At 42.2% G+C, this 179,919-nt stretch carries 140 protein-coding genes, 1 tRNA gene, 2 pseudogenes and 1 riboswitch; of the genes and pseudogenes, 67 read left to right on the top strand and 76 right to left on the bottom strand.

Annotated features, from left to right (window positions below):
• Positions 1-894: 894 nt before the first annotated feature.
• Positions 895-3,399, top strand: a complete 2,505-nt coding sequence (gene hetF, locus V7L31_RS01240) for a cell division protein HetF (protein WP_334694570.1) — start codon at positions 895-897, stop codon at positions 3,397-3,399.
• A gap of 60 nt (positions 3,400-3,459) precedes the next feature.
• Here the strand turns inward: hetF and V7L31_RS01235 are convergent, their stop codons facing one another.
• Positions 3,460-4,170, bottom strand: a complete 711-nt coding sequence (locus tag V7L31_RS01235; protein WP_334694569.1) for a TIGR04283 family arsenosugar biosynthesis glycosyltransferase — start codon at positions 4,168-4,170, stop codon at positions 3,460-3,462.
• A gap of 90 nt (positions 4,171-4,260) precedes the next feature.
• Between V7L31_RS01235 and V7L31_RS01230 the strand changes: the two genes are divergently transcribed.
• On the top strand, positions 4,261-4,725 hold the full coding sequence (locus V7L31_RS01230; protein ID WP_334694568.1) for a cupin domain-containing protein: 465 nt from the start codon (positions 4,261-4,263) through the stop codon (positions 4,723-4,725).
• 78 nt (positions 4,726-4,803) lie between these two features.
• On the opposite strand, the gene V7L31_RS01225 is transcribed toward V7L31_RS01230, so the two are convergent.
• The 3 genes from V7L31_RS01225 to V7L31_RS01215 all read right to left on the bottom strand — a co-directional run bounded on the left by V7L31_RS01225 (position 4,804) and on the right by V7L31_RS01215 (position 10,791).
• A complete protein-coding gene (locus V7L31_RS01225; RefSeq protein ID WP_334694567.1) occupies positions 4,804-6,300 on the bottom strand; it encodes an aldehyde dehydrogenase family protein in 1,497 nt (498 codons plus the stop codon).
• Between the two features lie 113 nt (positions 6,301-6,413).
• Positions 6,414-7,136, bottom strand: coding sequence for a cyclase family protein (locus V7L31_RS01220; RefSeq protein WP_334694566.1), 723 nt, complete (start codon positions 7,134-7,136; stop codon positions 6,414-6,416).
• A gap of 331 nt (positions 7,137-7,467) precedes the next feature.
• The gene (locus V7L31_RS01215) at positions 7,468-10,791 is read right to left on the bottom strand and encodes a PAS domain S-box protein (protein ID WP_334694565.1); all 3,324 of its coding nucleotides are present in this window, start codon (positions 10,789-10,791) and stop codon (positions 7,468-7,470) included.
• A gap of 880 nt (positions 10,792-11,671) precedes the next feature.
• Between V7L31_RS01215 and V7L31_RS01210 the strand changes: the two genes are divergently transcribed.
• From V7L31_RS01210 to V7L31_RS01190, 5 genes are all read left to right on the top strand, one after another.
• Entirely contained in the window at positions 11,672-14,218 is a 2,547-nt protein-coding gene (locus V7L31_RS01210) for a proteasome protein (protein WP_334694564.1), read from the top strand.
• 31 nt (positions 14,219-14,249) lie between these two features.
• Positions 14,250-15,122 carry an Rpn family recombination-promoting nuclease/putative transposase gene (locus tag V7L31_RS01205; RefSeq protein ID WP_334694563.1) on the top strand — a complete coding sequence of 291 codons (873 nt, stop codon included), beginning with the start codon at positions 14,250-14,252 and terminating at the stop codon, positions 15,120-15,122.
• A gap of 56 nt (positions 15,123-15,178) precedes the next feature.
• Positions 15,179-15,445 carry an aspartate aminotransferase gene (locus tag V7L31_RS01200; protein ID WP_334694562.1) on the top strand — a complete coding sequence of 89 codons (267 nt, stop codon included), beginning with the start codon at positions 15,179-15,181 and terminating at the stop codon, positions 15,443-15,445.
• Positions 15,446-15,677: 232 nt separating this feature from the next.
• A complete protein-coding gene (locus V7L31_RS01195; RefSeq protein WP_334694561.1) occupies positions 15,678-18,653 on the top strand; it encodes a molecular chaperone in 2,976 nt (991 codons plus the stop codon).
• A gap of 156 nt (positions 18,654-18,809) precedes the next feature.
• Positions 18,810-19,901, top strand: a complete 1,092-nt coding sequence (locus V7L31_RS01190; RefSeq protein ID WP_334694560.1) for a hypothetical protein — start codon at positions 18,810-18,812, stop codon at positions 19,899-19,901.
• 101 nt (positions 19,902-20,002) lie between these two features.
• Here V7L31_RS01190 and V7L31_RS01185 read toward each other — a convergent pair whose 3' ends face one another.
• On the bottom strand, positions 20,003-20,182 hold the full coding sequence (locus V7L31_RS01185) for a high light inducible protein (RefSeq protein WP_069071239.1): 180 nt from the start codon (positions 20,180-20,182) through the stop codon (positions 20,003-20,005).
• A 128-nt stretch (positions 20,183-20,310) separates the two neighbouring features.
• Here V7L31_RS01185 and V7L31_RS01180 point away from each other — a divergent pair, with 128 nt between their 5' ends.
• From V7L31_RS01180 to trpD, 3 genes are all read left to right on the top strand, one after another.
• Entirely contained in the window at positions 20,311-20,514 is a 204-nt protein-coding gene (locus V7L31_RS01180; protein ID WP_334694559.1) for a type II toxin-antitoxin system VapC family toxin, read from the top strand.
• 13 nt (positions 20,515-20,527) lie between these two features.
• On the top strand, positions 20,528-21,409 hold the full coding sequence (locus tag V7L31_RS01175) for a DNA adenine methylase (RefSeq protein WP_334694558.1): 882 nt from the start codon (positions 20,528-20,530) through the stop codon (positions 21,407-21,409).
• A gap of 81 nt (positions 21,410-21,490) precedes the next feature.
• On the top strand, positions 21,491-22,582 hold the full coding sequence (trpD, locus tag V7L31_RS01170) for an anthranilate phosphoribosyltransferase (protein ID WP_334694557.1): 1,092 nt from the start codon (positions 21,491-21,493) through the stop codon (positions 22,580-22,582).
• Here the strand turns inward: trpD and V7L31_RS01165 are convergent.
• On the bottom strand, positions 22,512-23,558 hold the full coding sequence (locus V7L31_RS01165; protein ID WP_334694556.1) for a retropepsin-like aspartic protease family protein: 1,047 nt from the start codon (positions 23,556-23,558) through the stop codon (positions 22,512-22,514). The two genes, trpD and V7L31_RS01165, sit on opposite strands and share 71 nt — an antisense overlap.
• Before the next feature lie 312 nt (positions 23,559-23,870).
• On the opposite strand from V7L31_RS01165, the gene carA reads away from it, so the two are divergent.
• From carA to V7L31_RS01140, 5 genes are all read left to right on the top strand, one after another.
• A complete protein-coding gene (carA, locus tag V7L31_RS01160) occupies positions 23,871-25,037 on the top strand; it encodes a glutamine-hydrolyzing carbamoyl-phosphate synthase small subunit (protein ID WP_334694575.1) in 1,167 nt (388 codons plus the stop codon).
• Between the two features lie 186 nt (positions 25,038-25,223).
• Entirely contained in the window at positions 25,224-25,589 is a 366-nt protein-coding gene (locus tag V7L31_RS01155; RefSeq protein ID WP_179069247.1) for an STAS domain-containing protein, read from the top strand.
• Between the two features lie 783 nt (positions 25,590-26,372).
• Positions 26,373-26,852: a Mini-ribonuclease 3 gene (locus V7L31_RS01150; RefSeq protein ID WP_334694555.1), complete on the top strand. Its 480-nt coding sequence runs from the start codon at positions 26,373-26,375 to the stop codon at positions 26,850-26,852.
• A 92-nt stretch (positions 26,853-26,944) separates the two neighbouring features.
• Positions 26,945-28,075: a 23S rRNA (guanosine(2251)-2'-O)-methyltransferase RlmB gene (gene rlmB, locus V7L31_RS01145; protein ID WP_334694554.1), complete on the top strand. Its 1,131-nt coding sequence runs from the start codon at positions 26,945-26,947 to the stop codon at positions 28,073-28,075.
• A gap of 86 nt (positions 28,076-28,161) precedes the next feature.
• Positions 28,162-28,464, top strand: coding sequence for a DUF1816 domain-containing protein (locus tag V7L31_RS01140; RefSeq protein WP_334694553.1), 303 nt, complete (start codon positions 28,162-28,164; stop codon positions 28,462-28,464).
• 174 nt (positions 28,465-28,638) lie between these two features.
• Here V7L31_RS01140 and V7L31_RS01135 read toward each other — a convergent pair whose 3' ends face one another.
• The gene (locus V7L31_RS01135; RefSeq protein ID WP_334694552.1) at positions 28,639-29,487 is read right to left on the bottom strand and encodes an alpha/beta fold hydrolase; all 849 of its coding nucleotides are present in this window, start codon (positions 29,485-29,487) and stop codon (positions 28,639-28,641) included.
• Positions 29,488-29,765: 278 nt separating this feature from the next.
• Here V7L31_RS01135 and V7L31_RS01130 point away from each other — a divergent pair, with 278 nt between their 5' ends.
• Positions 29,766-30,266 (top strand): pentapeptide repeat-containing protein, encoded by a 501-nt coding sequence (locus tag V7L31_RS01130; protein WP_334694551.1) that lies wholly within the window; start codon positions 29,766-29,768, stop codon positions 30,264-30,266.
• 200 nt (positions 30,267-30,466) lie between these two features.
• Here V7L31_RS01130 and V7L31_RS01125 read toward each other — a convergent pair whose 3' ends face one another.
• The gene (locus V7L31_RS01125) at positions 30,467-31,702 is read right to left on the bottom strand and encodes a methionine gamma-lyase family protein (RefSeq protein WP_334694550.1); all 1,236 of its coding nucleotides are present in this window, start codon (positions 31,700-31,702) and stop codon (positions 30,467-30,469) included.
• Between the two features lie 90 nt (positions 31,703-31,792).
• Between V7L31_RS01125 and V7L31_RS01120 the strand changes: the two genes are divergently transcribed.
• The 6 genes from V7L31_RS01120 (at position 31,793) to V7L31_RS01095 (ending at position 38,511) form a co-directional block, all read left to right on the top strand.
• Positions 31,793-32,614, top strand: coding sequence for an acyl-CoA desaturase (locus tag V7L31_RS01120; protein WP_334694549.1), 822 nt, complete (start codon positions 31,793-31,795; stop codon positions 32,612-32,614).
• Positions 32,615-32,968: 354 nt separating this feature from the next.
• Positions 32,969-34,021, top strand: a complete 1,053-nt coding sequence (locus V7L31_RS01115; RefSeq protein WP_334694548.1) for a fatty acid desaturase — start codon at positions 32,969-32,971, stop codon at positions 34,019-34,021.
• 219 nt (positions 34,022-34,240) lie between these two features.
• On the top strand, positions 34,241-35,320 hold the full coding sequence (locus V7L31_RS01110; protein WP_334694547.1) for a fatty acid desaturase: 1,080 nt from the start codon (positions 34,241-34,243) through the stop codon (positions 35,318-35,320).
• Between the two features lie 542 nt (positions 35,321-35,862).
• A complete protein-coding gene (locus V7L31_RS01105) occupies positions 35,863-36,561 on the top strand; it encodes a LabA-like NYN domain-containing protein (protein WP_334694546.1) in 699 nt (232 codons plus the stop codon).
• Between the two features lie 145 nt (positions 36,562-36,706).
• Positions 36,707-37,417, top strand: coding sequence for a response regulator transcription factor (locus V7L31_RS01100; RefSeq protein ID WP_292854001.1), 711 nt, complete (start codon positions 36,707-36,709; stop codon positions 37,415-37,417).
• A gap of 5 nt (positions 37,418-37,422) precedes the next feature.
• A complete protein-coding gene (locus tag V7L31_RS01095; protein ID WP_334694545.1) occupies positions 37,423-38,511 on the top strand; it encodes a sensor histidine kinase in 1,089 nt (362 codons plus the stop codon).
• A 295-nt stretch (positions 38,512-38,806) separates the two neighbouring features.
• Here V7L31_RS01095 and V7L31_RS01090 read toward each other — a convergent pair whose 3' ends face one another.
• Both V7L31_RS01090 and V7L31_RS01085 read right to left on the bottom strand, forming a co-directional pair.
• A complete protein-coding gene (locus tag V7L31_RS01090) occupies positions 38,807-39,688 on the bottom strand; it encodes a succinate--CoA ligase subunit alpha (RefSeq protein ID WP_334694544.1) in 882 nt (293 codons plus the stop codon).
• Positions 39,689-39,866: 178 nt separating this feature from the next.
• A complete protein-coding gene (locus tag V7L31_RS01085; RefSeq protein WP_334694543.1) occupies positions 39,867-41,093 on the bottom strand; it encodes a succinate--CoA ligase subunit beta in 1,227 nt (408 codons plus the stop codon).
• A 638-nt stretch (positions 41,094-41,731) separates the two neighbouring features.
• Between V7L31_RS01085 and V7L31_RS01080 the strand changes: the two genes are divergently transcribed.
• A complete protein-coding gene (locus V7L31_RS01080) occupies positions 41,732-43,534 on the top strand; it encodes a hypothetical protein (protein ID WP_334694542.1) in 1,803 nt (600 codons plus the stop codon).
• A gap of 129 nt (positions 43,535-43,663) precedes the next feature.
• Here V7L31_RS01080 and V7L31_RS01075 read toward each other — a convergent pair whose 3' ends face one another.
• A complete protein-coding gene (locus V7L31_RS01075; RefSeq protein ID WP_334694541.1) occupies positions 43,664-43,924 on the bottom strand; it encodes a hypothetical protein in 261 nt (86 codons plus the stop codon).
• A 100-nt stretch (positions 43,925-44,024) separates the two neighbouring features.
• Between V7L31_RS01075 and V7L31_RS01070 the strand changes: the two genes are divergently transcribed.
• Entirely contained in the window at positions 44,025-44,300 is a 276-nt protein-coding gene (locus tag V7L31_RS01070; RefSeq protein WP_334694540.1) for a ribbon-helix-helix domain-containing protein, read from the top strand.
• Positions 44,301-44,330: 30 nt separating this feature from the next.
• Here V7L31_RS01070 and V7L31_RS01065 read toward each other — a convergent pair whose 3' ends face one another.
• On the bottom strand, positions 44,331-45,107 hold the full coding sequence (locus tag V7L31_RS01065; protein WP_334694539.1) for an ABC transporter permease: 777 nt from the start codon (positions 45,105-45,107) through the stop codon (positions 44,331-44,333).
• A 518-nt stretch (positions 45,108-45,625) separates the two neighbouring features.
• On the opposite strand from V7L31_RS01065, the gene V7L31_RS01060 reads away from it, so the two are divergent.
• Positions 45,626-46,774 (top strand): DegT/DnrJ/EryC1/StrS family aminotransferase, encoded by a 1,149-nt coding sequence (locus V7L31_RS01060; protein ID WP_334694538.1) that lies wholly within the window; start codon positions 45,626-45,628, stop codon positions 46,772-46,774.
• Positions 46,775-46,888: 114 nt separating this feature from the next.
• Here V7L31_RS01060 and V7L31_RS01055 read toward each other — a convergent pair whose 3' ends face one another.
• Positions 46,889-47,632, bottom strand: a complete 744-nt coding sequence (locus tag V7L31_RS01055) for a DUF561 domain-containing protein (RefSeq protein ID WP_334694537.1) — start codon at positions 47,630-47,632, stop codon at positions 46,889-46,891.
• Positions 47,633-47,913: 281 nt separating this feature from the next.
• Positions 47,914-48,456 (bottom strand): Uma2 family endonuclease, encoded by a 543-nt coding sequence (locus tag V7L31_RS01050; RefSeq protein ID WP_334694536.1) that lies wholly within the window; start codon positions 48,454-48,456, stop codon positions 47,914-47,916.
• Between the two features lie 514 nt (positions 48,457-48,970).
• Here V7L31_RS01050 and V7L31_RS01045 point away from each other — a divergent pair.
• Complete coding sequence (locus V7L31_RS01045) at positions 48,971-54,466, top strand: Calx-beta domain-containing protein (protein WP_334694535.1); 5,496 nt, start codon at positions 48,971-48,973, stop codon at positions 54,464-54,466.
• 510 nt (positions 54,467-54,976) lie between these two features.
• Here V7L31_RS01045 and V7L31_RS01040 read toward each other — a convergent pair.
• The 9 genes from V7L31_RS01040 to V7L31_RS01000 form a co-directional block, all read right to left on the bottom strand.
• Complete coding sequence (locus V7L31_RS01040; RefSeq protein ID WP_334694534.1) at positions 54,977-55,381, bottom strand: VOC family protein; 405 nt, start codon at positions 55,379-55,381, stop codon at positions 54,977-54,979.
• Between the two features lie 18 nt (positions 55,382-55,399).
• Positions 55,400-55,996 (bottom strand): tRNA-(ms[2]io[6]A)-hydroxylase, encoded by a 597-nt coding sequence (locus V7L31_RS01035; RefSeq protein ID WP_334694533.1) that lies wholly within the window; start codon positions 55,994-55,996, stop codon positions 55,400-55,402.
• 54 nt (positions 55,997-56,050) lie between these two features.
• Positions 56,051-58,150: a PAS domain-containing hybrid sensor histidine kinase/response regulator gene (locus V7L31_RS01030; RefSeq protein WP_334694532.1), complete on the bottom strand. Its 2,100-nt coding sequence runs from the start codon at positions 58,148-58,150 to the stop codon at positions 56,051-56,053.
• 338 nt (positions 58,151-58,488) lie between these two features.
• Positions 58,489-60,384 (bottom strand): CheR family methyltransferase, encoded by a 1,896-nt coding sequence (locus V7L31_RS01025; RefSeq protein WP_334694531.1) that lies wholly within the window; start codon positions 60,382-60,384, stop codon positions 58,489-58,491.
• A gap of 86 nt (positions 60,385-60,470) precedes the next feature.
• Entirely contained in the window at positions 60,471-61,103 is a 633-nt protein-coding gene (locus V7L31_RS01020; RefSeq protein ID WP_334694530.1) for a chemotaxis protein CheB, read from the bottom strand.
• Between the two features lie 424 nt (positions 61,104-61,527).
• Positions 61,528-62,397 (bottom strand): polyphosphate kinase 2 family protein, encoded by an 870-nt coding sequence (locus V7L31_RS01015; RefSeq protein ID WP_334694529.1) that lies wholly within the window; start codon positions 62,395-62,397, stop codon positions 61,528-61,530.
• 80 nt (positions 62,398-62,477) lie between these two features.
• The gene (locus V7L31_RS01010) at positions 62,478-62,954 is read right to left on the bottom strand and encodes a hypothetical protein (protein WP_334694528.1); all 477 of its coding nucleotides are present in this window, start codon (positions 62,952-62,954) and stop codon (positions 62,478-62,480) included.
• A gap of 303 nt (positions 62,955-63,257) precedes the next feature.
• Positions 63,258-64,541: a proton extrusion protein PcxA gene (locus V7L31_RS01005; protein WP_334694527.1), complete on the bottom strand. Its 1,284-nt coding sequence runs from the start codon at positions 64,539-64,541 to the stop codon at positions 63,258-63,260.
• Between the two features lie 310 nt (positions 64,542-64,851).
• Positions 64,852-65,784, bottom strand: coding sequence for a serine hydrolase (locus V7L31_RS01000; RefSeq protein WP_334694526.1), 933 nt, complete (start codon positions 65,782-65,784; stop codon positions 64,852-64,854).
• Positions 65,785-65,793: 9 nt separating this feature from the next.
• Between V7L31_RS01000 and V7L31_RS00995 the strand changes: the two genes are divergently transcribed.
• The 3 genes from V7L31_RS00995 (at position 65,794) to V7L31_RS00985 (ending at position 68,913) form a co-directional block, all read left to right on the top strand.
• Positions 65,794-66,498: a C40 family peptidase gene (locus V7L31_RS00995; RefSeq protein ID WP_334694525.1), complete on the top strand. Its 705-nt coding sequence runs from the start codon at positions 65,794-65,796 to the stop codon at positions 66,496-66,498.
• 14 nt (positions 66,499-66,512) lie between these two features.
• A complete protein-coding gene (locus tag V7L31_RS00990; protein WP_334694524.1) occupies positions 66,513-67,526 on the top strand; it encodes a glycosyltransferase family 2 protein in 1,014 nt (337 codons plus the stop codon).
• 133 nt (positions 67,527-67,659) lie between these two features.
• The gene (locus V7L31_RS00985; protein WP_334694523.1) at positions 67,660-68,913 is read left to right on the top strand and encodes an MFS transporter; all 1,254 of its coding nucleotides are present in this window, start codon (positions 67,660-67,662) and stop codon (positions 68,911-68,913) included.
• Positions 68,914-68,951: 38 nt separating this feature from the next.
• On the opposite strand, the gene V7L31_RS00980 is transcribed toward V7L31_RS00985, so the two are convergent.
• Positions 68,952-69,025: transfer RNA gene (locus V7L31_RS00980), tRNA-Arg, on the bottom strand.
• A 34-nt stretch (positions 69,026-69,059) separates the two neighbouring features.
• Between V7L31_RS00980 and moaC the strand changes: the two genes are divergently transcribed.
• On the top strand, positions 69,060-69,569 hold the full coding sequence (gene moaC / locus V7L31_RS00975) for a cyclic pyranopterin monophosphate synthase MoaC (protein WP_334694522.1): 510 nt from the start codon (positions 69,060-69,062) through the stop codon (positions 69,567-69,569).
• Positions 69,570-69,828: 259 nt separating this feature from the next.
• Here moaC and V7L31_RS00970 read toward each other — a convergent pair whose 3' ends face one another.
• Together V7L31_RS00970 and V7L31_RS00965 are read right to left on the bottom strand one after the other, a co-directional pair.
• The gene (locus tag V7L31_RS00970; RefSeq protein WP_334694521.1) at positions 69,829-71,142 is read right to left on the bottom strand and encodes a TldD/PmbA family protein; all 1,314 of its coding nucleotides are present in this window, start codon (positions 71,140-71,142) and stop codon (positions 69,829-69,831) included.
• A 327-nt stretch (positions 71,143-71,469) separates the two neighbouring features.
• A complete protein-coding gene (locus V7L31_RS00965; RefSeq protein WP_334694520.1) occupies positions 71,470-72,330 on the bottom strand; it encodes a Tab2/Atab2 family RNA-binding protein in 861 nt (286 codons plus the stop codon).
• Between the two features lie 213 nt (positions 72,331-72,543).
• Here V7L31_RS00965 and V7L31_RS00960 point away from each other — a divergent pair, with 213 nt between their 5' ends.
• Positions 72,544-73,500: an aldo/keto reductase gene (locus V7L31_RS00960; protein ID WP_334694519.1), complete on the top strand. Its 957-nt coding sequence runs from the start codon at positions 72,544-72,546 to the stop codon at positions 73,498-73,500.
• Positions 73,501-73,573: 73 nt separating this feature from the next.
• Here the strand turns inward: V7L31_RS00960 and V7L31_RS00955 are convergent, their stop codons facing one another.
• A complete protein-coding gene (locus V7L31_RS00955) occupies positions 73,574-74,233 on the bottom strand; it encodes a class I SAM-dependent methyltransferase (protein WP_334694518.1) in 660 nt (219 codons plus the stop codon).
• Positions 74,234-74,727: 494 nt separating this feature from the next.
• The gene (locus tag V7L31_RS00950; protein ID WP_334694517.1) at positions 74,728-74,988 is read right to left on the bottom strand and encodes a hypothetical protein; all 261 of its coding nucleotides are present in this window, start codon (positions 74,986-74,988) and stop codon (positions 74,728-74,730) included.
• A gap of 311 nt (positions 74,989-75,299) precedes the next feature.
• Here V7L31_RS00950 and V7L31_RS00945 point away from each other — a divergent pair, with 311 nt between their 5' ends.
• A complete protein-coding gene (locus V7L31_RS00945; RefSeq protein WP_334694516.1) occupies positions 75,300-77,369 on the top strand; it encodes a tetratricopeptide repeat protein in 2,070 nt (689 codons plus the stop codon).
• Between the two features lie 21 nt (positions 77,370-77,390).
• Here the strand turns inward: V7L31_RS00945 and V7L31_RS00940 are convergent, their stop codons facing one another.
• The 11 genes from V7L31_RS00940 to V7L31_RS00890 form a co-directional block, all read right to left on the bottom strand.
• Positions 77,391-78,194 (bottom strand): hypothetical protein, encoded by an 804-nt coding sequence (locus tag V7L31_RS00940; protein WP_334694515.1) that lies wholly within the window; start codon positions 78,192-78,194, stop codon positions 77,391-77,393.
• 229 nt (positions 78,195-78,423) lie between these two features.
• Positions 78,424-79,938, bottom strand: a complete 1,515-nt coding sequence (locus tag V7L31_RS00935) for a DUF1565 domain-containing protein (RefSeq protein ID WP_334694574.1) — start codon at positions 79,936-79,938, stop codon at positions 78,424-78,426.
• Between the two features lie 132 nt (positions 79,939-80,070).
• Entirely contained in the window at positions 80,071-80,601 is a 531-nt protein-coding gene (locus tag V7L31_RS00930; protein ID WP_334694514.1) for a pentapeptide repeat-containing protein, read from the bottom strand.
• Positions 80,602-80,826: 225 nt separating this feature from the next.
• Positions 80,827-82,068: a bifunctional phosphopantothenoylcysteine decarboxylase/phosphopantothenate--cysteine ligase CoaBC gene (gene coaBC, locus V7L31_RS00925; RefSeq protein WP_334694513.1), complete on the bottom strand. Its 1,242-nt coding sequence runs from the start codon at positions 82,066-82,068 to the stop codon at positions 80,827-80,829.
• A 92-nt stretch (positions 82,069-82,160) separates the two neighbouring features.
• Positions 82,161-82,373: a protein IsiD gene (isiD, locus tag V7L31_RS00920; RefSeq protein WP_094351471.1), complete on the bottom strand. Its 213-nt coding sequence runs from the start codon at positions 82,371-82,373 to the stop codon at positions 82,161-82,163.
• 154 nt (positions 82,374-82,527) lie between these two features.
• Complete coding sequence (locus V7L31_RS00915) at positions 82,528-83,133, bottom strand: alpha/beta hydrolase (RefSeq protein ID WP_442944335.1); 606 nt, start codon at positions 83,131-83,133, stop codon at positions 82,528-82,530.
• 616 nt (positions 83,134-83,749) lie between these two features.
• Positions 83,750-84,907, bottom strand: a complete 1,158-nt coding sequence (locus V7L31_RS00910) for an AAA family ATPase (RefSeq protein ID WP_334694512.1) — start codon at positions 84,905-84,907, stop codon at positions 83,750-83,752.
• Positions 84,908-84,984: 77 nt separating this feature from the next.
• Entirely contained in the window at positions 84,985-85,770 is a 786-nt protein-coding gene (locus tag V7L31_RS00905; protein ID WP_334694511.1) for an RNA ligase family protein, read from the bottom strand.
• Positions 85,771-85,942: 172 nt separating this feature from the next.
• Positions 85,943-86,152, bottom strand: coding sequence for a hypothetical protein (locus V7L31_RS00900; RefSeq protein ID WP_334694510.1), 210 nt, complete (start codon positions 86,150-86,152; stop codon positions 85,943-85,945).
• An 86-nt stretch (positions 86,153-86,238) separates the two neighbouring features.
• Positions 86,239-87,858 carry a hybrid sensor histidine kinase/response regulator gene (locus V7L31_RS00895; RefSeq protein WP_334694509.1) on the bottom strand — a complete coding sequence of 540 codons (1,620 nt, stop codon included), beginning with the start codon at positions 87,856-87,858 and terminating at the stop codon, positions 86,239-86,241.
• Between the two features lie 2 nt (positions 87,859-87,860).
• Positions 87,861-91,724 (bottom strand): PAS domain S-box protein, encoded by a 3,864-nt coding sequence (locus tag V7L31_RS00890; RefSeq protein WP_334694508.1) that lies wholly within the window; start codon positions 91,722-91,724, stop codon positions 87,861-87,863.
• A 200-nt stretch (positions 91,725-91,924) separates the two neighbouring features.
• On the opposite strand from V7L31_RS00890, the gene ldpA reads away from it, so the two are divergent.
• From ldpA to V7L31_RS00875, 3 genes and pseudogenes are all read left to right on the top strand, one after another.
• Positions 91,925-93,118, top strand: a complete 1,194-nt coding sequence (gene ldpA / locus V7L31_RS00885; RefSeq protein WP_334694507.1) for a circadian clock protein LdpA — start codon at positions 91,925-91,927, stop codon at positions 93,116-93,118.
• A gap of 83 nt (positions 93,119-93,201) precedes the next feature.
• The gene (locus V7L31_RS00880; RefSeq protein ID WP_334694572.1) at positions 93,202-94,935 is read left to right on the top strand and encodes a R3H domain-containing nucleic acid-binding protein; all 1,734 of its coding nucleotides are present in this window, start codon (positions 93,202-93,204) and stop codon (positions 94,933-94,935) included.
• 156 nt (positions 94,936-95,091) lie between these two features.
• Positions 95,092-95,700, top strand: a pseudogene (locus V7L31_RS00875) (hypothetical protein).
• A gap of 2 nt (positions 95,701-95,702) precedes the next feature.
• Here the strand turns inward: V7L31_RS00875 and V7L31_RS00870 are convergent.
• The gene (locus tag V7L31_RS00870) at positions 95,703-95,897 is read right to left on the bottom strand and encodes a DUF433 domain-containing protein (RefSeq protein ID WP_334694506.1); all 195 of its coding nucleotides are present in this window, start codon (positions 95,895-95,897) and stop codon (positions 95,703-95,705) included.
• Positions 95,898-96,148: 251 nt separating this feature from the next.
• Here V7L31_RS00870 and V7L31_RS00865 point away from each other — a divergent pair, with 251 nt between their 5' ends.
• Positions 96,149-98,089: an ABC transporter ATP-binding protein gene (locus V7L31_RS00865; protein ID WP_334694505.1), complete on the top strand. Its 1,941-nt coding sequence runs from the start codon at positions 96,149-96,151 to the stop codon at positions 98,087-98,089.
• Positions 98,090-98,260: 171 nt separating this feature from the next.
• Here the strand turns inward: V7L31_RS00865 and V7L31_RS00860 are convergent, their stop codons facing one another.
• The 3 genes from V7L31_RS00860 to V7L31_RS00850 form a co-directional block, all read right to left on the bottom strand.
• On the bottom strand, positions 98,261-99,454 hold the full coding sequence (locus V7L31_RS00860) for a Coenzyme F420 hydrogenase/dehydrogenase, beta subunit C-terminal domain (protein ID WP_334694504.1): 1,194 nt from the start codon (positions 99,452-99,454) through the stop codon (positions 98,261-98,263).
• Between the two features lie 505 nt (positions 99,455-99,959).
• Entirely contained in the window at positions 99,960-100,934 is a 975-nt protein-coding gene (locus V7L31_RS00855) for a DNA polymerase III subunit delta' (RefSeq protein ID WP_334694503.1), read from the bottom strand.
• Between the two features lie 256 nt (positions 100,935-101,190).
• The gene (locus tag V7L31_RS00850; protein ID WP_334694502.1) at positions 101,191-101,604 is read right to left on the bottom strand and encodes a hypothetical protein; all 414 of its coding nucleotides are present in this window, start codon (positions 101,602-101,604) and stop codon (positions 101,191-101,193) included.
• Between the two features lie 265 nt (positions 101,605-101,869).
• On the opposite strand from V7L31_RS00850, the gene V7L31_RS00845 reads away from it, so the two are divergent.
• Positions 101,870-102,433 (top strand): PadR family transcriptional regulator, encoded by a 564-nt coding sequence (locus tag V7L31_RS00845; RefSeq protein ID WP_334694501.1) that lies wholly within the window; start codon positions 101,870-101,872, stop codon positions 102,431-102,433.
• A 59-nt stretch (positions 102,434-102,492) separates the two neighbouring features.
• On the opposite strand, the gene V7L31_RS00840 is transcribed toward V7L31_RS00845, so the two are convergent.
• Positions 102,493-104,400, bottom strand: a complete 1,908-nt coding sequence (locus tag V7L31_RS00840) for a heavy metal translocating P-type ATPase (protein WP_334694500.1) — start codon at positions 104,398-104,400, stop codon at positions 102,493-102,495.
• 146 nt (positions 104,401-104,546) lie between these two features.
• Between V7L31_RS00840 and V7L31_RS00835 the strand changes: the two genes are divergently transcribed.
• A complete protein-coding gene (locus tag V7L31_RS00835; RefSeq protein WP_334694571.1) occupies positions 104,547-105,653 on the top strand; it encodes a precorrin-8X methylmutase in 1,107 nt (368 codons plus the stop codon).
• Between the two features lie 525 nt (positions 105,654-106,178).
• Positions 106,179-109,814, top strand: a complete 3,636-nt coding sequence (locus V7L31_RS00830; RefSeq protein WP_334694499.1) for a DUF4912 domain-containing protein — start codon at positions 106,179-106,181, stop codon at positions 109,812-109,814.
• A 358-nt stretch (positions 109,815-110,172) separates the two neighbouring features.
• On the opposite strand, the gene V7L31_RS00825 is transcribed toward V7L31_RS00830, so the two are convergent.
• The 4 genes from V7L31_RS00825 to V7L31_RS00810 all read right to left on the bottom strand — a co-directional run bounded on the left by V7L31_RS00825 (position 110,173) and on the right by V7L31_RS00810 (position 114,899).
• On the bottom strand, positions 110,173-111,366 hold the full coding sequence (locus V7L31_RS00825) for a 4-hydroxy-3-methylbut-2-enyl diphosphate reductase (protein WP_334694498.1): 1,194 nt from the start codon (positions 111,364-111,366) through the stop codon (positions 110,173-110,175).
• 230 nt (positions 111,367-111,596) lie between these two features.
• A complete protein-coding gene (locus tag V7L31_RS00820) occupies positions 111,597-112,460 on the bottom strand; it encodes an SGNH/GDSL hydrolase family protein (RefSeq protein ID WP_334694497.1) in 864 nt (287 codons plus the stop codon).
• Positions 112,461-112,657: 197 nt separating this feature from the next.
• On the bottom strand, positions 112,658-114,046 hold the full coding sequence (locus V7L31_RS00815; RefSeq protein ID WP_442944334.1) for an ammonium transporter: 1,389 nt from the start codon (positions 114,044-114,046) through the stop codon (positions 112,658-112,660).
• Between the two features lie 529 nt (positions 114,047-114,575).
• Entirely contained in the window at positions 114,576-114,899 is a 324-nt protein-coding gene (locus tag V7L31_RS00810) for a YnfA family protein (RefSeq protein ID WP_334694495.1), read from the bottom strand.
• 247 nt (positions 114,900-115,146) lie between these two features.
• Between V7L31_RS00810 and V7L31_RS00805 the strand changes: the two genes are divergently transcribed.
• Positions 115,147-119,784, top strand: a complete 4,638-nt coding sequence (locus V7L31_RS00805; RefSeq protein WP_334694494.1) for a GAF domain-containing protein — start codon at positions 115,147-115,149, stop codon at positions 119,782-119,784.
• Positions 119,785-119,958: 174 nt separating this feature from the next.
• On the opposite strand, the gene V7L31_RS00800 is transcribed toward V7L31_RS00805, so the two are convergent.
• Complete coding sequence (locus tag V7L31_RS00800) at positions 119,959-121,461, bottom strand: acyl--CoA ligase (RefSeq protein ID WP_334694493.1); 1,503 nt, start codon at positions 121,459-121,461, stop codon at positions 119,959-119,961.
• Positions 121,462-121,705: 244 nt separating this feature from the next.
• Here V7L31_RS00800 and V7L31_RS00795 point away from each other — a divergent pair, with 244 nt between their 5' ends.
• A complete protein-coding gene (locus tag V7L31_RS00795) occupies positions 121,706-122,854 on the top strand; it encodes a BMP family ABC transporter substrate-binding protein (RefSeq protein ID WP_334694492.1) in 1,149 nt (382 codons plus the stop codon).
• A gap of 54 nt (positions 122,855-122,908) precedes the next feature.
• Here the strand turns inward: V7L31_RS00795 and V7L31_RS00790 are convergent, their stop codons facing one another.
• The 4 genes from V7L31_RS00790 to V7L31_RS00775 form a co-directional block, all read right to left on the bottom strand.
• The gene (locus V7L31_RS00790; protein ID WP_334694491.1) at positions 122,909-124,303 is read right to left on the bottom strand and encodes an ATP-binding protein; all 1,395 of its coding nucleotides are present in this window, start codon (positions 124,301-124,303) and stop codon (positions 122,909-122,911) included.
• A gap of 121 nt (positions 124,304-124,424) precedes the next feature.
• A complete protein-coding gene (locus V7L31_RS00785) occupies positions 124,425-126,089 on the bottom strand; it encodes an FAD-dependent oxidoreductase (protein ID WP_334694490.1) in 1,665 nt (554 codons plus the stop codon).
• Between the two features lie 67 nt (positions 126,090-126,156).
• Positions 126,157-126,363, bottom strand: a complete 207-nt coding sequence (locus V7L31_RS00780; RefSeq protein ID WP_334694489.1) for a hypothetical protein — start codon at positions 126,361-126,363, stop codon at positions 126,157-126,159.
• 199 nt (positions 126,364-126,562) lie between these two features.
• On the bottom strand, positions 126,563-126,754 hold the full coding sequence (locus V7L31_RS00775) for a hypothetical protein (protein ID WP_334694488.1): 192 nt from the start codon (positions 126,752-126,754) through the stop codon (positions 126,563-126,565).
• A 60-nt stretch (positions 126,755-126,814) separates the two neighbouring features.
• On the opposite strand from V7L31_RS00775, the gene V7L31_RS00770 reads away from it, so the two are divergent.
• The 3 genes from V7L31_RS00770 to V7L31_RS00760 all read left to right on the top strand — a co-directional run bounded on the left by V7L31_RS00770 (position 126,815) and on the right by V7L31_RS00760 (position 130,676).
• On the top strand, positions 126,815-126,952 hold the full coding sequence (locus tag V7L31_RS00770; protein WP_334694487.1) for a hypothetical protein: 138 nt from the start codon (positions 126,815-126,817) through the stop codon (positions 126,950-126,952).
• 27 nt (positions 126,953-126,979) lie between these two features.
• Positions 126,980-128,257 (top strand): APC family permease, encoded by a 1,278-nt coding sequence (locus V7L31_RS00765; protein WP_334694486.1) that lies wholly within the window; start codon positions 126,980-126,982, stop codon positions 128,255-128,257.
• Positions 128,258-128,831: 574 nt separating this feature from the next.
• On the top strand, positions 128,832-130,676 hold the full coding sequence (locus V7L31_RS00760) for a tetratricopeptide repeat protein (RefSeq protein WP_334694485.1): 1,845 nt from the start codon (positions 128,832-128,834) through the stop codon (positions 130,674-130,676).
• Between the two features lie 471 nt (positions 130,677-131,147).
• Here V7L31_RS00760 and V7L31_RS00755 read toward each other — a convergent pair whose 3' ends face one another.
• Together V7L31_RS00755 and tftA are read right to left on the bottom strand one after the other, a co-directional pair.
• Entirely contained in the window at positions 131,148-131,363 is a 216-nt protein-coding gene (locus tag V7L31_RS00755) for a hypothetical protein (RefSeq protein ID WP_334694484.1), read from the bottom strand.
• Between the two features lie 71 nt (positions 131,364-131,434).
• Positions 131,435-132,787 (bottom strand): hormogonium tapered terminus morphoprotein TftA, encoded by a 1,353-nt coding sequence (gene tftA, locus V7L31_RS00750; RefSeq protein WP_334694483.1) that lies wholly within the window; start codon positions 132,785-132,787, stop codon positions 131,435-131,437.
• 316 nt (positions 132,788-133,103) lie between these two features.
• Here tftA and dnaG point away from each other — a divergent pair, with 316 nt between their 5' ends.
• Together dnaG and V7L31_RS00740 are read left to right on the top strand one after the other, a co-directional pair.
• Complete coding sequence (gene dnaG, locus V7L31_RS00745) at positions 133,104-135,047, top strand: DNA primase (RefSeq protein WP_334694482.1); 1,944 nt, start codon at positions 133,104-133,106, stop codon at positions 135,045-135,047.
• A gap of 288 nt (positions 135,048-135,335) precedes the next feature.
• Positions 135,336-135,791 (top strand): DUF2141 domain-containing protein, encoded by a 456-nt coding sequence (locus tag V7L31_RS00740; RefSeq protein ID WP_334694481.1) that lies wholly within the window; start codon positions 135,336-135,338, stop codon positions 135,789-135,791.
• Between the two features lie 320 nt (positions 135,792-136,111).
• Here V7L31_RS00740 and V7L31_RS00735 read toward each other — a convergent pair whose 3' ends face one another.
• The 3 genes from V7L31_RS00735 to V7L31_RS00725 form a co-directional block, all read right to left on the bottom strand.
• Entirely contained in the window at positions 136,112-137,230 is a 1,119-nt protein-coding gene (locus V7L31_RS00735) for a peptidoglycan-binding protein (RefSeq protein WP_334694480.1), read from the bottom strand.
• 293 nt (positions 137,231-137,523) lie between these two features.
• Positions 137,524-138,591 (bottom strand): DMT family transporter, encoded by a 1,068-nt coding sequence (locus tag V7L31_RS00730; RefSeq protein WP_334694479.1) that lies wholly within the window; start codon positions 138,589-138,591, stop codon positions 137,524-137,526.
• Between the two features lie 1,443 nt (positions 138,592-140,034).
• A complete protein-coding gene (locus tag V7L31_RS00725) occupies positions 140,035-141,687 on the bottom strand; it encodes a Ppx/GppA phosphatase family protein (RefSeq protein ID WP_334694478.1) in 1,653 nt (550 codons plus the stop codon).
• Positions 141,688-142,075: 388 nt separating this feature from the next.
• On the opposite strand from V7L31_RS00725, the gene V7L31_RS00720 reads away from it, so the two are divergent.
• Complete coding sequence (locus V7L31_RS00720; protein WP_334694477.1) at positions 142,076-142,960, top strand: 4-hydroxybenzoate solanesyltransferase; 885 nt, start codon at positions 142,076-142,078, stop codon at positions 142,958-142,960.
• On the opposite strand, the gene V7L31_RS00715 is transcribed toward V7L31_RS00720, so the two are convergent.
• Complete coding sequence (locus V7L31_RS00715) at positions 142,954-143,187, bottom strand: hypothetical protein (RefSeq protein ID WP_334694476.1); 234 nt, start codon at positions 143,185-143,187, stop codon at positions 142,954-142,956. The genes V7L31_RS00720 and V7L31_RS00715 overlap by 7 nt on opposite strands.
• Positions 143,188-143,365: 178 nt before the next feature.
• Here V7L31_RS00715 and V7L31_RS00710 point away from each other — a divergent pair, with 178 nt between their 5' ends.
• The gene (locus V7L31_RS00710) at positions 143,366-144,190 is read left to right on the top strand and encodes an alpha/beta fold hydrolase (RefSeq protein WP_334694475.1); all 825 of its coding nucleotides are present in this window, start codon (positions 143,366-143,368) and stop codon (positions 144,188-144,190) included.
• Positions 144,191-144,498: 308 nt separating this feature from the next.
• On the opposite strand, the gene dprA is transcribed toward V7L31_RS00710, so the two are convergent.
• A complete protein-coding gene (gene dprA, locus V7L31_RS00705; protein ID WP_334694474.1) occupies positions 144,499-145,617 on the bottom strand; it encodes a DNA-processing protein DprA in 1,119 nt (372 codons plus the stop codon).
• A gap of 412 nt (positions 145,618-146,029) precedes the next feature.
• Here dprA and V7L31_RS00700 point away from each other — a divergent pair, with 412 nt between their 5' ends.
• Positions 146,030-147,088, top strand: a complete 1,059-nt coding sequence (locus tag V7L31_RS00700; protein ID WP_334694473.1) for an alpha/beta hydrolase — start codon at positions 146,030-146,032, stop codon at positions 147,086-147,088.
• Between the two features lie 218 nt (positions 147,089-147,306).
• Here V7L31_RS00700 and V7L31_RS00695 read toward each other — a convergent pair whose 3' ends face one another.
• On the bottom strand, positions 147,307-147,996 hold the full coding sequence (locus V7L31_RS00695) for an ElyC/SanA/YdcF family protein (protein ID WP_334694472.1): 690 nt from the start codon (positions 147,994-147,996) through the stop codon (positions 147,307-147,309).
• Entirely contained in the window at positions 147,996-148,652 is a 657-nt protein-coding gene (locus V7L31_RS00690) for a DUF2301 domain-containing membrane protein (protein ID WP_334694471.1), read from the bottom strand. The genes V7L31_RS00695 and V7L31_RS00690 overlap by 1 nt, the downstream gene beginning before the upstream one ends.
• 137 nt (positions 148,653-148,789) lie before the next feature.
• Here V7L31_RS00690 and V7L31_RS00685 point away from each other — a divergent pair, with 137 nt between their 5' ends.
• Positions 148,790-149,455: a GUN4 domain-containing protein gene (locus V7L31_RS00685; protein WP_334694470.1), complete on the top strand. Its 666-nt coding sequence runs from the start codon at positions 148,790-148,792 to the stop codon at positions 149,453-149,455.
• Here V7L31_RS00685 and V7L31_RS00680 read toward each other — a convergent pair.
• Entirely contained in the window at positions 149,452-150,276 is an 825-nt protein-coding gene (locus V7L31_RS00680; RefSeq protein WP_334694469.1) for an SAM hydrolase/SAM-dependent halogenase family protein, read from the bottom strand. The two genes, V7L31_RS00685 and V7L31_RS00680, sit on opposite strands and share 4 nt — an antisense overlap.
• A gap of 112 nt (positions 150,277-150,388) precedes the next feature.
• Here V7L31_RS00680 and pirA point away from each other — a divergent pair, with 112 nt between their 5' ends.
• On the top strand, positions 150,389-150,544 hold the full coding sequence (gene pirA / locus V7L31_RS00675) for an arginine synthesis PII-interacting regulator PirA (protein ID WP_334694468.1): 156 nt from the start codon (positions 150,389-150,391) through the stop codon (positions 150,542-150,544).
• A 338-nt stretch (positions 150,545-150,882) separates the two neighbouring features.
• Here the strand turns inward: pirA and aspS are convergent, their stop codons facing one another.
• The 3 genes from aspS to V7L31_RS00660 form a co-directional block, all read right to left on the bottom strand.
• Complete coding sequence (gene aspS / locus V7L31_RS00670; protein WP_334694467.1) at positions 150,883-152,670, bottom strand: aspartate--tRNA ligase; 1,788 nt, start codon at positions 152,668-152,670, stop codon at positions 150,883-150,885.
• A 170-nt stretch (positions 152,671-152,840) separates the two neighbouring features.
• On the bottom strand, positions 152,841-153,047 hold the full coding sequence (locus V7L31_RS00665; RefSeq protein ID WP_334694466.1) for a type II toxin-antitoxin system HicA family toxin: 207 nt from the start codon (positions 153,045-153,047) through the stop codon (positions 152,841-152,843).
• A 20-nt stretch (positions 153,048-153,067) separates the two neighbouring features.
• Positions 153,068-153,229, bottom strand: a complete 162-nt coding sequence (locus tag V7L31_RS00660) for a type II toxin-antitoxin system HicB family antitoxin (RefSeq protein WP_334694465.1) — start codon at positions 153,227-153,229, stop codon at positions 153,068-153,070.
• Between the two features lie 604 nt (positions 153,230-153,833).
• On the opposite strand from V7L31_RS00660, the gene V7L31_RS00655 reads away from it, so the two are divergent.
• Positions 153,834-155,978: a pentapeptide repeat-containing protein gene (locus V7L31_RS00655; RefSeq protein WP_334694464.1), complete on the top strand. Its 2,145-nt coding sequence runs from the start codon at positions 153,834-153,836 to the stop codon at positions 155,976-155,978.
• A gap of 240 nt (positions 155,979-156,218) precedes the next feature.
• On the opposite strand, the gene V7L31_RS00650 is transcribed toward V7L31_RS00655, so the two are convergent.
• The gene (locus tag V7L31_RS00650) at positions 156,219-157,541 is read right to left on the bottom strand and encodes a voltage-gated chloride channel family protein (protein WP_334694463.1); all 1,323 of its coding nucleotides are present in this window, start codon (positions 157,539-157,541) and stop codon (positions 156,219-156,221) included.
• A gap of 95 nt (positions 157,542-157,636) precedes the next feature.
• A riboswitch (Fluoride riboswitch) is annotated at positions 157,637-157,721 on the bottom strand.
• 87 nt (positions 157,722-157,808) lie between these two features.
• On the opposite strand from V7L31_RS00650, the gene V7L31_RS00645 reads away from it, so the two are divergent.
• From V7L31_RS00645 to V7L31_RS00635, 3 genes and pseudogenes are all read left to right on the top strand, one after another.
• A complete protein-coding gene (locus V7L31_RS00645) occupies positions 157,809-159,878 on the top strand; it encodes a potassium channel family protein (protein ID WP_334694462.1) in 2,070 nt (689 codons plus the stop codon).
• A 211-nt stretch (positions 159,879-160,089) separates the two neighbouring features.
• Positions 160,090-160,209: pseudogene (locus V7L31_RS32505) on the top strand (GMC oxidoreductase); the annotation flags it as partial.
• Between the two features lie 329 nt (positions 160,210-160,538).
• Entirely contained in the window at positions 160,539-161,525 is a 987-nt protein-coding gene (locus V7L31_RS00635; protein WP_334694460.1) for an extracellular catalytic domain type 1 short-chain-length polyhydroxyalkanoate depolymerase, read from the top strand.
• Between the two features lie 140 nt (positions 161,526-161,665).
• Here the strand turns inward: V7L31_RS00635 and V7L31_RS00630 are convergent, their stop codons facing one another.
• Both V7L31_RS00630 and V7L31_RS00625 read right to left on the bottom strand, forming a co-directional pair.
• Positions 161,666-162,334, bottom strand: a complete 669-nt coding sequence (locus V7L31_RS00630) for a DUF1345 domain-containing protein (protein ID WP_334694459.1) — start codon at positions 162,332-162,334, stop codon at positions 161,666-161,668.
• 82 nt (positions 162,335-162,416) lie between these two features.
• Positions 162,417-162,806, bottom strand: a complete 390-nt coding sequence (locus V7L31_RS00625) for a DUF1499 domain-containing protein (protein ID WP_334694458.1) — start codon at positions 162,804-162,806, stop codon at positions 162,417-162,419.
• Between the two features lie 494 nt (positions 162,807-163,300).
• On the opposite strand from V7L31_RS00625, the gene V7L31_RS00620 reads away from it, so the two are divergent.
• Together V7L31_RS00620 and sfsA are read left to right on the top strand one after the other, a co-directional pair.
• Positions 163,301-164,449 (top strand): alanine--glyoxylate aminotransferase family protein, encoded by a 1,149-nt coding sequence (locus V7L31_RS00620; RefSeq protein WP_334694457.1) that lies wholly within the window; start codon positions 163,301-163,303, stop codon positions 164,447-164,449.
• A gap of 142 nt (positions 164,450-164,591) precedes the next feature.
• Positions 164,592-165,317 carry a DNA/RNA nuclease SfsA gene (gene sfsA / locus V7L31_RS00615; RefSeq protein WP_334694456.1) on the top strand — a complete coding sequence of 242 codons (726 nt, stop codon included), beginning with the start codon at positions 164,592-164,594 and terminating at the stop codon, positions 165,315-165,317.
• A 198-nt stretch (positions 165,318-165,515) separates the two neighbouring features.
• Here the strand turns inward: sfsA and V7L31_RS00610 are convergent, their stop codons facing one another.
• Positions 165,516-165,917: a fasciclin domain-containing protein gene (locus V7L31_RS00610; RefSeq protein ID WP_334694455.1), complete on the bottom strand. Its 402-nt coding sequence runs from the start codon at positions 165,915-165,917 to the stop codon at positions 165,516-165,518.
• A gap of 1,046 nt (positions 165,918-166,963) precedes the next feature.
• On the opposite strand from V7L31_RS00610, the gene modA reads away from it, so the two are divergent.
• From modA to V7L31_RS00585, 5 genes are all read left to right on the top strand, one after another.
• Positions 166,964-167,821, top strand: coding sequence for a molybdate ABC transporter substrate-binding protein (modA, locus tag V7L31_RS00605; RefSeq protein WP_334694454.1), 858 nt, complete (start codon positions 166,964-166,966; stop codon positions 167,819-167,821).
• A gap of 65 nt (positions 167,822-167,886) precedes the next feature.
• The gene (locus V7L31_RS00600; protein WP_334694453.1) at positions 167,887-168,513 is read left to right on the top strand and encodes a DUF642 domain-containing protein; all 627 of its coding nucleotides are present in this window, start codon (positions 167,887-167,889) and stop codon (positions 168,511-168,513) included.
• A 325-nt stretch (positions 168,514-168,838) separates the two neighbouring features.
• Positions 168,839-169,513, top strand: coding sequence for a PEP-CTERM sorting domain-containing protein (locus tag V7L31_RS00595; protein ID WP_334694452.1), 675 nt, complete (start codon positions 168,839-168,841; stop codon positions 169,511-169,513).
• 370 nt (positions 169,514-169,883) lie between these two features.
• On the top strand, positions 169,884-170,858 hold the full coding sequence (locus V7L31_RS00590; protein ID WP_334694451.1) for a type I restriction endonuclease: 975 nt from the start codon (positions 169,884-169,886) through the stop codon (positions 170,856-170,858).
• 572 nt (positions 170,859-171,430) lie between these two features.
• Positions 171,431-171,859: a hypothetical protein gene (locus V7L31_RS00585; protein WP_334694450.1), complete on the top strand. Its 429-nt coding sequence runs from the start codon at positions 171,431-171,433 to the stop codon at positions 171,857-171,859.
• A 137-nt stretch (positions 171,860-171,996) separates the two neighbouring features.
• Here the strand turns inward: V7L31_RS00585 and V7L31_RS00580 are convergent, their stop codons facing one another.
• Positions 171,997-172,509: an anthrone oxygenase family protein gene (locus V7L31_RS00580; protein ID WP_334694449.1), complete on the bottom strand. Its 513-nt coding sequence runs from the start codon at positions 172,507-172,509 to the stop codon at positions 171,997-171,999.
• An 86-nt stretch (positions 172,510-172,595) separates the two neighbouring features.
• Positions 172,596-172,736, bottom strand: coding sequence for a hypothetical protein (locus V7L31_RS00575; protein ID WP_334694448.1), 141 nt, complete (start codon positions 172,734-172,736; stop codon positions 172,596-172,598).
• A gap of 221 nt (positions 172,737-172,957) precedes the next feature.
• Between V7L31_RS00575 and V7L31_RS00570 the strand changes: the two genes are divergently transcribed.
• Positions 172,958-173,611, top strand: coding sequence for an RNA ligase family protein (locus V7L31_RS00570; protein ID WP_334694447.1), 654 nt, complete (start codon positions 172,958-172,960; stop codon positions 173,609-173,611).
• A 242-nt stretch (positions 173,612-173,853) separates the two neighbouring features.
• Positions 173,854-174,849 (top strand): CAF17-like 4Fe-4S cluster assembly/insertion protein YgfZ, encoded by a 996-nt coding sequence (ygfZ, locus tag V7L31_RS00565; RefSeq protein WP_334694446.1) that lies wholly within the window; start codon positions 173,854-173,856, stop codon positions 174,847-174,849.
• Positions 174,850-174,943: 94 nt separating this feature from the next.
• Here ygfZ and V7L31_RS00560 read toward each other — a convergent pair whose 3' ends face one another.
• From V7L31_RS00560 to V7L31_RS00550, 3 genes are all read right to left on the bottom strand, one after another.
• Positions 174,944-175,912 (bottom strand): DUF5331 domain-containing protein, encoded by a 969-nt coding sequence (locus tag V7L31_RS00560; protein WP_334694445.1) that lies wholly within the window; start codon positions 175,910-175,912, stop codon positions 174,944-174,946.
• A gap of 43 nt (positions 175,913-175,955) precedes the next feature.
• Positions 175,956-176,276: a (2Fe-2S) ferredoxin domain-containing protein gene (locus V7L31_RS00555; protein WP_334694444.1), complete on the bottom strand. Its 321-nt coding sequence runs from the start codon at positions 176,274-176,276 to the stop codon at positions 175,956-175,958.
• Positions 176,277-176,361: 85 nt separating this feature from the next.
• Positions 176,362-177,336, bottom strand: coding sequence for a cysteine synthase A (locus tag V7L31_RS00550; RefSeq protein WP_334694443.1), 975 nt, complete (start codon positions 177,334-177,336; stop codon positions 176,362-176,364).
• Positions 177,337-177,586: 250 nt separating this feature from the next.
• Here V7L31_RS00550 and V7L31_RS00545 point away from each other — a divergent pair, with 250 nt between their 5' ends.
• The 3 genes from V7L31_RS00545 (at position 177,587) to V7L31_RS00535 (ending at position 178,719) form a co-directional block, all read left to right on the top strand.
• On the top strand, positions 177,587-177,835 hold the full coding sequence (locus V7L31_RS00545; protein ID WP_334694442.1) for a DUF433 domain-containing protein: 249 nt from the start codon (positions 177,587-177,589) through the stop codon (positions 177,833-177,835).
• A gap of 228 nt (positions 177,836-178,063) precedes the next feature.
• Positions 178,064-178,294 (top strand): type II toxin-antitoxin system VapB family antitoxin, encoded by a 231-nt coding sequence (locus V7L31_RS00540; RefSeq protein WP_015131253.1) that lies wholly within the window; start codon positions 178,064-178,066, stop codon positions 178,292-178,294.
• Positions 178,291-178,719, top strand: a complete 429-nt coding sequence (locus V7L31_RS00535; protein ID WP_334694441.1) for a type II toxin-antitoxin system VapC family toxin — start codon at positions 178,291-178,293, stop codon at positions 178,717-178,719. Before V7L31_RS00540 ends, V7L31_RS00535 begins: the two co-directional genes overlap by 4 nt.
• A 46-nt stretch (positions 178,720-178,765) precedes the next feature.
• Here V7L31_RS00535 and V7L31_RS00530 read toward each other — a convergent pair.
• The coding region (locus tag V7L31_RS00530; RefSeq protein WP_334694440.1) for a tetratricopeptide repeat protein at positions 178,766-179,919 on the bottom strand (1,154 nt) is incomplete at its 5' end.

Raw genomic sequence — 179,919 nt, 5'->3', positions numbered from 1 at the left:
TTCCGGAGAAAATGAACTAAATTAGGATTGATGGTGATGTCTAGGATCGGCTACACTTACGAAACCAGAAAGAACCTCAAGTGGGTGTTAGCCAACCGGGTGAGTTAGTTATCAAGGTCAGTTATTTTTTTAAATAAAAAAACCCCAGTTGGTGTTAACCTACGGGGGAGTTAGTTATCAGGGTGCATCTACCAATAATCTTTTCTAGAGTAAATGGGTCGCTACCGGATAAATTAGCAGAGGTTGAAGTTTTTGCTATTTGGCGGTCAGAGAAAACCTCAGAGGGGTTAGTTATCAGGGCAGAACCTACCAATTAAATATCAGTGCGCTACTTGACAAAATGGGTGTGCTAGGGTTAAAAAATAGCACTCTATCTTCATAAAAAAACCCCCAGTGGGCGTTAGCCAACCAGGGGAGCTAGTTATCAGGGTGCATCTACCACTTAAATGTTCTAGGTTTAACTGCCATACTCAGGATAAATTTATTAGAAAATTGATTGTTGTCGTGTGTCAAAAAAAACAACAGTGAATATTAACTGAGTTAGGGGAGTTAAAGATCAAGGGACATCCATCTACTAATCAAGTATTCTAGGATTAAGCACTATTTTCTGATAGAGAATATCTGCGTCAGAAGTTGCTGTTGTTTGCCAAAATAAAAAAACCCCCAGTGGGTGTTAGCCAACTAGGGGAGTTGAAGATCAAGGTGCATCTACCAATTAAGTGTTCTAGACCCAAGTAATCCGATCCGGATAAAGTTGTCAGGGCAGAAAAACCAAAATGGCACTGAATTAGAAACATTCAGGGGTAGGATGCATCTAAGTTATTAGAGGGAGCGAAAAATCGACTTGAAACTTTCGCGTTTCAAACCAGATTTAGGAGGCAAGCAGGAGAAGTTGTGACCCAGGAATTCCATATTTCCGTAACCCCGGTAGGGCAAAATGACTACTTGGTGCGGACGGAACAAGTCGCGCCTGGGGTACCATTGGCAGAAGAATTGGTGACTTGGCCCATAGCTGATTGGTTGATGGCTGCTGGGCATTTGATGAATGACCCTTTGAAGTCGGTGTTACAAGGAGATCCATTCACTTCTGGCGGTCATGAAAGCGATATCGCCAGGAACTCTGTTAATTTGGTGGCATTGGGTCAACAATTCTATAATGCCTTATTTCAAGGTACTCTCAGAGATAGTTGGATTACTGCCCAAGGTATTGCCCAGAACCACCAACAAGTACTACGCTTACGTTTGGGGCTAAAAGACACTAGGTTAGCTCGTTTGCCTTGGGAAGTGATGCACGCAGGCGATCGCCCTCTGGCTACTGGTCCTTATGTGGCTTTTTCTCGGTTCCAAAGTGGAATTTCTGGGGCTTCTCCTTTGCGATCCCAAAATATGCCCACACCACTAGAACAAGGTGGTGTCAAAGTATTGATGGTAATTGCTTCTCCCTCAGATCAAGTCCGTCTTGATTTACAGAAACAGGAAGCGATTAAATTACAGGCGGAACTTCAGCGCCAAACATCACGACTTGCTGAAGGTAGCAAGCGTTTGCCAGAAATTGAACTGACTGTATTAGACCAACCAGGACGGGAAGAACTGACGCAAGCCCTAGAACAAGGCAGATACCACGTTCTACACTACTCTGGTCATAGTAACTTAGGCTCCAATGGCGGAGAAATTTATCTTGTTAGTCGCAGAACTGGCTTAACGGAAATCTTGACTGGGGACGATTTAGCAGGTTTGCTCGTCAACAATAACATTCAAATGGCAGTGTTTAATTCCTGCTTGGGGGCATACACCCCTGCGTCCAATCCCTCTGGAGATACTGGCGAACGTAACCTAGCAGAAAGTCTGGTGAAGCGGGGAATTAGAAGCGTTTTGGCGATGTCAGAACGAATTCCTGATGAAGTGGCGTTGACACTTACGCAATTGTTTTACCGCAACTTGAGTCAGGGATATCCAGTCGATTTGTGCGTCAGTCGAGTACGCCAAGGATTAATTTCTGCTTATGGTTCTCACCAGATGTACTGGGCATTACCGATTTTATATCTCCAGCCAGAATTTGACGGTTTTCTGAGTCAGGAAACTGAGTTATCCGCAAGTAGCGAGTCGCTGAATCAATATAGTTCGCCTTTAGGGGCAACTTCGACGATGTACTCTGCTATGGCTGATGATAGCGAGATACCTTTAGGAATGGAAGATATGATTCCTTCTGGTTTGACGCGTGACTCTTCTGGGTTGGACTGGCTGGGTGAAGATACTTGGGGCGATTTGGTTGATGAAATTGAGTATGATGACCCAAGTTATGAAGAAGATTCTGCGATCGTTTCGGATTTGTTTCGTCAGTTAGATAACCAAAAAGCTGTAATTGAACCAGATCAACAATTTCGCGAAAATAGTCTTCACCAAAACCAGATTTCTGAGGAAATGACTTCTTTGCAAGAGGAAGCAGATTTGTGGGGAGAAGTCCCACCGCCGCCACCTGCAACTGCTGGAAACCTGGAAGGAAATTGGCAAAATTCTAATTTTTCGCCGCAACCACTTTCATCAAGAAATCGTACCCGTCACCGCAAGCTGTGGCCGATTGTGGGTGTTGTGGGAATCAGTGCGATCGCATCTGCGATCGGTTTCAATTGGTGGTGGCAAAATCGAAACCAAGCAACTCTGCCTAATATACCAGTAATTCCCACCCAGTCTTTACCTGATTCTCGACCGATTCAAAAGCAGCCGAACATTGATTTAGGAATAGAAGCAACTGGGATTGTCACGGCTACTGCTACGGAAAAATTGAGCCAGGGTGACTTGCAAGGTGGGTTATTGGCTGTAGAAGAACTACTCAATCGGGGCGCACTGGCTGCGGCTGAAACTGCCCTGAAATTAATTCCCAGTAAACAAGCTGACGATCCATCTGTGAATTTTTACAAGGGACGATTGGCGTGGCAGTCTATCCAAACCGGAGATAATAATTATAGTATTGATGATGCCCGTCGTTACTGGGAAACTGCTGCCAAAGCTAAACCCGAATCGCTTTTGTATAATAACGCTTTGGGATTTGCCTACTACACAGAAGGCAATCTAAATCGAGCCAATGATTCTTGGTTTAAGGCTTTGAATTTAGCTCTCAAAGAACAGAATACAGACTCAACATCCACAAAGACAGAAGTGCCTCAAGACGCTTTAACTTCTTATGCTGGGTTAGCTCTTGGATTGTATAAATCTGCACTTAGTCAATCTAGTGGTAAGCAGATACAGTATCTCAATGAAGCGATGAAGTTGCGGCAAATGGTTCTCAAGTCCGATCGAGAAAATTTCCAGGTAGATAAATTAGCTAAAAATTGGTTGTGGACGGAGAAGGCGATTGAAGATTGGCGATCGCTCCTTCAAGAAAAAGGTGAAGTAAATTGACATAATCCTCCGAATGTGCATTGCTAAAATCGGGGATTCTGGGCTAGTTCTAACATCCTCTTAAACCCTCTTAAATTTTTCTCGGCGATACCAGCGACGAATTCGCTCAGGTGAAACGCCGAGCAAATAAGCAGTAATTACTATTTGATTAAGTAGCGTCGTTTTGAATACTCCCTTTTGTAACCATCTACGGGCTGAGGTGACAACTGGTGTAGGGATAATTACAATGCGTCCGATGCGTTTTAAACGACGCATGAGTTCAAAGTCTTCCATGATAACTAATTCGGGAAAGCCGCCTATTTGCTGAAATACTTCCTTGGTTAAAAAAATTGCCTGGTCGCCATAGGGCATTTGGTAAAAATGCGATCGCACATTTACTCCCCACTCTACCCATCGTAAACTTAAAAGTGAGGCATCAATCCGCAATTTAAATGCACCAGCCACAGTCCCAGGCTGTTGTAGTGTTGTGCGAACCATGTCATCAAACCCAGTTGGCAAACGGGTATCTGCATGAAGAAATAACAGAATCTCACCGCTAGCCGCTACAGCACCCGCGTTCATTTGCACAGCACGACTGGGAGATGATGAGATAACTTTGACATTTAAAGACTGAGCTATTTCTACTGTGTTATCCTTTGAGCCACCATCTACTACTATGACTTCTATATTTGTACTAGGTTGGGTGGTTGTAATTGCTTCTTTAATATTGGCCGCTTCATTAATAGCCGGAATAAGAATCGAAATTCTGCGACTTACAATATTCTGATTCATAATTTCTCAAAGGACTAAGGTGCATCAATAATTAAGATACCTGCTCTAAATTTTGTGGCATAATCCACAATAAATCTAATTGGTAATTCTATGATTATCGATCCTCAACAAGTCCCTACAGAAAGAAACACGAATTATCCTGAAGAGTTCAAAGCATTAGTTGCAGGAAGAATACGACAACGGTTAGGAAACTTTGCCGGATTGAAAAACTTTGGAGTAAATTTAGTGAAGTTAGAGCCTGGAAGTTATTCGGCTTTAAGACACTGGCATTCTCATCAAGATGAGTTAATCTATGTTTTGGAAGGTGAACTGACATTAATTACAGATGCAGGTGCAGAAATTCTCACGCCAGGAATAGCAGCAGGATTTCCCGCAGGTGAGGCAAATGGACATCATTTAGTAAATCGCTCATCCTCTGTTGCAATTTATCTAGAGATAGGAGATCGTACTCCCAATGACCAAGCTACTTTCCCGGATGTAGAAAATTTGGTAACAGCAGCCAGCCCTGATGGCAAGTCTAGAAAATTTATTCATCGTGATGGCACACCCTATTGATTCAGAATCAATTAGGGGATTCAAATTTCAGGAGGGTTAGGGATAATCAAGCCTTAACCCAAGCGTATTTGCAGATAATTAACTGCGGTTATCTATCTGAGCGCGTTGCAAACTTCCAGAGAAGTCAACGTAGACACTCTTCCACTCTGTGAAAACATCCAAAGCAGTCGTTCCAGCTTCGCGGTGTCCGTTACCTGTTTGTTTCACACCACCAAAGGGCAAGTGTACCTCTGCGCCAATAGTCGGGCCGTTAATATAGGTGATACCTGCTTCGATGTCGCGCATGGCAGTAAAAGCCCGATTGATATCGCGGGTGTAAACTGAAGAAGAAAGACCATAATTGCTATCGTTGAGAATTGCGATCGCATCCTCAAAGGAGCTAACCTCAATCAATACCACCACTGGGCCAAATATCTCTTCACGAGCAACTCGCATATCAGGAGTTACATCATCCAAAATAGTTGGTTGAAAGAAGTAACCGTTTTTCAATGAGCCTTCACTAGCAATTTCTCCACCAATTAAAACCTTTGCCCCTTCCTCACGAGCAATATCTAAATACTTCCTCACCTGTTGGAGTTGCTTTTCATTGACAATCGGCCCAATATCTGTATTTGGATCAGTCCCAGCACCCAAGCGTAATTTACTGGTACGCTCATAAAGCATCGCGGTAAATTTTTCCTTGATATCACGATGCAAAATCAGCCGACTGGTAGCCGTACAGCGTTGCCCAGTTGTCCCAAATGCTCCCCACACTGCACCATCAAGAGCAAGTTCTAAATCCGCATCTTCCATCACCACTTGAGCGTTTTTACCACCCATTTCCAAACAGACACGCTTGTGAGTGCGTCCGCAAGTAGCGCCGACAAAAGCACCCGTTTCTGAAGAACCGGTAAACGATACTAAATCTACATGGGGATGCTCAACTAAAGCTTTCCCCGCCTCCTCTCCCACACCATGCACCAAGTTAATTACTCCTGGTGGTAAACCTGCTTGTTGAAAAATTTCAATTAATTTAGTTGCACAGGCGGAGGTATCTTCAGCAGGTTTGAGAATAACTGTATTGCCACACACTAAGGCTGGCATAGCTTTCCAGCAAGGAATTGCCACCGGGAAATTCCAGGGAGTAATTAAGGCACAGACTCCGATGGGCATCCGCACAGTCATGGCAAATTTATTGGACATTTCCGAGGGTGTGGTTTGCCCAAATAATCGCCGCCCTTCGCCAGCGCTGTAAAAGGCGCAGTCAATACCTTCTTGGACATCTCCCCTAGCTTCCGTCAAGGGTTTACCCATTTCCCGACTGATTAATTGGGCAAGTTCTTCTTTATGCTGGAGCAATATTTCCCCAACGCGAAAGATGTATTCTGCCCTCGCTGGGGCAGGGACTTTGCGCCAACTGCGGTAGGCTTTACGGGCGGCGGCTACTGCTGTATCTACATCCTGAACTTGAGAACGGGGAAATGTTGCCACCACTTCGGTTTTGTCGGCAGGGTTGCGACTTTCTAGGGTTGCTTCCTCTACAGCACTCAACCATTGGCCATCTATATAATTGCGGCAAGATAGCGGAGTTGTCATTTTGAAAATCTCCGGCTGATGATCTACTGAAACTTGTGTATTAAGTTTGCTTGCTTTCTAGGTTATCCTCAAGTTTAGGAAATTGGCGCGATAAGCAAATATCGATATAAAAGTTAAGGCACTAACGCCAATACGCCCACAGGAGAACCAGAACCACCACGTAATCTTAGAGGTGCGATCGCTAGAGTAGTACCTTTAGGTGGCAGTTGATCCAAATTTGTTAGATTCTCCAACACAATGCGCGGTTTTTCCAATACCAAGCGGTTAATCGCAAAACTGTTATCCTGTCCTGGATCTACACCATGAGTATCAATTCCTACTCCACTTATTTGCCGTTCATCAAGTAAAAATTGAGTGGCATCGCTGCCAAATCCGGGAAAGTGGGGAATCCCTTGAGCATCATGATTAAGAAATGCACTTTTATCCAACCACTTTTTTTGCCAACCAGTATTCAGTAAAACTACGCAACCAGGAGAAATTTCACCCTGTTCTTCTTCCCAAGCCAAAACATCAGCAATAGTCAGGGCATAATCAGAATTATCCGCTGTGGCTTGGCAAATATTTATGACTACCGCAGGTACAACCAAAGACTGGGCTGGGTATTGGTCAATTCCCAAAGCAGAACTATGAAAACTGTTAGGAGCATTGATATGGGTAGCGCTATGTTCCCCTAAGGAGAAACGCCGCAGGTAATAGCCATCATTATTTAGTTCAGCCACAGTTTCAAATTCTACTGTGGGATCTCCAGACCATTGGGGAATATCTACGTCAATGACATGACTTAGGTGGATAACACGTGTGTAGGTGATACTATTTTGACTTTGGGGTTGTATCATCCCAGCCTTCTATTTTATTTGTACTCAGGGATTTTTTTCAGGTGCGATGCCTGATTTGGGCTACACCTACGCAAAGATATTACTACAATAAGAAGTCTTTCAATCGATTTGACTGCAATCTTAATTCCCTATACTAAAAGAAATAATTCCCCAAACCTGTGAATTTTAGGTTAGCAAAAAGTGAGTTAATCAAAGGTTAACTACTGGTTGTTAATTTTTAATTAAACTTAGACATCTACAGAAATTAAATATGCTTTATCCAGAACCCTTGTAGAGACGTAGCAGTGCTACGTCTCTACATTTTTTCACTCATATTTCTATTGTGTGATGTCTACGTTGAGGGTTCTTGCTTTAGTGGAATCATCACAACAAACTCAGCACCTTCTCCTGGTGCTGAACTACAATCGATCTTTCCTGCATGTTTTTGAACGATAATTTGGTAGCTAATTGATAATCCCATACCTGTGCCTTTACCCACAGCTTTTGTCGTGAAGAAGGGGTCAAATAGGCGTTTGCGTACTTCCTCAGTCATGCCTGGGCCATTGTCGGCAATGCTAATGATTACATAGTCTTCTTGAATGAGGGTGCGAATGCGAATTTGTGGAAAAGTCATTTGTCCTTGGTCATTTGTCATTTGTTCAGTGTTATTTACTAATGACAGATGACTAATGAGATAGGCGCTTTGCCTTCCCGCAGGGTATGACTCTTCTAAAACATCGATCGCATTTGTCAACAGATTCATAAACACCTGATTCATCTGTCCAGCGTGACAAACTACTGGTGGGAGGTTGCCGTAGTCTCGGATTACTTGGATTTCGGGATGTCCTGGTTTGGCTTTTAGGCGATTTTGCAACAACAGCAAGGTGCTATCCATACCTTGATGAATATCTACTGCTTTTGTACCGTCTTCATCAAGACGAGAAAAATTGCGTAAAGATAGGACAATCTGCCGAATGCGTTCGGCTCCCATTTTCATAGAATCTAGGATTTTGGGTAAATCTTGCTTGAGAAAGTCTAAATCAATAGTGTCGATTTGTTGGTTAATCTCTAGTGTTGGTGGGCAGTAACTCTGTTGATAAAGTTCTACTAAGTGCAGCAAATCCTTAGTATATTCTCTGGCGTGGCTAATATTGCCGTAGATGAAATTAACAGGATTATTGATTTCGTGGGCAATACCTGCAACCAATTGTCCTAAACTGGACATTTTTTCGGTTTGAATCAGTTGCGCTTGAGTTTGTTGAAGTTCTAGCAGTGCTGCTTCTAGTTGCTGGGCTTTATCTTGGGCAGTTTGGGCAGTGATGCGGCTTTGGGTGTAAAGTTTAGCTTGGTCAATGGCGATCGCTAGTTGAACTGTAACTGCTTGTAGTAACTCTACTTCGTTGTTCAGCCAAGGGCGAAAGCCACTACAATAACCACAGCTAAATGCACCAATTTCACCAGATTGGGTATGTACAGGCAGCGACATAAAGGCAGTGAAACCAAAATCTTGCAAAAACTGCTGTGCTATAGAATCGCTCACAGTCTCAGCATCATTAATGCGGATGATTTCTCCATTCAAGGTTTTAGCTGCGATTAGCTTGATTTCGGCATGAATTGCTTCTTGTTGGTTAAGCAGACAGGGTAAAAAGGAACTTTTCGCCTCATATACTTTTTCCCAGTATGGTACATCAGCATCTTGGCGATACCAAAAGAAGACGCAGCGATCGATCTCGAATAAGTTGTGAATCTCCTGCACTGCGGTTTCCACAATGTAATTGAGATCCAAAGAAGCTCGAATCTGATTAGAAAGACGATTAAGTAGCGCTTCTCGCTGGGCGCTTTCTCTGAGTGCAATTTCTGCTTGTTTGCGCTTGATGCCAATAGCAATTTCCTGGGCGGCAAATTCCAATGCGATGAAAGTTGATTCTGTCACTGTTTGGCGGGCAAACATGGCGATCACGCCGACAATTTCATCTTCAACAATTAAGGGATAGCCAGCAAAGGCAACCATACACTCTTGCTTTGCCCATTCTTTATTACCGACGCGGGGATCTGTCTGCACAGAGTTAGTTAAGTGAGGTTTGCCTTCTTCAGCAATCAAACCAATTTTGAATTGACCGACTGGCACATATTTATGAGGCCCATTGATGTGGGTGTACATCCCCGAACTAACTTGCAACTCCAAGACATTATCTTGTTTGTTCAGCGTCCAGATGCGAGCAAAAGCTGCATCAAGATGTTCAATTAAAGCGTCAGTGCAGCGACGCATCATGTTCTGTAGGCTGTCACTCTGAGTCAATGCCGCATCTACATCAGCACGAAAATTTGCTAACCGCGCTCGTTCTGCTAGAGCTACTTCTGCTTCTTTGCGATCGGTGGTGTCATAGCAAATACCAACAAAGTACAAAACATTGCCATTAGCGTCTTTAATCGCAGATGAGTTGCTTGTATGCCATTGCCAACTACCATTTTTGTGTTTGACTCGATATTCAATTGCTTTTTGTTTTTCGCCTGTTGTCAAAATTCTTTGAAAATAATCGGTACAGATATGCACATCGTCAGGATGTATAAAGGGAACAAAGGATTGGCCTTCAACCTCTGCAATCTCATGCCCAAAAATTTCAGTCCAGTTAGGAGAAACGTAGGAAAATATTCCTTCAAGTGTCAGTGCAAAAATAACGTTGTTGGCGTTTTCCACAATGCTGCGGAACTTGGCATCACTTTCGATCAATGCTGCTTGGATATTCTCGCTGGTGTCACGGACAAGAACTATAATTTGTCGGTCTGCTAATGGTAATAACCTAGCTTCAAATTTATTTTTCCCTTCTGATAGGGGTAAGGTATATTCAAAACTGACTTGAGATTGAGTTTCCAGGACTTGAGTTATTGCTTGGTAGAAGCGATCGCCTACAGCAGTCGGTAAGCATTCTCGCAAACTCTTGCCCTGACAATCTCCTGGTGGAATATATAGACTCTGCATCAATCCTTGCTTGTAATCCAGAATACTTCCATCAGCATCAAGCCGAAAGTACAAATCAGGAAGCACTTGCAAAATCGCTGCAAATTCTGATGTTTTTTGGCGCAACTGTGCTTCAACTGCTTGGCGTTTTGTAGTTTCAGTTTGTAGTTGCTCTAATGCTTTTGATAACTCTCTTACTCGTTTTCTATCTGTAATTTTACGTAATTGACGAGAATATTTTGTCGATGACGAGTAGCTTTCTGAAGGTTGGCTGCTCGCTAGCGGCACTCCTGTTAGATCGATACAATAACCGATGTAACCAACAAAGCTACCATCTGCTGAAAATCGTGGCCCGGCTGTATCTAAAATCCAGCGATATTCGCCATCAGCACCACGCAGACGATATTGCCTCTGGAAGGAATCATACGTCGCAAATGCTCTCAGGTATATATCTTCACATCGCTGTCTATCTTCTGGATGAACACTGCAAGTCCAAATATTGCCTATTTCCTCTTCTCGCACAGATGTTATGAGATGTGTTCCAGTAAATTTCAGCCAATTGGAATTGAAGTAGCAGTAAAGTGCATTGCATCCAGACATCCAAATCATCAGAGGAGTAGTATCCGCTTCCTGACAAAATACTTTTTCATTCTGTTGTCTTTCTTCCTCTTCAACGATAATTTGGTTAACGTAGCTCTGCACCTTTTTAGAAAACACTTTTGCCTGCCTGCTCTACCTAAATTATTAATTTAATAATCTGAAAATATGATTTGTTAATACATGGATATAATCTTTTTCATGCCAACATGCTAACGATCTTAATACTTTATTCATTTTTATATATGCGAGAATTCCTCTTTTATTGTAAATAAATTGCCAAAAGGCTGAAGTTATGATTAAGATTAACTTCAGCCTTTTTTATGAAATTTAAACTATCTATATATCAGAGAATTTGTTTGACTTTATTTCTGATTTAAATCACTGAAAAGTTCATCTTAGCTATGTAATTCCATTACTTAAAAACCTGATTTAACTTTACAGAGGCTATATAATTTTCTGTGGAGTATTTACATCTTTATCATAAATTTACAATAATCAAGAATTTTATCCAAAATAAATATTGATTTTTCATCAAGAAGAATTCAGTATGAATTAGAATCTGGCTGATGGATCTAGCTTCCTTCAAATCAGGGGTATAAAAGAGTTTGAGAACCACATATCTACTAAGCAATCCCTAGTAAATTGGTGGTATAAAACCCAACTTTATTTATTCGTAATCCTCGATCATGGCGAATGTATTCTTTTTTATTGTTCTCAACAAAACCCAATTTTTCAAAATTGTCTTGACTATTCAAAATTCCTTGTATAGCAATCCTATCTCAGTTATCAGAAATCTGTGTGATGACGAACTACCAAGGAAAAGAGAACAAAAATAGAATTTACAAATCTCATGAATGATTTAGGATTGCTATAGCAAAATCGCAAATTAAATGAGAGAAATGCTAAATGTGATATCAACACGTTGTAACAATGGCTGATAATCACATTTTTTATGTTATAAAGCTCACAGAAATTAATGTTAGGCGGAAACTACTTTATGGAACCAGATAAACTTGGCCGTTTTAAGGAGTACGGCGAATTCATCCTCCGAAAGATAGATTCTGTGCCTCAGTACCCTTCTAAACAAGAAGATTGGGTTCCAGCTAGTCTTGATGACTGTCTTCTTCGTTTGCGATCGGCTGCCCAGAAAACTGTAGACCTGGCAACTTCGCCTGTAAAAATTGGTGTGATGGGGGAGTTTAGTAGTGGAAAAACTTTACTTTTAGGCAGTCTAATTGGATATGCAGATGCTTTGCCTGTCAGTGAAAACCCGACTACAGGTAATGTTACCGCCATACATATTATTCCGCAAGACGATTTCGCAACGACGCAACTAAGTAACTTTACGGTAGAGTATCTTTCCCATGAGGGAGTACATGAGTGTCTACGCTTCATGCTAGGGGAAGCCAATAAACGAACCACAGCAGCAGGGCTTCCTCCCATACCAGTATCGAAACTCAACTCTGGGACAGATATTATTGGCTGGTGTGAAGAAGCATGGAATAGCAGTAACAATTTAGAACTGCGTTATTTACTCCGGGAGTTGGTATTATTCCTGCGGGCTTATCAAGCTTATGGGGAAGTTATGTGTGGTGGGCACTACCAGATTGATGCCATCACCGCCCGCGAGGGGCTACAGCTGGTCGAGCAGCCAATGGCAATTCAAACTCTGAAATTTGAGGATCTACCGCCAGCGCATATTAGATTACCGAGTCCACCCCAGAGACTACCAACAAAGTTATTACAAAACAGCTTCCCACTAATCCGCCGCGTCGATATCGATGTGAAAATCTCACGGGAAATTTGGGATTTTGCAGATGCAGCTAAATTTATTCTCATCGACTTTCCGGGATTGGGGGCTGCTAATTCGGGGGCTAGGGATACCTTTTTGTCATTGCGAGAATTGGCAGAAGTACAGACAATCTTGGTATTGCTAAATGGTAAATCTCCCGGAAGCGATCGCGCCAATAAAATCTTCACCATGATGCAGCAGCAGCGACCGGGACAAGACCTAAAAGATTTAATTCTCGTCGGTGTGGGTCGCTTCGATCAACTACCTCTAGACAGTGAGGGTGGTGAAAGAGAACTTGACCATCTGATTGAAGATAGCCATTTAGAAGAGGAAACGGTTCTCCAAAAACTCAAAGTTCTGCAAACGACCATTGACGGTGCAGCAGCATTTACAACCCAAAAAGACCGCATCGTTTTACTGTCGCCACTGTTGGGATTGGCTGAATTAGCAAAACGTTCTAGTAAAGTCAAAGCAGGCTCACCAGAGTTTTTAGCGAACCTAGATTATCCTGATTATTTAGATCGGTCTAAACGGCTACAACAGAAATGGGAGCTATTAAGTAAAAATCTGATAGAATCTAACACCCGTAGCTATTTAGGCAGACAGCTAGGTTACTTTAGTCAAGATGGCGGACTTAGTAAGCTGCGCGAATTGATTCAAACCCACGTAGCTACTCATGGTCTGAAGCAACTGCATGAAGATACCAAAAGAGCTGCTGATGTGGTGAGTCAGCAACAAGATCACTTGAAAGACATCATAGATGAAATTCACGAGCAAGGCATCCCCACAGGCGATAGTCCGGCTTTTATAGAGTTGCGCTTTGTGGTCGAAAGCTTAGATAAAATCTACAGAAATTTCCAAAAAGATATCGGCAAAGAACCACTCAAAGACCGGCGTGGTGTTGTCGTCAGCGATGTAGTTAAAGACGAACTCACCTTTAGAATCCTCAATTGGAACCAGTGGACTTTACTCTTCAACAAAGCCAATAATGGAGCGATCGCTCTGGCAGAATCTAAAGGTGCAGCCGGGAAATTATTCGATCGGGGAAACCGCGTAAATACTTCCCTTCCGACTAAGAGTGATGATTTTTATCCAGTATTTGAGAAAACCGTTAAAGAAGTAGAAGATTTTGCCCGCGATCGCATCCAGCAAGCAGTGGTAGATTTGTTGAACCAATTGTCAAATCATATCGCCCCAGAACGCGAACAATTGCAGGCATTTTTCCATCCAGAAATGGAACAAGAAATCGAAGAAAAATTTGGTTTTGAAGATGCCGATCTCTTTTACAAATTATTACTAGGATGCGACCCTAACGAATGGAAAGAAGCAATCATCTCGGAAATTACTAGCAAAGACAAAACCGTTGCACCCGAAATTATTTTTCCTTTAGCACGTCAAGACGATAAACACAACGTTGGTCAAATCTTTGATTGGGCACCAGAGAAAAGCCAAGGCTTACCCAGATCGAGCAATCACCAACTTTTAGTACTGCGACTGCGAGATGAAATGACTGCTAGCGCCAGCCTCCATCTTGTGCAGTATGTCAGCGAAGTTAATCAGCAAATTAATTCCGAACTAGAAGGGATTTTGGATCAAATTATTCCTAGTCTGCAAAACCTTTCCAAAAAAGAAACTTTGCTAAGATATTTGGCAGCTGGGGAATTGCCATCTGAGATCCAAATTCCTACTTGGTTGCAGATTATTTCTGAAATGGCGGCTGTTTCTCCCTCAGACGATTTGGATTTGAGATGACGCGATCGCGTAGAGAGATGAGGATGTATTTGTGAGACGTGATGCAATTTTTTATACAATTTTTAAGCGTGTCCCAGGATTGTTTTTCGAGTTAGTAGAACAGCCACCGCCTGAAGCTGCTAGCTATCGCTTTGAATCAGTAGAAGTTAAAGAACCAACATTTCGGATTGATGGGGTATTTTTACCTCCACCGGATGCAACATCTCAGACGATCTTTTTTGCTGAGGTACAATTCCAAAAGGATGAGTTACTGTACCATCGCTTTTTCTCAGAATCCATGCTGTATATGTATCGTAACCCGTCGCTTTACGATGACTGGTACGGGGTAATTATTTTACAGTCTCGCAGCTTGGAACCAGAAAACACTACTATTCACAGATCGCTACTGAACAGTTCTCAAGTACAACGAATTTATTTAGATGAGTTAGGTAGTCCTGATGAGTACAAAGTAGGTATCAGTTTGATGCAGTTGACTATTGCCTCAGAGACTCAAATGGTGGTACAAGCCAAACGTTTAATTGATCGGGTGCAACAAGAGCAGATAACTATCTTGGCTAAGAAGGAGATAATAGATGTAATCACAACAATTGCAGTTTATAAATTCGCAAACTTAAGTCGTGAAGAGGTAGAGGCAATGTTAGGAGTTAAGTTAGAAGAAACTAGGGTTTATCAAGAAGCTAAACAAGAAGGACTACAACAAGGAGTAGAAATAGGACGAGAACAAGGAGTAGAAATAGGGCGAGAACAAGGAGTGAAAATAGGGCGAGAACAAGGAGTGAAAATAGGGCGAGAACAAGCAAAACTTGAACTTGTACCTCAGTTATTAGCTCTTGGTATGTCGATGCAAGAGGTTGCCCAATTACTTAATTTAACCATCGAACAAGTAAGACTTGCAGCTGAGTAATCACAACAATTACTGGTTATAAATTTGTAAACTTAAGCCGTGAAGAGATAGAGGCAATGTTTGAAATTACGTTACAAGAAACTAGGGTTTATCGAGAAGCTAAAGAAGAAGGACGACAAGAAGGACTAAAACAAGCACTAGAAGAAATACGAGAACAAGGACTACAACAAGGACGAGAAGAAGTAAAACGTGAACTTATACCTCGGTGTTTAGCTTATGGTATTTCTATAGAAGAGGTTGCCCAGTTACTTAATTTAACTATCGAACAAGTTGAACAAGTAAAAGTTGCAACTGAGCAAGAAACTTTAACATCAACTTTGTAACCACCGTAATTTTCATAACGATGCCTAGTTTGGGCTACGCCTACATCCTTTCATATAAAAGCGTAGGCGTAGATATCGTGCCAAATAAAAAAGCCAGTGCTAAACAGAATCAGTGGTACAGGAGCAAAAATTAAAAGTTTTTACCATAAGGATTCTCTGAATTTGTAATTTTATAATGCAATATTACAGTTTTTAGCCAGCTATAAAATAGACAACAGAAAGTGATACTATAATGAACCCTTTCCAATTGAATAACTATAGCGATCGCGAACCAAGCGAGAAACAACAAAAAAGATTTCCGGGATGGTTTGCTTTAGATTTTGGTACATCGAATTCGACAGTCACACTTTTCGATCCAATTGAAGTGCCGATCGCAGAAATCTTACCCAAAGAACAAGAAATTCGGTTGCGCGATCGCTTATCGCAATGGCTCAGTTCTCCCGCCTCTATAGCTTTACCAGATGTCAGCGCTGATGATTGGGCAAAGTTCATCACAGAAATTAGCAAAAATTTGGAGATAGAACCCAGCCGATTGAGTGAAGTATTTGAAAGTGATAATAAAGAGCGATTTTTAGAAGCAATTCGCCAAATTGAACTTTCTTTAGGAAACAGCGAGAGGTTCCGCCGGGCTGTCAGCAAAAAACTTTACCAAATTTATCATGAGGTTTTCCGCGTTCCTACCCTAGAGTCGCAAAATCTGATCCCAGTTGTGCTGGATATCGATCGCCGCGATACGGAAATTCCCAGCGAGTCGGAAATTTCGCACTTAGGGGACTTAAAACTGCGGATGGGAAGAGAAGCTAGAGATAACCGAAAAAAAGCGATCGCTCAAGGTACAAGCGGTTCTTTAAAGGAAATTATCAGCAGGTTTCACCATTCACCCAAACGCTATTTTGGTCAGGAGCGATCGTTTTCAGTTATTTTGAATGGTGAAGAAGAAAAAATTACCGCCAATCAGTTAATCCAATCTGCTTGGGCGCATTTAATCGAGTTAACTGAAGACTACCGCCAACACGCACGACGCAGATTTTCAGAAGGGGATTTTTTAACAGCAGTTGTCACCTACCCTACTGTCGCCCCACCAGTTGTTCGTAAGGAAGTTAGGGAATTAGTTGAGCAGTTGGGAATCGATGATGTGCAAACTGCTTATGATGAAGCCGTTTCTGTGGCGATATTCTTTTTATGGCGAGAATTTGGCGGTAATCTCAACATTGGGATTGAGTCATTCAAAACTCGTTGTCGCCAAATAGGAAATAAATGGTCACAAAATGTCCTCGTTTTGGATATCGGCGGCGGGACTACAGACTTAGCTTTAATCGAACTAACTTTAGAAGATAAAACCCCAGCTTTTACTGATTATGAAGACCGGGGTTTAGGAGGACGTTATTATAAACTTACTCCCAAACTATTAGGTTCATCTGGTCATTTACAGCTAGGTGGTGAGTTAATTACACTGCGAATTTTTAGATTATTAAAAGTTGCGATCGCAGACTTTTTGTTGACAGCAGTTACAACAGGTGGTATTGAAAACGAAAAGCTAGAAGATTTAATTAACTCCGAGTTAAACGAGCGCTTTTTAGAACAAGGCAAATTCAAAACTGGCAGTCTTTTAAAATGTCTGGATAGAGAGAATCCTGAAGGCGATATTGCTTACAAAGATGCTCTAGATACTGCCGAAAAAGTATTGCCTACCCGTTGGCAACAAGCACCCCAACGCCTGCAATCCTTTTATATTCTCTGGGATTATGCAGAAGCAGCTAAACTTAAACTTGGGCAAAAGCCACCAGCAGAGAATTCTCTATTAACCTTCACACTTTCTGAGCAGCAAATTTCTGAATTGCTTACCCAAAGCGCCGTAAAATTACAAGTTCAAGATCCAAATAACATCTGCATCACCTTAAATAACCAGCAATTTGAACGAGCCGCTGCATCTGGAATTAAAGAAGCGATCGGAATTGCCAAAGGATTAATGGAAAGTCGTTTGCGTCCCGACGATCTCACCAAAGATTCTTGGAATTCTCAAAAAGTTGATTGGTTAATTTTGTCTGGTAAAACTTGTAATTTAGACATAGTGCAGCGCCAAATTTACCAAGAATTTAGTAAATCTCCATATTTTGTTTGGAATCCAGAACGGATTACCTTTGTGTTGGAATTTACTAAATTAGCCACCTCTGCCGGTGCTTGCTATGCCGAAAAGCTACGAAGATTGAGATTCGATCCAGAAGAGTCTAAAAGCTTGCTGCGTAAGGGAGCCAACCAGCTAGAAATTGATGTCAAAAATCTATTTTATTATTTACCCTGCAACTTCAAACGCAAAACCCAAAGCAACGATTTACTAACTATATTCAAAGCTGGACAAGAACTCTATCAACTCGCATCTTGGGAAACTGTCGCCAAAGTTCGTACTCATTGGCAAGGCATACAATTAACTAACATTATCTACCGTCAAGATTACGAAGAAGGAGATTTACGACTATGGGGAAGCTTTGACGGTAAGAACCTCATGAATCAACTAGAGATGCAAGAAGCAGAGTTTCTGAAAAAAATCAAAGTCCAGTTTGAAATTGATCAAACCCTCGAATTTAATGTATTGCTTTGTCAGGGAAATCCCCATTATTTGATTGATATTTCTGGCATTGATTTAGAATCGGTAGTTTCAGAAACTTCATCGCTATTTGCTGATGGTAAATTAAACTGGAATATCGCTGTAGAACGCTTTAATAAAGACTTGAATGATGGTGATATTGCCGTCAATGTTATTGAGTCTGCAACTGTCGATCAACCAGATGCCTATCATCTTGTATTTGAAGTCGGAAATGATGGTAGTAAAACGTTTCACAAATTTCATTATCTTCGCGATGGGGTGACGCAACCAGGAATTGGGTTAATTAGTAATCCCTTACCTCCATTCCCACAAACTGGCCAGCACACCTTCTATGTTTATCAAACAGATGCAGAAACAAACAGTAAAAAATGGATAAGAATTGGCGCACTCAGTAAACCAGATGTAACCACAGATTACCCTTGCCAATATCGTGTAACTCTCGACGATCAAGGTATTCTAAGGATGCACGCTGGTGAAGTCCCTTACTGGACATCACAAAATCAAGAATGCTTGAAAGAAGAAGGATGTATTTATCGTGCTGAATTAGAATTGCAACCTAATGAAGTTGATAAAGAACGCGATCCTTTTTGCGGCATACATTAAACCTTTGCATTCCTCTGCGCTAACCTTTGCGTTCCTCTGCGTTGAAAAAATTAAGATTTTTAAACGCATAGGCGCTTCGCCTTCCCGCAGGGTAGGGGCGCGGAGTAAACGCAAAGGGGCGCAGAGGTTTGCCAAGTATATTTGGAGGTGATATTTATGCAGCACTTGCGTCAATTATTAGAGATAGAAAACTCAGAGTTAGCCCAATTACTGCGGTTTAGTTTGTATGGACTAGAGGCTACTTTGAATCAGGCTCGCGCAGAATTACCCCTAGATCCTGGATCTAAAATATGTGATGATGTGCTGCAAGAACTTCGTAACCTCTTACAACCTGAACCGCCACAGCAAAATACTGGTTGGGAAGATCCGCCAGATGAGTTAAAACTAAATCACCTCCGAGAAGCTTTTAATTCTGACTCAGAACTCAGTTATTATCTCGGTAATTCCCAACTGCAAAGCCAAACAGACTCAGATTTGTGGAATGAGATTCAACGCAAACTGCTGCGATTACCAGAGGATTTAGCTGCATCTTGGCAACAGCGTACCTTGGATTTAGCTCAAGAAGTTGGTGCGATCGCAGATAATTCTAACCTTTATCAACTTCCCTTTATCCGCAACGAAATTCTCTACCCTGGACTTAGTGGTACTGTTCAAACACAGGGGTTAAGCTTGTATCAACAAGCACTTTCCAGTTCTCAAATTATCCAAGGTAATGCATCCGATTTAGCAGCGGCATTCCTATTTTTATATATGAATTTTATTGAAATAGACCCAGATTTACATCATGCTTTAAAGAGCGTTTTTAGCTTCGATGTTATTTCCTTACACTCCAAACCAGAACAGCGCGATCAATATATCGAGGCTTTAAGCGATCGCTTTCAACGCACCCAAAAAGCAGAGAAAAACACCGATCCTCTATCAATTCTCCGTGCCTGGATTGACATGGATGAAGCAATACATTCCCTAGTATTCGTACCGCCGGCTGAACGCTATTCTTGGTGGGGAAAGCTACAACATGAATCACGGCGTATCTTAAAGAAAGTTGCTGATGAAGCTATTAATGCAGGCAATGAAGTGCGAATTCGCCAATTATCGGGACTTTATGCAGATATCTGTGCTTTATCCAAGGATGACTTACAACTAGACTGTGGTGGTATTCCTAGCGAAGTCTTAACTTGTCTTCGTGTATATGCGCGAATTAATCAAGAAGAATCCCCAGGGCGTGTAATATTTCGCTCATCACGCTAGCTGCTAGAACTTTTCTAATTCTTGAGATTATGAGGCAAGGCAGACAATTTTACTAATCCCCGCCTTGCCTCATAATCTAATGAAGCTAAAAACGTTTAAATCTAAAGGATGCCCCAGAAGTGTAAAATCCCTTGACCTGAAAACACTTCAAGTGCAACAGCAGATAAAAAGCCAATCATTGCAAAACGACCGTTCCAGTTTTCGCTCTGAGGAGTGAAGCCCCAGCGCAAAGCATTAGGATCTTCTGAAACCGAAGGCGTAGTCTTCTTAACGTCTGCCATAAATAATACTCCGAGCTTTTATGTTGTAACAGTTATAACTGCCTGTAAAGTAATGTAACAGATTTTTACGAAATTGCAACATTTAATTACCTCAAAAATGAAATTTATTTAGTTAGCTTATATTAAGTATGCGTATCGAGACGGTATGGATCAATGAGTTGTTGCATCGAGAAGCTATTAAACTTCTAATGGCGCGGCAAGACAAGACCTATTCTTTATGTGACGCTGTTAGCTTTGTGTTGATGCGTCAGCGTGGTGTAACTGAGGCACTAACCACCGATCGCCATTTTGAGCAGGAGGGCTTTCGACGTTTGTTATTACCCCAAGTGTGACGAATTTCTAATTATGATCAAAAGCCCTCTCCGATATCCTGGCGGTAAATCGAAAGCAATAAATCAAATAGTTGAATATTTACCAGAAAGCTTTTCTGAATTTCGAGAACCTTTTGTGGGTGGTGGTTCTGTATTCATTTATTTAAGACAAAAATTTCCCAATCTCAAAATTTGGATTAACGATTTAAATCGCGAACTATTCTTATTTTGGAAGTTTGCTCAGTCTGATCTAGCTCAGTTAGTTAAAGAAATTCGCCATATTAAAGTAAAGTCTAGAGATGGCAAATTACTCTTTACAGAATTGACAAGTGTAGATGTCAATAAGTTATCTGATATAGAAAGAGCTATTCGCTTTTTTGTCCTTAACAGAATTACTTTTTCTGGAACTGTAGAATCAGGTGGTTTTTCCCAAGAAGCTTTCCATAAAAGATTTACTGATTCTTCAATCGAACGACTTGAAAAGTTAGAAAATATCTTATCAAAAAACGTCCAAATTACTAACTTGGATTACAGCCACCTATTAAAATCAGAAGGAGAAGAAGTATTTTTATTTTTAGATCCACCATATTTCAGTGCTACAAAATCAAAACTATATGGTAAAGATGGTGAATTACACACTTCTTTTGAACATCAGAGATTTGCTGAACTTTTGCAAAAATGTCATCATCGCTGGCTAATTACCTACGACAACTCACAGCAAATTCGAGAAAATTTTCAATGGGCTAATATTTCCGAGTGGGAATTACAGTATGGGATGAATAATTATAAGCAGAGTGGTGCGGCTAAAGGAAAAGAGTTATTCATTACTAATTACGAAGTTAAACTTTATTTGGAAAATAAAGCACCAAATCAAAACCTTGCTAATCCAGCTTTGCAATTAAGCCTTGAGATTTAAATCTAACTTTGATAGCTTCCAATTTTCCGGTAGGATAACCCCATAGCTCTTAATATTAGCTACAACATATAAACCTTAGCTATGACAACTTCCCCAATCCCTGCTCAAGAATCCTCTGCTAGCTGGTATCTCCTGCTACAACAATTAATAGATGGACAATCATTGTCTCGTACTCAATCTGCTGAATTGATGCAAGGTTGGCTCAGTGAAGCGGTTCCCCCAGAGTTATCAGGAGCTATTTTAACAGCGCTGAACTTTAGAGGTATTTCTGCCGACGAGTTGACCGGCATGGCTGAAGTATTACAATCTCAATCAAAACTGGGGACTGGGGACTGGGGACTGGGGACTGGGAAAGAATCTAACCAATCCCCTCCCCTAATTGATACCTGTGGAACTGGTGGAGATGGGTCATCAACCTTTAATATTTCTACAGCCGTTGCATTTGTCGCCGCTGCATCTGGCGTACCTGTGGCTAAACACGGCAATCGTTCAGCTTCAAGTCTCACAGGAAGTGCAGATGTATTAGAAGCCTTGGGTGTAAACTTGAGTGCTTCTAGTGAAAAAGTGCAAGCAGCACTACAAGAAGTGGGGATCACTTTCTTGTTTGCCGCTGGTTGGCATCCAGCACTGAAGTCGGTTGCCCAATTGCGGCGGACTTTGAAAGTGCGAACAATTTTTAATTTGCTCGGGCCGTTAGTAAATCCCTTGCGTCCAACTGGACAGGTAGTAGGCTTATTCACTCCCAAACTTTTGGCAACTGTTGCCGAAGCTTTACAAAATTTGGGCAAGGAAAAGGCGATTGTGCTGCACGGGCGAGAAAAACTTGATGAGGCTGGGTTAGGAGATGAAACTGATTTGGCGGTGTTATCAGACGGAGAAGTGCAGTTAACTACTATTAATCCCCTAGATTTAGATTTAACGCCTGCTACCATAGGTATGCTTCGGGGTGGAGATGTCCAAGAGAATGCGGAGATTCTCAAGGCGGTACTCCAAGGTAAGGGAACTCAGGCGCAACAGGATGCAGTTGCCTTAAATGCTTCGTTGGCGCTGCAAGTCGCAGGTACGATCGCACTCCTAGATCACGCCCAAGGCATTAAAATCGCTAAGGATATCCTACAAAGTGGGGCTGCTTGGACGAAATTGGAGGAGTTAGTTGAGTTTCTGAGGAATTGATTTGCGATCGCAATTGTGGGCGAAACTCTATGACATTACGTTTAATGGTGACATCATAATTACCAAAAAAGTCATGTCCTAAAAGTCCAGTTTCTAGTTCCGCTCCGGCGATCGCTACTGGTACTTTATTCACTATTACCCCGCCAACTGCCATCGAATTAACATAGCCCACTGGAAATTCTACCGCTCTAGAACTCGCGGTATTTGCCTTAGCTTTCCCTACTGTGACGATTCTCAAAGCATTGGCCATCTGTTGGGTAATGACAGTACCACTCGCTCCCGTATCCACAATCATCTCAAATTGTTGCTGGCCATTGAAGGTAACTTCCACAATTGGCGTGCCACCAATTCGCCTTTTTATCGGCGCTGTAAATACTGCTTCATTTGGAATCACCACTGCTGATGAGGGCAAATTTGGCTCTGGTGATAAGGGTTTTGTTTCTATAGGAGGTAAAGTAAACTTTGGTGTGGTTTCTCTCTGGGGAACAACAACGACTATTTTCTGAGGTTCTCTAACTGCAACAGGGTGAGGATTAGCTTGCTGTTGGGCGAATTTAACTTGGCGGCGATATTCTCTGATTTTGGTTTGAGCGATCGCAAATTCTGGGCTTTGTCGCCGTACTTTTTGCATCAGCGCGATCGCCTCCTGGTACTGACTCGCCACCAACTTCCAATCATCTGGAGATTGAGCCGATTGGCTAATACTCCAAGCGCCAACAGCTTTGTCTCGCCCCATTTCAAAAAGACTTGGTTCACTTTCAGATTCAGACGGTTCTAGCGGCTGCGCTTCTGGGGTAGCTGCGGGTGTTACTGGTTCGACAGTCGGCTTTACTGATGCCAGATCCCCAACGGGTGTGGGTTGGTCATTGCCACCAGTCGCGGTGTTTTGTTTGTCTTCACTACAGGCAACACATAAAATCGCTAGAACGCTTGATACAAAAATTAGGGTTGCACGGGATAAAAAAGACTGAAGCATAATTAATTTTAACTGCCCAAGCTTTGCCAAATCCACTCCCGCTAATTTAATTCCCTTTTAATTTTAATTAACTATCTTAAAAACTCCCAATTACTCAACTTATGGGATAATTAACAATCGCAGTATTGGGAAATGGTGACTGGGGACTGGGTATTGGGTACTAGGAATTAGAGACTGGGGAAGAAGCAAGGGAGTATGGAGCAAGGGAGTAGAGTTTTCCCCGCCCTGTACCTCTCTATCCAATCCCCAATCCTCAGTACCCAATCCCCAATTCCCAATCCCCAGTACCCAATCCCCAATCCCCAATCTACTATGCCCCTGACTGACGCAGCAATCCCAGCTTTACTTGTCCTAGCAGATGGAACCACTTATCGCGGTTGGTCTTTCGGTGCGACGGGAACCGCGATCGGAGAAGTGGTATTCAACACCGGCATGACCGGTTATCAAGAAGTCCTGACTGACCCTAGTTATCGCGGTCAGATAGTTATTTTCACCTATCCTGAATTGGGGAATACTGGCGTCAATCCTGAAGATGAAGAATCAGATGGGCCTCAAGTGCGGGGTGCGATCGCTCGGAATATTTGTCAGCGTCCAAGTAACTGGCGATCGACACAATCTTTACCTGACTACCTCAAGCATAACCAAATACCGGGGATCTACGGCATCGATACCCGCGCCCTCACCCGCAAAATTCGGATGTTTGGAGCGATGAACGGTGGCATTTCTACAACCATTCTTGATGAGGCAGAATTGCTAGAGCGGGTACTAACGGCTCCCAACATGGCAGGATTGAATCTGGTTCGTGAAGTCACTACCCCAACGGCTTATGAATGGGCAGATCCGACAATTCCAGCTTGGGAATTCAACTCTGAAGCTGCCGAAAATCCTGGGGAAGCCTTTACAGTTGTTGCCCTTGACTTTGGCATAAAACGCAATATCTTGCGTCGCCTAGTAAGTTACGGTTGTAAGGTGATTGTTGTACCTGCTGATACACCACCAGAGGAAATCCTCAACTACAATCCAGATGGTGTGTTTCTTTCTAACGGCCCTGGCGATCCGGCTGCCGTCACCGAAGGGATTGCAACTGCCAAAGCACTCCTGCTAAGTCAAAAACCAATTTTTGGTATTTGTATGGGACACCAAATTTTAGGTCATGCACTAGGGGCAGAAACCTATAAACTCAAATTTGGTCATCGTGGTTTGAATCAGCCTGCCGGTTTACAACAACGGGTAGAAATTACTAGCCAAAACCATAGTTTTGCTATCGATCCAGATTCTTTACCTACGGCAGTTGTGGAAATCAGCCACCTAAACTTAAACGATCGCACCATTGCCGGAGTCCGTCACAAATCTCTACCTGTATTTTCCGTACAGTATCACCCAGAAGCCAGTCCTGGCCCACACGATGCTGATTACTTGTTTGAGCAATTTGTTCAATCCATGCGAACAGCACGTCAAACTGTGGCAGAGGTGAGGTAAAAATAGGGGAATAGGGACTAGGGAATAGGGACTAGGGACTAGGGACTGGAGACTGGGGAATAAAATTAAGAATACTATTTTCCAGTACCCAATCCCCAGTACCCAATCCCCTATTCCAACAGATTGTAGACAACTTGCTCAAAAACCATCTATACTTGAGCGTTCACTTTAACTCATGAGGAGGGAATTATTGCTGAGCCACTAAATCTAACCGTTAGCCTGAGGGGCACTCGTGAAGTCCGGGATAACTGTCAGCTATTCCGCCTCACAGGTTTGTTAGATGCTTTTTCTGAGCCGACATTTCGCAAGACACTTGGCAGCAAGATTGACGAAGGCCCTAAGCATATTATTTTGGATCTCTCACAAATTGACTTTGTAGATAGCTCTGGCTTGGGCGCTCTGGTGCAGCTAGCCAAGCAGGCTCAAACTGCTGAAGGCACTTTGCAAATTGTTACAAATGCCCGCGTAACTCAAACGGTCAAGCTTGTTCGCCTAGAGAAGTTTCTCTCCCTGCAAAAATCAGTTGAAGACGCTCTAGAAAACGTCAAGTAGTCTTGATTACTAGACTTGAGAGTTCAATTTAGCTATCTAGATTCAATATCAGATAGCTTAATTTTTAAAACTTCTGGCAAAAAACCTCTCTCCTTGTGGGCTAGGGTGTACACACAAGTTAAATTACCCCCCTAATCTCCCCGATATATTGGGGGGAAACAAGAAATCTAGTTCCCTCACGCCACATGCCTCAAGTCGGGCGTTGCCCGCCCAACGCAGTGGCTCCCCTTTATAAGGGGAGGGTTAGGGTGGGGTAAAACCTTGGGTTTTTCAGCTATTTCAGACTTGTGTACACCGTAGCTCCTTGTGGGAGAGGTACAAAGCCAGTTGAGCTACTATATTTAAAGTTAAGCAATATAAAGATATAAACACCCAGTTCTTGGGTATGTAATCGCTGGCTATAATATCTGATAAATAATCAAAGCTGAGAAATTTGTAAGAAATATCAAGCCGGCATGTTTGTCGATAAGTAGACTTGATCCTGTATAGTTAAAAATTGTCACTTACTAAGTAAGCACGACAACGCGATCGAGCCAAAGCGTAAGTTTGATGTTCAGGTTTTACCCTATCTTCGGCACAGACCACAATAAGTAGGCAAAATTTGGTTTACAGATGTTGACATCAGGGTGATTTAAAATGCCAACTCTCAATCAAAAAGATGAAATTAGGAAGTAATTTTGATAGTATTGATTATGCTAGGTATACTATCATGGCATACTTCAGAAAAATTAATCTTTGCGAAGAATGCCTGCCAAATAGAGCCAGTCAAGGAATGATTTATTTGTGAAGTCACAGGAGGAAGAGCTATTAGATGGACAAGATAAAACTCCCAAACAGGGTTTATCTTGGGATCAAGCACTCTTGGCAACCACAGCGCCATTCCAACAGATTTCCCTTTCACAAGTGCAACAAATTTCTCCTACTGCTTTAGCGTATCTAGGGGATTCAATTTATGAATTATATGTTAGAATTTTCTATCTGCTGCCATTGCAGCGGTCAGGGATTTACCATAGTCTGGTAGTGGAGCAGGTAAGAGCGGAAACACAAGCGCTACATTTGCGATCGCTGATTCCTCATCTCAGGGATACCGAGTTAGAAATTGTCCGACGGGGTAGAAACGCCGCAACAGGACGCCCTAAGCGACTTAATCCCGAAATTTATCAACAGGCTACTAGTCTAGAAACCTTAATTGGCTACTTATATCTCACCGATTATCAGCGTCTAACCGAACTATTGCAAATACTTCATATAGAAAAAGAGTGAAAACTCAATTTCACAATTGCCGTAACACTAGATTAGGTTTAAGAAATTGAGGCAATCGGAGTGATCGACCATACGCTATATCCATAACTAAAATGCAGAATCAACCAAAAAAAATCAGGACTTCTAACGAAACCGATCGTGGACAACCCGTAAAAATTAAAGGTAAACGTGTTATCACGAATCCAACTCGCAATCCCAGGAAAATCGATAGCAATCCTATCTCTGCTGCTAATCCGACTCGCAATCCCAGAAAAATCGATAGCAACCCCATCTCTGTGGCGAATCCAACTCGCAATCCCAGAAAAGTAGATGGCAACACTATCTCTGTTGTTAATCCGAATCGCAATCCCAGAAAAGTAGATAACAACCCCAGTTATGGGAACTCTCGACAACGAAATAATAACTTCTCCCAGCCATCTGCATCTACACAACCTATAGAAGAAGATAACGATCTCATCTACGGTCGTCACCCCGTATTGAGTGCATTGCAAAATCAGCGCAATCTCAATCGTCTTTGGATTACTACCCGTCTGCGCTACGATCCCAGCTTTCACCATTTTCTCTTGCAAGCGAAAGAAAATGGCACAGTTATTGATGAGGTTGAACCCAAGCGCTTAGACTATCTCACCAACGGCGCTAATCACCAAGGTGTGGCAGCACAAATCGCTCCCTACGCTTACACTGAATTGCCCGATCTAATTGAACAGTGCAAGTCTGTAACCGATGCCGTAATTGTCGTAGCTGACGGAATTACCGATCCCCACAACTTGGGAGCAATTATTCGCACTGCCGAAGCAATCGGCGCTCAAGGGTTAGTGATTCCCCAAAGAAGGGCATCTGGGATCACTTCTACTGTCATGAAAGTGGCAGCAGGCGCTTTAGAAAATTTTGCTGTAGCTAGAGTTGTTAATCTCAGCCGATCTTTAGAAGAATTAAAAGAAGCTGGCTTTTGGATTTACGGCACTGCTGCAAGTGGCAGCGAACCTGTGCATACAGTCAATTTCACTGGCCCAATCGTTTTGGTAATCGGCTCAGAAGGTGAAGGTCTGGGTATGTTAACTCAACGCTCTTGTGATTTTTTAGTATCGATTCCTCTACAGGGTAAGACACCCAGCCTGAATGCTTCTGTAGCAGCAGGTATGGCGCTTTATGAGATTTATCGCCAGCGATCGCTAAATACGCTGCACTTAGATAAATTACACAAAATCTCTTTTAAAAAATAACGTAACAGAGTATAAAGAAATGTAAAAGATAATAAAGTAGCATATCGTTTCACACCCTGTAGCACGTTTATAAATCGGCGAAAACCATGAAAACCATTTGGCATAACCTCAAGGAAGTGTTGATTAACACGTTTGAGAACCTCGGCTTGGCTTGGTGGGTAGAGATTGTGACGCAGAATCCCCGCTGCACGTACTACTTCGGCCCATTTCTGAGTTCTTCCGATGCAACATTTGCAAGCAAAGGATACATAGAAGATTTGGAGCTTGAAGGAGCTACGGGAATTGTTGTGAGTGTCAAGCGTTGCAAACCTAAGACCTTAACGATTGCTGACGACTTGGGGGAAAGATTTGACCGCAAAGTACAGCCTGCCTTTGGCGGTCAAATTTAAGTTAGGCCAGAGAATGAAAAGGATGCTCTGATGCAAAGACGTAAAGACACAGAAAATCCTTTTACCGGGGATTATTGCGCCTTTTTCATTCATTGCGTCACCACATCTTTCCTTTTCTTCTTCGTCAATAGTCAAAATTTTTTTAAATATTTTTTTTAATATTAAATATTTAGACTATTGACTACCAATTACCTGCGGATGAACTTCGAGCCAATGGTCAATATCATTTAGCACCTGCTGGGGAACCTCCCACGGAAAAAGATGGGCGGTGTTGGGATAGCACTGCCACTGAGAATTGTTGAGATGTTGAGCAGTTTGTAAGCTGGAATCAGATGTGATGTGGCGGTCTTGTTCACCAGCAAGTACTAAACTGGGACATTGTATTTGTTGCAAATCTAGCACCCGATCGTATCCTGATTGAATTGCACTATAGAGAGCGCGAGTCGCAGCAGGAGAAGTTTGCAAATAAGCTGGTACTGCTTCCTTGGCGATGTAATTGTAACTGGTAGATGTATGTTGTTGGATTAAGTAGCGGAAAAGCGATCGCTTACCAAAAGTTTCAATATTCCATTGCCAACTCGGTTTTATATAGTTCAATAGCGCCGCAATGCCAGTATATAAATTATCCTGCCAAGTTATAGGAGGATGACTGCCACGGGGTTTTGCAGCTGTCGCCACCAAAATCAGCCCAGTAACGCGCTCTGGCAAACGTAATGCCAACTCCATTGCCAGAATACCCCCAAGTGACCATCCCAATACTAGGCATTTTTCAATCTCTAATCGGTCTAGCAGCGCTTCTAGATCGGTCAAATGGTCATTCATCTCAAAATTGCCATTGTAGCGACTTTTGCCATATCCACGTAAATCAGGGGCAAAAGTTTTGTAGCGTTTTGATAAATGGTTAGTAAAGACAGAAAGACTACGACCAGTACCAGGATGACCATGTAAGCCTAAAATCGGGAATCCTTGACCTTGAGTGTAAACATTGAGACGTGCAGCAGTTGTGGTGTAGCGATCGCTCATTACTTGCTGTTCTCCTTTAGGATTGCTTCAGTCCGGTTGAGCCTTTGTGTCATAGTCGTTCCATCTTAATTTTTCTAATTGTGTCATAAGGCTAACAGCAAAGCGTTTCAGTGTTCAGTTAGACTTCAAGTCGCTACAGGTAATGCACTGAGGTTACTACCTGGCACTTTGCTACTATAAGATTTACAAATACTAGAGCTTATACCTACGCAATCCAGATAGTGATAATCTTATTTCTGGTAACTAACCAATTTTGCAAGGTAAGGAAATAAGCAATCATGAAAAATTTAATTGCGATCAAAAAGATCGTAGCTGTGACTGCTCTTGTTTTAGCTTTGGTGTTCTCCTTTACTAGTGTTCCAGCTTATGCCTTCGTACAAGCTGACTTGGACGCACTGACAAGTACAGGAAATGCTCCAAACGCCGATCTATCCGATGCCGACTTACATGAAGCCAAACTGTCAGGAGCTAAATTGTATGGAGCTAACCTGTCAGGAGCAAAACTATACAAAGCCGACTTATCGGGAGCTAGCCTGTCAGGAGCAAACTTGTCGGGAGCTAGTTTGTCAGGAGCTAATCTGTCGGGAGCCTACTTACAGAAAGCTGACCTATCAGGAGCCTTTCTCCAAAAAGCCAACTTGGAGGGAGCTACTCTTTATGGAGCCGATTTAGGAGACGCTACTCTGTATGGAGCTAACCTGAAAGCAGCTAAACTGAAGGGTTCTAATCTAGAGGGTGCTAAGTTGAAGGGCGCCAATATAGAAGAAGCTATCAAGTAATTACATCTTACTTGTAGATAGTTTAAACTAAGTACGGTTTTGCATAAGTTTGTAGATAATTTACATAGAATTATGTAATTACTCTGAATTCATGCAAAACTGTGCGCTAGAAAATTTGGTTAGATATAGCTGTTTCGCTGACAAAGTTACTTTCACATTTGCCCACAAAATATTGAAAGTTGAGCCAACTAGATGCTGTATCAAAAACTACTACTTCCGACTGCATCGATCGCAGCTTCGAGTGCGATCGCCACGTGAGTCCAATGAGTTCCTCCCTGGCAATAAACTACATAGGGTTCACGCAAAGGCCCATCTGCTGATAATTCCAAAGTACTCCCTTCAATAAACGTCCCCCCAGCCATCACCACCTGGCTCTCATACCCCGGCATATCATCTGGAACAGGGTCTAAGTAGGAACCAATGGGAGAATGTTGCTGTATCGCTTTACAGAAAGCAATTAGCTTTTCGGCAGAACCCAGTTTAATTGCCTGAATTACATCCCCACGGGGAGCAAGAGGTGCGGGATTTACTGGATAACCGAGTTTATCAAATACATAACCAGTAAGATAAGTCCCTTTCATCGCCTCTCCTACCATTTGCGGCGCGAGAAATAAGCCTTGGAACAGCAGGCGATTTTGGTCAAAAGTAGCACCGCCATAACTACCGATACCGGGAGCAGTGAGGCGACAAGCGGATGCTTCCACTAAGTCAGCGCGACCAGCAACATAACCCCCAGCGCTGACAATAGTGCCACCAGGATTTTTAATCAATGACCCCGCCATTAAATCAGCACCTACGACCGTCGGTTCCTTAGTTTCAATAAATTCGCCATAGCAGTTATCTACAAAGCAAACGGTGTTCGGGTTTTGCTCTTTGACTAAGTGGACGATTTTTTCAATATCGGCAATTGATAAACTAGGACGCCAAGAATAGCCACAAGAACGCTGAATTAAGACTAAACGAGTGTTTTCAGCCACGCTAGTTCTTATTGCTTGCCAATCTATAGTTCCTGCGGGGGTTAGCTCCAATTGGCGGTAATTTATGCCAAACTCGATAAGGGAACCTTGACCTTGACCCCGTAAACCAATGACTTCTTCAAGCGTATCGTAAGGAGAACCGACCACTGCCAACATTTCATCCCCAGGACGGAGGACACCAAACAAAGCACAAGCGATCGCATGAGTTCCCGAAACAAACTGCACTCGCACCGCCGCAGCTTCAGCACCCATAACTTCGGCAAAAACTTTATCCAAAGTTTCTCGTCCTAAATCATCATGACCATAGCCACTTACACCAGCAAAGTGGTGTGCGCCGACACGGTGATTACGAAAAGCATCTAGCACTCGTTTTAGATTATGCTTGACCTGAGTGTCAATTCCAGAAAAAATTTCTAATAGTGCCTGTTCTGCTTGCCGCAGCTGTTCTAAGCTGTTCATCAGTTCCTCGTTCAAAAAAATTAAGATTATAAATATGCGGATTTTAAGATCCCGCAGACTAGGCTGGAAAATTCAAATTCAGGTTACTGCATGACAATTGCTACTTCAACCAAACCTCAAGTTAACTGGGTTAATACCCTGTTTTTCATTGGACTGCACATTGGCGCTTTATTTGCCTTTGTTCCGGGTAACTTTAACTGGACGGCAGTTGGTGTAGGTTTCTTGCTGTACTGGGTAACAGGTGGCTTAGGAGTTACTCTAGGATTTCACCGCCTTGTCACCCACCGCAGTTTTCAAACTCCCAAGTGGCTAGAATATCTCTTGGTTTTCTTCGGCACACTTTCATGTCAAGGAGGCCCAATTGAGTGGGTCGGGACACATCGTATCCATCATTTACACTCTGATACTGATGCCGATCCCCATGATTCTAATAAAGGCTTCTGGTGGAGCCACATGGATTGGCTGATTCACTATTGTCCCGCTCACGCTGATGTTCCTCGATTCACCAAAGACATTGCCGAAGACCCAGTTTATCAGTTTTTAGAAAAATATTTCATTTTGATCCAGGTTGCTCTGGGTGTAGTGCTTTTGCTTCTGGGTGGCTGGCCCTTTGTGATTTGGGGAATTTTTGTTCGCATTGTTTGGGTTTACCACTGCACTTGGTTGGTAAACAGCGCTACTCATAAATTTGGCTATCAGAGCTATGATTCTGGCGATCGCTCGACTAATTGCTGGTGGGTAGCTGTACTAGTTTTCGGTGAAGGCTGGCATAATAACCATCATGCCTTTCAATACTCAGCTCGTCATGGGCTGGAATGGTGGGAAATCGATTTGACCTGGATGACAGTTCAATTGCTACAAGCAGTTGGTCTGGCTACTAATGTGAAGTTGGCCCCAACAAAAGTTAGTTAGGAGTTAGGAGTTAGGAGTTAGGAGTTAAGAGTTAAGAGTTACGTTCAATGGGAATCAGGCGTTGGAATTTTTATTTTGCCGTCGATTTTTCTTAAACCATGATTTTTGGCAGACCCAGAAATCCCTGTGGGACAAGGAGCGTTTCTAATTCACATCAGGCGTGAGTTAAGAATCTAAACTCCTAACTCCTCACTCATAACTCATAACTTTTTACTCCTAACTTTTCAAAAAGCTATTTACGGGTGCGCTTGTGTCTGTTAGGTTGCTATAATCCGAAGCGCTAATGTGAAGAGTTTTTGCGGCAAGTTACTTTTTGGTGACTTGGTGGAGGAGTTTGTTGTTTTTCAGGTGTCCATGACTACATCAATAATTAACAGCCAGAAACTAAGTGACGAGCCTGGTAATTCCGACTTTAGGCTCAAAGATATTGTCAAAACCCTGCCACGGGAATGTTTTCAGCAGAACCGTCGTAAAGCTTGGACACAAGTACTGGTGAGTGTCTTAGCAGTCGCCTTGGGCTATTACAGCCTAGTCATCACTCCTTGGTTTCTCTTGCCCCTTGCTTGGATTTTTACGGGCACTGCTTTAACAGGTTTTTTTGTAATTGGCCATGATTGTGGTCACAGGTCTTTTGCCAAACGTCGTTGGGTAAATGATTTGGTAGGGCATTTCTTTATGATGCCGTTAATTTACCCCTTTCATAGTTGGCGCATTAAGCATAATTATCACCATACTCATACCAACAAGCTGGATGAGGATAACGCTTGGCATCCAATTAGACCAGAAGTATTTGAAAATTGGGATAAAACCCGACAGTCTGCTTTTGAACTGTTCATGCGTAAACGCTTCTGGTGGGTAGGTTCCATTGGACATTGGGCTGTGGTGCATTTTGATTGGCGGAACTTCAAAACTAAAGACCAATCAAGTATCAAGCTTTCTGTGGCTGTAGTAGTGGTGTTTGCTGCGATCGCTTTCCCGCTTCTTATCGCCACAACTGGTATCTGGGGATTTGTCAAATTTTGGCTAGTACCCTGGATGATTTACCATTTTTGGATGAGTACTTTTACTATTGTTCACCACACTGCCGCAGATGTTCCTTTTGCGACAGCGAACAAGTGGAACGAAGCTCTAGCACAGCTATCTGGAACTATTCATTGTGATTATCCACGTTGGGTAGAAGTCTTGTGCCACGATATCAATGTTCATGTCCCTCATCATATTTCCACTGCGATTCCTTCTTATAATTTGCGGCTAGCTTACAGCAGCATCAAAGAAAATTGGGAGCCTTATCTACATGATGAGTGTCAGTTTTCTTGGCCTTTAATGAAGCAGATTACAGACCAATGTCAACTATACACAACTGATGTTGGCTATAAAACTTTCGACGAACATTATACAGAGCAATAAATAGCACTGTGACTACACTCACGCTCTTGAACCAACGAGAGCGTTTATCATGCTGTGTTTAAATAGAATTTGGCGACTTTTTACTAACTAAAAATTGTTAGCTAAATTGCCAAAAATTATCTTCTTTGGTGTTAGCGATCGCTAGTTTCGTGGGCATCCTAGAGGTGAGATGATTTTGTCTCAAATAAAGTTCCGATTTATATCCAACAAAAGAATCCAGTGCAATCAAATATCATTACGTTCAACAATCCTCCTGGTGGTAGAACATCTGAGGATGCGACAAAATTGCCTTTTACTCTTCAAGATTTAAAAGCTGCAATCCCTGCTGAATGTTTTCAGCCAAATGTGACAAAATCACTTTTTTACTTCTTTCGTGACATCTTGATTATTGCTCTGCTTTATGCAGTTGCTTATTACCTGGATTCTTGGCTTTTCTTTCCGATTTTCTGGCTAATGCAAGGAACGATGTTTTGGGCTTTGTTTGTAGTCGGACATGACTGCGGACACCAATCTTTTTCTAAGCACAAATGGCTCAATGATTTTATTGGACATCTTTCTCACACACCAATACTTGTTCCTTATCATGGTTGGCGGATCAGCCATAGAACTCATCACAAAAATACTGGCAATATCGATAACGATGAAAGCTGGTATCCTGTGACAGAATCACAATACAAGGAAATGCCTTTAGCTCAAAAAATAGGCAGATATTACGTTTTTCTATTGGCTTATCCTGTGTATTTGTTTAAGCGTTCTCCTAATAAGGAAGGCTCCCACTTTTTGCCCAGCAGTTCGCTTTTCAAGTCATCAGAAAAATGGGATGTCATCACTAGCACTGTACTTTTGATTGGCATGGTAGGTTTGCTAGGTTTCCTCACCTACCAATGGGGTTGGATGTGGTTGCTGAAATATTATGCTGTACCCTACCTTGTGTTCATAGTTTGGCTAGACTTGGTGACATTCTTGCACCACACTGAGCCAGATATTCCCTGGTATCGTGGAGAAGATTGGACTTTTTTAAAAGGCGCAATTTCTAGTATTGACCGTGATTATGGTTTGGTTAATCATATCCATCACGATATTGGTACTCATGTTGCTCACCACATATTCCTTAACATCCCTCACTACAATTTGTTGAAGGCAACTGAAGCAATAAAACCAGTAATGGGTGAGTATTTCCACAAATCAGAAGAACCAATTTGGAAGTCATTATGGCATTCATGTATCAGTTGTCATTTTGTACCTGATACTGGTAGTAAAGTTTACTACACATCTAATAACAAGTTAGCTAAAGGCTAAGGCTCAGATTGCCGACTTATTGAAAAAAGTCGGCAATCTAGTATTTTCGTCAGTGCTGATTAAATTAAAGATTACTTAAATACCTTAGTACAACCTACGTTTTTAGGTGTGATAGCACATCACATTAAATTATTAGTACTTCTAACTCTGTCAGTATTTGATCTTCCTTCGCTTGCGGTAAATCTCAACTTCCTGACTGTCAGGTTATTAAAATACAGAAGTAAAATAAAATAGATAGATAGATGACGTTTGCGGATTCTTGCCCCTATCCTGACAATAGGATTTATTTTTTCCAGACTCTTGCTGTCTTGGTGGGTAAAGATTAACATATCTGTGGATAGAGGCGCAATATCTCGTTAAACCAACCCTGGGAAAAATTACAACCTTTTGGGCTGTCTACTTTGAACGAAGCTTGAGCGCCAGTTAACTTTATCTGTAGGTAGTGACTCAAGACCATTACCTGCTAGGTTCAGAAATCAGCACAGACTATACTATAGACAATTTACTCAAAACTTTTTCCTAGTTTAAAATCAGAGGTATCAATGATTATAACTAATTTTAGCAAACAAAAAAGTGAATTTAAAGAACCTAAAATACTTAAAGCGAAACCCCATTGGCAAGGGCAAAATTTGAGTGATACTGCTGTCAAAGGTAAAGATATCAAAAAGATACAAGATACTGCACCTGATGGTTCTATTTTCAATAGCTTGAATCGTGGTCGAGTTGCTATTTTTATTGATGGCTTAAACCTATTTCATACAGCTTTACAACTGGGTATAGAAATTGACTATGTTAAATTACTTTGTCATTTAACCAACGGTTCAAGACTGTTGCGTGCTTTCTTCTATACTGGGGTTGATCTCAGTAATGAAAAGCAACAGGGTTTTTTATTGTGGATGCGTCGTAATGGCTATCGTGTAGTGGCAAAAGAGCTTGTTTTAGCAGCAGAGAATTTCAAAAAATCAAATTTGAACGTAGAAATTGCTGTAGATATGATCACTTTAGCCCCTTATTATGACACAGCTGTTTTAGTTAGTGGGGATGGAGATTTAGCTTATGCAGTGAACGCTGTAAGCAGAATGGGGGTTCGGGTAGAAGTGGTCAGTCTCCAAACAACGACCAGTGAAAGCTTGATTGATGTTGCTGACTGCTTCATTGACCTCGATAGCATTAAAACACACATTCAAAAAGATTCTAATCTTGGCTATAGTTATCGCACGCCGTCAAATTCAAACCTTTAAAACCCGATTTCAAATCTATCGAAATCTCTACTCAGCTATTGCAAACTTGTAGAAGTTTATCAGATTGGGTGGGGTTTAAATCCCCATCCAGAATCTCTTATTCCCTAGTCCCCAATCCCCAGTTCAATTTTGCTTGACTCTATAAATGGATATTTTAATAGTTGAAGATGAACCAGAAATTGCTCATTTAATCGAAATCTCTTTAGAAAAAGAAGGTTTTTTTTGTCGCACTAGCCGCGATGGCATGAATGCTCTGCGGATGTTTCAGGAGCAACCACCAGATTTAATCATTCTAGATTTAATGATTCCTGGTTTGGATGGGTTAGAAGTTTGTGCCCGAATTCGCCAGAAACCAGGTGCAAAAGATCCTTACATTTTGATGCTCACCGCTAAGGGTGAGGAAATCGATCGCGTCATTGGTCTATCTACTGGTGCTGATGATTATATGGTCAAACCCTTTAGCCCCAGAGAGTTGGTAGCTAGGGTGCGGGCACTATTACGGCGTAGCCTCCGCCAAGGGGGACAACATCAAGTTAATCGTACCCAACACTTTATCGTCGATGTAGATCAGCGCACTGCCAATCGCCAAATGAATTCCAAAGAAGTTGAAATTTTGGACTTAACTACCCTAGAATTTAACTTGCTTACCACCTTTGTCAGCAATCCTGGTCGAGTTTGGAACCGCACTCAACTAATTGATAAACTTTGGGGAGATAACTTTTTTGGCGATGAACGAGTGGTGGATACTCATGTAGCTCGGTTGCGAAAAAAGATTGAACCCGATCCGGCAAATCCTACTTTTATTAAAACTGTTGTTGGGGTGGGCTATAAATTTGAAGATCCTCTGGTAGCGTAAATGTTATGAAGATGGGTCTGAGAACGCGCCTATTTTTCTCCCACTTAGTAGTGATGATCGTGGGGGTAGCTAGTCTGGTGAGTATCAGCAAAATCTCTTCCCCACGTTTGTTTGTACTGCATTTGGAAGGATTAGAAAATCAGGGGTTTGACTTAATCGATGTCCGTGCTGAATTGGTTACAGGATTTGAACTTGCTTGGCAACGAAGCACTATTTGGTCAGTCTTAGTCGGCACTACCGCCGCCGGAGGATTGAGTTACTGGGTGTCCAGACGGATTACGCAGCGGTTAACCGAGATGGAACAAATCACCCAAAAGTTTGCTGCTGGTCAGATGGATGCACGACTACCTGTGTCTGATATTCCAGAACTCAGTGGGCTAAGTGCTAGTTTCAACCGAATGGCAGCCAGTTTAGAAGGGGTAGAAGCGCGGCGGCGAGAAGTAATTGGAGATATGACCCATGAACTACGAACACCGTTAACAGTGGTGCGCGGTTACTTGGAAGAACTGGCTGATGGAGAAATTGAAGCATCTCCTGAAATCTATCGGCGTTTAGCTAAAGAAACTAAGCGTTTAGAGCGATTGGTGAACGATTTACAAGAACTATCTAAGGCAGAAGCCGGTTATCTACCAATTAATATCCAACGGGTAAATCTGCGTCCGTTGTTAGAGTCATTAATGGAGAAATTTACCGACCAACTATTAGAAGATGGGCCAGTTCTGATTTTAAAGTGTCCATCTGTAATACCTCCTGTATTGGCAGATATTGATCGGACAGAACAGGTGTTAGTAAATTTGCTAGGTAATGCAGTATATTACACTAACGAAGGTTCAATTACCATTGATGTTGGGACTGAAGCATCTCAACTCTGGATTGCGGTGATAGATACAGGCATTGGTATCGCTCCAGAAAATCTGCCCCATGTGTTTGAGCGCTTCTGGCGAGCCGACCAATCGCGCGATCGCCATTCGGGAGGTACTGGTATCGGTTTAACTATTTCCCACCGCTTAATTGAACTACAAGGCGGTAAGATTCAGGTAGAAAGCGAATTAGGAGTTGGGAGTACGTTTCGGTTTTTTCTGCCTTTGGCTTGAGTTGAGCTAAAAAATTTTGAGTCTGAGGGATTGACACAAGGTAGTCATGGCTGTGTCATACCCAATTGTTAATTTGAAAGTATCCCACATTTTTGTTTGTTGATGGACACCAAAATTTGGGAATTGCATAGAGCATAACATTATGTCTACTTTTGTTCTGGCCGCTTTTTTGGTTAGTTTACTCAGTTTTTCGGGTTACGCTGCGATCGCCTACCTGTTCCCTCAAAATCGTTCCCAAGACTAAATAATTCGTAATTCGTAATTGAATTCTTAACTACAAAATACGAATTAGTAATTAGTTAATTTCCTTTCGCAATAATTCTGGAATTTGAGAAGGGCGTTCGGCTACTGTAACTTCTGCTTCTTTTAAAGCAGCTAATTTACTTTGGGCTGTGCCAAAATTGGGATCGCGTCCGATAACTGTTGCTAAAGTCCCGGTTTGACGCCAACTTTTTCCTGGTGGTGCAAGTCTACCTGCAATGTAGGCAATTACTGGTTTATCAATTGCCTCAGCAATGTATCGGGCTGCTGCTTCTTCACTACCGCCACCAGGTTGACCGACTAAAACGATCGCCTCTGTGGTTTCATCCTCATCAAGAATTTGCAACCATTGCAGAAACGAGGAACCAACGATCGCATCACTACCAATACTGACACTAATCGACTGCCCTAAACCTGCTTTTGTTAATTCGTAGGCAATTTCGTAGGTGAGGGTACTGCTACGACTAACGATCCCCACTGTTCCAGGAGTATAAAATTCGCTGGGTTGAGTCCCTAAGAGAATTTTTCCTGGTACAATGATTCCTGGACTATTTGGCCCGATTACCAAAGTTTCACAGGCTTCGGCTTTGCGGAGTAATTGCACCATATCCAAAGGCGGTACACCAGCAGTAATAATAATGATCTGGCGAATCTTAGATGCGATCGCTTCTAATGCCGCATCTAGTACGTCATAAGGATCTACACAAATGATTGTCGTGTCAATTGCCCCAAATTTTTCTATCACCTCCTCTACCAAATCAAATACTGGCAGTCCATGCAGTTCTTGTCCGCCGCATCCAGCATTAACACCAGCTACCAAATTCGTGCCATAAGCTTTCATTTGATCGACATAAGTGCTTGATATAAATTCACAAAAGCCTTGAATTAAGACTTTACTTTCTGGCGTTAAGTTCATAAAAAATTACCTTAAATTTACCAAGCCAGTGAGTTGAACCACTGGGCTTGAAGAAAGGGACATGAAAGTGCTGAGTAATGAGTAATGAGTAACGAGTAATGGAGATGAAGGATAAATAACTCCTGCTCCCTGCCTTATTCCAACGACAAATATTGACACCCACCTAACTTATTGCTCACTACTTTTTATTAACCGTTGGTTTAGCAAGACGAACTGCTGCATCCACTGCCTCATCTAAATTTTCTACCACGAGAAGCGCGTTGCTGTGAGTTTTTAGTGTTGTCAAATATTTTCTTGCAGTACTAAATTCAGAACCAGCCAGGCGGACAACTAAAGATGGAAAATTAAGCTCTCGCCGCACTTTATTACCATTAGAACGTATAGTTTCTGATTGAATTTCGCTATTGTCTGGCTGCACAACTCTGGCGATCGCTTCAGTTACTTCCTCAGTTTGAGGAATGTTACCTAGAAAGTTAATTAATATTACTTGAATACTTTTATCAGCCTCCAGCATTTTCAGACCCATTTCTAGGCGATCGCGGAAGGTTGTTGGTGTAGTATCTGTAAGGAAAGCATGACGTAGATTCAAACAAAGACCTGGATTACCACCAGCATTAGCGACTAAATCCAAAGTTGCCATCACCGAACCAGTACCATTACCTAAAATACCGATTTTTCCATGCATTGCTACACCATCCCAGTCGCCTAAAATACCGTTGATTTCAGTACTGGTATGACGGCTGATAATTTTTGCCGCCATTTCGGCAAGATCGGGATGACGCTTGATCGCCCGTTCGTTGACTCTGACTTTACCATTGAGAGCCATAACTTGATTAGTAGCACTGACTGCCAAAGGATTGATTTCAACTAAATCCAGGTCTTTTTGCACAAATAAGTGGTACATCTTCTCCACAACGTTGCTTACCGACTGCATCAGCGTCCCTTGCAAACCCATTTTCAAAGCTAGTCGTCGGGCATAAAATGGCGAGAATTCTTGTTCTACGACAACATGGTGCATTCTTTCGCCAGCAGATTCCCAATCAATGTCCGCTTCTTTGCAACCTAAAAGTACTGGTCGGCAGACAGCAGTATCTAAAACCACCGCTAGATAAAATTCCTGGTTAGCGTCGTATTGGGATTCTGCCAGCACAACTTCCGGCAATTCGCCCCAGATTGGTAAACTAAAGATATTTTGAGCAGCTGCGATCGCATCGATAGTCGTTTGAGCAAATCTGACTCCACCAGCTTTTGCTCGTTCTGCTCCGTGTACTTGAGATTTCAGTACAATTGGAAAGCGAATTTTTAAACGTTTTAAATCTGTAGGATGGTCAATTCGCTGGGAAGGCAATACCGGAATGCCTATCTTCCCAAACCATTCTTTAACTTGGTACTCTAATAAATCCATTGATACACCTTGTACTGACACTTTCCAAGCTTTTGCTGATTGCTGTCTTAATATTTTGCAGCACCTTTATTGCAGAATGAAGCTTTTGGCAGCTATAAAAATTTATTTTTCACGGCTCAATTTTATCGAATTCACCAAATGAGGCACATTAATTTCGATAGCCAACCCGTTTACAACACATAATTAATATTCTCAGCAAGCTTCCCAGCATAGAAGATAATTAGCATTTCTGTCAAAACCCTCTGACATAACATCGTTTTCTTAACCTTTGGATAATTTGGTAACAACTACTCTGCAACTAGAATCTTCCAGGACACTAGCTCCTATGAATTTAATTGTGGCGAAATAATGCAGTGAAAATACCCAAACACTCTATTGTTCCCATTTTTTATTTGTAATTTATATCTGAAGACAGATTATTTAATTTTTCACCTATGAATCTGAAAATGTAGCGCGGCGAACAATAACTGCTTTTTTAATTTTTGGTGAAAAGTCAGAATTTGTGTTAGAAAGTTGGTCGTTCAGATTTTCAGGCTGTGGTTGGTTAAACTGTGCATTCGCATTCAATAAACCGAGAAAGTTCGTTTCATCCTCTTAAAAATAATCAAAACAATATAGAAGTTCAGCGGGAAAGCTCTATGAAAGTAGCAGTCCAGCAGGAAGATTTACAGCTTTTAGCCAAAACTTTACAGGAACAATTACTTGTAGAAGTTTCAACAGCTGAAGTCTTCGAGGTTAAGTGCGCCGTCAATAAAGACGAGTTAATGATTTTAACGCAACACGCATCAGATGTAATAGTTGACGCTCAACTAATTTTTACAGTTATTGAGGAAGTACTTCAGTCTCTAGCACCCCACAAAGAACAACGGGTGCAATGTTTCCTCAGAATTTTTGGTGAACAAATCCCTTATGCCAAATGTTTTTTGGAGTTGAAGCAGACGGGGGGCAGGGGGCAGGGGGCAGGGGGTAGGGGGCAGGGGGTAGGGGGAGCAGGGGGAGATGGGGGAGATGGGGGAGATGAGGAAGCAATATCTGATTCATCTTCATACTCCTCATCATCTCTGACATATTCTCCATCAATTGATGAGGCTGAGGAAGAGGAACTGTTTGACCCCTTTGCAGATGTGCCGAATTTGTCGGCTACAAAGCCAAGATTTCAAGTCAAACCGATCCTACTGGGTGCAGCATTGTTGGGAATTGTAGTCTTAGGCGGTAGTGCTTACTTTTTGACTCCTCCTTGTGTGATGTCTGAGTGTAAAGAAATGCAAAACGCCGAGCAATTAAAAACAAAATCCTCGCAATTGATGCGCCGCGCCAAGTCTGAAAAAGAATTAACTACTATACAACAGGAACTTGAGACAGCCAATGCAACTTTGAATGCAATTCCTAGTTGGTCGCCCCGTTACCAGGTGTCAAAAGAACTAAAAGCAAGTTTGTCTGGGCGGGCAGAAAAAATCAACCAGGTTGTCAAGGCTTTGCAGACGGCATCTTTGGCGACACAAAAAGTTCAAACTCCTGCATCTAGCCTAGAGGAATTACAAGCTAGGCAACACTTATGGCGCCAAGCTATAGCACCATTAGAAACTATAAGTTCCAGTAGCGAACTCTATGGATTGGTGCAGGGTAAATTACTTAATTATCGTGTCCATTTACACGCTGTAAATCAACAGATATTTACTGAGGAAAAATGGCTGAAAAAACTAACAGCAGCAAAAGCTGTAGCCGTTGCAGCCGAGAAGCAGGAAGCTAATGCTAAATCATTGAATGACTGGCAAAAGGTGCAGTCTACTTGGCTAGTAGTAGTTAATGCCTTGAATACTATTCCCTGGAATAGCGTTGGATACCAAGAAGCTCGAAAGCTATTGATAGATTATAAACCGAAGTTAGTAGTAGTCCGCGATCGCGCTACTAAAGAACGATTAGCTGGCCAAACCTACCAACAAGCCCTGATCGCCGCCAAGCAAGCCAAAGCTTATGAGCAACAAAACCAATGGCAAGCAGCAGCAACATACTGGGATCAGGCTTTGCAAACTACTAAAAAAGTTCCCCAAGATAGCTTGTACTATACTCAAGCTCAGTCTCTTATCGAACCCTACTCAACATCCCTCAAACAAGCACAAGAAAAATTACAAGTTGTTAGTAGTTTCCAACAAACCCGCACTGACTTAGATAAAACCTGTATTAATAATGGAATGCGGATTTGCACTTTTAGCATAGACAATGCAGGAATTATTGTCCGCTTAACGCCTGAGTATGACCAAATAAGGCAAAATAATTTGGCTAATCCTTATTCTGAAAACTCGGATACTGCTGTTGATATTACCAACCACTTGCAAAGCTTACGGGAAGCGCTAGGTGTAATTGGTGACAATGCTAACCTGTCCCTTTTCCTCTATGATTCCAAAGGTCAGGTAATTTATACACGGACTTTAGGCGGTTAGAAAAGTTAGGAGTTAATCTAGAAAGTTTCTGTATAAGTTTCAAAGCCTCTATCCGCTTCGGAGAGAGGTTTTTAGTATGCTTGACAACTTTGCAAATATCCTCTACTTTTATCTGAAAAATACACTATGTTATTGTTTTTGTCTTTTTAATTCACATTGTTGAAAAATATAATTAACGGCCGCAAATAATTTTAATACTGGATAGATGAGATTTTCACAAATAGCATCTTCAGAATTATCAATAACTCCATCGGTAAATAGCAAATCTAATTCATCTTTGAAAGACTGTTCAACAGGAAATGATACTTCCAGGATAAAATTAGACTGTACATATTTAATTTGAAAATTTTTAATGACAGTGCTAATACTTTTGTAATTACTAAATGCCATTTTTTTATTTACCTTTTATTGAAAACTTTATCACTTATGAATAAAATGATGTTATTAAAATCATCAAATCAAACATCATTTGCTAAAACGCTAAAACTGTATGGAGCAACAGACGGTTCGCACAACACTGACTCTGCCAAAAGATTTGCTAGAGGCAACGGATAAAGCCGTTCAGTCAGGAAAAGCCAGAAGCCGCAACGAGTTTGTCACACGGACATTACGGCGTGAACTCGCTGCTCAAAAACGGACAGAAATTGATGCAGCCTTAGCAGAAATGGCAAATGACGTAGAGTATCAAGCCGAAGTTTTGCAGATGGAGGCAGAATTTGCTCCGGCTCAGTGGGAAGCTTTGAAGTTGAAGGAAACTTCCGAATGAGGCGGGGTGATTGGATATAGATTAATCTCTTCACCTCACCAATTGCGCGGCAGAATTAAAAAATTGACGACACAATCCCTTTGTGACTAAAACTGTTGTCAACAAGTTAGCGAAAGCAACCATGAACGCAATCAAAATTTCGTAAGATACAGCATCCAAGGGTTTCACACCAGCTAATAGCTGTCCGGTGGTAATTCCTGGTATTGCCACCATCCCGATGAGGATCATTTGATTGAGAGTGGGAATCAATCCGGCTCTGATGGCGTCTTTGCGGTACTGGCTAACTGCTTGCTCTGGAGTTGCACCTAAGCTCAAATGGGTTTCTATTTCGAGATGGCTGGAATTAATGGTGTTGACAAGGCGATCGCCTGCGATCGCAGCTGCATTGGTAGCATTACCTAAGACGATCCCTACTAAGGGAATTATATACTGTGGTTCATACCATCTTTCTGGTTGAATAATCAGGAAGTTGGTGTAAAACACTGTCAGGGCGGTACTAATTAAAATTGCACCCCACACTAAAGGCAACAGATGAGGAATTTTTTGGCTGATGCGATTTCGTGCGACAATCGCCGTAATTGTCAGCATTATTGCTAATAGCGTCAAAACTGCCCAAGCATTGTCTAAAGCCAAGATGAAATCTAAAATGTATCCCAATACAAGAAGTTGTAAGATGGTTCTCCCAGTAGCAAGGGCTAGGTTCAACTCTAATCCTAATTTTTCCCAGGCAGATAAACCAATGGCGATCGCCATCAATCCCACAGCCATAGCTAAATCCACGAAATCCAGTTTGATTAGATCCTGCATAAGTTCTCTATCTTCTGGTATTTTCTTCTCAAACCAGTCCACACAAGAGGAACTTTGATCCGATGTGTTGGATCTTGAGTAAAAAGGACTGGATACTGGGGATTAGGGACTGGGGATTTGGTTTTCAAGCTAAAAATTATGGAATTTGCTTTAACTCCTCCCAAATTTTTGAATGTTTTCCCAGTACCTAGTCCCCAGTCCCCACTCCCGGAGCGGCGTTCCTCCCCCAGCAACGAGTACCTATCGTGTGAGACTTCTCGCCGAAACCCGTTGATATGTATCACTTTCATCAATTCAAAATTCCAAATGGTACGACCTTAACATGGCAAACACCTAGTATGCCTATATCTGTAAATTAAATGTGCAGTAGCTTACTGCACCACAACTTAAGTAAAATCCCTAATAGATGCGTATCTTGGGCGATAGTCTTTTAGTAGCTTTTCTTTGATTAACAATTCAATCAGCAAAAATTGACTGTCGAAGTGCATCCTTTGTATCTCCCGATTAAATAAGAACTCATGATCCAAAGTGTAAATCCCATCCCTGCCTTTGATATCAAGCAGCAATACACCATCATTGAAGCAGAAGTAAGTGCAGCTGTCTTAGAGGTTTTGGCTTCTGGTCGCTATATTGGCGGCCCCTTAGTTGAAGGTTTTGAACAACAGTTTGCCGCTTACAATACTGTTAGTGAATGTGTGGCTTGTAATTCTGGTACTGATGCGCTTTTCTTAGCGTTACGAGTCTTGGAAATTGGTGCAGGCGATGAAGTGATTACAACGCCTTTCACCTTTATTGCGACATCTGAAGTGATTAGCGCCGTGGGGGCAAAGCCTGTTTTCGTCGATATTGACGCAACTACGTTTAATTTGGATGTAGAGCAAGTAGCGGCAGCAATTACACCCAAAACTAAAGCGATTATCCCGGTTCACCTATTTGGGCAGCCAGTGGATATGACATCATTGATGGCGATCGCTCAGTCTCACAATTTGGCAATCATTGAAGATTGCGCTCAGTCTACAGGCGCAATTTGGGCCGATCAAAAAGTCGGAAGCATTGGACATATTGGTTGTTTTAGCTTCTACCCTACCAAAAATCTTGGTGGTTGCGGCGATGGCGGCGCAATCACGACTAACGATCCAGCGATCGCCACTAAACTGCGAATCCTACGAGATCATGGCAGTAAAATTAAATATTTACATGAAGAAATTGGTGTAAATAGCCGCTTAGATGCTCTTCAAGCATCTATTTTGCAGATTAAGCTACGTTATTTAGATATTTGGAATGAGCGCCGACGAGATATCGCCAACTATTATTACCAATATCTGTGTCAAATTCCGGGGATCGTCCCGCCCCAAGAATTACCTGGAGGTATTGGAGTATGGAATCAATACACTATTCGCATATCAGGCGAAGGGCGAAATGGTTCTAGCGCCAAATATCGAGATTGGGTGCGTAGCCAATTGCAAGAACAGGGTGTAAGTTCAATGATTTACTACCCCCATCCTTTACATTTGCAGCCAGTTTATCAGGATTTGGGCTATCAAATTGGAGACTTACCAATAGCAGAGCAAGCTTGCCATGAAGTCATATCTTTGCCGATGTTTCCAGAATTGACACAAGAGCAGCAAGACCAGGTGATTTATGCCTTGAAAGAAGTTATGAGTTAGGAGTTAGAAGTTAGAAGTTAGAAGTTAGAAGTTAGGAGTTAGGAGTTTTGAATGCATAAGTTTCTTCAACTCATTACTCATTACTCCTAACTCATTACTCCTAACTCATCACTCTTAACTCCTTACTACATTTGCAGTTGCTAAGGCTTCTACTAAGCTACGCACGGCAGCAATCATCGCCACTTCGCTATTGAGTTGGTTGATAGCGGAACCAACACCAACACCAGCAGCACCAGCCGCGATCGCTAACGGTGCGGTAACGCTAGAAATGCCTGATGCACACAATACTGGCACTGACACTACACGGGAAATCTCAAAAGCTGCTGCCAACGTGGGAGCAGCTTTTTCAATTAATCCCAGAGTTCCGGGGTGAACTGGGTTACTGCTAGTACCGCCTTCGGTTTGGATAATATCTGCTCCAGCTTTCACCAGTTCTTCTGCTAACTGTACCTGCTGATCTAGTTCCAGGATATGGGGAACGGTGACAGATAGGGTAATTTCAGGCAGGAGAGCGCGAGTTTGCTTAGTCAACGCTAGTACTTCTGGAGCCTCAAAGCGGCGTCCTTGAGCATAGAAAGAATCAAAATTCCCAATTTCAATTAAATCAGCACCAGCTGCTACAGCCTGCACAAATTTATCTGGCTCTACTGCCGAAATACAAACTGGTAAATTTGTCAACTTTTTAGCTAGCTGGATTAAAGCTGCATCGGCAGCAATATCGACAAAAGTAGCACCGCCAAATTCAGCAGCTTTAACAGTAGCAGCAACGCTAGCGGCGTCGAAATTATTCAAGCCGCTAATCACTTTTAAAACGCGGCGGTTAGTAAATGCACGTTGGAGTCTGGAATGCATCGTCATAGTTTAGTTTTTGAAGCTAAGAAAATTAGGTATATTCTACCGTCCCTCAGTTGATTAGAGGCTAGATCGCTACGGCAGTTGTCAAATATTGATAGTTTTATCGTAAATTAAGGGGTTTAAGATCCTTACCTTTATACGTAGTTCCGAAGCGGAGTCGAAACCACTCCGTTCATTTACCCTGCGGGAAGCAAGGTACAGTCGGATTTAAATCTGCGTCTGTTCGCGTAACGTGCTGTAGGCAAAATGTTTTGAATTTTGAATTTTGAATTGTTAACACTATTCTAGTCAAACTCTGGAGGCCACAAATCTGCAATTGGTACTTCCCATCCTGGGAGGAGTTCGGGAACTGTTAAAATATCGCCATCACGAAGTATTATTGCCTCTTGTCCAAAATTGTAAACTTCAACAATTCGCTCATCTGGATTGAGCAAAATTCCTACCTGAGTTCCTAAACTCAGAAATTCTTGAATTTTGGCTCTCAGATCCTCTAAATTGTCGCTAGGGGACTTCACCTCTACAGTCAAATCGGGAGCCAATTGAGCAAAAGACTTCGGACTGCGACGCAAACGTTCAGCTAAAACAAATGAGGCATCTGGTGCGCGCAAATCGGAATTAGGCAACCTGAAACCAGCGCTAGAAGCTGCTGTTCGTCCCAGTTTACGCGGTCTAACCCAGTTATGTAACTGGGCAATCATGGCCGCTGCGACTTCATCTGATTCGTATCCTGATGGACTCATAACAATAATATTACCCTTCACTAGTTCCATCCGAAAGTCAGGATGCTGTTGCTGCATTTGTTCCAAGTCTTCAAGGGTTAGGGACATAAAACCTCTAGTTACACGCCTTGTATCTATTTTAATTATGGAGACAACAGACCTCTCCAGGTGCGATCGCCCCATAAATTCCCCAGTCATCGCTAAACCTGTCACTGCTATCTTGCGGAAACTAGAAATATGCGATCGCACCAAGCCGCAGTTTTAGCTATCCAAAAAGCATTAGTAGCACCATAACTATTAATAAACTAATCTACTCAAATTTCAGTCAATCCATCACGATTTAGGTGGAAATGCAGTTGCCTTGTCATTAGACTTAGTATAAATTGCTATAAAGAAAAGCTATGACTAAAAAATAGCTAACTTTATTGAAGGTGGGCTTGGTTATATAAAAATTAAAAATATTACGGCTTTAACCCATTAGCTAAAAGGTTAAATCTCCGACTTAATTTGACAATGAAAGCGAATGCAAAGCCATTCACTTTCCGTTTTGTTCTGGACGAAAAACATTACCAAGTTAAAGCTAACAAATATCTTATTCAATCTAAATTTCTATTTAAGGATTATGACAAAACAGCCAGAGAGTTATCACTATCCAATCAGAAATCATTCTACTAAAAAATTACTAGAAGCAAGCACAAATATTGTTTTCATAGATCCAAAAGTTATAGATTACCAAAGCTTAGTAGCTGGTATCATCCTCGGTAGTGAAGTCGTTATTCTTGATCCCAATAGAGATGGTTTAGCACAAATCACCGAGTTTCTGGAAAAACGTAAATCAAATTCAGTCCAATCAATTCATATTGTTTCTCACGGAAGTGCGGGGAGTTTGCAATTAGGGTCAGGCAACCTCAACCTCAGTAACCTGGATAGCTATGCAAATCAGTTACAAAAATGGGCAAGTGTTTTAACTGAGAATGCTGATATTTTGCTGTATGGCTGTGATGTAGCCAGTGGTGAAGGCACAAAATTTGTACAGCAGATTAGCCGAATAACTGGTGCTGATGTTGCCGCTTCCACAGACAAAACCGGAAGTGCAGCTTTAGGTGGCAACTGGGATTTAGAAGTGAAGACAGGAAAAATTGAGGCTTCCCTGGCTTTTAAATCTGAAGTCATAGAGGCTTACAAGTCTATTTTGCCATCTGTACCAGGGTCAGTTAGTTTTACTGGCACATACTCTCAAAACTTCAACAAATTAGCTGCCTCTGGAACATCTATTGCTTGGACTAATGATTCAACCATTCCAGGCTGGTATTCCACAAGAACTACTTATAACGCTGGTTCTGGCACTAATAATACAGGTGCAATGTACAGTTTTGGTACGACCACAGATCGGGCACTTGGTTCTGTAGCTTCCGGTACTACAGGAACTATTTATTATGGGTTGCGCCTCCAAAACAACACCGGTTCACCAATTACTAGCTTGCAAGTAAATTATACAGGTGAGCAATGGCGTAATGGTGGCAATACATCGCCGCAACAGCTGAAATTTAGTTATCAAACTGGGTCAACTGTTGCAAGTTTAACAACAGGAACATGGACACCTGTCACATCGCTAGATTTCACCGGGCCAATTGCAACTGCGACCGCAGGCCCCTTAATTGGCAATCAAATTGCCAATCGAACTGTCATAGCGCCTGTAGTAGTTAATCTAGCTACCCCAATAGCTAACGGTGAAGAGATTATATTACGTTGGGAAGATATAGATGATGGAGGCAACGATCATGGTTTAGCCATTGACGATGTATCTGTCAAAGTAGATGGCACCACTTATATAGTAACTAACACTAATGATAGCGGTGCTGGCTCCTTAAGGCAAGCTATTATCAATGCCAATAATGATCCAGGGATTGAGACAATCATCTTTGATACGACTGGAATATTCGGTGATGCCACCCCCGACACCATTACCCTCACTTCTGGGGAATTGAATATTACTGAAGGAGTGATCATTCAAGGAACTGGGGCTAATAAACTTACCATCAGTGGTAACAATACTTCCCGTGTTTTTAATGCTAGTGCCTCCCTCTCAATTGATGGGTTGAACATAACTGGGGGAAATTCAGTAAATAATGGTGGCGGCATTTACAGCACCAGTAGTGTCACAGTCAGCGATAGCAGTATTTCTGGCAACACTGCCAGCACTAGTGGCGGCGGCATTTACAGCAGTAGTAGTGTCACAGTCAGCGATAGCAGTATTTCTGGCAACACTGCCAGCACTAGCGGCGGCGGTATCTACAGCAGTAGTGCCACAGTCACCGATAGCAGTATTTTTGGCAACATAGCGAACCTTGGGGGAGGTATATACAGCACCAATGCCACAGTTAGCAATAGTACTCTTTCTAGTAACACTGCGAACAGCAATGGCGGCGGCATTTTCAGTAACGGTAGTAACGGTAGTGTCACGATCAGCAATAGCACTATTTCTAGCAACACAGCAAAAACTCATGGTGGGGGCATCTACAGCACTAACAATACAACAGTCGGCAATAGCACTATATTTGGCAACATTGCTGATAGTGATAACAATGCCCAAGGTGATGGTGGCGGTATTTATAAATCTGGGGGCACGGCCAGCATCAGTAATAGCATCATTGCTGGCAATATTGACCCAGGTAATCAAGGAGCCGATGTCTTTGGTAACAACTTCAATGGTAATGCTTACAACCTGATTGGCAAAATTGCCGGTAAATCGTCTGGGACTCTGGGCACGGGTACAGATATTATTAACCCCAATCCTGGACTCAAACCGCTAGGAGATTACGGTGGCTCTACACAAACTCACGCTCTAAGCTTTTCTAGTCCTGCCAGGAATGCAGGCGATCCGGCTTACAGTGGTGGTTTAACTACTGACCAACGCGGTATAGATTTTAACCGTATTGAAAGTGGGAGAATTGACATTGGAGCATTTGAATATGTGCTTCCAAAAGTCAACTTTGGTGCTGCTACGTACAATACAACAGAAGATAGTACCGCCACTACAGTAACTATTTCTGTTACTTTAAATGCCTCTCCTGAAACAGCTGTCACAGTTCCTATTGTCGTCAAAAATAGTAGTACGGCTACTAGTGGCAACGATTACACTTTTTCCCCTACTACTATCTCTTTTGCTGCTGGAGCAACAGGCGCAAATTTAACACAGCTAATTACTTTTACTATTAACCCAGACGATTTACCTGAGAATACAGAGACAGTTGTACTCAACTTCGGTACGCTAACAGGAGCGGATTTGGGGACAATAACTGAAACTACTTTAAATATTGCTGCTAATGATGCGATTCAATATGCAATTTCCACTCCTACCTCAACTTTAACAGAAGGTAATAGCGGTACTCAAGCTGTTAGCTTTACGGTTACTCGCAGTGGTGGTATTGGCGTTGCTAGCACCGTAGATTATGCTTTTAACGGTACGGCAACTTTTGGCAGTGACTATAACAATATTCAAGTTACGGGTGGAGGGAATGCTGCATCTGGAACTTTAAGCTTTGCCGTTGGGGAAACTACAAAGACAATTACAGCCGATGTTTTGGGTGACAACACTTTTGAACTTAATGAAGACATTACTGTTACCCTGAGTAACCCCAACCTCACAACTGCGCCGGAAAGTTCCACAATTACTAACAATTCAGCCACAGCAACCATCATCAACGATGACAACCAACCAACTATCAGCATCTCGGATGTCTCGGTTACTGAAGGAAACACAGGTGCAACAAATAACGCTAACTTCACTATCACTCTTTCTAATCCCAGTTCTCAACAGATTACTGTAAATTACAACACAAGTGACGGCACTGCTAATGCTGCTGACTCAGATTACAATTCTACTCCGGCGACGATTACTTTCAATCCTGGCGAAACCAGTAAAACCCTTAGCATTGGTGTTGTAGGCGATAACAAATTTGAAACCAATGAGACATTTTCTGTCAATCTTTTAGGTGCGACAAATGCCACAATTACTGATAGTTTAGGAGTTGCTACCATCATCAATGATGACAATCAACCAACTATCAGTATCTCAGATGTCTCTGTTAGTGAAGGCAATACAGGTACAACGACTAATGCTAACTTTACTATCAGTCTTTCTAATCCCAGCTATCAGCAAGTTACTGTAAATTACAACACGAGTGATGGTACTGCTCAAGTTGCTGACTCTGATTACAACTCTGCTTCCGGGACGATTACTTTCAATCCTGGCGAAACTACTAAAACTCTTAGCATTGGTGTCATCGGTGATAACAAAGCTGAAACCAACGAGGCATTTTCTGTCAATCTTTTGGGTGCGACTAATGCCACGATCGCAGATAATTTAGGAGTTGCTACCATCATTGATGATGACAATCAACCAACTATCAGCATCTCGGATGTCTCTGTTAATGAAGGCAATACAAGCACAACAACTAACGCTAATTTTACTATTAGTCTTTCTAATCCCAGTTATCAGCAAATTACTGTAAATTACAACACAAGTGATGGTACTGCTCAAGTTGCTGACTCTGATTACAACTCTGCTTCCGGGACGATTACTTTCAATCCTGGCGAAACCAGCAAAGTTATTAGCATTGGTGTCATCGGCGATAACCAAACTGAAGCCGACGAGACATTTGCTGTAAATCTTTTTGGCGCGGCAAATGCCACGATCGCAGATAATTTAGGAGTTGGTACTATCATCAACGATGACAACCAACCAGCTATCAGCATTTCGGATGTCTCAGTTGCAGAAGGCAATACAGGAACAACTAACGCTAACTTTACGATTACTCTCTCTAATCCCAGCTATCAGCAAGTTACTGTAAATTATAACACGAGTGATGGTACTGCTAATATTGCTGACTCTGATTACAATTCGGCTCTAGGGACGATTATTTTTGCTCCTGGGGAAACTAGCAAAACTCTTAGTATTGGTGTCATCGGTGATAACAAATTTGAAACTGACGAGACATTTGCTGTAAATCTTTTGAGTGCGACTAATGCCACAATTAGTGATAGCTTAGGAGTTGGTACTATCATCAACGATGACAACCAACCAACTATCAGTATCTCGGATGTCTCAGTTGCAGAAGGCAACACAGGTACAACAACTAACGCTAACTTTACTATTAGTCTCTCTAATCCCAGCTATCAGCAAGTTACTGTAAATTACAACACGAGTGATGGTACTGCTCAAGTTGCTAACTCTGATTACAATTCGGCTCTAGGGACGATTACTTTCGCTCCTGGTGAAACTAGCAAAACTCTTAGTATTGGTGTCATCGGCGATAATCAAGCTGAAACCAACGAGACGTTTGCTGTCAATCTTTCGGGTGCGACAAATGCTGCGATCGCAGATAATTTAGGAGTTGGTACTATCATTAATGATGACAACCCAACAACTGTCAGTATCTCGGATGTTTCAGTTGCAGAAGGTAACACAGGCACAACCACTAATGCTAACTTTATCGTCACTCTCTCCGCAGCGAGTTTGCAGCAAGTTACTGTAAATTACAATACGAGTGATGGTACTGCTAAAGTTTCTGACTCTGATTACAATTCTGCTTCTGGGATGATTATTTTTGCTCCTGGGGAAACTAGCAAAACTCTTGGTATTGGTGTCATCGGTGACAATAAAGCTGAAACCAACGAGACATTTTCTGTCAATCTCTTCGGTGCTACAAATGCCACAATTACTGATAGTTTGGGAGTGGCTACTATCATAAATGATGACCAACCTCCAAGCATCAGCATTGCAGATGCATCACTCAAAGAAGGCACAACAGGGATGACAACTAATGCTAATTTTGTTGTCACTCTCTCTAGTGAATTCTATCAACCGATAGCCGTAAGTTATAGCACGAGTGATGGTACTGCCCAAGAATCTGACTCAGATTACAATTTTGGTTTGGGGACAATTGTTTTCAACCCTGGTGATACGAGTAAAACTATTAGTATTGGCGTTAGAGGTGATAATAAAGTTGAAGCCGATGAAACATTTTTTGTCAATATCTATGGCGCGGCAAATGCTACCTTTGCTAATAACCAAGCAGTCGGTACTATCATCAATGATGACCACCAAGTTTTTTAATTTTAATACTATGTAAAACAGGAGTCAGAATTCAGAATGTCAAAGCTGTACGAGCGCGACACCGATGCAACGCCGCCAGGTCACTTGACATTTGGACTTCTGCCTTAACTTGACACCGATGGCAAGATGCCCACCCCACAAGAGTTAATTGGATATTTTTTTATTTGTCAGTCCCTAAGCATTAAGAACATGATATAAAAGCGTAGCGTTTTTAATGCAAGTCGATGCCTTAATATTATCAGGTATTGCCAAATTTAATTTGCTACGAATTAATGAAATGCCGTACTAAGATATTTTTGAAGGATAGCTTTTGAGTATAAAAATGTGACACATACCAAAACTGTAGGTTTGATTTTGGCGGTCAGTTGACAAAAGCTGCTATTGCTGAACCTGGTACAATTTCGGTCTGTTGTTCCTTGGTTAAATGAATAAAGTCAGAAAGAAAAAGCCACCATCTATACAATAGACAGTGAACCTGAATTATCGAAGTGAGCCTGATTAAAACTGTAATTAACTGATAATTCCAAGATTGTTGTAGATTTCGATGAGATTGCCATCAGGATCGCGAAAATGGGCTGTGCGAATTCCCCAGTCTGAGCGGTCTTGTGGTTCAGTTACAACGATCGCATTCTGAGCTTTTACTTGCTCATAGACTTCATCCACGTTATCGACTGCGAAAATTAACACAGTTTTATCTCGACTGGCAACATAAGAAGGCTGTTCGATTCTGGGGACTACTTCAGCCATTAATTCTTTTTTAAACAAACCCAGCTTGAGATATCCGGTATTAAACTCAGCATATCCGCTATCTTCATCGCCCCAATCGACATCAAATTTTAGCAGATCCCGGTAGAACAGAAAAGAATCTTTATAGTTTGAGACAAGTAGTCTCAGGTGTGTTAACTGAAGCTTCATATCTGTTCCCTTGGTCTACTAACTGTGAATTCTCGGTTCTGGGTGCAAAGTCGCCAGCAACTCGCTTTCGACAGTTGCCAATTCATCAAGCCGTTGCATGACTATTTCTCTGTCGAAGTAAGTAGCAGCTAAAACCCAATATATACCGTAGTGACGCGCTTCGGATGCCATTAGCCCACGATAAAATTTTGCTAACTCTGGCTCTGGACAGTGAGCAGCTAAAAGTCCCAGACGTTCGTGAGAACGAGCTTCGATTAAACCAGTGACTAGTAAGGAATCTAGAAATCGCTCAGGTTCTTTGGGGCGTACAGCAGCTTTTAAACCCGCGCCGTAGGGAGGCGGTGGTAGGGGAGCTAGGGGAATATTCCGGCGTTCTAACCATTGGTTAACTAGTTCAAAGTGTTCTAGTTCTTCGCGGGCGATCGCAGTTAGTTCTCGCACCATTTTAGTATTAGAAGGGTAGCGAAACATCATGTTTAAGGCTACGCCTGCGGCTTTGCGTTCACAGTGGGAGTGATCGAGTAAAATAATATCTAAGTTAGCGATCGCTTGTTCAACCCAAGCAGAACTAGTGGGCTGTTTCAGGACGTTGATAGTTGGTAACTGAGTAAGCACAGAGTCAGAAAACTCCAGAATTTTAATTTAGCTGAGTATCCTCGCAAATTGATTTTAACGGAAGATTGTTTGAACAAGGCTCAATAATTCATTGGCGGTGAAAGGTTTTACTAAAAAGCCTTGGATACTAGTACCCATAGTTTGTACTAATGCCTCAGACCTAGCTAATCCACTTATGGCAATAATTTGCACTTGCGGGTTGATGATTTGCAAGGTGCTGATGGTTGTCTCTCCACCCATTAACGGCATCATCATATCCATTACCACCAGCCTAATTTCATCTTTATGCTCGGTGTACAGGGCAATGGCCTCAATCCCATTTTGGGCAGTCAATACTTTGTAGTTAGAGAATTCCAATGTGGTTTTGGTGATCTGAGTAATAGCTACTTCATCATCGACAACTAAAATCAATTCTCCGTGGCCTCTTGACAGTTCTATCTCATCTATTACTTGAGAAATGCTGCCCTCCTTGCTTGGCAGGTATACTTGGAATTTTGTCCCAATTCCGACTTCGCTGGCTACTTCCACAAAACCACCGTGGCTTTTGACGATGCCCATCAATATAGATAAACCCAGTCCTGTACCCTTACCCACTTCTTTAGTAGTGAAAAAGGGATCAAAAATCCGATCGATAATTTTTGAGGGAATCCCAACTCCAGTATCCGTAACTGTAATCCTCACATAGGAATTAACTGTTGCCCCAATGTGCATCCTGGCATGGTTTTCATCAATGAACACCTTGGCGGCAGAAATACAGAGGTTACCGCCATAAGGCATAGCATCACGAGCATTGACTACTAGGTTCATTAATATCTGATGCAGTGCGGTGCTGTCTCCGACAACCATCCCGACATTTGGCGCTATATCTGTTTTGATATCGATCAATTTGGGAAATGCTTGTTGGGCTATCTGCTTGATGTCTTCGATGAGTTGCGATACAAGTACGATTGTGTGTTCTCTTTCATAACCACCGGTAAATGACAAAATTTGCCCCACCAAATCACCGCCCCGTTTGGCATTGGTTTCTAGCATCTTCAGCATTTGCAGCGAAACGTCATCAAAATGGGGATATTTTAGGGGTAGGAGATGAACAATTCCCATGATTGGAGTCAGAAGATTGTTGAGATCGTGAGCGATACCGCTAGCGAGAGTGCCTAAGCTTTCTAAACGTTGACTACGCAATAGCTGAGTTTCGAGTTGTTTTTTCTCGGTAATATCGGTGTCAATAATCAGGATTGATTTAGGCAAGCCGACGGCATCAAGCATCAACGTCCAGCGGCTAGTAATAATTCTTTCCACACCATCTTTTCTAAATTTATGCAACTCTCCCTGCCATGTTCCATGCTCAATAACAGTTTTCTGAGCCGTTAATAGTAGAGGTGAGGTTTTTTTGAATAAAAGTTCCCAGGCGTTGTTTCCTTGAGCTTCCTGAACTTGCCAGCCGTACATCTTTTCTGCGCCTTGGTTCCAGAATAAGATTTGGTTGTGTAAATCTTCTACAATAATTGCATCTGTTGTAATGTCTAATAGGGCAGCTTGTTCGCGAATTTTCTGGTCTTGCTGATGACGTTCGCGTAGCGCAGCTTGCTGTTCGCTAACATCTCTGAATAACCAGCGCAAGTTTCCAGTTTTACCCTGACTATCTTGCACAGCGATCGCTGTTAGTTCTGCGGGAAAGTCTGTACTTCCTTCTTCATGAAAAATCTGTAACTCTTCTCTGCGGATTTGCCCCTGCTGTTGCAATTGCAGCATAATTTGACGAAATTTCTGCCGTTGTGTCTGATGCACAAATACAGCCAGTGGTTTACCAATCAGGTAAGATTGGCGCACCTTCAATAACTGAGCCGCAGCATAGTTAGCTTCCTGGATAATTCCAGTCGCATCTGTAAGCAAGTAACCATCTGGGGCAAAGTTAAATAAATCGTAATAACGTTGGCTTTCTGCTTCTAGCAAATGACGTGTATTGATCAATTCCTCATTTTGTTGCTGTAACTCTTCCAGAGAAATAGAGATTTCGGTCATCGCTTGTTGCAAAAGCTCTCTATGAGAATCCTGTCCTATATATTTCTCTGCCGCCAGACTTGCAAGCTGTGAGAGATTTTCCAGTCGTTGATGCGCTTTGACAATCGCTTGTTTAAAATTTTCCTTAGTCATTTGTAGTCTTCTCTAATGATTGCTTTGCTCAAGAAACGCAGAAGGAAAACTGACCTCTGCTTCAGTAAAGCGACCAGAGTGAGCAAGAGTTTAGGACTTCCAAATAAAAAATATCTAATTAATTCCTGTGGGGCGGGCAACATGAGCGCCCAATGGACTGGGCGCTCATGTTGCCCGCCCCACAATATTGGATAATTATTTCTTGGAATTCCCTTGATATAATGCCCTTCAGCATTTTTATCGCTAAATTAAAGGGTTTGATACCTCTACATCATATAGCAGCATCAGTTATCCTAGGAGCTTGCTACAGTCGAAGTTTAAATCCCAATCTTTAATTGTTATTCCTGTTGCTGCCGTTCCTCCATTTCTTGAGTAGAAATCATACTATTGACTCTCTCTATATCTACCATCATCAAAACTGCTCCTCGCATTTCAATGCCAAGTAGCGGAGTTATTGCTAAGTAACATTTTATTTGCCTACCCCGGCGATTGGTAGCATCGAGGATCATTTCTTGAAACTGTTTTTTCCCAGATAGAGAGTCGCGAATAGGCGATCGCAACTGCTCAACAGGTAGCCCAATATCTAGGCTGAAGATAGACTTTCCAATCACTTCATCAGTTCGCAAACCCCATAAATCTTCTACCATGTAATTCCAAATAGAGATAATAAAGCTGCTATCAATTACCACGATTCCCGTTTGGAAACTTCTGAGAATAGAGACGAGAAAAATGTTTGTGCGATTTAGTTCTGTGGTGCGCTCGCTCAGTTCATTATTAATTGTCTGTAATTCTTCATTAGTCGATTGAAGTTCTTCATTCATCGTCTCCAATTCTTCATTAGTCGATTGGAGTTCTTCATTAGTAGTTTCTAATTCTTCATTGGTAGATTGGAGTTCTTCATTAGTAGTTTCTAATTCTTCATTGGTAGATTGGAGTTCTTCATTAGTAGTTTCTAATTCCTGTTGGGAACGTTGCAAGGCATCTTGGAGTTGAATATAACGGGTGACATCATGAAATGAGATACTGACCCCTAAAAAGCTGGTGTCTGTTTCTTGTAAAGGCGTAATTTGCACATCCAGATATTGAGTTTCTGTATTAGACAAATAGCGCTCTATATTTGTGAGGCTCACAGGGCGGCGTTCAGTATAAGCCCGTTCAATTAGCGATCGCAATTCAACCGGTCGATAAGAAAGTTCTAGATCCTGGAAGGGACGAGTTAAATCTTTGGGGGAAAGGGCGAACAAAGTCCGCGCTTGCTCGTTTACCATTACCAGAGTGCCATTGATATCAATGATTATCTGGGCGATTGGGGCTGTGTCAAAACCCATGTCTCGCAACCGGAGATGTCTAGCCAAACGGCTGCTAGATTCATCATCTACTGAATTTGCCATAACTAAGAGGCGATCGCGTAGATTCACCGTTGATACTTTAGTAAATATCCGGTTTTTCAAGTCCAGTGGTAGAAACAGACTAGAATGCATCAATAGCATCTCTGCTTTTCCCAAAAACAGAAAGCCATTATCATTGAGTGCAAAGTGAAACCGGGCCAGAATTCGCCCTTGAGTCTCAGAATTAAAATACATTAATGTATTGCGGCTGACTAGCAAATCTAACCGTGAAATAGGCGCATCCTGAAGTAAATCGTGGCGACCAAAAATCACTGAGCGACGCAAATCTTGCCGGAAAACATAGCGATTGCCGACAATTTCAAAGTATTTCTGGCGCAGTTCATCTGGCACTGTTTGGACATCTTTGGCTGAATATACAGCTTGCCTAGCTTGGTTGAGAGTATCTTCATCTACATCTGTAGCGTAGATTTTCACTCGTTGGCGAAATTCCTCTGCTCCCAATATTTCAGCCATCAACATTGCTAGGGTATAAGCTTCTTCTCCAGAAGCACAGCCAGCGCTCCAGATGCGAATTTGGTCAGAAGTTTTTTTATTTCTAATCAGATTAGGTAGAATTTCTTCTGCGATATATTCCCAAGCTGATGAATCTCGAAAAAAAGCAGTAACGTTAATTAGGATAGTGTTAAAAAGATAATTGAATTCTTCTGGATAAACTTCTAGATAGTCTTGATATTCTTCAAAATTTTCTATAGTTAATGACTGCATCCGCTTGAGTACCCGACGGATCAAAGTCGAGCGTTTATAGCCTGTAAAATCAAATCCCCGGCTTTGTCTGAGATAAATCAGTAGATTTTCAAATTTGGGATCTCTTTCGGCAGAAGTCATACCATTTTGGATTTTAGATTTGGGATTTTAGATTAAAAGTATTTTTTATCTATTAACCTCAAAATTAATTCTGACGATGCAATATCTCAGTTGATTTCAACATTCCCCATGACCAAAGTCACCAGGGTGCTGGAAATTTCATCGAGGCGGAGAATAAAATCTATGTTGCCTGTTTGAATGGCAGCAGAGGGCATCCCGGAAAATTCGGCGGTTTTTATGTCTTGAACAATAATAGTACCACCCATTTTTTTAATCGCTTCTACTCCCATCGCGCCATCGCTACCTGTTCCAGTCAGTACAATAGCGATCGCCCTATCTTGATAAATAGCTGCAACCGATTCAAATAATAAATCAGCCGAAGGACGTAAAAAATGTACTAATTCCGACTGTGATAAGGAAAGAGTGCCGTTACTATTAACCAACAGGTGACGATTGGGTGGGGCAACGTAAGCCGTTCCTGGGGTCAGACGATCTCCTTCTTGTGCTTGTTTGACGATAATAGCCGTCCGCCGACTGAGAATTTCTGCCATGAACGACGGATGTGCTGGAGCAAGGTGTTGCACAATAGCGATCGCAGCTGGAAATTTAGCAGGTAGAGTTGATAACACTTTAACTAGAGCAGTCAGACCGCCTGCTGAGGCTGCGATCGCTACTATATCAAAGGCAGTATTAGTAAACTGAGGTGGATGATTGTTGGCATTTTCTGCCATCTGAATCATGATTTTCCATCTATGACTATCTGCCTAACTTTTTTAGTTACAGATAGCATTAATAAAGTTACAATTTTTATCATTGCTTCAGTAAATTATACAATATATCTGAACTACTTTTAGCTTTTTTGCTTTTAAGTAAGTAGACGCAATTAAATATAAAATGTCATTGCGAGGCGAACAAAGTGGAGCGTAGCAATCTCAGTCTTTGCGATTGCAACTCTTAGAGAATGTTTGAAAAGTTTTGGGCGAATTAATAGAGGGTCTAACCATCATTCTTGATTACTCTGCTTTGGGCCCGTTTCAACGGACTTGAGCTATTAGCCCAAAATTTATTTCAGGGCGGGAAAGCAACGCCAAACCAATGTTTTAGGAGTAAGGAATCAAACCAACCGTGAATTACATCCACCTACTTACCTATCACCTTGATATGTTAATCTTCCTCCTCTAGAATGCGTTTCGCCTCTAAAAGTTGCTGCTTATGTTCTTCACTAACTGTCGGGTATTGCAGATTTAATTCTTCTAATTTTGTGCAGATGATATTGGCAACAGTCAGGCGTGTAAACCATTTGCGATCGGCAGGAATAATATACCACGGAGCCCATTTAGTACTAGTGTTGTTAAAAACTTCTTCATAAGCATTCATATAATCATCCCAAAAAGCTCGTTCTCTGACATCATTATCTGAAAATTTCCAGTTTTTTTCAGGTAATTCTATCCGTTCTAAAAAGCGTTTTTTCTGCTCTGATTTCGAGACATTTAGAAAAAATTTCAGGATAATCACACCATTATTTACCAAATATTTTTCAAAATTATTAATTTCTTGAAAACGCTGTTTCCATATCTTTTTCTCCTCAGGAAAGTGGGGAAGTTGCTGTTTTTTCAGCATTTCTGGGTGGACACGAACTACTAACACTTCTTCATAGTAAGAACGATTGAATATACCAATTCGACCTCTTTCTGGCAGAGCTTTCATTGAGCGCCACAGATAATCATGGTCTAATTCTTCCGCACTTGGCCCCTTAAAACTAAACACTTGAAATCCTTGTGGGTTCACACCAGAAGTCACGTGTTTAATAGTGCTATCTTTGCCAGCAGCATCCATTGCTTGAAAAATAAGTAACAAAGAATAAGTGTTTTGAGCGTAGAGAATATTTTGGTAATTAGCTAGTCGTTCAATGTCTTTCTGTAATTTGCTTGCGGCATCACTTTTTTCATGAAAATCAGTCTTATAAGCTGGGTCATAGTTTTTTTTCAGAGAAATTTTTGAACCTGGTGGAACAATAAAAGCATCATGATTCATATATAAAATCTCCTAATGGCTAATTATAGCCAAGCATACTTGGAAGTATTAATTACTGAAAATTATAATTTATTAATCAATTATTTTCGTCGCTTTGGCATAGGGCGCATTGCTTCACGACCCAAGACAAACATCCCTGTGACACCTAAGCTGACAAACCAAACATATTGATACCAATATTGTCGAATTTTCTCAACTGTACTCAGTTCTGGATGCAGTGTGTTTAAGTATAGCAGTAGCACTAATATCATGAGTGCCCCAAAGCCAACAAGGCTCAAGCCAACAAGAATTCGTGCCGGACGTAATTCAAAATCACTAATAGTATTTAGGTCAATTTCTGCCAGTTCCTTAAATGATTCATCTGCAAAAGATGAGGTTTTTTGAAATCTATTGCTCAGTTTTGGTGGCAAAATCGGCGATAGTGTTGCTACAGTTGGACGACGTAGCAAAGCCTCAGTATCTCGCAATAACTGTAGTGGCTTACGAGTAGTCGTTGGTTGAGCAAACTCTATATTGTCTGTAGGACTTGGGTTATTGGCTTTGCTTTCAAAATCCATAGCACGCTTTAGAAGAACCAGGATATACATAAGCCTAGCGAATTAGGAGGCAAATGTAGCAAAATAATTCGTAATACTCGCCTCTGGCAAGAAGCAAGCTACGTAATTCGTAATTAATTCATTAACTCATCACAAAGCCACAAAAACATCGCTTTGTTCATTTTCATAAAAAGTGATGGTAAAATCTAAGCCATTAATACTAATGACCAATGACCGAAAATGAAAAGGATACAAGCCCATAAATCAATTTCTGGGGATCATTAATTTTTAATTTTTAATTTTTAATTCGGAGCAAAGCGACGATTACTCGTCCATTTCTTTTAATGTAGCTAATGCTGAAGGAGATAAACGACTGAGATAGCGGAATATCCAGTATTTAAAGATCGTGTTTAAAATCACTGGGAATGTAGCAATAAAGAAAAAGATGACATTTCTACTAGCTGGTAGACCTAAATGTTCTGCTAATCCTGCCAGAAGGACTTCCCAGCCATCTGGTGAGTGAAATCCTACAAATATATCTGTAAGCAAAATAATCAAAAAAGCCTTAGCACTATCACTAAGACCATAGACGATAGTATCCATAAAAGACTTGAGAATTACAATTTCTCTTTTGCTCAGGGCGATAATTATTCCAAAAGAAAATAGTGAGATTAAATCAGCAAAAACATTACCAAGATTACTATTACTTTTTGTACGAAATTCTTCAGATATTTCAACAGCTTTGTCTTTGATTTTTTCTTGTATTACCTCTGAACTAAGTGGCGGTGCTTGATTAAGCAAATATTCAAATCTCAGTGATTGTTGAAAATTATATAACTCATGGAGAGCTTCTTTTTCCATGTCAGAATTGATGAAAATTTGAGTTATATTATCTCCTCTAACTCTTTGTAATATTGGAGTTACTAAAAATTCTTTAGATAAAAATTGAGTTAAAAGCGGTACAATAATTAGAATTACCAAAAATCTCAATGCAATTATTGTTCTACTTTTAGAAATGCGATAATTCCTGATAAATTCTTCTTCTGTCTGGGGTGCAAAATCTTCTTGGATTTTATGAATTGTTCTGCCAATAGAACCCGGAATCACCCCATTTGTTTGAGTTGGAGGTTTAACATCAATAATATTGATGTTAGATGACTTTGGCTGTCTTTTTATGACGTTCCGATTATTTGTGATAAGTTGAGAAGTTGATTCTAATGGGCTATTGTTAATTATTTCATCTTTGATAGCATATCTTTCTACGACTTCATCAATAACCTTTAGTTTCTCTAACAAAACAGAATTAGAAATATTGACAATTCCCCGACTAAGTTGAAATTCTGCCAGCCTGATTTTAATAATAGTTAAGTTCTTATTGAGATATACTTGCCAATAAGACATAACATTCTCAGTATATTTTGCTGACTGTGAGGATATTTTTTTGCGGTCGAAATGTTCGTCCTCAATGCTTTTAATTCTCTGAGCGGCTTGGTAAGCTTCTAAGAGTGCCCTTTCTGGTGTATTTAACAACCAACGGTTAAGCGATCGCAAATATCCTTTGAAACTTTGGCGGAGTGATTCTGCTGTTTTTGCAAATGAATCTTTCATTACATATATGACTATTTAGATAATATGTATTATAGTTATATAACCATAAAAAATGGGTAATAACTAGTTGAAAATATTGAGTATACTACTACAGCAATTTGGTTACAATCCCCAGTATCTTAATGCCTACAATAATCTGGTTTTGCCCACGATAACTTAGAAGATTTCTAGGGGGCAATTGATGACTAGAACCGAGTCATACAGATTAACCCCAAAGATGCCGCTTACAATACAAATAGTAACGCGGTTCGTCTTGCAGAGAAGGACGCACAGGAAGAAATAAGTATTCTGGCGATGAAACAGGAGTAGATTATAGACTAGCGATCGCTTCAGCAACTAGTTTAGAAACAAAGGGCAAAATAGCCTGACTCTTAGCCTGCGCTTTCCCTTCAGTAAAAACTACTAAGAGATAGGGACGTTGTTCTGGTAACTCAATATAGGCGGCATCATGGCGAACTTGACTTGTCCAACCTGCTTTTGACCAAATTTGAGCATTTTCTGGAAGTCCACCGCCTAAAAAACCTGTCACCTGATTTTCCTCAGCATCAGGGGACAAATCATCAAGAGGACGTTTCAGTAAAGCCATCATAGCTTGCGATCGCCCACTTGAAACCGCTACCCCACCAACAATACTATGCAGTAAGCGCGCGATCGCATTTGTGGTCAACATATTGCGATTTTCCAGTAACTCTCCCACAAATGCCCGTTCCCGTCCATAAGGGCCATCACCCCAAGTTTTTTGACAGACGTTAATCGTCTCCAGTTCTTCCCAACCCAATGATTGGTAATAGCGGTTCACAATGTTACGCTGATATTGCCAGGTTTCAAAGGGCCCAGTTGGTAATTCCGGTCCTGAGGTAGTGCCACTAAGAATATCCACAACCAAGCCAGTAGCATCATTACTAGAATCGACAATCATATCGCGTAAGGCTCGTTCCAACTCCTTGGAAGTTTGAGTCATGCCTTTTTCTAGCCATTCGTTTACCGCCACCAGGTAAAATAGCTTGACTACACTGGCAGGATAAATCCGTTCAACACCGCGATAAGTAAAACCACGAACTGGGTGATCCCAAAAAGCGTTAGGAGTCAGCGCACCACCTGTATTTACTCGCACTGGAGGATCATAAACAACCCAAGTCAGGGCAATTTGGTTACGCGCTAAGGTTGGAAATTCTGCCCAAGCTGCATCTAAAATGCCATTACCCAGATTTTCTAGTTGATCGTCTTTATTAAAAAAAATCATTCTCTAATAATGTCCTTTAATCTAAAATCACAAATCCAAAATCCAAAATCAGGCGAGTATCAGTGTTTAGCTGACTTGAATTTATATGATTCTCCTGAATGTACGCGTTTAGCAACTCAAGCCGCATCTGGGCGACATTTATGGGTAACATCAAATTATCAAAATTTAGCAGTCGAAGTTTATTTACGTGAAGATGACTATCCGGGATGGGTATCTCTCTCAGATGTGGATTCATTACAACCTGCTACTGTACCTTATCAGGCGGCAACATTTTCTGAATCTGAAATTAAAAAATTTCTCACAGAGATTATCGCCTTTACCCAAAAAGCGATGCAACAATCAAATTATTATCTTTGGGGTGGTACGGTTGGGCCAAATTATGACTGTTCTGGGTTGATGCAGGCGGCGTTTGCTTCGGTAGGGATTTGGCTACCTAGAGATGCCTATCAACAGGAAGGATTCACTCAACCAATTACGATTGCCGAATTAGTAGCCGGGGATCTGGTATTTTTTGGAACTAGCCAAAAAGCCACCCATGTCGGACTTTATTTGGCCGATGGTTATTATATTCATAGTTCTGGGAAAGATCAGGGACGAGATGGGATTGGGATTGATGTTCTTTCGGAACAGGGAGATCGGGTTAGTCAGTCATATTATCAGCAGCTACGGGGTGCTGGTAGAGTTTTTAAGAGTTACGAACCACAGAGACGCTGAGGGTGCTGAGGCTTATGAGGAGTGGGTTAGTCGATCAAGGGGTGATGGGGGAAAATGGGGGGATTTCAGCAATTGTCCCAGATGTTTCAGTGGTGGTGCCGATACATGACGAGGTGGAAAGTTTGCCGCTTTTACTAGAAGCGATCGCATCTACTTTAGCCTCTAGTCAGATAAGTTATGAAATCATTTGTGTGGATGATGGTTCTACGGATGGTTCTGGGGATTTTCTCAAACAGGAGGCGCAAATCCGTTCTGATTTGAAGGCGGTGATTTTGCGTCGCAATTACGGACAAACGGCGGCGATGGCTGCGGGATTTTATTATGCAGTCGGTAAAGCGATCGTCACTTTAGATGCCGATCTCCAGAATGATCCGGCTGATATCCCCATGTTATTAGCAAAGCTGGATGAAGGTTACGATTTAGTGAGTGGTTGGCGGCAAAAACGTCAAGATGGTGCTGTAAATCGGTTACTTCCTTCCAAAATTGCCAATTGGCTAATTCGGCGTACTACTAGCGTGAATATTCATGACTATGGCTGTTCGCTGAAGGCTTATCGTCCCGAACTGTTAGCAGATATGAACCTCTACGGCGAATTACACCGATTTTTACCTGCTTTGGCGTACATCGAAGGAGCTAGAATTACCGAAGTACCTGTACGTCATCATGCCCGTCGCTTTGGCCGCAGTAAATATGGAATTTGGCGGACATTCCGGGTATTGATGGATTTGTTAACCATTCTGTTTATGAAAAAATTCCTCACCCGCCCGATGCACGTTTTTGGGCTGTTGGGCTTGATTTCAATGTTTTCCGGCACTGCGATCGGCATTTACTTGACTTTCGTCAAATTGGCTTTCGGTGAGATGATTGGCAATCGCCCCTTGCTGATTTTAGCAGTTCTCCTACTTGTTACGGGAGTACAGTTGTTTTGCTTCGGTCTTTTAGCCGAATTACTCATGCGTACATACCACGAATCCCAAGGACGGCCTATCTATCGCGTGCGAGAAGTGGTAGCAAAAAATGTTAAGTAAGGTAACAATAGTAGTCATTAGTCATTGGTCATTGGTCATTAGTAAATAATGAAGAGTAAATATTTGGTTGACTCTAGACAAAGGACAAATGACTAATGACAAATGACTAATGACCAATTAAATCGCATCTACCTTGAAATCATTTAATACCTTTGACACCGAACTACGGCCTAGCCTGCTTGTTTTATTTACAGCAGGTTTATTATTCTGGTCGAGTATATCTTCGCTCTTACCAACCCTACCGCTTTACATCGATGAAGTGGGCGCAAGCAAGCAAGAAATTGGGCTGGTTATGGGCAGTTTCGCCATTGGGTTATTGCTATCTCGCCCGACGCTGGGACGGCTAGCCGATGAACGTAGCCGTAAAATTGTCTTGCTGATTGGGACAATAGTTGCGACGATCGCACCCTTTGGTTACTTAGCAACCCAATCTATTGGATTGTTAATTCTGGTGCGGATTTTTCACGGCATTAGTGTTGCTGCTTTTACCACTGGCTACAGCGCCTTAGTCGCAGATTTAGCTCCCGCCCAAACTCGTGGTGAAATCATTGGTTATATGAGCCTGACAACTCCCATTGGTTTAGCAATTGGCCCTGCCTTGGGAGGGTATTTAGAAGCTGCAAGTGGTTACGGCCCGTTATTTTTGTTATCTGCTGAATTGGGTTTTGTCGCCTTCTTGGGGATTGTACAAGTCACTAATCCGCCGGCGCAAACATACGAGCAAACTGAAGGAGGGAATCGCAACTTTTGGCAAATTTTGATCAGTCCACGGGTGAGAGTTCCAACTATAGTGATGTTGCTGGTTGGTTTATCCCTTGGTGCTATACATACCTTTGTATCGCTGTACCTCAAATCCACTAATCTGGACTTCAATGGCGGACTGTTTTTTACAGCTGCGGCAATTTCTAGTTTTAGTATCAGAATATTTTCTGGTAAGGCAAGCGATCGCTTCGGTCGTGGTTTATTTATTACCTTTGCTATTTCTTGCTACGTTATAGCGTTACTACTGCTGTGGCAGGCTCACAGCGCGATCGTTTTCTTACTGGCTGCGATCGCTGAAGGTGCTGGGGGTGGTACACTCATCTCGATGATGATCACAATGATGGCAGACCGTTCCCTGCCTCAAGAACGGGGAAAAGTTTTTGCTATATGCATCGCTGGACTTGATATGGGGATTGCGATCGCTGCTCCTCTTTTGGGTATCATCGCCGAACTTGTCGGCTACCGGAATATGTTTGGTTACGGTGCTGCAATCACTTTTCTCGCACTTGTGATCTTTCTCACGCGATCGAGCAAAAACTTATCCAACTCCCTACGCTTCGCACTAGGTTTAGCTCCAGATGCTTACGCCTTAAACGACTTAAAACTTAGGAGTGATGAAATTTAACTCATCACTCCTAACTTTCAACTCTTAAATTTTAAAAACGGGCGAGGAGGGATTCGAACCCCCGACACCGTGGTCCGTAGCCACGTGCTCTAGTCCACTGAGCTACACGCCCTCACCGACAATCTATATTAACACGTTTTAACCAAATGGCGCAAGATAATTTTCCAGCTAATTTTGCCAACTTAACCCATCTAGATCGCCAAGGACAGGCGCAAATGGTAGATGTGTCTGATAAAGCACCCACCATTCGCCAAGCCGTAGCCGCGGCCAATGTGCGGATGTTACCAGCCACCTTCGCTGCCATTCAAGCCGGAAATGTCCCAAAAGGGGATGTGTTGGCAACTGCAAGAGTGGCTGGAATTATGGCAGCCAAACAAACAGCAACTTTAATTCCTCTGTGTCATCCCTTGCCTTTGCAAAAAATCGCAGTCGAAATTACACCCGATCCCCAACTACCTGGTTATCAAATTCAAGCCACAGTCAAAACCAAAGCTGAAACCGGTGTAGAGATGGAAGCCTTAACCGCCGTTTCTGTCGCTGCGCTGACTTTATACGATATGGCAAAGGCTTTAGAAAAGTCGATTCAAATTGAATCCATTCGTTTAATAAGTAAAAGTGGCGGGAAATCAGAAGATTATTTCTCGCCGGTAAGCTAAATTATTTTGGGGCATTGAAAAGAGGCGGAGGGGAAAACTCTTCTCCCTTGCTTCTTCCCCACTCCCTACACTGACTCTTAACTCAACTTTTTCAGTGTCTCAAGTAAACTGACTACAACTGAAATTGTTGCTTACAGTTTTTCTGTGCGATCGCAAGTCAGACTAACAAAAAAGTCAGCGTCCTCCTACCAAGAAGCAAGAGTGTCTTGATTCTGAATTCTGTTAGCGCAGCGGGGCGTAGCCCATTCTGAATTCTTCTTCAATTGCTTCTCCCTGTGGTAGATAGCCCTTCTACTATCAAAGATGGAGTATAACAAGAACCATTCCAATCACCATCGTTGCCCAGTGTCACCAATTGCTTCAGGGCTGTGTAGACATTACCTGCAACCATAGTATCTTTCACGCGCCCAATTACGTGACCATTTCGGACGCGGTAGCCTAAATCAACGTTGATTGAAAAATCTCCAGAAATACTGCCGCCACCACCCAGCATTTGATCCACAATTAAGCCATCATCTAATTGTCTAATCAAATCTGGTAGTGATGCCGAACCTGGCTGGATGAGAAAATTAAATAAACCAGGGGTGGGATAGCTGCCTAAACCGGGGCGAAAACCATTTCCGGTGGTGTTAGTACCGAGTTGGCGTCCGGTGGTGCGATCGCCATAGAAGTGCTGTAAAACCCCATTTTGGATAAATACTAAAGATTGAGTCGGAGTGCCTTCATCATCGAAAGGACAACTGTAAGGGCCAGCTTCCGGGTCTTGGTAGAGGGTGAGGCTGGGTGCAACTACTGCCTTACCCAGGTGTTCTGCCCAAGGGGAAGCTACTTCTAAGACTCGCTTGCCATTTAACGCTGCTTGCACAGTACCCCAAAGCATATCAGCAGCTTTAGAAGTGAACAAAACCGGGATGCGACCAGTCGGAGGTGAGATATTTTCTCTAGCCCAAATTAACCTCTGTAAAATTTGGTTAGCTAATCTCTTCGGATCGAGTCCACCCCGTTGAGTTTGTCCATCGGCAACATTCAAAAAATCATCGCCACGTACCCATTCTGCGGATACATAGCAACTGAGGGTAGTGTCAGTATAGTGACAATCTAAACCTTTGGTATTGACTAATCTAGTGGTTTCAATATCACATTCCCAATCACCATTGCACACAATATCAGGATAGGAATCACGGATAAGTGCGATCGCTTCTTTGCCCCAATCTACCAAAACCTCTATGGGCACAATTTCCCCTAAATTTGGGTAGGAGGGCTGAAAGTTAGAGCCTAATTCTACTGGTTCCGGTTGATTAAGTTGACTTAGTGCCAGAGCTTTTTCCACCATAACTTCGGCCGTGACAAAACCGTAAGCTACCGTCAGTCCCGGACGCCCGTTTCGCCAAAGCCGTAGTGCTGTACCTTCAGATTGGTTGGTTTCTAGCTGTTTGAGTCGGTTTGCCTCAAAAAACACTGGACGAGAAAGCGATCGCGACTGATACACCTCAGCTGCTTCTGCTCCAGATTTTATAGCTAGTTCAAGCAGCTGTTCTGCTAGTGTATCTTGTGACAAATTTTCAGAACCCATGACCCTTAGTGAATTGTGGATTTTGAACCGCATATCAACGCTGTCCAAGAAAGTCTAAATTGCCAAAAGCCGACAATTAGACTTTCCACTGATGAACGCAGATAACCATCCAAAAATCATCAGTATGTTTCAGCAGTTGCGTTGAAACCACAGATCAACACTGATGGACGCAGTTAATTATCCCAAATCATTGCCATGTCTCAACGTTTCTAGTCATTAGTCATTGGTCATTGGTCATTGGTCATGGTTATTCTCTTTATCTCCCCAATCCCCAATCCCCAGTCCCCAGTCCCCAATCCCCCAATCCCCAGTCCTCAATCCCCATATTCAAAGATTAACCTCTTGCAACAGCCAAAAACCAGCAAAAGATTGGGCTTTGGGATCAGACTGTACACCGATAAAATGCACACCATTAGCTTTTTGCTTGGCTTCTTCAAAACCTTTGGCTTCTGCTAAAATTTGAGGTTTTTTGATATTTGCTACAATCCAGCTTTCAGTAACACCTGTTTCTAACAGCAATCTTGCCTCTTCACTGGTATCAAATCTTAAGAAAGCCAATTCCAAACCAGACATCCAACCTGCCAAGGGCAAGGCTCTTGGTGAGAAAATTAAAATACCAGGAATACGAGCTTCGGGTGATACTTGCACCAAATCTAAAGGGAAAGCTTCACCAAAGCCGATTTCCCATTCTGGCATTTCTGCCAAATCCGCAGCATCTAAGGTGACAAATACCCACTGCTGTCCTTCCAAAGCATCTGGTAAACGTTGCGGCAAAGGTTTTTCCAGGCGGACTGAGGGATTAGTCCCCCCTTGATATCCTGGTTCTTGGGGATAGACTTCCTTGATCCGGTGTTCTAACCATTGGTTGAGAACTAAAGTCCGGCGGCTAGGCTGGGCGGGAATCCCCAAATCTTGGCAGGCTTTAGTAATCATATTGTTCATTTGGCGGCGGAAAAAGCGGATTTTAATTGGTGCTTTTCCAGCTTGGTTAATAGCCTCCTGCAACGCTGTCCGCAACCAGCCTGAATTTACCTGGGTACTGGGACAATATTGAGCATAACGAAACAAAGAATCTGCTTTTGCGCCAATATCCAACGGGCTTTCGCAGACTAAGACTTCCCAAACTTTTTTTTGGTTAGCGTCCAAAATCGGACGAGAGTAAAAATCGATTTCCCAAATACTGCCCATGTTTTGCGGTAAAAATCTGGCTGTTATGTTTTCCTGATATGTTGATCATACGAGTCTTGGGGCAGCATTTGGTATTGGGAATTGGGGAGTGGGCGATGAACGTTTGAATTCCGCTTTGCTGTACTAGTAGTAATTCACACTTCAGATAGCTGTTGAGCAAATATTTGCAGCTTAAACTAGCAATTGACTCAAAAATTATTGAAGAAGGTAGATATGCAAACCAAACAGCTTGGTAATTCAGAGCTTCACATTACTCCAATTGGCTTTGGGGCCTGGGCAATTGGTGGAGGTGGATGGGCTTTTGGTTGGGGAACGCAGGACGACCAAGAATCCATTGAAGCGATCAATCGCGCTCTCGATCTCGGCGTTAATTGGATTGACACCGCAGCTATTTACGGTTTGGGACATTCGGAAGAGGTTGTTGCTAAAGCGCTCAAAGGTCGATCTAGTCGCCCCTACGTTTTCACGAAATGCTCAATGATTTGGGATGAAAAGGGCGAAATTGGTCGCAGCCTCAAGGCGGATTCTGTGCGGCGCGAGGTTGAAGATAGTCTGCGCCGACTTGAGATTGAAACCATTGATCTTTACCAGATCCACTGGCCCAACCCTGACTCAGACATCGAAGAAGGTTGGACAACTCTGGCAAAACTCAAGGATGAGGGGAAAGTTCGCTATATTGGGGTTTCAAATTTCAATGTAGAACAGTTGAAACGTATTCAGGAAATTGCCCCAATTACGTCATTGCAACCGCCTTATTCTCTGGTGAAGCCCGATGTAGACAAGGAGATTCTGCCTTTTGCTAAGGAAAATAATATCGGCGTGATTGTGTATTCACCGATGCAGTCTGGCTTGCTCACAGGAGCGATTACACCTGAACGGGTTGCTAATTTCCCAGATGATGATTGGCGCAAGAATAGTAGTGAATTTCAGGAGCCACGCTTATCTCGTAACCTGAAGTTGGTGGAGGTATTGCAGCACATTGGTCAACAACACGATCGCTCGCCTGGTGAAGTAGCGATCGCTTGGACTTTAAACAATCCGGCGGTGACAGCTGCGATCGTTGGCGGACGCAATTCTAAGCAGGTGGAAGGAATCATCGGTGCTGGTGAATTTCGCCTCAATCAGCAGGAATTAGATAAGATTGCTGATTTCTTGCGCGAGAATCCCTAAAATTATTAAATAACTCCACCGCTCAAGCTGTGGGGTTATTTAATAATTTATTCTGCAAACCCAAACAGTTTTTTCACTTTGTCGCTACGCCAATAATATGAGGACTAATAATCGGCAATTTTGCATCAAATCGCTCATAATTGATGCTGCTAAAACCAGCATTTTCTAAGGCTATCCAAGTTTCTCTATCTGGATGACAACCATCACCGATTACTTTCCAAATCGGACTAATTCTGTTTTGCAGTTGTCGCAATAAACTTCCTTGAGGTGCAGCAACGTGTTCAATAAATAAGAAGCGTCCACCTGGTTTCAGTACTCTTAAAATTGCCTGTAATGTATAGTCTATATTCGGCACTGAACACAAAACTAATGTACTAACAACAGTATCTATGCTGTTATCTTCTGCATCTAACCATTCAGCATTACCAATGCGGAGGTCGATGTTTAAATTAAGTTTTTCTGCCTGCTTTTTGAGATAGGAATGGGTATGTGGGTTTGGCTCAATTCCTATCCAGTGGATATCTTTAGGGTAGTAGGGTAAATTAGGGCCTGTTCCTGGGCCAATTTCTAATACTTTACCTTGGAGATTCGCAAAAAGAGAAAGTTTACGCTCACCGACAATTTTATCATACGTGCCGCTACTTTTCGCCATCATCAAGGCAAAAAAACGCTTACTAAAATTGCCATAAATCTGATTTGGTGAATCTCCCATAAGTTGGTTTACAGTCATCATCTACTTCCTAAATTTTGAGTCTATAAATTGCTGTGCCAAGCAACCATTTATAGCCTCAAGGTACTATATTTTGTATTTTTTATGCCTCACCCATTAGATTCACCTAATAGGGTGATTCGGATTAACTTTAGATACTTTAAAAGATATTTATGCTCCATCTAAAGATAATAAAGAGCGTTCCGCAATTGGGAACGCTCTATTTTTGGAAATTCTGTGAAGATAGTGTGGATTTAAATTGAAAATTTCTTGTTGATCGAAATAGAATTCAGGAGCCAGAATGGGCTAAACCTTAGCTATCCGCTAACAGAATGAATTTTGTGCGCTTGGCGGATAGCGCAGCGTAAAGCCTTCTCTACGAGAGGCTCCGCCAACGGCATGGCTTCTCTACGAGACGCTGCGCGAACAGAGCGAGTCCGCATTCGCTTTTTGCACCTCGTAGAGAGCATCTTGATTCCGACTCCTGAATTCTGAATTCTGAATTCTTCTTCAAAAAATCAAGCATGGAGATTTGCTTGTTCTTGCAACCAAGGATCTACAGGTTGTCCATCTTTACGTCGTAATTCAATTTCCACTATCATAACTTCTTTGGAACCAGGAAGCGCGGGTTTTTTATGGAAAATAATGTCATAATCTTCTGGATTATGTTTGTGTTCTTTTAACCATTCCTGTACTTTGGTTGTGGCAAAAAATGATTGCCCTTGTTCAAACATTCGGGTAATCTGCAATTGCAGTGTATAAGGATTGATGCGACCCATTTTCTACCGCCTTTGTTAAGTTAATTTTTGGATGAGTAATCTGCTTACCCTAGATAATCTAACGCTAGTGCCAATTGGTTTTCGCCCTCTTTGGCAGTAGGTACAACTTAAGTAATGTTATAATAGTAATCCCAAAAATGACTACACTCCACTACTGAAGTTGTATGTACAATAAAGTACGAAGAAACAAATTAGTTAAGGATTGTTCAGCATTTATCATTGCCTCTACAACATTTCACTACTTAATTCTGTTATAGATTGAAAAGAGGCACGCCGCTTCAAAAACTGACCAACAGACTGAGATGGTTGTTATGAAGAGCAAAAATCAAGCTGTTTTCGCTTTAATTGTCAAAAGCACTATTGTTTTTTTCCCCTTACTGTTATCCGTTGGAATTGCCAATGGACAATCTGCACCATCACCTAATCCCGTATTAACTACTACTCCGGTGTTATCGAATCAGGAACGGGAAGAACTAGCACGACTACGAACGGAAAAGCGAATTCAACAGCAAGTCCAATCCGATCTTAATAGTGCTTTTAGCCGTACAACTATCTTATTTGATGTTTGGCTAGTTATATTGAGTCTATTTCCCATTGCAGTCCTAGCCTCGTTATGGCTTCTGCGACGAACGGTAATTCGTGAAATTGTTGATAGGGCAATGCAACAACTACAGGGAATGGAAAAATTACAAAATCAGCTTACCACTGTTAAAGAAGAGGCCGAAAATGTTGTTCAAGAAGCTAAAAAAATAAATTATGAATTAGAACAGGAAACTATTGCTTTACAACAAAAAATTAAAAGCGAACAAGAGAATGTATCTATTTTTACATCCGAGCTAGATTTAGCTAAATCACAGGTATTAAGTAGATTAGAAGCTGAACTCCAAAAATCTCAAGAAAATATAGAAAATTTAGAGTCTAAATTTGCCTCTAGTCTATCTAATTTAGAATTGGATTATCAACAAAAAAGAGATATAGCACTGGAGAATCTCGGAAAATTAGCATCTGTCGTAGCAGAAGAACTAGCTGATTTAAAGTTAGGTGTGCAACAACAACAAGAATTAGCTATTGCTGATTTAGAAGTATCAAAGTCTGAGTTTACATCTCAACTTTCTGGATGGCAGTCTGAGGCTCAAAAGCAAACAGATATAGCCTTTGAAAACTTAAATAAATTGCAGTCAGAATTTGCAGAGAAATTATCTGAATTACAGAGAGATGCTCAAAAGCAAAAAGATGTCACACTAGAAAATTTAAGAATATTCGATAAAGAATTGAAGTTTCAATTATCTGAATTACAAATAGATGCTGTTGAGCAAAAAAATAAAATTGTTAATAATTTAGGAGCATTACAGTCAGAGTTTGCAGTTCAGCTATCTGAGTTACAAGTAGATGTTCAAAAGAGCAAAGAGCTAATCATTGAAAATCTAGAAAAATCTGGTTCTGAATTTACTTCGCAATTTTCAGAATTACAATGGAATGCTCAACAACAAAAGATTCTCATTTTGGAGAAGTTAGAAAGATTAGAAACTGAGTTTGTCTCTCAACTATCTGAGTTACAGTTAGATGCTCAAGAAAGAAAGAATCTTATCCTTCAAAAATTAACTGAAGTTATACCTGAATCTGTTCCAGAGGTGGTGAATTTTGAAGTTGAAGAAGAAATACAAGAACAGCCACAACAACCAGAATTGACTGCTGATGAGTATGTAAAACAGGGAGATGCCTTGTTTTCCCAAAGACGCTATGAAGATGCGATCGCAGCTTACAACCAAGCGCTTAAAATCCAAGCCGATGAACCTGTGGCTTGGTTAAAACGAGGGCTAACTCTCGGAAGGTTAAAACGCTACAAAGATGCAATTTCGTCCTACGATCGCGCTATTCAGATTCAACCAGATTATCATCAAGCTTGGTGCGATCGCGGCGTTGCTTTGGGAAACTTACAACAGCATCAGCAAGCCTTTGCCTCATTTGAGAAAGCTACACAAATCAAGCCTGATGATGCCGTTGCTTGGTTGAATTGCGGTCTTTCTCTAATAGCATTAGAACAATATGAAGAGGCAATAGTCTCTTTGGATAGAGCTTTAGAATTCCAGCCCAATTCTCCCAAAATCTGGGATAAACGCGGTTATACTTTAGTGAGATTAGGACGCGATGATGAAGCGATCGCTAGTTTTGACAAAGCTTTAGAAATTAAGTCAGATTATGCCAGTGCCCATTACAACAAAGCAGCCTGTTACGCACTGCAAAGACAAGTTGAACGATCTCTGCTGACTCTACAACAAGCAATTGAACTCGATCCCAGGTATAAAGAAGACGCAGCAACCGACCTAGATTTTGATGAGATTGCCGACGATGAGCGCTTTAAGCTCCTAGTTACAGAGTAAAAATCTAAAATGCATTGGGCATTAGTTATTCCGCTCTTGCTTCCCCTGCTCCCCTGCTCCCCTGCTCCCCTGCTCCCCTGCTCCTCTTCCCCCTTCCCCAGACATCGCTTTAAGTTTAGACGTAAAAGAGTCAGAGCGATCGCTTGTTTCTGGAGTAAATTGCCCGATTGGGGCATGAATAGTAGCAGGCGGCAGCAGTTTTGGCTGTCGTTGATGATGGCTTAGTGATGGGGAAGGCGGGGGACTTTCTTGTGAAATTTGCCTTTGGCTGACAGCAGATGCTAGCTGAAGGGTTGCCGAAGAGGCAAATTTCCCAGAAAGCGAAGATTTTAAAGCAGTTTTATTCTCTCTATCTTCCTGCTTCCCTTCTTCTTCAGCTAAAGATGCCTTTGATTGGGAGCTTTTCAGTTGTAGAGTTGCAGTATTGCTGTATTGATAGCCGTTGCGAATCTTTGATGGTGGTAATTGAGGACTCGTCACTTTCTCTACAGTGGGATTTTTCTTCGCTGGCGCTAGGGCTGGTGTCGGCGACGAGGTTAGGCTTTGGGGAAACTTGCTACAAACCATACGTTCAAATTCCATATTGAAATGATATGTAGCCTGATCCCGGCGCTGCCAAAATACTAAGATTTGTTGCACAGAAACCGCTTTATAACGACCTTGATATAGTGCCTCAATCACTGCCAGGTGTAGCCAATTAAGTGGGTATTGCGTTTGCCAACGCTCGACTAGCTCATTGGCACTATATCCACTGAGATCAAAACTATAGTTAATTAATAAGGCGATCGCCAAGTTGGCAGAAGTATCTGGAAGTGTTGTTAACATGGGGCTATTAGCTTTAGGCAATAGGTCTAAGATTTGTCACCCACTGCATATTAGCCTAACGTGCTTTTAACTACATGGTTTTTTTTCCACAAGTTACCAAAACGATAAGCAGTGTCCCCTATTTTACTTGTGAACTTCTAGAATGCAACCCTATATAGACTGATTTACAGAAATTTTCAATTATTTATAGTATGAATGAGATGGGGATTGGGGATTTGGTGTACTTTAATTAGTTGAAAAGCTCTGTAATCGGCTGTGTTCGCCCGATGGCGACTAATGCCTGATAAACCATTGCTGCAACTTCGGCGCGTGTTGCTAAACGTGAAGGTGCAAGCACTTTCGGATCTGGATAGTTGACAACTATTCCCCATCGTGTAGCAGTAGCAACGGCTTTTCGGGCATAGTCGGGAATGGTATGACGATCGCTATATACTTCTAAAATATCGCTATCAACAGCTGTTAGTCCCAGTCCATTCACTAGGGAGACAATCACCTGTAGCCGCTGCACATGTTGATCGGGGCGGAAAGTGCGATCGCTAAATCCGCCAACAAAGCCACCGCTAGCCGCAATTTGGATAGCGCTATAAGCCCAAAAATCCTTGGGTACATCCGTAAAATCAGGTGCTAGGATTTTGGAAAATGGGTTAAAGGCGATCGCCACCATATCTGCATACTGGGCGCGAGTCATGGGTTTATCTAGCTGGTAGCTACTATCAGCAAAAGCATGAGTTAAATTCATGCTCACTAATGCCTGAATAAATGGTTCTGCCCAATGTCCATCTAATTCGGGAGATGCGAAAAGTGTTTGAGATGGGGATTGTGTCGGGATATCAGAATAATTAGTGCTAACTGCTACCTGATTAGTTGGGATCAATTCGACCAAGCCCTTGACTAGAGGAGAATTTAATTGATTACCTACGGAAACTATTTTTTGTGTAGTAGCATTATATAGATCAAATTCATGATTATCACGAAAAATATTATTGGCGGGATCTTGAATATTACCTAAATCGGGGACTGCATCGCCATTGACGAATAGACCACCTTGGGTATTTTGAGCAATGAGATTTTGACGCAGGATAGGTTGGGCGTTGCGAGAAAGTGCGATCGCTGTGCGATTTTCTGATAATTTATTATTGGCGATCGTTGGAGCAGCAAAATCACTAATTGCTATGCCTAAAGGGTTTCTTTGAAATACGTTCCGCAGTACTTCTCCCTGGCTATGACCTGCCATCACTAAACCGCTAGCAGTATTTTGCACAAATATGTTATCTGAAATTGTGGGCTTGGCAGTACCAGTGGTAAACACACCTTCTCGCCCACAGTCACTTAAAGTATTGTTAGCTAAAGTAGGTACAGCCGATTCAATCCAGATACCAGTACCCCTGACCGAAGGATTGGTAACAGTTACACCTAAAACACAGGCATTATCTACCAAGAGCAGTGTAATATTTTGCATACCAAAGCTGAGACTTTGATACTCACCACTCCCGTAAATTACAATCTCTGCACCTTTTTTTGCTTCATTACCCACCACTGTCGTCCCTCCAGGGATGACCAGTGGAAACACCTCACCACTAGCAGCGCTGTAATTTCCCGATTCCAGATGAATTATCGTCGGGATTTTGGTTAATTTTAAGGCACGGGTGAGGCTTTTAAACGGACTCAACCGTGAACCAGTATTGGTATCATTCCCTGTCAGAGGGTTGACATAGAGTGTGACAACGAGGGTAGAGTTCACCATTGATAGTTGAGAGTCAATTGTTTTAATTATGACAATCAACAGTGACATTAAAGCGGCTCGTTGCTCTTTTGGAAGAGGATAAGACAGATGAGCGAATTTTTCTCCCCTGCTCCCTACTCCCTGCCTCTTTGGTCAAACATTCTCATCAAGGATTGTTCCTTCTATATTGGCTCCATCCAAATTTGCTCCGCTCAAATTAGTCTGGTTCAAATCTGCTTGAGTAAGATTTGCCTGAGACAAGTCAGCTACAGTTAAATCTGCACCACTTAAATCGGCTCCATCTAGATTCGCCGCTATCAAGCTTGCTTCCTGCAAATCCGCCTCACTCAAGTTAGTGTCAATCAGTTTCGCAACCGTCAAATCAGCATGATTCAAATTAGCCCCTTCCATTGAAGCTCCATCCAAGATAGCTCCATCCAAAATAGCTCCGCTTAAGTTGCTACCACTGAGATCGGCATTGCTCAAATCTGCTCCATTTAAATCTGCTTCAATCAAACTGGCGTGGCTTAAATTAGCGTGACTCAGATTAGCTCCATCTAAAATTGCTTTATCTAAAATTACACCACTGAGATTGGCTTCCCTTAAGTTGGCCTCGCTCAAGTTAACACCAGTAAAATCTCTGACACCTGCGGCATAGTTTTTCAGAAGTTGATCTGCTTTCATATTTGTCGCTATGCTAAAGAACATTTAATTGAGGCTATTAACTGAGGCTATCCAAACAGGCAGTAAATCTCGCTCCAGCACGCGCCACTGAAGATTTGTGGTGAATCAAACTAGAGTGAGTATTGAATCAACTTTATCTAGATTAGTCATCCTTAACCACTAGCACCACTATCTAGAGTTGTGAGTTACTTTCACACTTCAGAGGGATGTTGAGAGATTTAAAATCTAAAATTCCGTAATGACAAAATCAAATAATTGATGGGCCATTTCTAATTTAGAACAAGGTGCAATTTCTAGCTGATTTCCTTGACTATCTAAAAATATCGCTTGATTATTATCGCTACCAAAACCACTATCAGGTCGATCGATGGGATTGGCAACGATCGCATCTAATTTTTTCTGCTGTAATTTTTCTAACGCTGGCTTGACAATATCCCCAGTTTGTGCAGCAAAACCAATTAATATTTGATGCGGCTGTTTATGTTGTGCTAACTGGGCGACTATATCTGGTACTGGTTCCAAAGGTAAAGCTTGGGGGAGCGATCGCTTGGGCAATTTTTCTGTACTATAATCTCGTGGTTTCACGTCTGCCACGGCTGCTGACATGACAATGATATCAGCGTTGGGTAAACATTCCACCATGACGTGCTGCATTTGCTCGGCACTAATAACAGGAATTGCTTGCACTCCCAATGGTACATCCCAATTAGCTGGGCCATGTACCAAGGTGACACTTGCCCCTCGGTGAAGTGCCGCTTGCGCTAAGGCTAATCCCATTTTACCTGTGGAAGGATTACCAATAAACCTCACTGGGTCAAGATACTCTCGCGTTCCCCCAGCGCTAATTAAGACTCGTTTACCGACTAAATCTCGTTTGCCTTGAGTGTGTAATAAGGATTGGACATGAGCGAAAATTTCTGGAGGTTCAGCTAATCTACCAGCACCGATGCGATCGCACGCTAATAATCCTGATGCTGTACCCATTCCATGATATCGGCTATCGATCAATAGCTGTTGCCAATTCCGCTGCACCGATTGCTGTTCCCACATATCCGTATTCATTGCGGGTGCTAACAGCACGGGACAAGTAGAAGCCAACACAGTATTTGTGAGTAAATTATCCGCCATCCCGTAGGCTAACTTGGCTAATGTATTAGCTGTTAAAGGGGCAATTACCATGACATCGGCCCATTCACCCAACTCAATATGCAAAGGACGAGAGTGAGTTGCTTGCCAAAAATCATCATCTGTGTAGGCGGGATGACGAGATAGGGTTGCTAGAGTCAAAGGCGTGATAAATTCTTGTGCCGAACGGGTGAGGATGACTCGGACTTCTACCCCAGTTTTAAACAGTCTCGAAACCAGTTCACAAATTTTGTAGGCGGCGATACCGCCACCTACACCAATTAGAACCCTGTTCAATTTTGGATTTTGGATTTTGGATTTTGGATTTAAGGGAAATTGCATTGGTACTTTGAGATTAAGCAAGTGATACATTAACCCTGATAATCTCTGATTGTAGCCAGTTGACTCAATCTAAAATCTAAAATCCAAAATTGCTACGCTTCATCGTAGGGTTCTAAGTCTAAGAGGTAGATATAGGGTTCAACTAACTCTGGACGCTGAAATGCGATCGCTCGCAATAGATGCCAATCATTTAAACCCTCAAAAGCATTACTATAATTATCCAGTTCCAGACGTGTAGCTAGTTCTTCTACTTCTACTGCGCTCATGGCAGCAATTTCTTTTTGGGAAATGCTTAGAGTTGTCATAATGCTTGCCCCTCCCTTATGCAGCACTCGCCTTCAGCCTGGGTTAAGTTGCGCCAAACGCAGCCACCCAATATATATTACTCATTAGAGACCATTATTTTCGTGAAAATTGTCAGAATTTGTACGAGAATTTATCAAAAATTCGTAATCCTGACTAGCCAATGGTATTGACAACGAAATTTCGTAGCACTTCTAACGTTGGTAAATGTATTTCATGCCCCATATCAAATTCGTGGTATTCCACCGCCACTCCTAGAGACTTGAGAGTTTCCTGTGCCTTCAAAGCAGCTTGCAGGGGAACGACTTCATCATATCTACCGTGAGTGATTAAAGTCGGCGGAATTTTACTTTTAGCTGCTGTTAGTGCATCAGGATGTAAATATCCGCTCATCACAACTAAACCTGCTAGGGGTAATTTTGAGCCGACATCCAAAGTCATTGCTCCGCCTTGAGAAAATCCACTTAAAATGGTGCGTGATAAAGGTATGCCAGTGCTACTTTCTAAAGATTCCAAGAAATCTATTAACAGTTGCCGACTCTCTGGCAACCCTTCATACATATTTTCCACCCGTAGGTCATACCATGCCCTCCCTATCGGGGAATAGGCATAAGGAAAAGGTGCATTGGGCAATACAAACTGGTAGTCAGGTAAGTTGATCGAGGGTAACAAAGATGCTACATCCTCAGCATTAGCACCCCAACCATGCAAAGTTACAATTAAGCCTGCGGGGGGTTGAGAAGTTGCTGTGGGTACGGTGATAGCTTGTAAAGACAGAGGTTTACTCCTAAATTCTACTTTTGTACATAGATCCTATCTCTTCAAGCAGCTTCGTATTTAGCGGTATTTGCTGCTAGACCAAAGAATGCGATCGTCATCAAGGTAAATTAGGGGAAATTATTTACAAACTTTCTCTGGTAAAGAATTTCATGTGCGATCGTTATAATTGCATTGATTGATCGGATGCGAGTTACTATTTTAGACACCTCGCAATCCGACCATTTCCTATTTTCTCTACTTAGAGTGATAGAGTGCTAATCACGGTTAAACAACCACAAAATTATTTTTGGTTAGTGACGATCCAGGAGATAATTGTGCAAATTGTATCTGAGTAAAGGAACTCGCACTGCATCTTAATCAATATCTTTTTGTAATCTTCATATTATTTCCTGTTCTAGCCTAAACTGTTTAATGTCAAAAAGTCACAAAAAACCTGTCCATATCATTATTGATAACCTCCGCTCAAGTGACAACTTGTTTTGTGATGAGATTAATTTTTTGGCAATAATTTTGAAGCTAGGGCGACAAAACCAAATATTAGGTGGAATTTCGAGGCTTGTGTGTACACCTGTGAAGAGAGGGGCAAACAAAAGGTTTTTCACCTCACTACCCAATCAACAATGGATGCTTCGATAATATCAGGCACTTCTAGACGATTTTTCATCCGGTAAAGTACTTTTTCTGGCAGTTTTGCGGTGCGATCGCAATTTCTTCTCAGCAGTTCTTCCCAAGCTGCCTCTAAATACACAATCCGAATACTGGCTTGGTAACTGCCAAACAAACGAACTAGCATCCCCCGCAGTTGGCGGCTGAGGTTGGTTGCATTCCAAACAAAGGATTGTCCATTTCGCATATACTCTTTAGCGATCGCCTTGGCTGCATTTGCTACTGCACCTTGATCGTCTTTAGGATCAATTCCCATTGTCTTTCGCAGTTTATCTAAAGAAATTACCTCCCACTCAGGGAGATTTTCTTGAATCCAAGTATCTTTTCCCGAACCAGGTAATCCTGACATCATCACCACCTGAAAGCGTGTATCATCATAAGCTGCATAATCTGGGTTGCCATCTTCTTTTTGAAAATAAACAAATCGACTATGGGCTGATGAAAATACTCGTGGCCGATCAAAACAGTGATTTTCCTGGCAAAATTCCCGAAAAAACTCAATTCGTTCCAATAACTGTACTTGATCGTCACAGTTGCGCCCTTTCACATCTGCTTCTGCAAGTAAACTCAGTAAATCGCAACGAATAATTTGACTTGTTTTAATGACTGCCCGTTCAGGGTTGGGTTTGTCCCAAAACCACAAGGGCAAGCTACCGTATTTCACCAAAGCCACAATTGCCTGTCGTTGATGAAAGGGCACATCCAAATTCCAGAGAATCTCCTGTGCCATTTTTGCACCTTGTAGTACATGACCTTTGGAGGTGATGCTGCCATCTGTTTCTATTTGAGTAGCACCAGGTTTAGCGACATCGTGTAGCAAAGCCGCAGCAAACAACACAGAACGTTCTGTAGCTGGCAATGCCCGCCATTGGGGTAATGCCACCAATGCCTCGCATACTAGCTTTGTGTGAATGAGAACATTTCCTTCAGCATGATAACGTGGGTCTTGGGGGCAATCAGCAAGCGATCGCAACCAATCAAATTTTGCTTCCAATGCTGACCAATCTATCGACCAGTTGCGTAGGCGCAGCCCGTCGTAGACATCGCTGGGACAATAAGGAAATGACCAAAGTTGCACCGAAGTATTCATATTGCTATCCTCAAATTTACTTGTTTATTTTGTATTTTTAATGACCTTTATCAACTGTCGCCACAAAGTCTAGAAGGTCATCCGAACAAATCAGCAGCGATGCACAACTGATTTGGTATTATTGGGCGGTTCAGCCAATGCCCATCCGATTGCAGAATGGTTGTTAAAAAGCTGGAACGCACATATTTATACCGATGAGTAACGATATGTCTCGGCTCAACTTTGATGTATAAACCTTCCATCAAAGAACTTTGGTCAGTTTGTTTCAGGGAACGCTCAACATCAAGTCCAAGTTCCTGACAAATTTGCTGGAAACGTTGTAAATGTGCAGCAGTTTGATAATGCGATTCACCCACCAACTCAATAAGTTGCTTGTAAGATTGGAGTTCACCAGCAAACAATATGGGTACAGAAACTAGAGGTAGCCCAGCAAGTAACTGCTGACGGTTTTTAGTGGACAGAAAAACTTGCTTTTCTAAATCCAGCACATCGTATTCTAGAAAGTAGTGCGGTAAAGCATCGTAAAAAACCGTGTGCTTGGCATACAGCCATTCTCCAAAGAGAATAAAACGACTTCCCAAAACTTCCCAAAATGCTGCTGCGTGAGTGTGTGCCCACTGTTTAAATAAATTAAAGTGCTTTTCTCGCGTCCCACCAGTTAAGTAGTGTCCCCGGCTTTGCAATCGAATTTGTCCATCAGAAGTAAAGCTAATAGCTGCGTTTGCACCATCAACTTTTTCTTCAACTACTACATACTGGTTTTTAATCGCACTAAAAGGAATGCTATTGAGGTCTTCATCCCCAGGTTGCAAGCGCGAACCCTCAATGTGATGGGTACGCGGATATTTATAAATTTGTTCCATGACTTTTCTGCCTTGGTGACTGCAATCAAATAATTTCTTGGCAAATTTTCACGAACAAGTAATTCTCCTAGAGTCCGTTATCTAAGGATTGTTACCATTCGCCATTGAAGTAAGTTTGATTGATACCAGGGACTACATAAGCCTTTACCGCAGATTTCCAAGAGTAGTATTCTTATAATACATATATTTCACAGTTTGAGGTAGCGTTTGAATGTTTAGCTTTGCAATATGCTTGCCCCAACGATTTCATTAACTTGGCTCTAGTATCTGGTTCAGGTTCCACACCCCAGAATTGAGCCGTAAGACTTTCAATACCATTGGATGTGACAGCGATCGCTCTAGCGTTACAACTTCCTTCTAATCGCTTACGTGCGCGTAACACTTTGATTATTTATAGTTTCTTTTGATTATTTCATTATTTTTATATTAAGGATAGGTCTAATGACTAATGACTAATGACTAATGCCATTACAAACTCAATGGCAGTTGAACTGTAAACCTTGTCCAGCCCTGAGAACTGATAACTTTAATCGTACCTTGAAGATATTCAACTAACTTCTTAACTAATGCTAAACCTAATCCTGTGCCGCTTTGTTGCCAGCGATCGCTTTGAGGAATCCGGTAAAACGCCTCAAAGATTCGAGATTGTTCTTGTTTGGGGATGATCGCCCCAGAATTGCTAATTGTAATTTGAAAGTAAGGAACTTGAAGCTCGGCTAATATACCAGATTCAGTATCCTCATTGATGAGACTTTTTGCGGTGTCAATTACCTGAACATCTACCGTAATCTGTCCATCGGGCGGAGTGTATTTACAAGCATTGTTGAGTAACTCTGAGACAATTTCGGTCAGGCTAGCCAAGTCTGAAACTAAAGGTGGTAAATTTGGGGAAACATTCACTTGAAAAGACTGTTGCCTAGCTTGGGCACGTTCTTGAAAATATTCGGCAACGTGAGGCAGCCAGTTTTGGAGTTGAATTGAAGTTAATTCTAATGGATAGACATTTGCATCAATCATTCGCATGTGCAGCAAATTGTCTACTAAATCTAGCTCTCGTTCGCACTGATCGCGCAGGATAGCTAAGTAGCGGGCTACAGATTCAGATGGAGAAAGTGCTTTTAAATTTAAAACACCCAGTTGTTCCAGAATATTTTCTAGCACGGAGATTGTCATTTTGATGTTTGACAAGGGTGTTCGCATTTCATGAGAGGTAGTTGCCAAAAAATCTTCTTTCAACTGGTTCAGCCGTTGAAGTTCTGCCACTTGAATTTCTAGTTGTCTAGCACGTTCAGCAGCGAGATTGCGTTCTTCGATTAGTCGTCGTTGCGTATCATCCCGAAAAACCAATACGGCTCCTGTAATTACACCACTGTTATTTCTCAGGGGAGTAGCGCTGTCAGTTACAGGTGTAACTGTTCCGTCTTTGGCAACGAGTAAAACGCCACTAGCTAGATGGACAATAGTTTCTTGTTCGAGGGCTGCAAGAATTGGATTTTCTACCGAAAGCTGGGTTTGTTCGTCAATGAGTTGAATAACTTCAGTTAACATCTTGTCTTTAGCTTCATTCCATCGCCACCCTGTCAAGGCTTCAGCTATAGGATTAATGTACTTAACATCTAATTCAGTATCGACTACAATTACTCCATCACCCATTTCTCGAAGCACAGAACTCAAAAATTGCTCGCGATCGTAACGATTAAGAGCTGTTTGAATGGCAACGTAAAGTTCTTGTTCCTTAATAGGTTTGAGAATATATCCAAAGGGGGATGTTAGCGTTGCCCGTTCTACAGTACTCTGATCCGAGTGACCTGTGACGTAGATAACTGGAATTTGCAAATTATTCCAAATTTGCTCTGCTGCCTGAATGCCGTCCATTTCACCCCGTAATCTAATATCCATCAAAACTAAGTTTGGTCGTAGTTCAGTTGCTTTTGCAATTGCTCCTTCGGCAGAGTCAGCGATATCTAAAACAACATATCCCAAAGACTCTAAACTCTCTTGTAAATTTATAGCGAGAATATATTCATCTTCAACAACAAGGACTTTAATTTTCTCCTTTGTCTGGGTGTCTGATGGGATACCAATCATGTTTACGTCCGGCCGTTTGTAAAAATAATTTTGAACTGCGTTCCCTGCTGAGAGTCAATTTCGAGCTTTCCCCTTAGCTGCTTGACTAAACCCTGTACAAGAGTTATGCCGAGTGTTTTAGCTTGATTGCTATCAAAGTTTTCAGGTAAGCCAACACCATTATCTCTAATAATTAGTATCAAAGTGCCGTCTGATTCTTGAAAAAATTTGACCTGAATTTCGCCGCCACGATTACCAATAAAAGCGTATTTCAAAGCATTAGAAACTAGTTCGTTGATAATCAAGCCACAAGGAATAGCGGTTTCGATGTCTAGGCTAGCACCATCAACTTGAATTTTCAGTTTGATTTTACTGGAACTGACGTTATAAGAATCAAATAAATGAGTTGTTAAATCTGGAATATATTGAGCAAAATCAATATCAGCGAGGTCTTGAGAGCGGTATAATTTTTCATGAACTAGAGCAATAGAGGCGATACGGTTTTGGCTATCGCGTAAAATAGCTGTCACTACAGGATCTTGTGTACGTCTGCACTGCATTTGCAGCAAACTACTGACAATTCCTAAATTATTTTTAACACGATGATGAATTTCTTTGAGTAATACTTCCTTTTCTTTCAGAGAGGCTTTGATTTTTTCCTCCGCTTGCTTTTGCTCGGTGATATCTTGTTGGATAGCCACAATGACACTTCCATATTCAGGATGTTCAAAAATGGAAGCGGTAGCACTACACCAGAATGGAGTGCCATCTTTTTTAAGATTATGGACTTCATAGGTTGCTTCACCGTGTTCCAAAATAACAGTTCTAAGCACCTGATGAACATCTTCGGGCGTATTATTTTCATCACCATAGTTGACAATCGACACATGCTTACCGATTAATTCACCAGGTTCATAGCCAAACATCTGCTCGAATTTAGGATTGGCGTAGACAAACACGCCATCTGTAGCACGAACTAGGCAAATTCCTTCTGCCATGTTGCGAGTGATGACTGCTTGCAACTCTAACATCTGTTCAGTACGTTTGCGATCGCTGATTTCAACTACCACAACGCCTATGCTAATGGGTTCATCAGCTTCAGACTGAATTGGAAAATAAGAAGCTAGCCAAGTCCTGATTACACCTGGAAGTTTTGGGGTTTCTCCACTGATTTCCAAATCCAGAATTGGCTCACCCGTTATCAAGACATGTTGAAAGACTTGCTCTTGCTTTTGTGCTATGTCAGGGACGATTTCCCACGGTGTCTTACCAATATGTACCGCTGCGGGAATGCCATTAATTTCTGCTAATGCTTCATTAATTAATGAATAGCGCAGTTCCCTATCCAGAATGGATATACCAACGGGTGCGCTATTGATAAAGGTATCCAATAACTTTTGCTTGTGAGCCAGTTCTCGCTCCAAAATCTTGCGTTCTGTGATGTCAATCGCCACCCTACCCACTAGTTTTTGTGCAGACAATCCCAAAATTGGAAACTTGTATACCAAGAATTCTCCAAGAGTGCCATCTGGACGGGGAGCAACTTCAAGCACCTCAAGTACCAGATTTGTCTGTGAGACTGTCTGAATGTGAGCGAAATGTTGCCGAGCAATTTCCGCTGGATAAAGATCAAAAATCGATTGCCCAATCACCTGTTCGGGTAGTAAGTTAAATGTCCGCAGGTATGTTTGGTTTAGATAAAGTACACGTCCATCGCTATCAGTTATCCAGGCTAACACTGGGCTGTTGTTCATAAATGCCTGGAACCTGGCTTCACTTTCTTGTAGCGCTGCTTCTGCCTGCCTACGCTCACTAGTATTAATAATTACTCCTAACATCCGTGTAGGTTCGCCTGCTTCGTTGTAAACGCCACGCCCTTTCCCTGTGAGCCAGTGAACACTGCCATTAGGATAAATCACTCGATATTCACCTTGAAAATTAGTCTGTTGTGCCAGTGCATTTGATACAGCCTGTTCAATTTGCTCAACATCCTCTGGATGAACACAATTGCGCCATAGCTGATAACTAGCTGGTGATATTTCTGGCTCTAAACCCAACAAACGATAATGGTTGTCGTTCCAGATAACTTTACCTGTTTGAACATTCCAATCCCAGATACCGATGTGGTTAAATTCCAGCGTCAACCTTAGTTGTTCTTCACTTTTGGCTAAAGCTGCTTCGGCTTGTTTGCGTAAGTTCAGCTCGTCGTAAACATCGCTGATATCCCGATGAGTACCAGTCATTCGCAGAGGGTTCCCCTGTCCATCTCGCATAACAACTTTGCCGTAGTCAGCAATCCATTTGTATTCACCCGACTTAGTTTGAAGTCGATAGTCAAATTTGTAGGGTACTGAACTGTCCTTGAGGTGATCTGCCAAAATTTTCTCAACCCAAGGTAAATCCTCTGGATGAACTAATCGCTTCCAAGTACTACAATCCTGTGGGAGTTCATCAAAGCTGTATCCAAGCATTTCTAAATAGCGCGGGCTGTAATACACCTCTTTAGTGAAAATGTTCCAGTCCCACAAACCATCCCCAGAAGCCTCAAGGGCTAATTGTAGTCGTTCCTCGCTTTCTCGAAGAGCTATTTCTGCCCGTTGGTGTTCTTCTTCACCATACTTCCGGGCAGTAATATCCGTGATTCGTACCAATTGCATCACAGCACCAGCAACTCTAATTTGTTTGGCTGCGATGTTTCCCCAAAAGGGTTTGCCCTGCTTAGTAATATATTCAATTTCCCGACTCCAAAACCCTTGCTGGTTAATTTCTTCCATAAAGGTGGCAATCTCATCGGAAGTAAAGGGTTGTTTTTGCAGAGTGTTGCCTTCAATGTTAATTAATTCAGCTTTACTAGAGGCTGCAAATAGCTCCACTGCTCGATCGTTACAGTCAGCGATCAGTAATGTTTCGACATCTACCAAAAAAAGTGCATCAGCGGATTCATTATAAATAGCTTCTAACAGGTCACGACTACGAATAATTTCTAATTCAGTTTGTTTTCGTTCTGTAATATCTATAACTGCTCCCAATAGCCTAACTGGCTGCCCTTGAGGGTCATAGGCGATTTCTGCTTTCGACTCAACGTAGCGCACTGAACCATCAGACCGGATAATTCGATACTCAAGATTGAAAGGGGTTATTTGGGCGATTGTCTTTTCGAGTTGGGCCTTGATTAAGGCGCGATCGTCTGGATGAATTATTTGGAGAAATTCTGCTTGGTCGGGTTCGCTTTGAGTGGGATTTAGACCAGAGATGCGAAAGGTTTCCATTGACCAAGAGCGCTTTTTCGTTGCTAAATTCAATTCCCAACTGCCTACATGGGCGATTTGTTGAGTAGTGGCTAGCAGTGCTTCACTTTGCCGGAGTTTTTCTTCACTTTGATGCAGTTTGGCAGTACGCTCCTGTACTTTAGCTTCTAACTCGGTATTGAGGGTTTGGAGATTTTGGTAGAGTTGGGCTTGTTGGATAGCGTGTTGTTCGTGTTGTTGTTTTAGCTGCCGCATTAGCTGCATCTGCTCGATCGCTCCATGAACCGCTCGACGTAAATTATCAGGGGTCAATTTTCCCTTGACTAGATAATCTTGCGCCCCATTTTTGATCGCTTGGACTGCGATCGTTTCGTCCCCCTGCCCAGTTAACATAATCACAGATATCTGGCTACCTTGGGTTTGCCGTTGTAGCTGATTGATAAATTCCAACCCATCTATATCTGGCAATCGGTAGTCTAATAGAATTACATCCGGTATTTTCTCTTGACAGCCTTGTAGTGCCTTCTCGCCAGACTCAAATTCGTAAATATCGTAGCTGTACTGCTCATCCCGCTCCAGGAAGCGTCGATATACAACTCTGTCTTCGGCAGAGTCTTCCACAAAAAATACAGTTGTCATGTATCTTGACCTCCTTCCTAACCCAAGTGCGGGATTGGTGAGCAGAGGAGCAGAGGAGAATAATTAATAACTGATCCCCAGTCCCCAATCCCCAGTCCCCAGTCCCCAGTCCCCAGTCCCCAATCCCCAAAATCAGAAAATACAGACTTTTTCTTGATCACAGACTACTATTTTCAGTCGTATAAACGCATAATGGAATAGTGACTGATCTGTTCGCCCCTTTACAATCTCTCAAACAAGGTGACTGGTTCAAGCTGATCTGCGGAGCCAGCTTCCAGCATTTGCCGGCAGTCAGAAGTTTAACGTTAGCCTATACTTTGGCGGGCGCTGACTGCATAGATGTTGCAGCTGATCCGGCAGTAATTGCAGCAGCGCAAGCAGGGCTACTTGTAGCCAAATCTCTGGCTAAAGATGCCCAAAAACGAGGGTTTGACTATAAAGGTAACTCACCCTTTTTGATGGTCAGCCTCAATGATGGAGAAGACCCCCATTTTCGGAAAGCAGAATTTAATCCTACTGAGTGTCCGATAGACTGCTCTAGACCATGTGAACGGATTTGCCCAGCACAAGCAATTGTATTTAACAGTACAAAAGAAGACTTTTCGGGAGTAGTATCCGAAAAATGCTACGGCTGTGGTCGTTGTATACCAATTTGTCCTTATGATATAATTTATACAAATTCATATATGTCAACGCCGGGAGCGATCGCGCCATTGGTAATGTCAACGGGAGTAGATGCCGTAGAAATCCATACAAAAGTCGGGCGGTTGGCAGAATTTGAACAATTATGGCAAGCAATTTCACCGTGGGCCGATCAACTAAAGTTACTAGCCATCAGTTGTCCCGATGGCGAGGGAATGACTGACTACCTAAGAGCTATCTATAACCTGATTGCCCCACTCAAAAGTGCTTTAATTTGGCAAACCGATGGTCGTTCTATGAGTGGTGATATTGGCGATGGCACCACAATAGCTGCGGTGAAATTAGGGCAAAAAGTTTTGGCAGCTAAGTTACCGGGATATGTGCAGTTAGCAGGCGGCACAAATAGCTATACCGTTGCTAAGTTAAAGGCAATGGGATTGCTGAAGAGAGCAGGGGAACAAGGGAGCAGGGGAGCAGGGGAGACAGAAGAAATTTTCTCCTCTGCCCCTCTGCCCCTCCACCCCTCTGCCCCTCTGCCCCTCTGCCCCTCTGCCTCCATTTCTGGGGTCGCCTACGGTAGCTACGCCCGTGTACTGCTGTCACCAATTCTCGAAAAGTTAGAGAATAAGGAGGTAAGTAACACTAATGTGAAGGCGCATCTTCGCCTAGAAGAAGATGATGTATTACTTTGGCAAGCTGTAGAACTTGCCCATTCTCTCGTTTCCCAGATCAAGTCACAGCAGGAGCATTAATTGCTCGTTCGGAAAAATACCCAGGGCGGGTACTCCTGCACGCAAACGTCCTCGCTATCTCTAAAAACGTCACCATAGAAAGCATGACGATTACAGACGATCTCCAAAAGTTATTAGACATTTTGCCCCAAGACCTGCGACAAGTACTAGAGAGTCATCCCAAACGAGATAGTTTAGTAGAAGTAGTCTTGGATTTGGGTCGTCGCCCAGAGGCTCGCTTTCCTAATCAAGCTGAGTATTTGAGCGAAGTACCCGTTACTCAAGAACAGATAGATGATTGCATTCAACGAGTCGGAATCTTTGGCGGAGATAATCGGGCAGGAATTGAGCAAACTTTGCATCGGATCAGTGCCATCCGCAACCGCACGGGTAAGATTATTGGCTTGACCTGTCGCGTTGGTCGGGCGATATTCGGAACCATTGGTATGATCCGCGATTTGGTAGAAACTGGTAAATCGATTCTCATGCTGGGGCGTCCAGGCGTGGGCAAAACTACCGCCTTACGGGAAATCGCCCGTGTTTTGGCAGACGATCTAAATAAGCGAGTGGTAATTATTGACACCTCCAACGAAATCGCTGGGGATGGTGATGTTGCTCACCCCGCCATTGGTCGCGCTCGGCGGATGCAGGTAGCTCATCCAAATCAACAGCATCAGGTGATGATTGAGGCAGTGGAGAACCACATGCCAGAAGTCATTGTCATTGATGAAATTGGCACGGAACTGGAAGCTTTAGCAGCTCGTACTATTGCAGAACGGGGTGTACAGTTAGTAGGTACTGCCCACGGGAATCAGATCGAAAATCTGATTAAAAACCCCACTCTGGCTGATTTAGTTGGGGGTATCCAAGCTGTGACGCTGGGAGACGATGAAGCTAGACGGCGAGGCTCTCAAAAGACTGTTTTGGAGCGGAAAGCCCCGCCTACCTTTGAGATTGCTGTGGAAATGTTGGAACGTCAACGCTGGACAGTACATGAAAGTGTTGCTGACACCGTAGATAATCTGTTGCGGGGTCGTCAGCCGACTCCACAAACGAGAACTGTTGATGACCAGGGCAAAATTGGTGTTACCCGCCAGTTAGCGGTTGTCAATGGTCGCGGTGGTCAGCTAGGGACAGTGGAAGAATCTTTCCCGCCGGCACGGCCTTCTAATGGCTGGCGTTCATCTGGACAAATGGTAGCACTGCCACAATTGCCTGTAGAGCGCGTAACTGGACGCAGTGAGTTCGATCGTTTGCTGGATGAATCTTTCAATTATTCTGAAAGCATTGATTTGGCTGCTGCTACCAGACAGCCAGGGCCGAATGGCGAAGATTTACCATTGCACGTTTACCCTTATGGCGTTAGCCGTCACCAATTGGAACAGGTGATTAGTGTACTAACTTTGCCCGTGGTATTGACAAAAGACATAGATAGTGCAGATGCAATTTTAGCACTGCGATCGCACGTCAAAAACCACGCCAAATTACGCCAAATGGCCAAAGCGCGTCATGTACCCATCCACGTGATTAAGTCCAGCACCATTCCCCAAATTACCCGTGGTTTGCGGCGGTTGCTGAACATCGACGACCCAGAAATGGCCGATGACCTTGAACTGCAATTATTTTTGCACAATGGTAGCGATGATGAGATGGATGCCTTGGAAGAAGCTAGACTTGCTGTTGAGCAAATTGTGATTCCAAAAGGACAGCCAGTCGAGTTATTGCCGCGTTCTCCCCAAGTCCGCAAAATGCAACATGAGTTGGTAGAACATTATCGCCTCAAGTCGCATAGTTTTGGTGAAGAACCAAATCGCAGATTGCGGATTTATCCGGCGTAACTTTTTAGCCCTAACCCCTCTTCGCAGTGCAAAGAGGGGTTAGGAAACAAACCGCATACGCGTTAGCGTCTCGCAAAGAAGAAAGAAGTAAAAGAGAGAAATAAAAATCTGTGTTACCAAGTATTGTTGGCTTGATGGAGTATTAGGAGACACTTGATGTCCTATAGAGAGTTTTCTTTAAGAAAAGTAAAACAAGACTTTAATCTCACCTTAGTAGAAGGTGGGCGATTTTTACCTCCTATAGAACCAATTTCACCTAGTCCCCTACTGGCTGAATTTTTAGCAGAAAGTATCCAGCTAGCAATTGCAATGGGTTCTGAGAAAGCTAGATCAGAATTGATTATCAGTCCAATATTGTTTGAAGTCTGAAAAATTCTCAATAGACAAATCAGTTTTTTTTCGGGAGAAGAATTTAACGTTGAACCAGAAGTTGGACTGGCGGGATTTTGCGACTTTCTGATTAGCATTTCGCCAGAACAGTTATTTATTGAAGCTCCAGCAGTGGTGATTGTCGAAGCCAAAAAGGAAAATCTTAAAGGTGGTTTAGGACAGTGTATCGCAGAAATGATTGCCGCCCAAAGGTTTAATTTCAAATACGAAAAACCTATTGCGACTATCTACGGTTGTGTTACTAGTGGTAATTTGTGGACTTTTCTTAAGTTGGAGGATAGCACTATAACTATTGATTTAACTGAATATTTAATTCCGCCAGTAGAGAAAATATTAGGTACTTTGGCGTGGATGATTCGGTCACAATCAACTTAATTTTAAGTTTCGCCAAGATTGAGTGCCTGTTGAATATCCTCAGCTTCGAGTTCTGGATAGGCTTGTAATACCTCTGTCACGGACTTACTATTCGCTAGCATCTTGAGGATGACACTAACAGTGATTCGCATACCCCGAATTGTCGGTTGCCCCAAGCAAATATTAGGATTACAGCGATTTTCAGGTACATGAACCACAAATTAGACCTCTCTCCTTGTAGGAGAGAGGCTTTGATTTTCTTGGGGGTTAGGTCTCATAATTGTGGTCTAAATACATGAAAACTGCCGTAAGCGTGATGCGATCAAGTTTTTCCATGTTTCTCTGCGTGCATCTGGCTTGCAGTTTAATTATAGTGCGTACACGCGCTAATTTATTGCTCCCTACTTATTGAAATTCAGATCACAACGTCTGTCTGGGAATTTTGCTATTATTTGCTACTTTAAAATATATGCAAATCATAGAAATTTCTCCATTCCAAGCATTTCGCCGGAGTGTGGCAACGGTGATTCAGGTAGTTCCAAAGGAGCTACGCCATGTAACAATCCTGGCGTTAGTGGGTGGTGCAGGCCCAGCGATCGCCATTTGGCTCAACAAGGTAATCATTGATGAAATTACCCGCTTATTGAGTGTGGGGACAACGCAGAATACGATCGCCTTGATACTTGCTCAACCTCTACTACTTTCCAGTATTGCAGGTTCATTGCTAGTAAATTTGGTGAGTGATGCGATCGCTAACATCAATGCTTTTGTATATACATCCTTGCGCGATCGCATTTCTGGCTTTGTCCAAGGACAAGTAATTGAGAAGGTTGCCACTTTTGAAGATATTGCCCTGTTTGAAACACCCGATTTGCTGAATTTGGTGCAGTTGACTGAAAAGGGAGTACAACGACTTCCAGAACTTTGTCTCAGGCTTGTAACGCTGTTAGAGGGAATTTTCATCTTCATTCCAGCCATACTGCTTTCAGCCTCCCTTGCTTGGTGGGTACCAATAATTTTATTTAGCTGCGTTACCCCTGTAATGTATGTGCAGATGAAATACCGTAAGCAAGCTTGGGGAGTAGAAAGAACCCAAGCGAGTGTTCTTCGGGAAATGAACTTATACAAGACGGTTTTAACTGGAGAGACATACGCCAAAGAAATACGCTTATTTAGCTTGCAACCTTTACTGCTAGAACGTTGGCATGGACTTTACCGTACCATTTTTAGAGCAATGGAACAGATCCGCCGTCGGGGGACAACAGCAGTTATTGGCTGGTCTTTATTGAGTGGCTTAGGCTTGGCATTACCATATATATACATAGTCCAGGGAGTGCTAGGTAGAACCCATACTTTGGGGGATTTGGCGCTTTACACTGGGATAATTTTAGAAGTGCGTCGAAGTTTGGAGAATTTGATGTCTGGCGGATCAGAGTTATACAATATTGCACTGGCAACAACGCCTATTTTCCAGCTTTTGGAGTTAGAGCCGCAGTTATCCCATTCTCATGTAGAGTTGCAATCAGAGAAAGCATTGGGAGAAGTCAAGAAATCGGCTGCTAACAATCGGAACTTTGAAATAAATGGCAATAATTCATCTGATCGTCGGCAAGTTTTATCGCGTTTGAATATAACTAAGTCTGAAACATTGCAGACAGGTATTGACATCAAAAATTTATCTTTTACCTATCCCAATAGCGACCGCGCAACCTTGAAAAACATCAACCTGATGATTCATCCCAACGAGATGATTGTACTAGTGGGTGAGAATGGTGCTGGTAAGACCACATTAGCCAAGCTATTATGTCGCCTTTACGATCCTAGCCAAGGTGCGATTATTTGGAATGGGCAAGAATTACGATCGCTACCCTTAGAAGAATTGCGATCGCGGATTGATGTCGTTATGCAAGATTACGCTCGTTTTCCGACTACCGTGCGCGAAAATGTTGCCTTTGGAAATTTACCGAAAATGCAGGATGATGACGCGATTACCGAAGCGATCGCTGAGGCTGGTTTGGCGAGAGTAATTGAGAAGCTAGATCAAGGTTTAGAAACCCTTTTAGGCAAACAGCTAGAAGGCGGTATTGATCTATCTGGGGGACAATGGCAGAGGTTAGCGATCGCTCGTGCTTTGTTGCGACTATCTCCAGCCGAACTACTCATACTTGATGAGCCAACAGCGAACCTCGATCCAAAAACAGAACATGAGATTTACAATATTTTGCGTACCTTGGCCAAGGGGAGAATAGCCGTTGTAGTCAGTCATCGCCTCGCCTTAGCCAAATTAGCAGACCGAGTAATAGTATTAGAACACGGTCAAATTATCGAGGTAGGCACTCATGAAGAACTCATCGCATTAGGCGGACAGTATCACTTGATGTTTACTCGTCAAGCTAGTAGTTACAACTAAGGAGGGAGCAAGGGAACTCCAAATAATAAAATACTCAACTACTTCTTGTGGGGTGGACATCTTGTCCGCCCTTGGCTATGGGCGGGCGAGACGCCCACCCCACAAGATTGGATAATTGATTTGTTGGAAGTCCCCAAGGGAGAAGAGTTTTCCTTCTACCTCCTGCCTCCTTCAATCTGGTAACTTATATTGCCCGACAATACGCTTGGCAAACTCTGGAACGTGCGCTTCTAATTTCTCTGGATGATTTCGCTTCACATACAAATAATTCCGAGTAAAGTGAGAATCAATGGAAAACCGCGCATATTCTAAACCCTTGGGGCCGATTTTTTCGATCACCACGCCCATCAGTTTTGCTGCCCACATTGGCAGGGTAACGCCTTTATCGTAAGCAGGAATACTTTGCTGTACAGCTTCCTTCCGGTTGCCTTTAGATGTCACTGGTTGAGTATCTAACTGATCTTTCACCAAATCCAGCATTTCCTTACCAGTGTCATTTCTCACTACAATCCATTGCCAGCCGAAGGGTGCGCCCATGTAGCCAACGACTAAATCGGCTAGGGAGTTGACGTAATCAAAGCAACTCATACAAGATGGGGCAAAAACATCTTTGAGTTGGTTAGTCTTCAAGCCAAAGAAAGGCACTGTTTCTGATGAGCCATCCTCATGTTTGAAGTGAACCCGGAAGTCTTGCATGAATTCGTAATGCACAACTGTATCAGGCGATCGGCTGGTGGTTTCTAAGAATTTTTGCAGTCCGGCGCGGTTAACATTATCTACGCAGGGTGTACCCAAAACATACAGCTTTTCTAAACCAAGTTGTTTTTCTACGGCTCGTAATGCCTGAATTTGGCAACCAACGCCAATTACTAATAGTCGTTTCATCCCCGATTTTTCTATCTGTTCCAACACGGAAAGATTCGGAGAAAGTGTTGGTTTATTTACCCGCGCTGCTAGTATTTCTTCTGGAGTCCGGGCGATGATGGGCATGGGTTGAAAGCGGTCTTCTTTGGTGTTTTGCACGCAGACGACACCTTCAACTAAGCCGCGATTAAGCATTTCAATGGCAATGCTGCTCACAATACCCGTCCATTGTGCGCCTTCGATGGGTTGTTGTTTCCGTGCCGCTATCATGTCTTGATGAACACCAAAGTAGAGTTCATCAGGGTTTTCGAGATGGCGCGATCGCGTGTGCGTTTCTGCTTCAAGTTCGCCTATTTGCTGATTAATAAAAGCACAGGCTTCCTTGACATAATGAATATAGTATGTATTGCATAGTCCGCACTCGCTACACAGTTCTTTCGCAGGGCGGCGGCTGGTAGATTTTAAGGCTCTGGCTTTTTTGTGAGGAAAAACTGAGGTCATATAAATTTTTTGTTTTATCCAGGAATCGCTTTTATTACAATACCTTCACTCGCTATGAACTTGACGCTAGAGGATGAACAAGACATTGTAATATTTTGAAACGCAGAGTTTAGTTTTGCTTACAGCTATTTTCACCACAAGGTAGGGGCAAAGCCATTGCTCATTAGTGTCAACTTAACGTGAAACGGCACGTCCGCCAGGGATTGTAAATCCCTATCTCATAGCTAAAGTCATCTGAAGATGACTAAAATATCGCCAAAAATCCCTAGTTTACTTCAGTAGACTTGCGCTATTAGTCAGGGAATTATATTCCCTGGCGGGCTGGCGGGTGAACAACACTCAATGAGTACGCTATTTTTGGCTTAAGTTGACACCAATGAGCATTGCCGTGCCCCTACGACAGATGTGGTTCAAATACATGAAAATTGCTGTAATTTATTTCGCTACGAATTAATTAAATATTGTACTGAGACTTTTATGAGGAACTATAGAAATACAATCGCACTCAGCGATGAGTAGGAGAAATAGAATTTGATTTTTGATACACAGATAAAAGCAGACATTCCCAAACTAGCCGTGGTTGAGCGTAAGTAAGCAAGTGTTTACGAGCTTGTTCTAGTTGGTTGATGATACTAGGTTGATGCCACTGCTGCCAGTAGAACTGCTGAAGATAATCAACTAACCACAGTTGTGCTTCTGTATCTAAATCCTTATCAATTTTTTTGGCTAACTCTAAGGCGTTACGGTAAGATTTAGGCGCTTTTTTCAAGTCTTCGAGTAACTCAGGGGGAATAGCTTGTAATTGTTCATAAGATGCGATCGCACTTCCGGCACTACCAGCTGCTATGCTCAATACTGCTTGATTTTGCAAAATTTCCTGATGACCTGTTTGTGTGAGTACAACAGCCAAAGACTGTGCATCTAAGCGATAAAAAGGAATCCGTTGACAGCGTGATACTAAAGTCGGCAATACAGACTCAAGTGTAGGTGCAATTAAAATTAACGTCGCCTGTCCCGGTTCTTCCAAGGTTTTAAGTAAAGCATTTGCTGCTGCTTCTGCCATTGTTTGGGCTTCTTCCAGCACTACCACATTTCTCGGCGCTTCTAAGGGCGGACGACCTAAAAACTCTGTAATTCCCCGAATTTGCTCTAGTCGAATTACAGGTGGCGCTTTACGCTTAAGTCCTTTTTCGGCTGCTTCTGCTGCTGTTAATCGTTGTCCTTGGTGTTGGTAGGTTGGTTGCACCCACAACAAAGCTGGGTGATTACCTTGACGCAAACGGTTTTGTAAAGACGCAGTAACTTCCATCCCACTAGAAAATAGCAATTCCACAAAGCATCTGGCTGCTAAACTTCTGCCGACACCATCTGGCCCCACAAATAAGTAGGCTGGAGGAACCCGGTTTTGTTTGACAGCCTGAGTGAGTAATTCTATGGCTTGCTGTTGTGCTACAACTGGCGCAAATGGGTCATTGGTCATTAGTCATTAGTCATTGGTCATTAGGGACTTCCAACAAATAAATTATCCAATCTTGTGGGGTGGACATCTTGTCCGCCCTTGGCTACTGGCGCTCGTGTCGTCCACCCCATAAGAAGTAATTGAGCATTTTTTATTTGGAAGTTCCTTAGTCATTAGTCAGTTTTTATGTTGGTTCAGGAGTGCTGAGTATGATTCTTACTCTTTTACTCAGCACTGCTTGGGTAAATAATGGTAGCTTTGATGGAAATTTTTACCCTTAAACCTTAGACGTGAGAAATCTGGATATCTCCGCATGTGCCAACACCGCACCAGGTTCGCGCTGGAGAGCGTTGTAATACTTTCTCTCGAAGGTATTGCCAGTTTCTAACGGTACAATCAGTGTGCGGACATCAGCAATCAATTTTTGGAAATCTTCCAGCAATATTGGTTCATCTGCTTGCAGCATTTCATCAACTTGCACAACTATCTCAGAAATCTGATGTAGCCAAGCAAATTGCTCATGAGCGATAACTAGCTGAAGAAGTTCTCCGCTTGATACTCGTCCGCTAACCTGTTCGTAGGCAATGCGTTCTGTCTCTAGCAACATCTTGTGAAGGTGGAGTAATTTGTTTCGTAAATCACGCAGATATTGATGTTGATGTATTCTTTGTAGAAGTGTGTTAGAAGTCAATTTTACCCATCCTCTCGTTACAATAGTCTTCAATGGCTTAAATAATTTCTAAGCATTGGGCATTGCTAACTCTTCTCCATGCGCCATGCCCTTGTGAGTGGAGTTTTTTACCAATTAGGTTTCCTTGCTAAGAAGCATTATAGTCAACATATCTTTTTATAGCCGTTATATCTTATATTAGATTAATCATATATTAGCATAAACTCATAACAAATACATAGGTAGAACTGAGCGAGAAAATATCAATTATGGGAAAACCGTCTTCATGTCGCTAGCAAATGTAATTTTAGGTCTTCTTCAGCAGCAAGAAATGACGGGCTACGACCTCAAAACAAGCTGCTTTAATCAATGCATTGCCCATTTGTGGCCAGCAGATCAGGCACAAATTTACAGAACTCTCGATAAGCTAGTTGAGCAAGGCTGGATTACCTGTACCATTGAGATTCAGCACGATCGCCCCAACCGCAAAGTTTACAGTGTAACGGAGCCAGGAAAAGCCGAATTTAGCCGATGGCTGGGAATTCATCAGCCCTTACCGACTGTACGAGAACCAATGCTAGTCCAGTTGCATTTTGCAGATCAGTTATCGAATGAAACCATCATTCATCTACTTGAGCAACAATTGGCGGCTCGAAGCAAAAAGCTGGCTGAATGTGAAACCATCGATTTGCCATCACTTGATGATGAATCTGCCAACCGCGAACAGGTAATGCAAAGGCTGGTGCTGGAGTTGGTGATCCGAAGAGAAGAGACTTATATTGATTGGTTGAAAACAGCGATCGCACTTATCAGTCAGCAAAAGCCGTATCAAACCGCTTCGCAAAGTTGAGAACTAAAGTGCTTACTACAAATCAAAACTAGCTTGACAAAGTACTACTTTGTTCTGCCTTATTTCAGCAATCTTAGTCCGCTAAGGGTAACTAAGACTGTGGAACCTTCATGGCCAATAACGCCGATGGGTAGGTTGATATTTCCTAGAAAGTTGCCGACTAAAAGCAACAGAATGAAACCCAAGGCTACGACTATATTTTGTTTGACTATGAGTTGCGATCGCCTACCCAAATGTATCGCTACAGCAATTTTTTCTAACTTGTCTGCCATCAGTACTATATCTGCGGTTTCCAATGCCACATCACTACCAGATATTCCCATCGCGATACCTACAGATGCTTGCGCTAAAGCTGGTGCATCATTAATTCCATCGCCCACCATTGCCACAGTTTGATATTGTTGCTGTAGACGGCGGATCACATCGAGCTTATCTTCTGGCAGAAGTTGAGCATATACTCGATCGATTCCGACGGCTTCGGCGACACTGTGAGCAGTTTCCTGATTATCCCCAGTTAACATGACAATTTCTTCAACTCCCAGTTTCTTTAACCGGGTAATAGTTGCGGCTGCTTGCGATCTGACTTGATCTGCGATCGCAATTACACCCATCACCTCTACTTCCCGCGCAACCCAAACGACAGTTTTACCCTGTTGCTCCAAAGATTGAGCGATTTCTCGCAATTCTTCAGGTAAATTTGTGACATATCGTTGCACAAAAACAGCATTCCCGACAATTATCTGTTGTTCTTGAGCAATTCCGACAATTCCTTGTCCAGGTAAGGCTTGCACTTCGATTGCACCAACCCAATTTAAATCACTAGCCGCCTGTACGATTGCCTTACCGATGGGATGTTCGGAAGATGATTCTACACTAGCAGCAGTTTTTAATACATCATCTCTAGTGTATTCACTAACTGGAATTACCTGAAATACCTGCAACTGCCCTGTTGTGAGAGTACCAGTTTTATCAAATGCGATCGCTCGGACTTTGCCAATCTTCTCCAACTGCGCCCCATTTTTAAACAAAATCCCCTGTCTTGCACCATTGGCGATTCCCGAAAGCAGGGTGGGCATAATTGCAGCCATCAGCGCACAGGGAGAAGCTACCACCAAAAAGGTAAGAGCGCGATAAATTGTTGTTTCCCAATCCCAACCCCAAAGAAATGGCGGTAAAGTTGCCAGCAATATTCCGGCTACTACAATGATTTTTGCATATCCTTTCTCAAAGCGATCGATAAACTCTTGGGAAGATGGTTCTTCTGTCTGCGCTTGTTCTACCAAACGAATTACACGCTGGATTAAACTGCTTTGGGCTGGTTTGTGTACTTTAATCTGCAATGCACCATAGCCGTTAAGTGTGCCGGCAAATACTTCTGCACCGACTGTTTTTTCTACAGGTAAAGACTCGCCTGTGATTGCAGCTTGATTGAGGGTGCTGTAACCAGATAAAATTATCCCATCAGTAGGAATTAGCTCTCCAGGTTTGACGACAATCTCATCACCCACTTTTAGCTGACTGATCGGAATTTCCTCTTCCCTTCCTTGAAGTAAAACTCTTGCTGTATCTGGTGTCAGACTCATCAAACTTCTGATACTGCGTTCAGTTCGCTGCATTGCATAGCCTTCTAATGCGCCACTGATGGCAAAGATCAGAATCAAAATTGCCCCATCAATAATTAGATGATATTCTCTTCGCCATAAGCCCAAACTAGCAGCACCAATGGCGGCGACAATCATCAGCAAGTCGACATCGAGTTCTTTTTCTTTGAAGAGAGTAGTCAATCCTTCCCGCGCACTTTCGTAACCACCAATTACATAAGCAGCAGGTAGCAGCAGGAATGCGAATCCTAACCATCCGAGATGCAAGGCGAACCATCCAAGAAATAACAGCAACCCACACAAAAGGGCGGCTACGGTATCTGCGTGTTCTTTGGTGAATTGGCCCAAACGTTGGAAGTAGAGCATGAGAGATGAATTAACAGGGACTCTCTCACGCTAAACCTTAACATTAATGTTAATGTCAAGGTTTATAATGAATTTGAAACGCACAGTGGGTAGGTTTACAGAGTATATAGGCGATAATAACTTTTATTAAAACGTAATTTGTGGAAATCAAAACTAGCGATCTGACAATTAAGCAGTTAACGCACTTGGTAGGCGGCGGTTTAACTCCGCGGATGGTGCGACATTACCATCAATTGGGGCTGCTACCGCAACCAGTGCGATCGCACAGCAATTACCGTCTCTATACCCAAAAAGATGTCCTCCGGTTGCAACGGATTGTCGCACTGAAACAGCAAGGGTTTCAGCTAAACCATATCCGTAATATTTTGGAAATGGAACCAGAAGCCGATACAACGGTTAACCTCATGGGACAACTCCAGCAGCAATATCGCGCTGTGATGCAACAAATTTCTCAGCTGCGACAAACTGCATCAGCATTAGAAGGATTATTGGGGCGCGATCGCCATTGTCAAATTATCCAGGCGGAAGTTTTGGCACAACTGAAGTTACTTGATGTCGAAACTCAAGCTGGATTGGGGGGATTGGAAAATCTCTGGAGTGGGTTAGATGGCGAAATTCATACCCATTCAGAAGCTTTTACCGAATCGCTACAACGTTTACTACCTGATTTGTCTCAGCGTTCGGAAATTGAACAGCATTTAATTTCTCAGTTGGTTTTGGCTTGTGGCGATGTTAGTTTAGTATCTTTTATTAAATTGAGTCGAGATGCGATCGCAGCTAGTCGAGAAGCTTTATCTTCAAGTTGTCAAATTGTTGTCGATACTCAAACGGTTGCTGCTGCTTTAGATCAAACCCGATTATTTCACTTGGGATGCCACACCGAAACCTTAATTGATAACCCTCATATTACTACCGCCACTGAAGCAGAACTCGCCTTTTGGCAACATCAAGAATGGCGAACAAAATTGCTGCAAGTAAGTAATGGTTGTGTGCTGGTAGTTGGTTATGCCCCCTCAGTACTTCTGGAAACTTGTGAAGCGATCGCTAATCAAAAAATTCAGCCTGCATTAGTAATTGGAATGCCCATTGGCTTTAGCCATGCTCCCGCAGCCAAGCGACAACTGATGCAACAAGGGATACCTTATATTACAGTTGCAGGGACTTTAGGAGGTGGCGCATTAGCTGCAACTGCCCTAAATGCCTTGGTTGAGTCACTAATTGATAAGCCAGATTGTCATTGCTATCTCAAATGAGTATTAGACATCTCCGAAAAAGAATGTAGAAAAGTAGCAGTGCTACGTCTCTACAAGGGTTATGGGTAACGCATATTTAATTTCTGGAGATGTCTATTTAAGACAGTCTCAATGAAACGAGTTTCAAAAGCCTTGCATGGAAATGTTCTAGGAACTGGAATTTTTACTCAGCACTCACAACTCAGACTCAGCACTACTGAAAATAATATTGTTAAATAATATTGAATTTGTTACACTTTACCAGTTTTAGTAATTCAATAATTCATAACTGCGGCCATAAGCTACCAGCTTGGTATAAGTTGCAATATAACTTAGAAAAATTTATAGTAAACAGACTTTGGCAATTAGAGTATAAATTATCATGCTATACAAGCTACAGCGAAGTATAAATCAGCACGAGTGCTTTGAAGTGATTAGAACTAAAGATAACTCAGATGTATAATTAGCGCGTCTCCTCCATAATTCCTAACAAGATCGCGATTTAGGAATGGCAGGCTTTCTATTTTTTACTTTAATTAAGGGCTTATGTGGCAACAAGAAAAAAAAGATACTTCGATAGTCAGGCTGGTATTATGGGTTGCCTTAGCTACAACCCCGATGGCAGCAAGCCTGGTGTTATCAACGCCAATGCTGGCACAATCTACACCGGAAGCGACCTCTTTTCCACTGCCAACAACAGTGCAGAATGGCTCAAAAGTAAAGATTGACGGTTCTAGTAGCTTGAGTGCAATCAACCAAAGTCTGAAAAAAAGTTTTGAAAAACAGTTTGTTGGTACAAAGGTTGAAGTTGCTGCTAATGGTACTAGTACGGCACTGAAAAATTTACTAAATGGCAAAATCGACATAGTAGCAATGGGGCGCGGCTTGACACCAGCCGAAAAAGCCCAAGGACTAGAACAAGTTCGCTTGCGCCGTGAGAAAATCGCGATCGTGGTTAGCACAGATAATCCTTTCAAAGGCAGCTTGACTAGTAGGCAATTCGCCCGGATTTTTCGGGGACAAATTACCAATTGGTCACAACTGGGAGGGCCTTCAGAGAAGATTCGGTTAATCGATCACCCGAACACAAGTGAAACTCGCAATACTTTTCGTACATATCCAGCCTTCAAAACTGGTGAATTTGCGACAGGGGCTAATGCTACCCAACTAACTGAGGATAATACCGCAGAAATCATCAAACAACTGGGCAAAGACGGTATCAGCTATGTGTTAGCTAATCAGGTATCGAAGTTAAAAGGTGTGCGAGTTCTGCAATTACATCAAGTCTTACCAGAAGATGCAAAATATCCCTTCTCGCAACCTTTAGTCTACGTTTACAAAAAAAATCCCAGCTTAACTATAGTTGATTTTATCGGCTATACTCTGGCTCCCCCAGGACAGCAGGCTATAGAACAAGCTAGAGCTTCTGAAGCAGAGGCGATCGCATCCAGGGTATTACAACCTACTGCTTTTACAGCTTTACCCAATGCCCAGACGACACCAGCTGCTACGCCTTCCCCTAGTGCCACTACTTCTGTATTTGCCCAAAAGCCCTTTGTCGCTGATCCAGCACAAAATAGCCCAATTGTAAACAAAGAAACACCCTTGTGGTTGCTGCTACCTTTGTTTTTTGTAACCGCCGCCGGAGGATTGTTCTGGTGGATTTTGGGGAGACGCCCATCCCCTACAGAGAAAACAGACAACTCGCCAGAATCAAATCCTCATTTACCAAACACAGAAAATGGAGAAGCGGCGGTGCTAAATGCCAGCACAACTTCCTCCCGGAATGGAGCGATACTTGAAGAACAGCCAGTGTCGCACTTTCAAGAGCAAGAAACCCCCGATCGCACTCCTTTCAACATCTATGCCCAAACACAATCTGACCTGACCCAGAATGCTACTCAGGGGACATCAAATTTAGTCCAAGAGGCAACTAATGGTACCTCAAACCATTACGAAGGCACATCGGGCAAAACTAATGGCTCGGAAAATAACAACTTGGGAGCCGCAGCTTTAGGCGGTGGTGCGGCTCTAGCAACAGGTATCGGGGCAGCTACCTGGTCTACCTTTAACAACAAAGACACAGAAGCAGACTCTATCAAAGAGACAATTGAACTAAATAATTATACGGATACAAATCATCATGAGTCTGATGAAATTGAATGGGACATAGAAGCCCCAGCAGCCGTAGTAAATACTCCATATCCTCACCTGGCTAATATTCCAGAAGATACTTCTGATGTGGAACTGCCTTCATCGGAGGTGACAGCCCCACTCCCAGAATTACCAAATCTGCCAGAAATAACATCTGATTTTGGATATTGGGACACAGCAATTGAAGATGGAGCAGATGAGGAACTTCAAGCAGAGTTGAACTGGCTAGAGAGTATCACCTCAAATGAAGATACAGCCCCAGTAGATGAATTGCCCTTACCAGAGTCTAGCGAAGCGACAGCCGATGTAGAACCATCAGCGACACCAACATCTTCACTGTTAAATTTACCAGAAATACCAGAAGAAGATGCCTTTAACGTGGTGGCGGACGCGGCCGAACCCACTGTCGATTTACCAGAAGAAACATCTCCAGCCGAACCGACTGCTGGGGAAAATGTTGCGGAAACGAACTCCACAGATTTTGCCACTGCTGCGGCTTTAGCAGCAGGCGTAGGGGTTGGAACCTGGGCTAGTACTTTGGCATCAGATGGCCAAGCCGAAATTGATACTCCGGTTGACAACGAGCCAATTGCCGCCGAAACAGCTGTTGGTTTGGTAGATGCAGATGACGAGAGCAGTATTGTGCTGACCCCATATACTTATACATTGGCTCATGTCTCTTGGGAGATTTCCGAAGCCAAGAAAGCCTCGCTGCAACAACAGGGAGGCTCTCAATTGGTGGTGCGGCTTTACGATGTGACTGGTATTGACCTGAGTTATCAAAGTCCCAACCTTGTAAAGCAGTACGAATCTGAAGAGACAGTCTACGAAGGACTGGTGGATATTCCTGTCACCGATCGCGATTACATAGCTGAAATTGGCTATATCGCTTATGGCGAGTACTGGTTATTCATTGCCCGTTCCGCAGTTATTCGTGTGTTCAATCCGATCCATCCAGATCCCATCGTTGCTGATGTGCCGATTCCTGATGAAACAGATATTGGCTTGGTAGATGTAGACGTAGATGAAGAAAGCAGTATTGTACTCACACCGCGCACTCACCAATGGGCTGATGTCTCTTGGGAAATATCCGAAACCAAAAAAGCAGCACTGCAACAACAGGGCGGCTCTCAATTGGTAGTGCGGCTTTATGATGTGACTGGAATAGACTTGAGTTATCAAAATCCTCAGTTTGTCCAGCAGTATGAATGTGAAGAGACAGCACAGGATCGCTTTGTGGAAATTCCCATCAGCGATCGCGATTATATAGCTGAAATTGGCTATGTTGCTGATGGCGATGTCTGGTTATTTATTGCTCGTTCTGCGATCGTTCGTGTTTTCAATCCTGTCCATCCAGATCCCACACCAGATTCTACAGTTTCTCCAGTTGAAAATGTCGCCTTAACAAGCGAAACAGCTGTTGGCTGGGCAAATGTAGAAGCAGAGAACCCTGAAGAAGAGATCCCTGAAGAAGAGAGCAGTATTGTCCTCACACCCCGCACTCCCAAATGGGCTTATGTCTCTTGGCACATTTCCAAGACTCAGGCCGAAGCGCTGCAACAACAGGGTGGTTCACAACTGGTAGTGCGACTCTACGATGTAACTGGCATTGACTTGAGTTATCAAAGTCCCCAGTTAATACAGCAGTATGAATCTGAAGAGGTAGCACACGATCGCTTTGTGGCTATTCCCGTGAGCGATCGCGATTATATGGTTGAAATTGGCTATATTGCTAATGGCGATAGTTGGTTACTTATCGCCCGTTCAGCTAACGTTCGGGTCTTCAGTCGTCCCCACGGAGATTTCTGGTTTGTGGCCGATGCCGAGTTGATTATTCACGGAGCAACCGAACCAAATACAACCGTAAACATTGGTGGTCATACCATCAAAATCAAACCCGATGGTACTTTCCACTTACGTCTCCCCTTTTCAGATGGTTTAATGGACTATCTGATCACGGTAGCTGCTGATGGAGAATCCACAAAAACTATTCATAAGAAGTTTTCTCAAGAAACTTCCGAAAGCTAAAAATTCGTGGGATACATATCTGTGCATTGGTGTCAACTTAAGCTCAAACCCTTTTAAAACCTCGTTTCCAGTCCTCTGGCTGGAAATGCAACTCAAAAGCGGCTCTGCCGCCAGCAAGGGAGGCGGAGCCTCAATGATGAGCATTCCCAGTCGGAGACTGGGAACGAGATAATATTTAAGGGTTTGAAACCCAGGATCGGTAGCTTTTGTTTCTATAGACGCGGTTTATAACCGCCCGTTTCACGTTAAGTTGACACCAATGACAGATGTGCGCCCCTACTCGCAATTGTTTGTATTCCACCCAATTGCAAACCACCACAGTGTCATTTTAAGAGCAAATAGAAAGAAGGGATTTAGTCTATTTTTTGACTGCAAAAATCTTCTCAATCACATCTTCTACTACTTTATCTGGCGTGGAAGCACCAGAAGTAACTCCCACAGAAATTTCTCCCTTTGGCAACCAGTTTTCTGTAGTTATTAACTGCCCATTTAATTGTCGATGTTCAATGGAATTTCCTGATTTCAAGCGTTCAACAGTATCAATGTGATAGGAAGGAATTTTCCGCTCAAAAGCAATTTGTTGCAACTGAGTAGTATTCGATGAATTAAAGCCACCAATTACTACCATTAAATCTAAATTATCTTCCACTAACTCCAACATGGCATCTTGACGTTCTTGGGTAGCGTCACAAATGGTATTGAAGCTTTGGAAATGCTGATTTAACTCAATAGGGCCATATTTCTGCAACATAGTCCGCTCAAAAAGCTTACCGATTTCCTCAGTTTCACCTTTAAGCATGGTAGTTTGGTTGGCAATACCAACTCTGGCTAAATCTCGATCGGGGTCAAATCCTGCTGAACAAGCTTTCGCAAATTTGGTCAAAAATTCTTCACGGTTCCCGCCATTGATAATATAGCTAGCAACATATTCTGCTTCTGGCAAATTTAACACTATTAAATACTTGCCAGCAAAGGAACTAGTTGCAACTGTTTCTTCATGTTTATATTTACCGTGAATAATGGAAGTATAATCAATTTTTTTGTGCTTTTCTACTGTATTCCAAACTTTAGATACCCAAGGACAAGTAGTATCAACAATTTTGCAGCCTTTATCGTGAAGTATCTGCATTTCTTGAACACTAGCCCCAAAGGCGGGTAATATGACGACATCACCAGTTCCAACAACAGAAAAGTCTTTATTCTTTCCTTCAACAGGAATGAATTTTACTTCCATTTCCTGCATCCGCTGATTCACAGAAGGATTGTGGATAATCTCGTTAGTAATCCAAATTTGTTCTGTGGGGAAGTGCTGACGGGTTTCGTAAGCCATTGCTACAGCCCGTTCTACACCCCAGCAAAAACCAAAGGCTTTTGCTAGTCGGATTGTCACATTGCCCCGTTGTAGAGTGTAATTGCGATCGCGAATTTCTTGAATCAAGTTACTCTGATACTCTGACTGCAACTGAGTAGCAACTTCTGCTTGATGACCAAAGCCCTTGCGATTGTAATTTTCTGAATGTTGGAGGCTGCGCTTAAAAGCTTTTGTATCCATGAGATTTGTCTACTTAAACCACTATTTTTTATTTTCTCGTGCCCAGACGCGATTTATACAGAGTTGTATTCAAAGATATTATCAGAGAGGGGGAAAGGCTGATGGGCAAGGGCTAAAGGATTTAATGCCCTTATAATTTTTACTTTAACCGAGTACCGTGGGTTTAAATCCCCCGTTTCAATAATCGGCAAGTTTTGGGTCGGGGTCTAAATCCTCGTCACAAAACTTAATTACGAATTATTTAACCTTTTACCCTCTTTTTCTTGCTGGGGTTTTAATTCGATCTCGCTATAAATCTGCAATGCAGAACGCCAAACTATATAACCTTCAGGACTTAAGTGCAAGCCATCAGTAGTAAATTCGCGGCGGAGATTTCCTTGTTTGTTGGTAAACAGGGGATGTAAATCGAGATATTTGACACCTTTTTTGGTAGAGATGCTTTGTAGTTGCTGATTCAAATCACGAATACGACTATTGGCAACAGCCAACAGGTTTCCTCGTCCTTTCCAGGTTGCGTCCTCTGCCCCATGTGGCAAAATCGACTGAACAACAACTTGTGCTGTGGGATGCGTCTTTCGTAGGTAATTGATAATTTGCCGTTGATTATCTAAAATTTCTCCATCACTCATCCCCCGAATGAGGTCATTAATGCCAATCATCACAAAAATCACCTCTGGCTGGGTGCGGTTAAATATTGTTAATCTTTTCAAGAGACCATTGCTGGTTTCGCCAGAAATTCCTTGATTGAGCCAACTTTTACCCTCAGGTAATAACTCAGGAGGAAACCACAAACTCAGAGAATCTCCCGCCAGGATGCTTAAATGCGGAGGACGTTGGTCAGCAGCGACCTTGGCTTCTTGCTTGAGAATATCTACCCACTCCTGGTAAGTGAGTTGGTGACGGCGACCTAAATCAGGTGTAGCAATTGGGCGATCGCTATTTAGGTTGATTGGCTGTGGGGATGTTATTATCCCAAAAAAAGCGGCCAATTTCTGCTGTTGCCAAATTAGCAGAATGACCGCCAACATTAGGATGCCGTTGGTTAACAGCGAGAAAAATGCCCAGAGAGGAAAGGTTTTAAAAGAAGTAGACACGACTAGCGAAATTTACCAATTATTTGAATCAAATTTTAACGCTAGCGATCGCAAATGGCACAACTTTAAATTGGGGATTGGGGAAGGTGGGGCCCCCTCTGGGGATAAGGGGTAATGGGGATTGGGTATTGGGAACTGGGTATGGGGCATTAGTTATTTCTCCTCTGCTTCCCCTGCTCCCCTGCTTCCCCTGCTCCCTACTGAGTCGGACGATCGCCAAACTCGGAATTGTAACCTTCTTCGCCGTGTTCGTTGATATCCAAACCTTGTAATTCTGCTTCCTCTTTAACTCGCAGCCCGACTGTAGCATCGATAACCTTGAGAATAATCCACGTACCAACACCTGCGATCGCATAAGCAACGGCAATTGCTACTAGCTCAACTCCCAATTCACCAAGATTACCACGCAGTACTCCGTCTTTACCTCCACCGTTAACTTGAGTCGTGGCAAAGATTGCGGTTAAAATCGCCCCGACTGTACCACCAACCCCATGCACGGGATAGGTATCTAAAGCATCATCAATTTCTAGCTTGTGCTTGAAACTGATGGCATAGAAGCAAACAAAGGCGGTGATGAAACCAATTAAAATCGATGATAGCGGTGTAACAAATCCAGCGGCGGGAGTAATGCCCACTAAACCAGCAACGGCTCCTGTCGCTGCTCCCACGGCGGTTGGTTTACCTCGCAAAGCTGCTTCCAAAATTAACCACATTAAAGCCGCCGCCGCCGCCGCCGCATTGGTGGCGACAAAGGCTGTGGTTGCCAAATTTGTGACTACAGTGCCAGAAGTTCCACTAGCAACTGATAGGGCACTACCAGCGTTGAAGCCGAACCAACCAAACCACAGCAAGCCAGCACCTAACAAAATAAATGGAACGTTGTGCGGTGGGCTAAGGCGATCGGGATGGGTTTTCCGAGGGCCAAGGACGATCGCTGCGACTAGGGCTGAAACACCGGAACTAATATGAACTACTGTGCCACCTGCAAAGTCGAGGGCACCCAATCCACCATACAAACCTAAAAATCCACCTTTCGCCCATACCATGTGAGCTAGAGGGGCGTAAACAAAGGTTGACCACAGTAGGACAAACAGTGAATAGGCGCGGAAACTCATCCGTTCTGCGAGCGCTCCAGAAATTAAGGCTGGGGTGATAATCGCAAACATGGCTTGATAGATCATGAATGCCTGGTGGGGTATCGTTCCGGCATAAGAGACGACTTCCGGCGGATTTGACCCTTTAAGATAATTGGTGACTTCTAACCCGACACCATTCAACCCAAACCACTGTAATCCACCGATAAACGGTAAACCTGGCGCAAAAGAAAGACTATAGCCCCAGAGAATCCAGGTAACTCCCACAATTGCCATTAACACAAAGCTCATCATCAATGTGTTTAAGACGTTGCGCGATCGCACAAATCCACCATAGAAAAACGCCAATCCTGGTGTCATTAGTAATACGAGCGCTGCTGAAATCAGCATAAATGCCGTATCTCCAGTATCAGCAGTAGGTGGAGCAGCAGCAGCAGGGGTTTGGGCGAAAGCATCGCCCATCAACGGCCCTGCCAAAAACAGTAGGGTCATAGCCCCAATCATCACAAATTTCTTCAACACTTCTTTCTCTTCCTAAGCACCAATGATTTGTATACTTAACTACATTTGATTACTTTTAGTTAGACATTTTTGTCTTTAAAGTTACTTAACCTGAATTTTCTGGAAATGTTAACAAAAATATAATCCTGATTGTAGTTGCCAAGATCAAAATAAGGGTGTAGTGATGCAACGATTGCATCTTTTTTTGAAGAATAGCATTTTATTCAAGCGCTACAAAATTCCAAATTTTTAGTTACTTACAGTTACTTACTGTTACAAACCAAAATAATTCTGAGAATTGACAAATATTGGAAATTATCGCCAGTATTCTCCGAAAATTTGCCCAAAAAATATCTCATAATTTCTCTTCCTATCTCCCGTATAAACGCGTAGATATCTACTTGCCTGATTCTCATCGCTTAGTTGCTAAAAAAACTTTTGCAATTTTGTGTGAGACGATCATCTGTTTTAAAGGGAATAATATAAAAGCTATTGGTCAAAAATAATATAGAAAATTTACTTAACTTCTCGGAGCAAACATGATAATTAATACACTTGCTAAAGCTAAACATACTCCGATTAAGTCGTAACGGTCTGGGGTTACCCCGTCTACCTTCCAGCCCCAAAGCGTTGCCATTGCAATAAACACGCCACCGTAGGCTGCATACACTCTACCAAAATTTGCCGGTTGGAGAGTTGCAAGAACCCCGTAGAAAGCCAAAGCAATTCCTCCCAATAAGCCCCACCAGAAGGGCTTCCCCTCGCGCAACCACAACCAGATTAGGTAGCCGCCCCCAATTTCAAAGAAACCAGCCCATAAAAAATACAGTAGTGACTTAATCATTTGACCGATTATTTAAATAAGGTCGAACTCAGTGAAATTACGCTAACGCTTTTAACCAAACTATTGTCATTAATTAAAGTAAGTTTGTTGAATTGGGGATTGGGGAGTGGGTACTGGGTACTGGGTATTAAAGATTGGAAGAAACAAGATAAGGGTTCTTTTTTAATAATTCCTCCAATCCCCAATTCCCAATCCCCACTCCCCAATCCCCAGTCCCCAATCCCCAGAATGTAGATAAGGCTCACGGATGAAAGCACCATTACCTGATAACGAAGCACAGAGAATTGAGACGCTTTTACAATATAAGATTCTGGATACGCCATCTGAAGCCGCCTTTGACGACCTTACCCGTTTAGCTTCGTATATTTGTCAGACCCCTATTGCCTTAATTAGCTTAATTGATACAAATCGCCAGTGGTTCAAATCAAAAGTCGGAATGGAAGCCGTAGAAACACACCGAGATTTGGCATTCTGTGCCCATGCCATACTCCAGCCTGACGTTTTGGTTGTGCCTGATGCAACAAATGACGAACGATTCGCTACAAACCCACTGGTAATATCTGACCCAAGTATTCGGTTTTATGCTGGTGTACCTCTGACTAACCCTGAGGGATACGCGCTAGGAACCCTGTGTGTAATTGACTACGTACCACGAGAACTTAATCCAGAACAACTGGAGGCATTACGAACCTTAGGTCATCATGTCATTAAGCAACTGGAACTGCGCCGAAATTTAGCAAGTTTGGTACTTGTTACCAAGAAAGGCAAACAGGCGCAGAGGGTACGCAAGCAATTTTTCAAAAAGATTGCAGCAGGTTTGGCTTTGGCCTCGGCAATGGTAGTTCTGATTGGCGTGGTTTCTTATCAAAATACAAGAATATCTACTAATAATCGCAGTATCATAAAAAAAACTTATAAAAAAATCAACAGCTTAGAAAAACTACTATCCCAAATAAAAGAGGCCGAGACTGGACAAAGTAGTTATATTTTCACTGGAGAACAAATTTATCTAAAACCTTATCAAACAGCACTTACTAACGTCGATCAAGAAATTGCCAACCTGAAGGATTTAACAGCAGATCAACCGAATCAACAAAAGCAGATTGCAACCCTTGAATTTCTCATCACGGCTAAATTTGCTGAACTAAAACAGACTATCCACTTGCGTCAGAACAAGGGATTAGAGACGGCATTATTAGTACTACAGAAAAATAATCAGCAAAATCTCATGGACGATATCCGCAAGGCGATCGATGAGATGGTGGACGAGCAAAGGGGACAGCTTCAGCAGCAATTACAAACAGCAAAGGCTCGGATTCGCAACACAATTCTGATACTTGCGATCGCAATCTGCCTAAGTTTTATTGTTCTTGTTGTAATCTACTACTTCATCTATCGTGAGGTTACAGAGCGGAAAAAGGCAGAAGAAACCTTAAATCAAGAACGCAATTTTATCTCAGCAATCCTTGATACAGTCGGCATGTTGGTAATAGTTCTCGACACTCAAGGAAAAATTGTTCGTTTCAATCAAGCTTGTGAGCAAATAACCGGTTACTCCTTCGATGAGGTAAGGGGTAGGTATTTCTGGAACTTATTCCTACTTCCTGAAGAATTAGAGCCAGTCAAGGCAGTTTTTAAGCAATTGCTAACTGGTAAAGGCTTCTTGGAGTACGAAAACCATTGGGTAATGAAGGATGGCAGTCGGCGACTAATTGTCTGGTCGAATACCTTCTTAAAAGACTATGAAGGATCAGTAGAATACATCGTTAGTACTGGCATTGACATTACCAATCACAAACGCGCACAACAGCATCTAACTGCCCAATATGCTACAACCCGCGTTTTAGCAGAGTCAGCCACAATCAGCGAAGCTACTCGCCAAATCTTGCAAGGGATCTGTGAGAGTTTGGTATGGGATTTGGGTGAAATTTGGATGGTCGATGAGCAAGCAAACGTGCTGCGTTTTCTCGATATCTGGCATAAACCATCCCTGGAAATGCAAGAGTTTGAATCACTAAAGCAACAAACCACCTTTGCGCCAGGAATTGGACTACCTGGACGGGTTTGGGCTAGTTCTGAACCTGTTTGGATTGCTGATATCGCTAAAGATATTCATTTCCCTAACTTCAAAATTGCTGCTCAAGTAGGACTACATGCAGCTTTTGGTTTTCCAATCCGCAGCGACCATAAAATCCTCGGTGTCATTACCTGCTTCAATCGTGAAATCCATTCCCCTGACCAAGATTTGGTCAAAACAATGAATTATATCGGTGAACAAGTGGGGCAATTTATCCAGCGTAAACTGGCTGAAGAAGAAATACAACGCCAAAATTTGCGATCGCAACTATTTACCGAAATCACTCTCAAAATTCGTCAGTCTTTGGATATCGAAGAAATTCTCCAAATCACTGTCGAAGAGGTACAAAAGATTCTCCAGACTGACCGAGTTTTGATCTATCAGCTTTTACCAGATGAGTCTGCAACCACCGTTACTGAAGCAGTAGTTTCTGGCTTACCAACAATCAAAGAGCAAAACATTACTCCCCTTTATCTACAAGCGGAATATCTACAACAATATTATCTACAGCAGTACCGTCAAGGACAGATTTTAGAGCTAAATAACTTGGCTCTGCCGGAAGTTGAACAAAGCCATTTAGAATTAATCCAACAGTTTGGGGTCAAAGTTAATTTAGTTGTGCCCATTCTTGTCAAAGAAGAACTGCGCGGTTTGCTCATAGTTCATCAGTGTGACGATTCTCACCACTGGTCTAGCTTTGAAACTCATCTTTTGCGGCAAATAGCCGATCAAGTAGGTATTGCCCTAGTTCAAGCCCAACTATTAGCAGCAGAAACTCGTCAGCGAAAAGAACTGGAAATTGCTCGTCGCCAAGCGGAATTAGCTTCTCAAATGAAAAGTGCCTTTTTGGCAAATATCAGTCATGAAATTCGGACTCCGATGAATGCTGTATTGGGGATGACCAGCTTGGTATTAGATACTCCCTTAGACGCAGAACAGCGAGATTTTATTGAAACAATTCGCAGTAGTGGAGATGCCCTTTTAAGTTTAATCAACGAAATTTTGGATCTTTCCAAACTTGAAGCTGGAGAGATGGCTCTCGAAACTCTAGATTTTGACCTATCCACTTGTGTAGAAGAAGTGGTGGAATTATTGGCTCCTTCAGCCCATAACAAGGGATTAGAAATTGCCGCACTAATTGAGCATAATGTCCCCACTCATCTCAAAGGAGATACAGGTAGACTGCGGCAAATTCTGATGAACTTAATCAGCAATGCGATCAAGTTTACTAGCACTGGCGAAGTATTAGTGCAAGCCGAATTGCGTTCCTTTTCTTCGACTACAGCTACCATCCATTTTGACATCACAGATACAGGTCTTGGCATTAGCCCTGAAGACCAACGCAAACTCTTTACGCCATTTACTCAAGTGGATGCTTCTACCACTCGTAAATATGGTGGTACTGGTTTGGGATTAGCGATTTGTAAACAGCTTGTAACCTTGATGGGAGGAGTGATTGGGGTAGAAAGTCAGGTAGGGAAAGGATCTAATTTTTGGTTTGAGGTACTTTTTACCAAGCAAGTTGAGCCTGTTTTGCCAAAATGCGATCGCCCACTTTTACACAATCGCCGCTTGTTAATAGTAGATAACAACGCTATTAATTGCAAAGTTATCTCCCATCAAGCTACTCATTGGGGAATGGAAGTAGATCGTGTTGACAATATTGCTGTGGCCCTGAAAGTTATTCAGCAAGCTGATGAGCAAGGAAAACCATATCATATCGCTTTGATTGATATGCAAAAAAACCAAACTTTTGGCATGACAATCAAAGAACAAATTCAAGCTAATTCTGCACTTGCTGAGATCCCTTTGATTATGCTCGCCTCTACTAATCAACGGGATGAAGTGCAGCAGGCACTCAAAATCGGATTTGCGGCTTATTTAGTCAAACCCATTAGACCATCACGACTTTTTGATACCATCATCACTATTTTAGGAGTGCAGTCGGAATCAGAACAAGAGGCTACTAAAGAAATCCAGAGTACAGAAACTTTAGACATTCTTACTTCTTCTTTCTCTAACCCTTCTACGAAATCCAAGTTAAGAATTCTCCTAGCAGAAGATAATTTGGTGAATCAGAAAGTAGCCTTGAAGCAACTCCAGAGTTTGGGCTATAAAGCCGATGTCGTTGCCAATGGCAAGGAAGTTTTGCAGCTATTAGAAAAAATTCCTTACGATTTGATTTTAATGGATTGCCAAATGCCAATTCTCGATGGTTTGGAAACCACAAAAGAAATTCATCGTTGGCAAGAGGACGCCTTTGCCCTGGGTCATCGTCCTGTAGTGATTGCGATGACGGCAAATGTGATGAAAGAAGACGAACAAACGTGTCTCAATGCCGGAATGGACGATTATTTGAGTAAGCCAGTGTTTAAAGAAAAATTGGCTGCCACCTTAGAGCATTGGACAGGCGTGATTTCTTCCCAACAAGAGCCAGTTGTGTATGAAGAAGTAGTTTCTACCACAAACAACGGCACAGATGATCTAGCAATTGATTGGGAACAGTTGCATCAGATATCGGGAAATGATCAAGAATTTGAACTAAATCTATTGCAATTATGCGTTGAAGATATTAAACCACGTTTAGAGATCATTAAAATAGCGATCGCACATAATGACTTTGAGCAAATAACACGAGAAGCTCATCACCTTAAAGGTGCTAGTGCCAACATTGGAGCCACAGCTATGTATCTGACCGCTGACAAACTAGAACAACTAGCTAACGATCAAGACCTGAGAGGTACTACCAACTTAATTCCAGAATTAGAAGAATTTGTCAACCGCATTCAAGACTTTTTAACAAAATAGAATAAAGGTGTCGTTTTAGGTGTTTATAACTCGATACGCTTGGGTTAAGGGCTACTGGCAACAATTTTGGGTTTTCGAGACGCGATAAAGTTCTTAAAGCTTGAATTTCAATGATTCATTATGAACATCTCAGCTTGCGAGATTTTTGAGCAGCGCCATCTTTCTCGCCACTCTCTACTCCCCAATATTCAATAATTTCGCCATCGCCAACCGTTGTAGTTTACCAGTAGCACCACGAGGTAGTTGATCTAAAATGTGAACTTGCTTAGGAACTTTGAAGTCTGCCAGCATGGTTGAACAGTGAGCTAAAAGTTCTTTTTCGCTAACTTCTGCTTTCAGAACTACAGCAGCGTGGATATCTTCTCCTAAAGATTTGTGGGGGACAGCAAAAGCTAAGGCTTCGGCGACTGCGGGATGACGCAATAAGACATCATCCACTTCTAAAGGAGAGATTTTTTCCCCACCTCGGTTAATCAATTCTTTAATGCGTCCAGTCAGGCGAAGATAGCCGTCTTCGTCCACAGTACCCTGATCTCCTGTGCGGAACCAACCATTTACAAAAGCAGTGGCATTAGCTTCTGGATTGTTTTCGTAGCCATCTATAACATTGGGTGCTTTTACCACCACTTCACCCAAGCTTCCCTGAGATAATAGGTTGCCTTCAGAGTCCATAATCCCTACTTCGACACCAAAGCCATAACCGACAGTACCCGGTTTCCTGACTTTTGGCGGTAGGGGATTAGTAGTCATTAAGTGAGATGCTTCAGTCATGCTATAAGCTTCTACCACTGGAGCATTCAGAGTAGCCTCTAGCTGTTCAATGATAACCGGGGGCAAAGAAGCGCTACTAGAGCGAACAAAACGAAAGCGATTAGCTTTAACAATTTCTGTATTGCGGCTAGCGCGTGCCAAAATTGTCTGGTGCATAGTTGGCGCTGCGGAGTACCAGGTGGGTTTGTAGGTATCTACCAGTTTCCAAAACTCCAGAGCATTGAAACCATTGGGACAAACTAGTGTACCGCCCGATGCCAGAGTTGCCAGCAAACAGCCCACCAATCCGTGAATATGGAACAAAGGCATTAGACAAAGTGTCGTATCTGCGGCTGTGAGTGAGTAGGCACCAATGAAGTTATTGGCTGAAGCGATTAAGTTGCGATGACGAATTGGCACACGCTTGGGACGACTCGTAGTACCGCTAGTATGGAGAATCATCGCTATATCATCAGACTGAGGCAAGGGAGCAGGGGGCGGGGAGCAGGGGGAAAGTTTCTCTTTGACTAATTCAAAGCTTAATGTGCCATCAGTGTTTACCTTGGCATTAATCAGTATCATATCGGGTGTGACAGCAGCAATGGCTGTTTCTGACCCCTCTGATAACGTAATCAGTGCTTTTGCTTGGGTATCTTGGTAGTAAAAGGCAAATTCTTCTTGCTTGTATTTGGGATTTAAGGGTGCAGCAGTGCCACATAAAGCAGCCGCCAAGAAGGTAATCGCCATTGGTGAACCGTTACTCATCGCAATGGCAATACGTTCTCCCCATTTCAATCCAAAGCTGTTGAGTTGGGTTACTAGTCCAAGAACATTGTCGCGCAATTGCTGATAAGTTAGCGATCGCCCCTCAGCCGTAACTAGCGCTGGATGATTGTCTTCCCCTACTAAAAGCTCAAATAAATTCATTCAAAACCTCCAGATTAAGAAAATTGGGAATTGGAAAAGAAACTCTTTTCTTGTTTCCTTTATCCTCCTTATCCTCATTGTCCCACTTGTCCACATTTCTCATGCTCCATACCCAATTCAACCATTGTTTAGTAAGTTTAAGGCAAAAAACAAGAGCTAAAATTAAGTCAATAGTGTGGAGTGTGGCTGTCATGACTAGAAATCAGAAAAATCTTTTTCACCAACTAAACTGCATAGATAAAATATGGATCGTCGGAATTTTCTAAAGTATCTCACTTTAGCAGGATCTAGCTTTGCCTTAACTAGTTGTATTCAACAAGGTAGAAATTCCACCAAATCGCAGGGTGAGGCGTCTCCCTTAGCGTCGTCAGTGGCAGTCAATGAACCTCTCAAGGTGGGATTTGTCTATGTGGACTCTGTGGGTGATTTTGGCTGGACTTATGCCCATGATTTAGGTCGCAGAGACATGGAAGCCAATCTTCAAGATAAGGTAAAAACTACCTTTGTTGAAAATGTCAAAGAAGGTGCTGACGCTGAAAGGGTGATTCGCCAATTAGCATTAGATGGTAACAAGTTGATTTTTACAACTTCCTTTGGGTACATGAACCCAACAATTAAAGTTGCCAAAGACTTTAGTGATGTTGTCTTTGAACACTGTACAGGATACAAACGTGCTACCAATGTTGGCACTTATCTGGGACGCTTTGAAGAACCGCGTTACTTAACCGGCATGATTGCTGGCAAGATGACAAAATCAAATGTAGTTGGTTTTATTGGCGCATACCCAATTCCAGAAGTAATCCGAGGAATCAGTGCATTCACTCAAGGAGTACGTCTAACAAATCCCCAAGCAAAAGTTAAGGTACTTTGGGTGCAAAGTTGGTACGATCCAGCTAAAGAAAGAGATGCGGCTCAAGCTTTGGTCAATTTAGGTGCAGATATATTAACACAACATACCGACTCTGGTGCTGTTATCCAGTTAGCCGAGGAAAAAGGTATTTATGCTTTTGGCTACAACACCGATATGAGTAAGTTTGGTCAAAAAGCCCACCTGACATCAGCCGTTAGTAAATGGGGCAAATTCTATACAGATAAAGCTTTAGCTGTAATGAGTAATACTTGGAAGTCTCAAGAGGTTTGGGATGGCATTGGTCAAGGAATGGTGGATATTTCCCCGATGAATGAGGCAATTCCGGCTGATGTGCAACAACTAGTGTATGCGAAGCGCGATGAGTTTATTCAGGGTACTGCACACCCTTTTAATGGCCCAGTGAAAGATCAAAAAGGGGTAGTGCGAGTGCCAAAGGGTAAGGTGTTGGACGATCGCGGACAACTAGCGATGGATTGGTATGTTGAGGGAATTGAAGGGTCAATTCCGAAAGGGAAATCCTAGCACTGCTAGATAATATCATGTAGAGATACGATCGCCTCCTGCCCCCTGCCTCCTTCAAGATGTCAAAGGTAAGCAGATGGTGAAACAAGTTCTACCCAGCTGCGATTCAAATGAGAGTGTACCGTGATGGCGATTTTCTACAATCCGGCGAGTAGTTTCTAAACCTAATCCCGATCCATGCCCTACTGATTTGGTAGTGAAGAAGGGTTCAAAAATGCGCGTTTTAATTTCCAGTGGAATTCCACTACCAGAGTCGATAATGTCAATATGAGCATAGCGATCGCAATGCCAAGTTTTAATTTCCAGTAATCCTTTACCATCCATTGCATCAATGGCGTTGTCAATCAAGTTTGTCCACACTTGATTTAGTTCGCTACCATAGGCAAGAATTTTCGGCAGACTTCGATCGTAATTGCGTTGCACTTGCACACCGCTTTTGAGTTTATGGGCAAACAATCGCAAGGTATCTTCCAAGCCTTGATGTATATCTACTTCTTGCTGAATGCCTTGATCGAGGTAAGAATAAGACTTCATTGCTTGCACAAGTTCAGAAATCCTCTCAGATCCTCGCAAACCATGTTTAATCATTGACATGACTTCAAAGGAAAGCGCTAGCCAGTGCAACCCCATTTCTCGCAATTCCGTGTCGTCGTTGCGCCAACGTTCCATGAGTTGCTCTAAGGTTTCAACCTCAACACCACCTTCTGCTAAAGGTTCTGCTAATTTCCAGGCTTGTTTTACACCATAGTCTTCTAACCATTCCAGTAATATGGTTTCGCGATCGCTTAATGTCACTGGATCTACACGATTATTTAAAATCGCATCATGGCCTTGATCGCGTACTTTCAACCAGTGTTGAGTATGGGCTTCGTCAACATTGCGTTGCCCATAAACTAAGTTCATTCGTTGTAACTCTAAGATGGCGGCGGGCATTTCTCCTAAAGTCCGAACCAGGGCGGCGGCTGGGTTATTGAGTTCATGAGCTAAACCGGCAGCAAGTGTCCCTAAAGCTGCCATCTTTTCTCGCCCACGAATAAAAGACTCTAGCCCCCGGACACGACGCTGCATAATTCGGAAAACCATTCGCTCAAAATCACGACATTCATGCAGCAGTTTACGGAAGTCTTCTCCCTTCATTTCATAAATATGGCAATTTGTCAATGCCCGCATTGTGACAGGTGCAGGTTCATCAGTGAGTACAGGAATTTCACCAAAAAAAGATGGGGCTTCGTGTTGCCCGATGGGAATTTCCACGCCTTCACTACGGCGGGTGATGTTGATTTTACCTTTGACTAAGATAAATAAGCGACATACAGGATCTCCCTCATAGGACAACACTGCTCCGGCCGAAAGTTCAACTGTTTGAGCGCGATCGCAAACCCACTCCAATCGCTCTTTAGGAAGCTGTTGAAATGGGTCTAAGTTGATTAATTCTTCAACACATAACATCAATGAACCTCCTTGAAGGGGAAGGGGGGCAGGGGGCAGGGGGGCAGAGGGGCAGGGGAGCAGGGGGGCAGAGGGGTAGGGGAGAGGTTTGCAAATATATATATAGTTTTTTCTGCTCTAGCTAAACATTACCCAGGTAGCGGTGAACGAATTGAATGGCAATGGAACCTTCTCCCACACCGGATGCTACGCGCTTAACTGATCCGTAGCGGACATCTCCAGCTGCGAAGATACCGGGAATGTTGGTTTCTAGCAAAAAAGGAGAGCGTTCCAAATTCCAACGTGGGGCAGATTTGCCATTATGTATTAAGTCTGGCCCTGTGATGACAAAACCCTGAGCATCGCGTTGAATAACGCCATCGAGCCAATCTGTTTTAGGGCTAGCACCGATGAAAATAAACAGCGATCGCGCTGACACGGTTTCAGTTTGTCCTGTCTTGGCGTGGGTAATCACAATTGCTTCTAAATGTTCCTCTCCCTTCACTTCCACAACGCTGCAACTTGTGCAAACTTGGATATTTTCAGTGGCGGCAATTTGGTCAATTAAGTATTGGGACATAGTTGATGCTAGTGACTCACCCCGCACCAACATAATCACTTTGCTGGCATACTTACAAAAGTGCATTGCTGCTTGTCCGGCAGAGTTTGCCCCGCCTACCAAGTAAACCTCTTCATTGCTACAGGCGATCGCTTCAGTCATGGCAGCGCCGTAGTAAATTCCTGCCCCTGTAAGCTTTTCGGCTCCTGGTACATTTAGCCAGCGATAGGAAACGCCAGTTGCAACTAAAAGCGCATGGCAACTAATCTCGCTACCATCTGCTAATTGCAGAATTCGATAAGGATCTTCCAGCCTCACTCCAGTTACTACTTGAGGTGTGAGAATCTCTACGCCAAATCGCCGCGCTTGGGTGACTCCCCGCCTTGCCAAATCATTGCCACTCAAGCCAATCGGAAACCCCAAATAGTTCTCAATCCGCGAACTCGTGCCAGCTTGTCCTCCTGGCGCTTCCCGCTCAATTAAGACAGTACTCAATCCCTCAGAAGCACCATAGACGGCGGCAGCCAGTCCGGCAGGGCCAGCACCCACGATCGCCAAATCATAAAAGGGTCGCTCTGCCTGAGTTTGCAGTCCAATTTTGGCAGCAATCTCTAAATTAGATGGTTGAATTAACCGGGAACCATCGGGAAAAAGCACCAAGGGCAATTGTTGTCTACAATCAGCTTGGGCGTATTCCACCAATTTTGCCGCCTCTGGTTCTAGTTCAATATCTAACCACTTAAATGGAATCTGGTTACGTGCTAGGAAATCTTTCACTTGATGTGAAAAAGGCGACCAGCGATTACCAATGACTCGAATCCCTTGAAATGGTGGGCGGAATCCAGCTAGCCAGTCATCGAGCAAATCATCTAAAACCGGATATAACTTCTCTTCTGGTGGATTCCAGGGCTTGAGTAAGTAATAATCAAGTCTGGCACTATTAATTGATTTAATAGCAGCATCCGTATCTGCATAGGCTGTCAACAAGGCACGTTTCGCATCGGGAAAGATGTCTTTTGCCCGTTCCAGGAACTCTACACCTCCCATCTGGGGCATACGTTGATCTACCAAAAATAGGGCAACAGGTTCATTCCGTAATTTGAGTTGCTGCACTACATCTAAAGCGGTAATACCGGAATCTGCACGAACAATACGGAAGCGATCGCCATACTGATGCCGTAAATCTCGTGACACTGCTTGCAGTACCTCTGGATCGTCATCGACGGTTAAAATTGCTGGTTTCGCCATAATTACTGTTACTCAACAATTGCAGTGCCTAGCCGTTATTTTCAAAAATCTGTTGTCAAAATATCTACTATTTAACCAGTTGCTTTAAACGAAAGTATGCTTCTTCTGGTGTCAGCGGTTCTGATTGACTTTCATTAGGGATATAAAATACCCAGGTATCGGGAAAGTAATGCACCACAAAGCTGGGAATCAAACCCAAGCTCAACGCTTGCTTTCCAAGTTTTTCGGTTTGTTCCTCTAAACCCAGTTGGTTATGAAATACATGTTCAGCCATACTTGTTCATCTCCCTGCACTTTATTTGACCTTGGAATCAGGTTTAGGTGATTCAGAATGAGCTTGAGAATATTTTGGTAATTTCACAATATGCTTTCGTAGAGAATCATAAAACTATTTTGGTTAGTCGCGTTAATCTGAATTGAATTAGATAAGGCAACAGGGTATTACTATCCGCGTGTAAGCTCGGTGTTTGAGCCTAAAATAAAATGCTGAATGTGGGATATTGATAATTGGCAACTGCATTTACCAGCATCAGTGTGTAATCACGGTGAGAATAACGAGCTTTGCGATCGAGTGCGGCATTGAGGAGCGATCGCACCTTGCTTGTAAGGTATTCTCTATACTTGTAATGCTTGTTTGGTAGACGAGTTGGGGGTGGCAGCCTCATTTATGATCGCTAGTAGTGTCCGGTGTACGCGATATACTATGGACAGTTTACTACGCCACGATGCCTATAATTCCGTTGATAGTCACGCTACTCAAGAGTGATTACGAAGAGTTATCAATTAATAAATACCTCTATCTTGGCTCAATGCCTAATAACATTGTTCAGCTTGATTATCTGCGTGCTAGTCAACGACTATAAGACTATCTATTCTTAAAGAGGTTACAGGTGTCAAACAAAAAAATAGGTTTTTGGTCTGTGTGGGCATTGGGTGTAGGAGGCATTGTCGGTGGGCTTTTTCCAGCGATCGGAGTTGCAATCCAAATAGCTGATGTAGGCGCACCACTAGCATTTGCGATCGCAGGGACAATAGCTTTGATAACTACTTATGCTTATGCTCAACTTTCGGTAGCTCATCCATGTCGAGGCGGGACAGTAACCTTCTTAAATCAGGCTTTTGGTTTAGGGCTGTTTAGTGGGACACTGAATCTTCTACTATGGTTTAGCTATGTAGTCATGCTTTCCTTTTACTTGCAAGCTTTTGGTAGTTATGGAGTTAGCCTGTTCGCAACATCTACTCAACCTATTTGGAAGCACTTATTGATTAGCTTGGCAATTTTAGGCACAACTGGACTAAATCTACTAACTGCCAATTATATTGGGAAATCTCAAATCTGGATTGTCAGCTTCAAACTGGGAATTTTAATCCTGTTCATTATTATGGGGAGCAGTCACATCAACATTTCCCATCTAGAACCAGCTTCAGTGTCGTCGCTACAGTCAATTTTTGCTGGAGCAATGGTGATTTTCTTGTCTTATGAAGGCTTTGAGCTAATCGCCAATACAGCAGAGGATCTTGTCAATCCCAAGTACACTTTGCCACGAGTTTATTACTCTGTAATCGGGTTCGTTATTTTGCTTTATATTTTAATCGCACTGGTGACATTAGGAGCAGAACCAATAGAACAGATTTTGGCAGCAAAAGACTATACTTTGGCTGAAGTTGCTAAACCAATTATGGGGCAATTGGGATCTGTTTTGATTACTATTGCCGCTCTGCTGTCAACTCTCTCGGCTAGTAACGCAACACTGTACGGCTCATCTCGTTTTAGCACTGTTATTGCTCAATCTAGAGGGTTTGACCCTGGTAGCCAAATAAATGGTTATGACCAATCTTCAATAGGCTTATTTATTACTAGTGGTGTTACTCTAATTATCGCCAATTTCTGCGATATAAATCGGATCTCAACGATGGGTAGTGCTGGGTTTCTCTTGATATTTGCTGCGGTTAATTTAGCTAATGCTCGTATGCATCGTTATACGAAAAGCAAGCAGTGGATTTCACTTCTAGGTGCTGGAATATGTTTGGTGGCACTAGGAATGTTAATTTGGTTTGCTTTGCAAACAGATCCACAAACTGTCTGGGTTTTAATATTCATGGTGGGAGTAGCCATCGGTCTCGAAGTAATCTACTATCTGTCAACCAAACGACCGCTACATCTTTGAACAAGAAAAAGCTCAACTCTAGGACAAACGAAAGCCTGAAGATCGCAAGCTCGGACAACAGTTGTTTCCTAATCAATAGATAAAAACTCATGACAGCATATATTAAGATACCCCTTTAGGATCAGCTAAAGGGCTATTTTTAATAGTTAGCAATAAATGAAACTGACTCTATAGCGGTTCTTAATTGCATAGAATACAGACCATTTGTCGGGGCACAGCATTGCTCATTGGTATCAACTTAAGCTAAAACTCCTTTAAAACCTCGTTTCCAGCCGGAGGCTGGAAATGCAACTCAAAGCAGCTCTGCCGCGAGTTCGAGAGGCGGAGCCTCAACGACAGGCATTCCCAGTCGGAGACTGGGAACAAGACAAATCTTGGCTTGTTTCTAAATAGGGTGCGATTGCGCGACGATCGCACAATGCAATGAAAGATCAGTTTTGTAGCGATTTGAATTTAGAGAGTAATGGGGTAGATATTTGCAATAACCGAAAAATTTTTTGCCGCTAATTATTTTTCGCATTTTTGCTGCCAAGACTAGAATTAGAATTGATGTGACATTCTCCTAGTAGCCAAAGTGCCAGACTCTCTGCCATTAAGCGATCGCTATCTTGCCTTAATCGATGAAATTGTCGAAACCACCCTCAAGGGCAAAATTAGCTCTGTCGAACAGGTGTATCAAATGCTGCTAAAAGGTATCACTTCCGGGACAGGGGAAGTGTTTGAGCTAGCTTTGAGCGATCGCCTGAATGCCTTCCAAAGCCAAGTCGATAGTGAAAAAGACGAACTCAAGAAAGCCAAGGCAACTCGCAGCTTGAGAGCCATTAAGACGATTCAAAGTCAATGGCAACGCTGGCAAGAGCAAAATAAAGCAACAGAAGCGATTGCCTCCGCAGTTACAGAAATTACCACAGCTAACGCTAACGAGCGTCTGGCGACATTTATTCGGGTTACTGACCCCAATCAGAAGTATCCACTAAATTTGCAACAGCTACAGCAATTGTCAAAAGCATTGCAGCAATTTGCTCAAGCTGATTCTGATTTACAACAATTTTCCGAAGGAATTACCCGTGGTTTAGCTTCTTGGCAGCGATTGCAAGACAACTTGCTCAGTTGGATGTACGAGCAAAAAGAATCTCTGGGATTTGGCGGCGTACCAGGAGAACGCGGCCCTTGGGCAAGTTGGGCTAAACAACTCAGTAGCGAGTTACCCCAAGCACTGCTTCGCACCTTAGCTAGAGAAGAATCAGCAATTGAGTTTGCCCAGCGACAACGGGGTATCACCCTCAGAGATTGGGTAGAAATGGCATTGATTTTACAGTTCTTGCAACGAGGACTAATTAACTGGTTTGACCAACAAGCTTACGATGTGAAAGCCGGGCCAAAATTATCCATTTCCACTTTTTTGACCTTTGCAGTGATTTGGAGTCAGTTAGCAAGTGGTTTTAGTAGCATTGGGACAGTATATAGCGATGCCTGTTCTCAAATCATGCTCCAGATATTGCGAACCTTTGCCCAGCGTCCATATTTTCCCTTTTACGGCGGGATTTTTGCCTCTTTTACTGGCACTTATTTACGAGATGCCCTAGATTATTTGGATGAACCACTGCGACGAGGCGAGGGAACCCAAGAAAAAGCGCGAATTTTGACACTTTTAGGCTATTCTCAACGTGCTTTGGGACAATACCAGCGCTCAATTGATTTTCATCAGCAGGCACTAGAGATCGCCAGGAATGCAGGCGATCGCGCCTGTGAAATTGCTAATCTCAACCACCTCAGCCGTACCTACGTGCAACAGCAAAATTATGCTGAGGCAATTAATTATAGTCAACGAGCATTAATACTAAGTCGGCAAGCAGGCGATAGAACAGGAGAAGCAAACGCGCTGGTAAATTTAGGTTACAGCGAAGTTATGCAGGCTCAGGAACTAGAAAACTTAGAACCTGAAACTTATGAAGCCGCAATTAACTATTTGGAACAAGGTTTAAAATTATCAGAAAAATTAGGCGATATTCAAAGTAAAGCCTTATGTGTGAGCAGCTTAGGAATTGCCTATTTAGTAATCGGAGAACATCAAACGGCAATTAAATATCTTGAAGATGGCTTTAAAACGGCGCAAGTTTCCGGTGATTTGTATTTGCAAGGGCGGAACTTGGCTTATTTAGCAGAAGCTTATTATCATCTGCAAAATTCCGAAAAAACTGTTTACACAGGCTGCTTGGGAATGTATCTTTTAGAGCAAATTGCTTCTCGTGAGTGGCGTCAACCAGCAGGTTTACTGACAATTTTACAAGGACAGATAGGGGTAGAAGCTTTCCAAAAGTTCTTACAGCAACATCGCCCGAAAATCATTGCGGTTATCGGTGTCGATGGGTACGATCACATTCCGCAATTGTTAGAAGAATATAAGCAAGATATGTAAGAAAGTAATTTGATTCAGGTTTAACTACTCCCAAATTTGAGGAGAGAAGCAAGAAAAAGGAATAAGAATTAAATAACATACAATTTATCTCCCTGGTTTACCTCACCCTCAATCCCTTTCCTTATAAAGCAATACGCTTGGGTTAAGCATTTCTTTCTTCTCTCTGCGTTCTCCGCGCCTTCTCTACGAGACGCTGCGCGTTGGCTGAAGCCTCTCGTAGAGAAGGCGGTTCGTTCAAAAATTGACTTTGGTAACAGAGTTTTAGCCTTAACTGAACTGTATTGCCTTATAAAGGAGAGGGAAGCTAGAGACAAGATGAAGTTTTCCATTTTATTTAATCCACGTTCCTAACAAGTAGTCTAGAAAAATGTTGATATCAAGGAAACCTCTCATTAACATTCCCTTTCAGCAGTGGCAAGCGACCTCGAATTCAGCACCAACAGTTTTCAACCTTCCTGTATAAGGGAGTGGTTATGCTGCCGTTGCCTTCGCAATTTTTGCAAGCAATCGCAACGCCTCATTAACAGAAGCCGAATCTCGAAAGATTTCCGCCACGTCTGGATCAAGAACCACAACATTACTCGATTGCATATACGCTTCGTAATACTTGCCACGGACACCACCTGAAAAATCATATTCAGGTCTTATGTCTTCATTGACGGTCATTTCCTCAGGTTCCTGACTCATAGCTTCTTTTCTCCTGTCGAGTGGCTAAACAGCACTGAAAGAAAAGTGTTTTTGGCACTTTCACTTAATACTCAAAGAAGTCCTGCTGATTCATATAATCGTTTGAGCATTGCTGAAATCTTTGTACCATAATCTAAATCTGCTGACCATCGCCCTGCTAGCTGATCAATTAATGGCGCAATCCCCCGTGTAACAAAGCGAAATCTTGGATCTACTACTTCTTGTACCAAAGGTTCTAAACTGGCGTAAGCTTTCAAATGTTGGATGTGCGCCCTCACTCCAATTCTGGCACTTGGAAAAGATGCAGCCTCAGCACCACCACCGATCGCACCCAAGCCAGCAAAGTTATTTTGCTCAGGTTTAATATCACCACCAAACTGTAAAAATCCAGTTTCTACACACATTTGGCAAAAGGCAATATCATAGTTTACTCCCTCTATAGCTGCTTCTTCACGATAAAGTTTTGGGATATCAGGAAACTTAGCTAAAGCATTTTGATTATTATTTCTCAGGAATAATTGTAACTGTATTTCAGAAGTAGTACCATTTGACATCACCCGCGAAAATTGACCGGGGCAAACTACCAAATTCGATCGCAAACTAACAGTACGCGTCGCCGCATCCCAACTAACTGCAACATTAAAATCTCGTAGTTCGATCGCTTTGACATAAACTATTTTGTGATAGGTAATTTTATTGACATTAGCTGCTTTTGAAAGGTCAATTCGTAGAAGGTCTACTAAATCAATAGGGATGTAAGCATTGCCATTAACTAGAACTCCTTGTTCTGTGTAACTTTGGCCATTAATATTAATATTAATAGGTGGATAATTTGCTTCGGCTGGAGTTCCAGGAGTGGGGTCAATTACACGACTCCAAGTTACCAATCCATCGACAATTCCCAAAGCAAAATCACGGCGGCGAGTTTGCAGCAAAGCCCGATCTTCTGGATTGCTGAGAAACCCCACTTGCATTACCAAAGCTGGCAGCGTTGTCTGACGACAGAATGCTAAACTACCCAATCCACTATCTGTATCTGGCTTGACTCCACGATTTGGTAATTGAGGTACGCGGCGCAATAACCCCACTAGCAACTGTTCAGCATTACTCTTGCGATCGCTATTATTAGCAATGTAGAAAACGCTAGCCCCCCGTACAGAAGGACTACTAGCCGCATTAGCTGCAATTTCTAGGGCGACATCACCCCGACGGCCGCGAGAATTGATCCAGGTGATAGTTTGGGCGGCACTCAAGTCATCAGGAACCGCTAAAATTTCCAAACTCCGCGCCCTCAGTTCCGTGACAATCAAATCCCGCAGCAAAATCATTTCTTTTGCTTCACTTGTACCACCCGCGATCGCACCTTGATCTATTCCTCCCGCTTCTTTGCCTCCATGAGCCGCTGATATAAAAATACGCCCCATTTTCAGTATTTCCTCTGATAAAATTAAGTCTAAGCAATTCTATACATCATTCTTGGTCTAGCAACAAGAATATAATAGCCATCAGAAGCCAAAAGTCATTTATCCTTTGGTATTTCTCCAAAGTTAATGACTAGTGATTGGGGACTGGGGACTGGGGAGTAGGGAAGGGGAGCAGGGGGCAGGGAGAAGAGGAAATTGGGAAGAAAGGAGAAAGAGGAGATTTTTCTTCATCCCCCTTGCACCCCGCTCCCTTGCCTCTTCATCCCCCCAATCCCCAGTCCCTAATCCCCAATCCCCAATCCCTAGTAACTAAGATATGCAAATCCCCCGCTTGCACCCAGACACTATTGAGGAAGTTAAATTACGGGCTGATATTGTCGATGTCGTCTCGGAGTACGTAGTTTTACGCAAACGTGGAAAGGATTTTGTCGGTTTGTGCCCCTTCCATGACGAGAAATCTCCCAGTTTCACTGTCAGCCAAACCAAACAAATGTACTATTGCTTCGGCTGTCAAGCTGGGGGAAATGCCATTAAGTTTGTCATGGAATTGGGGAAGCGCTCTTTTGCTGACGTGGTGCTGGATTTAGCACGGCGTTACCAAGTACCTGTACAAACCCTAGAACCCGAACAACGCCAAGAATTACAGCGTCAACTATCTTTGCGGGAGCAGTTATATGAAGTTCTCGCTTCCTCAGCACAGTTTTATCAACACGCCCTGAGACAATCCCAAGGACAAAAGGCACTTCAATATTTACAATCTAACCGCAAATTCAAAGAAGAAACTATACAGCAATTTGGTTTAGGTTTTGCCCCCGCAGGTTGGGAAACTCTCTATCGGTATTTGGTGGAAGACAAACATTACCCAGTGCAAATACTGGAAAAAGCGGGATTGATTAAGCCACGCAAGGAAGGAGGCGGTTATTATGATGTATTTCGCGATCGCCTGATGATTCCCATCCGCGATGTTCAAGGGCGCGTTATTGCCTTTGGTGGTAGAACTCTGACTGATGAACAGCCTAAATATCTAAATTCACCAGAAACCGAACTTTTTAGTAAAGGTAAAACCTTATTTGCCCTCGATCAAGCCAAAGGTGGCATTTCCCAACTAGATCAAGCGGTGGTAGTAGAGGGATATTTTGATGCGATCGCTCTCCACGCTGCTGGTATTAATAATGCTGTCGCCTCTCTCGGTACAGCCTTAAGCTTAGAACAAGTCCGGTTGATATTACGCTACACCGAATCGAAACAATTAGTACTCAACTTTGATGCCGATAAAGCTGGAACTAATGCCACCGAACGGGCGATTGGTGAAATTGCCGAATTAGCATACAAGGGCGAAGTTCAACTAAAAATTCTCAATTTACCCGATGGTAAAGATGCTGATGAATATTTGCACAATCATACCCAAGAAGATTATGGAGAACTGCTAAAAAATGCGCCACTTTGGCTAGATTGGCAGATTCAGCAAATTATTCAAGACAGAGACTTAAAACAGGCTACTGATTTTCAGCAAGTAACTCAGCAATTAGTCAAATTACTAAAAAATATAGCTAACAGCGATACACGAAATTATTATGTTTCTTATTGTGCAGAAATACTCAGTTTGGGAGATACCAGACTTATACCCCTACGAGTCGAAAATCTGCTAACTCAAATTGCTCCGGCTGCGGCTATATACTCTAAACCCGTATCAGCAAAGAAAGCGTGGGGAAGTAACAACGTTTCTCATTCTCCACTCCCCACAGAACGCAGCCTTTTAGAACACGCAGAGGCGTTATTATTGCGAATTTATTTGCATTGTCCTGAACAGCGTCAAGCAATTATTGACGAACTAGAGGAGCGAGATTTGCAATTTAGCCTTTCCCACCACCGATTTTTATGGCAACAGATTTTAGAAATTTCATCCGGTGATGGAGAGACGCAAAGTTTTTCGTCTCCACCAGATTTAATTTCCCGTCTCCAAGATCGGTTCTTAGAATTTGACAGTGAGATCGGATTAATTTCCCATTTATTTCATGTCGATGAAAAAAACCAGAAAGAAATACTTCGGACTCCGCAAGTAGTTCAAGCTGCGATCGCTTGCATGGATTTGGTGATGCTTGAAAAACGTTATCGCCACTTTTTGGAACTATGGCAACAAACCGATCCAGAAGCGGAACCAGAGCGGTATCAATCGTATTATCAGGCTTTCTACGCTGAAAAAATCAAGCTTCAAAAAATAGATCGACAACGGTTATTTTCCATTACAGAGTTAATTTGACCTAAGATAGCGATCGCCGATAAATCAATACGCTTAGGTTTTCGAGACGCGATAAATCGCCGTCTATACAAGTGTTTTGGGCTTATTTGATCTGTATTTTTATATAAATATTCTGAATAATATTTCTAAAGAATCTAAAGAATATTTATATTTACAGATGTGCCAAGAGATGAAATATAGCCAGATGCTTGCAAGTATTGACTGAATAATGTCAGGATTAGTCTGCGCGCTCTTAATGCAAGTGAAAACTTAATTTCAGCAAAACTTCTTTGATTCTGTGAAAATTTTATGGTTAAAGGATTGAGAGTTAGTCTGCTACTATTAGCAGTTCTGGGAAATCTGGTATGGTCATTTAGTGCCAAGGCAAATTTTAACGGCAAACTTACCGTGGAAATAGATGGCTTGAGAAATAAAGAAGGACAAGTCTGTGCGAGTATATTTGCAAGCAGTGAAGGATTTCCTAGCGATCGCGATCGCGTCTTACAAAAGCAGTGTACCAAAATTACTGACAATCCCTTACTAATTACCTTTGACAACTTGAAAGCAGGTAATTACGCCGTTGCAGTCTTCCACGATCAAAATAATGACCGCATTCTTAATCGCAATATTCTAGGTATACCAAGCGAAGGCTTTGGATTTTCCAGCAACCCAGAAATTCGCACTAGAGCCCCAAAATTTAGCGAGGCAGCATTTTTAGTCGCAGGCCCGAATACCAATATCCAAATCCAGTTAAAATATTTTTAGGTTGACAGCAGATTTAAACTTACTTCACTGTCAATTTTAAATTTTAGGTGGCAACAAAGGTGCGTTTTTAGCATGGCTTAAATTTTGGATTGAAGAAAAAATCTAAAATCGAAAGATCGAAAACAACTCATGATACAAGCTCCTAAGTAAGTGGGCGTAAATAATTATCGTTGGAAAAAGGCAGGGAGCAGGGGGAGAAAGGATTTTAGCCTTGTTTACCTTTCTTCACACAGTTTGGTTTTATTGTGCCGACTTACTTAAATTTATTTATGGGGATCAATAATGCAAGAATTTTGAATTAGGAGCAAAGCGACGTGACTCTATTCTGGTGAATCGTGGTCTGAATCTTCCGATAGACTTTGTTGTTCTGGCAAGCTACGCATTCGATTCATCTGAGTTAAAGCGTATCGTGCTGTTGCTTGCACATCTGGGTCTGGGTCTTCCAGCGCATGGCGCAACATCTGAGTCATTTGACCCATCATGTCATAAACGCGTGTCAGGTCACGGATCGCATTTTGCCGCACCTGTGGGCTTTCGTCTTGGATTGAAATTGCTAAAGCACGATTCATCGGTTTGAGTATGCGAGTACCAATTTCTGCCAAAGCTGCCAAAATTAAACTGCTTTCTTGAGAATCAGCATCAATCATCAAGTCAACTAGATGTTGAATCGCCCGCGAATCTCCCTGCTGACCCAAATCCCAAATAGCCTTGCGCCGTTTCGTGGGGTCAGAACTGCGTAAGTCTTGAATTAATTCGTCAACGATATTGAGTTTAGCAAGACGGGAAGTTTTTTCTGGTAGCAGCAATTGTGGGGGAGGTGGTGGCGTAGTTGTTTGTAGATTAGTTACAGTATCGGGTGAGGATGGGATCATCGTTTTTTTGTTAGCTTCACTTAAACTTTTAGTATTAGATATTTCGGACTTTTGAACTTTGGTTAGATTGCCATATTTGACCCCACGAAACCATCTCAGCAGGTAAAAAAGTGCGCCTATACATCCCATAACTCCGATGGCAAATATTAACCACCAGACAAAGCCTCTCTCGCTTGGCTTAGGTTTTGCAGTTGGTTTAGAAGTTGCAATAGTTGCAATAGGAGAGGCAAGTATTGGAGAGGTGATAATCTGATTTTTGGTAGCCAAAGCAGCTTGCAGTTTTCTACTAGTCTCCAACCCCGTAAGACCATCTACTTTTAAACCCTTTGCTTTCTGGAATTTAGCTACAGCAATTTCCGTAGTGGTAGTGTACTGTCCATCTACTGCACCACTGTAGTATCCCAACTGCTTTAATTGGGTTTGTAGTCTCTGCACATCTGATTTTCGACTACCATATCTCAAAACAGCCGGACTAGCAGTAACTATGGAACTCGCTTGTGCAAGTTCTAAAATTTTAGGTGCTAGGTTATATGCAGCTATACTTGAGCGACTTGGGTAAAGACCCACACAAGAAAAACAGGTAAATATCAGAATTGAGGAACGGCATAGCCTCATATTGCAAGTTTTAGCCTAAACGTGCTTTTGAAGTCTTCGATACCACAATACCTTCTTGATGACCAAATGTTAACTGTCATTTTTGGGGATTGGGGAAGGTGGGGTCCCCTCTGGGGATAAGGGGTAATGGGGATTGGGTATTCTCCCTCATCTCCTTCATCTTCCCACTGGATTACGAATTACGAATTACGTAGCTTGCTTCTCGCCAGAGGCGAGTATTGCAAATTACGAATTATTTTAACGAGTTAGGGTAAAGTTTCTGGTTCAGATTCTCTGACTACTAGACTTATGGGGTTCAATTTTTTAGCAGATTTTTCTAAAACTGGTTGCTGTATATTAGCTATTTCGCCGACGGTAACTGTGTCGTTTTGTCCTGCTAAAGCATCACGTTGGTTAATTAGATAGATGCTGATTAAAGTGAGAAATACTCCGATCCACTGTAACGGACTAAGGACTTCTGATAGAAAAAGATTGCCAAATAGTAGCGCAAAAACGGGTGTGAGAAAGGTGAGGGAACTAAGACTAGTGAGACTGCCACTAGAGGCAAAGTAGAAAAATAAACCGTAGGCGATCGCACTGCCAAATACGGTAGCATAACTCAAAGCCGCTAAATCAGATCCTCCCAGATTCTCCCATTGCTGTGATTCGACAACTGATGAAACTCCCCATAGTGGCAATCCACCCAGAATCATGTGCCATCCTGTAGCGCTTACTGGGTCAGCATATCGGCACACAAACCGAATTAAAACTGTTCCCACTGCCATTGATAGGGCTGCTAACAGCATTAACCACTCACCACTAGCAAACAAATCTTGCCAGTTGCCTATTGTAATATTTGCGCCTGAGTCGAGAAAATGTAAAATCCACTCATCAGGTAAACCAATTAAACTAATACCTGTGACTCCCAAGCCTAGCCCCAGCCATCCCCAAAAACCAATGTGTTCTTGGAATAACCACAACGACATCAACGCAACAGCTAAGGGTTGTGAATCAATCATTACAGACCCTAACCCTGCACTGGTTTTGACTAATCCCTCTGCCAAAAAGCCTTGAAATAGCGTCCCATCGACTAGGGCAAATAAGGCAATCCACAACCATGCAGCCCAACCTTTCGGCTGGGGTTTACCCATAAATGCTGCTGCAATCAAAATTAACACCCCTGCGGGTATCAAACGCACTCCCGCCATGAATAGCGGCGTGGTATGGGGTATCACTCCTTTCATGGCTACCATTGCCGTTCCCCATAGAAAAAAGGGAGCGATTAACAGGAGTGAGGCGAAGGGAAGTCGAGATGCACTGAGTTTCAGTTGCATGGGTTTGCTGATGCCTTTGTTTAACAAGCGCAAAAATTGCTTTACCCAATCTTACCGAATTATGTAGTTTTGCGTAGCTTACCGCCGTAGGCATCGCATAGCATCTTGGAGAGAAGGAAAGAATACTCAGGTTTCGTAACGAATTCTCTGCGCTTACCTCTGCATCCCTATCCATTTGCAGACTAAGAAAAAATTGAGGTTTAAGGGACTTCCCACAAATAAATTACCCAATATTATGTGGTGGGCAAGATGAGCGCCTTTGTATAATATGGGCGCTCATCTTGCCCACCCCACAGAGTCCCTAACCCACGGAGGTAGCTAAAACCTTTTATAGACGCAGTTACAAAATGCCGTTTTAACGGTCAGTTGATACCGATAACAAATGCCGTGGTACTAAGCTGTTACGCCTTTAATTTGCACTAATATTTTTCCAATATAATTGTGGGGTGGGCATCTTGCTCGCCCTGATAATGCAAGTTGTATACGTAACAGCTTACCAACCTATTTCTATCATTATTAAAGTAAAACTGTATGAGCATTCTCTATTGCATAAAACCGAACAATTGAGCCAGCTTTATGGAAAATTTATATAAGGATATCTAAGTTTTCCCGGCTTAGATATCCAATAGCAACATAACCTATATAAAATAGATTGTTAACTATATTATAATTACTATTTTTTGTTTTTAAATGCGTCTTAAGTAAATTATAAATTCATCCTTCAGCAGGATGTCAAAATTAGATAGATTTTATAATAAAAAGTCTTGTTCAAGGTGGTATTGTTTGATCAATATACCACCTTGAACTGTTACTAGATAAATTTAATCTGATTTTTACTTCCAGCTTTTATATTTAGCCTAATTTTTCAAGCTAATAAACTATCACGAGGATAGAATACAAGCTATAGGACTCCTACAAGACTTACTACGTATTTATCCCTTTTTTTCTTTTCCCTGTCCACGCAAGTAAATTCTCCGAATCAAAGCGGATTTCTATATGTTTATGTGCGTTACACTGTGTTAACGCACACTACTTGGCGTGGCAAGCTTAAAATAGTGCATTAAACATTAGGTTGGGTGGAGCGCAACCCAACATAACATATATCAAGATGTTGGCTTTGGCAAAGTCTCCAACGGCACTTGCTACAATGCGGGGAACCCGCGCAACGCAGTGCATTGGTGTCAACTTCAGCCGGAAATAGCTTAACTGTTGGCTTCCATGCCCGCCCGGAAATTTATTTCCGGTCTAATCGGCTTAGGTCTACTGAAGTAGACTGGAGATTTTTGGCGATATTTAGTCATCTTCAGATGACTTTAGCTATGAGACGGAAATTTAAATTCCCGGTGGACAAGCGGTTTCGCGTTAAGTTGACACTAATGAACGCAGTGGCTCCCCAACCGACAATTTTTTTGCAACAATTTAGTCTTACCACGCTACTCTTTTCTAAGACAAGTTCGCAAGGCTAGACTTTTCTAAAGTCGCTACTAATTTCACTCCAAATTCTTCCTCAAATACTCCTTTTTTATAATCTAAACTCCAGAGTTCTAAAGCACAATCATCATCAGGTTTAGATGGGAAAATTAGCAAATTGACCTGCCGAAGTTGTTGATAATACTCACATTGTACTTGAGCGATCGCACCAATTTGTCGTCTATCTAAAGCCACTGCCAATCTTAAAATTGCACTCAATTGACTGACCATTTGTCGCTGGTGTTTAGTCAGCAAACTCTGGTAACTTTCATGTTTTTTCTTGGGCGGCGATTTGCGATGATAACGCGCTAAATTGGCAATGATTTCAATCTCGGTTTCTGTATAACCGAGTAATTCTCCATTGCGAATTAGATAGTAAGAGTGCTTGTGGTGAGAGGAATGGCTGATATAGTGACCGCAATTGTGTAATATTGCTGCTGACCACAGCAATTGTCGCTCGTCAGATCCCCAGTGGTGTAGAGTACCTTGAGTTTGATCAAACAAACTCTCAGCAAATTTCGCCACGCGATCGCTGTATTCTAAATTGATGTGGTACTTATTAGCGAGTTTGAGAACATTTCGTTCCCGAACTGAACTTTGGTAGCGCAGCTTGTCTTCAATTAAACCGTGGGTTAGCATCCAGTCTACGATAACGCCCTCTCGCAGAGAACGCTCACAAACTGTTACCGATTCAGTACCCAAAAGGATCATTGCTTCCTGTAATATGACTGCACCCGCGAGTATAACTTCAGCCCGCTTCTCTGGCATCCCAGGTATGTCAGCCCTTTCAGAATTACTCAGTTTCCGCAAGCGATTTACGAACTCTTGCAAGTCTTTAAGACTAAACTGGTAGCCATTGAGAGTAGAAGGAATAACACCAGACTTTTCTCGTGCATGAATTATTGCCAGGGTTTCAATTGTGCCGGCAGTACCCACCAAACGCGGAGATTCCCCAAATTCTAGGTTTGCTAACAATTCTTCTACAGAACGTTCCAACATTCCGCGTGCATAAGCTTGGAGATACTGAAACTCGGTGTTACTGATGGGGTCAGTGGTAATTAACTCGCTAGTGAGTCGCACTGCACCAACTTTGGTACTGGTGAGAGTACGCGGTTGTTGACTATCACCCAAAATTAATTCTGTGGAACCACCGCCAATGTCAATAATGGTATGGGGCTGGTTGTGAAATTCCATGCCCGATAGTACGCCAAGATAGATTCGTCGCGCTTCTTCTTGACCAGATATCAAGTTAACGCTTAAACCTAACTCCGTTTCTATTTGGTGCAAAAAATCTTTTCCATTGGGGGCTTCTCGCACGGCACTAGTTGCCACCGCGATGATAGTTTCAGCGTTGATAGTTTTAGCAACTTCTTGGAAACGTCCACAAGCTACGATCGCCTTTTTAATTATCTCCGGTTTGAGTTCCCCTGTAGTGAGATCGCGATCGCCAAGTCTGACAGTTTCTTTTTCTCTGGCAATAATGCTAAAAGCTGGTAGTGTAGGGTCAATCTTGACTACTACCATGTGTAGAGAATTCGTTCCCAAGTCAATGGCAGCAATAATCCGATGTTGCTTAGATGGTTGAGTTGGAACACTCTCCCAACTAGCCGAAACTAAATTCAGCATCTAGTTTTCTCTCTTTATTAAGAAATGATGGCAAACGATGGTATGTCGGGGTAGCTGGCACTGATATTTATTACAACGCACTTTTTCAAGCTGATTACTGAGTAAATACAAAAAATACTTAGTAATCTAAACTCAATTTGCTCAAAGAAAACTGAGCTAAGTATATTCACCCTACTGCTTCTAACCTAGTGACTATTTAAAGGTATTTAAAGTTGCCACTTTCGGTTATGTATTTACAAATAACAAATAACGTTATTCTATAGATGTAAAGATGTGTGAATTAGGGAGTAGGGAGTAGGGACTAGAGAAAAGTTTTTTATATAGGCAATCATAAATACACAATGCCCACTCCGCACTTCCCATACCCCACTCCCCACTCCCAACTACTATGTTAACGACGCCAGAACGCCCCCAGTCACCAACTTGGCTTACAATTATCCGGCTTTTGCGCTGGCATAAACCAGAAGGACGGTTAATTTTAATGATTCCTGCCCTTTGGGCTGTGTTTTTGGCCGCTTCCGGGAAACCGCCCTTACCTCTGGTTGGTGTAATTATATTGGGTACTTTGGCCACAAGTGCGGCTGGGTGTGTTGTCAATGATTTGTGGGATCGGGATATTGATCCAGAGGTGGAGAGAACACGCGATCGCCCCCTCGCTTCTCGTGCTTTATCTGTAAAAGTTGGGATTGTAGTTGCGATCGTATCGCTAGTATGTGCAGCAATCCTGGCCTTTTATCTTAACCCCCTGAGTTTCTGGTTATGTGTGGCAGCAGTGCCTATAATTCTCCTTTATCCAGGCGCAAAGCGGGTATTTCCTGTACCACAACTGGTACTTTCCATCGCTTGGGGCTTTGGGGTATTGATTAGCTGGAGTGCAGTTACACAAACCATCTCTCAACCAACTTGGTTACTTTGGGGCGCAACTGTTCTGTGGACATTAGGATTTGATACTGTTTATGCTATGAGCGACAAGGAAGACGATCGCCGCATTGGTGTTAATTCTAGCGCCCTATTTTTTGGAAATTATGCCCCTCTCGCTATTGGAATTTTCTTTGCTGGCACAATCTTATTGTTGGCTTGGTTAGGCGTAGTCATACATCTGCACTTAGCCTTCTGGATTAGCCTTGCTGTTGCTACTATTGCTTGGATTTGGCAGTCTCTACGATTAAGACAGCAAGACTTACCTAATCCTGTTTATGGTCAGATGTTTCGGCAAAATGTGTGGATTGGTTTTATTTTACTTGCTGGGATGATTGCTGGATCTGTTTATTGAAAGCGACGGAAAACTCCATCTCCTGGTGTCTGTAGAGGGTTAGTCGCCCTGCGCCTAGTGGCGATTAGAAATCGTATACAAACTTTCGTCCGCCTACGCGGAGCAAAATCAAGGTTTTCAGCCCGTGCAGACGGGTTTTGCCTCGTGTAGCCGCGACTTCCAGTCGCCTGGTGCAAGATATCATTTGAAGCATTGGTAACTTCTTCCCTAGCTTTATATTGAAGCATTTTATTTGCACTGATATTCAAAAATTTTCCGCAAAAGATTCTAATTGAGGATGTTATGTGGAAAAATTTTATATAATAATCAGCTAATTTTAGGTAGTTATCGCGCGGTTGGTATTTATACAATTGCTTATCAACGAACCCGTCACCACCGCTTAAACAACTTATTGGAGAAAAACACATGAGCATAATCAAAGTCAAAGACGGGACAGAGATTTACTACAAGGACTGGGGCAGTGGCCAGCCCATCGTTTTTTCGCACGGCTGGCCTCTATCAGCCGACGACTGGGACACCCAGATGATATTCTTCTTGAGTCACGGCTATCGCGTCATCGCTCACGATCGGCGAGGTCACGGACGCTCGAGCCAAGTCAGCGATGGACACGATATGGATCATTACGCCGATGATCTTGCCGCACTCACCGCGCATCTTGATTTAGAGAATGCCATCCATGTCGGTCACTCAACCGGCGGCGGGGAAGTCACACGTTACATAGCACGCCACGGCGAGAGTCGTGTCGCCAAGGCTGTCCTCATCAGCGCAGTGCCGCCACTGATGGTAAAGACCCCCACAAATCCCGGCGGTCTGCCCAAAGAAGTATTCGACGACTTCCAAGCGCAGGTGGCCACCAACCGAGCTCAATTTTATTGGGATGTGCCTGCTGGTCCATTTTACGGTTACAATCGTCCGGGCGCAAAAGCATCCCAAGGGGTGATTGAGAATTGGTGGCGCCAAGGTATGATGGGCGCGGCTAAGGCACACTATGATGGCATCGTGGCTTTCTCCCAGACCGACTTCACGGAGGATCTGAAGAAAATCTCAGTACCGACCCTAGTGATGCATGGCGATGATGACCAGATTGTACCCTATGGCAACTCCGGCCCGTTGAGCGCTAAGTTGGTGAAGGGCGCGATATTGAAAACTTACAAGGGTTTCCCGCACGGTATGCCGACGACAAACGCAGACCAGATCAATGCCGATCTCCTAGAATTCATTCAGTCGTAGACGCGAAAAAGTGAGATACATCGTGAACAGAGAGAGCTTTTTTAGGCAGGGGAAGTAGGGGAGGCAGGGGAGGCAGGGGAAGCAGGGGGAGAACCCCATACATAAATGTAGGGGCTTGAACTAAGGACGCATTATTTCTCTCTACGAGACGCGCAGCGCGTCTGGAAATAAATATTTAAAAGTTTTGGGCATAAATAAATTTATTAGCTCTGAAACCCGGATTCTGGGGAAATGAGCGAATCTTTCTCCCCTGCCTCTTTGATCAACAACAACAAAAAAAGGTACTGAAGAACCTTTTCTTTTAACTCTTAACTTTTTTGATACCGCATCCCTGGTAGTTGTGAAACGAAACCCATAAGTTCCAACTGTAATAAAGCACCGGAAACTGAGCCAGCAGGCATACCGGTTTGTTGGACAATAAAATCAAAGGGTAAAGGATCGCAAGCGATCGCATCCATTATCGTTTGCAATTCTGGCGATAAAGTTGGCAAACTTAACTGCTGTGGTGCTATTGAAGCCTCAATTCCATCAAGTTGTGGTATTGCTCCTAGCATTGTTAACAGTTCGTCTAATTCCTTAAGAATGAAAGTTGCTCCCTGACTCAATAACTTTAAGCACCCTTGGGATGGATAATCGTCCAATCTTCCAGGTAAGGCATAGACATCTCTGCCAAATTCATTGGCGTAGGTAGCAGTAATTAGGGCACCTGATTTTATTGGCGCTTCCATTACCAGAATGGCACGGCTTAAGCCTGCAATGATTCGGTTGCGACGGGGAAAGTGAGTGCGATCGGGTGGGGTTTTTGTGGGGTACTCACTCACGACTAAACCAGCCGTCAAAATTTGCTTATACAAATCCCGATTTTTATGTGGATAGATGACATCTACACCAGTTCCCAAAACTGCGATCGTTCTTCCACCTGCTTTCATGGCGGCGATGTGGCTTTCGGTGTCAATTCCCTCTGCCATCCCAGAGACAACTGTAAAGCCATTTTTCGCCAAAGCTGTACTAATTTGCCGAGTCCAACGGATACCATATTCTGAAGGTTGGCGGGTTCCGACAATTCCAACCATTGGTTTTTGTCCGAGATTTTCTTGGAGTTCGACTTCACCGCGATAGTATAAAATTGGCGGCGGACTGGGAGTTTCTAGCAGTAGGCGGGGATAATCTGCATCTGCTGGTGTCCAAAAATGGGAATTTTCCTGCTGGTGCTGAATGAATAGTTGTTCTGGGTGCAAACGCGATCGCTGTTGTACTACTTTTTCTAGTGTTTGAAAACCCAAACCTTCCACTTCTCCTAACTGTACTTTGGTAGCGTTCCAAGCGGTTGCCAGCGTACCAAAATGCTGTTGCAGTCGTCGCAGTAACACCGGGCCAATCCCTGAAATTTGCGCCCAAGCTAACCAATATGCACCTTCTTCTACCACCGTTCCATCCTCACACCTACTGGATTGAGTATTCCCAAATTAACGTGAGTTCGACAAGTCTTATTTGACCTCTCCCCCAGCCCCTCTCCGTGTCGGAGAGGGGAGCAAAAAGCGGAATTTTTCTTGCTCCTCCCTTTCCGTGTCGGAGAGGGAGGCTGGGAGAGAGAGGTTCATCGAACTCATGTTTGGGGTTGGCTGTTGATGGCGAGGTGGAGTTAAGGCAAGAGACGCGATGAATCACCGTCAAGACAAAGAACTTCTGCTTTTTCTTTCCCAATTCCCCTTGACTTTTGACTCTTGACTCTTGACTATTAACTATTGACTATCTATCTTCTGATCTTCTGTGATGAAATATTTTTATCGTCTTTTAATAAGCTTATCTGGGTGCTTAATATTTTTACTGCTACATAGTGTGCCTAGTTTGGCAGCCGAAAAGATTGTTATCAGGTACGGATTGTTTGAGCAATCGGTTCCGGTGGCAGATATACGCAACTATGACGAGACACAAAAGGCTTCTAGCGATTTGCAATCTTTCCTAAATTACCTCAGTCCTAAGGAGAAACAGAAGTTTCAAGATGCCCTAAAAGTGAAAATGTCTCTTGATATTGCGGCTTTAGATAAGCTGATAAATACAGGAATGGGCAAGCAAATTTTATCTTTTGCTTCCCAAGCGATCGCTCGTCGCGATCAATCCAGTACACAAGCGCTACGATCTGCCATTATTGTAGGAGCAAAATCACCAGAAGGTCTGGGAATAACTAGCTTTCTAGAAGCTTATCCCAGCAGTCAATTAGTTGTTGATGTGTCAAAAATTCAGAAGCTAGTCGGTATGGCAAATTTATCTTCTGGTTCTGCTGACGCACCGCCAAAAGACGATGTAAGTTCTTCACCTTTAGGGAAAATTGCCCTGCAATATCAGATACTCGCTGCCCAAGATAAACAGTTCTCAGGTTGTTTATTTGGCGATTCTGTCTCGGCTGAACTTGGTAATACTCTGGGGAATGGGACTTTTAATTTTGGGTTAAATGGTTTGAGTACAATCTCATTAGTGGAACAACTAAAAAGTCTAATTCCTACCAAGGTTAAATGTGAAAAAGCGATTATTGCTGTAGGTGGAAATGATGCTTGGTATGGGATTAGTGATGAGTTGTTTACCAAAAATCTGCAAGAGGCGATCGCACTTATCCGCACAATAGGAACTAAAGAGATTTTTCTGATTCCAGCTTTTTATTCAACAGTTGCAGCCAGCTTAGATCCAACTGTATCAGCGCCGCTTCCGAAAGTTGAACAAATTAATGTTCTGATTAATCAAGTTGCTGAAACAGAAAAAGTGCCAGTTGCAGCAGCAGGACTAGCACCATTATATGAAAATAATGTTCTTAAAGAAAATTTAACCAGTGATGGCGATCATCTAAATGCAGAAGGCCTAAAAATTTATCGGGAAGCATTATTGCAAATCCTGGGTAAGTAAGACAATTTTGGATTTTGGATTGATTAGAAGAAGAATTCAGAAGTCAGAATTCAGGAGTCAGAATCAATTGGATGGGGTTTTAAACCCGTTTATTCAGACGCTCGCAGACTCGCTTGCCACCGGCGCTATCCACCAGTCGCACAGAATTCAATTCTGAATTCTGGCTCCTGACTCCTGAATTCTGTTTGATAAAAAATCTAAAATCTAAAATATCCTTGTTAGGCTTTCCAACTCAAAAACCGTGCATAAAGATAAGCAATACCTTCATCCAGAATTGTCCGCACACCTTCGCTAGAACGCCACCAATTTGTTGAATTGTAATCTTGCGTTTTGGCAGCGATCACACCAACTTTAATATTAGGGGCAAGTATTTTTCTAAAAAGAAACCAACTTCTACGAGCATGAACATCTAAGGAAAAAAGATTAATTGATTCTATCTGTAAATTTGAATTGGATAGCCAGCGATGAAATTCGGCAGCAGAGGCATAACTCCGATCTTTAACTACGAAAGGTGTCGGAACAGCTATGACTTTTTCTGCTTCTAAACCGAGTTTTATGAAAGTGGCAGCTGACACTTCTGCAAAGTTCTTGTATCCGATAAGATAACTGCCTTTTCCTAATGTGCCTCCGGTAGTAATTATTTGCCGATAAGAACCAGTTTGAAATTCAGTCAAAGCTTTTTCTATAGCGTAATCTGGTAGCCATCCTTCAACAACTAATACTTCTGCTGATTCGATTGGGGAAGTTACGGCGAGAAATGAGTGTATATGAGTAAAAACGAAAAATATTAAATAAGCAATCAAAGCGATCGCAATTGCCCACCCCTGAGCCGTAAGTGTCCACATTTCTTGACGCTTGATTATTTTAATGTTGGGAAATTTTTGACACCGACGATTTCTTGTCTGCATTAAACCTTAGCTAAACGTTGTTCTTTTAAATAGGTAAACACAGACTTATCTCCAATATCAGCAGGAATTGCTTGCACTGTTTTTCGCAGGGCAAATACCAAAAATAACGTTGCCCAAATTCCTAATAAAACACTCTCCCCCTGAGTTGGTAAAATTCCTACTAAATGTCCTAACAACAATATCGGTACTATTGGGGTTAATACTTTGGTTTCTAGGCGATTGAAGCAAAAAGCCTCTTTAAAATAAATACCTGTCAAAGCAACGAAGATAAAACCAACTCCAAATAAGGTAATCGGTTGATTGTAAACAGCAAGAGCTAAAGGTTCACTACTAGTTATGGCCAGAATCACTGACGCTATAGTACCGATCGCCCAAAAAATTTGCAACGTTCGGTGTAGTGATGCCATGTAAATATGAATGGTAAATAAACTTACACCAAGAGCGAGACTAAAACAAGCATATAGAGGTGTGAGTGCAGTTATAACAGTTGGGTTATTGTTGAGTAAAACCAAAGCGCTGCCGATAGCAAAGCTCAGTGCTGCTATCATCAACCCAGCCCGGTAGATAATTACGCCAGTGTGATCGCTTTGAGTAATTGTAAATTCCCCAAACTGGCCTTGATAAACTTCTGGTGCAGAGAGTGTTTGTGTAGTCATAGTTGGCTAATGAAGATTGTTTTGTATATGTATTAATCTTGACAATTCTCAAAAAAAGCTAAAATATACATCTATTATCTGGTAATGGTTAGACTAAATTTTACCTGGGGATTCAAAGTAATCAGAAGCATCCAAAAATGGCAAAGAATAATCAGACGGTTCTGGCACTAACTTTACTTATCACAGCAAGTCTTATAGGTATATTTGCTGTTTTAGGCTGGATTGGATATTCGTTAACACGGTCTAAGTCTGAGAGCAAAAGTCCAGGAAATACTAATTTAGTCAACACAACTACTAATTCTAGCTCATTGAAGCAAATAGAAATTACCACAGCCCGCAATGTCGATTACAGCCAGTTGCAGAAATATTTACAAAGCAAAGATTGGCAAGGATCTGACCGAGAAACTTACCTGAGAATGCTAGATGTTGCAGGGACTAAGGCACTGGCTGAGGGTGCGATTGGGAAAGATGAAATGAATGCACTTTCGTGTGTTGATTTGAAAACCATTGACAGGCTTTGGAGTACAGCTAGTGATGGTAAGTTGGGCTTTAGCGCTCAAGAAAAAATTTTGAGGGAAGAAAAAAACGACTATCGCAAGATGTATGACGCGGTGGGATGGCAAACCTTAACAGGCGACTGGCTGATTCAGTGGAACTATAATCAGCAAACTAAAAGATACGAGTATAAACCTGGTAAGGAACCAAACTTTAAAACCTTCCCCCCAGGACATCTACCAACTGTGGAAAGAGGATATAACTTTGGTGTTTCTCTGGATGGGGCACTATCGAGATGCGGTATTTAAGTTAGCACCACTTGAAGCGTTTCTTGGCAATCTAACTGCAACTGTGAGTAAGCATTACCGCTATTAATGGCAATTTCTAGCCAGCCGTGACTGCCAACTAAAGCTATTATTTCTCCCAGTTTGACATCACTGTAAGTTTCACAACCTGGTATAGTCAACCCAGCTGCTTGTACATACCAAGTTTTGCCTTGTACGTAACTCCCTGGAATATTACTAACTAGGTTGCCAAAATTATCAATATATTGAATACAACCTACTACACCAGTCGTTGTTTGCTTGCAGTTGCCTATATCCAGTTTTACCAGACTTGCTGGATCAATTTCTTGTCCTAGCTGTTTGAGGGGGACACCACTAGCAAGATTAGCTGCTACTGGGGCAAAGATATCTCTACCGTGAAAAGTCTTGCTTGGTTGAGGAGTTCGCCAATAGTTAAGATTTGTAAGTTCAACGGCGGCGTAGGCGTAGCCCGTCGTAGACATCGCAGGACTTTGGCTGAGTACCCCGCTAAATATACCATTATCCGGGCCGACCAAAAACCCTTGAGCAAATTCTACTGCGATCGCTCGTCGCTTGCTTCCCACACCCGGATCTACTACTGCCAGATGCACTGTCCCAACTGGGAAATAGGGATAAGCATTCATCAAGCTAAACCTAGCGGCGGCGATATTTTGCGGCGGAATTTGGTGCGTTAAGTCTACCACCCTCAGCCTGGGGTTGATTTGGGCTATGACTCCCTTGATTATGCCTACATAAACATCGCGATCGCCGAAATCACTGAGCAAAGTTATAAGTGGTTGTTGATCTATCTGCTTCTTAGACATAATTTAAGATAAAATATCCATAAAGTTTTAATTTTCTGTAGCAACAGCTACAAAACGTGTGTTATGTTAAAAATGCAAGACATAAAGCAAAAAATTAAAGAGGGTAATCACTATGAGTCAAAATAGACTACAAAGTTTGAGCAAATCACGAGAAGCTCACAGAGCAAATATTCAAAAAAGCCTAGAGCATCGCTTAGAAGTAGCCAGAGCAAAAGGCGACGAACAACTGATTCGTCAATTAGAAGCTGAGATGAGGTATTCCAGCTAAATCAAGTTTTCATTGTTCATAGTTTTGTTGTGTAACCCGCTACGGCGGGTTATTTCTTTCTAGGGGTTTCCTGGCAATTTTGCCCTTACAGCATTTTTTAATTAATTGAATTGAATTGGGGACTAGTACCGCAAGGCGGAATTAAAAATTAAAAATTAAAAATGAATACAGCGTAAGCGTTTCATTGATTTGGAATGGTGAGGCAGTCCGGTCTTCTCCCAAGGGGAGACGCCAAGGGCGGAGCGTCAGGGGTGGTTTATTTACGCCGTGTTGTACTAGGAAGATTGAATGGGGATTTAGACCCCAAGCAAATCTTACTCAGACAATTTCCCAGTTCGCTAAGACTTTGGTTTATAAGTCGAAGCAACGTGCAATTCTTTCAACTGTTTAGCATCTACACTCGAAGGTGCATCTGTTAACAAACAACGCGCTTGTTGTGTCTTCGGAAAAGCAATTACATCTCGAATCGATTCTTCTCCAGCTAGCAACATTACCAAACGATCTAAACCGTAAGCGATGCCACCATGCGGCGGTGTACCATATTCAAATGCTTCTAAGAGAAAGCCAAATTTACTTTGTGCTTCTTCAGGAGATAACCCAATGGCTTCAAAAACTTGCTGTTGAATTTCTCGCTGATAAATCCGCAGACTTCCGCCGCCAACTTCTACGCCATTGAGTACTAAGTCATAAGCTTGGGCGCGTGCAGTTTTTAAATCGCTCAAATCATCGGGATGTGGTGCTGTAAATGGGTGGTGTAGTGCTTCTAGACGCTTTTCGTCGGCATTCCACTCGAACATCGGGAAATCTGTAATCCACAGCAAGTTGATTTTTTCTGGATCGATTAAGTTAAATTCTCTAGCGATCGCTTGTCGTAATCTATCTAAAGTTTTATTAACTGTAGCAGCTTCCCCTGCCCCAAACAACAGCAGATGTCCAGCCTTTGCACCTGTGCGGCGTAAAATTTCTTGTTTTTGTGCTTCGCTTAAGTTGTCTTTTATCGCCCCAATGGTGTCAATTTCGCCATCATCCCTAACGCGGATGTATGCTAAACCTCTAGCACCGGCTTCGCTGGCTTCTCTAAATAAGTCGCCGCCTGGTTTAATGCGGACGTTAGAAATTACATCGTTACCGTTGGGAATGGGCAGAATTTTGACAATACCACCATTAGTAACAGTGTCCCGAAAGACTTTGAAACCAGAATCTTTCACAATATCTGAGACATCAACTAATTCCAAACCATAGCGGGTATCTGGTTTATCACTCCCGTAACGTTCCATCCCTTCAGCGTAAGTCAGACGAGGGAAAGGGCGCTGTAACTCGATGCCTTTAACGGTTTTGAAGATATGAGAAACTAAATTCTCGTTTAGTTCGATAATTTCTTCTTGGGACATGAAGCTCATTTCCATGTCCAACTGAGTGAATTCCGGTTGTCTGTCGGCGCGTAAGTCTTCGTCACGAAAGCAACGGGCAATCTGATAATATCTATCTAAGCCGGATACCATCAGCAATTGTTTAAATAGCTGGGGTGATTGCGGCAAAGCATACCACTCGCCAGGATTGACGCGACTGGGCAGAACATAATCCCGCGCCCCTTCTGGGGTAGAACGGGTAAGTATTGGGGTTTCGACTTCGATAAAACCTTCCAAATCTTCCAGATAACGACGCATGGCTTTGACAATTTGATGACGCAGTTGCAAATTTTGCGCCATGCGATCGCGTCGCAAATCCAAATAACGATATTTCAGCCGCAAGTCTTCCCGCACTGTCTCGGTGTCAGCTACGGAAACTTGGAAAGGTAACTGTTTGCGAACAGCATTGAGGAGTTTAATTTTATCGGCGTAGATTTCTACCTCGCCTGTTGGGATGCGGGTATTCAGCGATTCTTCAGGACGTTGTGTTACCCTACCAGTGATTTCGACAACATATTCATTTCGTAGAGCATTCGCCTGTTCATAAGAATCTGGGGTGCGTTGCGGATCGCTGACGATTTGGACAATTCCAGAGCGATCGCGTAAATCTAAAAATATCACACCACCGTGATCGCGGCGACGGTCTACCCATCCGTAAAAGGTAACTGTTTCTCCAATATGTTCTTTTCGGAGTTCGCCGCAATAATGAGTTCGCATAAGTGTTAATTATTGTTTCCTGGGCTAGATTGGCAAGAAAATGTCAAAGCCTTCCCATTATCTAGCATCAATAGTAATTGTAGTAGTTCTGGTGAAATAAAAAATCAAATAATCTCAGACAATATATATAAAAGAATCAATGACACCACAAGGGTAAGTTTTACCTATTTTTACAATAGTTCCCGGAATTCATCACGGCTGATCTGACAGTCACGGAGTATCTGTGCTAACAAACCAGAACCAATTGTTTCACCAGAATGCACTATAACAACAGTTTGACGACCATCACTGTGTATCAAAAAATGGTGGCTGCCTCGTATTATTGCTACCTCGAAACCTGCTTTTTTTAAAGCTGTAATTACTTTCCGTCCAGTCAAACTCGGTAGTTTGCTCGTACTTAAACAGAAACCCTCTGCACACCGATAAACTCTAATGCTTCGGCATTTTCTTGTTCAACCTCTAAACAAAGTTCAATAGCTTCCTTAATCCGCTCTATCAGTTCGTCTAGAGATTTGGCTTGGGTCGCAACGCGATCCTGCCAGACTAGGCACGGAGACAACAAAATAACCTTCAGAGTCGCGTTCTATAATAACGTTAAATTCTCTGGTCATCTTAAGGTTGTTGTTTGGTGAGGTAATCTAATTTTAGAGTAGTTGAGTAGGTGCGATCGCAAAAGAAAGATTTAGGACATTAAAGTTTGACTGTTTTGATAGCTGATATGGATAAGCAACAGTAAAGTGATTTGTTAGAGGGAACAGTATTTGGTGGTGTCTCCCTTACTTGCGATCGCAGGATTTTACGATCCTCCTTTGAAAATTGCCGTCCAGCCATCAATTGTAATGCTGGTAACTAACACTACAACATTTCTTCTTAATGTTGTAGTGTTAAGGAGAAACATTGTAATGTTAATGACCAACGTTGTAATCTTAAGAAGAAACATTGTAATGTTAATGACCAACGTTGTAATTTCGATAAGCACACATTCATTGTACTGACGATAACATAAATATTACTAATATTTGCTTGAATATTCAAAGATGAGGGCGCATCATCAGGCCTGGATATCACGTATTTCATCCAAAATTTTATATTTTGCCAAAATCCAAAATATTGCAGAGTACAGTTGTATAAAATCTCATTAAAAACTTCTTGCTGACGCAATTATGCCGCCAGACTACTCCGGTCAAAATCTCCGAGGCCGCTCTTTTAAAGGTCAAAACCTGACTGGGGCAAACTTTAGCAAGGCGGATATTAAAGGGGCAAATTTTACCAACGCAATTCTTAAAAATGCTAATTTCACAGGTACTAAGGCTGGACTACAGCGACGTTGGACTATTGGGTTGCTTATCTCCTCATGGCTGCTATCAGGAATATCAGGGTTTTTCTCAATTACTTTTGGTGTATTTGTAGCATATCTTTTTAACACCGAAGCCCAAAGGACTGCAAACTTCATCGCGGGGATAGTCTGCCTAATTGTGATGCTGGTTTTTTGGATTATTACCATTTATAAGGGTTTGACAACAGGTTTAGGAACCGTAGCCTTTGCCTTCGCCTTTGCCTTTGCCTTCGCTTTTGCCGGAGCCGTAGCCTTTACCGGAGCCGGAGCCGCAGCTTTCGCCTTTGCTCTAGCCTTCGCTGTAGCCGTAGCCGTCGCCTTTGCTGGAGCCTTCGCTGTAGCCTTTGCCGGAGCCTTTGCCGTAGCTTTCACCGGAGCCTTCGCTGTAGCCTTTGCCGTAACCGTAACCGTAACCGTAGCCGTAGTCGTAGCCGTAGGCTTGACCGTAGCCTTTGCTCTAGCCTTCGCCTCATCTGTAGCCGGAGCCGGAGCTTTTGCCGTAGCCTTCACCGGAGGCTTTGCTGTAGTCTTTACATTATTTAGTGCTTACATTGGCTGGCGTAGTCTGGCTGGAAATGAAAAAGAAGCTTGGGTTCGCTCATTTGCAATCGCTTTTGCTGCTACAGGTGGAACCAGCTTCAGCAATGCCGATTTAACCGATGCTGATTTTACTGGCGCAACCCTCAAAAATACAGATTTCAGAAAGGCTAACCTCACACGCACTCGTTTTTATGAAGTTAAAAAATTGGACTTTGCTAGAGTAGGCGACTCAATATTAGCTAAACGAGATATTCTTAATTTGCTAGTAACTGGCAATGGTAGAGGAAAATCTTATGCTGGTGCGAATTTAAAAGGCGCAAACCTCATCGGTGCAGATTTAACAAAAGCGAATTTAAACAATGCTGATATTACAGAAGCCTCCTTCCAAGGCGCTTATTTAGCTTGGGCAAATCTAACTCTAGCTCAAGCTGTAGGTACTAACTTCACCAGCGCTCAAATGACAGGTGCTTGTCTGGAAGCGTGGAATATTGAAAGTACAACCAAATTAGATAACGTAGATTGTCGCTTTATCTATCTTCTAGAAAATCCAAAGCCTGAAACAGATGACCGCGAACGCCGTCCTAGTAGTGGCGAATTTCAACCAAGAGAATTTACTAAGCTATTTGAAGAAGTTTTAAATACTGTTGATTTAATTTTCCGTAATGGCATAGACTGGAAAGCTTTTGTTAACGCCTTCCAAACAGTACAAAATCAAAATGAAGACACAGAATTAGCTCTACAGAGTATTGAAAATAAAGGTGATGGCGTAGTAGTTGTTAAAGTTGGTGTACCTGATGGTGCTGATAAAGAGAAGATTCATAGCGATTTTACGCAAAATTATCAACTCGCACTGCAAGCTGTAGAAGAAAAATATAAGGCACAATTACAAGCTAAAGATGAACAAATAGTTATTTATCGCCAACAAAGTGGAGAGATGGCAGAGATTGTAAGATTATTAGCGAATAAACCAATTAATGTTCAAGTTGACAATAAAGTTGAGAATAAAAATATGACTAACAGCAATGATGCCAGCCGCAAGATTGAAATTGGTAGTGTAGGCAGAGATTTTAATGCCAGTGGACAAGCTTTAAACTTAGGTGATATTAGTGGTACGGTAACAAATACTATCAACCAGTTACCAGCATCATTAAAACCAGACAAACCGGGAATTAAAGAATTGTTGACGCAATTGCAAGCAGCGATTGAGGCTGATACAAACTTACCGCCAGAAGATAAAGCTGAGGCATTAGAACAGGTAAAAGCCTTAGCTGAAGCTGGGAAAAGCCCTCAACAAGGGGCACTGCAAAAGGCGGCGAAAACGGCTATTAAGATTTTAAAAGGGACAATTTCTAGTATACCCAGTGCCACAAAGTTGGTTGAACAGTGCAGCAATCTATTGCCGTTGATTTCAAATTTTCTGGGTTTAGGGTGATTTACTCTCAATTACAATCACGGTAGAGGCGTACATCTTGCGCCCCTACATTTAGTTGCGATCGCACTTTGCACTCTTCCCATCTTTAACGAGAATAACGGTTATTGAAGGTTTCCCAAGCAGCAATAGCAGCCTTTTGTAAGCGAAAGCTAAAGTCTTTCTGGATGATTTAGCTCCTGAACTACTTACTTATTCGGGAGAGTGACAGAATAGGGATAAACCCATAATCATTATTAGGACTCATAGTTCTTCGCCGTCATCAGGTAAATCAATTTTTGGCTCAACTTTTTCTCGTCCATAATTAGCCAAAGTCACCCCTTCTTCTAAATATACAGCAGAGTATTTACTCAACCCAATACGCTGTGCAGAGTAAATTCCTGAATGTCCTGAAAATAAATAGCTGACTACAGAGCCAATAGCAATAAATATTCCCGATTCTAGACCAAATAGTTCAATTCCCATTAAAGTAGATGCCAAAGGTGTATTTGCTGCACCTGCAAACACACCCACAAATCCCATTCCTGCTAATAGTGGTGCAGGTAGTGCTAAAAGCAGTGATAAAGCATTACCTAAAGTTGCACCAATAAAAAACAAAGGTGTCACTTCCCCACCCTTAAAACCTGCTCCTAAAGTTAGAGCAGTCAAACCTAATTTGGCTGCAAAATCCCAAGGAGGTAGCTGAGTGAAAAAAGAATCAACAATAGTAGGGATACCAAGCCCAATGTATTTGGTTGTACCACTCAACCCAACAATTACTGCTATCATTACACCGCCGATAAAAGGACGCATTGGAGGATAAGATATTTTTGCTTTAAATAAGTGGCTAATTTGGTGAGTTATTTTCGCAAAAAATTTTGCAACAATTCCAAAAATTGCACCTGCGATAATGGCAGAAATCAATCCCCAAATTGTGAGCGTCGGTATAGAGGGAGCGTGTCGATATGCTGTATGATGTAAACCTAATAGTAAAGTTACTTGATTCCCTACGATCGCAGCAATCAAAGAAGGAAAAAGAGCGTCGTAATTAATTTTACCAATAGCTAAAACCTCTAGACCAAATACGGTTCCAGCTAAGGGAGTGCCGAAAACGGAAGCGAATCCTCCACTGATACCTGCTGTTAACAAAATTCGCCGATTAGCTCCTTTAAAATGCAATACTTTAGTTAACTGGTCTGCTAAAGAAGCACCCATTTGTAATGCTGTACCTTCACGACCGGCTGAACCTCCAAAAAAATGGGTAAGGTCTGTTCCTAGTAAAACTAGAGGAGCCATACGGAAGGGAATAATATTTTTAGGATTGTGAATTTCTTCCAGTAAAAGGTTACTTCCAGCTTCTACAGTGCGACCGAATTGATGATAAATCCAACCACTTAAGAAGCCGCCAAGGGGAAGCAAGGCGATAATCCACCGATGTGATTCCCGCCAATCAGTTGCCCATTCTAATGATGCTAAAAGAGCCGCAGAGGCAGTTCCAGCAAGAATGCCGACCACAAAGGAAATAGGCAACCACTTAATTAGATGAGGTAAGGCAATAAATGGTTCAAACTGACGAAAGTGTTTCATACCATGACTCCTTGAAGTGCAATTTGTAGACAAATACTTTCTACAGGAGAGTCAGGTAATGCATTTAGCCAAGCCCTACTCTCCCGCAGTTAGCAAGGAAAGTAGGAGCCATCAGCCTTCCAGAAGAGAGTTTATCGCGCTGGAAAGGCGGTTTTGGCGAGCTCCATCGCCGTTAATTATCTAATTAATAGTACCATTTTTGCTGTAGGTCAATATCTTTGGTATTCTACGATATAGATAAATAATGCCTATAATTGGCGGTATTGTATGCTGCCATCATCAGAAACTAATTATCAGCCTGTTAAAGATTCTCAAACAAAACTAGATCGGTTTTTAGTTTGTGGGCTAGGAAGTTTGGGTCAGCATTGTGTTGCAGTACTGAAAGAGTATGGTGCTATTGTCAATGCTATCGATCAAGAACAACCCAAAAATTTGCAGGTATCAAATTTATCCAGTTTATTAGAACATTTATTAATCGGAGATTGCCGTCAAACCAGTATTTTAGAACAGGCAAATATTTCTCAGTGCCGAACTGTACTTTTAGTTACTGGTAATGAACGGGTAAATATAGAAGCTGCCTTTGCAGCAAGACTTTTAAATCCTCAAATTCGCCTGGTTGTACGTTCTGACAAACAAAATCTCAATGAACTTTTAAGTCAAACTCTTGGAAATTTTATTGCCTTTGAACCGAATCAAATTTCCGCTTCTGGCTTTGCTGTTGCAGCTCTTGGAGATGAGAATCTTGGATATTTCCAACTGGAGGAACGCCAATTTCGGGTAGTCAAACGTCAGATTAAAATGAGTGATAACTGGGGCAATAAATGGCGTATACATGAACTAAATACTTTATATCGTCGGGTATTGAATCATGCTAATGATTCGTCTCTCTTGCCTAAAGAATTTCATCAGTGGGAACCAGAAGCGATATTACACCCAGGTGATACGATTATTTATATTGAAGTTACAGAGCAAGTTAAAAGTTTGAAGCAACTTGCTACTGTACGTAAATACAACTGGCAGCAGTTATGGCAAGAAATTGTATTAGGCAGAGCGTGGAATAATTTCAAACATAAAATGGCATCTTTAGCGCGAACATTCTATCATTATCAGAGTTTGCGGGTGGCAATTATTTGTGGAATTACATTACTTTTTCTTTGGTGTTTTGGAATAATTATTTATATATTAAATTATCCTGGAAGTAACATAGTAGAAGCATTTTATGCTATTGCTATCTTACTTTTAGGAGGATATGGAGATGTTTTTGGCGGCGTGAATTTTAAAACACCACCAGAACCAGCGGAAAATATGCCTGGGTGGTTGCGATTGTTTAGCCTCGCACTAACTTTAACAGGTATAGGTTTTGTTGGGGTTTTATACGCGTTGCTAACTGATTCTCTGTTAAGTTCAAGATTTAAGTTTTTCAATACTTTTCAGCCATTAATCCCTCAAAAAGACCATGTTGTACTTATTGGCTTAAATCGAGTTGGACAGCGAGTCGCGGCTTTATTACAAGAATTCAAGCAGCCTTTAGTAGGTATTAGCAGCACAGCACTAAATGCCGATTTTCTCAACAAAATACCACTGATTATTGATAATATTGCTGATGCTCTAGGCAAGGTGAATCTCGCTAATAGTAAAAGTGTCGTTGTCGTTACGGACGATGATATGGAAAATTTGGAAATAGCTTTGATGGCATACGCTAAGAGTCCTAACACTCGTGTGATTATTAGGACTTACGACCAATATTTTCGTGATAACGTCGCACGCTTGTTTCCTTATGCTCAAGTTATTTGCACCTCTGCTATTTCAGCAGAAGTATTTGCTGCTGCTGCTTTTGGAGAAAATATTCTCAGCTTGTTCAACTTCGATGCTCAAACTATTTTGGTAGTAGAGTACACAATTGAAGCTGGAGATACACTGAATGGATTACTATTGGCTGAGGTTGCTTATGGTTATGGAGTTGTACCAATTTTATATCAAAGCCTGAAGCGATCGCCTGTTAAGTTAATGCCTGCCGATCATACACAACTGGCTGTTGGCGATCGCCTGGTTGTTCTAGCAAATAGCAATAGCCTCCAGCGAATTGAGCGAGGTGAAATGTTTTTGCGAAATTGGCAAGTACAAATTGAAGGAGTTTTAGCTCAAGATGCTATTTTTGATGGTGCAAATGAAATAAGTATAATATCGGGATGCAATATCGGCGTAGCTAGAGAGTTGATGCATAATTTGCCTGGACAGTTACCAGTAGCATTATATAAACAACAAGCTATGTTACTGGTGCGAAGACTTAGTAAATTAAGAGTTACTGCCCAGTTGAAATCATTTGTTGACGATTAAAATTTCATTAGAATAACGAGAGTTTGAAAGATGTTTTAAGTCTTACTTATATTTGCGAATATTTTTTTCTATTAATTACCTACAAGACAACGTGAGTTCGATGAACCTCTCCCTCCCAACCTCCCTCTCCAAAACGGAAAGGGAGGAGCAACGAAAAATTAAGCTTTTTGCTCCCCTCTCCGTGTCGGAGAGGGGCTGGGGGAGAGGTCAAATAAGACTTGTCGATGCCTCCGTGATGCCAACCATTTTATCTGGAAATACGAACGCATCTACGATCATGATTGGTGAAAATGCAGGCGACTTAATTAAGCCCTCCATTCAAGCGACCTAACAGTGGATCTCGTAGAGAGGAAAACGGAAAAGCGTCGCAACCCAACTCTCCCATGAGTTCTAGTAGTCCACCAGACCAATTTTGATGGATGAATAAGTTCGTAGTAAAGACTAAAGTCTTTGGCTTGAGCGCTTTAGCGCTCACTACGAACCAAGCATTGTTGACTTGGCAGACTACTAGATTATATCTGTAGTTAGAGTTTTACTAGTTGTAATTGGGCGATTATTCAGCCATTTGTGTGAGGCAAACAGTACGTGAATAGATGTACTTTATTATTCATAACAGCATAAAAAACAAGATCCTTACACTTTTAGCAAATTTTATTTACCGTGAATGTTCATCTAAATTTTCGGTTCTGGAAGCGAGTATTTACTTGTTTTACCTTAATTAGTTTAGTAACAGCTTGCGAATCAATTCAAGCACAGCAAATAACTGACCGACAATCCCAAGTTATTTTGGGTGATAGTAATGGCGAACTAACTGAGCAAGGTGCTGTGCGTACTTACTATATTTACACACCCAAGTCTTATTCTTCTAGTCGTCCTATGCCATTAGTTTTAGTATTTCATGGGGACGATGGTAGCGGGCGCTCAATTAGTAACGTCTCTCGATTTAATGAATTAGCAGAAAAAAAAGGGTTTATTGTAGTTTATCCTGATGGAATTGACCATAAATGGAGCCTGAGAAAGAAGGGCAAAAGGAATATTGATGATATCTCTTTTGTCAAGAATTTAATTAATCACTTACAGCAAGTTAGAAATATTGATAAGCGTAGAATCTACGCTACTGGCTTTTCTAGGGGTGGAATATTAACTCAGGCTTTGACTTGTCAACTATCTGATCAGATAGCAGCTTTTGCTTCTGTTGCTGGTTCTCTGCCAATGCGACTTGAACAAACATGCCAACCACTTCTTCCTGTATCAATACTGATGATTAACGGCACAAACGACCAATCTGTACATTATCAGGGTGACAAAAAGACTCAAAAAGGAGCGCTCGTTTCGATTCCGAAAGTAGTAAATTTTTGGCGCGATCGCAACCAATGTCCCACGTATACTGCAAATGGTGTAGCATTTGCCCTTAAAAATCAAAGCAGTAGCGATAGAGTTAAAACCTATTCCTACTCCGGTTGTAGCGCTGGTTCCGAGGTTTTAGAATTAGCTGTAGTTAATGGGGGACATCTTTGGTACGGTGGTACTTCTAGTGATAAAAATATTAATAAGTTCAATAACAACCTGGGTTTGGACTCAACTCTGACGATTTGGAATTTCTTTGAGCGTCATACTCTACCCCAGATTCCGGGCAAACACATCTGATCAATAAGAACACCTCAATCTCAATAAAGCCCAAAATAATCAGATGGTAGGCATCGTTTGTGGATCGTAACTGTGGCACTTGTTGTCATAAGTTCTCCCACTGCTTGCAAACATCATCTACGTCACAGAAGAACTAAATTTTAAATCAGCGATGCAATGATATTAATACTCATCGCTAAAATGGTGGTATTGAAAAAGAAGGATAATATGCTGTGTAACAGAGTCAAGCGCCTCATATTGCGGGATCTTGTCTCCACATCTGAAACTTGGCTAGTCATACCAATTACAAAAGAATAATATAAAAATTCCCAGTAGTCTGGATAATCGTTATTAGGAAAATCCAAACCTCCGGTGATTTCTTCATTATGATTACGATTTACATATTTGTAATAGCTATGTGCATATTGCACTGCAAACATCGTATGCACTAGTAGCCAAGAACTGACAATGGTCATAATTGAAAGTACGACATGTAGGGTCAGTAAAATTGTTGACAACCCTTTTTTATCACTTAGTAAAAAACCAATGGCTAAAACACTTGCACAAGCCGCAGCAATCACCAGCATGAATATAGCCAAATGTCCTTCGTATTCACTCTCAGCATAACGGCGAATTTTTTCCGGGTTCGCCTTGGTCATTTTCCACCAAGTTATGGCTAAAAAAAAGTCAACACCGGAGTTCCAAGCGCAGAGAATGCGAGTCGGTAAGTGTAGCCACTGGGGAAGGATTACTGAAACTAATACAGCAAGTCCGACAGCAATGATTAGTCGGGGGCGGGAGTCAAAGTTTTTAAATAAATTAAGTTTCACAAATATAGCGATCGCAGAGTTTAACTAATTCGTAATGTTTGGTGAAATACCAACACCAAATCATTATATCTACAGCTATGAATTATTTGAACTTGCCTCTAATCGTTTCTATCCGTTGACGATTAACACCCAAATCACTCTGACCTAAGCGTGACGCTGAACGCACTTGGATAACATTTGCATTCCGGTCTAGATAGAACTCTACATCATCTACAAATCCCAGTAAAGCACTTTTAAATTCTGCATACAAATAATCTTGGCTTTCGGTAATGATTTTAGTTCTTGGTAAAGACTGAATAATCTTTTTCAGATTAGTAATTGCTTGTTCTGGGGTAGATGTAAAAGTCAGTGGTGCAATTTTGTGAGAGGCATCTGCACTCTGACTAGAAACGCAATTAGGAGAATTAGGGCAGGATGCTAATTTACCGTTGCTAATACCTAAATTATTGGATCGTTTGCCAGCAAAAACCATAATTATATTCCGAGTAAGTGAATAAGTACACTGTCTTACATTTAGTCTTAACCAGTGTAATACTTTGTGGTAATCCCATCTTCTGGCAAATGACAGATTCACTAAAACATCGGTGATGCGTAGGCGTAGCCCGTCGTAGACATCGCTCTATCTAACTAGATTTTTTCCCAAAATAAAGCCTGTATTCATTGCTCAATCAAAGTTACAGGCTATTACTAATGTGATAAAATGCTCATACTCAATCCCAGTTAATCGTTTTGACTCTTGCGGATGTGATTCCATTCTTTCTAAAGGACTGGTCATTGTCTCTGCACCCAATTTTTTATTATTTCCTGATTCTCTCAGAATATTTATTTTAAAGATAGGTCTAATCGGATTCCTATATTCCCTTTTCTCTCTTCCCAGTTAAGAGTTCTCTCCCCATACAAGTAAGTTCAGGAATGAAATCGGATTCCTATATGATCCTGTAAGTATCGTCTAGGCGAAGACAGATTATGACGCAAACAATTTCAATTAACGACTCTGGGCGCTTGCAACTCACACCGCTAGAAATCCCATCCCGTCTGCTGTTAGGGCCTGGGCCATCCAATGCCCATCCCACAGTTCTCCAAGCGATGAATACCTCACCTGTTGGGCATCTTGATCCAGCTTTTCTCGCACTCATGGATGAAATTCAGTCGTTGCTACGCTATGTATGGCAAACAGAAAACTCACTTACCATTGCAGTTAGCGGTACGGGAACAGCTGCAATGGAAGCAACCATCGCCAATGCTGTAGAATCTGATGATGTGGTTTTAATTGGTGTAACTGGTTACTTCGGTAATCGCCTTGTGGATATGGCTGGACGTTATGGTGCTGATGTGCGAACCATTACCAAACCTTGGGGACAAGTCTTCAACCTTGATGAACTGCAAACTGCCTTAAAAACTCATCGTCCAGCTATCTTAGCTCTAGTTCATGCTGAAACTTCTACTGGCGCACGTCAACCATTGGAAGGGGTAGCTGATTTGTGCAGTGAATTTGGTACTTTGCTACTGGTGGATACGGTGACAAGTTTGGGTGGTGTCCCCTTGTTTTTGGATGCTTGGGGAGTTGATTTAGCCTATAGTTGCAGTCAAAAAGGGTTGGGTTGCCCGCCAGGTGCTTCTCCCTTTACGATGAGTGCGCGTGCAGTTGAGAAATTGCAACAGCGCCAAACAAAGGTTGCAAACTGGTATTTGGATATGTCGTTACTGGGCAAGTATTGGGGGACTGAACGCACCTATCACCACACAGCACCGATTAATTTATACTATGCCTTGCGGGAAGCATTACGCTTGCTGGCAGAAGAGGGGTTAGCAAATTCTTGGCAGCGGCATCAAAAAAACGTAGAGTATCTCTGGGAAGGGTTGGAAAACTTAGGACTGAGTTTGCATGTTGAGCAAGAATATAGACTACCAACGTTGACCACTGTCCGCATTCCCGCCGGTGTAGATGGTAAAGCGATCGCACGACAGTTACTCAATGAACATAATATTGAAATTGGCGGTGGTCTTGGCGAACTCGCGGGCCTTGTTTGGCGCGTCGGATTGATGGGCTTTAATAGTCGTAAAGAAAGTGTTGACCAACTTTTAGCAGCGCTGCGGCAAGTTTTACCTAAGTAGCTTTTGTATCGTCAGGTGCGTTAACAGTAAGATAACGCACCGAAAAAAGAACGTAAGCGCAGCCCGTCATAGGCATCGCGCTAACATTATTTGAGAATTAAATGTCAGCCGAAACAATCGCTGCTATATCTATATATCTACAATGATCGATTGGCTTTACCGTTACCCACCTTTGTATCCTGGTATTTTACTCAAGCGTTACAAGCGGTTTTTTGCAGATGTTCAACTGACTTCTGGCGAGATAGTGACTGCACACTGTCCCAATACAGGGCCAATGACTGGAGTATCGACTCCCCAAAGTGTGGTGCAGCTTTCCAAAAGTGATAATCTTAACCGCAAATTGGCTTACACTTTAGAACTAATTCAAGTACATGACAACGAGCCGACTTGGGTGGGCATAAATACATTTTTGCCCAATCGGGTGGTAAAGCTAGCTTTGGCGAAACACCTTTTCCCAGAATTGGGCGACTATAGTCAAATTAAGGGCGAGGTAGTTTATGGACTAGACAAAAAAAGTCGAGTCGATTTTTTCTTGACGGGGAGTGATGAGGAACGCCCGATTTATTTAGAAGTAAAAAATACAACTTTGTCTGAAGGGAGATTAGCCCTATTTCCTGACACGGAGACTACAAGAGGGCAAAAACACTTGCGAGAACTAATGGCGCTACTACCTTTAACTCGCGCAGTGATGCTTTACTTTATCAATCGCAGCGATTGTATCGAGTTCTCCCCTGGCGATCGCACAGATCCTATATATGGTAAATTATTGCGAGATGCGATCGCTCTCGGTTTAGAAGTATTACCTTGTCGTTTTGATATTTCCCCCGAAGGTATCCGTTACTTGGGTTTGGCAAAACTAAAAATTTAATTACATCTAAATAAGCACAAAAGAGACTAGCAATTGCAACATCTCTACAGGCATGAAACAATAAATCCATCTAGACAGTATCTAGATGGATTTATTGGTAGTTGGTATTTAATAAAAAACATCCAACCAGGCTGTAATTAAAAAACGACTATAGGTAGTCGCCGCCCCAGAAATAGCATTCGCTATTCTGACGCTTGCTTATGCAGGAATCAAAACGGTGTCAATTACGTGGATGACACCGTTATCAGCAGCAACATCTGCTGTTGCAACTTTTGCATCATTGATCTTAACGCCATTAGAAGCGTCAATTTTGACATCTGAACCTTCAACTGTTTTAGCTGTCTTCAATTTAACTACATCAGCTGCCAGTACTTTGCCTGAAACAACATGATAGGTCAAGATTTTCTTGAGCTTAGGAATATCTTTCAGTAATGCGTCTACTGTACCTGCTGGAAGCTTATTAAATGCTGCATCAGTAGGTGCGAAGACGGTAAATGGGCCAGCGCCTTTCAGTGTATCTCCCAAACCAGCCGCTTCGATTGCTGCAATTAGTGTCTTGAAAGAACCATTGTTAGTGGCAGTGTCAATAATGTTGGCCATGTGTTTTACCTAGTTCTGTGTAACTTGTTACAAATCTAAACTAATTTTTTAATAAAATCTATCTATCATTAGGGGTATGTTAAATCAATTTGTTTATTGATATCATAAAAACTTATATATATTTTTATACAAATAAAGAATTATGTGTGCATTATATGGGCGGATTAGTTATAAGCACTTCTGGGTGCGATCGCTGTTTAAGCTAAAACGCATCTAATTTGCATCTCAAAATTTTCTCAATATCTTGTGGGGTGGACAACATAAGCGCCCTGATTATGCAATTTGAATGCCGATTAGCTTACTAGCAAATATACCAGGCGATTTCTATGAGACTGTTGGCAAATTGATAGAGGGTCTAACGCATCATTCCTCGTTAGTCTGATTTCAGTCCGTTTCAACGGACTTGAGCCATTAGCCCGAAATTTATTTCATGGTGGGAAAGCAACGCCAAACCAATGTTTTAGGGGTGAGGGGTCAAACCCACCGTGAATTGACCAACAGTCTCATAAAATTCGCCAGGGCAGGCGTGTTTTTATAAAAGCGAGATGCTCCCCACCTGTTTTACCAAAAAAGTTAGATAAAATAATAGCTAAAAGTATTTTGTTGGTATAAATGAGGATTTTAGATATCTATAAGCTATATGGTGATTTTATCTATAACCGATGCTCTATAAAGAGTTTAGGGCTTTTTCAGGGTTTATCTGTACCTGCCCCAGCTTTTTGTCAGGGTTTTGTAACCAAAAAAGTTGGTATTTAGTATGTTTAGCTGATATTATTTCATCACTAAATACATTTCACTCGCTGTTTGTGTAATTCTACTTGGAAATAATAAACCGCTCATTATACTGCTAATGCTTTTGGCAATTGTAATTGACCGTTTATTTCCAAGAATTTATTATGCGTAGAACTTACGCTAAACCCCTCTCTAACTCCCATTCATCTATATCCTCTGCCATCTCTGTGGCTGGTTTTTCACATACCTGTGCGTCAGTTAGATATGGCAAAAATCAGACTTTTAGGTAATATTTTCCCCAAACTATAACTTTCATGAACAGAAGAAGATTTATTGCTTGGATTGCTACGGCATTTACCAGCCTGATGCTGGTAATAGGCTTTCAGTTTGTCAATTTATCACCAGCAAGCTCCGTAACCACACTTAACGTATATGCGGCTGTCAGCTTAACAAACGCCCTGAATGCCATTAAAACTCAATACCAAAGTGCTAACCCAAGCGTCAATATTGTTTATACATTTGGTGCTTCTGGTACCTTACTAAGTCAAATACAAGCAGGAGCGCCAGCAGACATTTTCATTTCTGCTGCTACCGATCAAATAGATGTATTGCAGAATTCAAGCCCTAGTAAATTGGTTGCAGGTAGCCGTAAGAACATTGTCAGAAACCGTCTAGTTTTGATTGCTCCTACGACACCTCCTGTTAGCGCTGGTAGTGCTGCTCTCACTAGCTTCAATGGTTTGACTAATACCAATATTAGTGGTGTTGCCATAGGTGACTACACAGGTACTCCTCCAGTCGTGCCAGCAGGAAATTATACCAAACAAGTTCTCACTAGCCGAGGTATTTTCAGTACTCTTACCCCTAAGTTATACCTTGCTAGCAATGTGCGTAACGTTTTAACTGCTGTTGAAAATAAAGCTTCTGTCACGATTGGAGGTGTAAATAAAACTATCGATGCAGGTGCCGTTTACAAGACTGATGCTGCCATTTCTAACAAAGTAAGAGTCGTAGAAACTGCCCTAACAACAGAGAGCGATCCGATTGTCTATCCACTGGGTATACTCACCAGAACTACAGTTTTAACGACAGCACAAAGTTTTTCTACCTACTTAACTGGTACTACTGCTCAGAATATCTTCAGAAATAATTATGGGTTTCTTGCGCCTTAATTACCCAAAGTAAATCAATTAAGTAGTCGTTGCCGTGAATTTTGAACTATTTGGAGTCATGTCTTGTGAAGTTCACTAAAAAACTCTCAATTATTGTTTGTAGTTTGACCACTGCTTTCCTTTATACTGCCGTAATTACCAATACTTATAAGTCGGCAGCACAAGCAGAAGGACAAGAACTGATTATCAACGGGGGATTTGAAACCGATCCTCTCGCAGATCCTAATGATCCCAACATTGTGAATTCAAATGTTACAGGATGGGTTAAATCCGGTGAGCCGATAGATATATCAGGTGTTACAATTAGCAACTTTCCTCACACTGGTAATCAAGGTTTATCGCTTGGTTCATTTTCAGGCATTAGCTACATATCACAGACGATCCCTACAATTCCTGGTGAACACTACCAACTTACCTACTATTTTTCATCCATAGAAGAGGCACCTAACCTGAAGAATAAATTTAAGGTTTTTATAGGTGGAAAAAAAGTTTCTGTGAAAAAGGATACTCCTTACCAACCCTACACGCAATACACCTTAGATTTTAAAGCTAAAGCAACATCCACGGAGATCAAGTTTGGTTCTAAAGCTAAGTATGGATTTTTATATTTGGATGATGTGAGTGTGAAAACTACACCTGAACATCAAGGAGCAAACTATGGGGATGAAGTAATCGATGATGCGGATGATTAAACCTGATGTAGAAGTCGGTCAAGTTTAATTCGTAGTAAGAACTTTAGTACTTTATTTTATCAAACAGAATTCAGGAGTCAGGAGTCAGAATGGGCTAAACCTTAGCTATCCGCTAACAGAATGAATTCTGTATGAATGGTGGGTAGTGCAGCGTTAGCGAGTTTTCGAGCGTCGCGTCTTGATTCTGACTCCTGAATTCTTCTTCAAAAGACCTAAAGTGCTTACTGCAAACCCTCAAACTAGCTTGGCAAATTGACAAAGTAATGAATGTAAGTATCAACTTGTTTGAATTGTCAGAATTTGAAATTATTTGGAGTCAAGTTTCATGAAGTTAACTAAAAAACTCTCAATTATTGTTTTTGGTGTTACTACTACTTTAGCTAGTACTGTGGTGATTACCAATACTTATAATACCGCAGCACAAGCAGTAGAACTTGTTAGGAATGGAAGCTTTGAACTCGACCCTCTCGTAGATCCTAACAATCCCAATGTTCCAAATCCTAATATTACAGACTGGATTAAATCTGGCGATCCGTTTGATACATCAGGGATTAGAATTAACAATTTTCCTCAGCATGATAGTGGTAATCAAGGTTTATCAATTGGTTCATTTGTAAATCCTGCTTACATATCCCAAAATTTGGCTACAACTATCGGTAGTAACTATAATCTCAGTTTCTTTTTAGGGACAGATGAAGATGTTAGTCAAGTTGATAATATATTTCAGGCCTTTGTCGATGGAAATCAAGTTTTTGATAAAATAAATACTATAAACGTTGCTGGAAATCCTTTCACACAATATGACTTAAATTTTGTGGCGACAACATCATCTACAGAGTTAAAGTTGGGTGGTAGAGCTAGCTATGGTTCTTTATACTTGGATAATGTGAGTGTAAAACCAGTGACTATTACTGTACCTGAACCATCGACTATTGGAGGAATAGTATTAACTGCTGGGTTGTTAGGAGGATGCTTGAAGAAAAAGAAGGCAATTAGCTAGAAAAAATAGCCCTTTTTTGTCACTCTCATAAAATAACAGAATTGCAAATCCCTCAAATTACTATGTGGTAATGATGAGGGATTTTGTCATTTGTCATGCCTCAATGCTATTGCATTTACGTATTACCAATAATATTGGTACAAATGTAGCGCAGGATACAATCTTGCCGATCGAGTTCAGCTTTGATAGTTAGTATTAAGTCGTATGAGTAAGTTGGCACAATAAAACCAAACTATGTGAAGAAAAATAAACTAGACTAAAACCCTCTTCCCTCCTGCCTTCTGCCTTATCCCAAAGACAAATTTTTACGCCGACTTACTCCATCGAAAATATACCAACTAATGCCAATAGACTAGGCACAAGCTTTTTCATGAATCCAGCACAGCTAAAAAAAATAACTGTCAAAGCGAGTCGTGTTACAAGAAAACTTCGCCGCCGTTTTTACCTTACACAGTCTGCGATACCCCTACTTAAAAGCCAGCGACACGAAAGTAGAGAAGGGATAACTGGGGCGGGCAAAGCGATCGCACCGTATGCGCTTACTTGGTTCGAGGTTATTGGCTATACAGTTTTATTAGAGCCAGATATTGCCTTGGGTAAGCACCAGATTGGACGGAGTAGTTGTAGTGAAGTGGTTTTGTATCAGCGCCTCCATCAGGCTTTGCAGAAAATTAACCCAAAAAAACCTGATGAAGCGATCGCCGCAGCTATCCATCAGGTTACTTCCATTCCGAGTTCTGATTTGCTGGAAAATAACCGTCGCTTTCACAAATTATTGACCAATGGTGTGGAAGTTGAATATCTGTGTAACGAAGAAATAGTTCATGACACAGTGTCGCTCATTGATACGTCTAATCTACTAAACAATGATTGGCTAGCTATTCATCCCTTAACTGTAGTTGAGGGGAATTATGTTCACTATCCTGATGTAGTTGTGTTTATCAACGGTTTACCTTTGGCAGTCATTGTCTCGATTCAGCCCAGTAATGAACAGGCTACTTTCAAAGAAGGTTATCAGCGAATTCAGACCTACATCGAACAAATACCAAAGCTATTTTCCTACAATATATTCCTAGTTATTACTTATGGAAATCGGGCACGAGTCAGTACATTAACCTCAGATTGGCAGGAGTTTTTACCCTGGTGCACCATTGATGGCGAGGACTTTCCTGCCAAGGGCGCAACTGAACTAGAGGTGCTGATTCAAGGTATTTTTGACAAACGGCGTTTCCTAGAGCAAGTATTGCACTTGATAGTATTTGAGGAGAACGGAACCAGCATTAGGAAAAAATTGCTTCGCCGACCTTTTTGTACTACACAGTATTTCAAAAAATCTTCGCGCTAAGACTGGCCAGACAATTTTGGATTTTAGGTTGACCCTAGCAATCAAATTACTGGCTCTATTATTTAATTTTAGATTTATTCTCGCGTTTAAATTCGCTTTGTCAATATTTATTTGGAATAGCTTGCTAAATCTAGCTTTCACACAAATCCTAAGAGAGGCGGAGCCTCAACGACGAGCATTCCCAGTCGGAGACTGGGAACGAGGCAGACGAGGCAATCTAAAAGCTTGCACTACACTAGTTTTCACCTTAAGGAACGTTAACTGTCTTAACTGTCTTAAATCTCTAGTTAGGTGGAGCGTGAAGACAATTAACAGTCTTAAAGTTGCTATTGCATTTTCTTAATAAAACTGAGATTATCTGTTAGTTAAAGTTATAAGTAGCATCATTGACCAAGATAGCTTGGAATTATCCCCAAAATCATCTACAGAACACCTTTCAATGGGAGCTTGGCGGGTAAAGTCTTGGTTGGTTTGGCGAATGCGCTTATTCTTTTCTCGTACAAAAACTTGTAACGAAAGTTTCCTATAATTTATAGCAAAAATTAGAGATAAAACTAACTTTGAGGATAAATATGGATAATAGTAGGCATTCTGATATAGAAATAGAAATTTTGCTTTTGGGAAAATGGCGTTTTGATACGTCTTCGGAAAAAATCACTATTGAATTTAGAGATGATATGACTTATGAACAAACCAGAGTTCAAATACTTCTTTTCTCTAGACCGAAAGAAATCATAACAGGTAATAAATTTACTGGGGTATGGTACGTAAGTCAAAAAAAATTGTATTTAAATGTTAGAGCAATGCCAAGCTCATTTTTTAATTTCAGGATACCATTAGCTTTTAAGATTTCTCTTGCAGATATCGCAGCTACTTTAGCTTCTGTATTTATCCCAGAACATTATGACGTTATTAGAATTAATAGTTCTAAATTTTTTATAAAGGATAAAGAGCAATCAATTATTGGCACAAAATTAAATAATACTAGAAAACCGATTTAGTAATTGGTGAAGAAAATTGAAGAAGAATTCAGAAGTCAGAATTTAGGAGTCAGAATGAAGACGCTCGATATCGTAGCGGTAGCGGGGCGTTTAACCCATTCTGGCTCCTGACTCCTGAATTCTGTTTCGGTAAAATATTACGATTTTGCCACTCGATAACAGAGTGCAATAGTGAATAATGCCGCTGCTGCAAGGGCTGCTGCTGCTCGAATGTGGTTCCAGATTGTCCAGTTGCTAAGGTAGCTAGACCACAGGCTTGCACCTATGGCAGTGTCAGGCTCGACTTTCGCCAGCGCTTCGTTGAGTGGCACATTGAAAACGATTGTCACGCCAAAAGTACCAATGAGGTACAGCAAGCTGCCAAGGAGCAAGTAGGCGGCATCAGGTTGATGCCACTTTAATAGCGAGGAAATAGCCAGAAAGATGCAGGCCGCAGCTGTTCCCAAGAACACTATCATGAACAATGGATTGATCACTGTGATATTGATAGATTGCATGGCAGCAATGCCTTGTGCTGGTTGGAGTCTGGCAAGGGCACTCATCACAAAGGATGAGAAGGCGAAGAATACTCCGGCTATTAAGCCACATCCCAGTGCTGAGAAAAGCTTCAACACAAAATAATGTTGTTGAGTAATCAGATTTTGCAGCATTGCCTTATCCTCCAACCATTTGGGTAATTTGAAGATGAGCCGATGCGATCGCATCTGTTAACTTTTGCTCACCAGACTCATTATTCTCAATTAGTATTAGTATCTGATGGTTTCTCTGCTGTTGGTTGTTGTCGTGGGCTAATGAATTCGGTCTTAATTGGTTTTCCTATTGTCTTCGGAGGTTGTGGTTTACCTTCTGTGGGTTGTGAGTTATTATTGTCGCTCATGTTGATTTCTCTCCTTTATAGGTTTCATCATTTGGCTGTTTTCAAGATTTCTTCCTGAAAGTGGATCAAGCAAGAAGTTCTTCTGATAATTGTGACTCCAAGCAATGTAATCTCAATTCCGTAATCCTGTTTAAAATTTTGCTCCCACTCCGAGAAAGTGTAGTATGTGCCTGCCTCAAGCAGTCATTTATAATACAAGTAATTTACAGTATTTTCATCCAATGGCACGAGTACAACTTGTTTATCCTAAAATCCCAGATAGTAAAAATTGCCCTTGGGAGCATTGTATCGCTTTCGAGAAATATGATGGTACAAATCTCCACTGGGTTTGGGAATCAGAGCTTGGGTGGTATGCCTTTGGTACACGTCGAGATCGGTTTGATTTGGATGATATGGGAATTGCACAATTTAACAAAGCACATCCAGGTTTAGAAGAAGCTGCTGAGATTTTTAACAGAGATTTTGCTGCCTCTTTAGAAAGAGTATTTCAAGAAAAATTTAATTGTCAATACACTGAAATTACTGTGTTTACAGAGTTTCTGGGGACTAACTCTTTTGCAGGAATGCATCGAAGAGATGACCCAAAACAACTAATTCTCTTTGATGTTCAAATAGATAAATATATTATTATTCCTGAACAATTTATTCAATATTTTAACCAATTGCACATTCCACGAGTTGTTTATCGCGGTAAAATCACAGGTCAATTTATTGATGATGTTCGACAAGGTAAATATGGTGTAGCTGAAGGTGTTATCTGCAAAGGAGGCGGCAGCAACGGTAATAACGGATGGATGGTGAAAATTAAAACCTATGCTTATATGAATAAATTACAGCAAGCTTTCAAGGATGATTGGAAAACATATTGGGAATAAGGGAACTGGCTTTCTGACTTTTCACGGTATCTGGAAAACCTCTCTCCTTGTAGAAGAGAGACTTTGAATTTACCCACTGAAACGGGAAGGGGGTAAGGGGTTAGGTCAATCGTTAGCTTTTCCACATAACGTGAAAAGTCAGAACTGGCTTTAAGTAATCCCCTATGTGATTGAAGCTGCAAACGCTTATTTGTTAAGATTTCCAATGCGACAACATTGAAACAGGGCAACTTCTCATCACCATGCCAACATCTACAATTGACGATCAAGACGCAGCAGCTATCGAAGCCGCCAGAGTTGGGGTTGCAATATGCGATCGCACCGCCTGGGGACGCATCAAAGTGTCTGGCGACGATCGCCTCAATTTCTTACACAACCAAAGTACTAACAATTTCCAAATACTCAAGCCAGGACAAGGTTGTGATACAGTTTTCGTCACTTCCACAGCCAGAACAATTGATTTAGTAACCGCCTACGTGAGAGAAGACGCGGTAATCTTGCTGGTTTCGCCTAACCGCCGTCAGTTTCTCATGGAATGGCTAGATAAATATATTTTCTTTGCCGACAAGGTGGAATTATCTGATATCACAGAATACACCAACACCTTCAGCCTCATTGGCCCAGGAAGTGACGCTGTTTTAGAAAAGCTGGGTATTGGCGAACTCATTGGCCAACCTTATGGTAGTCACAAAGTATATACAATTGCTCCTGCCGAGGGAGTGCGGATTGCTGTGGGTAGCGGGTTAGCGGCTCCCGGATACACGTTTACTTTCCCCTATACTGATAAAGCAACAGTGTGGAACAAATTGTTGGAGGCTGGGGCAGTTGAGATGAGCGATCGCGCCTGGGATACTTTGCGAATCTTACAAGGTCGCCCCGCCCCAGATTCGGAACTCACAGATGATTACAATCCCCTAGAAGTTGGTTTGTGGCAAACAATTTCTTTTAATAAAGGTTGTTATATTGGGCAAGAAACCATTGCTCGGTTAAATACATATAAAGGTGTAAAACAACACCTTTTTGGAATACATCTCAGTGCCCCTGCGGAAGTGGGAAGTGCGATCGCAATTGGAGATGAAAAGGTCGGCAAACTTACCAGTTACACAAAAACGGCTGATGGTTACTTTGGACTAGGTTACATTCGCACTAAAGCTGGTGGCGTAGGCTTAAAAGTCAAAGTAGGAGAAATTGAGGGTGAAATAGTAGAAATCCCCTTTGTCTCTCACGAGTATCCATAATTCGTAATTGCTTGAGGTCTAAGTCCCCAATCCCCAGTTCCCAGTCCCCAGTCCCCAATCCCCAGTCCCCAATCCCCAGTCCCCAATCCCCATTTCAAATCAAAATATCCTCTTTCCCATCCCATTTAGTACCTTGACAAAATTCATCTACCCAAGAAGCTAGATTACGGGCATTAGTGGTTGGTAAATTCACTTTGCTTTTAACTTCTTGTGGTGGAATATTCTGATGTTTACCGTTGCTTTTAAGCTCAGTAGTAATTGCTAGCGATCGCACTGGTTTACCATTGCTGTTAATCTCAGTGGTAATTGCCAAGAATGCGCCTACAGGCATTCGGGCAGATACCGCGTTGCTTTTGGCCTCTGTAGCTAATGCCACAGATGGCATAGTTTTGGCTTTGCTATTAACCTCAGGAGTCATTGTCATCGTCAGCGAGGTTCCTGAAGGGAGGCGTTCAAGGGGCGATGTCTGATGATAATCTGCAAAGCTGCTACGTAGTGGTTGATATTCGCTTAGAAAACTGGAGGATGGCGTTTTTACCGGAGTATCTGGAACAATTTTAGTAGCTAATGCAACTACTAACTCAGGTTTGCGTGTGCGAACTACCTCCGTTGTGGCTGTAACTGATGGCACAAGTTGATCGGTGCTTGGTGACTTGGAGTCTAGAGTCTTAGCAGAAGAATCAGGTGCAATCTTGGTAGCAGTTACAACCGATGACAGATGTTTATCCTCAGAATACTTCTCATCTGGCGACTCGTTTTCAGCTTGGCTTGTAGCCATAGAATACTCTGATTTTATTAAACGTAACTCTTTGTCAGGATTAAAGTTAAGACCTAAAGCGGTGACTATTTTATCTGGATCGTTATTCAGATCCACCATAAAAGAAAGTATTTCATCAAATTGGGGTTCCAAAACAGACAGTGTTGCCAAAATAAAACCGGACAAAGGACGGCGCAGACCATCGTAAGTGCCCCAAATTCGCATTTTGACCAACCAGGAAATATTTTGCTCGTAGTAACTCAGCCAGTTTTGTTTCAAGGATTGACGCAGCTGTTGGATATTCATTGGATGCCTCTCTTCATTCAACAAGATTGCAGACATTGATAATTTAGTTTGATTTTTGGGGATGAAACCGATAATAGAGCATCTGTTTGACTATTTGACCACTTAGCAAATGATGTTCTACCAGTAGAGATACTTCATCTGGTTGAACGCCGCTATACCAGACCATATCGGGTAATACCAGCACCATCGGCCCATTGCCACATTGTCCCAAACAACTGCTAGCCGTTACCGTTACACCAGGGATTGGCAAAGCTGCAAAAGCGGCTAATACCTTGGCTGCACCTTGCTTTTTGCAGGTGCGATTTTGACAAACTTGCACACATCTACTTGTGGAGAAGTTTGATGATTGAGTTATGTTGTTCATTTTTTTTGTCCTTTGTCATTTGTCATTTGTCAAAAGTTGGAAGCTAATGACTAATGACTAATGACTAATGACCAGTGACCAATGACTAATCTATTGAAAGTCCTTTTGAGGCTAGCCATTCCGGGTTAAATATCCGCGACTGATACCGAGAACCACTATCACATAAGATGGTGACAATGGTATGTCCTGGGCCTAACTGCTTCGCTAAGGCAACAGCTGCCCCAACATTAATACCTGTTGAACCGCCCATTAACAGCCCATCTTTCCTCAGCAGTTGGTAAACTACCCGCAAAGCTTCTTTGTCATCTATTTGAATGGCATCATCAGCTGGTGCGCCTTCCATATTGGCTGTGACACGACTATTACCGATGCCTTCGGTGATGGAATTTCCTTCCATCTTGATTTCGCCAGTTTTGACATAGCTATAAAGTCCACTACCCAGGGGATCGGCAACAACGCATTTAACCACCGGATTTTGTTCTTTCAAGTACAACGACACACCAGCAAAAGTACCACCAGTACCAGTTGCAGTTGTCCATGCGTCTATTTTACCATCTGTTTGCGCCCAAATTTCTGGCCCTGTGGTTTCGTAGTGGGCGCGGCGGTTAGCTAAATTATCAAACTGATTTGCCCAAATAGCATTTTCTAACTCAGCAGCAACTCTGCCAGATAGTTTGACGTAGTTGTTTGGGTCTTTGTAGGGTACAGCAGGAACGGGACGAACTTCTGCCCCCAGTGCTGTCAGTGCGTCTATTTTTTCTTGTGACTGGGTATCGGGAATGATAATTAGACATTTGTAACCTTTGGCGTTGCAAATATGAGCTAGTCCAATGCCAGTATTACCGGCGGTTCCTTCGACAACAGTGCCACCCGGTTTGAGTAGACCTTTTTCTTCTGCATCTTCAATAATGTAAAGTGCGGCGCGGTCTTTGACGGAACCGCCAGGATTGAGAAATTCTGCTTTAGCAAGGATTTCACACCCTGTTTCTTCGCTGAAGCTGTTTAAGCGAATCAGAGGTGTGTTGCCAACAGTGCCGACGAAGCCATTTTTAATATCCATTTTGACTGTACCTGTGTGAGTATCTATAAAAATTTTGGCTTATAGCGATCGCATTTCCCCACTCGGCAATCCAATAATAATCATAGTTGCCTAAGCGATCGCATCTGGCAGTGTAATATTTAGGAATTGCATAAGCTGGTTATATTGTCAGCAATTAATTTAAGAGTAGCGCGATCGCATCCCCTCTTCACCAAGCCAACCAATCATCATCCTGTGCAACAATAGCTGTAGCTTAGTCGGAGTACAAACTATGGACTGGCAACAGTACATTCATTCAGACCCCAAAATTCTGCTGGGTAAACTGACTGTCAAAGGAACTCGTTTATCTGTAGAGTTCTTATTGGGTTTGTTTGCAGCAGGATGGACAGAACAACAAGTGGTAGAAAACTATCCTACCCCTCTTCTGTCACTCTCCGGGAGGGCGATCGCTAGAAGCCTGATGAGGCAATCAATACAAGCTATACTATTAGAAAAAAATTGGTCTTGTATTTGTTATTAGAAAAGAATCGCGCGATCGCTTGCTATACAAAAGCTCTAGAATCCAGAAATGGCAAATGTTTTCGGAGAGTGACAAAAGAGGGCTACTTTAACTCCAGAAGCATTAAGGGCAGTATTTGCTTTTACAGCAGAGTGTATGCGTGAAGAATCTTTTCTATAAGTATGCAATAAGCTTAAAAAAATTATTCAGATTGCATAAATTGTATTTTACACAACCGAGGACAAAACGATGACTATTATCACAATAGATGATGAACTAATTAATGAAATTATTGCAGTCAGTCACTATAAAAATCCACAGGAAGCAGTCATTAAAATATTATCCAATTACTTGCAGCAACAAAAAAAAGAACTGCCTTTATTTGAGCGACTACGTTTTATAGACGACGAATCTGCTGAAGATGATATCGCCTCGTTGTTTGAACGTGATAGAGACACAGGTAGGAATTTTGAACTATGACTTATCTAATAGACACCTGTGTAATGTCTGAGTTTGTTAAAAAAGCTCCCAACCCCCAAGTTAGTCAATGGTTTAATCAGCAACCGATTGAACAACTATTTTTAAGTAGTATTACTATCGCTGAAATAAAAAAAGGGATTTATAAGATCCAAGACTCACAACCTGAACGATATCAAAAACTAAAAATATGGCTGCAAAGAGTAGAAATTGAATTTACTTCTCATATTTTACCGCTAACCGATGATATTTTAGATAATTGGGCAAAATTTTCTGCAAATGCCGAATTGAAAGGTAAAAAATTAGCTGTAATGGATAGTCTAATTGCCGCAACAGCACATCATCATAAATTAACTTTAGTTACCCGTAATGTTGATGATTTTAAACTGACACCAGTTAAAATTATGAATCCTTACAGTCTTGTGTAAATTATGACCACCCAACCCGGTATTGAGCCGAGATATTCGCACTCCCTCATCCCCCCACAACCTGACTGGGGTCAAACAACCACCCATCGCCGACAATCTCCTCTAGGCGCTGATTGAGTCGGGGGAGGAAATATTCTGGATCATTTAGCCGTTGCTGAACAAACCAATTACCAAACGCTTCCTCTGTTTCAATTCCTTGGGCATTTGCCGCATCTAATATAATTTTGAAACTATGCTCTTGAAGTTCCTCTAACTGCGGATGACCTTCACCTCGAAGTTTGCAAAAGAACATTGCCGTTGCTCCTAACACGGCTTCTAGTTCATCACCTTGAGGCACTTTATTATATAAAACACGGATTAACTGAATGGTGTTTACTAAAGGTGCTTGAATTCTCAGCGTCAACCAGATTGCCTGAGCTAGGTAAACCAAACCGTTACTTTCATCCGTTACGCTTAAATTACTCAGAGCTGTTACCAAATTACTATAAGCACTTATTTGTGCAAGTGTGGAAACAACTTGCTCGTAGAGTGCGATCGCTTTTGGGATGTCCCCTTGTTGGCGGAATACCGCTGCCATGTTATTGAGGGTAGTGGCTTTACCTTTGACATCGCCAATCTGCTCAGATATTTCCAAGTCTTGCTCCCAGAGTGCGATCGCTTTTGGGATGTCCCCTTGTTGGGCGAATACCCCTGCCATGTTGTGGAGGGTAGTGGCTTTACCTTTGACATCGCCAATCTGCTCAGATATTTCCAAGTCTTGCTCCCAGAGTGCGATCGCTTTTGGGATGTCCCCTTGGTCGGCGAATACCCGTGCCATGTTGTTAAGGGTAGTGGCTTTACCTTGGACATCGCCAATCTGCTCAGATATTTCCAAGGATTGCTCGTAGAGTGCAATCGCTTTTGGGATGTCCCCTTGTTGGCGGAATACCGCTGCCATGTTATTGAGGGTAGTGGCTTTACTTTGGACATCGCCAATCTGCTCAGATATTTCCAAGTCTTGCTCCCAGAGTGCGATCGCTTTTGGGATGTCCCCTTGGTCGGCGAATACCTGTGCCATGTTGTTGAGGGTAGCGGCTTTACCTTGGACATCGCCAATCTGCTCAGATATTTCCAAGGATTGCTCCCAGAGTGCGATCGCTTTTGGGATGTCCCCTTGTTGGGCGAATACCCCTGCCATGTTGTGGAGGGTAGTGGCTTTAC

The organism is Nostoc sp. (assembly GCF_036916655.1).
In the GTDB taxonomy this organism is placed as follows: domain Bacteria; phylum Cyanobacteriota; class Cyanobacteriia; order Cyanobacteriales; family Nostocaceae; genus Nostoc.
This window is presented reverse-complemented; position numbering and strand designations above follow the sequence as displayed.

What these genes read in the sequence shown, in the direction of transcription:
- V7L31_RS01235 (WP_334694569.1), bottom strand. Translation starts at nt 4,170, where the DNA reads ATGAATCAGAATATTGTAAGTCGCAGAATTTCGATTCTTATTCCGGCT.
- V7L31_RS01230 (WP_334694568.1), top strand. Translation starts at nt 4,261, where the DNA reads ATGATTATCGATCCTCAACAAGTCCCTACAGAAAGAAACACGAATTAT.
- V7L31_RS01225 (WP_334694567.1), bottom strand. Translation starts at nt 6,300, where the DNA reads ATGACAACTCCGCTATCTTGCCGCAATTATATAGATGGCCAATGGTTG.
- V7L31_RS01220 (WP_334694566.1), bottom strand. Translation starts at nt 7,136, where the DNA reads ATGATACAACCCCAAAGTCAAAATAGTATCACCTACACACGTGTTATC.
- V7L31_RS01210 (WP_334694564.1), top strand. Translation starts at nt 11,672, where the DNA reads ATGGAACCAGATAAACTTGGCCGTTTTAAGGAGTACGGCGAATTCATC.
- V7L31_RS01200 (WP_334694562.1), top strand. Translation starts at nt 15,179, where the DNA reads ATGTTTGAAATTACGTTACAAGAAACTAGGGTTTATCGAGAAGCTAAA.
- V7L31_RS01195 (WP_334694561.1), top strand. Translation starts at nt 15,678, where the DNA reads ATGAACCCTTTCCAATTGAATAACTATAGCGATCGCGAACCAAGCGAG.
- V7L31_RS01190 (WP_334694560.1), top strand. Translation starts at nt 18,810, where the DNA reads ATGCAGCACTTGCGTCAATTATTAGAGATAGAAAACTCAGAGTTAGCC.
- V7L31_RS01185 (WP_069071239.1), bottom strand. Translation starts at nt 20,182, where the DNA reads ATGGCAGACGTTAAGAAGACTACGCCTTCGGTTTCAGAAGATCCTAAT.
- V7L31_RS01180 (WP_334694559.1), top strand. Translation starts at nt 20,311, where the DNA reads ATGCGTATCGAGACGGTATGGATCAATGAGTTGTTGCATCGAGAAGCT.
- V7L31_RS01175 (WP_334694558.1), top strand. Translation starts at nt 20,528, where the DNA reads ATGATCAAAAGCCCTCTCCGATATCCTGGCGGTAAATCGAAAGCAATA.
- trpD (WP_334694557.1), top strand. Translation starts at nt 21,491, where the DNA reads ATGACAACTTCCCCAATCCCTGCTCAAGAATCCTCTGCTAGCTGGTAT.
- V7L31_RS01165 (WP_334694556.1), bottom strand. Translation starts at nt 23,558, where the DNA reads ATGCTTCAGTCTTTTTTATCCCGTGCAACCCTAATTTTTGTATCAAGC.
- carA (WP_334694575.1), top strand. Translation starts at nt 23,871, where the DNA reads ATGCCCCTGACTGACGCAGCAATCCCAGCTTTACTTGTCCTAGCAGAT.
- rlmB (WP_334694554.1), top strand. Translation starts at nt 26,945, where the DNA reads ATGCAGAATCAACCAAAAAAAATCAGGACTTCTAACGAAACCGATCGT.
- V7L31_RS01140 (WP_334694553.1), top strand. Translation starts at nt 28,162, where the DNA reads ATGAAAACCATTTGGCATAACCTCAAGGAAGTGTTGATTAACACGTTT.
- V7L31_RS01135 (WP_334694552.1), bottom strand. Translation starts at nt 29,487, where the DNA reads ATGAGCGATCGCTACACCACAACTGCTGCACGTCTCAATGTTTACACT.
- V7L31_RS01130 (WP_334694551.1), top strand. Translation starts at nt 29,766, where the DNA reads ATGAAAAATTTAATTGCGATCAAAAAGATCGTAGCTGTGACTGCTCTT.
- V7L31_RS01125 (WP_334694550.1), bottom strand. Translation starts at nt 31,702, where the DNA reads ATGAACAGCTTAGAACAGCTGCGGCAAGCAGAACAGGCACTATTAGAA.
- V7L31_RS01120 (WP_334694549.1), top strand. Translation starts at nt 31,793, where the DNA reads ATGACAATTGCTACTTCAACCAAACCTCAAGTTAACTGGGTTAATACC.
- V7L31_RS01115 (WP_334694548.1), top strand. Translation starts at nt 32,969, where the DNA reads ATGACTACATCAATAATTAACAGCCAGAAACTAAGTGACGAGCCTGGT.
- V7L31_RS01105 (WP_334694546.1), top strand. Translation starts at nt 35,863, where the DNA reads ATGATTATAACTAATTTTAGCAAACAAAAAAGTGAATTTAAAGAACCT.
- V7L31_RS01100 (WP_292854001.1), top strand. Translation starts at nt 36,707, where the DNA reads ATGGATATTTTAATAGTTGAAGATGAACCAGAAATTGCTCATTTAATC.
- V7L31_RS01095 (WP_334694545.1), top strand. Translation starts at nt 37,423, where the DNA reads ATGAAGATGGGTCTGAGAACGCGCCTATTTTTCTCCCACTTAGTAGTG.
- V7L31_RS01090 (WP_334694544.1), bottom strand. Translation starts at nt 39,688, where the DNA reads ATGAACTTAACGCCAGAAAGTAAAGTCTTAATTCAAGGCTTTTGTGAA.
- V7L31_RS01085 (WP_334694543.1), bottom strand. Translation starts at nt 41,093, where the DNA reads ATGGATTTATTAGAGTACCAAGTTAAAGAATGGTTTGGGAAGATAGGC.
- V7L31_RS01080 (WP_334694542.1), top strand. Translation starts at nt 41,732, where the DNA reads ATGAAAGTAGCAGTCCAGCAGGAAGATTTACAGCTTTTAGCCAAAACT.
- V7L31_RS01075 (WP_334694541.1), bottom strand. Translation starts at nt 43,924, where the DNA reads ATGGCATTTAGTAATTACAAAAGTATTAGCACTGTCATTAAAAATTTT.
- V7L31_RS01070 (WP_334694540.1), top strand. Translation starts at nt 44,025, where the DNA reads ATGGAGCAACAGACGGTTCGCACAACACTGACTCTGCCAAAAGATTTG.
- V7L31_RS01065 (WP_334694539.1), bottom strand. Translation starts at nt 45,107, where the DNA reads ATGCAGGATCTAATCAAACTGGATTTCGTGGATTTAGCTATGGCTGTG.
- V7L31_RS01060 (WP_334694538.1), top strand. Translation starts at nt 45,626, where the DNA reads ATGATCCAAAGTGTAAATCCCATCCCTGCCTTTGATATCAAGCAGCAA.
- V7L31_RS01055 (WP_334694537.1), bottom strand. Translation starts at nt 47,632, where the DNA reads ATGACGATGCATTCCAGACTCCAACGTGCATTTACTAACCGCCGCGTT.
- V7L31_RS01050 (WP_334694536.1), bottom strand. Translation starts at nt 48,456, where the DNA reads ATGTCCCTAACCCTTGAAGACTTGGAACAAATGCAGCAACAGCATCCT.
- V7L31_RS01045 (WP_334694535.1), top strand. Translation starts at nt 48,971, where the DNA reads ATGACAAAACAGCCAGAGAGTTATCACTATCCAATCAGAAATCATTCT.
- V7L31_RS01040 (WP_334694534.1), bottom strand. Translation starts at nt 55,381, where the DNA reads ATGAAGCTTCAGTTAACACACCTGAGACTACTTGTCTCAAACTATAAA.
- V7L31_RS01030 (WP_334694532.1), bottom strand. Translation starts at nt 58,150, where the DNA reads ATGACTAAGGAAAATTTTAAACAAGCGATTGTCAAAGCGCATCAACGA.
- V7L31_RS01025 (WP_334694531.1), bottom strand. Translation starts at nt 60,384, where the DNA reads ATGACTTCTGCCGAAAGAGATCCCAAATTTGAAAATCTACTGATTTAT.
- V7L31_RS01020 (WP_334694530.1), bottom strand. Translation starts at nt 61,103, where the DNA reads ATGATTCAGATGGCAGAAAATGCCAACAATCATCCACCTCAGTTTACT.
- V7L31_RS01015 (WP_334694529.1), bottom strand. Translation starts at nt 62,397, where the DNA reads ATGAATCATGATGCTTTTATTGTTCCACCAGGTTCAAAAATTTCTCTG.
- V7L31_RS01010 (WP_334694528.1), bottom strand. Translation starts at nt 62,954, where the DNA reads ATGGATTTTGAAAGCAAAGCCAATAACCCAAGTCCTACAGACAATATA.
- V7L31_RS01005 (WP_334694527.1), bottom strand. Translation starts at nt 64,541, where the DNA reads ATGAAAGATTCATTTGCAAAAACAGCAGAATCACTCCGCCAAAGTTTC.
- V7L31_RS01000 (WP_334694526.1), bottom strand. Translation starts at nt 65,784, where the DNA reads ATGATTTTTTTTAATAAAGACGATCAACTAGAAAATCTGGGTAATGGC.
- V7L31_RS00995 (WP_334694525.1), top strand. Translation starts at nt 65,794, where the DNA reads ATGTCCTTTAATCTAAAATCACAAATCCAAAATCCAAAATCAGGCGAG.
- V7L31_RS00990 (WP_334694524.1), top strand. Translation starts at nt 66,513, where the DNA reads ATGAGGAGTGGGTTAGTCGATCAAGGGGTGATGGGGGAAAATGGGGGG.
- moaC (WP_334694522.1), top strand. Translation starts at nt 69,060, where the DNA reads ATGGCGCAAGATAATTTTCCAGCTAATTTTGCCAACTTAACCCATCTA.
- V7L31_RS00970 (WP_334694521.1), bottom strand. Translation starts at nt 71,142, where the DNA reads ATGGGTTCTGAAAATTTGTCACAAGATACACTAGCAGAACAGCTGCTT.
- V7L31_RS00965 (WP_334694520.1), bottom strand. Translation starts at nt 72,330, where the DNA reads ATGGGCAGTATTTGGGAAATCGATTTTTACTCTCGTCCGATTTTGGAC.
- V7L31_RS00960 (WP_334694519.1), top strand. Translation starts at nt 72,544, where the DNA reads ATGCAAACCAAACAGCTTGGTAATTCAGAGCTTCACATTACTCCAATT.
- V7L31_RS00955 (WP_334694518.1), bottom strand. Translation starts at nt 74,233, where the DNA reads ATGATGACTGTAAACCAACTTATGGGAGATTCACCAAATCAGATTTAT.
- V7L31_RS00950 (WP_334694517.1), bottom strand. Translation starts at nt 74,988, where the DNA reads ATGGGTCGCATCAATCCTTATACACTGCAATTGCAGATTACCCGAATG.
- V7L31_RS00945 (WP_334694516.1), top strand. Translation starts at nt 75,300, where the DNA reads ATGAAGAGCAAAAATCAAGCTGTTTTCGCTTTAATTGTCAAAAGCACT.
- V7L31_RS00940 (WP_334694515.1), bottom strand. Translation starts at nt 78,194, where the DNA reads ATGTTAACAACACTTCCAGATACTTCTGCCAACTTGGCGATCGCCTTA.
- V7L31_RS00935 (WP_334694574.1), bottom strand. Translation starts at nt 79,938, where the DNA reads ATGGTGAACTCTACCCTCGTTGTCACACTCTATGTCAACCCTCTGACA.
- V7L31_RS00930 (WP_334694514.1), bottom strand. Translation starts at nt 80,601, where the DNA reads ATGAAAGCAGATCAACTTCTGAAAAACTATGCCGCAGGTGTCAGAGAT.
- coaBC (WP_334694513.1), bottom strand. Translation starts at nt 82,068, where the DNA reads ATGCAATTTCCCTTAAATCCAAAATCCAAAATCCAAAATCCAAAATTG.
- isiD (WP_094351471.1), bottom strand. Translation starts at nt 82,373, where the DNA reads ATGACAACTCTAAGCATTTCCCAAAAAGAAATTGCTGCCATGAGCGCA.
- V7L31_RS00910 (WP_334694512.1), bottom strand. Translation starts at nt 84,907, where the DNA reads ATGAATACTTCGGTGCAACTTTGGTCATTTCCTTATTGTCCCAGCGAT.
- V7L31_RS00905 (WP_334694511.1), bottom strand. Translation starts at nt 85,770, where the DNA reads ATGGAACAAATTTATAAATATCCGCGTACCCATCACATTGAGGGTTCG.
- V7L31_RS00895 (WP_334694509.1), bottom strand. Translation starts at nt 87,858, where the DNA reads ATGATTGGTATCCCATCAGACACCCAGACAAAGGAGAAAATTAAAGTC.
- V7L31_RS00890 (WP_334694508.1), bottom strand. Translation starts at nt 91,724, where the DNA reads ATGACAACTGTATTTTTTGTGGAAGACTCTGCCGAAGACAGAGTTGTA.
- V7L31_RS00880 (WP_334694572.1), top strand. Translation starts at nt 93,202, where the DNA reads ATGACGATTACAGACGATCTCCAAAAGTTATTAGACATTTTGCCCCAA.
- V7L31_RS00865 (WP_334694505.1), top strand. Translation starts at nt 96,149, where the DNA reads ATGCAAATCATAGAAATTTCTCCATTCCAAGCATTTCGCCGGAGTGTG.
- V7L31_RS00860 (WP_334694504.1), bottom strand. Translation starts at nt 99,454, where the DNA reads ATGACCTCAGTTTTTCCTCACAAAAAAGCCAGAGCCTTAAAATCTACC.
- V7L31_RS00855 (WP_334694503.1), bottom strand. Translation starts at nt 100,934, where the DNA reads ATGACCAATGACCCATTTGCGCCAGTTGTAGCACAACAGCAAGCCATA.
- V7L31_RS00845 (WP_334694501.1), top strand. Translation starts at nt 101,870, where the DNA reads ATGTCGCTAGCAAATGTAATTTTAGGTCTTCTTCAGCAGCAAGAAATG.
- V7L31_RS00840 (WP_334694500.1), bottom strand. Translation starts at nt 104,400, where the DNA reads ATGCTCTACTTCCAACGTTTGGGCCAATTCACCAAAGAACACGCAGAT.
- V7L31_RS00830 (WP_334694499.1), top strand. Translation starts at nt 106,179, where the DNA reads ATGTGGCAACAAGAAAAAAAAGATACTTCGATAGTCAGGCTGGTATTA.
- V7L31_RS00825 (WP_334694498.1), bottom strand. Translation starts at nt 111,366, where the DNA reads ATGGATACAAAAGCTTTTAAGCGCAGCCTCCAACATTCAGAAAATTAC.
- V7L31_RS00815 (WP_442944334.1), bottom strand. Translation starts at nt 114,046, where the DNA reads ATGACCCTACTGTTTTTGGCAGGGCCGTTGATGGGCGATGCTTTCGCC.
- V7L31_RS00810 (WP_334694495.1), bottom strand. Translation starts at nt 114,899, where the DNA reads ATGATTAAGTCACTACTGTATTTTTTATGGGCTGGTTTCTTTGAAATT.
- V7L31_RS00805 (WP_334694494.1), top strand. Translation starts at nt 115,147, where the DNA reads ATGAAAGCACCATTACCTGATAACGAAGCACAGAGAATTGAGACGCTT.
- V7L31_RS00800 (WP_334694493.1), bottom strand. Translation starts at nt 121,461, where the DNA reads ATGAATTTATTTGAGCTTTTAGTAGGGGAAGACAATCATCCAGCGCTA.
- V7L31_RS00795 (WP_334694492.1), top strand. Translation starts at nt 121,706, where the DNA reads ATGGATCGTCGGAATTTTCTAAAGTATCTCACTTTAGCAGGATCTAGC.
- V7L31_RS00790 (WP_334694491.1), bottom strand. Translation starts at nt 124,303, where the DNA reads ATGTTATGTGTTGAAGAATTAATCAACTTAGACCCATTTCAACAGCTT.
- V7L31_RS00785 (WP_334694490.1), bottom strand. Translation starts at nt 126,089, where the DNA reads ATGGCGAAACCAGCAATTTTAACCGTCGATGACGATCCAGAGGTACTG.
- V7L31_RS00780 (WP_334694489.1), bottom strand. Translation starts at nt 126,363, where the DNA reads ATGGCTGAACATGTATTTCATAACCAACTGGGTTTAGAGGAACAAACC.
- V7L31_RS00775 (WP_334694488.1), bottom strand. Translation starts at nt 126,754, where the DNA reads ATGAGGCTGCCACCCCCAACTCGTCTACCAAACAAGCATTACAAGTAT.
- V7L31_RS00770 (WP_334694487.1), top strand. Translation starts at nt 126,815, where the DNA reads ATGCCTATAATTCCGTTGATAGTCACGCTACTCAAGAGTGATTACGAA.
- V7L31_RS00755 (WP_334694484.1), bottom strand. Translation starts at nt 131,363, where the DNA reads ATGAGTCAGGAACCTGAGGAAATGACCGTCAATGAAGACATAAGACCT.
- tftA (WP_334694483.1), bottom strand. Translation starts at nt 132,787, where the DNA reads ATGGGGCGTATTTTTATATCAGCGGCTCATGGAGGCAAAGAAGCGGGA.
- dnaG (WP_334694482.1), top strand. Translation starts at nt 133,104, where the DNA reads ATGCAAATCCCCCGCTTGCACCCAGACACTATTGAGGAAGTTAAATTA.
- V7L31_RS00740 (WP_334694481.1), top strand. Translation starts at nt 135,336, where the DNA reads ATGGTTAAAGGATTGAGAGTTAGTCTGCTACTATTAGCAGTTCTGGGA.
- V7L31_RS00730 (WP_334694479.1), bottom strand. Translation starts at nt 138,591, where the DNA reads ATGCAACTGAAACTCAGTGCATCTCGACTTCCCTTCGCCTCACTCCTG.
- V7L31_RS00725 (WP_334694478.1), bottom strand. Translation starts at nt 141,687, where the DNA reads ATGCTGAATTTAGTTTCGGCTAGTTGGGAGAGTGTTCCAACTCAACCA.
- V7L31_RS00720 (WP_334694477.1), top strand. Translation starts at nt 142,076, where the DNA reads ATGTTAACGACGCCAGAACGCCCCCAGTCACCAACTTGGCTTACAATT.
- V7L31_RS00715 (WP_334694476.1), bottom strand. Translation starts at nt 143,187, where the DNA reads ATGCTTCAATATAAAGCTAGGGAAGAAGTTACCAATGCTTCAAATGAT.
- V7L31_RS00710 (WP_334694475.1), top strand. Translation starts at nt 143,366, where the DNA reads ATGAGCATAATCAAAGTCAAAGACGGGACAGAGATTTACTACAAGGAC.
- V7L31_RS00695 (WP_334694472.1), bottom strand. Translation starts at nt 147,996, where the DNA reads ATGCAGACAAGAAATCGTCGGTGTCAAAAATTTCCCAACATTAAAATA.
- V7L31_RS00690 (WP_334694471.1), bottom strand. Translation starts at nt 148,652, where the DNA reads ATGACTACACAAACACTCTCTGCACCAGAAGTTTATCAAGGCCAGTTT.
- V7L31_RS00685 (WP_334694470.1), top strand. Translation starts at nt 148,790, where the DNA reads ATGGCAAAGAATAATCAGACGGTTCTGGCACTAACTTTACTTATCACA.
- V7L31_RS00680 (WP_334694469.1), bottom strand. Translation starts at nt 150,276, where the DNA reads ATGTCTAAGAAGCAGATAGATCAACAACCACTTATAACTTTGCTCAGT.
- pirA (WP_334694468.1), top strand. Translation starts at nt 150,389, where the DNA reads ATGAGTCAAAATAGACTACAAAGTTTGAGCAAATCACGAGAAGCTCAC.
- aspS (WP_334694467.1), bottom strand. Translation starts at nt 152,670, where the DNA reads ATGCGAACTCATTATTGCGGCGAACTCCGAAAAGAACATATTGGAGAA.
- V7L31_RS00655 (WP_334694464.1), top strand. Translation starts at nt 153,834, where the DNA reads ATGCCGCCAGACTACTCCGGTCAAAATCTCCGAGGCCGCTCTTTTAAA.
- V7L31_RS00650 (WP_334694463.1), bottom strand. Translation starts at nt 157,541, where the DNA reads ATGAAACACTTTCGTCAGTTTGAACCATTTATTGCCTTACCTCATCTA.
- V7L31_RS00645 (WP_334694462.1), top strand. Translation starts at nt 157,809, where the DNA reads ATGCTGCCATCATCAGAAACTAATTATCAGCCTGTTAAAGATTCTCAA.
- V7L31_RS00625 (WP_334694458.1), bottom strand. Translation starts at nt 162,806, where the DNA reads ATGGTTTTTGCTGGCAAACGATCCAATAATTTAGGTATTAGCAACGGT.
- V7L31_RS00620 (WP_334694457.1), top strand. Translation starts at nt 163,301, where the DNA reads ATGACGCAAACAATTTCAATTAACGACTCTGGGCGCTTGCAACTCACA.
- sfsA (WP_334694456.1), top strand. Translation starts at nt 164,592, where the DNA reads ATGATCGATTGGCTTTACCGTTACCCACCTTTGTATCCTGGTATTTTA.
- V7L31_RS00610 (WP_334694455.1), bottom strand. Translation starts at nt 165,917, where the DNA reads ATGGCCAACATTATTGACACTGCCACTAACAATGGTTCTTTCAAGACA.
- modA (WP_334694454.1), top strand. Translation starts at nt 166,964, where the DNA reads ATGAACAGAAGAAGATTTATTGCTTGGATTGCTACGGCATTTACCAGC.
- V7L31_RS00595 (WP_334694452.1), top strand. Translation starts at nt 168,839, where the DNA reads ATGAAGTTAACTAAAAAACTCTCAATTATTGTTTTTGGTGTTACTACT.
- V7L31_RS00590 (WP_334694451.1), top strand. Translation starts at nt 169,884, where the DNA reads ATGAATCCAGCACAGCTAAAAAAAATAACTGTCAAAGCGAGTCGTGTT.
- V7L31_RS00585 (WP_334694450.1), top strand. Translation starts at nt 171,431, where the DNA reads ATGGATAATAGTAGGCATTCTGATATAGAAATAGAAATTTTGCTTTTG.
- V7L31_RS00580 (WP_334694449.1), bottom strand. Translation starts at nt 172,509, where the DNA reads ATGCTGCAAAATCTGATTACTCAACAACATTATTTTGTGTTGAAGCTT.
- V7L31_RS00575 (WP_334694448.1), bottom strand. Translation starts at nt 172,736, where the DNA reads ATGAGCGACAATAATAACTCACAACCCACAGAAGGTAAACCACAACCT.
- V7L31_RS00570 (WP_334694447.1), top strand. Translation starts at nt 172,958, where the DNA reads ATGGCACGAGTACAACTTGTTTATCCTAAAATCCCAGATAGTAAAAAT.
- ygfZ (WP_334694446.1), top strand. Translation starts at nt 173,854, where the DNA reads ATGCCAACATCTACAATTGACGATCAAGACGCAGCAGCTATCGAAGCC.
- V7L31_RS00560 (WP_334694445.1), bottom strand. Translation starts at nt 175,912, where the DNA reads ATGAATATCCAACAGCTGCGTCAATCCTTGAAACAAAACTGGCTGAGT.
- V7L31_RS00555 (WP_334694444.1), bottom strand. Translation starts at nt 176,276, where the DNA reads ATGAACAACATAACTCAATCATCAAACTTCTCCACAAGTAGATGTGTG.
- V7L31_RS00550 (WP_334694443.1), bottom strand. Translation starts at nt 177,336, where the DNA reads ATGGATATTAAAAATGGCTTCGTCGGCACTGTTGGCAACACACCTCTG.
- V7L31_RS00545 (WP_334694442.1), top strand. Translation starts at nt 177,587, where the DNA reads ATGGACTGGCAACAGTACATTCATTCAGACCCCAAAATTCTGCTGGGT.
- V7L31_RS00540 (WP_015131253.1), top strand. Translation starts at nt 178,064, where the DNA reads ATGACTATTATCACAATAGATGATGAACTAATTAATGAAATTATTGCA.
- V7L31_RS00535 (WP_334694441.1), top strand. Translation starts at nt 178,291, where the DNA reads ATGACTTATCTAATAGACACCTGTGTAATGTCTGAGTTTGTTAAAAAA.